This is a genomic window from Pseudomonas sp. StFLB209 (genome assembly GCF_000829415.1).
Taxonomy (GTDB): Bacteria; Pseudomonadota; Gammaproteobacteria; order Pseudomonadales; family Pseudomonadaceae; genus Aquipseudomonas.
Genome location: NZ_AP014637.1, coordinates 2,788,567 through 3,019,252 on the forward strand (window position 1 = coordinate 2,788,567; position 230,686 = coordinate 3,019,252).

General features: G+C 61.5%; 185 protein-coding genes and 1 pseudogene (2 of these 186 running past the window's edge). 103 read left to right on the forward strand and 83 right to left on the reverse strand.

All coding sequences use genetic code 11. The annotated features are described in order from the left end of the window. The 15 genes from PSCI_RS12560 to PSCI_RS12630 all read left to right on the forward strand — a co-directional run. On the forward strand, positions 1 to 126 hold the 3' end of the coding sequence (locus PSCI_RS12560; RefSeq protein ID WP_084710227.1) for a GspE/PulE family protein. 1,323 nt of this gene lie to the left of the window's left edge; 126 of the gene's 1,449 nt are visible here — the last part of the coding sequence; its start codon lies beyond the left edge, outside the window; its stop codon occupies positions 124 to 126. Positions 127 to 129: 3 nt separating this feature from the next. After that, complete coding sequence (gene gspF, locus PSCI_RS12565) at positions 130 to 1,332, forward strand: type II secretion system inner membrane protein GspF (RefSeq protein WP_045487135.1); 1,203 nt, start codon at positions 130 to 132, stop codon at positions 1,330 to 1,332. 18 nt (positions 1,333 to 1,350) lie between these two features. Next, on the forward strand, positions 1,351 to 1,782 hold the full coding sequence (gene gspG / locus PSCI_RS12570; RefSeq protein ID WP_084709954.1) for a type II secretion system major pseudopilin GspG: 432 nt from the start codon (positions 1,351 to 1,353) through the stop codon (positions 1,780 to 1,782). Positions 1,783 to 1,784: 2 nt separating this feature from the next. Then, a complete protein-coding gene (locus PSCI_RS12575) occupies positions 1,785 to 2,222 on the forward strand; it encodes a prepilin-type N-terminal cleavage/methylation domain-containing protein (RefSeq protein WP_045487143.1) in 438 nt (145 codons plus the stop codon). Next, the gene (locus tag PSCI_RS12580; protein WP_269451216.1) at positions 2,222 to 2,599 is read left to right on the forward strand and encodes a type II secretion system protein; all 378 of its coding nucleotides are present in this window, start codon (positions 2,222 to 2,224) and stop codon (positions 2,597 to 2,599) included. The genes PSCI_RS12575 and PSCI_RS12580 overlap by 1 nt, the downstream gene beginning before the upstream one ends. After that, positions 2,596 to 3,183 (forward strand): prepilin-type N-terminal cleavage/methylation domain-containing protein, encoded by a 588-nt coding sequence (locus tag PSCI_RS12585; protein ID WP_045487145.1) that lies wholly within the window; start codon positions 2,596 to 2,598, stop codon positions 3,181 to 3,183. Before PSCI_RS12580 ends, PSCI_RS12585 begins: the two co-directional genes overlap by 4 nt. Next, complete coding sequence (locus tag PSCI_RS12590; RefSeq protein ID WP_052483389.1) at positions 3,180 to 4,298, forward strand: type II secretion system protein GspL; 1,119 nt, start codon at positions 3,180 to 3,182, stop codon at positions 4,296 to 4,298. The genes PSCI_RS12585 and PSCI_RS12590 overlap by 4 nt, the downstream gene beginning before the upstream one ends. After that, positions 4,295 to 4,732, forward strand: coding sequence for a type II secretion system protein GspM (gene gspM / locus PSCI_RS12595; RefSeq protein WP_045487148.1), 438 nt, complete (start codon positions 4,295 to 4,297; stop codon positions 4,730 to 4,732). Before PSCI_RS12590 ends, gspM begins: the two co-directional genes overlap by 4 nt. Further along, entirely contained in the window at positions 4,729 to 5,403 is a 675-nt protein-coding gene (locus tag PSCI_RS12600; protein WP_045487158.1) for a hypothetical protein, read from the forward strand. The genes gspM and PSCI_RS12600 overlap by 4 nt, the downstream gene beginning before the upstream one ends. Before the next feature lie 199 nt (positions 5,404 to 5,602). Further along, positions 5,603 to 6,325, forward strand: coding sequence for a GntR family transcriptional regulator (locus PSCI_RS12605; protein WP_045487159.1), 723 nt, complete (start codon positions 5,603 to 5,605; stop codon positions 6,323 to 6,325). A gap of 62 nt (positions 6,326 to 6,387) precedes the next feature. After that, positions 6,388 to 7,707, forward strand: a complete 1,320-nt coding sequence (locus PSCI_RS12610) for an NAD(P)/FAD-dependent oxidoreductase (RefSeq protein ID WP_045487160.1) — start codon at positions 6,388 to 6,390, stop codon at positions 7,705 to 7,707. A 151-nt stretch (positions 7,708 to 7,858) separates the two neighbouring features. Then, the gene (locus PSCI_RS12615; protein ID WP_045487161.1) at positions 7,859 to 9,187 is read left to right on the forward strand and encodes an MFS transporter; all 1,329 of its coding nucleotides are present in this window, start codon (positions 7,859 to 7,861) and stop codon (positions 9,185 to 9,187) included. A gap of 55 nt (positions 9,188 to 9,242) precedes the next feature. Continuing rightward, positions 9,243 to 10,145, forward strand: coding sequence for a dihydrodipicolinate synthase family protein (locus tag PSCI_RS12620; protein WP_045487163.1), 903 nt, complete (start codon positions 9,243 to 9,245; stop codon positions 10,143 to 10,145). Between the two features lies 1 nt (position 10,146). Further along, positions 10,147 to 11,637 (forward strand): aldehyde dehydrogenase, encoded by a 1,491-nt coding sequence (locus PSCI_RS12625; RefSeq protein ID WP_045487165.1) that lies wholly within the window; start codon positions 10,147 to 10,149, stop codon positions 11,635 to 11,637. A gap of 506 nt (positions 11,638 to 12,143) precedes the next feature. Continuing rightward, a complete protein-coding gene (locus PSCI_RS12630; RefSeq protein WP_045494204.1) occupies positions 12,144 to 13,070 on the forward strand; it encodes a DMT family transporter in 927 nt (308 codons plus the stop codon). 110 nt (positions 13,071 to 13,180) lie between these two features. On the opposite strand, the gene PSCI_RS12635 is transcribed toward PSCI_RS12630, so the two are convergent. From PSCI_RS12635 to PSCI_RS12645, 3 genes are all read right to left on the reverse strand, one after another. Then, a complete protein-coding gene (locus tag PSCI_RS12635; protein WP_045487166.1) occupies positions 13,181 to 13,726 on the reverse strand; it encodes an HD domain-containing protein in 546 nt (181 codons plus the stop codon). Positions 13,727 to 13,979: 253 nt separating this feature from the next. Further along, on the reverse strand, positions 13,980 to 15,317 hold the full coding sequence (locus PSCI_RS12640; RefSeq protein ID WP_045487167.1) for a type II toxin-antitoxin system HipA family toxin: 1,338 nt from the start codon (positions 15,315 to 15,317) through the stop codon (positions 13,980 to 13,982). Continuing rightward, positions 15,314 to 15,580: a helix-turn-helix domain-containing protein gene (locus PSCI_RS12645; protein ID WP_045487168.1), complete on the reverse strand. Its 267-nt coding sequence runs from the start codon at positions 15,578 to 15,580 to the stop codon at positions 15,314 to 15,316. Before PSCI_RS12645 ends, PSCI_RS12640 begins: the two co-directional genes overlap by 4 nt. Positions 15,581 to 15,857: 277 nt before the next feature. Between PSCI_RS12645 and PSCI_RS12650 the strand changes: the two genes are divergently transcribed. The 4 genes from PSCI_RS12650 (at position 15,858) to PSCI_RS12665 (ending at position 20,339) form a co-directional block, all read left to right on the forward strand. Next, a complete protein-coding gene (locus PSCI_RS12650) occupies positions 15,858 to 18,062 on the forward strand; it encodes an OsmC domain/YcaO domain-containing protein (RefSeq protein WP_045487169.1) in 2,205 nt (734 codons plus the stop codon). 315 nt (positions 18,063 to 18,377) lie between these two features. Then, a complete protein-coding gene (locus PSCI_RS12655) occupies positions 18,378 to 18,617 on the forward strand; it encodes a ribbon-helix-helix domain-containing protein (RefSeq protein ID WP_045494206.1) in 240 nt (79 codons plus the stop codon). Continuing rightward, positions 18,614 to 18,958 (forward strand): type II toxin-antitoxin system RelE/ParE family toxin, encoded by a 345-nt coding sequence (locus tag PSCI_RS12660; protein ID WP_045487171.1) that lies wholly within the window; start codon positions 18,614 to 18,616, stop codon positions 18,956 to 18,958. Before PSCI_RS12655 ends, PSCI_RS12660 begins: the two co-directional genes overlap by 4 nt. A 319-nt stretch (positions 18,959 to 19,277) precedes the next feature. After that, positions 19,278 to 20,339, forward strand: a complete 1,062-nt coding sequence (locus PSCI_RS12665) for an RNA-guided endonuclease InsQ/TnpB family protein (RefSeq protein WP_045487173.1) — start codon at positions 19,278 to 19,280, stop codon at positions 20,337 to 20,339. Between the two features lie 240 nt (positions 20,340 to 20,579). On the opposite strand, the gene PSCI_RS12670 is transcribed toward PSCI_RS12665, so the two are convergent. The 9 genes from PSCI_RS12670 to exaC all read right to left on the reverse strand — a co-directional run bounded on the left by PSCI_RS12670 (position 20,580) and on the right by exaC (position 30,542). Further along, positions 20,580 to 22,994 (reverse strand): TonB-dependent receptor, encoded by a 2,415-nt coding sequence (locus PSCI_RS12670; protein ID WP_045487175.1) that lies wholly within the window; start codon positions 22,992 to 22,994, stop codon positions 20,580 to 20,582. Positions 22,995 to 23,069: 75 nt separating this feature from the next. Then, on the reverse strand, positions 23,070 to 24,008 hold the full coding sequence (locus PSCI_RS12675) for a FecR domain-containing protein (protein WP_045487178.1): 939 nt from the start codon (positions 24,006 to 24,008) through the stop codon (positions 23,070 to 23,072). After that, a complete protein-coding gene (locus tag PSCI_RS12680) occupies positions 24,008 to 24,514 on the reverse strand; it encodes a sigma-70 family RNA polymerase sigma factor (protein ID WP_045487180.1) in 507 nt (168 codons plus the stop codon). Before PSCI_RS12680 ends, PSCI_RS12675 begins: the two co-directional genes overlap by 1 nt. Positions 24,515 to 24,845: 331 nt before the next feature. Then, positions 24,846 to 25,556, reverse strand: coding sequence for a LexA family transcriptional regulator (locus tag PSCI_RS12685; RefSeq protein ID WP_045487183.1), 711 nt, complete (start codon positions 25,554 to 25,556; stop codon positions 24,846 to 24,848). 303 nt (positions 25,557 to 25,859) lie between these two features. Beyond that, positions 25,860 to 26,387 (reverse strand): inorganic diphosphatase, encoded by a 528-nt coding sequence (gene ppa, locus PSCI_RS12690; RefSeq protein ID WP_045487186.1) that lies wholly within the window; start codon positions 26,385 to 26,387, stop codon positions 25,860 to 25,862. Between the two features lie 279 nt (positions 26,388 to 26,666). After that, positions 26,667 to 27,509, reverse strand: coding sequence for a zinc-dependent peptidase (locus PSCI_RS12695; protein WP_045487189.1), 843 nt, complete (start codon positions 27,507 to 27,509; stop codon positions 26,667 to 26,669). A gap of 4 nt (positions 27,510 to 27,513) precedes the next feature. Continuing rightward, positions 27,514 to 28,161 (reverse strand): DedA family protein, encoded by a 648-nt coding sequence (locus tag PSCI_RS12700; protein ID WP_045487192.1) that lies wholly within the window; start codon positions 28,159 to 28,161, stop codon positions 27,514 to 27,516. Positions 28,162 to 28,352: 191 nt separating this feature from the next. Beyond that, positions 28,353 to 28,811, reverse strand: coding sequence for a GNAT family N-acetyltransferase (locus tag PSCI_RS12705; RefSeq protein ID WP_045487195.1), 459 nt, complete (start codon positions 28,809 to 28,811; stop codon positions 28,353 to 28,355). A 210-nt stretch (positions 28,812 to 29,021) separates the two neighbouring features. Then, positions 29,022 to 30,542 carry an acetaldehyde dehydrogenase ExaC gene (exaC, locus tag PSCI_RS12710; protein WP_045487198.1) on the reverse strand — a complete coding sequence of 507 codons (1,521 nt, stop codon included), beginning with the start codon at positions 30,540 to 30,542 and terminating at the stop codon, positions 29,022 to 29,024. Positions 30,543 to 30,740: 198 nt separating this feature from the next. Between exaC and mpl the strand changes: the two genes are divergently transcribed. From mpl to PSCI_RS12730, 4 genes are all read left to right on the forward strand, one after another. Then, a complete protein-coding gene (gene mpl, locus PSCI_RS12715) occupies positions 30,741 to 32,105 on the forward strand; it encodes a UDP-N-acetylmuramate:L-alanyl-gamma-D-glutamyl-meso-diaminopimelate ligase (protein WP_045494209.1) in 1,365 nt (454 codons plus the stop codon). Continuing rightward, complete coding sequence (gene ubiX, locus PSCI_RS12720; protein WP_045487201.1) at positions 32,102 to 32,731, forward strand: flavin prenyltransferase UbiX; 630 nt, start codon at positions 32,102 to 32,104, stop codon at positions 32,729 to 32,731. The genes mpl and ubiX overlap by 4 nt, the downstream gene beginning before the upstream one ends. Next, positions 32,724 to 33,008: a YceK/YidQ family lipoprotein gene (locus PSCI_RS12725; protein WP_045487204.1), complete on the forward strand. Its 285-nt coding sequence runs from the start codon at positions 32,724 to 32,726 to the stop codon at positions 33,006 to 33,008. Before ubiX ends, PSCI_RS12725 begins: the two co-directional genes overlap by 8 nt. Positions 33,009 to 33,114: 106 nt before the next feature. After that, positions 33,115 to 35,094, forward strand: coding sequence for a TonB-dependent receptor domain-containing protein (locus PSCI_RS12730; protein ID WP_045487207.1), 1,980 nt, complete (start codon positions 33,115 to 33,117; stop codon positions 35,092 to 35,094). A 92-nt stretch (positions 35,095 to 35,186) separates the two neighbouring features. Here the strand turns inward: PSCI_RS12730 and PSCI_RS12735 are convergent, their stop codons facing one another. The 6 genes from PSCI_RS12735 to PSCI_RS29970 all read right to left on the reverse strand — a co-directional run bounded on the left by PSCI_RS12735 (position 35,187) and on the right by PSCI_RS29970 (position 41,745). After that, complete coding sequence (locus PSCI_RS12735; protein WP_045487210.1) at positions 35,187 to 36,527, reverse strand: ATP-binding protein; 1,341 nt, start codon at positions 36,525 to 36,527, stop codon at positions 35,187 to 35,189. Positions 36,528 to 36,556: 29 nt separating this feature from the next. After that, positions 36,557 to 37,315, reverse strand: a complete 759-nt coding sequence (locus PSCI_RS12740; protein WP_045487213.1) for a response regulator — start codon at positions 37,313 to 37,315, stop codon at positions 36,557 to 36,559. 134 nt (positions 37,316 to 37,449) lie between these two features. Then, positions 37,450 to 39,903 carry a TonB-dependent siderophore receptor gene (locus PSCI_RS12745; RefSeq protein WP_052483391.1) on the reverse strand — a complete coding sequence of 818 codons (2,454 nt, stop codon included), beginning with the start codon at positions 39,901 to 39,903 and terminating at the stop codon, positions 37,450 to 37,452. Positions 39,904 to 40,032: 129 nt separating this feature from the next. Then, a complete protein-coding gene (locus PSCI_RS12750; RefSeq protein WP_052483392.1) occupies positions 40,033 to 40,995 on the reverse strand; it encodes a FecR domain-containing protein in 963 nt (320 codons plus the stop codon). Further along, positions 40,992 to 41,525 carry a sigma-70 family RNA polymerase sigma factor gene (locus PSCI_RS12755; protein WP_045487216.1) on the reverse strand — a complete coding sequence of 178 codons (534 nt, stop codon included), beginning with the start codon at positions 41,523 to 41,525 and terminating at the stop codon, positions 40,992 to 40,994. Before PSCI_RS12755 ends, PSCI_RS12750 begins: the two co-directional genes overlap by 4 nt. A 91-nt stretch (positions 41,526 to 41,616) precedes the next feature. After that, complete coding sequence (locus PSCI_RS29970; RefSeq protein WP_269451206.1) at positions 41,617 to 41,745, reverse strand: hypothetical protein; 129 nt, start codon at positions 41,743 to 41,745, stop codon at positions 41,617 to 41,619. A gap of 29 nt (positions 41,746 to 41,774) precedes the next feature. Between PSCI_RS29970 and PSCI_RS28210 the strand changes: the two genes are divergently transcribed. After that, entirely contained in the window at positions 41,775 to 42,092 is a 318-nt protein-coding gene (locus PSCI_RS28210) for a hypothetical protein (protein WP_052483393.1), read from the forward strand. Here the strand turns inward: PSCI_RS28210 and PSCI_RS12765 are convergent. Together PSCI_RS12765 and PSCI_RS12770 are read right to left on the reverse strand one after the other, a co-directional pair. After that, entirely contained in the window at positions 42,047 to 42,985 is a 939-nt protein-coding gene (locus PSCI_RS12765; RefSeq protein WP_045487221.1) for an alpha/beta hydrolase, read from the reverse strand. The two genes, PSCI_RS28210 and PSCI_RS12765, sit on opposite strands and share 46 nt — an antisense overlap. Positions 42,986 to 43,010: 25 nt before the next feature. Beyond that, a complete protein-coding gene (locus PSCI_RS12770; RefSeq protein WP_173426684.1) occupies positions 43,011 to 44,624 on the reverse strand; it encodes an IclR family transcriptional regulator domain-containing protein in 1,614 nt (537 codons plus the stop codon). 181 nt (positions 44,625 to 44,805) lie between these two features. Here PSCI_RS12770 and PSCI_RS12775 point away from each other — a divergent pair, with 181 nt between their 5' ends. The 10 genes from PSCI_RS12775 (at position 44,806) to PSCI_RS12820 (ending at position 54,248) form a co-directional block, all read left to right on the forward strand. Further along, positions 44,806 to 45,618 carry a dimethylmenaquinone methyltransferase gene (locus tag PSCI_RS12775; RefSeq protein WP_045487223.1) on the forward strand — a complete coding sequence of 271 codons (813 nt, stop codon included), beginning with the start codon at positions 44,806 to 44,808 and terminating at the stop codon, positions 45,616 to 45,618. Next, positions 45,618 to 46,070, forward strand: coding sequence for a nuclear transport factor 2 family protein (locus tag PSCI_RS12780; RefSeq protein ID WP_045487226.1), 453 nt, complete (start codon positions 45,618 to 45,620; stop codon positions 46,068 to 46,070). Before PSCI_RS12775 ends, PSCI_RS12780 begins: the two co-directional genes overlap by 1 nt. Then, complete coding sequence (locus tag PSCI_RS12785; protein ID WP_045487229.1) at positions 46,070 to 47,485, forward strand: aldehyde dehydrogenase (NADP(+)); 1,416 nt, start codon at positions 46,070 to 46,072, stop codon at positions 47,483 to 47,485. The genes PSCI_RS12780 and PSCI_RS12785 overlap by 1 nt, the downstream gene beginning before the upstream one ends. Positions 47,486 to 47,495: 10 nt before the next feature. After that, positions 47,496 to 47,789: a Dabb family protein gene (locus PSCI_RS12790; protein ID WP_045487232.1), complete on the forward strand. Its 294-nt coding sequence runs from the start codon at positions 47,496 to 47,498 to the stop codon at positions 47,787 to 47,789. Between the two features lie 103 nt (positions 47,790 to 47,892). After that, positions 47,893 to 49,179, forward strand: coding sequence for an MFS transporter (locus PSCI_RS12795; RefSeq protein ID WP_045487237.1), 1,287 nt, complete (start codon positions 47,893 to 47,895; stop codon positions 49,177 to 49,179). Positions 49,180 to 49,209: 30 nt separating this feature from the next. Then, positions 49,210 to 50,031, forward strand: a complete 822-nt coding sequence (locus PSCI_RS12800; protein ID WP_045487240.1) for an NAD-dependent epimerase/dehydratase family protein — start codon at positions 49,210 to 49,212, stop codon at positions 50,029 to 50,031. Beyond that, a complete protein-coding gene (locus tag PSCI_RS12805) occupies positions 50,028 to 51,119 on the forward strand; it encodes a mandelate racemase/muconate lactonizing enzyme family protein (protein WP_045487243.1) in 1,092 nt (363 codons plus the stop codon). The genes PSCI_RS12800 and PSCI_RS12805 overlap by 4 nt, the downstream gene beginning before the upstream one ends. 18 nt (positions 51,120 to 51,137) lie before the next feature. Then, positions 51,138 to 52,031, forward strand: a complete 894-nt coding sequence (locus tag PSCI_RS12810) for an aldose epimerase family protein (RefSeq protein ID WP_045487246.1) — start codon at positions 51,138 to 51,140, stop codon at positions 52,029 to 52,031. A 197-nt stretch (positions 52,032 to 52,228) separates the two neighbouring features. After that, positions 52,229 to 53,497 (forward strand): OprD family porin, encoded by a 1,269-nt coding sequence (locus PSCI_RS12815; protein ID WP_045487249.1) that lies wholly within the window; start codon positions 52,229 to 52,231, stop codon positions 53,495 to 53,497. A 130-nt stretch (positions 53,498 to 53,627) separates the two neighbouring features. Continuing rightward, positions 53,628 to 54,248 carry a LysE family translocator gene (locus PSCI_RS12820; protein ID WP_045487252.1) on the forward strand — a complete coding sequence of 207 codons (621 nt, stop codon included), beginning with the start codon at positions 53,628 to 53,630 and terminating at the stop codon, positions 54,246 to 54,248. Positions 54,249 to 54,254: 6 nt separating this feature from the next. On the opposite strand, the gene PSCI_RS12825 is transcribed toward PSCI_RS12820, so the two are convergent. The 3 genes from PSCI_RS12825 to PSCI_RS12835 all read right to left on the reverse strand — a co-directional run bounded on the left by PSCI_RS12825 (position 54,255) and on the right by PSCI_RS12835 (position 56,473). Then, complete coding sequence (locus tag PSCI_RS12825; protein WP_045487255.1) at positions 54,255 to 54,947, reverse strand: DUF1963 domain-containing protein; 693 nt, start codon at positions 54,945 to 54,947, stop codon at positions 54,255 to 54,257. Between the two features lie 83 nt (positions 54,948 to 55,030). After that, positions 55,031 to 55,234, reverse strand: coding sequence for a DUF6124 family protein (locus PSCI_RS12830; RefSeq protein WP_052483395.1), 204 nt, complete (start codon positions 55,232 to 55,234; stop codon positions 55,031 to 55,033). Positions 55,235 to 55,585: 351 nt separating this feature from the next. Further along, positions 55,586 to 56,473, reverse strand: coding sequence for a LysR substrate-binding domain-containing protein (locus PSCI_RS12835; protein WP_045487258.1), 888 nt, complete (start codon positions 56,471 to 56,473; stop codon positions 55,586 to 55,588). Positions 56,474 to 56,646: 173 nt separating this feature from the next. Here PSCI_RS12835 and PSCI_RS12840 point away from each other — a divergent pair, with 173 nt between their 5' ends. Next, positions 56,647 to 57,411, forward strand: coding sequence for a sulfite exporter TauE/SafE family protein (locus tag PSCI_RS12840; RefSeq protein ID WP_045494223.1), 765 nt, complete (start codon positions 56,647 to 56,649; stop codon positions 57,409 to 57,411). Here PSCI_RS12840 and PSCI_RS12845 read toward each other — a convergent pair. After that, positions 57,365 to 57,700 carry a putative quinol monooxygenase gene (locus PSCI_RS12845; protein WP_045487261.1) on the reverse strand — a complete coding sequence of 112 codons (336 nt, stop codon included), beginning with the start codon at positions 57,698 to 57,700 and terminating at the stop codon, positions 57,365 to 57,367. The two genes, PSCI_RS12840 and PSCI_RS12845, sit on opposite strands and share 47 nt — an antisense overlap. Before the next feature lie 168 nt (positions 57,701 to 57,868). Between PSCI_RS12845 and PSCI_RS12850 the strand changes: the two genes are divergently transcribed. From PSCI_RS12850 to PSCI_RS12865, 4 genes are read left to right on the forward strand one after another with little or no spacing between them, the layout of a single operon-like run. After that, positions 57,869 to 58,453, forward strand: coding sequence for an NAD(P)H-dependent oxidoreductase (locus PSCI_RS12850; protein ID WP_045487264.1), 585 nt, complete (start codon positions 57,869 to 57,871; stop codon positions 58,451 to 58,453). A 60-nt stretch (positions 58,454 to 58,513) separates the two neighbouring features. After that, positions 58,514 to 59,413: a LysR family transcriptional regulator gene (locus tag PSCI_RS12855; RefSeq protein ID WP_045487267.1), complete on the forward strand. Its 900-nt coding sequence runs from the start codon at positions 58,514 to 58,516 to the stop codon at positions 59,411 to 59,413. Positions 59,414 to 59,468: 55 nt separating this feature from the next. Next, entirely contained in the window at positions 59,469 to 60,008 is a 540-nt protein-coding gene (locus tag PSCI_RS12860) for a hypothetical protein (RefSeq protein WP_197540948.1), read from the forward strand. Next, positions 60,001 to 61,344 carry a hypothetical protein gene (locus PSCI_RS12865; RefSeq protein ID WP_045487270.1) on the forward strand — a complete coding sequence of 448 codons (1,344 nt, stop codon included), beginning with the start codon at positions 60,001 to 60,003 and terminating at the stop codon, positions 61,342 to 61,344. The genes PSCI_RS12860 and PSCI_RS12865 overlap by 8 nt, the downstream gene beginning before the upstream one ends. 96 nt (positions 61,345 to 61,440) lie before the next feature. Here PSCI_RS12865 and PSCI_RS12870 read toward each other — a convergent pair whose 3' ends face one another. Further along, positions 61,441 to 63,024, reverse strand: a complete 1,584-nt coding sequence (locus PSCI_RS12870) for a peptide chain release factor 3 (protein WP_045487273.1) — start codon at positions 63,022 to 63,024, stop codon at positions 61,441 to 61,443. A 344-nt stretch (positions 63,025 to 63,368) separates the two neighbouring features. Between PSCI_RS12870 and PSCI_RS12875 the strand changes: the two genes are divergently transcribed. Genes PSCI_RS12875 through PSCI_RS12890 form a run of 4 tightly spaced genes read left to right on the forward strand, consistent with a single transcriptional unit; the run spans position 63,369 to position 66,823 of the window. Beyond that, positions 63,369 to 64,082: an ABC transporter permease gene (locus tag PSCI_RS12875; RefSeq protein WP_045487276.1), complete on the forward strand. Its 714-nt coding sequence runs from the start codon at positions 63,369 to 63,371 to the stop codon at positions 64,080 to 64,082. Positions 64,083 to 64,096: 14 nt separating this feature from the next. Beyond that, positions 64,097 to 65,002, forward strand: coding sequence for a glycine betaine ABC transporter substrate-binding protein (locus PSCI_RS12880; RefSeq protein WP_045487279.1), 906 nt, complete (start codon positions 64,097 to 64,099; stop codon positions 65,000 to 65,002). 13 nt (positions 65,003 to 65,015) lie between these two features. Then, on the forward strand, positions 65,016 to 65,669 hold the full coding sequence (locus tag PSCI_RS12885; protein WP_045487282.1) for an ABC transporter permease: 654 nt from the start codon (positions 65,016 to 65,018) through the stop codon (positions 65,667 to 65,669). Then, on the forward strand, positions 65,666 to 66,823 hold the full coding sequence (locus tag PSCI_RS12890; RefSeq protein WP_045487285.1) for an osmoprotectant ABC transporter ATP-binding protein OsmV: 1,158 nt from the start codon (positions 65,666 to 65,668) through the stop codon (positions 66,821 to 66,823). Before PSCI_RS12885 ends, PSCI_RS12890 begins: the two co-directional genes overlap by 4 nt. 70 nt (positions 66,824 to 66,893) lie before the next feature. Here PSCI_RS12890 and PSCI_RS12895 read toward each other — a convergent pair whose 3' ends face one another. Next, positions 66,894 to 67,760 (reverse strand): DMT family transporter, encoded by an 867-nt coding sequence (locus PSCI_RS12895; protein ID WP_045487288.1) that lies wholly within the window; start codon positions 67,758 to 67,760, stop codon positions 66,894 to 66,896. Positions 67,761 to 68,158: 398 nt separating this feature from the next. Between PSCI_RS12895 and PSCI_RS12900 the strand changes: the two genes are divergently transcribed. From PSCI_RS12900 to PSCI_RS12910, 3 genes are all read left to right on the forward strand, one after another. Continuing rightward, positions 68,159 to 69,322 carry a type III PLP-dependent enzyme gene (locus PSCI_RS12900; protein ID WP_045487292.1) on the forward strand — a complete coding sequence of 388 codons (1,164 nt, stop codon included), beginning with the start codon at positions 68,159 to 68,161 and terminating at the stop codon, positions 69,320 to 69,322. Between the two features lie 299 nt (positions 69,323 to 69,621). Further along, on the forward strand, positions 69,622 to 70,821 hold the full coding sequence (locus PSCI_RS12905; RefSeq protein WP_045487296.1) for an alpha-xenorhabdolysin family binary toxin subunit A: 1,200 nt from the start codon (positions 69,622 to 69,624) through the stop codon (positions 70,819 to 70,821). 34 nt (positions 70,822 to 70,855) lie between these two features. Beyond that, positions 70,856 to 71,869, forward strand: coding sequence for an alpha-xenorhabdolysin family binary toxin subunit B (locus tag PSCI_RS12910; RefSeq protein WP_045487298.1), 1,014 nt, complete (start codon positions 70,856 to 70,858; stop codon positions 71,867 to 71,869). On the opposite strand, the gene PSCI_RS12915 is transcribed toward PSCI_RS12910, so the two are convergent. Both PSCI_RS12915 and PSCI_RS12920 read right to left on the reverse strand, forming a co-directional pair. Beyond that, positions 71,838 to 72,677: a tetratricopeptide repeat protein gene (locus tag PSCI_RS12915; protein WP_045487301.1), complete on the reverse strand. Its 840-nt coding sequence runs from the start codon at positions 72,675 to 72,677 to the stop codon at positions 71,838 to 71,840. The two genes, PSCI_RS12910 and PSCI_RS12915, sit on opposite strands and share 32 nt — an antisense overlap. 3 nt (positions 72,678 to 72,680) lie before the next feature. After that, positions 72,681 to 73,361: a Fe2+-dependent dioxygenase gene (locus PSCI_RS12920; protein WP_045487304.1), complete on the reverse strand. Its 681-nt coding sequence runs from the start codon at positions 73,359 to 73,361 to the stop codon at positions 72,681 to 72,683. A gap of 332 nt (positions 73,362 to 73,693) precedes the next feature. On the opposite strand from PSCI_RS12920, the gene PSCI_RS12925 reads away from it, so the two are divergent. Then, entirely contained in the window at positions 73,694 to 76,240 is a 2,547-nt protein-coding gene (locus tag PSCI_RS12925) for a sulfite reductase flavoprotein subunit alpha (RefSeq protein ID WP_045494229.1), read from the forward strand. A 158-nt stretch (positions 76,241 to 76,398) separates the two neighbouring features. Here the strand turns inward: PSCI_RS12925 and PSCI_RS12930 are convergent, their stop codons facing one another. From PSCI_RS12930 to PSCI_RS12955, 6 genes are all read right to left on the reverse strand, one after another. Beyond that, the gene (locus PSCI_RS12930; protein ID WP_045487307.1) at positions 76,399 to 78,519 is read right to left on the reverse strand and encodes a TonB-dependent receptor family protein; all 2,121 of its coding nucleotides are present in this window, start codon (positions 78,517 to 78,519) and stop codon (positions 76,399 to 76,401) included. A 152-nt stretch (positions 78,520 to 78,671) separates the two neighbouring features. Continuing rightward, on the reverse strand, positions 78,672 to 81,089 hold the full coding sequence (locus tag PSCI_RS12935) for a glucose/quinate/shikimate family membrane-bound PQQ-dependent dehydrogenase (RefSeq protein WP_045487310.1): 2,418 nt from the start codon (positions 81,087 to 81,089) through the stop codon (positions 78,672 to 78,674). Positions 81,090 to 81,316: 227 nt separating this feature from the next. After that, positions 81,317 to 82,567 (reverse strand): TIGR03862 family flavoprotein, encoded by a 1,251-nt coding sequence (locus tag PSCI_RS12940; protein ID WP_045487313.1) that lies wholly within the window; start codon positions 82,565 to 82,567, stop codon positions 81,317 to 81,319. Positions 82,568 to 83,006: 439 nt separating this feature from the next. Further along, positions 83,007 to 83,648, reverse strand: a complete 642-nt coding sequence (locus PSCI_RS12945; RefSeq protein WP_045487315.1) for an NAD-dependent epimerase/dehydratase family protein — start codon at positions 83,646 to 83,648, stop codon at positions 83,007 to 83,009. Positions 83,649 to 83,690: 42 nt separating this feature from the next. Beyond that, a complete protein-coding gene (locus PSCI_RS12950) occupies positions 83,691 to 85,415 on the reverse strand; it encodes a C13 family peptidase (protein ID WP_045487317.1) in 1,725 nt (574 codons plus the stop codon). A 278-nt stretch (positions 85,416 to 85,693) separates the two neighbouring features. Beyond that, complete coding sequence (locus PSCI_RS12955; protein WP_045487319.1) at positions 85,694 to 86,149, reverse strand: MaoC family dehydratase; 456 nt, start codon at positions 86,147 to 86,149, stop codon at positions 85,694 to 85,696. A 352-nt stretch (positions 86,150 to 86,501) separates the two neighbouring features. On the opposite strand from PSCI_RS12955, the gene PSCI_RS12960 reads away from it, so the two are divergent. Genes PSCI_RS12960 through PSCI_RS12970 form a run of 3 tightly spaced genes read left to right on the forward strand, consistent with a single transcriptional unit; the run spans position 86,502 to position 88,178 of the window. Next, positions 86,502 to 86,864: a CidA/LrgA family protein gene (locus tag PSCI_RS12960; protein WP_045487321.1), complete on the forward strand. Its 363-nt coding sequence runs from the start codon at positions 86,502 to 86,504 to the stop codon at positions 86,862 to 86,864. Then, the gene (locus PSCI_RS12965) at positions 86,861 to 87,577 is read left to right on the forward strand and encodes an LrgB family protein (RefSeq protein ID WP_045487324.1); all 717 of its coding nucleotides are present in this window, start codon (positions 86,861 to 86,863) and stop codon (positions 87,575 to 87,577) included. The genes PSCI_RS12960 and PSCI_RS12965 overlap by 4 nt, the downstream gene beginning before the upstream one ends. A gap of 10 nt (positions 87,578 to 87,587) precedes the next feature. After that, entirely contained in the window at positions 87,588 to 88,178 is a 591-nt protein-coding gene (locus tag PSCI_RS12970; RefSeq protein ID WP_045487327.1) for an LON peptidase substrate-binding domain-containing protein, read from the forward strand. Positions 88,179 to 88,442: 264 nt separating this feature from the next. Here PSCI_RS12970 and PSCI_RS12975 read toward each other — a convergent pair whose 3' ends face one another. Both PSCI_RS12975 and PSCI_RS12980 read right to left on the reverse strand, forming a co-directional pair. Continuing rightward, positions 88,443 to 89,765, reverse strand: a complete 1,323-nt coding sequence (locus PSCI_RS12975) for a bifunctional DedA family/phosphatase PAP2 family protein (protein WP_045487330.1) — start codon at positions 89,763 to 89,765, stop codon at positions 88,443 to 88,445. Between the two features lie 2 nt (positions 89,766 to 89,767). Then, positions 89,768 to 90,451, reverse strand: coding sequence for a DNA-3-methyladenine glycosylase (locus PSCI_RS12980; protein ID WP_162484333.1), 684 nt, complete (start codon positions 90,449 to 90,451; stop codon positions 89,768 to 89,770). 257 nt (positions 90,452 to 90,708) lie between these two features. Between PSCI_RS12980 and PSCI_RS12985 the strand changes: the two genes are divergently transcribed. The 12 genes from PSCI_RS12985 to lipA all read left to right on the forward strand — a co-directional run bounded on the left by PSCI_RS12985 (position 90,709) and on the right by lipA (position 102,180). Beyond that, positions 90,709 to 91,980 carry a glutamate-5-semialdehyde dehydrogenase gene (locus PSCI_RS12985; RefSeq protein WP_045487333.1) on the forward strand — a complete coding sequence of 424 codons (1,272 nt, stop codon included), beginning with the start codon at positions 90,709 to 90,711 and terminating at the stop codon, positions 91,978 to 91,980. A 37-nt stretch (positions 91,981 to 92,017) separates the two neighbouring features. After that, the gene (gene nadD, locus PSCI_RS12990) at positions 92,018 to 92,728 is read left to right on the forward strand and encodes a nicotinate-nucleotide adenylyltransferase (RefSeq protein WP_162484352.1); all 711 of its coding nucleotides are present in this window, start codon (positions 92,018 to 92,020) and stop codon (positions 92,726 to 92,728) included. A 6-nt stretch (positions 92,729 to 92,734) separates the two neighbouring features. Further along, complete coding sequence (rsfS, locus tag PSCI_RS12995; RefSeq protein ID WP_045487338.1) at positions 92,735 to 93,121, forward strand: ribosome silencing factor; 387 nt, start codon at positions 92,735 to 92,737, stop codon at positions 93,119 to 93,121. Between the two features lie 9 nt (positions 93,122 to 93,130). After that, complete coding sequence (rlmH, locus tag PSCI_RS13000) at positions 93,131 to 93,598, forward strand: 23S rRNA (pseudouridine(1915)-N(3))-methyltransferase RlmH (RefSeq protein WP_045487340.1); 468 nt, start codon at positions 93,131 to 93,133, stop codon at positions 93,596 to 93,598. A 10-nt stretch (positions 93,599 to 93,608) separates the two neighbouring features. Then, positions 93,609 to 95,528 (forward strand): penicillin-binding protein 2, encoded by a 1,920-nt coding sequence (mrdA, locus tag PSCI_RS13005; protein ID WP_045487342.1) that lies wholly within the window; start codon positions 93,609 to 93,611, stop codon positions 95,526 to 95,528. Positions 95,529 to 95,559: 31 nt separating this feature from the next. Then, positions 95,560 to 96,663: a rod shape-determining protein RodA gene (gene rodA, locus PSCI_RS13010; RefSeq protein WP_045494235.1), complete on the forward strand. Its 1,104-nt coding sequence runs from the start codon at positions 95,560 to 95,562 to the stop codon at positions 96,661 to 96,663. Between the two features lie 17 nt (positions 96,664 to 96,680). Continuing rightward, positions 96,681 to 97,688 (forward strand): lytic murein transglycosylase B, encoded by a 1,008-nt coding sequence (gene mltB, locus PSCI_RS13015; RefSeq protein ID WP_045487345.1) that lies wholly within the window; start codon positions 96,681 to 96,683, stop codon positions 97,686 to 97,688. Beyond that, positions 97,688 to 98,695: a septal ring lytic transglycosylase RlpA family protein gene (locus tag PSCI_RS13020; RefSeq protein WP_045487348.1), complete on the forward strand. Its 1,008-nt coding sequence runs from the start codon at positions 97,688 to 97,690 to the stop codon at positions 98,693 to 98,695. The genes mltB and PSCI_RS13020 overlap by 1 nt, the downstream gene beginning before the upstream one ends. 217 nt (positions 98,696 to 98,912) lie before the next feature. Further along, complete coding sequence (locus PSCI_RS13025) at positions 98,913 to 100,073, forward strand: D-alanyl-D-alanine carboxypeptidase family protein (RefSeq protein ID WP_045487351.1); 1,161 nt, start codon at positions 98,913 to 98,915, stop codon at positions 100,071 to 100,073. A 175-nt stretch (positions 100,074 to 100,248) separates the two neighbouring features. After that, the gene (locus tag PSCI_RS13030; protein ID WP_045487354.1) at positions 100,249 to 100,524 is read left to right on the forward strand and encodes a DUF493 domain-containing protein; all 276 of its coding nucleotides are present in this window, start codon (positions 100,249 to 100,251) and stop codon (positions 100,522 to 100,524) included. Continuing rightward, the gene (gene lipB, locus PSCI_RS13035; protein WP_045487357.1) at positions 100,524 to 101,171 is read left to right on the forward strand and encodes a lipoyl(octanoyl) transferase LipB; all 648 of its coding nucleotides are present in this window, start codon (positions 100,524 to 100,526) and stop codon (positions 101,169 to 101,171) included. Before PSCI_RS13030 ends, lipB begins: the two co-directional genes overlap by 1 nt. A 1-nt stretch (position 101,172) precedes the next feature. Beyond that, positions 101,173 to 102,180: a lipoyl synthase gene (lipA, locus tag PSCI_RS13040; protein ID WP_045487360.1), complete on the forward strand. Its 1,008-nt coding sequence runs from the start codon at positions 101,173 to 101,175 to the stop codon at positions 102,178 to 102,180. A gap of 187 nt (positions 102,181 to 102,367) precedes the next feature. Here the strand turns inward: lipA and PSCI_RS13045 are convergent, their stop codons facing one another. The 5 genes from PSCI_RS13045 to leuS form a co-directional block, all read right to left on the reverse strand. Then, entirely contained in the window at positions 102,368 to 103,699 is a 1,332-nt protein-coding gene (locus tag PSCI_RS13045) for a lytic murein transglycosylase (protein ID WP_045487362.1), read from the reverse strand. Positions 103,700 to 103,784: 85 nt separating this feature from the next. After that, positions 103,785 to 103,940 carry an alternative ribosome rescue factor ArfA gene (gene arfA / locus PSCI_RS13050; RefSeq protein ID WP_045487365.1) on the reverse strand — a complete coding sequence of 52 codons (156 nt, stop codon included), beginning with the start codon at positions 103,938 to 103,940 and terminating at the stop codon, positions 103,785 to 103,787. 310 nt (positions 103,941 to 104,250) lie between these two features. Continuing rightward, entirely contained in the window at positions 104,251 to 105,288 is a 1,038-nt protein-coding gene (holA, locus tag PSCI_RS13055) for a DNA polymerase III subunit delta (protein ID WP_045487367.1), read from the reverse strand. Positions 105,289 to 105,328: 40 nt separating this feature from the next. Further along, on the reverse strand, positions 105,329 to 105,934 hold the full coding sequence (locus tag PSCI_RS13060) for an LPS-assembly lipoprotein LptE (protein WP_045487370.1): 606 nt from the start codon (positions 105,932 to 105,934) through the stop codon (positions 105,329 to 105,331). Between the two features lie 86 nt (positions 105,935 to 106,020). Beyond that, positions 106,021 to 108,627 (reverse strand): leucine--tRNA ligase, encoded by a 2,607-nt coding sequence (gene leuS / locus PSCI_RS13065; protein ID WP_045487373.1) that lies wholly within the window; start codon positions 108,625 to 108,627, stop codon positions 106,021 to 106,023. Positions 108,628 to 108,938: 311 nt separating this feature from the next. Here leuS and PSCI_RS13070 point away from each other — a divergent pair, with 311 nt between their 5' ends. Together PSCI_RS13070 and PSCI_RS13075 are read left to right on the forward strand one after the other, a co-directional pair. Then, the gene (locus PSCI_RS13070; protein WP_045487376.1) at positions 108,939 to 109,307 is read left to right on the forward strand and encodes a hypothetical protein; all 369 of its coding nucleotides are present in this window, start codon (positions 108,939 to 108,941) and stop codon (positions 109,305 to 109,307) included. An 84-nt stretch (positions 109,308 to 109,391) separates the two neighbouring features. After that, positions 109,392 to 110,153, forward strand: a complete 762-nt coding sequence (locus PSCI_RS13075) for a YdcF family protein (RefSeq protein ID WP_045487380.1) — start codon at positions 109,392 to 109,394, stop codon at positions 110,151 to 110,153. Positions 110,154 to 110,166: 13 nt separating this feature from the next. On the opposite strand, the gene PSCI_RS13080 is transcribed toward PSCI_RS13075, so the two are convergent. From PSCI_RS13080 to miaB, 6 genes are all read right to left on the reverse strand, one after another. Beyond that, positions 110,167 to 111,228, reverse strand: coding sequence for an RNA-guided endonuclease InsQ/TnpB family protein (locus PSCI_RS13080; protein WP_045487383.1), 1,062 nt, complete (start codon positions 111,226 to 111,228; stop codon positions 110,167 to 110,169). A 128-nt stretch (positions 111,229 to 111,356) separates the two neighbouring features. After that, complete coding sequence (gene lnt / locus PSCI_RS13085) at positions 111,357 to 112,871, reverse strand: apolipoprotein N-acyltransferase (RefSeq protein ID WP_045487386.1); 1,515 nt, start codon at positions 112,869 to 112,871, stop codon at positions 111,357 to 111,359. A gap of 23 nt (positions 112,872 to 112,894) precedes the next feature. Continuing rightward, complete coding sequence (locus PSCI_RS13090) at positions 112,895 to 113,737, reverse strand: HlyC/CorC family transporter (RefSeq protein WP_045487388.1); 843 nt, start codon at positions 113,735 to 113,737, stop codon at positions 112,895 to 112,897. A 5-nt stretch (positions 113,738 to 113,742) separates the two neighbouring features. After that, positions 113,743 to 114,243: an rRNA maturation RNase YbeY gene (gene ybeY, locus PSCI_RS13095; RefSeq protein ID WP_045487392.1), complete on the reverse strand. Its 501-nt coding sequence runs from the start codon at positions 114,241 to 114,243 to the stop codon at positions 113,743 to 113,745. Further along, positions 114,236 to 115,246 (reverse strand): PhoH family protein, encoded by a 1,011-nt coding sequence (locus PSCI_RS13100; RefSeq protein WP_045487395.1) that lies wholly within the window; start codon positions 115,244 to 115,246, stop codon positions 114,236 to 114,238. Before PSCI_RS13100 ends, ybeY begins: the two co-directional genes overlap by 8 nt. Before the next feature lie 287 nt (positions 115,247 to 115,533). Continuing rightward, positions 115,534 to 116,862 (reverse strand): tRNA (N6-isopentenyl adenosine(37)-C2)-methylthiotransferase MiaB, encoded by a 1,329-nt coding sequence (gene miaB / locus PSCI_RS13105; protein ID WP_045487398.1) that lies wholly within the window; start codon positions 116,860 to 116,862, stop codon positions 115,534 to 115,536. Positions 116,863 to 116,992: 130 nt separating this feature from the next. Between miaB and PSCI_RS13110 the strand changes: the two genes are divergently transcribed. After that, entirely contained in the window at positions 116,993 to 117,319 is a 327-nt protein-coding gene (locus PSCI_RS13110) for a DUF1820 family protein (RefSeq protein ID WP_045487401.1), read from the forward strand. 3 nt (positions 117,320 to 117,322) lie between these two features. Here the strand turns inward: PSCI_RS13110 and PSCI_RS13115 are convergent, their stop codons facing one another. Then, a complete protein-coding gene (locus PSCI_RS13115) occupies positions 117,323 to 117,874 on the reverse strand; it encodes a tetratricopeptide repeat protein (RefSeq protein WP_045487403.1) in 552 nt (183 codons plus the stop codon). Positions 117,875 to 118,089: 215 nt separating this feature from the next. Continuing rightward, positions 118,090 to 119,373, reverse strand: coding sequence for a glutamate-1-semialdehyde 2,1-aminomutase (gene hemL, locus PSCI_RS13120; protein ID WP_045487405.1), 1,284 nt, complete (start codon positions 119,371 to 119,373; stop codon positions 118,090 to 118,092). A gap of 148 nt (positions 119,374 to 119,521) precedes the next feature. Between hemL and PSCI_RS13125 the strand changes: the two genes are divergently transcribed. Further along, positions 119,522 to 120,967 (forward strand): DNA-3-methyladenine glycosylase 2 family protein, encoded by a 1,446-nt coding sequence (locus tag PSCI_RS13125; RefSeq protein ID WP_045487407.1) that lies wholly within the window; start codon positions 119,522 to 119,524, stop codon positions 120,965 to 120,967. Then, positions 120,964 to 121,461, forward strand: coding sequence for a methylated-DNA--[protein]-cysteine S-methyltransferase (locus PSCI_RS13130; RefSeq protein WP_045487410.1), 498 nt, complete (start codon positions 120,964 to 120,966; stop codon positions 121,459 to 121,461). The genes PSCI_RS13125 and PSCI_RS13130 overlap by 4 nt, the downstream gene beginning before the upstream one ends. 139 nt (positions 121,462 to 121,600) lie before the next feature. Here PSCI_RS13130 and thiE read toward each other — a convergent pair whose 3' ends face one another. Continuing rightward, positions 121,601 to 122,239, reverse strand: a complete 639-nt coding sequence (gene thiE / locus PSCI_RS13135; RefSeq protein WP_045487413.1) for a thiamine phosphate synthase — start codon at positions 122,237 to 122,239, stop codon at positions 121,601 to 121,603. Further along, a complete protein-coding gene (locus tag PSCI_RS13140; RefSeq protein WP_045494237.1) occupies positions 122,236 to 123,036 on the reverse strand; it encodes a hydroxymethylpyrimidine/phosphomethylpyrimidine kinase in 801 nt (266 codons plus the stop codon). The genes thiE and PSCI_RS13140 overlap by 4 nt, the downstream gene beginning before the upstream one ends. A 303-nt stretch (positions 123,037 to 123,339) precedes the next feature. Here PSCI_RS13140 and PSCI_RS13145 point away from each other — a divergent pair, with 303 nt between their 5' ends. The 4 genes from PSCI_RS13145 (at position 123,340) to PSCI_RS13160 (ending at position 129,321) form a co-directional block, all read left to right on the forward strand. Beyond that, positions 123,340 to 125,364, forward strand: coding sequence for a sensor histidine kinase (locus PSCI_RS13145; protein ID WP_052483396.1), 2,025 nt, complete (start codon positions 123,340 to 123,342; stop codon positions 125,362 to 125,364). Positions 125,365 to 125,412: 48 nt separating this feature from the next. Continuing rightward, positions 125,413 to 127,062 (forward strand): acyl-CoA dehydrogenase family protein, encoded by a 1,650-nt coding sequence (locus PSCI_RS13150; protein WP_045487415.1) that lies wholly within the window; start codon positions 125,413 to 125,415, stop codon positions 127,060 to 127,062. An 18-nt stretch (positions 127,063 to 127,080) separates the two neighbouring features. Then, positions 127,081 to 128,577: an AMP nucleosidase gene (amn, locus tag PSCI_RS13155; RefSeq protein WP_162484334.1), complete on the forward strand. Its 1,497-nt coding sequence runs from the start codon at positions 127,081 to 127,083 to the stop codon at positions 128,575 to 128,577. 93 nt (positions 128,578 to 128,670) lie between these two features. Continuing rightward, positions 128,671 to 129,321 (forward strand): pseudouridine synthase, encoded by a 651-nt coding sequence (locus PSCI_RS13160; protein WP_045487419.1) that lies wholly within the window; start codon positions 128,671 to 128,673, stop codon positions 129,319 to 129,321. Positions 129,322 to 129,359: 38 nt separating this feature from the next. On the opposite strand, the gene PSCI_RS13165 is transcribed toward PSCI_RS13160, so the two are convergent. Next, positions 129,360 to 129,839 (reverse strand): Lrp/AsnC family transcriptional regulator, encoded by a 480-nt coding sequence (locus PSCI_RS13165; RefSeq protein WP_045487421.1) that lies wholly within the window; start codon positions 129,837 to 129,839, stop codon positions 129,360 to 129,362. A gap of 442 nt (positions 129,840 to 130,281) precedes the next feature. Here PSCI_RS13165 and PSCI_RS29595 point away from each other — a divergent pair, with 442 nt between their 5' ends. Next, positions 130,282 to 131,397, forward strand: a complete 1,116-nt coding sequence (locus PSCI_RS29595; RefSeq protein WP_177328606.1) for a DUF6515 family protein — start codon at positions 130,282 to 130,284, stop codon at positions 131,395 to 131,397. Positions 131,398 to 131,406: 9 nt separating this feature from the next. On the opposite strand, the gene PSCI_RS13180 is transcribed toward PSCI_RS29595, so the two are convergent. Beyond that, positions 131,407 to 132,300, reverse strand: a complete 894-nt coding sequence (locus tag PSCI_RS13180; protein ID WP_045487423.1) for a cation diffusion facilitator family transporter — start codon at positions 132,298 to 132,300, stop codon at positions 131,407 to 131,409. 30 nt (positions 132,301 to 132,330) lie between these two features. Continuing rightward, on the reverse strand, positions 132,331 to 132,750 hold the full coding sequence (locus PSCI_RS13185) for a hypothetical protein (RefSeq protein ID WP_045487426.1): 420 nt from the start codon (positions 132,748 to 132,750) through the stop codon (positions 132,331 to 132,333). 127 nt (positions 132,751 to 132,877) lie between these two features. On the opposite strand from PSCI_RS13185, the gene PSCI_RS13190 reads away from it, so the two are divergent. Next, on the forward strand, positions 132,878 to 133,186 hold the full coding sequence (locus PSCI_RS13190; protein WP_045494246.1) for a DUF7693 family protein: 309 nt from the start codon (positions 132,878 to 132,880) through the stop codon (positions 133,184 to 133,186). A 51-nt stretch (positions 133,187 to 133,237) separates the two neighbouring features. Beyond that, a complete protein-coding gene (gene hrpB / locus PSCI_RS13195) occupies positions 133,238 to 135,760 on the forward strand; it encodes an ATP-dependent helicase HrpB (protein WP_045487429.1) in 2,523 nt (840 codons plus the stop codon). Between the two features lie 14 nt (positions 135,761 to 135,774). On the opposite strand, the gene PSCI_RS13200 is transcribed toward hrpB, so the two are convergent. The 3 genes from PSCI_RS13200 to PSCI_RS13210 all read right to left on the reverse strand — a co-directional run bounded on the left by PSCI_RS13200 (position 135,775) and on the right by PSCI_RS13210 (position 139,893). Beyond that, positions 135,775 to 136,110 (reverse strand): hypothetical protein, encoded by a 336-nt coding sequence (locus PSCI_RS13200; protein ID WP_045487432.1) that lies wholly within the window; start codon positions 136,108 to 136,110, stop codon positions 135,775 to 135,777. Between the two features lie 175 nt (positions 136,111 to 136,285). After that, positions 136,286 to 137,227, reverse strand: coding sequence for an N-acetyl-gamma-glutamyl-phosphate reductase (argC, locus tag PSCI_RS13205; RefSeq protein ID WP_045487436.1), 942 nt, complete (start codon positions 137,225 to 137,227; stop codon positions 136,286 to 136,288). A 626-nt stretch (positions 137,228 to 137,853) separates the two neighbouring features. Next, entirely contained in the window at positions 137,854 to 139,893 is a 2,040-nt protein-coding gene (locus PSCI_RS13210; RefSeq protein ID WP_045487439.1) for a TonB-dependent receptor, read from the reverse strand. Positions 139,894 to 140,050: 157 nt separating this feature from the next. Here PSCI_RS13210 and PSCI_RS13215 point away from each other — a divergent pair, with 157 nt between their 5' ends. After that, positions 140,051 to 140,653 (forward strand): glutathione S-transferase N-terminal domain-containing protein, encoded by a 603-nt coding sequence (locus PSCI_RS13215; protein WP_045487442.1) that lies wholly within the window; start codon positions 140,051 to 140,053, stop codon positions 140,651 to 140,653. Positions 140,654 to 140,676: 23 nt separating this feature from the next. On the opposite strand, the gene PSCI_RS13220 is transcribed toward PSCI_RS13215, so the two are convergent. Continuing rightward, entirely contained in the window at positions 140,677 to 141,768 is a 1,092-nt protein-coding gene (locus PSCI_RS13220) for an endonuclease/exonuclease/phosphatase family protein (protein WP_045487445.1), read from the reverse strand. 45 nt (positions 141,769 to 141,813) lie between these two features. Further along, positions 141,814 to 142,476 carry a membrane protein gene (locus tag PSCI_RS13225; protein WP_045487448.1) on the reverse strand — a complete coding sequence of 221 codons (663 nt, stop codon included), beginning with the start codon at positions 142,474 to 142,476 and terminating at the stop codon, positions 141,814 to 141,816. Positions 142,477 to 142,655: 179 nt separating this feature from the next. Here PSCI_RS13225 and PSCI_RS13230 point away from each other — a divergent pair, with 179 nt between their 5' ends. The 3 genes from PSCI_RS13230 to PSCI_RS13240 all read left to right on the forward strand — a co-directional run bounded on the left by PSCI_RS13230 (position 142,656) and on the right by PSCI_RS13240 (position 144,501). Continuing rightward, the gene (locus tag PSCI_RS13230; protein ID WP_045487449.1) at positions 142,656 to 143,303 is read left to right on the forward strand and encodes a DUF2076 domain-containing protein; all 648 of its coding nucleotides are present in this window, start codon (positions 142,656 to 142,658) and stop codon (positions 143,301 to 143,303) included. Between the two features lie 85 nt (positions 143,304 to 143,388). Next, positions 143,389 to 143,868 (forward strand): LabA-like NYN domain-containing protein, encoded by a 480-nt coding sequence (locus PSCI_RS13235; protein WP_045494250.1) that lies wholly within the window; start codon positions 143,389 to 143,391, stop codon positions 143,866 to 143,868. Between the two features lie 21 nt (positions 143,869 to 143,889). Beyond that, entirely contained in the window at positions 143,890 to 144,501 is a 612-nt protein-coding gene (locus tag PSCI_RS13240; protein ID WP_045487452.1) for a 3'-5' exonuclease, read from the forward strand. Here PSCI_RS13240 and PSCI_RS13245 read toward each other — a convergent pair. Further along, positions 144,479 to 144,973: an Lrp/AsnC family transcriptional regulator gene (locus PSCI_RS13245; RefSeq protein WP_045487455.1), complete on the reverse strand. Its 495-nt coding sequence runs from the start codon at positions 144,971 to 144,973 to the stop codon at positions 144,479 to 144,481. The two genes, PSCI_RS13240 and PSCI_RS13245, sit on opposite strands and share 23 nt — an antisense overlap. 166 nt (positions 144,974 to 145,139) lie before the next feature. On the opposite strand from PSCI_RS13245, the gene yedA reads away from it, so the two are divergent. Both yedA and PSCI_RS13255 read left to right on the forward strand, forming a co-directional pair. Beyond that, positions 145,140 to 146,042 carry a drug/metabolite exporter YedA gene (gene yedA, locus PSCI_RS13250; RefSeq protein ID WP_045494253.1) on the forward strand — a complete coding sequence of 301 codons (903 nt, stop codon included), beginning with the start codon at positions 145,140 to 145,142 and terminating at the stop codon, positions 146,040 to 146,042. A 63-nt stretch (positions 146,043 to 146,105) separates the two neighbouring features. Further along, on the forward strand, positions 146,106 to 147,437 hold the full coding sequence (locus PSCI_RS13255) for a DEAD/DEAH box helicase (protein WP_045487458.1): 1,332 nt from the start codon (positions 146,106 to 146,108) through the stop codon (positions 147,435 to 147,437). Between the two features lie 427 nt (positions 147,438 to 147,864). Here PSCI_RS13255 and PSCI_RS13260 read toward each other — a convergent pair whose 3' ends face one another. The 10 genes from PSCI_RS13260 to PSCI_RS13305 form a co-directional block, all read right to left on the reverse strand. Continuing rightward, positions 147,865 to 148,839: a peptide ABC transporter ATP-binding protein gene (locus tag PSCI_RS13260; protein WP_045487461.1), complete on the reverse strand. Its 975-nt coding sequence runs from the start codon at positions 148,837 to 148,839 to the stop codon at positions 147,865 to 147,867. Beyond that, on the reverse strand, positions 148,839 to 149,807 hold the full coding sequence (locus PSCI_RS13265) for an ABC transporter ATP-binding protein (RefSeq protein ID WP_045487464.1): 969 nt from the start codon (positions 149,805 to 149,807) through the stop codon (positions 148,839 to 148,841). The genes PSCI_RS13260 and PSCI_RS13265 overlap by 1 nt, the downstream gene beginning before the upstream one ends. Positions 149,808 to 149,817: 10 nt before the next feature. Then, complete coding sequence (locus PSCI_RS13270; RefSeq protein WP_045487468.1) at positions 149,818 to 150,747, reverse strand: ABC transporter permease subunit; 930 nt, start codon at positions 150,745 to 150,747, stop codon at positions 149,818 to 149,820. A gap of 10 nt (positions 150,748 to 150,757) precedes the next feature. Continuing rightward, entirely contained in the window at positions 150,758 to 151,768 is a 1,011-nt protein-coding gene (locus tag PSCI_RS13275; protein WP_045487471.1) for an ABC transporter permease subunit, read from the reverse strand. A gap of 74 nt (positions 151,769 to 151,842) precedes the next feature. Continuing rightward, positions 151,843 to 153,438 (reverse strand): ABC transporter substrate-binding protein, encoded by a 1,596-nt coding sequence (locus tag PSCI_RS13280; RefSeq protein WP_045487473.1) that lies wholly within the window; start codon positions 153,436 to 153,438, stop codon positions 151,843 to 151,845. A gap of 27 nt (positions 153,439 to 153,465) precedes the next feature. Next, entirely contained in the window at positions 153,466 to 155,064 is a 1,599-nt protein-coding gene (locus tag PSCI_RS13285) for an ABC transporter substrate-binding protein (RefSeq protein ID WP_045487475.1), read from the reverse strand. Between the two features lie 241 nt (positions 155,065 to 155,305). Next, complete coding sequence (locus PSCI_RS13290; protein ID WP_045487477.1) at positions 155,306 to 156,928, reverse strand: ABC transporter substrate-binding protein; 1,623 nt, start codon at positions 156,926 to 156,928, stop codon at positions 155,306 to 155,308. Positions 156,929 to 157,192: 264 nt separating this feature from the next. Next, on the reverse strand, positions 157,193 to 158,794 hold the full coding sequence (locus tag PSCI_RS13295) for an ABC transporter substrate-binding protein (protein ID WP_045487479.1): 1,602 nt from the start codon (positions 158,792 to 158,794) through the stop codon (positions 157,193 to 157,195). Positions 158,795 to 158,870: 76 nt separating this feature from the next. After that, the gene (locus PSCI_RS28215; protein WP_052483397.1) at positions 158,871 to 161,033 is read right to left on the reverse strand and encodes an HET-C-related protein; all 2,163 of its coding nucleotides are present in this window, start codon (positions 161,031 to 161,033) and stop codon (positions 158,871 to 158,873) included. A gap of 217 nt (positions 161,034 to 161,250) precedes the next feature. Further along, the gene (locus PSCI_RS13305) at positions 161,251 to 161,967 is read right to left on the reverse strand and encodes an SIMPL domain-containing protein (RefSeq protein WP_045494258.1); all 717 of its coding nucleotides are present in this window, start codon (positions 161,965 to 161,967) and stop codon (positions 161,251 to 161,253) included. Between the two features lie 210 nt (positions 161,968 to 162,177). Between PSCI_RS13305 and PSCI_RS13310 the strand changes: the two genes are divergently transcribed. The 6 genes from PSCI_RS13310 (at position 162,178) to garD (ending at position 169,310) form a co-directional block, all read left to right on the forward strand. Beyond that, positions 162,178 to 163,437, forward strand: coding sequence for an ATP-binding protein (locus tag PSCI_RS13310; RefSeq protein ID WP_045487481.1), 1,260 nt, complete (start codon positions 162,178 to 162,180; stop codon positions 163,435 to 163,437). Further along, positions 163,434 to 164,003, forward strand: coding sequence for a response regulator transcription factor (locus tag PSCI_RS13315; RefSeq protein ID WP_045487484.1), 570 nt, complete (start codon positions 163,434 to 163,436; stop codon positions 164,001 to 164,003). Before PSCI_RS13310 ends, PSCI_RS13315 begins: the two co-directional genes overlap by 4 nt. Before the next feature lie 197 nt (positions 164,004 to 164,200). After that, the gene (locus PSCI_RS13320; RefSeq protein ID WP_045487486.1) at positions 164,201 to 164,950 is read left to right on the forward strand and encodes a FadR/GntR family transcriptional regulator; all 750 of its coding nucleotides are present in this window, start codon (positions 164,201 to 164,203) and stop codon (positions 164,948 to 164,950) included. A 333-nt stretch (positions 164,951 to 165,283) separates the two neighbouring features. Further along, complete coding sequence (gene kdgD / locus PSCI_RS13325) at positions 165,284 to 166,195, forward strand: 5-dehydro-4-deoxyglucarate dehydratase (protein WP_045494261.1); 912 nt, start codon at positions 165,284 to 165,286, stop codon at positions 166,193 to 166,195. A 164-nt stretch (positions 166,196 to 166,359) separates the two neighbouring features. Beyond that, positions 166,360 to 167,745, forward strand: coding sequence for an MFS transporter (locus tag PSCI_RS13330; RefSeq protein WP_045487489.1), 1,386 nt, complete (start codon positions 166,360 to 166,362; stop codon positions 167,743 to 167,745). An 11-nt stretch (positions 167,746 to 167,756) separates the two neighbouring features. Beyond that, entirely contained in the window at positions 167,757 to 169,310 is a 1,554-nt protein-coding gene (gene garD / locus PSCI_RS13335; protein WP_045487492.1) for a galactarate dehydratase, read from the forward strand. A 447-nt stretch (positions 169,311 to 169,757) separates the two neighbouring features. Here the strand turns inward: garD and PSCI_RS13340 are convergent, their stop codons facing one another. Continuing rightward, positions 169,758 to 170,081: an XRE family transcriptional regulator gene (locus tag PSCI_RS13340; protein ID WP_045487495.1), complete on the reverse strand. Its 324-nt coding sequence runs from the start codon at positions 170,079 to 170,081 to the stop codon at positions 169,758 to 169,760. 2 nt (positions 170,082 to 170,083) lie between these two features. After that, positions 170,084 to 170,443 carry a type II toxin-antitoxin system RelE/ParE family toxin gene (locus tag PSCI_RS13345; RefSeq protein ID WP_045494264.1) on the reverse strand — a complete coding sequence of 120 codons (360 nt, stop codon included), beginning with the start codon at positions 170,441 to 170,443 and terminating at the stop codon, positions 170,084 to 170,086. 243 nt (positions 170,444 to 170,686) lie between these two features. Here PSCI_RS13345 and PSCI_RS13350 point away from each other — a divergent pair, with 243 nt between their 5' ends. Further along, on the forward strand, positions 170,687 to 170,902 hold the full coding sequence (locus PSCI_RS13350; RefSeq protein WP_045487498.1) for a PLD nuclease N-terminal domain-containing protein: 216 nt from the start codon (positions 170,687 to 170,689) through the stop codon (positions 170,900 to 170,902). A 125-nt stretch (positions 170,903 to 171,027) separates the two neighbouring features. Then, positions 171,028 to 171,231 carry a hypothetical protein gene (locus PSCI_RS13355; RefSeq protein WP_045487501.1) on the forward strand — a complete coding sequence of 68 codons (204 nt, stop codon included), beginning with the start codon at positions 171,028 to 171,030 and terminating at the stop codon, positions 171,229 to 171,231. Between the two features lie 195 nt (positions 171,232 to 171,426). On the opposite strand, the gene PSCI_RS13360 is transcribed toward PSCI_RS13355, so the two are convergent. Both PSCI_RS13360 and PSCI_RS13365 read right to left on the reverse strand, forming a co-directional pair. Then, complete coding sequence (locus PSCI_RS13360) at positions 171,427 to 171,624, reverse strand: hypothetical protein (RefSeq protein ID WP_045494267.1); 198 nt, start codon at positions 171,622 to 171,624, stop codon at positions 171,427 to 171,429. 209 nt (positions 171,625 to 171,833) lie between these two features. Next, a complete protein-coding gene (locus PSCI_RS13365; protein WP_045487504.1) occupies positions 171,834 to 172,619 on the reverse strand; it encodes a sulfite exporter TauE/SafE family protein in 786 nt (261 codons plus the stop codon). A gap of 278 nt (positions 172,620 to 172,897) precedes the next feature. Here PSCI_RS13365 and PSCI_RS29780 point away from each other — a divergent pair. After that, positions 172,898 to 173,062: pseudogene (locus PSCI_RS29780) on the forward strand (general stress protein); the annotation flags it as partial. Positions 173,063 to 173,340: 278 nt separating this feature from the next. Here PSCI_RS29780 and PSCI_RS13375 read toward each other — a convergent pair. From PSCI_RS13375 to PSCI_RS13405, 7 genes are all read right to left on the reverse strand, one after another. Continuing rightward, entirely contained in the window at positions 173,341 to 174,258 is a 918-nt protein-coding gene (locus tag PSCI_RS13375) for an EamA family transporter (RefSeq protein WP_045487507.1), read from the reverse strand. 54 nt (positions 174,259 to 174,312) lie between these two features. After that, positions 174,313 to 175,593, reverse strand: a complete 1,281-nt coding sequence (locus PSCI_RS13380; protein WP_045487510.1) for a TRAP transporter large permease — start codon at positions 175,591 to 175,593, stop codon at positions 174,313 to 174,315. Next, on the reverse strand, positions 175,594 to 176,121 hold the full coding sequence (locus PSCI_RS13385; RefSeq protein ID WP_045487514.1) for a TRAP transporter small permease: 528 nt from the start codon (positions 176,119 to 176,121) through the stop codon (positions 175,594 to 175,596). It lies immediately after the preceding gene. A gap of 66 nt (positions 176,122 to 176,187) precedes the next feature. Next, positions 176,188 to 177,159, reverse strand: a complete 972-nt coding sequence (locus PSCI_RS13390) for a TRAP transporter substrate-binding protein (protein WP_045487517.1) — start codon at positions 177,157 to 177,159, stop codon at positions 176,188 to 176,190. Between the two features lie 177 nt (positions 177,160 to 177,336). Beyond that, complete coding sequence (locus tag PSCI_RS13395) at positions 177,337 to 178,143, reverse strand: NAD-dependent epimerase/dehydratase family protein (RefSeq protein WP_045487520.1); 807 nt, start codon at positions 178,141 to 178,143, stop codon at positions 177,337 to 177,339. A gap of 59 nt (positions 178,144 to 178,202) precedes the next feature. Continuing rightward, on the reverse strand, positions 178,203 to 179,441 hold the full coding sequence (locus tag PSCI_RS13400) for an OprD family porin (RefSeq protein ID WP_045487523.1): 1,239 nt from the start codon (positions 179,439 to 179,441) through the stop codon (positions 178,203 to 178,205). Between the two features lie 479 nt (positions 179,442 to 179,920). After that, positions 179,921 to 180,793, reverse strand: a complete 873-nt coding sequence (locus PSCI_RS13405; RefSeq protein ID WP_045487526.1) for a LysR family transcriptional regulator — start codon at positions 180,791 to 180,793, stop codon at positions 179,921 to 179,923. A 231-nt stretch (positions 180,794 to 181,024) separates the two neighbouring features. Here PSCI_RS13405 and PSCI_RS13410 point away from each other — a divergent pair, with 231 nt between their 5' ends. The 6 genes from PSCI_RS13410 to PSCI_RS13435 all read left to right on the forward strand — a co-directional run bounded on the left by PSCI_RS13410 (position 181,025) and on the right by PSCI_RS13435 (position 188,843). Further along, on the forward strand, positions 181,025 to 182,410 hold the full coding sequence (locus tag PSCI_RS13410; RefSeq protein WP_045487530.1) for a glutamine synthetase family protein: 1,386 nt from the start codon (positions 181,025 to 181,027) through the stop codon (positions 182,408 to 182,410). A gap of 129 nt (positions 182,411 to 182,539) precedes the next feature. Beyond that, positions 182,540 to 184,033: an aldehyde dehydrogenase gene (locus PSCI_RS13415; protein WP_045487533.1), complete on the forward strand. Its 1,494-nt coding sequence runs from the start codon at positions 182,540 to 182,542 to the stop codon at positions 184,031 to 184,033. A gap of 162 nt (positions 184,034 to 184,195) precedes the next feature. After that, the gene (locus tag PSCI_RS13420) at positions 184,196 to 185,473 is read left to right on the forward strand and encodes an NAD(P)/FAD-dependent oxidoreductase (protein ID WP_045487536.1); all 1,278 of its coding nucleotides are present in this window, start codon (positions 184,196 to 184,198) and stop codon (positions 185,471 to 185,473) included. Between the two features lie 129 nt (positions 185,474 to 185,602). Then, positions 185,603 to 186,355: a gamma-glutamyl-gamma-aminobutyrate hydrolase family protein gene (locus PSCI_RS13425; RefSeq protein WP_045487540.1), complete on the forward strand. Its 753-nt coding sequence runs from the start codon at positions 185,603 to 185,605 to the stop codon at positions 186,353 to 186,355. Between the two features lie 39 nt (positions 186,356 to 186,394). Further along, a complete protein-coding gene (locus PSCI_RS13430; protein ID WP_045487542.1) occupies positions 186,395 to 187,912 on the forward strand; it encodes an APC family permease in 1,518 nt (505 codons plus the stop codon). Positions 187,913 to 187,916: 4 nt separating this feature from the next. Then, entirely contained in the window at positions 187,917 to 188,843 is a 927-nt protein-coding gene (locus PSCI_RS13435; RefSeq protein ID WP_045487545.1) for a cation diffusion facilitator family transporter, read from the forward strand. A 350-nt stretch (positions 188,844 to 189,193) separates the two neighbouring features. Here PSCI_RS13435 and PSCI_RS13440 read toward each other — a convergent pair whose 3' ends face one another. Then, complete coding sequence (locus PSCI_RS13440; protein WP_045487548.1) at positions 189,194 to 189,736, reverse strand: RNA polymerase factor sigma-70; 543 nt, start codon at positions 189,734 to 189,736, stop codon at positions 189,194 to 189,196. A 265-nt stretch (positions 189,737 to 190,001) separates the two neighbouring features. Here PSCI_RS13440 and PSCI_RS13445 point away from each other — a divergent pair, with 265 nt between their 5' ends. From PSCI_RS13445 to PSCI_RS13460, 4 genes are all read left to right on the forward strand, one after another. After that, on the forward strand, positions 190,002 to 202,937 hold the full coding sequence (locus tag PSCI_RS13445; RefSeq protein WP_045487551.1) for a non-ribosomal peptide synthase/polyketide synthase: 12,936 nt from the start codon (positions 190,002 to 190,004) through the stop codon (positions 202,935 to 202,937). 167 nt (positions 202,938 to 203,104) lie between these two features. Beyond that, on the forward strand, positions 203,105 to 204,502 hold the full coding sequence (locus PSCI_RS13450) for an aspartate aminotransferase family protein (protein WP_045487554.1): 1,398 nt from the start codon (positions 203,105 to 203,107) through the stop codon (positions 204,500 to 204,502). A 223-nt stretch (positions 204,503 to 204,725) separates the two neighbouring features. After that, on the forward strand, positions 204,726 to 204,971 hold the full coding sequence (locus tag PSCI_RS13455; protein WP_045487557.1) for an MbtH family protein: 246 nt from the start codon (positions 204,726 to 204,728) through the stop codon (positions 204,969 to 204,971). 10 nt (positions 204,972 to 204,981) lie between these two features. Then, positions 204,982 to 205,755, forward strand: coding sequence for a thioesterase II family protein (locus PSCI_RS13460; RefSeq protein WP_045487559.1), 774 nt, complete (start codon positions 204,982 to 204,984; stop codon positions 205,753 to 205,755). A gap of 116 nt (positions 205,756 to 205,871) precedes the next feature. Here PSCI_RS13460 and PSCI_RS13465 read toward each other — a convergent pair whose 3' ends face one another. Continuing rightward, the gene (locus PSCI_RS13465) at positions 205,872 to 206,828 is read right to left on the reverse strand and encodes a siderophore-interacting protein (protein WP_045487562.1); all 957 of its coding nucleotides are present in this window, start codon (positions 206,826 to 206,828) and stop codon (positions 205,872 to 205,874) included. A gap of 189 nt (positions 206,829 to 207,017) precedes the next feature. Between PSCI_RS13465 and PSCI_RS13470 the strand changes: the two genes are divergently transcribed. The 4 genes in view from PSCI_RS13470 to PSCI_RS13485 are tightly spaced (at most 56 nt apart) and all read left to right on the forward strand, a layout consistent with a single transcriptional unit that may run on beyond the window. Next, the gene (locus PSCI_RS13470; RefSeq protein WP_045487565.1) at positions 207,018 to 216,275 is read left to right on the forward strand and encodes a non-ribosomal peptide synthetase; all 9,258 of its coding nucleotides are present in this window, start codon (positions 207,018 to 207,020) and stop codon (positions 216,273 to 216,275) included. A gap of 56 nt (positions 216,276 to 216,331) precedes the next feature. Beyond that, positions 216,332 to 217,408 carry a TauD/TfdA family dioxygenase gene (locus PSCI_RS13475; protein WP_045487568.1) on the forward strand — a complete coding sequence of 359 codons (1,077 nt, stop codon included), beginning with the start codon at positions 216,332 to 216,334 and terminating at the stop codon, positions 217,406 to 217,408. Further along, positions 217,405 to 220,449 (forward strand): non-ribosomal peptide synthetase, encoded by a 3,045-nt coding sequence (locus tag PSCI_RS13480; RefSeq protein ID WP_045487571.1) that lies wholly within the window; start codon positions 217,405 to 217,407, stop codon positions 220,447 to 220,449. Before PSCI_RS13475 ends, PSCI_RS13480 begins: the two co-directional genes overlap by 4 nt. Continuing rightward, positions 220,446 to 230,686, forward strand: the 5' portion of a protein-coding gene (locus PSCI_RS13485; protein WP_052483398.1) for a non-ribosomal peptide synthetase. The gene runs 238 nt beyond the window's last position; 10,241 of the gene's 10,479 nt are visible here — the first part of the coding sequence; its start codon is at positions 220,446 to 220,448; the stop codon falls past the right edge of the window. The genes PSCI_RS13480 and PSCI_RS13485 overlap by 4 nt, the downstream gene beginning before the upstream one ends.

Here is a 230,686-nt window from a genome sequence, read left to right on the forward strand (position 1 = left end):
GCCAGTGAGGTGGCGATGCACGATTACCTCAAGGGCAAGCGCCAGACCCTCGCGGCAATGGCCAGCGATTGCCTGCGCAGCGGCCAGACCAGCCTGGCCGAAGTGCTGCGCGCGGTGCGGGGCTGACCGATGCCGACTTATTCCTATCAGGCGCTGGACCAGGCCGGCCGCCTGTGCAAAGCCAGCCTGCAAGCCGAGAACGAACGGCATGCCCGGCAGTTGCTGCGCGAACAGGGCCTGTTTGCCCGCAGCCTGCAGGTGCAGGCTGCCAGCACCCGGCTGCCGCGCAGCCAGCGGCTCAATCACGGCCAGTTATGTGAACTGACCCGGCAACTGGCGACCCTGTCCAGCGCCGGCATTGCGCTGGTCGATGCGCTGGGCACGCTGGAGCGACAACTGGCACAGCCGGCGATTCGCAACCTGCTGGTGGCGGTGCGTGGCTCGCTGGCTGAAGGTCATAGTCTGGCCCAGAGCCTGCGCCGTCAGGGTGGCCTGTTCGATGGCCTGTATTGCTCGCTGGTTGAGGCCGGCGAACGCTCCGGCAAGCTGGCGCCGGTGCTGGAGCGTCTGGCCGAGCATCTGGAGCAGGTCCAGCGCCAGCGCCACAAGGCGCGGACCGCGATGATTTATCCCGCCGTGCTGATGCTGGTTTCGCTGGCGGTGGTGATGGGCTTGATGACCTTCGTAGTGCCCAAGCTCACCGAACAGTTCAACCACAGCGGCCAGACCCTGCCGCTGGTGACCCGGCTGCTGATCGGCCTGAGTGACGCTTTGGTGTGGGCCGGCCCGTGGTTGCTCGGGCTGCTGGTGCTCGGTGGTGCGGGCGCTGGCTGGTTGTTGCGCAAGCCGCACTGGCGGTTGCGCCTGGACCGCTCGCTGTTGCGCTGGCCCCAGGTCGGCGAGCTGCTAGGTGTCCTGGAAAGCGCCCGGCTGGCGCGCAGCCTGGCGATTCTGGCCGGCAGCGGCGTGCCGCTGCTGGAGGCTTTACAGGTAGCCACCGCCACGGTCGGTAATCGCGAGGTGCACCGCGCGTTGCAGAGCGTCCAGGCCCAGGTCGAAGGCGGGGTCAGCCTGCACCGTGCCTTGACCGGCGCCGGGCATTTCCCGCCGCTGCTGTTGAACATGGTTGCCAGCGGCGAGGCCAGCGGCACGCTGCCCGACATGCTCGAACGGGTCGCGGATAACCAAGAGCGTGGCTTCACCCGCCAGGTCGACACACTCATGGCGTTGTTCGAACCCCTGATGATTTTGGTGATGGGCGCGGTGGTGCTGTTTATCGTCCTCGCCGTGCTGCTGCCGATCATGCAGCTCAACCAGGGCCTGTCCTTCTGATTCATGGAGACTTTTGTTATGCCTCGTTCCCGCAACCAGCGCGGTTTCACCCTGATGGAAATCATGGTGGTGATTTTCATCATCGGCCTGCTGATCGCCGTGGTCGCGCCCAGCGTGCTCGGCAACCAGGACAAGGCCATGCGCCAGAAAGTGCTGGCCGACCTGTCGACCCTGGAGCAGGCATTGGACATGTACCGCCTCGACAACCTGCGTTACCCCAGCGGCGAGCAGGGCCTGAGCGCACTGGTCAAGGCGCCGAGCGTAGAGCCACTGGCCCGTGCCTGGCGCGCCGATGGTTACATTCGTCGCCTGCCGGATGATCCGTGGGGCAACCCGTACCGCTACCGCGCACCGGGTCAGCACGGGCGCATCGACATTTACTCGCTGGGCGCCGACGGTGTCGAGGGTGGCGAAGGCACCGACAGCGATATTGGTAACTGGAGCCTGTAACGGTGACGCGCAGCCGCGGCTTCACGCTATTGGAACTGCTGGTCGTGCTGTTGATCGTCGGCCTGTTCAGTGGCCTGAGTGTGGCCTGGCTCAATGGCGGGCCGGGCGCCGCATTACAGGCGCTGGACCAGTTGGCCGCTCAGGCGCAGCAGCAGGCAGCCGTGGCCCGGCATAGCGGGCAGTTGAGCGGACTGCGCTGGAATGGCCGCCAGCCTGAGTTCGTCCGCTGGCAGCAGGGCCAGTGGCGGGTTGAGCCTTGGCGGCCATCGGCCTGGCCGCAGGCGTTGCGTGCCGACTGGCCAGCATCCGGTGAACCTCGGGTGATCTTCACCCCAGCCGGTGTCGCCGGCCCGGTGAATTTGCGTTGGCAATGGCCGGACGGGCAGCAGAATTGGCGCTGGGGCAGTGACAACCGGCTGCTGCGAGGCGACGCCTTGTGATTAGCGCATTGAAACGGCAGCGCGGTTTCACCTTGCTGGAAGTCATGGTCGCACTGGGTATTGCTGCGGTGATGACGGTGATGGTCAGCCAGATGCTGCGCCAGCGTATCGCGGTGCATCAGGCGGTGCAGCAGCATCGGCTCGGCAGCCTGTGCGCCCGGGAGCTGGAAGCACGTTTCAGTGTCGAGCAGTACTGGCCGGCGGCTAACCAGGTGCAGGGCCAGTTGCAGCAGGGCAACCAGACCTGCCACTGGCGTCTGGAGCTGGGCATGACCGGCGTGCGAGACCTGCGCCGTGGTGAACTGAGGTTGTTCGCCAGTCGCGACGAGCGTGAGCCGTTGGGCCAGTTCAGCCTGTTTCTGGTACGGCCACGATGAAGCATGCGCGCGGCCTGACCTTGATCGAGCTGCTGGTGGCGCTGGCGCTGACCGCCGTATTGGGCGTGGTGCTGGCGGCGCTGGTCAACGGTTGGAGCAAGGTCCGTGAGCGGCTGGGCGAGGCGAGCGAGCAGCCGCAAGTGCTGGAGTTCTGCCTGGCGCTGGAGCGGCGTTTCGACAGCCTGATCGTGCGCCAGCTCTATGAACAGCGCCTGCCGTTGCCGCTTTACGCACTGGACTGGCAACCCGCTGCCAACCAGCTGGATTGGGTAGCGCTCAGCGCCTGGCCCGAAGCGGGTGCTGCGTCGCGTCAGGAGCGTCAGCGGCTGCTGTATGAACAACGCGAGAGGCGCCTGAGCGTGGCCACTTCGCAAGACTTGTACGCGGTTGCTGCGCCGCGCTGGCAACGCCGTGAGCAGTTGGAGGGCGTCGACCGGGTGCAGTGGAGCTTCTATCAGGGCAATCGCTGGCTGGCGTTCCCTTCCAGCGTCGCCGCATCACCGACCCGCGGTGTGCGGCTGGCGTTCGACTATCAGGGGTCACCTTATGTATGCACCTTTAATCTTGCGGATCTCACGCCTTGAAAACAGCCCTCATTAATCAGTTTGAGCGCCTGTCGCCAGGTCGCCGCAAGCCATGTGCCTGGCTGCTGGTACGCCCCGAAGCTGGCGGCTGGCAGTGGCGGCGTGTACCGGGTAATCAACAGGGCAGTTGGCCGCCACCGGCCGATACTTTGCAAGCGGCACGTGTGGCACTGCTGATTCCGGCGATGCATTGCAGCCACTTTCAGGTCGCAGCGCCGCCTGGGCTCAAGCGTCATGAATGGCCGCTGTTGCTTGAAGATCAGTTGCAGCAACCGCCGGAGCAGGTGCAGGTGCATTGCCTGGCGCGCAGCGCCGGGCACCTGCAACTGCTGGTGGTCAACAAGGCGCAGGTTCAGCAATGGCTGAGCGAGGCCGAGCAATTGGGTATCACGCCTGAGTCTCTATGGGCCGAGCTGCAACTGATGCCTCTGGCAGATGCTGGTGAGGTGCGTTGCTGGGTTCGCGATGATGCGCGCTATCTGGTGCGCGCCGATGAGCAAGGACGCCAGCAATGGCTGGTGTGGCCAGACGCGCTGGGCGAGCCGCCTGAAGGCTGGCGCAGCGACGCCTGCATGCACGGCGACTGGCCGCCGCAGTACGCGGATTTACAGCGCTTGCCGAACTTGCTGCAAGCGCGTCAGGTACGGCGGGCTAAAACCGCGTTGTTCAATCCTGTACAGCGTCGTCTGTTGGCGGTGGCGGCAGTGTTGGGCCTGTGCTGGGCGAGTCTGAGTCTGGTGCAGTGGCTCGGTCAGGTGCCGGGCTGGAAGGCTGAGGTCCAGGCGCTGACCGGTCCGCTGGCCAATACCCGTCAGGCCAGTCGTGAGCTGGCGCGCTTACAGAGCGAACAGACCGACTGGCGGGTGCGGCAAGAGCAACTGGTGATGCTTGAGCAGGCCATCGGCAACTGGCTGGGCAGCCAGCAGGCCTGGGGCGTGTCGGGCAGTTACTTCGACGGACGGACCTGGCGGCTGGTGTTAAGCGGCAATACCACAGCGCCTGCTGCCGAGCATTGGCAAAGCCTGGCGAAAGCGGCTGGCGCCACCGCCAGTGCCGAGCCGAGTGAAAACGGCGCGCTGCTGACCGTGCGTTTCGATCTGGGAGTCCAGCCATGAATGATCTGTTGCAACGCCTGACCCAAGGCTATGCCGCGCTGCCCGCGCCGCGCCGTTATCTGTTGCTGGGCGGTTGGGTGGTGGTGCTGACGCTGGTGCTGGTGTTGCTGGGCCGGCCGTTGGTCGACTATGTCCGGTCCGTGCAGCAATGGCAGGCATTGGCCGCTCAGGCGCGGCTGTTGCAGCGCGGCGACGGGTTGAGCAATGAGCGCTGGCAGGCACTGGCCAGCGCCCGTGGCGTGACTCTGACCGCCGTCGAACAGCGTGGCGAAGTCTGGCAGGTGCGCGGCGAGGTGTCGCGCGCCGAGAAGCTTGCGCAACTGATGCGCGGTGTTCAGGAGCAGGGCGCCCGGCCGCTGCGCTGGAGCCTGGAGCAGAGCGGCACCGGGCTGGTGTTCAATCTGGATGTCAGCCGCAGCGGGGCGCAGCCTTGAGTCGTGGCCTGTGGTGCGCAGGTGTGCTGGTGTTCGCCCTGACCCTGCTGGTCAAGCTGCCCGCCAGTTGGGTGTTGCGCGGGTTCGACTGGGCGCCGGGCTGGCAGCCTGAACAGGTCAGCGGCAGCCTGTGGCATGGGCGTATCGAGCGGCTAGGGCTGGTCGGGCCGTTGAGCTGGCAACTGCGTCCGTTGCAGCGTCAATTACAGGTCGATGCCGGCCTTCAGCAGCAAGCCTGGGCCTTGCGTGTCGAGGGCTGGCCGTGGCGCTGGCAAGCCCGCTTGCAACCTGCGCCGGTGCAGGCCACTAGCCGCAGCGACTACCTGCTCGATGGCCAGTGGCAAGGCGCGCTGCAATTCGAGGCGCGCGGCAGCCGTTGTATCGGCAGCCAGGGTGAACTGAGCGGGCAGCAGCTCGCGATGCTGGCGCCCTGGTCGTTGACCCTGGGCAGTGCCCGGATCTCGGCCAATTGCCAGCAAGGCCTGCAACTGCTGGCCGAGATCGAGCGCGCTGGCGAACATCGCCTGCAAGCCCGTATGCAACCTGTGCAGCAACGCCTGCAGCTCAGCGGCCAGGTACAGCCTGACGCGGCCATCACTCCCTTGCTGGTGCAGGCTGGCCTGCTCAAAGCCGGTGCCGGGCAGTTTGAAAAGCGCTTCGGTCCGCGCTGAAAACGCTCCAAAACCGACATCGATGAGCGGCTTTTTTCAGCGACCTGCTGATTTTTAAAAGGTTTGACAGGCTTCGGCAAGAAGCGCTGTTGTCTGGGAGCGACACCCGTGAAAAACGGTGTAGACACATTGTCTTACAGGCTCTTATATTTGTTAGACAAATTGTAGACATTGCTCCGCGGCCAGCAGAATAATCATCATGAAAGCCTGTTCCGAAGTTGATCAATCCAGCGCCGACGCTCCCCAGGACCGTAAGGCTGCCTTGGGCGATGCACTGCGTCGCCGCATCCTCAACATGGAGCTGATTCCGGGTCAGGTCATTGATGAACTGTTGCTAGGCAACGAGTTCGGTCTGTCACGTCCGCCAGTGCGTGAGCTGCTGCGCCAGATTGCCGCCGAAGGCTACATCGAGCTGGAAACCCAGCGCGCACCGCGGGTCGCGTCAATGGGCCATGAGTCGCTGCGCGGCTTTTTTCTGGCCGCGCCGCTGATCTACAGCGCCACCACGCAACTGGCGGCCAGTCATGCCAGTGCAGCGCAGATTGTGGTGCTCAAAGGTATTCAGGAACAGTTTCGCCAGGCCATCGTGGACAACGACGTCGATGCGCGGGTTATCCACAACGATGCCTTCCATCTCGAAATCGGCAAGATGGCCCACAACGATTATTTGCTGCCCAGCCTGCGCCGCTTGCTGATCGACCATGCGCGGCTCGGACGGATTTTCTACCGCCACCCCAGTAGCGATGACATGCAGCGCGACCTGCAACTGGCCTGCGAGCAGCATGACCAGATGATCGAAGCCATCGAGCAGCGCGACGCCGCCAGGGCAGCGGTGGTGGTGGGCGAGCATTTCGAGCTGTCCAGACGGCGCATGGCCGAATACGCCACACCAATGGCCGCTTCTGTGGCGTTTACCTATTGAGTAGCTACACCTGGCGGCACAGCAGGCCAGACAAATCGAACAATAAAGCGCAGGTCCCAGCAATGACGAAAGTAACTCATCTGCCCGCAGACGATACCACCTGCGGTTGGTATCACCTCAGCCGCAAGCGCCAGCCAAAGCCTGCCCATGCCGGCAAGAGTTCCGCGCGTTGGGTGGTGGTGGGTGCCGGCTTTACCGGCCTGGCGGCTGCCCGGCAACTGGCGCTGAATTTCCCGAATGACGAAATCGTGCTGGTCGAAGCCCAGGAAGTGGGTTTTGGCACCTCCGGGCGTAACGCCGGGTTCGCCATCGACCTGCCCCACGACATTGGTGCCGATGACTACATCGGTGATCTGGACACCGCCAATATCAACATGAAGCTCAACCTCACCGGCCAGTCGTTGCTGCGTGAGGTGGTCGAGCAGCATGGCATCGATTGCCAGATGAAAGCCTGCGGCAAGTATCAGGCGGCAGTGGAAGACCGTGGTATTGCAGTGCTGGATGCCTACCGTCGTGGTCTGGACAAACTCGGCCAGCCTTACGAGGTGATCGAGCAAGCCGACATCCCTGCGCACATCGGCACGCATTTTTATCGCAAAGCGCTGTTCACTCCGGGCACGGTGCTGATCCAGCCTTCAGCGCTGGTCAAAGGCCTGGCCGACACGTTGCCGGCCAACGTCACCTTGTATGAACACACGCCGATCACCGATGTGGAGTACGGCGACAAGATTGTGCTGCGCCATGCCCACGGCAGTATCACCGCCGACAAACTGGTGCTGACCAACAATGCGTTCGGCATGAGCTTTGGCTTTCTCAAAGGCCGCATGCTGCCGGTGTTCACCTACGCCAGCATCACCCGCACGCTGACCGATGAAGAGCAGCAGCGGCTGGGCGGCAAACCCTATTGGGGCGTGATTCCGGCCGACACCTTCGGCACCACCGTGCGGCGCACGCCGGACAACCGTCTGCTGATCCGCAACAGTTTCAGCTTCAACCCGGACGGCCGTGCCAACCAGAAGTATCTGCAGCGCTTCGTCAACCGCCACCGTGCGTCGTTCGCGGCGCGTTTTCCGATGCTGCCGCAGGTCGATTTCGAATACACCTGGGGCGGTGCCCTGGCGCTGTCGCGCAACCACGCCGGGCACTTCGGCGAACTGGCGCCCAACGTTTTCGGTGCGCTGTGCTGTAACGGCCTGGGCATCACTCGCGGCACAGTGACCGGCACCTTGCTGGCCAACTGGCTGGCCGGCCAGCGCGACGACCTGACCGATTACCTGCTGGGTTCGCCGGGTCCGAACCGCAACCCGCCAGAGCCGTTTCTCTCGGCAGGGGTGAACTTCAACCTGATGTGGGGGCAGTACCGGGCAGGACGAGAAAGCTGAGTGTGCAGGCGGGGGGATCGCGTGGTCGCCCCAACGGCCGTCCAGACGGCCGGTTTTACCGATTCACAAGGCTTGACGAGTTTTCAGGGCTGAACCGCTGTTTGGCTTTGCGGGTTCGTTTAGCCTGAATTAACGGTTTTTGGAGACAATAATGACAATGCCCCATACCTCAATCGAGGACGTACCGCTCAACTCGTTCCACAAGCTGCTGACGGTCCGCTCCGGTGGTGGCTCGTTCGTCGATGGTTACGTTCTGAGCATCATCGGCGTGTGCATGCTGCAGATGACGGCTGCACTGGGCCTGAGTGCGTTCTGGCAAGGCATGATCGCCGCCTCGGCACTGATCGGCATTTTCTTCGGCGGTTTTTTCGGTGGCTGGCTGACCGATCGGTTCGGTCGCAAACGCATTTTCTTCGTTGGCCCGACCCTGTTCGTGCTGGCCTCGGTGGCGCAGTTGTGGGTCGAGTCGGAAGTGACCCTGTTCCTGCTGCGTTTCATGATCGGCGTGGCGGTGGGCATCGAGTACCCGGTGGCCACCTCGCTGCTGGTCGAATTCCTGCCCAAAAAATACCGCGGCCCGCGCCTGGCGACCCTGACCATTCTGTGGTTCGCCGGTGCTGCGACGGCCTATCTGTCCGGTGACTTTATCTTGCGGCACGGTGGCGAAGACGGCTGGCGTCTGGTGCTGTCCAGCTCGGCAATCATCGGTGCGGCGCTGTTTGTGGTCCGTCTGGGGACTCCCGAGTCGCCGCGCTGGCTGCTCGGTAAAGGCCGGCCCGGCGAAGCCGAGGCAATCATCAAACAGGTCTATGGCCCGGACTTCTCGTTGCAGAACCTGCCTGAGCAACCGAAAGAGAAAAAACTGTCGGTACTCAGCCTGCTGCATTCGGGCTATGGCAAGCGCATGTTGTTCGTCGCGATGTTCTGGAGCTGCTCGGTGATCCCGGTGTTTGCCGTGTACGCCTTCGCGCCGACGGTGCTGGCGGCGTTGAACCTCAAGGGTGACTGGGCGGCCTTTGGCTCGATCATCATCACCTTCCTGTTCGTGATCGGCTGCATCATCGCCACCAACCTGATCAACAGCATGGGCCGGCGCAGCATGCTGATCTATAGCTTCCTGCTCTCGGGTATCGCGCTGCTGGGTCTGGCCGCTTTCCACGACGCTTCGCAGGTCCTGATCCTTACATTGTTCGGTGCGTACGCGCTATTTATCGGCGGCGCCCAGGTGCTACAACTGGTCTACCCCAACGAGCTGTTTCCGACCGAAATCCGTGCTTGCGCGGTCGGCGTCGGCACCTCGCTGTCGCGGGTCGGCGCAGCGGTCGGCACCTGGCTGGTGCCTATGGCGCTCGACAGCTACGGCATCGGTTTCACCATGTATGCCGCCGCCGCCGTGACCCTGGTCGGGCTGCTGTTCTCCCTTGCTCTTGCCCCTGAAACCCGCTCGCTGAACCTGCAGCAGGCGGCTTCGCTGTCCTGAAAAACAACCAGCCGCGCCGATGAGCGCGGCGTCTTACCCAGTGGAGGTTAACCCCATGAAATTCGAAGGCATCTACACTCCGGCCATCACCCCGCTCAAGGCTGACGGCTCGATCGACGCTTCGGCCTTTGCCGAGGTTCTGGAATACCTGATCGCTCAGAAGGTGCACGGCATCATCATTGGCGGCTCCACCGGTGAGTACTACGCGCACACCAGCCAGGAGCGCTTCGACCTGGCAGCCCAGGCCAAGGACGTGATCAACGGCCGCCTGCCACTGATCATCGGCACCGGCGCGATTCGCACCGAAGATTCGGTCGCCTATGCCGAACACGCCAAGTCGATCAAGGCTGACGCGCTGCTGGTCGGCACCCCGCCTTACGCACTGCCGACCCAGCAGGAAATCGCTATTCACGTCAAAGCCGTGGACCGCGCTGCCGGCCTGCCGATCATGCTCTACAACTACCCAGGCCGCATGAGCGTGGCCATGGACGACGAGTTCTTCGATGCGGTGGCCGATGTGCAAAACATCATCGCCATCAAGGAAAGCTCGGGCGACATGAACCGCCTGCACCGCACTGCGGTGAAATACCCGAACATCGCCCTGTCGTGCGGCTGGGACGACCAGGCCCTGGAATTCTTTGCCTGGGGCGCACAGAGCTGGGTTTGCGCCGGCTCCAACTTCATCCCGCGTGAGCACGTGGCGCTGTTTGAGGCCTGTGTGATCGAGAAAGACTTCAACAAGGGCCGTCGGATCATGGCTGAGCTGATGCCGCTGATGGACTTCCTGGAAAACGGCAAGTTCGTCCAGTCGATCAAGTACGGCAGCGAGCTGCAAGGCCTGAAAACCGGTAGCGTGCGTGCGCCGTTGCAAGGCCTGACCGATTCCGAGAAACAAGCGCTGAGCGAGGTGGTCAGCACCCTCAAGCGCAACATCGCGCAAATCACCGGAGGTGCCTGAGATGGCCGACCTGCTGAGCAAAGAACAGTACAAGGCGCTGGCCGCTGAACTGAAATTCCCGACCCAGGCATTCATCAACGGTGAATTCCGTGATGCGCTGTCGGGCAATACCTTCGCCACCACCAACCCGGCCACCGGTGAGCTGCTGGCCAACATCGCCGCCGGCAACAGCGACGACGTCGATCTGGCGGTCAAAGCCGCTAAAGAGTCTTTCGCAGACGGTCGCTGGAGCAAGCTGGCGCCGGCGGCACGCAAGCATATCCTGCTGGATTTTGCCCAACTGCTGGAAGACCACGCCCATGAACTGGCAGTGCTGGAAAGCCTGGACAGCGGCAAGCCGGTCAGCGAATGCCAGAACGTCGACGTGCCGGAGACCATCCACACCCTGCGTTGGCATGCCGAACTGATCGACAAGATCTACGACTTCAGCGCCCCGACCGGTGCCGGTGCGGTAACCACCGTGGTCCGTGAAGCCATCGGGGTGGTCGGTCTGGTGCTGCCGTGGAACTTCCCGCTGCTGATGCTGGCCTGGAAAATCGGCCCGTCGCTGGCCGCCGGTTGCTCGATCGTGGTCAAGCCGGCCAAGGAAACCACCCTGACCGCCCTGCGCGTTGCGGAACTGGCCCATCAGGCCGGCGTGCCGGCGGGCGTGTTCAACATCGTGCCTGGCGGTGGCCGCGAAGTCGGCGAGCCGATCGGCCGGCACATGGACATCGCGGCGGTGAGCTTCACCGGCTCGACCGACACCGGCCGGCTGTTCCTCAAGTACTCGGCCGAGTCGAACATCAAGCGTGTGGTGCTGGAACTGGGTGGCAAGAACCCGGCGGTGGTGATGAACGACGTCGAAGACCTCGACGAAGTGGCCCAGTACCTGGTGGCCGGTGCGTTCTGGAACATGGGCGAGAACTGCTCGGCGTCCTCGCGGCTGATCGTGCACCGCGACGTCAAAGACAAGCTGCTCGAGCGCATCAAGGTGCACGTGCGCGACTGGCAACTGGGCGACCCGCTGGACCCGGCCAATCGCCTGGGCGCGATGGTCAGCAAGTCGCACTTCGAGAAGGTTCGCTCGTACCTGGAGCATGCTGTTGAAGCGCAACTGCAGGTGGTTGAAGGCGGTAACACCCGTGATGGCGTGTTCATCGAGCCGACCATTGTTGATGGCGTGAAAGCTGGCGACAAACTGTTCGTCGAAGAGATCTTCGGCCCGGTCTTGAGCGTCACCACCTTCAACACCATTGATGAGGCCATTGCCCTGGCCAACGACACCGTTTACGGCCTGGCGGCCTCGGCCTACACCAGCAACCTGCGCAACGCGATCCGTCTATCGCGCGAGATTCGCGCCGGTATCGTCACCGTCAACTGCTTCGGTGAAGGCGACGCTTCGACGCCGTTCGGAGGCTACGGCGAGTCAGGCTTTGGCGGTCGCGACAAGTCGCAGTGGGCGCATGATCAGTACACCGAGCTTAAGACCATCTGGATCAATGCTCAGTAAGGTATCGGGTCGTCTTGACCTGATCCTTGTTTGATTTACCGCCTTGGGCACCACGCGGCCCGGGGCGGTAAAGAGTCATGCACAGCACGTGCATGACTCACCGTTCAGGCGAACTTGCATCAAAGCTCAGGGAAGAGCCTTTCAATGTTGCGGCGCCATGGTAATAGGGGCTGTTGTCGGTTCATCACAACCGCGCCGAGGTCTGTTTTGTCGGCCTGCACAGGCTTCACTCTGTTGGGGTGCATGCGACAAAACAGCCACGGCCCTGCGGGTTGCGCCCCAAATCGCGCCATGCTTTGTTGAAGGACTTGAAAAGGGAGTGACCCTTTCTTGCGTCCTTCGCCTCGCCTGACACGATTTGGCGCTGCAACGCGGCCTGCGCTGAAACGTCAACAGCCCCTAGGCTTTATCGGCTGCCAGATAACCCATGAATTGATTGAACAAAACCAGTGCGCAAGCCAGCACAGACCGGCTGCGTTCGCCTAAATTTTGAGATTACTGCCATGATCGTTTCCTCCAATGTTGCGCAGGCTTCCTGCGCGACAGTGCATCGCAATGCCCTGATTTCTGCGCACATCGCCGCCATTCTGTTTGGTCTGACCGGCATCCTCGGTGCGCTTATCCAGGCTGATTCCAGCATCATCACCTTCGGTCGTGCGGCCTTCGCGGTACTGGCACTGGGCGCGTTTGCCCAGTTGCAGGGGCGCCCGGTATTCAGCGGCCTGAACGGGCGCAAGCTGGCGGTGCTGGCTGTGTCGGGGGTGTTTCTGACCTCACACTGGATCAGCTTTTTCATCGCCGTGAAGGTCGGCGGTGTGGCGGTCGCCACGCTCGGGTTCGCCAGCTTTCCGGCGTTCATTGCATTGATCGACCGAGTGGTGTTCCGTGAGCGCATCAGGTTCGGTGAGGCTGTGCTGGTTGCCTTGGTCAGCCTCGGCCTGGTGCTGGTGGTGCCGTCCTTCGACTTCGCCGACCAAGGCACCATCGGCTTGCTGTGGGGGCTGGGGTCGGGTTTCTCGTTTGCCTTGCTGGCCATCGTCAACCGCCGTTACATCAAGGGCCTGGACTCGATGCAGGTCGCGTTCTGGCAGAACCTCACGGTATCGCTGCTGGTGGCGCCGTTCGTGGTCAACAGCCTGGGCCAGCACGTACTGAGCAGCATGGACTGGGTCTATCTGGCGGTGCTCGGGGTGTTCTGCACCGGCCTGTCGCAGTACCTGTTCGTCCGCAGCCTGAAAACCCTGGACGCGCGCAGCGCCGGCCTGATCATCGCGCTGGAACCGGTGTACGCCATCGCCTGCGCCTGGGCGTTGTTCAGTGAAGAACCTTCGCTGCGCATGTTGCTGGGGGCGGCGATCATCATCCTGGCGAGCGTGATCTCGGCACGCGGCAAAAAGGCCGTTGAGTCGAGCACGCTATCTCGCCAGCGCTGATGGACGCATTGGCAAGATGATTCGCCGCTGTGCGCCGTGTTTGCAGAATGTGGGTGCTTGAGCAGTCGATTACCTGCGCAGGCGCTCATCAGGCGCTTCTGGCGATTGAATCAGTTGATATCAACGTAACGCTGCCGGTAACTCGCCATGGCCGCCAGCAGCCGTTCGCGCAGGTAGCCATGCGCATGGCCGAGCGTACTGAGAATCTGCGCCGATTCGGCCAGGTAGGAACTGCGTTTGGCATGCGACCAGCTGTCGGGCGCCGATTGCAGGTTGGTGATGCGATCGCACAGTTTGATCACCGCAGCCTCGCGCGAGTGTGCGGCGATGCCTTGCAGGTATCGTTCGTCAGAGTAAGGCGCGATCAGGTTCTTGCTCAGGCTGGCCACGGTGGCCGCCACCGGTTCGCCAAACACCTCGGCCAGCGCCTGCTGGCTGATGCCGGTGTCTTCCACCACATCGTGCAGCAGTGCGGCGGGCAGGGCGATGTCCAGGGCGCCGACCGACTCGTGGCGATCAGCGAAGATCAACTCGTTGGCGACCATCGCCACATGAGCGGCGTAGGGCAGATCCGAGGCTTTCAGCGTCTGCCCCAGGTGAGCCTGGGCGGCGAATAACCAGGCTTTGTTGTAGAGCTGTTGCAGGTCGAGGCTCATGGCAGGGTTACCAGTTTTCACGAGGTCTCGGCAGAGGTTGCCCGACCGAAAGTGTCAGGGTACGCCCTTCGAAGTCTTGGCCTCAACCTGTGGTGGTCTCAGTTGGTTTGCAGCTCCGGTGGCTGGATCGCCAGAGTCAGACGCGATAGCGCCCACTTACTCACATGCACACGGTTGTGAGCGATCCGCCTGGCTTTCGGGTTGAGTCACCTCCAGCGGGAGGCATGTTGAAATGTGCGAAACAGTGTTGCCTCTAACGCTTTCGTGGAGCCAGCAACTCTGAGCGGCCGACCTGTATCCGGTTATCCTCAGGTGCGATGGGGTCGGAGAACCCGGCTTCATGGATGGCAGCATCCAGCCCGCGCAGGTGGGGCGCGGCCTTTGAACTGCGCAGTGTCTGCATGCCTTCGTTCCAGGCGTGTACCATCTGTTTTGCTACATCGCGCCAGGCCGGCTCGTTCTTTGCGGCTTCAATCACTTCTCTGCCGGTAACGACTGCGGACTCGCACAACTGCTCGACCATCGCTGCATACTGGCGAGGGCCAATGCCCAGGCGAGCATTGAAAAAAGTTTCCAGTGTGCGCCCCGGTGTCCAGGTCTGCCGACCTCCTATAGATAAACCGGGCGGATTTGCTGCGAAGCGCGGGTAGGCCTGGGTTGTGACTAGATCGTAAACAGGCGAGAACCTCACGTCTGCCAGTGAGGTGTAATACAACGCGATGTTCTTGGCATGGCAGTCTGCATTACGCACCACATAGTTTGTCAGCAGGTGCCAGCCCAGGTGTTCGCGTTGCTTGCGCAGATGTTCGGCAGGTACATAAACCTGGGTGGCATTGCATACACGTTCTATGGTTGTTGCGTACTTTTCGTGGGGTGGCAGCCCCAGCAAACCACAGGCATCTTCCACACCGTGAGATGCAACGCCATGCTCATCTACATCAAAGCGATCCACCACCAGAACCCGGCCGTCTTCCGACATGCGGCATGGCGCTACGGGGGCGGTCTGCAGACGCTCCAGAACCCGCATGGTGTAGAACTCGTTAAAGCCCAGATAAGGTGTCGTATCGTCAGAACCCTTGATGATGTGAAAGCGGGTGCGCAAAGTGGGCTTGCCTAACGGTAGCTTGTTAACGCTCACATCCTGGGCGATGAATTTGGGCACCACGCCTGAAATTGCTGCCCGGGCATAACGGCGTACCAGTGTCGCAAAATGCCCGGCGGTATTTTCTGCCGTCAGTAGATGACTGATTTCCAATGGCTCTATTTCGGCTTTTGGTCTGACGCCCTCGGGGGTGATCGTGACCCGGCCAATACCGGTTGCACCAATCACGGCCAGCAGAGAAAGATCTGTACCGTCAAGCAATGCACCGAACTCTTCGCGAATGACGCCCAGCAGGTAGCCCTCAGGCAAGTTCTGGCGAAAAAAAGGGAACAGATCACGTGGCCAGCGCCAAGGCGCCTCACGTACCGGTAGTGCCAGGCTGACGAAATCGGCTGCCGCTGTTTGCGGGAGGTAGTGCAAGACGTATTCGTCTCTTTCACGGTACAGCCTGGCAACCGTTCTACCGCAGACATGGACGTCCAGTATCATTGATCTGCCACCCCCGAACGTTGTTCGGCGAGTATGTCCTCAACCGTACGCACATGGCCTGCCCTGACCATCCTCAGGTCATAGCCGGCTGCCTCCAGCAGGCGAACGAGGGCTGCCACGCTCATATCGCCCTTGGCGACTGTTTCCATGCGAGCCACGGTAGAGCGCGAAACACCTGCGCGGCTGGCCAGCGCCTCCTGACTGAGCTGAGCCTCTTTGCGAGCTTGTTTGAGCATTTCTGCTACATCGAAGAGCGTCGTCATTTGTAGCCCTTAAGCGTCAATAAATTGCTTGGTGTCATAAAATGTAGCCCAAGGGATACAAAAAGACCAAGCCTCTCGTTTTGAGAAACCAGGATTGGCTGCCAGTTTTGTAGCTCTAGAGCATCAGGTAATCTTGATCTCGGGCAGGCTGTGGCTTCAAGGCTACAGTTTTCTACGCGAATAACTGTGGTGTGCCTCACTGAGCAAAACCACAACACCTGCCATGCAAAACCCGGATAATGGCCGCCAATTCTGCTCGCAATTCTGGTAGTCCCGCATGGAAATCAAGGTCAACTTTCTCGATAACCTTCGACTTGAAGCCAAGTTCGATGACTTCACGGTCATCGCCGACCAACCGATCCGCTATAAAGGCGACGGTTCGGCACCGGGGCCGTTCGATTATTTCCTGGCATCGTCGGCCTTGTGCGCGGCTTATTTCGTCAAGCTGTACTGCCAGACCCGCGACATTCCTACCGAAAACATCCGCCTGTCGCAGAACAACATCGTCGACCCGGAGAATCGTTACAACCAGATCTTCAAGATCCAGGTCGAGCTGCCCGCCGATATCTCGGAAAAAGACCGTCTGGGCATTTTGCGTTCCATCGATCGCTGTACGGTGAAAAAGGTCGTGCAGGCAGGTCCGGAGTTCATCATCGAGGAAGTCGACAACCTCGACGCCGATGCCCAGGCGCTGTTGATCCCCAGCACTGCTGAGGGTGCCAACACCTATATTCTTGGCAAGGACCTGCCGCTGGAGCAGACCATCGCCAATATGTCGGGGATCCTCGCCGACCTGGGAATGAAGATCGAGATCGCTTCGTGGCGCAATATCGTGCCCAACGTCTGGTCGCTGCACGTGCGCGACGCGCATTCGCCGATGTGTTTCACCAACGGCAAGGGCGCGACCAAGGAAAGCGCCCTGGCCTCGGCACTGGGCGAGTTCATCGAACGGCTGAACTGCAACTTCTTCTACAACGACCAGTTCTGGGGCGAGGACATCGCCAACGCCGAATTCGTCCATTACCCCAACGAGCGGTGGTTCAAACCGGGGCGCAAAGACGCCTTGCCGAAAGAGATCCTCGACGAGCATTGCCGCGAGATCTACAACCCCGATGGCGAGCTGCTCGGTTCGCACCTGTACGACACCAACTCCGGCAACATCGAACGTGGCATTTGCTCGCTGCCGTTCGTGCGTCAGTCCGATGGCGAGGTGGTCTACTTCCCCTCCAACCTGATCGAGAACCTGTTTCTCAGCAACGGCATGAGCGCCGGTAACACGCTGGCCGAAGCCCAGGTGCAGTGCCTGTCGGAGATCTTCGAGCGGGCGGTGAAGCGCGAAATCCTCGAAGGAGAGCTGGCGCTGCCGGACGTGCCGCAGGATGTCCTGGCCAAGTACCCGGCCATCGTCGCCGGTATTCAGGGCCTGGAAGAACAAGGCTTCCCGGTGCTGGTCAAGGATGCCTCGCTGGGCGGTGAATTCCCGGTGATGTGTGTGACCCTGATGAACCCGCGTACCGGCGGCGTGTTCGCCTCGTTCGGCGCGCACCCAAGCTTCGAGGTGGCGCTGGAGCGCAGCCTGACCGAACTGCTGCAAGGCCGCAGCTTCGAAGGTCTGAACGACCTGCCGCAGCCGACCTTCGAAAGCCAGGCGCTGATGGAGCCAAACAATTTCGTTGAGCACTTCATCGACTCCAGCGGTGTGGTGTCGTGGCGTTTCTTCAGCGCCAGGTCTGACTTTGAGTTCGTCGAGTGGGACTTCTCAGGCCAGGGCGAAGACTCCAACGCCCAGGAAGCCGCGACCCTGTTCGGCATCCTTGCCGACCTCGACAAGGAAGTGTACATGGCGGTGTATGACGACCTCGGCGCCACCGCCTGTCGCATCCTGGTGCCGGGTTACTCGGAAATCTACCCGGTAGACGACCTGATCTGGGACAACACCAACAAGGCGCTGTTCTTTCGCGAAGACATCCTCAACCTGCACAGCCTCGAACAGGAGCAACTGGAAGATCTGGTACAGCGCCTGACCGAAAGCGAACTGGACGAGTACAGCGACATCACCACGCTGATCGGTATCGAGTTCGACGACAACACCGCCTGGGGGCAGTTGACCATTCTGGAACTCAAGCTGCTGATCAACCTGGCGCTGCAGCGTTTCGAAGAAGCCAAGGAACAGGTCGAAATGTTCCTGCAGTACAACGACAACACCGTCGAGCGCGGCCTGTTCTACCAGGCGGTGAACGTGGCGCTGGAAGTTGAACTGGACAACGAACTGGAACTGGCCGACTACGAAGTCAACTTCCGCCGTATGTTCGGCAACGAGCGTATGGATGCGGTGCTCGGATCGCTTCAAGGCAGCGTGCGCTTCTACGGCCTGACCCCGACCAGCACGAAGCTCGAAGGCCTCGAGCGTCACCAGCGGCTGGTCGACAGCTACAAAAAACTGCATGCCGCACGGGCCAAAGCCGCCGGCCTGGCAGGCTGACTGAAAATCAGACCTTTCTGACAACGCGTGTCCCGGTAAGCCACATCGTTGGCTTGCCGGGTGTCAGATCTCGACTGCTAACCGCTGATTAGACTGGCCGCTTCCCACAACGACGATGGCAGGGGCGGCACAGTGAGCGGACAGATGGCAGGATTTCCTGAGAATTACAGCGGCTGGCTGGCCCAGCTCAAAGCGACCGCTGTCACAACCAGACTGCAAGACGACTCTCATCTTGGTATTGGCTATCAAGGCGAGGTGGTCAGGTTCAGGCACAGGTATATACTTTGGCAAAATTTGCCAAGAGTGGGCGAAGCTATGAGTACCATGAATATTTCGCTACCCGATGCCCTGAAGGCTTATGTCGATGAGCAGGTCATTCAGCGCGGTTACAGCACCAGTAGTGAGTACGTTCGTGAGCTGATTCGCTCGGACCAGGCAAGGCAACAGTTGCGTGGACTGCTGCTGGAAGGTGCCAGATCGGAATCTGGTACTGCCGTTGACGCTGCTTACTTTGAGTCTTTGCGTGCCAAAGTGCGTGAGGGCCGACCGGGATGACCAAGGCTGTCATTCCGAGGATCTTGGCCAACAAGGATATAGAAGAGATTATCGACTATTACCTGGCCGAGCAGGCTGAACAGGCCGCGCTTGGCTTTATTGATGCGTTGGAAAAGGCTTACGCTTGCCTCAGTAGTCATCCAGCGTCGGGTATATCCCGTTATGCCCATGAGTTGAGCATTCCTGGCCTGTCGTGCTGGCCGTTGAGACGTTATCCCTACCTGGTCTTTTATATGGAGCGCGAAGATCATATTGATGTATGGCGCGTTTTACATGGCCGGTATGATATCCCTGAACGGGTGATGGAGCGCTTTTGCGGGCCAGATTTCCAGTTGTCTTGAAAGGCCAAGAACTACTATCCCGGTCTGGAGACGTAGCCTCTATCGGGTTGACTGAACATCAGACCTTTCTGACAACGCGCGTCCCTGTAAGCCACATCGTTGGCTTGCCGGGTGCCAGAGCTCACCCGCTAACCGCTGGTTAGACTGGCCGCTTCCTATGGCAATGATGGCAGTGGCGGACTATGAGCGGGCAGATGAGCGGGTTACCAAGCTGGCGCGAAAAGCCCCTTCCTTCAGGTGGGGGATGAAAGCGCCACCGCGAAGCGGTCATAGGGGTTAACATCCATAAAACCGCCCCATCCTGTGTTTCATGACTGAAATGAAAGCGACCAAAACCCTCAAGATTCGAGTGCGAGACAAGCACGCAGCGCAGCTGCGTGAAGCTTCTCGTGCTGTGAATTTTGTGTGGAACTACGTAAACGAGTTGAGCCGTCGCTCGATTCGTGAGCGTGGTCGTTTTCTGTCGGCGTTCGACATTCACAAGTACACCAACGGGGCCGGCAAAGACCTGGGACTGCACAGCCAATCGGTGCAGGCTATTGCCGACGAATATGTCACACGGCGCAAGCAGTTCAAAAAGCGCCAGCTCCGCTGGCGCTGCTCGGGCGGCGCTCGGCGCAGTCTGGGTTGGCTGCCCTTCAAGGTCGGCGCTGCTGTCTGGAAAAACGGCCAGGTCGTCTTCAACAAACAGCCCTTCAAGGTCTGGGACAGCTACGGCCTGGCGGGCTTTAAATTCAGATCCGGTAGCTTCAACGAGGACAGCCGAGGACGCTGGTATTTCAACGTCGTGGTCGAGGTCGACCGCCAGTTATCGCCAGGCCAGGATGCAGTGGGGATCGACCTCGGACTGAAAACCACGGCCACCTGCAGCGACGGTGATCGCCTTGAAAGCGGTAGGTTCTACCGGGATCTGGAAAGAGCCCTGGGCACGGCCCAGCGGGCCGGCAAGAAGGCCCGTGTGCGGGCGATTCACGCCAAGATTGCGAACCGCCGCAAGGATGCCCTGCATAAGTTCAGCAACGCGCTGGTAGCGCGTTGTGGCGTCATTGTGGTGGGCGATGTGAACTCACTGAAACTCGCGAAAACCAGGATGGCCAAGTCGGTGCTGGACGCCGGCTGGGGTCAATTGAAAACCATGCTGGAATACAAATGCGATCACGCAGGCACGGTTTTCAAGGTTGTTAGCGAGAGAAACACCACCCAAACCTGTTCGAGCTGCAAGCAATTGCCGGACTCGAGGCCGAGAGGTATCGCAGGGCTTGGAATAAGGGAATGGACTTGTTGTGGGTGTGGTGCCACCCACGACCGCGACGTCAACGCCGCCAAGAACATTCTCGCGCTCGGGCATGAGCGTCCAATTGTGGGAATCCCCGCCCTTTAGGGCGGGGAGGATGTCAACTGAGGGCTACAGCGACTGGCTGGCCCAGCTCAAGGGCAGCAGAACCGTCTGGTTGCCGAATACCAGTTGCTGCGCGACCTGCCGGAAAACCTGGGGCGCCATTTGCCGAGCATTGCCGAGCTTGAGGCGGGGCTGGCCGGAGCAGCCAATCAGTAGCAATCAACTCAAGGCGAGCAGTGGCATGAATGTACTCTCGCCTTGTCGATCCTCATTGGCGGTTTATCAGAACTCCAGTTGCGCAGAGAAGGCGAGGGTACGCGGGTCGCCCAGATAGCTGGTGTTGAGCCAGTACTTCTTGTCGGTCAGGTTGCTCAGGTTGGCTCGCAGGGTCAGCGTGTTATCGCCCAGCGGCAGGCGGTAACGGGCACCGGCATCGAAGGTGGTGAAGGACGGCAGGGTGTAGTTGTTGGCTTCGTCGGCATACTGCTTGCCGGTATAGAAGGCGCCGCCGGTCACAGCAAAGCCTGGCACGGAGGCAATGTCATATTCGGCGTAGATCTTGGCCAACTGTTTGGCGACGTTGATCGGCGAGTTGCCATTGTTCGCCGCCGTCGCGCCCTTTTTCACTTCTGCATCGAGCAGGGTAAAGCCGCTGACAATCGTCAGTTGCGGGCTGAGCTTGCCGGTTACTCCGAATTCCAGGCCATTGTTTTCCTGCAGGCCATCCTGCACGAAAAGGCGTGCCGCGTTCCGGTAAGCGTTGGGCTTTTCAATGTTGAACAGCGCCAGCGTCACCAGCGTGTCACCGAAGCTGGCCTTGGCTCCGACCTCGAACTGTTCGCTGATCTGCGGCGCCAGTGCGGTGCCGGCATTGAGTGCGTTGGACGGTGCGATGCCGCCACTTTGCAGGCCTTCGATGTAGGTGGCATAAGTTGTCAGCCAGGGCGCTGGCTTGTAGATCAGCGATACGCTCGGTGAGGTCAGGCTCTTGTCATATTCGGTTTTGGTGGGGTTCGCGGAGGTGGCGAAGTTGTTGGTGTAGGTGTTGATCTGCGTGTGGGTGGCGCCAAGGATGGTCGACCACTGTTCGTTGAAAGTGATGATGTCGCCGATCAACAGGTTGTGGGTGTCGCTGGTGCTGGAGGTGTGCTGGCTGCCGTGGCCGATGTAGTAACCAGGCTTGCTGACCTGCGGTAACTCATTGAGCGATATGGCCGGGCCGGTCACCGAGCGCTGTTGCTGGGGCGGGGTATGATCGGTGTACATCAGCGTGCGTGCGCTATTGCCCTGATAGCCCAGCGTCAGCTTGTGATCGAGCGGGCCGGTGGCGAACTGCGAGTCGAGGAACAGATAGCCTGAGTACTCCTGGGTTTCCAGGGGCGCAAAGGCATACAGTGGCTGGGTGTACATGCCGGGTGCATCGACTTGCGGGCCGGTGTAGGTGTACTCCTGAGTGTACTGCTGCGCAGCCACGGCGGCCCGCACGCTGAAGGTGTCATTCAGGCGCCATTTGGCCCGCACGCCCAGTTTGTCGGTTTCGTTGTCAGTGAACGCCCACTTCTGGCTATACAGCTTGTCGGTGTCCAGTGACGTTGCGCCGGGGCGGTAGGCTTCGTTGGCGAAATACCAATAGCTAGTCAGGCCGCGGGTCTGGCTTTTCTTGTGCGAGGCGTCGAGCTGCACCAGCAGGTCGTCGCTGACATTCCAGTCCAGTGCCAGACTGACCATCTGCCGGCGACGCTTCTGCAGGTCAATTGCGGTTTCGCCATCCTGGGTCAGCACGTTGAGGCGGTAGGCAAACTTGCCCTCAGTGTCGAGCGGGCCGCCGAAGTCGCCGTGCAGGTAGTAATTCTCGCCACCTGCGTTGCCGAGCGTGACGCTGTTGTAACGCTCATAGGTCGGCCGCTTGAGCACATAGTTGGCCAGCCCGCCGGGCGATGCGGGGCCATACAGGAAGCCGGTAAGCCCCGTTACCACTTCCAGTTGCTCGGTGTCTTCGATGAAATTGCCGACATCGGCCAGGGTGCTGAAGCGCAGACCGTCGTTGGCGATGTTCAGGCTCGAAGAGCCGCCGAAACCACGAATGGTAATGGCACTGGCGTAGCCTGCTGACTTGGGCGAGTACAGCTGGGCGAAGGGATTGCGTTTGAACACATCGTCTGTCGAGGTGGCCTGCAGGTTCTTGAGCAGTGCCTGGGACGTCACGCTCATGGAGTAGGGCGTGTCCTGCAGCTTCATGCCGCCCAGCGCACCGACAGTGCTGACGTTTTCGCTCACATAACCTGCGGCTTGCGAGCCATCGGCAGAGAAGCGGTTGCCGGTGATAGCCACATCCGGCAGCGTCACTGAGCCTGCATCGGCACTGATTCTGACCAGCCCATACACCCGGTCTCCCAAGCGCACCGCGCCAAGACCAGAACCCGCCAGCAGCGCAGCCAGGCCTTGCTCAGTGTTGTAGTCGCCTTGCAATCCGGGGGAGCTCAACCCTTGGGCCAGTGCCGGAGCGAACTGCACGGAGATTTTCGCCTGCGAACTGAAGGCGGTCAGCGCCTGGCTCAGGCTGGCGGCCTGGATGTTGTAGTGAGCAACGGCCTCGTCTGCCTGCGCGCGCATTGGCTGGCCAGCCAGGGCAAGTGTCAGCAATGACACAGCAAGCGTGTTGCGCAGGGCTGCTCGCGGAGTACTGGAGTGGGTCATGGAGCAAAATGTCCTTGGGGTAATGACAGAGTTACTGACAAGGACGTGCGGCGCGAAAAAACGGGCCAAAAACAATCATGCTTTGCTGACGCTCACCCAATAACGGGTTCGGTAGTTCACGGCGACCGGGAGCGTGGTCGGCAGTGCGGCAAGAATGGCGTCGATATTGTCGAGCTGAAAGCCGCCACTGATACGCAAGTCCGCCACGCTATCGTCACAGTACAGCCGACCGGCACGATAACGGCTCAGCTCTTGAAGGAAGTCGCGCAGCGGCAAGTTCTCGGCCACCAGTTGGCCTTGTGTCCAGCGGGTAGCCAGTTCGCTGGCCGGGCTTACAGGGCCGAAGGCGCTGGCGCTGAAAGACACTTGCTCTCCTGCTTGCACCACCTGCGATGGCCCCTGCACCGGGCTGGCCTTGACCCGGCCTTGCAGCACTGCGAGCCGGGTGACGCCACTGAGCTGGTGGACACTGAACCGGGTACCCAGCGGTTCCATGACTCCCTCAGCGCAGGCCACGCGCAGGGGCCGCCCGGCAACGTCAATGCCGGTACTGATCAGGATCTCGCCGCGCACCAGGCGGATCAGCCGTTGCCCGGCATCGAAGTTTACGTCGATGGCACTGTCAGTATTCAGGTCGACCACACTGCCATCGGCAAGTGTCAGCTGTCGCCGCTCGCCTGTGGCCGTCCGGTAGTCGGCCATCCAGCCTTGCCCGCTGCCAAAGCGATAACCGAAGTAACTTGCCGGTGCAATGGCGGCAAACACCAACAGCGCCTTCAAAGCCTTGCGTCGTTCACGGTTGAGCGTGCCCATGGCAATGTCGGGTGGCAGGCCGCCGAGCTGTTGTTGCACATGCTGCACGCGTTGCCAGGCGCGTTCATGCTCAGGGTCACTGGTGCGCCAGCGCATACAGGCTTGCTGCTGCGCGGCACTGAGCGGCTGCTCGTGCATGAGCACCAGCCAGCGCGCGGCCTGGCGTGCGACATCTGGGCTGATCGGGGCTGATGCGGCCATTACAAGCCGATATCGCAGAGAATGCAGGCTTCGAAGGCACTGGCCATATGGCGTTTGACGGTGCGCTCACCAATGCCCAGCTGGCGGGCGATCTGCACGTAGGTCAGGCCGTCAATCTGCGCCAACAGAAATACCGCCCGTACCACCGGCTTCATACCATCGAGCAGTGCATCGAGCTGCAACAGCGTCTCGCGCATCTGCCATTGCTCCTGCGGCGACAGGGCAAAAGCCTCGGGCATCGCCGCGAGCATATCGAGATAAGCGCGCTCCAGTGACTGACGGCGGAAATAATCACAAACCAGCCGCCGACCCACCGTTGCCAGATAGGCGCGGGGACGATCCAGGGTCAGGTTTTCACCGGTTGTGTGCTGGGAGGTGAGAATACGCAGGAACGTATCCTGAGCAAGGTCGGCCGCCTGGCTGTTGCAGCCTAATCGGCGATAAAGCCAACCGGTCAGCCAGCTATGGTGCTGCGCATACAGAAGCCCTATACGATCCGCGCTCACGACCCGCCTCCCGAAAGAAGTCGCGATGATAATTGGTAATGATTCTTATATCAATGTGGGGCCGGGGTGGTGACGGCTTTTCAGCGGGCATTAAAAAGCCGGCTTGTGGCCGGCTTCTCGTTGGCGACTTTGGCTTATTTTTGGTAAACCGCAGCCGCCTGCAAAAGGTGCATTCGCGAGGAATGCGAGTCTGGAGTGCAACACGCTCGTGTGGAGTGTGCCGCCAGGCAACCGTGTGAGCCACCATTGCCGTAAGTGGCGCACAGGATACCGGGATTGAGCGCGGCTGCCCAGCCTTGAAATGCTTTGCAACATGCCTGGACGTAGCGATTCAGCTGGCGGCCGGAGGATTTTTTCGCTGGTTGAGGGTTGACCACCAGAACACCCAGCCCAGTACGCGGATGCCTTGCTGGTGAATCTGTTCGGCGTTGAATGATTCGTCCGGGTATTCGTGGTTGTTGTGGCTACGCAAGCGCAGGCCGCCGTTGGGCAGGCGGTACAGGTAGCGGATGCGTAGCAGGCCGCCGTGCTCCAGGGCGTACATCTCACCGTCGATGACCTGGGTGGTGTTGCGGTCGATGCCCAGTAGCGAGCCGTTGTGCAGACGGTCGGCCATGCTGTTGCCGTTCATGCTCAGGCACATGGCGTCTTTGGGGTGAATGTTCAGTTCATCCAGGGTATGGCGCGGCAGACGAATCTTGCGGCCAGCGACTTCACTCAGTACGTGCTGGCCGGCTTCGGCCTGTTGGAACACCTGTATTTCCACATCCGCCAGGCTGGCGGGTGCCGGGCCGGGCGTTGGCTCGCCGCCATCACCCTCGTTGGCAGGCTCTGTGGGGTGTTTGGGGCCTTCGCCGGTGCGCAGCCAGCGTGGCGAGACGCTGAGCAGTTCGGCCACTTCGTCCAGGCGTGCCATGGGAATGCCGCGTTTGAACCAGTTGTTCACGTGCTGCGGCGTGACCCGGCGGTTGGCGGCGAAGTCCGTGGCGGAGAGATGGCACTCGCGCAGAAGGGTACGTAGTCGATCACCTGATGTATTCATGGGCATTGAGTGTACGAGCGCAGCGAGCGCGTTTAAATGAACGAAGCGTTCAAATGCGCAGTGCGTCTTGTGGCGGGTGATGAGTGTACCTACGCAGGCTCTGAGCGCTTGTAGGGCATTTCTCAAGCCTGATATGGCTTGCTAAACCCGGCGGCAGAATGGAGTGCGATGGAGGGCGGGGTGTTCAGCGTTTAATCGGGGGGATGTGTAAACGTAATTTTTAAACATGCTCAAGCGCCTGAAACGCTTGGAGGGTTAGTGCCGAAGCGCCCGGGCAGGCGCTTCGCACAGGGTGCAGCGGTATCAGCCTTTGAAGGCGGCAACCGACTTGCTGATCTCGGCGCGGGCCGCGTCAGCGTTGCCCCAGCCTTCGATCTTGACCCACTTGCCTTTTTCGAGGTCTTTGTAGTTCTCGAAGAAGTGCTTGATCTGCTCCAGCAGCAGGGCTGGCAGGTCAGTGTATTCCTTCACGTCAACATACAGCTGGCTCAGCTTGTCGTGAGGCACTGCGATGACTTTGGCATCGCCGCCGCCGTCGTCGGTCATGTGCAGGATGCCAACGGGACGGGCGCGGATTACCGAACCTGGGGCGACCGGGTAAGGGGTCACGACCAGTACGTCCAGCGGGTCGCCGTCGTCAGCCAGGGTGTTAGGGATGAAACCGTAGTTGGCCGGGTAGAACATCGGGGTGGCCATGAAACGGTCAACGAACAGGGTGTCGGAGTCCTTGTCGATTTCGTATTTGATCGGCGCGTGGTTGGCCGGGATCTCGATCGCGACGTAGATGTCGTTTGGCACGTCTTTGCCAGCCGGAATCTTGCTGTAGCTCATTGGACTATGTCCCCGTGGTTTAACAGACAGTTATCGGGCACCTCTAAAAACTACCTGCGTTGCCATCGCTGCGTTGAAAACAGGCTCAAAATGCTCATTTACAACTCGTAAACTCCGCTTTCTCGCCTGTTTTCGCTTTGCGCTGACTGCCTCGCCTACGTTTTCAGAGGTACCTTATTGGCGCTAACCGCCAAAAAGTGGCCCGGATTATAGGCATATTCCCGAGGGCTTGCCACGCACCGGGCATCTATCCATTAGACGTAGAAGCACGCCCGGTTATTAGCCGGCCGGGTTCTCGACGGCCTCGTGAGCATCAACTTGCTGGTAGGCCGGGTCATCACGTTGCAGCTGTTGCAGGCGCGCCAGTGGGTCCTGGCGGTAGAACAGCTTCAGTTGTTCATACACCTCGGGATATGCCTCGTGCAGCAGGTCCGGACCGCTGAAAAAGTATTCGCTGGTGACGGCAAAGAACTCGGCCGGGTTTTCCGCTGCGTAGGGGTCGATGGCGGTTTCGCAGTCTGGATCGGCATCCAGTTGGCGGTTCATGTCGTCAAAGGCACCCTGCATGGCGCTGGCCCAGGCGCTGACGCGCATGTCACTGTGCAGTGGCGGCAGACCGTTGGCGTCGCCGTTGAGCATGTCGAGCTTGTGCGCCAGTTCGTGGATCACCAGGTTATAGGCTTCCCAGCCGCCGCTGGACGCAACGCCGGCCCAGGCGAAAATCACCGGGCCCTGATACCAGGCTTCGCCGCTGTGCTCACCGTCGTACTGGTGTTCCACGCCGCTGCTGTCGCGATAACGCTGCGGGCTGAGGAAGTCGTCGGGATAGATCACCAGTTCATGAAAACCCTGATACCAGTTCAGCTCGCCCAGATTGAGCAACGGCAATTGCGCCTGGGCGGCCAGCAGCAGGCGCTGTTCGTCGTCCAGGGTCACGCCGGGCAGGGTGGTGAGGTGTTTGTCTTGCAGGAACAGTACACAGGCGTCACGCAGCCAGGCGAGTTGCTCGTCGCCCAGCCCGTCAAGGATCGGCAGGCGCTCCAGCACCCGCTGCCAGAGCGCGTCTGGCACCGGGTTGCGCTTGAGGGTGCGTGCCCGGCGCCATTTGCCGAATGACCACATGGGCTCAGCGGGCGTCCGCCGAGCGGCTGAAGCGGGTGCGCAACAGGCCAATGATCATCGGCAGCAGCGACAGCAGGATGATGACCAGCACGCCCAGCGTCAGGTGTTTCTTGATGAACGGCACATTGCCGAAGTAATAGCCCAGAGTGACCAGGCTGCCGACCCAGATAATCGAACCCAGTACGCTGAAACCGAAGAAGCGCAGATAAGGCATGTGCGCCACGCCGGCGACGAACGGAGCAAAAGTGCGAAAGATCGGCAGGAAGCGCGCCATGGTCACGGTCTTGCCGCCATGCCGCTCATAGAACAGGTGGGTTTTGGCCAGATAGTCCTGACGGAAGATCTTCGAATTGGGGTTGGTGAACAGTTTTTCCCCCATGGTTCGGCCTATGACGTAGTTGGTGCTGTCGCCCATGATCGCCGCCAGCATCAGCAGACCGCCCAGTAGCACCGGGTCCATACCGCCGCCAGCGGCCACGGCGCCGGCGATGAACAGCAGCGAATCGCCGGGCAGGAACGGGAAAATCACCAGCCCTGTCTCGCAGAAAATCACCAGGAACAGAATCGCGTAGATCCAGGGACCATAGTTGGCCACCAGTAACTCAAGGTAAGCATCGAGGTGCAGAATAAGGTCTAACGGGTTGAAATCCATTGGAGTACCTGGTCAATCAGCGTGGTTTTACAGCCGATGTCTATAGCGCGGGCGACGACAGACGCGCGGCATTATAGAGCCAGAACTGCTGGATGGGGTGTGAGAGGGTGTGGCGACAGGTTACAGATTGATGCAGGCGCTCCGGCAGCGGGCCGGTCAGGCTGCGATCTGTTCGCAGCCCACCGCTGCTGTCAGCTGTCGCTGATGGGCAGAACGTAGTTCTTGAACTGGGTGTCTTCCTTGAAGCCGATCGACTCATAGACCCGATGGGCAACCTCGTTATCGATACTGGTCGAGACCCGCATACGCACGGCCTGAGTCTCCTTGGCCATCTTCTTGGCGTGTTTCATCAGATGGTCGGCGACCAACTGGCGGCGTGCATCTTCTGCGACATAGATGTCATTGAGGATCCACACGCGCTTGAGCGACAGGGAAGAAAAACTGGGGTAAAGCTGGCAGAAACCAAGAATCTTTCGTTCGTCGTCTTTGGCTACGGCAAGAAAGATGACTGACTCATCACGGCTCAGGCGTTTTTCAAGAAAGTCCCGGGAAGAGTCCGGGAAGGGCAGCTCGCCGTAAAATTCGCGATATTTCACGAACAGCGGCGTCAGCAGGTCCAGATGTTCCAGCGTGGCTTTGATGATCTGCATGGGTGGGCCTCAACTTCATGATGGGCTGTTGCGCAGGTGAGGGTTCGATGCTGCCGTCTCGCTTTAGAAAGTGCAATCTAAAGCGGTGGGAGGGCAGATCCCGTGTAGGAGCAGCTTCAGCTGCGAAGCCTTCTTGACTACGAAGCCTTCGCTGCTAAAGCGGATCGCCGCCCGGCAGCTCCTACGGCGGGTGCCTTAAGGATTCAGTGCTCAGAAGAACCCTAGCGGATTGATGTCATAACTGACCAGCAGGTTTTTGGTCTGCTGATAGTGGTCGAGCATCATCTTGTGGGTTTCCCGGCCTACACCGGACTTTTTATAACCGCCGAACGCGGCGTGCGCCGGGTAAAGGTGGTAGCAGTTGGTCCAGACCCGACCGGCCTTGATACCGCGGCCCATGCGCCAGGCACGGTTGATGTCGCGGGTCCAGACCCCGGCGCCGAGGCCGAATTCGGTGTCGTTGGCAATCGCCAGCGCTTCGGCTTCGTCCTTGAAGGTGGTGATGCTGACCACCGGGCCGAAGATCTCTTCCTGGAACACGCGCATTTTATTGGTGCCTTTGAGCAGGGTCGGCTGAATGTAATAGCCGCTGGCCAGATCGCCTTGCAGGGCTTCGACCTTGCCGCCGGTCAGCAGCTCGGCGCCTTCTTCCTGAGCGATGTCGAGGTAGGAGAGGATCTTGTCGAACTGCTGCTGCGAGGCCTGGGCGCCAACCATGGTCTCGGTGTCCAGCGGGTCGCCGCGCTTGATCTGCTTGATCTTCTTCAACACAGCGTCGATGAACTGCGGGTAGATCGACTCCTGAATCAGGGCGCGGGACGGGCAGGTGCAGACTTCGCCCTGGTTGAAGAACGCCAGCACCAGGCCTTCGGCGGCCTTCTCGATGAATTGCGGTTCGGCATTCATGATGTCTTCGAAGAAGATGTTCGGCGATTTGCCGCCCAGCTCCACGGTCGACGGGATGATGTTCTCGGCGGCCAGTTTCATGATGTGTGAGCCCACCGGGGTCGAACCGGTAAAGGCAATCTTGGCGATGCGCTTGCTGCTGGCCAGCGCTTCACCGGCTTCGCGGCCAAAGCCCTGGACGATGTTGAGTACGCCCGGCGGCAGCAAGTCGCCAATCAGCTCGACCAGCACCGTAATGCCCAGCGGGGTCTGTTCGGCGGGCTTGAGCACCACGGCATTACCGGCGGCCAGCGCCGGCGCGAGTTTCCAGGCAGCCATGAGGATCGGGAAATTCCACGGGATGATCTGTCCGACCACGCCCAGCGGCTCGTGGATGTGATAGGCCACGGTTCCGGCGTCGATCTCGGCAGCGCTGCCTTCCTGAGCGCGCAGCGCGCCGGCGAAGTAGCGGAAATGATCGGCAGCCAGCGGAATGTCGGCGTTGAGGGTTTCGCGGATGGCCTTGCCGTTGTCCCAGGTCTCGGTGAGGGCCAAGGTTTCCAGGTTGGCTTCGATCCGGTCGGCGATCTTCAGCAGCACCAGGGCGCGGGCCTGGGCGCTGGTCTTGCCCCAGGCTTCGCTGGCGGCATGGGCGGCGTCCAGGGCCTTGTCGACATCTTCGGCCGTGGAGCGGGGAAATTCGGCAATTGGCTGGCCATTGACCGGCGAAGTGGTGGTGAAGTACTGACCCTTGACCGGGGCGACGAACTCGCCGCCGATGTAGTTACCATAGCGCTCCTTGTAGCTGACGATGGCGCCTTCGGTACCGGGATGAGCGTAACGCATGGTGTTGCCTCTTGAGTGGAAGTTCTTTTTTGTGACTATCGTCTGAGCTTTTCATTCGTGCAGTCCACAAGCGTAGGCCATAAACCCCTGTTCTGTAGGCTGAACTTCAGACGTAGATCTGGTCGAACAGGCCAATAAACAGCGGGTGCGATTTCACGGCCTCTGGGCTACCCTGCGCGAAGGATTTTCGAGGTGGTCATGCATATTCATATTCTTGGTATCTGCGGTACGTTCATGGGCTCGCTGGCGGTTCTGGCCAAGGAGCTGGGGCATCGGGTGACCGGCTCCGACGCCAACGTCTATCCGCCGATGAGCACCCAGTTGCAGGCACAGGGCATCGAACTGACCCAAGGTTACGACCCGCAGCAGCTCGACCCGGCGCCGGATCTGGTGGTCATCGGCAATGCGCTGTCGCGGGGCAACCCGGCGGTGGAATACGTGCTCAATCGCGGCCTGCCGTACGTCTCAGGCCCGCAATGGCTGGCCGATCACGTGCTGCAGGGCCGCTGGGTACTGGCCGTGGCCGGCACCCATGGCAAGACCACCACCAGCAGCATGCTGGCCTGGGTGCTGGAACACGCTGGCATGGCGCCAGGCTTTTTGATCGGTGGCATCCCGCAGAATTTCACGGTTTCGGCGCGGCTCGGCGATACGCCGTTCTTCGTGGTCGAGGCCGACGAGTACGACAGCGCGTTCTTCGACAAGCGCTCCAAGTTCGTCCATTACCGCCCGCGCACCGCGATTCTCAATAACCTTGAGTTCGATCATGCGGACATCTTCCCGGACCTGGCCGCCATCGAGCGACAGTTCCACCATCTGGTCCGGATTATCCCCAGTGAAGGGCTGGTCATTCACCCGACCACCGAGACGGCTTTGCAGCGCGTGGTGCAGATGGGCTGCTGGACCCCGGTGCAGACCACTGGCGAGGGCGGTCAATGGCAGGCGCGTTTGCTCAGCGAAGACGGTTCGCGCTTTGAGGTGGTGTTCGAAGGCCAGGTACAAGGCGTGGTCGACTGGCCGCTGACCGGTCAGCACAACGTCGCCAACGCCCTTGCCACTCTGGCTGCCGCCCGCCACGTCGGGGTGGTGCCTGCTCTGGGTGTACAGGCGCTGAGCGCCTTCAAGAGTGTCAAACGGCGCATGGAAGTGGTGGCCGAGGTTCAGGGCATTACGATCTACGATGACTTCGCCCACCACCCGACTGCGATTGCCACCACCCTGGACGGTTTGCGCAAAAAGGTCGGTGATGCGCCGATCATCGCGGTCATTGAGCCACGCTCCAACTCCATGAAGCTCGGCGCGCACCGCGATGGTCTGCCAGACAGCGTGCAGCAGGCCGACCAGGTGGTCTGGTATGCGCCGCCGAATCTGGGCTGGGATCTGGGCACTACGGCGGCTGAATGCACGGTGCCGGCGGTGGTCTGCGATTCGCTCGAAGCGATCATTGCGCGGGTTAAAAGCCAGGCCCAGTCCGGAACCCATGTGGTGATCATGAGCAACGGCGGGTTCGGCGGCCTGCACGGCAAACTGGCCGAAGCGCTGCAACAGGAGCCGCTGCAATGAGCGGCCCGGAGCGCATCACCGTTGCGGTGACCGGCGCCTCCGGGGCGCAGTACGCGCTACGCCTGCTTGATTGCCTGGTGCGTGAAGACCGCGAGGTGCACTTTCTGATCTCCAAGGCCGCGCAACTGGTGATGGCCACCGAGACCGACGTGCGCCTGCCGCCAAAGCCGGCGATGATGCAAGCCTTCCTCACCGAGTACACCGGTGCCGAAGCCGGGCAGGTTCGGGTGTATGGCCGCGATGACTGGATGTCGCCGGTGGCCTCGGGGTCTGGCTCGCCCAGCGCGATGGTGGTGGTGCCGTGTTCAACCGGCACCCTGTCGGCGATTGCCACTGGCGCCTGCAATAACCTGATCGAGCGCGCCGCTGACGTAACCCTCAAAGAGCGCCGCCAGCTGATCCTGGTGCCTCGTGAAGCGCCGTATTCCAGCATTCATCTGGAAAACATGCTCAAGCTGTCGAACATGGGCGCGGTGATTCTGCCGGCTTCGCCGGGCTTCTATCACCAGCCGCAGACCATTGATGATCTGGTGGATTTTGTGGTGGCGCGGATTCTCAACCTGCTCAATATCCCGCAAGACATGTTGCCACGCTGGGGCGAGCATCATATGGGCAGTGATGAGTAAGCTGGCCTTGGTGGTGTTGCTGCTCGGTCTGAGCGGCTGCGCCACGGTCAATACCTTGAATGCCGCTCAGCCAGGCGCGCCGCTGGTGTATGCCGGCACCCGCCTGGACCTGTACGCGCTGCAGGGCGGCTGCTGTGCCCAAGAGCGTTTCGGCACTGAAGCACCGCGCTATCCGGCCCTGGACCTGCCGGCCAGCGCGCTGTTCGACACCCTGTTGCTGCCGCTGTCATTGCTGACCGCGTTGGGGGTAGGGTCCGAGGCCAGCGGCGGCTGGTAGCCGGCAGGGGGGAGGCGCACCGCAGCACTTGTCACATCTTGTCCAACCTTCCTGAGTGCAGATGCATACGATTCTCTTTTACCTCCCCTGAATCGTAGGAACGCCCATGCCTTCTCCATTCCGTCTGCGGCCTTCGGCTGTAATGATGCAATTCGCCCTGGCCACGCTGGTCAGCGGCCAAGTCTTCGCCCAAGAGCAGATTCAGGAAGCAGTCGAGACGGCCAGCGTGATTTCGCTGGAAGATGTAGTGGTCACGGCGGCGGGTTATGAGCAGACCGTGGAGCAGGCTCCGGCGTCGATCACCGTGATTACCGGCGACGAGCTGCGCAAGAAGTCCTTCCATGACCTGACCGACGCGCTGCGTGATGTGGAAGGCGTGACGGTCAACGGCAGCGCCAACGAGACCGATATTTCGATCCGTGGCATGCCTGCCGACTACACCCTGATTCTGGTCGATGGCAAGCGCCAGAGCGCCCGCGAGTCGCGGGTCAACGGCAACCGTGGGTATGAGCAGAGCTTCATCCCGCCGGCCGAGGCCATCGAGCGGATCGAAGTGGTGCGTGGCCCGATGTCGTCGCTGTATGGCTCGGACGCCATCGGCGGGGTGATCAACATCATTACCCGCAAGGTCACCCCTGAATGGACCGGCTCGCTCACCTACGATTACTCGGCACGCCAGCACAGCGACCAGGGCAATGCCCGGCAGACTCAGTTCTTCCTCAGCGGCCCGATCATGGACAAGTTGCTGGGCTTGCAGGTCTGGGGGCGTTATCTGGACCGTCAGGCTGACGATGACGTCGAAATCACCAACGGTTTCAGCAAGGCCGACCACAAGGACCTGACCGCGCGCCTGGCGATCACTCCGAATGCCGACCACGATATCCTGCTTGAGGCCGGTGCCACTCGTTTGAAGAACGGTGACGGCCTGAGTGCCAACTGGTCGACCCGCGAGCAGGAAAACAACCGTGATCACTGGTCGATCTCGCATCAGGGCCGTTGGGGCTGGGCGACTTCGGACGTGTCGCTGGCCTATGAGAAATCCAGCCGCGAAGGGCTGGCCAGCGCCAGCCAGAGCGACGTGCTGGGCCGCAAGCCGACCGTGGAAAACACCGTATTCGACGCCAAGCTGGTGATCCCTACCGAGCACAACATCACCACGGTCGGCACCCAGTGGAACGACAGCACCGTCACCGACTGGAACCAGGGCCTGAACGACCGCCGCAACTACGAGTATTCGGTGGTGCAAAAAGCGCTGTTCGCTGAAAACGAATGGTCGGTCACCGATGCCTTCACCCTGACCACCGGCCTGCGCATGGACCACCACGAGCAGTATGGCGTGCACTTCAGCCCGCGGGTCTACGGGGTGTGGAATGCCACCGATGAATGGACCTTCAAAGGCGGTGTGTCGCGGGGCTTCAAGGCGCCTGAGCTGCGTGCGGTGATTCAGGACTACGCTGTATTGCGCCGTAACACCTGGGCGATGCTCGGCAACCCGGACCTGAAACCCGAAACCAGCACCAACTATGAGCTGTCGGCGCTGTGGTCGAACCGCGACAACCTGTCGGCCGGCGCCACGGTGTTCTACAACGACTTCCAAGACAAGCTCTCGACGGTCACCACCACCGAGCGCTGGAACGGCTACCTGATCATGGAGCGCGTCAACGTCGACAAGGCGGTGATTCAGGGGCTGGAACTGAACGGCCGCTGGGATGTGACTGACAGCGTGGCGCTCAAGGCCAACTTCACCTACACCGACTCCGAGCAGAAGAGCGGTGCCAACGCCGGGGCACCACTGGCGCTGACCCCGGAGCGCAAGGCCAACGTGCGCGCCGACTGGCAGCTCAACGACCGGCTGAGCGTGTATGCGGCTGTGAACTACTACGGCAAGGAATACGGCACCACCCTGACCGAAGAAGCGGCGCCGGCCTACACCACCGGCGATATCGGCGGCTCGTTCGAGTTCAGCAAGAACCTGAGCTTCAACGCGGCCTTGCAGAACGTCGCTGACAAACGCCTGGATGACGAAACCTACGGCACCGTCAACTATGGCCGGACCTTGTGGGCGAGCACTACTGTGCGGTTCTGATTGATGGATCGCCCGGCAAACCCCGGGCTTCTGTCTGTAGGAGCAGCTTTAGCTGCGAAGGCATTCTTCGCCCTTCGCTGCTGAAGCAGCTCCTACGGAATGCAGGCCTCTGGCAGCCGCACCACCGCGCACAACCCGGCGGGCGGGCGATTCTCCAGGATCAACTCGCCGCCATGGGCCTGGATGCAGGCGCGGGCAATCGCCAGCCCCAGGCCCAACCCGCCGCCCTGGCTATGGTCTGAGTTTCTCTGACCAAGCTGCACGAACGGCTCGAACACCTGGCTCAGCCAGGCCTGTTCGATGCCCGGCCCGTGATCCAGCACTTGCACGATGATCTCGCCGCCGGCTGTCCAGGCACTGAGATGCGCATCGCCGGCATGGCGCAAGGCATTGTCGATCAGGTTGGTCAGCGCGCGTTTGAGCGCCAGCGGCCGACAATGGCAGACAATCTCCGCGCCGCGCTGCCAGCCGATGGCCTGCCCCATGCTGGCGTAGCGGCGGGCCAGATCGTCAAGCAGATCGCTCAATGACATCCGCACCGTGTCTTCCTGCACCGCATCGCCGCGCACGAAGTTCAGGGTTTCGCGGACCATGGCCTGCAACTCATCGAGACTTTCCAGCATGTCGTCGCGGGCAGGGTCGTCGTCGAGCAGTTCAATTTGCAGGCGCAATTCGGTGATCGGCGTATTGAGGTCATGACTGATCGCCGCCAGCATTCGGGTGCGGCCTTCTACATGTCGGGCGATACGTTCTTGCATGACATTAAAGGCGTGGGTCAGGTCACGGGCTTCCTGCGGACCCTGCAAGGGCAGTGGCGCGATCCATTCGCCGCGGCTGACCCGTTCGGTGGCCTGGGCCAGGTTATTGACCGGTTGCACCACCCGGCGCATGAAGAAGAACACGATCAGTAGCACCGGCAGGGTGGTGACCGGCAGGCTGTAGCTAAGAATGCGGGTCCATTCGTAACTGCCCGTGGGGTGCTGTATGGCATTGAGGTAGCCGCCGTTGGGCAGGTCGATGCTGGTACGCAGCCGTAAAGGCGCCCAGCCGGCGCCGCTGAACACCCATTCGCGGGCATTGGCGCCGCTGGTGCGTTCCAGTTGCATGCCGATCCGCACGCTGTCGGGCAGCGGCATGCGCTGGCGCAGGTCGGCGATCAGCCGCTGTTCTTCGGGGCGCATGTCGTGGGTATCGGCCACCGCTTTACTGGCGACCCAGAAATGCGCTTCATGGGTTTGCATGGCCGCCAGCAAGTGCGAGGCGTCTTCGGGCGTCAGGCCCTCGGCCGCATGATAGGCGGTGATCAGCCGTTCCAGCGCCAGGGTGCGCGACAGCGGGTGCAGCAACGCGCCGGTGCGTTGCAGGTAGAGCATGGCAATTGCATTGCAGGCCAGCAGCGCCAGCAGCAGCTGCAGGCCCAGTTGATGGGCCATCCGCCGTGGCCACAAACGCCGCAGCCATTTCATGTGCAGTGCGTCGTGACGCTGGCGGCCAGCAGGTAACCGTCGCCCCAGATGGTGCGCAGCAATTCAGGAACGGCAGGGTTATCGTTTAGTTTGCGGCGCAGGCGGCTGATCTGTCGGTCAATGGCGCGATCAAACACTTCGTGGTTCGGGCGGGTGGTCAGGTCGATCAGCCGCTGGCGGCTCAGCACCTGATTGGGGTGGGCGAGAAACACGCCGAGCAGACGGCTCTCTACTGTACTCAGGCGTACCGCCGTGCCATCGGCGCGCAACAGCGTGCCAGTGCTGGCGGTAAAGCTCATGCCGGCAAACTCGTGCCGCTGGGTGTCATGACCGGCAGGTGCAGCACTGGGTATGGCCGCAGTGCTGCCGCGACGGCGCAACAGGCTGTTGATTCGTGCGACCAGCTCGCGCGGCTCGAACGGCTTGGTCACATAATCATCGGCACCGATGTCCAGGCCGCGAATCCGGTCGGCGCTGGTGTCGCGGGCGGTCAACAGAATCACCGGGATGTTATCGCGCCGATGCAGCCGCTGGCACAGCTCGAAACCATCGCCATCGGGCAGCATCACGTCCAGCACGACGACATCGAACGACTGCTGCTGGAGCAACTGCCACATGCCCGCAGCGTCCTCGGCAGTACGTACCTCAAACTGATGACGACGCAGATACACCGCCAGAGGGTCGCGGATCTTGCGATGGTCATCGACGACCAGAATGCGGGGCGCGGGCCGGGTGAGGGGGACAGCAGTGTTCATCGAGAGACCTGGGGCAGCTACGGAAAGTAGATTTGGTGATGATTCTCATTAGCGAGACGCATTCTACCCAATCGCCCGACCTTTGCCGCCCCTGTGGCAATTTTTCGCACCCTGCTGCCAGCGTCAACAGCCTGTCAGAACCGGTAGCGGGTCGACAGCATCACATTGCGCGGTTCACCGTAGTAACCGCTATAGAACGTGGTGTCCAGGGCGCTGAGGTACTTCTTGTCGAACAGGTTGTTGATGTTCAGGGTTGCCGAGAGCTGGTCGGTGATCTGGTAGCGCCCCATCAGGTTGAACACCGCATAGGCGTCCTGGGTGGCCTTGACCGTCCTGCCCAGATCCGATGGCGTGGCGGTGAAGTGAATGCCGCTCTGCCAGTTGACCCCGCCGCCCAGTGTCAGGCGATTCAGTTCGCCCGGCAGGCGATAAGTGCTGAACAGCCTGAACATGTTGGCCGGAGCCACCGTGTTGATCCGCTCGCCGTCGGCGTTCTTGGTAATGCTGTGGTTGTAACTGGCGTTGAGGTTCCAGTCAGGGGTCAGGTCGCCGCTGGCTTCCATTTCGAAGCCACGGGTCCTGGCACCTTTTACGGCCCGATACGCTGCGCTGGTGGTACCGGGGATCACCTGACCGGGGTCGACTTCGGCCAGGTTGTCCTGGCGGATTTCGAAGGCGGCAATGCTGGTATTCAGCCGTCCGTCGAGCAGTTCGCTCTTGAAACCGATCTCGTAGTTGTCGCCCTCGCGTGGCTTGAGCGTGGCGCCGCTGCTGTCGCGTACGCTCTGCGGTTTGAAGATGTTGGTGTAGCTGGCGTACACCGAGTGCTCGTCGTTCAGGTCATAGACCACCCCGGCATAGGGCGTGACCACGCCGGACTCCTTGTAGGTGGTGGTGCTGTTGCGCGCCGGGGTCAGCATGTAGCTCAGGTCATAGGTGTAGTCGTAGTCACTGGCGCGGGCACCGAGGATGACCGATAGCTGTTCGGTCGGGTGCAAGCGGGCTGCCAGGTAGGTGCCACGCTGATAGATGGTGGTGTCACCGTCGTACAACTGACCCAGGTGGGTGACCGGCCGTGAGGTGTAGTTGTTCCAGGTGTAGACATTGACCGCCGTGCCTTCGATGGCAGTGCCGCGCAGCGGGTCGTGGCGGTTGTCGAATTTCGAGTAGTTGTAGCCGACGATCAGGTCGTGACTGCGGCCCAACAGCTCGAAGGGGCCCTGGGCCTGGATGTCGACACTGGTCTGCTTCTGCCAGGTGCTCCCTGCGCCGCCATACAGGCGCACGCCAGCCCCGCTGACAGGGTCGGGGAAGCCCCAGCTGGCGGTGGCCAGGCTGTACTCGCGGTCGATGTACATCTGGTTGAGACTGGCCTTTAGCGTCCAGTCACCGGCCAGTTTGTGTTCCAGGGTCAGAAAACTGTTGAGGATGTTCTGCCGGTTGCTGCTCCAGCGGCTGGCGCTGTTGGTGTCGCGGGAAAAGTCAGCCTGCGTGCCGTTGCTGTAGAACAGCGGAAAGGCCACCGATGACGAGCCCTCGGGTTTGTTTTTCTGGTAATCCATGCCGGCGGTGAGCAGGGTGCTGTCGCTCAGGTCCGCTTCAAACACCCCGTAGAACACCTGCTTTTCCTGATGGTAGTGGTCCATGTAGCTGTCGTTCTGCTGGTAGGCGACCACGCTGCGGCCACGCAGATTGCCGGTGGGGGTCAGCGGCCCGGACACATCGACTTCGCTGCGGTATTTGTTCCACGAGCCCACCCCGGCGGACAGATGCCCCTGGAACTGTGCGGTGGGGCGCTTGCGTACCAGGTTGATGGTCGCCGAGGGATCACCGGCCCCGGTCAGCAGCCCCGTGGCGCCGCGCAGCACTTCGACGCGGTCGTAGATGGCCATGTCGGCCAGACTTTGGGCCGACACCTGGCTGACGATATCCAGCGTGGTCGGCAGGCCGTCGAACTGAAAGTTATCCACCGAATAACCGCGTGAATAGATATTGAACCGCTCGCTGCCCAGGCTCTGCACCGACAGCCCCGGGCTTTGCTCCAGCACCTTGGTGATGTCGTTGAGGCCTTGGTCATCCATGCGTTGGCGGGTCATCACGCTGACCGATTGTGGTGTTTCACGCAGCGACAGGTTCATGCGCGTAGCGCTGCGGCTGTTGCCGACGGTGTAGGTACCGCTGCTGTCGGTGTCCTGTGCCAGGGTGTGGCTGGAGATGGTGGTGGCGTCAAGGTTCAGCGCTGCGTTGTTCTCTACGGCCGGTAGCAACTGGAAACGCCCGGTTTCGCGGCGCACCACCTGCAGGCCGGTGCCGGTCAGCATTTGCTGCAAGGCTTGCTCGGCGCTGAGCAGGCCTTTGACCGCGTGGCTCTGACGGCCACGGGTCAGGCTGGCATCGGCTGCCAGGTACAGGCCGGTCTGTGCGGCCAGCACATTGAGCTGGGTGGCCAGCGGTCCTGCCGGAATGTCGAAGCCCTGCACCGGACTCTGCTCGCTGGCCAGTGCCGCTGGCAGTGGTGCCAGCAGGCAGCTGGCGCCCAGGCTCATGGCCAATAGCAGCGGGGTCGGGAGGAAGGAATGGCGAGGCATGGCGGCTCCTTGGCACAGCGCAGAATGTCGGATGGCAGAAGGTTGTTATCACCTTGTTATCTGGTAATCCGAACCTGCGATGAAAACCGGAACTGCGACGGGACAATTTTTTCAGGCAGCGGCTTGCACTCAGCGCGGCTCTACCGTCACCCACCAGTCGAAACGCTTGACCACTTGCACCGGCAGCGCTTCCTGCAACTGCGCCAGCGCCTGGTCGGTGTTGCGCAGCGAGAAACTGCCCATCACCCGCAATTGGCTGACCTCGGGGGCAACGCCCAGATGCCCGTGACGCCAGGGCGCCAGTTCGGCGATGAACTGCTGCAGCGTCATGTCCTCGGCCAGCAGCAGCCCCTTGCTCCAGGCTTCGCGCTGCGCCAGTGCGCTGCCTGGTGTACCCAAGGTGTCGGCGTCGAAGCTCAGGCTCTGCCCGGCCGCCGCCACGGCGTGCTGCCCATGGTTGGCGCAGCGCACCTGCACCGCGCCGGCAAAGACATTGAGCAGGGTCTGCCCGCCCTGTTGGCGCACACTGAAGCGCGTGCCCAGCGGTATCAGCACGCCGGCGCGGGTCTGCACCTGGAACGGCCGCGGATCGCTGCCGGTGTCGATCAGCACCTCACCGGCATACAGGCGCAAGCGGCGCTGCCGGCCATCGAATTCGACATCCAGCGCGGTCCCGGCGTTGAGCCATATCTGGCTGCCATCGGCCAATCGCTCGTGGCGCAACTCGTTGCTGCTGCGATAGCGTGCGCCGACCAGCGGCAGACGCTGGTGCCAATCCTGCTGCCAGCCAAGCCCGCCGAGCAGCACGATACCGCCCACTACGCTGAGCTGGCCGAGCACCTGGCGTCGCCCGTGCTTGCTGCGGCGCTGGTCGAGCAGTGTCTGATGAGCGGCCGGCCCTTGGGCCCCCAGGCTGGCGAACGACTGGCTGACTCTTTCGATGTAGTGCCAGGCCTGACGATGCTGCTCACTGGCGTGCAGCCAGTCGCGCCACGCGGCCTGCAATTGCGCATCGTCACTGGCGCCTTGCAGGCGCGCGAACCAGTCGGCAGCCTGTTGCAGAGTGGCGTGCTCCAGCCTGGCGTCGCTCACCTCAGTGCTCCGTCGAGTTCGGCCTGCAACAGCGCGCACTGGAACATCGCCTGGGCCATGTACTTGGTGACCATGCGCTCGCTGACCCCCAGCCGCTCGCCGATTTCCCGATAGCCCAGGCCTTCGAGCAACGACAGGCCGAACGCCTCGGCGACCTTGTCTGGCAGGCGTTGCAGCATCGTCTGTAGTTGCAGCAGTGTCTCTATGACGATGGCCTGGTGTTCTTCAGACGGCGCGCGCAGGTCCGGGCGCTGTTGCAACGCTTCGAGCCATGCCTGCTCCAGCTGTCGGCGGCGCCAGAAGTCGATGCACAAATGCCGTGACACCCGGCTCAGGTAAGCGCGGGCGTGCTGGTCGCTGTCGAAACTGCGTGGCTGCGCCAGCAGGCGCACGAACACGTCGTGGGTCAGTTCGGCGGCGTCGCTGGCATTGCCCAGGCGGCGGGTGATCCACTGCTTGATCCAGTCATGGTTTTGCAGATACAGGTTGGCCACTTGTGCGCTGTGGGCGTTATCGGAAGGTGAGGTCATGGCAGGGGAGAGGACGCCGGAAAAATACGCAAATGATAATTGTTTTCTAAATTAGCGTACGTGGCAGCAGTCAGGCAACCGGCCATCCCGATCAGCCGTTGTCGTCAATCGCAGGGGCGTGCAAAGGACACTGCTGCCCGGCCCGTTCGACAAGCGCCGCCCGCAGCATCTGCATCTGCGCAATGCGCTCATCCAGCACGGCGATCTTTTCCTGGAACAACTGCGCCAGCTGCTCACCGGAGTCCTGTGGTGCGCACCACAGCAGCGGCCGGTGCCGCAGCCCGACGCCAGCTTCATGCTGTTCGTCATTTGTTGGGCAGCGCAGTGGTGGTCTGGTCGCTATGGCGCTGGCACCATCCCACCCGGCAGGTGGGTTGGTACGATGCGCTGGCCAGGGGATTGTTCGCCGTCTGGCAGGTGTATGCCGTGACACAGGGCGCCAGTTTTCTGCTGTTGGCATTTACCGTGATGGAAGTGGTGTTTGGCGTGGCGCAGGTATTGCCAGTGAAGCTGCCCAGGCCTCAACCCCGCACAAACCCCTCGATCGCCGCCGCCAGCGCGTCATAAAACCGCTCCACCTCGGCCACGCCCATGGCGCGCAGGCTGCCGTGCACCATGCCCTTGCCCACATGCACCGTTGCCGACGTACCGTCCTGGCGCAGGCGCTCGGCGTAGTGCAGGCCTTCGCTGTAGAGAATGTCGTGTTCGGCCACGCCGATGAATGCCGGTGCCAGGCCCTCGAAACTTTTCGCGTGCAGGGCCATGGCCCACGGATGTTCGCGCAGCGCGGGGTCAGGCAGGTAACGTGACAGGCAACCGGCCAGCGACTCGACCGACAGCGACGGTGCATCGAAGTACAGGCTGGCCGAGGGCTGATGGCTGTGGGTAGTCAGTACCGGGTACAGCAGCGCCTGCCCCAGCGGCTGGGCTTGGCCCTGATCGCGCAATCTCACGCATAGCCCGGCGGCCAGGGCGCCGCCGGCGCTGTCGCCGGCCACCACTATGCGTTGTGGGTTCAGGGCATCGCTCAGCCGGCCGGCGCGAATGGCGTGCAGAATACTCAGGCTGTCATCCAGCGAGGCCGGGAAGGGATGCTCCGGCGCCAGCCGATAGGCCACCGCGACAATCGCAATCTTCAACCGCCGGGCGATGGCGTGGGCGAACCAGTCGTGGGTGTCCAGATGGCCATGATCCCAACCACCGCCGTGCAGGTACAGCAGCACCGGCCAGCCACCGCTCGGGGCTTGTGCGAGCGGCAGGTACAGGCGCACCGGCAGTGCGTCTACCTGCAAGTCCGTGACCTGCCAGCCGTCCGGGCGTGGCGGGGTGAAATGGCGGCAGACGCGCAGGAATGCCTCGCGGCCGCCTTCGAGGCTGCCGTCGCTGGCGCCGATCCGGCGGCTGGTGGCGAGAAAGTCGAGGATCTCGGGGCACAGCGGTATGCGGTCGTGAAAGCTCATGGTTCGGGTCCTTGAAGAAAGTGAATCAGCGCGTGCCCCAATGGCAGGCGTGGGCAGTAACGCCCTTGAGTTCGGGATCCAGGCGCAGCAAATGCCCGGAGGCCGGGGCATTGCTCAGGGTTTCCATGGGCAGGTCATGGCGCGAGCTGGTGATGTACAGGGTGTCTTTGTCAGGCCCGGCAAAGGCCAGGTCGATCGGGCCAGGCACCGGCAGGCCGATCATGCGGTCCAGCGCGCCGTCGGGGCCAAAGCGCACCAGGCTCCAGCCGTCGCGCAAGGTGGTCCATACGCCGCCTTCGGCGTCCAGTGCTATACCGCTGGGGCTGCCAGAGCCTTTGGGCAGGCTTGCCAGCCGGCGCACGTTGGCGGCGTCGCGGCGCATCACGAACAATGTGCCGGTTTCTGGCCCCACGGCATACACCGAGGCGCCTTCGGCGTCCCAGCAGAAGCTGCCGATGGGCTCCTGAAACTGCCAGGCCGCCCGCAGTTCGCCTTGCGGGTTGAGTTCACCCAGGCTGCAGCCGCTGGCGGTTTTTATGCTGGCCCACAGGCTGCCGTCGGGGTGGCTGGCCAGGGCCAGTAACTGCTTGCCGGGCCAGTTGGCCAGCGGCTGCTCCTTGCCCTGCTCATCGAGCAGCGACCAGCCGTGGGCGTGGCTCACCAGCAAGCCGTTGCGGTGCAGTTCCAGGCCGTGAATCGGTGCGTCGAAGCGGGCGAAAACCCGGTCGCCCTGGTGGTCACGAATGCGGATCGCCGGGGCCAGGGTATCGGCCCAGAACAGCGCCTGGCGCGCTTCGCTCCAGCGCGCGAAGGCGCCATGGAACGACCACGGGCCGTCGACCAGTTCCAGTTCGTTGTCGTTGATTTTTATCGTCGTCTCCGACAACTGCGCGCCCACCCGCCGCGCCGCCTCGGCCAACTCCGGGCCGAGCAGCTCCAGGCGCTCCAGGGTCAGGCGGTAAGACGGGCCGGCCACGCTCAGTGCGCCATGGACCTTGCCCGAGCTGTCCCGAATCGCCGCTGCCACACAGCGCACGCCCATCCGGATTTCTTCGTTGTCGATGGCGTAACCGCGCACCTGGGTGATACGCAATTCGGCGTTCAGGCGGCGACGGTCGACCAGGGTCAGTGGCGTCAGTGGGGTGAGGGTCAGGCCCTTGAGAATTTCTTCCCGCGATTGCTCGTCCATGGCGGCGAGAATCGCCTTGCCCTGGCCGGTGCAGTACACCGGCTTGCTCTGCCCGAGGCTGGCCGATGAGCGTTGGGTGTGGGCACCGTCGCAGCGTTCCAGCGACATCACCTGGTTGCCATCGAGCACCGCCAGGTATGACGTCTCGCCGGTGAGGTCACGCAGGGCGCGCAGCTCGAAACTGGCGGCGGCGACCAGGTCGGGCATCAGGTAGGCATTGCGCACCAGTTCCATATAGCGGAACCCGAGGCGGTAGACCTTGCGTACCGGGTCGCGGCGGATCATGCCGCGTTCGATCAGCGTGGCGATGATTCGGTACAGCGTGGTACGCGGTAGACCAAGGCTCTGCGCCAGTTCGCCCTGGGACAGGCCGCTGGGGCTGGAACCCACGGCTTCCAGTACATCCATGGCTTTTTCCAGGGCGCCGGTGCCTTCAGATGCTGTGCTCATCAGAAATTCCCACTGATTGGAACGGACAAGTTGTCGCAGCATAAACGGCGTTTTCAGCAAGTCAATCTGTCTCTAGCATCGCACTCACCTTGGCCCCGAAGCCTTTCTATGATTCCCGCATATTGGGAATTTTTACCGGGAAGGTCATGACGGGGTCTTCGAACCGTGCAGGAGAACAACAATGACCGAGATCCACCATTACGCCGACAGCCATGAAGATTCCGCCAAGCGCAAAGTGGTGGTCAGCGACGCCGTGCTGGCCAAGCTGGCGACCTGCAGCAGTGGTTCGTTGACCACTCAGTTGTTCAAGCTGGGTTTTCGTCAGCCGGCGCTGGTGGGGCTGCGTGCGCTGAGCAAGGACATCAAGCCGTTTGCTGGTCGTGCCTACACCATGCGCTTCATTCCTGCCCGTGAAGACATCGACACCTACGGCACCATGACCACCAAACCCAACGGCGACAACCTGCAATGGCAGGGGGTAGAGCAGGTGCAGCCGGGCGATGTGCTGGTGATCGACAGCCAGAACGACCCGCGTGCCGCCTCGGCCGGCAACATTCTGGTCACCCGCCTGATCGCTCGCGGTGCCAAGGCGATCATCACCGACGGCGCCCTGCGCGACGGCAGCGAGGTCGCGGCACTGCCGCTGCCGGCCTATGCCCGTGAAGTGACCGCCACCACCCGTATCTCCTACCACCACGTGGCCGACCTGCAGGTGCCGATCGGTTGCGCCGGCGTGGCGGTTTATCCCGGTGATGTGATCGTGGGTGATGCCGATGGCCTGACGGTGATTCCGGCGCATCTGGCTGAAGAAGTTGCCGAGTACTGCTCGGTGCAGGACGACCTGGAGAACTACCTGGCCATGCGCATCGCCGCCGGCGAAGCGCTGTGGGGGGTGTACCCGCCCAGCCCGGAAACCGTGGCCCAGTACCACGCCTGGATCGCCGCTGGCCGCCAGCCGATCCCGAGCGTCATTGGCAACAAGGAGAACCCGTAATGACCGAGCACAAGCACGCCCAGACCATTCGCCGCTATTTCGACGCCTGCAATGAAGGCGACTTCGCCAAGCTGGTGTCCTGCTTCACCCCTGACGCGGTGCACTACTTTCCGGCCGGCCTGCCGGAGGTGCCATGGCGCAGCGCTGAAACCATCGCCGCCAAGTGGGTGTGGTGCGTCGAGAACCTCGGTTCGCAGTGGACCATCGAGAAGATTCTGGTCAGCCATGACAGCGACGAAGCGGTGATCGAGTGGACCCACTGGAAAGGCAAGCTGGGCACCGCGCTGCGCGGCGACGAGTGGTACATCTTCGACAAGGACAGCGGCCTGATCAAAGAAATTCGCGCCTATTACGCCTCGCCGGCGGACAAGGACTTGAAGATCAACGAGCTGGTGGACTTCGATTACAGCGGCCGTGGCTACCACCTCGGCCCGGCGACAGGAGACAAATGATGGCTGCCAACAACTCGCCAGAGCTGCAACAGATTGACCAGGTGGTGGCTGCCAGTGCCGCCACTGCCGAGCTGTGGGCCACTTCGACCCCGGCCTTGCGCGCCGCACTGCTCGACGGCCTGGCCCAGGCTCTGGAAGCCCATCAGGCTGAATTGGTGGCCCTCGCCGATGCAGAAACCCATCTGGGCGCTGGTCGCCTTAATGGTGAAGTGGCACGTACAGCGTTCCAGTTGCGCGGTTTCGCCACTGAAGTGCGCAACGGCGTGCCTTACGCCGTTGTCGACGATGAGGCCATTGCCGGTGCGCCGCCTGCCGGTCGCCCACGCCTGACCCGGGTCAGTGAACCGCTGGGGCCGGTGGCGATGTTTTCGGCCAGCAACTTCCCGTTTGCCTTCTCGGTACTCGGGGGCGATACCGCCTCGGCGCTGGCCGCCGGTTGCCCGGTAGTGGTCAAGGCCCACTCGGGCCACCCGCAACTGTCGCGGGCCGTGTTCGACATCGCCCAGGGTGTGCTCAAGGCGCAGAGTCTGCCAGCCGGCCTGATCGGCCTGGTCGATGGCGCCAGTCGCGCCGCTGGCACTTACCTGGTGCAGCATCCACAGATTGCTGCCGTGGCCTTCACCGGCTCGTTCGGTGGCGGGACCGCGCTGTGGCGTGCAGCCAACGAACGGCCGGTGCCGGTGCCGTTCTTCGGCGAGCTGGGTTCGATCAATCCGCTGATCGCCTTGCCGCACGTGCTTGAGCGCGACGGCGAGAGCCTGGCCAAGACCCTGGCCGGTTCGATCACCATGGGCTGCGGTCAGTTCTGCACCAGCCCTGGCGTGATTGTGCTGCTGCCAGGGGCTGCCAGCGACCGTTTTGTCGACCACCTGGCCACCGCACTGCAACCCCTGAGCACCCACGCCATGCTGACCGACGGCATGCGCAAGGGCTTCGAGCATGGCGTGGCGCAGCTTGAACAGGCGGCTGAAACCCGTGCGCTGTTCCAGCCTGCCGCCGACACCCAAGGCCCGGCTCCACGGCTGTTCGAAGTCAGCGGCCAGGCGTTTATCGACAACGTGCATTTGCGTGAAGAAGTGTTTGGCCCTGCGGCTGTGGTGGTTCGCGCCGCTTCGGTAGAGCAGATCAATCAGGTACTGGAAGCCATCGGTGGCACCCTGACCGCTACCCTGTGGGGCTTCGAGCAGGCTGATGAACAGGCCCGCACTATCTACCGCACGGCACGCAAGATCGCCGGCCGGGTGCTGTTCGGCGGCGTGCCGACCGGCGTGGCGGTCACCGCCGCGCAGCAGCATGGCGGGCCATGGCCAGCCTCAACCCAACCACAGACCACGTCCGTGGGCTATGCCGCACTCCAGCGCTTCCTGCGCCCGGTAGCGCTGCAGGATGCTCCGGCCTGGGTCGTGGGCAACTGAGGGCGCGCTGATGATGAAGCATCTGGTGATGTTCCGCCGCCTGCCGGGGCTGGACAGGAATCCTGAACGGGAAGCCGCGCTGGTTCAAGGCATGCGTGATCTCGAAAAGCAAATCGACTTCATCCGCGCCTGGCGCGTATCGGCCAACGAGCTGGATCGCCCGATCTGCTGGGACTACCTGCTCGAATCGAGTTTCGACGACGCCGCAGCGGTACAGCGTTATCTGCCTCACCCGGCGCATGTCGCGCTGGTCACGGAGTTGAAAACGTACTTCGAGTGGGCGGCCGTCGATTACACCGAGTAAAGTCGTTAAACGCGTGCAGTGGCCTGTCACTGCACGCGCTTTGCGACGGACACTACAACAACAATAACTGGCGCGTTACGCGTGCGCCGGACGGAGATCCGTTATGCATAAGAAAAAGAATTACCGCTGGACGATCCTGACCATGTTGTTCATCGCCATGGTGATCAACTATGTGGATCGCGCGGCACTGTCCATCGCCATGCCCTTCATCACTCAGGAATACCACCTGACCCCGGCTGAAAAAGGCATGATCTTCAGTAGCTTCTTCTTCGGCTACGCGCTGTTCTGCTTCGTCGGCGGCTACCTGGCCGACCGCTACGGCCCCAAGCGTGTGCTGACGTACGCCATGAGCTTCTGGTCGGTGTTGTGCGGCACCACGGCGCTGGCCTTCAACTTCTGGTCGCTGCTGATCGTCCGTGCCCTGTTCGGCGTGGGTGAAGGCCCGGTGTCGACCACCGCCAACAAGGCCGTCAACAGCTGGTTTCCGATCAAGGAGCGGGCCCGTGCCATCGGTATCAACCAGGCGGGCGGCCCGTTGGGCGGCGCCCTGGCCGGTCCCATCGTCGGTTTCCTGGCCCTGTGGCTGGGCTGGCGCGCAGCGTTTGTGATCATCGCTGCCGTTGGTGTGGTCTGGGCCATCTGCTGGTATCGCATGGCGACTTCGACCCCGGTCGAGCACCCGAAGGTGTCGCCCGAAGAGCTGGCCGAGATCAACTTCGAGCGTGAAGTGCCGGTCACCACCACCGAGAATGCGCCGCGTACCCCCGTGATGGAAATCATCTTCCAGCGTTCGGTGCTGGTCACCGGGATCTCGCTGTTTTGCTACAACTACATTCTGTACTTTTTCATGACCTGGTTTCCCAGCTACCTGATTGACGCCAAGGGCATCGACCTGAAATCCATGAGCATCGTCACCGCATTGCCCTGGCTGGTGGGCACCCTGGGCTTCCTGGCCGGTGGCGTGCTGATCGACACCATCTACAAACGCACCAAAAAACGCCTGTTCTCGCGCAAAGTGGTGCTGGTCACCTGCCTGCTGATCGCGGCCTGCTGCATCGGCCTGACCGGTCAGGTGGATGGCGTGACCCAGTGCGTGATCGTAATGACCGTCGCCGTGGGCTTTTTGATGCTCACCGCGCCAGCCTATTGGTCGCTGATCCAGGACGCCGTGCCTGATCATCAGGTCGGCACCGCGGGCGGCTTCATGCACGGCCTGGCCAACCTGTCCGGCATCGTCGCCCCGACCGCCACCGGCTTCATCATCCAATCGTCCGGCACCTACTCCAGCGGCTTCGCTCTGGCCGGTGCGCTGGGCATCGTCGGCGCGCTGATCGTGGCGCTGTTTGTCGGTGAAGCGAAGAACAAAACAGCGGCCCTGTCGCCAGCCTGACACCGTCTAACGAAATATAAGGAGGCTGCCATGCAGACCCTGCTCATCACTGGCGCCGCCGGCATCGTCGGCACCGCTCTTCGTCCACTGTTGCGCAAGGACTACGCGCTGCGCCTGTTCGATCGTTTGCCGATCACCGATCTGGCCGACAACGAAACCGGCTTCGTCGGCGACCTGACCCGCACCCAGGACCTGGTGGAAGCGGTCAAAGGGGTCGATGCAGTGCTGCACCTGGCCTGCGCGCATGGCACTGACATTCGCTACGACAGCACCGTCAAACCCAACTACGACGCCACCCTGCAGTTGCTTGAAGCTGCCGCCGCTGCGCAGGTCAAGCGGTTCATCTTCGCCAGCAGCCATCACGTGCTGGGCCAGTACCCGTCCGATGCCCATGAGGTCTACGACGATCTGCCCATCGCGCCGGACAGCTACTACGCGATCAGCAAGGTGTTTGGTGAAGCCGCCTGCGCCACGTATGCACAGCGCACCGGCATGGGCGCCCTGGTGATCCGCATCGGCAACGCCGACCCGCGTGTCAGCGATGCCCGCCGTTTGCGGCTGTGGACCAGCGCCCGGGACCTGGAGCAACTGGTGCGCATCGGTCTGGAACATCCGGCCATCAACTACGACGTGGTCTACGGCGTGTCGGAGTGCCCACAGGCGTTCTTCAGCAATCATCACGCGCGTTCGCTGGGCTACCGGCCACAGGACAACGCCCAGGACTTCCTGGCAGCGAACTTTCTCGCCTTCGACGCCATGGACGCCGGAACCTCGGGCCGTCAGTTCCTGGGTGGTGCCTACGCGGTCAGTCCGCTGGTCAGTGTGTTGTCCGGTTCTGGAGAGGCCCAATGATCATTCGCAAGATCGAAACCTTCATCGTCGAAATTCCCTTCGTTGATGGAGGTAAAGGCAAGGGCATCACCCCGACCACCTGGCACACCCTGGAAAACGTGCTGGTGCGTATCGAAGACGATCAGGGCCATGTGGGCTGGGGCGAGGCGTTTGGTTACTTCACCGCTGATGCCACCAAGGCGACCATCGACCGGCTGATCGCGCCGGTGCTGGTCGGCCAAACCATCACTGACATCCCGGCCTGGAACCTCAAGACCCAGCAGCAATTGCACCTGTTCGGCCGCTACGGCGTAACCACCTTCGCGATCTCCGGCGTGGACATCGCGCTGTGGGACCTCGCCGCGCAGCGCCAAGACGTGCCGCTGCACCAGCTGTTCAGCGAGCAGCCGCGCAAGCAGATCCAGGCCTACGCCAGTCTGGTGCGCTATGCCGACAACGCAGTGGCTCCCGCGATCTGCGAAAAGGCCCTGGACATGGGCTTCACGGACATCAAGCTGCATGAGGTCACGCTGCCGCAAATCGCCGCCTGCCGCAGCGCAATCGGCGATCAGGTGCCGCTGGCCACCGACGTCAATTGCAGTTGGTCGGTGGATGACACCCGCGCCTGGCTGCCGGCCCTGCGCGACCTGAACCTGGCCTGGCTGGAAGAGCCGATCTTTCCGCCGGAAGACTTCGCCACCCTTAACAGCTTCCGTGGCCAGGGTGTCGCACTGTCGGCCGGGGAAAACTGGTGCACCGCCGTGCAGTTCGAAAACGCCCTCAAGGCCGGCGCCGTGGATTCGATCCAGCCCAGCGTGACCAAGGTCGGCGGCATCAGCGAATGCCTGCGCATCGCCCGCCTGGCCGAGCAGTACGACACCCCGGTGTTGCCGCATTGCCCGTACTTCGGCCCGGGTTTTCTGGCCAGCCTGCACCTGGCCTCCGCGCAGCCGAGTGTGGCGCAGATCGAGTACCTGTTTGTCGAGCCGCAAGGTTGGCTGTACGACATCGAAGGCATTCGCAACGGGCGTCTGTTCGACATTCCGCAGGCCGCGGGGCTGGGCCAGCAGATCGACATGGACGTTTTCCAGCGGTTCCGGCGCGCCTGATTAAAGAGGGGAAAGGTCATGGCCCAAGCTGAAGTGATCCTGCACAACGAGTACCTGACCCTGCACCTGCTGCCCGAATCCGGTGGCCGGGTAGGGCGCCTGCTGGTGCGCAAGCATGGCCTGGACGTGTTCAAGCCGATTGACGCCAGCCTGCCGTTTGACCCGCTGAACTGGCCGCGTGGCGGCATTTACCCGCTGATTCCGTATTCCAACCGGATCGCTGATGCCACGCTGAACTTTGCAGGTGAGCGTCATACGCTGCCGGTCCACCCCGACGCCATGCCGCACACCTTGCATGGCGTCAGCCATACCCTGGCCTGGACCGTCGAGTCGGCGTCCGACACCACCGCAGTGCTGAGTCTGCAATACAGTGGCGCGCACTGGCCTTGGCCAATTCGCGCCGAACAACACTTCGAACTGCGCGGCGCAGAGCTGGCGATCAAGCTGGTACTGATCAACAACGGCGCAACGCCGATGCCGGGCGGCATGGGGCTGCACCCCTACCTCAATGCTTATCCACAGATGCAGGTGGCCTTTAACAGCCAGCGCCAGTGGGCGATCACGCCGGACTACCTCGCCAGTGGGGCATTTACCCAAGGGCAAGAACGTCGCTCGATCACCCCGCAGGATTGGGCCACGCAAACCTGGGCCGATTATCTGTCGCAATGGGGGGGTGAGGCGTCGGTGAGTTATCCACAAGGCCAGCTGAGCATCAAGGCTGGCAGTGAGCTCGATCACTTGGTGGTGTTCGGCCCGGCGGGTGTCGATTACCTGTGTCTGGAACCGGTTTCGCACTTGGCCAATGGCTTTAATCTGGCTGCAAGGCTGGGGCATGAAAGCACCGGCACCCAGGTGATTACACCGGGTGAGAACTTCAGCAGTCAGGTCTGTTTTCAATGGACGGATCGTTGAGCAGAGGCTTGGCAGCAAGCTGCCTCCCAGCGGATTCGTGGGAGGCAGCTCTGCCCGCGAACGCAGTGCAAAGCACTGCCAATAATCCCTGATCCACCCCAGGTAACAACCCTCATCACAACGCCCAACAGTCAGGGGCGGCGGTTTCGCTCGCCTTGAACAACGCTGTCCACCACAACTAAAGAAGAATAAAAAACATGAACAACACGCATAAAAAACTGCACCTTGCGCCACTCACTCTGGCCATCGCCAGCCTGCCCCTGAGCGCCCACGCCGACTTCATCAGCGACAGCAAAGCCTCGATCACCGCACGCAACTTCTACTACAACCACGACTTGCGCGACTCCACCAAACCGGCGCAATCGAAAATTGAAGAGTGGGCCCAAGGCTTTATTTTCAAGGCGCAATCGGGCTACACCGAAGGCTTTATCGGCTTTGGCGTCGACGTATACGCAGGTCTTGGCCTGAAACTCGACTCCTCGCCGTCGCGCAGCGGCTCGGCGTTACTGCCCGGCGCCTACAAGCATGCCGGCCAGGCGCGTAACGCCGACCCGCGCTCGGTGGACGAATACTCCGAAGCCACTGCAGCGGTGAAGATGAAGATCTCCAAAAGCGAACTGAAAGTCGGTGGCCTGTTTCCCAAACTGCCGATTCTTCAGGCCGGCGATGCGCGGCTGCTGCCGCAGTTCTTCGAAGGCGCGATGCTCAGCGTGCGCGAGTTCGACAACCTCGACTTTGACCTGGGCAGCGTCAACCGGGTGAACTACCGCGAGTTCGCTGGCGCGCGCAAGATTCAGGTCGGCAACTACTGGACCGTCGAGAGCGAGCGCTTCACCTACGGCGGCGCGACCTGGCGCATCACCCCGGACGCCTCGGTCGGCGTCTGGCAAGGCGAGCTCAAGGATGTGTATCAGCAGAGCCTGATCACTAGCACCCTCAACAAGCAACTCGGTGACTGGAAACTCGGTGCCCAGCTCAACTACATGTACACCCGTGAAGCGGGCGAAGAAATGGCCGGCAAGCTCGACAGCCGCATGCCCTCGGCCATGCTTTCGGCAGGCCTCGGCCCGCAGACGTTCCGCCTCGGCTACCAGTACAACGCCGGTGGCAGCGCCTTGCCATTCATGCACGACACCGACCTGCCAGCGGCGGCCAACGCCGTCCAGGTGCTGCGTTTTGACCGCGCTGACGAACGCTCCTGGCAGGCCCGCTACGACTTCGACTTTGCCGGCGTAGGCGTGCCTGGCCTGGTGGCCATGGCCCGTTATGTTCATGGCGACAACTTCAAATACCAGGGCCGCGACGCCGAGGAATGGGAGCGTAATATCGACCTGACTTACACCGTGCAGAGCGGCACGTTCAAAAATGTCAGTTTCAGGCTGCGCAATGTGGAACTGGTGGGTGACGTGACCGGACGGCGCGATGAGAACCGCTTTATTGTTTCGTATACATTGCCGTTGTTGTAATTCTGTCAGGTTGTGAGCAAACCCCGTAGGCGCTTTAGCGGCGAAAGCATCGCCGCTAAAGCGGCTGTCACGGTGGAATAATGGCGTCGTGTTAACCTGCGCACTTTCCCATCCTGCGCAGTCCCGAGCCATGCCCCTCGCCGATAACCTCATCGCCTTCACCCTCGCTGCCACCCTGTTGACCATCACCCCCGGCCTGGACACCGCGCTGATCCTGCGCACCGCCGCCGTTGAGGGCAAACAGCAAGCTTTGCGCGCTGCGCTCGGCATCAATGTGGGCTGCTTGCTGTGGGGCGCGGCCGTGGCCTTCGGTCTCGGCGCGCTGATCGCGGTGTCGGAGCTGGCCTACAACATCCTCAAATACTGCGGCGCGGCCTATCTGTGTTGGCTGGGCGCGAACATGCTGCTGCGCCCGCGCACGCACATTGCGCCGGCCGCCAGCGAGGGCGGCAAGCAGACCAACTGGTTCCTCAAGGGCCTGCTGGGCAACCTGCTCAACCCCAAAATCGGCGTGTTCTACGTGTCGTTTCTGCCGCAGTTCATCCCCCAGGGCGAGCCGCTGGTGGCCTGGACCTTCGGCCTGGTGGGCATTCATGTGGTGCTGGGGCTGGTCTGGTCGCTGAGCCTGATCGGCGCGACCCAGCCGCTGGCCGGGGTGCTGCGCAAGCCGGCGGTGATCAAGTGGATGGACCGCACCACCGGGGTGATCTTCATGCTGTTTGCGGCGCGGTTGGCGTTCAGCAAACGCTGATGCAGCTTAGTGAAAGTCGTAGTACAGAAACCACTCACCGGTGGTCTTGTGCTTCCAGAACATCAGGCTGCCGTTGTCGATCACGTTGAGCTGGATTTTGTCGTCGGTTGAGATCTGGAACACGAACTCGTAGTCGTCGCCCGGATCGATACCCGACTGGCAGAACGAGGGGTAACCGCCGATCTTGTGGTCGTAGGTGTGGTCAATCAGGTCGTAGTAGCTCTCGATCACCCCGTCGTCTTCCAGCTTGAGCACTTCAAGCTCCAGCGCTCTGGGTACGCCGCCACCATCCCAGAGCGGGTAGTCAGCCTCCACCAGAGTGGCCTTGAGCGCAAATGGCTTGAGAAAGGTGTCGACACTCAGGTCTTTGCGCACCAGTTGATCGTCTGCGGTGTATTCGCGGATCAGCCAGTTCTCGCCCATGGGCTCTTCGCCGTCGGGGAAAGGCTCGCTGATGAACACCGTCATGACGTTCACGCCGTCCAGCAGCGGGCTGACGTAGGGCAGGGCCGGCAGGTAGAACTGCGCATAGGGAATCAGCGGCTGGCCGGCGGCATTGGTGGGGATCTGTTCATCGGGCCGGTAAAGAAAGACCTTGCCCAGCCAGCTTTCTTGCAGCGAATCGGTCGGGCGAAAGCCGCCGGCTTCGAATCGGGTCGCCGGTTTTGCCAACTGGCGTTTGATGTCCTGGATGTCCATGCTGATTCCTTGTGTGTCTGTGCCCCGATAGGAACCGTGTGAGCGGCGAAGGTTCGCCCTGCCGTTCGCCGCTGAAGCGGTTGCTACGTGGCGACCCGGCTCAAGGCGTCGTCGGCGACGCGGCAGGCCAGGTCGATCAGGTGATGGGTGGAAAAGGCCAGGTCGCGTTGGGTGCCACTCAGATTGTCAGCGGTCTCGTAAGCGGTGGCGGCGGCGCAGCGCAGCACGTTGAGTACGTAGACCATCGAGTCTTCCAGGCTGGGTGGGTCGGGGACTGCTTTATTCATCTCATGATCCTCGTTGGGGCCACCGCTGAATCGCTGCTAAACGATCAAGGGTGGCGGCTTCGACGCGGGTTAGCAGACCGGGAGATCATGAGAAAGACCGGCGCACCCGAAGGTGCCCCACGCGAAGCCGCCATAAATGGCAGCTTGCATGTCTCAATGATCTCGTCAGGCTGCTAAACCCGATCGCTGTTTTTTCAGCGACGAACGCAGCCTAGTGGCCGAAATTGACACATGCAAGCGGTCGGGATTTTCTCGGAAACTTCGTACGAAAGAAAGGGAAACGCCTGCCAGAACGGGCTGCGGCGCGTGCTTTTGTGTGAGCTGAAGTAACGCATTTGCCTGGCGCCTCGTTCAGCGGGGCGCTGCCAGGACCTCGACCAGCTCACGCACATACCCCGGCAACGCGGCGAAATCCACCGCGCACAGTCGCAACTGGCGGTCTGCCCAGTCATCCGCCAGGCGCACGGCCCTGAAGCCGTGTGGCCCCTGCCAACGGTCCACTGCCGCCTGGGGCACGATGCCCAGGCCAGCGCCGTGGGCGACCATGCGCAAGACCCCGTCGACGCCTTCGGCACGCACCCGGATGCGCAGGCGTTTGCCGGCGTGCAGCGCTTGCTCTTCCAGGTAGATGCCCAGCGCGCTGGTGGCGGCGAGGGCGACGAACTCATGGTCGAGGGTCTGGCTGAAACGAAGGCTGTCGTGCTGCTCCAGTGGATGGCCGGCCGGGATGAGCAACGCCAGCGGGTCGGCGCGAAAGTGCAGGGTCTGCAGGTCGCTGGCGTCGACTGCATCGGTGACGATGCCGATATCGGCACTGCCGTGGCGCAGGGCGTGGAGGATGCGCAGGCTGGGGTGTTCCTGTAGATCAATATCAATATGCGGGTGGCTGACCAGAAAGTCCGCCAGTACTTCGGGCAGGTGCTCGCTCAGGGTCGAGGTGTTGCACAGCAGGCGGATCTGGCCCTTGAAGCCTTGGGCGTAATCGGCCAGCTCATCTTGCAGCCGCTCGACCTGTTGCAGGATCAGCCGCGCATGCCGCCCCAGGGCCTTGCCGGCCGGGGTCGGGGTAACGCCACGCCGGTTGCGCTCCAGCAAGGCGCTGTTCAGCGATCCTTCCATGGCCCGCACCCTGGCACTGGCCGAGGCCAGCGACAAATGGCTGCGGCTGGCCGCGGCGGTGATGTTGCCGGTTTCCAGGATGTTGAGGAAAAGCCGCAGGTCGGTGAGATCGAAGCGCATGGGGAATTCCGGGTCATTGGAGATGTGGGAGACATGCACGGGCCTGGATCACTACCTTGGGCTGTCTGGCAGCGCTGGGGGTTGCGTTGCAGGGCTCAGCCTCAGGCTTGGCCTGAGGCTGGCTGAGTATATGCCAGATGTTCAACCTGTTTGGCCTGAGCCATGCTGTGCCCATGAACGCATTGATCGAGTTTTATCAGAACCTGGGATGGGCCTTGACGGCGCTGGTGGTCGGCACTTTTTTGCTGGCCGGTGCGGTCAAGGGGGTGATTGGTCTGGGCCTGCCCACGGTGGCGATGGGGCTGCTGGGCCTGGCGATGTTGCCCGCGCAGGCGGCGGCATTGCTGATCATTCCGTCCACGGTGACCAACGTCTGGCAACTGGCCAATGGCGGGCATCTGCGCGGGCTGCTCCAGCGTTTATGGCCGATGCTATTGATGATTGCCGTAGGTACCGGGCTGGGGTCATGGTGGCTGGGCATCAATGCCGGGCCGTGGATGACGCATGCCTTGGGTGCTGCGTTGTGTGTCTATGCGCTGAGCGGGCTGTTGTTACCGGCCTTCAAGGTGCCGGCCAGCGCCGAGCGCTGGCTGGGACCGTTGTGCGGTGGGCTGACCGGTATCGTGACCTCGGCCACCGGGGTGTTTGTGATTCCGGCCGTGCCGTACCTGCAAGCCTTGGGGCTGCAGCGCGATCAACTGGTGCAAGCGTTGGGCCTGTCGTTCACCGTCTCGACCCTGGCGCTGGCGGCGGGGCTGGCCGGCAGCGGGGCGCTGGGTGGCGCCGAACTGGGCGCCTCCTGGCTGGCGCTGCTGCCGGCCTTGCTGGGCATGTGGCTTGGCCAGTGGCTGCGCCAGCGCATCAGCACCGTGGTATTCAAGCGCGTGTTCTTTATCGGGATGGCTGCACTGGGTCTGCATCTGTTGGTGCAGGGCTGAGCACGTCGGCGAAGCGGAAGTCGAAGTCACGGGTCAGGTAGTCCATGCGCTGCTCGGCGAAGCGGGTCATGTGCGGTTGTGCGGCGTGCACATCCAGGTGGGCTTGGCTTGCCCAGGTTTCAAAGAACATGAACAGGCTCGGGTCCTGCCGGTCGCGCAGCATGTGGTACTCGATACAGCCTGGCTCAAGGCGGCTGGCAGCGACGTAACTGCTGAATAGCGCGGCGAACTCGGCGGACTTTTCCGGGCGGGTATGGGCGTAGACGATGAAGCTGACGGGCTCGCTCATGAGCATCTCCTCGATAGACAGTGAGCCGATTTTAATTCAGTAATCACTGTGCAATTCGTGACTTTAAAGCAAAGGTCATTTGCCCCGGCGGGTCTTGGTCGCGCTGCTGCACCTGTCTATTCTGCGGCCCATTCACTGATTATGTGCCGACAGGCAAAGGTTCTGACCATGAAAAAGATTCTGTTCTTGAATGGCGGCAAACAGTTCGCCCACTCCGATGGCCGCTATAACGCAACCCTGCACCAGGCCGCGCTGGCCCATATGGACCGCGCCGGTTTTGATGTGCAGGAAACCTTTATCGACGGCGGCTACGAGCTGGCCGAGGAAGTGCAGAAATTTCTCTGGGCTGACGTGATTGTCTGGCAGATGCCCGGCTGGTGGATGGGGGCGCCGTGGACGGTGAAAAAATACGTCGACGAAGTGTTCACCGAAGGTCATGGCAGCCTGTACGCCAATGACGGTCGGACCCGATCGGATGCGTCGCAGAAATACGGCAGCGGTGGTCTGCTGCATGGCAAGCAGTACATGCTGTCGCTGACCTGGAACGCCCCGCAGCAAGCCTTCGACGACCCGACCGATTTCTTCGAAGCCAAGGGCGTGGACGCGGTGTACTTGCCGTTCCACAAGGCCAACCAGTTCTTGGGCATGCAGCCGCTGCCGACCTTCCTGGCGGTGGATGTGATGAAGCGGCCGGATATTGAGGGCGATGTGCAGCGTTATGAAGCTCATCTGAGCGAGGTGTTTGGCGTTTGAGCGCATTCATCAGCCTGCCAGTCAGCGCTACCATCCTCTCTCTTGAGCAGGGGAGGCAGCATGAAAGCCAGGTCTGATGAGTTGCAGGTGTTCGTTGCCGTGATCGACAGCGGTTCGATTTCCGCTGCCGCCGAACAGCTTGGGCTGACGCCGTCGGGGGTTAGCCGTACGCTCAGCCGGCTGGAAAGCAAGCTGGACACCACGCTGCTCAATCGCACCACGCGGCGCATGGACCTGACCGAGGAGGGGCGATTCTTTCTCGCTCAGGCGCGGGACATTCTTGAGCGAATGCTCAGTCTCGAAGAACACCTGACCCAGTCGCGGCAAAAGCCGGCCGGGCGTCTGCGGGTCAATGCCGCCTCGCCGTTCATGCTGCATTGCGTGGTGCCGCATGTGGGCGAGTTTCGCCGCCTGTACCCGGATATCCAGCTGGAGCTGACCAGCAACGACTGGTTCATCGACCTGCTGGAGCAAAGCACCGACATTGCCATTCGCTTGAGTGAGTTGAGCGACTCGACCTTGCACGCCCGCTCACTGGGTTGCTGCACTTTGAACATCGTTGCCAGCCCGGCTTACCTCGAGCGCCATGGCAGGCCGACCACTGTTGATGACCTCAGGCAGCACCGCCTGCTGGGCTTTACCCAGGTCGACAGTCTCAATAACTGGCCGTTACGCCATGCCGGTGGCGACCGCCTGCCGATTCAGCCGACCATTGCGGCGTCCAGTGGCGACACCTTGCGCCACCTGGCGCTGGCCGGCGAAGGGATTGCCTGCCTGTCGCACTTCATGACCCATCAAGACCTGCGCGAAGGCCGGCTGGTTGCGATCATGGCCGATATCAACAACGGTTATCGCCAGCCGATCAATGCGGTGTACTACCGCAACTCCAAACTGGCGCTGCGGATTCAGTGCTTTCTGGATTTCATGCAGGAGAAGCTGGCGGTGTATGCGTGTCGTTGAATAGAAAATTCTTACACAACGTATCTGCTTTTGAATCGGCCTGAGGGCGGTGCTCATGCGGATCATTCTGGATACCATCAAGTCAATGATCACTTGGGTAAATCAAAGCCCGGATGATCTGCCAATCAGCGTTTGCATCGTTGATGCACCAGGCAGGATGTGTATGAAAACACGGTATAACAGATTTAATTTGAAGCGACGGATTGCCTCGTTTGATGTGTTTTCCCCAAGCCACCTGCAAGCGTGGGCCAGGCTTATTTCGTATGGCGGTAATCCGGAGCACAAGAAAAATCCAGGCGATTTTGGTCTGACGCCTCCGGCTGATCCTCGACAAGGCAAGTCGCTGTGTGATGTCGCGAAAATTTTCTCCCGCGACGTCGCCCTGGCATTACTGAAAAAAGGCGTGGAAAAGGGCCTCGTCAGCGATAGAGTGGAAAACGGCTGGCCAAAGAATATCTGGTCGGTCGCAGAAGGTGGCATTGCGCTTGAGGCGCAGCTTGAGAATCCGCAAACAGGCCGCTACCACGGATATCCCATGCCTGATAGCGATCCCTTGGCTGCTGAGGTTCTAGACCGCTGGAGGTGCCATGAATGATTTGAGTTTTTCCATCGAGTGGTCTTCTCCCGGCTCGGGTGATCCAGTACTTCGTGCGACCACCGGGCAATTTAAACTCCAGATGGCCGATACATGCCTGACCCGCAATGAGGGCATATGGTCACGCACGATAAGTGACTCGGTGCTCGTGTCTGCGTATCCCTTGGCGCTTTGGCTGGCCTCGTCATGGTGGCGGCTCAGTCACGAGACCTTGCCTGAAGCCGGAGTCAGTCCCTCGCTGGATTGGCGCATGAGTCATGAGCTCGGAGCCGCCAATCATGGCTATGTCTGGCCTCGGGTGATCGTGGCGTCTGATGGAGAGGGAGTGAAGATCTGGGCTGAGCAAAATGCCCGGCAAGATCAGTCGGTACGTTATTTGTACGGTCTGGACGCTCCAGGTGTCGTGACATTGAGCGCTTTCCAGAACTGCGCCGCAGGGTTTATCGAGAGTGTCATAGGACGCCTTGATGCGATGGGCCTTCCAGATAGCGATCTTGCTCAACTCTGGAGTTACGTCTGCCAGGATCGGGACGACTCTGCGGCCTTGCAACGCAGAGTGCTGGAAGCGCAAATGGGTTATGACCCTGAGCAATGTCCTGCGCCGACGCTCGATGAAGTTTTGTGGCTGCAGCAGGCGACGGGGCCAGACGCCATGAGGGAGTTGGCGCCTCTTATCGGACTGCATGGAGCACAGAGAGCGAAAGGGGTTCGTTTGATTCAGGAACTGAACTCGGAACCTGGAATTTCAGGAAGGCCAGAGCTGCCAGCTTTCACAACACCGGTATCAGCATTGCCCTGGAAAAAGGCTGAGACGGCTGCGAAGCAATTGCGTGCTGCACTTGATAACGCGAACCGGCCGATTGATGACCTTGAGTTGTATCAACTGCTGGGGGTATCCGAGAAACAGGTCGACAGGTTTACTGTGGCTGATCGGCAGAGTGTCTCAGTCCTGAAAACATCCGTGCCTGGATCAATAAGCCTGATACCGCGCAAAAAACATCCGGTTGCCAGGCGCTTTGAATATGCCCGCTTCATCGCCAGCCTGTACGAGGCTGCGCAAAGCCGTAGCTATTGGAAGGTGTCTACTGATCTGGCTACCGCACAGCAGCAGTTCCAGCGGGCCTTTGCCGCGGAGTTTCTGTGTCCCGTCGACGCTCTGGTTGATTATTTGGTCGGGAATTTTTCAGAGTCTTCTCGTGAACAAGCTGCTCTTCATTTTGATGTCAGCGAGAAAACTGTAGAGGCCCTGCTTCTAAATCACGGTTACCTGGAAAACACGGTGATTGAACCGAAAGTCCCCTATCAGGTGCGTTCGGTTCATTCCAGGGATGTCTGAGCAGGCGTTCATTGCGAACGCCTGCTTTTTTAACGGCTCCGTAAATGCCTCGTTCATCCTCGGCATTCGCGGCGGGCTTTCTGGGCGACAGTGATATCAATGATGCTCGCGCGTCGCGCGGAATTTCACGTCCGGCCAGCGTTCTTCCATCAGGCTCAGGTTGACCCGGGTCGGGGCCAGGTAGGTCAGGTGACCGCCGCCGTCCACTGCCAGGTTCTCAAAGGCCTTGGTTTCAAACTCTTCGAGCTTTTTCTTGTCATCGCACTCGATCCAGCGCGCCGACCAGACGGTGATCGGTTCGTAGGCGCATTCGACCTTGTATTCCTCTTTCAGGCGGCTGGCGACCACGTCGAACTGCAGCACACCGACGGCGCCGAGAATGATGTCGTTGCTGCGCTGCGGGAAGAACACTTGCGTGGCGCCTTCTTCGGCCAGCTGTTGCAGGCCCTGGCGCAGTTGCTTGGATTTGAGCGGGTCTTTCAGGCGTACGCGGCGGAACAGTTCCGGGGCGAAGTGCGGGATGCCGGTGAAACCCAGGCTCTCACCTTCGGTGAAGGTGTCACCAATCTGGATGGTGCCGTGGTTGTGCAGGCCGATGATGTCGCCGGCATAGGCTTCTTCGAGCATTTCACGCTCGGACGAGAAGAAGGTCAGGGCGTCGCCGATGCGCACGTCCTTGTTCAGGCGCACGTGGCGCATCTTCATGCCTTTCTCGTAACGGCCCGAGCAGATGCGCATGAAGGCCACGCGGTCTCGGTGCTTGGGGTCCATGTTTGCCTGGATCTTGAACACGAAACCGCTGAATTTCTCTTCGACCGGCTCGACGGTCCGCTCGTGGGCGGCGCGCGCCAGCGGGCGCGGCGCCCAATCGACGACGGCGTCCAGCACGTGGTCAACGCCGAAGTTGCCCAGCGCGGTGCCGAAGAATACCGGCGTCATCTGGCCATCGATGAACGCCTGCGGGTCGAACTCGTGGCAGGCGCCCTGCACCAGCTCAAGCTGTTCGACGAAATTGTCGTATTCGTCACCCAGGTGGGCGCGGGCTTCGTCCGAGTCCAGTTTCTGGATGATCTTGGTCTCGGTGCGCTCGTGGCCGTGGCCTGGGGTGTAGACGATGATGTAGTCGCCTGCCAGGTGGTACACGCCCTTGAAGTCGCGGTAGCAACCGATCGGCCAGGTGATCGGCGCAGCCTTGATTTTCAGTACGGCTTCGATTTCGTCGAGCAGCTCGATCGGGTCGCGGATGTCACGGTCGAGCTTGTTGATAAAGCTGACGATCGGCGTGTCGCGCAGGCGGCAAACGTCCATCAGGGCGATGGTTCGTGGCTCTACACCTTTACCGCCGTCGAGCACCATCAGCGCCGAGTCGACCGCCGTCAGGGTGCGGTAGGTGTCTTCCGAGAAGTCTTCGTGGCCGGGGGTGTCGAGCAGATTGACCATGTGCTCGCGATACGGGAACTGCATGACCGAGGTGGTGATGGAAATGCCGCGCTGCTTTTCCATTTCCATCCAGTCGGAGGTGGCATGGCGGTCGGACTTGCGCGATTTGACCGTACCGGCCACCGAAATCGCCTTGCCCATCAGCAGCAGCTTTTCGGTAATGGTGGTTTTACCGGCGTCGGGGTGGGAGATGATGGCGAAAGTGCGACGTTTCGCGACTTCGGCGGCCTGTTGGGTCATGGGAAATCGCCTGAAAAGGGAGTCAAAAAAGGGCGCAGATTATAGCGCAAGTGAAGGCCAATGCCGAACCGCTCAGTCGATTAAGGGTGGCCAAATGCTGCATTGCGTGGGAACCTTTCAGATCCCGGAGACGTCCATTCCCTTGTAACAGGCCATTTCGGCACTGCTTCAAGGGCTTGATTTATCTGCGTTTCAGCTTGACGAAGCTGTGCTCATGGCTTGTGTTTTCGCCAGGGTTCATCCCCGTTTACGGCGACCCACCTGCTGCTCTTCGCAAACCCGTTTCGCGCGACCCATCGGGCCGCCACAGGCGAGGTTTGCCGACTGAAAAAAGGAGTCCGCCCGTGGCTAATCGCTATGGCAAGGGGCTATTGGGAGGTGCGATTACCATCGTGCTCCTGGCCCTGCTGGTCCAGTGGATCGGCACTGATACGTTCGTGAAGTACAAGGATGACCTGTTGTTCTACCTGCAGGCCCATCTGGTTCTGGTTCTGGTTTCAATGTTGGCGGCCCTGGTGGTCGGTATCCCCGCCGGCATTGTCCTGAGCCGACCGTCGATGGTCGGCAGCGCAGAACGCTTCATGCAAGTCTTCAATATCGGTAACACCGTTCCTCCTCTCGCGGTTCTGGCCATCGCTCTCGGTATTCTCGGGATCGGCAGTGGTCCGGCCATCTTCGCGCTGTTCCTCGCCTCGTTGTTGCCCATCGTGCGCAACACCTACGAAGGCCTGAAAAATGTACCTGCCTCGCTCAAGGAAGCCGCCACCGGCATCGGCATGACCCCGCGTCAGGTGCTGCTCAAGGTCGAATTGCCCAATGCCGTGCCGATCATCATCGGTGGTGTGCGGGTCTCGCTGGCGCTCAATGTCGGTACTGCACCGCTGTCGTTCCTGATTGGTGCCAACAGCCTGGGCAGCCTGATCTTCCCCGGTATTGGTCTGAACAATCAGCCGCAACTGCTGCTGGGCGCTGCCTGCACGGCGTTACTGGCACTGTTGCTTGATGCCCTGGTCACGCTGGGTAGTCGCATCTGGCTGGAGCGCGGTCTGCACCGCTGAGATAAGGAACTGACATGAAAAAGCTATGTTTGGCGCTGAGCCTGACCCTGGGATTGGGATCGCTGTTCTCGGCGTTCGCCCAGGCCGCCGAAAAACCGCTGCTGCGCATCGGCGCACGGGTATTTACCGAGCAGACCATGCTCGCGGAGATCACCGCGCAATACCTGCGCAGCAAAAACTACGACGTGCAGATCACCGGCGGGCTGGGCAGTAACCTGGCGCGCAGTGCCCATGAGAGCGGCCAGCTGGATCTGCTCTGGGAGTACACCGGGGTTTCGCTGGTCGCCTACAACCATGTCGAGGAACGTCTCGACAGCGAGCAGAGCTACGCACGGGTCAAAGAACTCGATGCCAAAAAAGGCCTGGTCTGGCTGGCGCCGTCGCGCTTCAGCAACACCTACGCCTTGGGGCTGCCGGACAAGATCGCCAAAGAGTATCCCCAGCTCAACACCGTCAGCGACCTGACCCGAGTGCTCAAGGACGAGGCTGACCAGGGCCACATCGTTGCCCTGGATACCGAGTTTGCCAACCGCTCCGATGGTCTGGGCGGGCTGGTCAAGCATTACGACATGAATCTGGGCCGGGAAAACATCCGCCAGATGGACGCAGGGCTGGTTTATACCGCGATGCGCAACGGCCAGGTTTTTGCCGGTCTGGTGTACACCACTGACGGGCGCCTGGACGCCTTCAAGCTCAAGGTGCTGGACGACGACAAGCATTACTTCCCGGACTACACCGCCGCCCCGGTCGTGCGCAAGGCGTTCCTCGACCAGCACCCGGAACTGGCCGGGCTGCTCAAACCGCTGGCCGAACTGCTCGACAACGCCACCATGCGTGCACTGAACGCCAAGGTCGATGTCGACCATCAGAGCCCGTCCACCGTGGCCGCAGAGTTCCTGCGCCAGCATCCACTCAACTAAAAGAGACAGACGTATGGATTTGTTGAACGCCTTCTCCCATATGGACTGGAATCAGGTCCTGCACCTGACCGGGCAGCACATCACCCTGGTCGGCGTCGCGGTGACCCTGGCGATTCTGGTCGGCGTGCCGCTGGGTATCCTGATGACCCGCTTCCCGACCCTGGCAGGTCCTCTGCAAGCCAGTGCCACGGTGTTGCTGACCGTGCCGTCCATTGCGCTGTTCGGCTTGCTGCTGCCGTTCTATTCCAAATTTGGCCAGGGCCTGGGGCCGCTGCCGGCCATCACCGCCGTGTTTCTGTATTCGTTGTTGCCGATCATGCGCAACACCTACCTGGCCCTGACCGGTGTCGAACCGGGCATTCGGGAAGCGGCCAAGGGCATTGGCATGACCTTCGGCCAGCGTCTGCGCATGGTCGAGCTGCCCATCGCCGTACCGGTGATTCTCGCCGGGGTGCGCACTGCCGTGGTGATGAACATCGGCGTCATGACCATTGCCGCGACCATTGGCGCCGGCGGTCTTGGTGTACTCATTCTTGCTTCTATCAGCCGCAGCGATATGTCGATGCTGATCGTCGGCGCCGTGCTGGTCAGCATTCTGGCCATCATCGCCGACCTGCTTCTGCAATGGCTGCAACGCTCGCTGACTCCCAAAGGACTCCTGAAATGATCGAACTTCAAAACCTCACCAAGACTTTCCAGAGCAACGGCAAAGAAGTGAAGGCGGTCGACTCGGTCAGCCTCACGGTCAACGAAGGCGAAATCTGCGTGTTCCTCGGCCCGTCGGGCTGTGGCAAGAGCACCACGCTGAAGATGATCAACCGCCTGATCGAGCCGACCTCCGGCAAGGTCCTGATCAACGGTGAAGACACCACCGGCCTGGACGAAGTGACCCTGCGCCGCAATATCGGCTATGTGATCCAGCAGATCGGCTTGTTCCCGAACATGACCATCGAGGAAAACATCGTGGTGGTGCCCAAACTGTTGGGCTGGGACAAGCAGAAGTGCCATGACCGCGCTCGCGAGTTGATGAGCATGATCAAGCTCGAACCCAAGCAGTACCTGCACCGTTACCCGCGCGAGTTGTCCGGTGGTCAGCAACAGCGTATCGGGGTGATCCGTGCGCTGGCCGCCGAGGCGCCGCTGTTGCTGATGGACGAGCCGTTCGGCGCGGTCGACCCGATCAACCGCGAGATGATCCAGAACGAGTTCTTCGAGATGCAGCGGGCGCTGAACAAGACCGTGATCATGGTCAGCCACGACATCGACGAAGCGCTCAAACTGGGCGACAAGATCGCGATTTTCCGCGCTGGCAAACTGATCCAGATCGACCACCCGGACACCCTGCTGGCGCACCCGGCGGACGACTTCGTCTCCAACTTCGTTGGCCAGGACAGCACCCTCAAGCGCCTGCTGCTGGTCAAGGCCGAAGACGCCGCCGACAACGCGCCGTCAGTCAGCCCCGAGACGCCAGTGGCCGATGCGCTGGAGGTGATGGACGATCAGGACCGTCGCTACGTGGTGGTCACGGACGCAGACAACAAGGCCATGGGCTACGTGCGCCGCCGCGACCTGCACCGCCAGACCGGCACCTGTGCGCAGTTCCTGCGCGAGTTCAACGCCACGGCAGCCTATGACGAAAATCTGCGCATCCTGCTGTCGCGCATGTACGAGTTCAACCGCGCCTGGCTGCCGGTGCTGGACGCCGAGCGGGTGTTCCTGGGCGAGGTGACCCAAGAGTCGATTGCCGCTTACCTGAGTTCGGGACGCTCGCGCGGGGCCAAGACCAGCATCGTCTCGCCAGCGGAACTGGCGGCGTCCTGATAAGTGGCAGCGCTTTGCGCTGCTTTCGCCGCCGGCGAAAGCAGTGCGCAGCACTGCCAGCCTTTCAAACCTATGCCTTCTTGCGGCAGTACTCCGACACGATCACCCCGCCAATCGCCAGCAGCCCGCCCAGGGTGATCCAGGCCGTCAGTTGTTCCCCCAGCAGCACAGTCGCCAGCACGGCGGTGATCACCGGCACCAGATTGAAGAACGGCGCGGTACGCGAGGCGCCCAGTCGGGAAATGGCGTGGATCCAGGCCAGTGGCGCACAGATCGAGGCGCCGATGCCGGCAAAGCCGACCAGGGCCAGCACTTCACCGGTCAGCGCATGCCGCTCGGTGAGCAGGTAGAACGGCGCCAGGGCCACACTGGCGACGATGGCCTGGGTGTAGACCGTCTGCAGCATCGGCAACTGGATCTTCCAGCGCTGCAGCAGCAGGCTGTACACCGCGAAGGCTGCGGTGCCGAGCAGCATCATGGCATCGCCGATGCTCAGGCCGCCGTTGAGCAGGGAAGCGAAATGACCATTGCTGATCACCAGCACCACGCCGATGATCGAGATCGTGCCGCCAACCAGGGTGCCGGTAGTCGTGCGCTGTTTCATCAGCAGGCCGGTAAGGATCAGTGCGATCAGTGGATAGAGCGCCTGGATGATGCCCATCTTGATCGCGGTGGTGGAGTGTGCGGCGTAGTAGGCCAGGCACTGAAACACCACGCCGCCGAGCAGGCCGAGGACGATCAACTGCCTGTAGCAGCGGGCGACCACTGCGGCGTTGCGGATCAGGCCGCCGAGCACGAACGGGGTGAGCACCAGCAGCGCCAGCAGCCAGCGGTAGAAGCTGATCTCGATGGGCGAGATGGCCGTGGCACTGAGTTTGGTGACGATGGTGTTGCCACCCCACAGGAAGGCGGCCAGGACGGGGAACAGGTAATTCATCAGTCGGGTCTCTCCAGGTCGGCGCCGAGCATAGCACCATGACCCTGGCGGCCAGGTGAAACCGGACCGTTCGGGCAGGCGCAAGGAACATCAGCCTGTCATGTGGGTCGTTTACATAGGTGGGTGTAATGAGCGATCTACTGGTTGCGTGCGAAATCGCGACATTTTTAGTTGATCTCAAGCCCCTCAGGTCCTAAAGTTCGCGCCGAACGTCCATGCTGGAAACGATCCATCCGGCTCAAGTACTGACGACGAGACAGCAAGGCCAAGGGGAGTTGCCCCGTGGCCTTTTTGCTTTCGGCGACATGCCTTGGGAAGTAGGCGAACCAAAGTGGGGATACGGAGGACGTTCATATGCACCCATTTATTCATCTGTTTGCCCCGTGGAGTCCCTTAGCATGCCGATCAAGGTCGAAGACTATTTCGAAGCCAGCACCTTCAACAAAATGAAGGCGTTTGCCGACAAGCAGGAAACCCCGTTCGTACTCATCGACACCAAGATCATCGACAAGGCTTACGATGACCTGCGCGCCGGTTTCGAGTTCGCCAAGGTCTACTACGCCGTCAAGGCCAACCCGGCCAAAGAAATCATCGAGCTGTTGCGCGACAAGGGTTCGAGCTTTGACATCGCCTCCATCTATGAGCTGGACAAGGTCATGGGCTGCGGCGTTGGCCCGGAACGCATCAGCTACGGCAACACCATCAAGAAGTCCAAGGACATCCGCTACTTCTTCGACAAGGGCGTGCGCCTGTTCGCCACCGACTCCGAAGCCGACCTGCGCAACATCGCCAAGGCTGCACCAGGCTCGAAAGTTTATGTGCGCATCCTCACCGAAGGCTCGACCACCGCTGACTGGCCACTGTCGCGCAAGTTCGGCTGCCAGACCGACATGGCCATGGACCTGCTGATCCTGGCCCGTGATCTGGGTCTGGTGCCTTACGGTATTTCGTTCCACGTCGGTTCCCAGCAGCGCGACATCAGCGTGTGGGACGCGGCGATTGCCAAGGTCAAGGTGATCTTCGAGCGTCTGAAACAGGAAGACGGCATCGAACTGAAGCTGATCAACATGGGTGGCGGCTTCCCGGCCAACTACATCACCCGCACCAACAGCCTGGAAACCTACGCCGAAGAGATCATCCGCTTCCTGAAGGAAGACTTCGGTGATGACCTGCCGGAAATCATCCTGGAGCCAGGCCGTTCGCTGATCGCCAACGCCGGCATTCTGGTCAGCGAAGTGGTGCTGGTGGCGCGCAAGTCGCGTACCGCCGTGGAGCGCTGGGTGTACACCGACGTGGGCAAGTTCTCCGGCCTGATCGAAACCATGGACGAGTCGATCAAGTTCCCGATCTGGACCGAGAAGAAAGGCGAGATGGAAGAAGTGGTCATCGCAGGGCCCACCTGCGACAGCGCCGACATCATGTACGAGCACTATAAGTACGGTCTGCCGCTGAACCTGGCCATCGGTGACCGCCTGTACTGGCTCTCGACCGGTGCCTACACCACCAGCTACAGCGCTGTGGAGTTCAATGGCTTCCCGCCGCTGAAGGCGTTCTACCTGTAAGGTCGTCACGCACTACAAAAAACCCATGAGCGATCATGGGTTTTTTTATGCCCTCAGAAAAGTACGCGGCGATTTGTAACAGAGGATCCAGATTTACATAACTCAATTGATTTTGGATCCATTGGTTAAGTTATTCGATAACTTCTTATAAATCCTCAGTTCTGGTTGCTTATTCCTACAGGGTCGATCCGCTTTGTTTGCTATTTAGTGTCTTGAAGTTTTGCTAGCTTTTAATAAGTTTCAAGGCTTGAGTTCCGGACTGCCATTTAGGCCGAATGATCACGATAGGGAAATTGGATATGTCGAACGAACACGTGGCATTGGCGACTGACGCCGCTCAGCCTGATGTCAGCGAGATCAGCCGGGTCAGTAATGATTTCATTCGCGCCGCGTCGGGTGTTGCCCAGAATGCGGCTCGCGATCGGGGCCTGCTGATAACCAACGAAGACGTACGTAGCATCCATCGCTACGTCAGTAGTGCGCTGGCCCTGCCGAGCGACATTGCCCAGGTCCGGCAACTGCTGGGCAATTACCAAAGTGGTATTCCCGGTTTGCAGCCTGAAGACGTCAAACAGCTGTATCTGACGATCCAGGAGCACGCCGCAAGTTGGGCCGGGCTGGAAGACGACATGCGTGCGGTGGGCAGCGATCTGCATGTATTTGCCGGCAATCTGGTTCGCACCGCTGAAGACATGGTCGGTTTTATTCAGGGGCTTGAAGCCTGGCGAACCCTCAAGCTGAGTGAGCTGAGCGTCAGTGAAATCGAGCAGATGCCGATGGTTGAACTGACCGACTCCGATCGCAGGCACCTGCCGGGTTTGCTGGCCTTGGTGGGTGACCTGAAGTTACACATCGCTGATTACAGCAGCAGTACCCGGCGGGTCAGTCAGGGGCTTGAGGCGTTCAAGGCGCACCTGCGAGACCGAATCAGGCCCGAGGTCGCTCGTAAGATTGATCTGGCGAGCTCTGCGGAAGCGGGTGACAACCTGGTTCAGCTCAAGGACCGGATTGTGCTGCTCAATGAGCGTATCAATCAAAAGGCCAGCGAGTATGAGGAGTACTGCGGCTACCGATGGGTCGGGTTTTGGTGGGGGCCGGCAGGTGGAGCGGTTTCCTGGTCGATCTACGGGCCCAAGGCCGCGGAGGTCCTTGCACAGCAGAGCCAGTTGATCGACGAAAAGCAGACGCTTGAAACCCAACTCAGGCAGCACGACCGGTTTCTCGGCAACCTGTTTGCCTTTGAGTCTGGCATGCAGGATCTGAGAACCCGTATCGAAGGAGCGGCCAGCAGTATCAGCAATATCGAAAGTATCTGGAGTTTGCTCGAGAAGTTGGCAGACGACTCGCATCGGCGCATCAATGACCTGGACAACGCGCTGCTGCTGGTTGTTTTTGTTTCACGGTTTCGCGCAGTTATTGCCAATTGGCAAGACATAAAAGAGCAGGCGTTCAATATGCTGACGGCTTTTAACAGGGTCGTTGGTGATGTGCGGCGTTGATAGTAAAGTAACTAACGATAAGGAAGATTAAAGAATGAATGTTCATGTCATGGACACTCCGTTTTTGTTACCAAAGCCTGATCTGGACGTGCTGGTGGCCAACAGAGCGCAATTGCGCCGCTACACTGAGGCGCTTGGCGAGATCCATTTGCCGGTCAAGCGCGAGAAACTGCTCAGCCTGATTGAGGAGTTGAGTCATGTCGACAAGCAGGTGCTCGACATACTGACGCTTGGACCTGGGCTGTTGGCCAATCACGGCTTGCCGGACCTGCTCGAAACCATTGCCAAGCTCAAGCAACAGCCGTTGACCGACGAAACCGGCAGCCACATCGAGGTGATCGTCAAGGAGATCCGTGAAGAGCGGTTCAAGACGCTTGCCGAGCTGCAACTGCAGTCCAGCGCGCTGGATGATGCGCTGGTTAATTTTTCGGCAGTCAGCGTCAGCGACGTCGATCACTTTGTGGTTGAGATCGAGGCCAGCCTGACGCAAGTGGATGAGCAGATTGCCGCTGAAAACCAGCCGTTGGGCAAATGGCTGGAGGAAGAAGCGGCGCTCAACAAGCTGATTGCCGAGGTCGAGGCATTGAGTGCACTCGACAAGTTCAAGCCGCTGGTGGCGTCTCTGGACAAACTGATCGAAATAGACCCGAACAATCGATTGGTCGGCTCGATCAAGGCCGGTATTGCCGGCATGAGCAGTATTCTTGATCTGGCCAACGATGCGCTGGAATACAAGCACCTGCTCAAGCACCGCGAGCGTTTGCAGGAGCTGCTCGACGCGCTGCGCGGTAATGCTCGTGAGCTGCACGAAAAACGCAAGGCTGAGGCCCGCAAGCTGGAGCAATTCAGACAGCTTCAGGCGCTGGAGGAACTGAAGTCGGCCTATAGCCAGGAAGTCGCCAGATTACTGGCTGCGCTGAACGGCTTCCTCACTGCCAATCGCATCGAAGCGGTCGACAGTGTTGAAGCCCAGACGGCGCTGTTTATTCGCCATGCCCGCTTCCTGAGCAATTACCTCACTGAGCTGCGCCGGGACTGGCGCAGTTGATAGACGGGTTCTGGCTGAGCCGGACCAGAACGTCACGCAGCGCTGCCTGGTCTGACTCGTCACCGAGTTCAGCGGCACGCTGATGATAGGCTTGCGCCAGAGCACGCAATGCCGGGTGAGCGGCGGTCAGTAATGACTGGCGACTCACCCGCAGAAAATTGAGGTTGCCGCCCGCCAGCGCTGTGTTCATCCAGGTTTGCGCCTGTTCAATCTCGCCTTGTTCGGCCAGCACGGTGGCATGGCTGAATTGCCCGCGAAAATCCCCGGCTTCGGCAGAGCGTCGATACCAGTCATGCGCTGCCTCCAGATCAACTTTGCCGGCCAGCCCTTCTTCCAGATAGCGCCCCAGCAAGTTCATCGACTTGGCATGCCCCTGATGGGCGGCCTTGTGGTAACAGGCCATGGCCAGCCAGTGATCCTGACGTACGCCACGCCCGCTGCCCAGCAGGTTGCCCAGGTTATACAGGCCCCAGTCAAAGTTCTGCTCGGCGGCCAGCTGATACTGCTGCGCGGCCTGCACGACATCGGCCTCGCATCCCCAGCCATGCTCCAGGCAACGGCCCAGCATGTTGCGCGCCATCAAGTGGCCTTGATCGGCCGCGATTCTGAACCAGGTCACCGCCAGCGCCGGGTCGCGCTGTATGCCGTTGCCATCAAGCAGGATCTGCCCCAGTAGCGCTTGGGCTTCGACCAGCCCTTGCCCGGCGGCAGCCAGAATGGCCTGGGCTGCACGTCCGGGGTTATCTGCCAGCATGGCTTGCAGGGCTTCGCTGTCGAGCTGTTCTTCACGGGCCAACTTCCAGCTCATGGCTCAGACCTCGACCCAGCGGCGCAGCAGGTTGTGATAAGTCCCGGTCAACTGCACCAGTGACGGATGATCAGGTACATCGCGGGTCAGTTGCTGGATGGCGGTATCCATCTCGAACAGCAGGGCGCGCTGGCTGTCTTCGCGGACCAGACTCTGAGTCCAGAAAAACGAGGCCAGACGAGTACCGCGGGTCACCGCGTTGACTTTATGCAGGCTGGTGCCGGGGTACAGCACCAGATCGCCGGCCGGCAGCTTGACCTGTTGCGTGCCGTAGGTGTCCTGAATGATCAGTTCACCGCCGTCATAGTCATCGGGATCACTGAAAAACAGCGTCGAGGACAGGTCGGTACGCACCCGCTCGGTCGTGCCTTTGACCTGGCGTACGGCGTTGTCGATATGAAAGTCGAAGTTGCCGCCGGCCGTGTAGCAGTTGAACAACGGTGGATACACCTTGTTCGGCAGCGCGGCTGACATGAACAGCGGGTTGGACCACAGCCGCTCAAGCATGGCGGTGCCGATTTCCTTGGCCAGCGGGTGGCCTTCAGGCAATTGCAGGTTGTGCTTGGCCTTGGCCGACTGGTAACCCGCAGTCAGCTTGCCATCAGCCCAGTCAGTCTGCTCCAGGGCTTCACGGATGCGCAGGACTTCTTCACGGGTGAACAGGCCGGGGATGTGTAAAAGCATGACGTGGCACCGATATGGCCGAGGAGGTGGTGAATGATAGTTATTCTTATTGAATGGGCGCAATGCCGATATTGATGCTTGTCAAAGCCCTTGGCGATTCTGGCAAAGCTGGGTGAATAATGTAAAAAATATGCAAATGTCAATTACTCTCAATTGCCTCTCGGGCAGTATTGCAATATGTTTCGCGGCCGGAGTATGGGTCGCCGTTGCGCATGCTCAAGTGGTCAGCAAGCTCAGCCCGCCTGATCGGCGCGGCTGGCTTAAAATGATAATGAGAATAACTAGCGTCTGCCGCATAATGCGCGCCGCTCAGGGCAATAGAGGTGCCGGTGGTGTTCAAGAAAGTTTTGTTTCAGTTGCACTGGTTCTTCGGCATCAGCGCAGGTCTGGTGCTGGCGCTGATGGGCGTGACCGGTGCCCTGTATTCCTTCGAGGAAGAAATTCTCGACGCCATAAATCCCGACGTTTTGCTGGTAGAGAAGCGCGATGCGCCGCTACCGCCTGTTGAGTTGGTGCGCAAGCTCGAAGCTGCCAAGGGCATGACCGTGGCTATCCTGCGGGTTGAAACCACCAGCAATCGGGTTGCCCAGGCCTATTTTCAGCCCAAACCTGGCGAGCGACGCGGACCGCGGGTCAATTTCGACCAGTACACCGGCGAACTGCGTGGCGATGGTGTGGGCGAAGGCTTTTTCGACCTGATGCTCAACCTGCACCGCTTTCTTGCTTCCGGCCAGACAGGTCGGCAGATCACCGGCGCCTGTACCCTGATCCTGATTTTCTTCTGCCTGTCGGGCCTGTACCTGCGCTGGCCGCGCAAGCCGCTGGACTGGCGGGTCTGGCTGACCATAGACTGGGCCAAGAAGGGCCGCAGTTTCAACTGGGACCTGCACTCGATTTTTGGCACCTGGTGTTTACTGGCTTATCTGTTGTTCGCGATCACCGGCTTGATGTGGTCCTATCAATGGTGGAATCAGGGCATGACCCGGCTGCTGGGCGATGCACCGCCAGCCGGTGAGCAGCGCCGCCCGGCCGGCCCTGGTGCTGGCGGTGGCAAGCCGGCCCAGCCGCCGGGGCCGCTGGTGGTGGATTACGACGCCGTCTGGGCGAGCATCCGCGACACCGCAGGCCCTGGCTTGGCGGGTTATAACCTGCGCCTGCCAGCAGCCGGTGGGCAATCGGCTACCGTGTTCTATTTGCTCAAGGACTCGCCGCACCCACGGGCGCTGAACATCATCAATCTCGACCCCGCCACCGGCAAGATCAACTCGGTGTCACGCTACGCCGACAAGGGGCTCGGTGCGCAATTGTTGACCAGTAACTATGCGCTGCACGTCGGCAGTTACTTCGGCCTGCCGGGGCGGATCATCATGACCATCGCCTCGCTGCTGATGCCGCTGTTCTTCATCACCGGCTGGCTGCTGTATCTGGATCGGCGCCGCAAGAAACGCGATATTCGCAATGCCCGCAGTGGCTTGCAGACGGCAGGCGGCGAGGGTGATTCGTGGTTGGTGGGCTTTGCCAGCCAGAGCGGTTTTGCCGAGCAACTGGCTTGGCAAACCGCCGGGCAATTGCAAGCGGCCGGCCTGCCCGTCAAGGTCCAGCGCCTGGCGGAACTGACCGAGCAAGACCTGCAGCAACGTCGCAACGCGGTGTTTGTGGTCAGTACCTTCGGTGACGGTGAGGCGCCGGACAGCGCCCGTGGCTTCGAGCGCAAGCTGCTCGGTCAGCCACTGGCGCTGGATAACCTCAACTACGCGGTGCTGGCCCTGGGTGACCGCCAGTACCAGCACTTCTGCGCCTTTGCTCAGCGCTTGCACGGCTGGTTGGCCGAGCGTGGCAGCCGCTCGCTGTTCGCCCCGGTGGAGGTGGATAACGCCGACCCGGCGGCGCTGCAGAACTGGCAGCAACAACTGGGGCGGGTGACCGGCAGCACGCCGACCGGCGCCTGGCAGGCTCCGCAATTCGAGAGCTGGACCCTGAGCCGCCGTGAGCAGATCAACCCCGGCAGCACGGGCTCGAAGGTGTTCCTGCTGGGCCTGAGCGCGCCTGCGGCCGCGAGCTGGGAGGCTGGTGATCTGGTGGAAATTCTGCCGCGCAATAGCGATGCAGTGCTGACCCGCCTGCTGCAAGGCCTGGGCCTGAGCGGCCAGGAACCGGTCACGGTCGATGGCTTGCAGGAAACCTTGTTGCAAGCGCTGGGCAGCCGCCAGTTGCCGCAACACCGTGCGCACTTGGTGGGGCTGCATGCGCAGGCACTGGTCGATGCGCTGGTGCCGCTGGCCGCCCGCGAGTATTCGATTGCTTCGACACCGTCAGACGGCGACCTGCAGTTGATCGTCCGTCAAGAGATCCACACCGATGGCGGTCTGGGTGTAGGGTCTGGCTGGCTTACCGAGTATCTGGTTGAGGGCGCCACGATCAGCCTGCGCTTGCGTCGCAATAGCGGCTTCCACCTGCCGCAGGAGCCGGTGCCACTGATTCTGATCGGTAACGGCACTGGGCTGGCCGGATTGCGCAGCCTGCTCAAGGCTCGGATTGAGCAACAGCAGACACGTAACTGGCTGTTGTTTGGCGAGCGTAACCGTGCCCATGACTTCTTGTGCGGTGACCAGTTGCAAGGCTGGCTGGAGGGTGGCCAACTGGCCCGTCTGGACCTGGCGTTCTCCCGCGATCAGGAGCAGAAAATCTACGTCCAGGACCGCCTGCGCGAAGCCGCCGACGAACTGCGCGCCTGGCTGGCCGACGGGGCTGTGATCTATATCTGCGGCAGCCTGCAAGGCATGGCCGCCGGAGTGGATCAGGCGCTCAACGACCTGCTCGGTGAACAGGCCGTGAGTGAGCTGATCGAACAGGGACGCTACAAGCGAGACGTTTATTGAGGCAGCCTCAGGCTGCCAGCTACAAGCTACAAGCTACAAGCTACAAGCTACAAGCTACAAGCTACAAGCTACAAGCTACAAGCTACAAGCGGTGCGGTGAAGGCTCAGCTTCCTCCGACCTGCTTTTAGCTTGAGGCTTGCAGCTTATGGCTTACGGCTTAGAACTGGTAGGCCAGCCCTGCGCCGGCGTACCACGAGCGGCCCGGTGCGGCTTCGTAGTAGCGGCCGTTGCCGTCGCCGACGATCACTGAACCTACGTACTGGCGGTCGAGCAGGTTGTCCAGGCGCACCATCTGGTGGAAGGTCCAGGGCCCGTAGTTTTGTTCGAAGCGGGTGCGCCAGTTAAATACCGTGTAGCTCGGGGCGGCCTTGTCGTCATTGCTGTCTTCGACATACACCTTGCTGCGGTACTGGCCTTCGACACCCATGCTGATGCCTTGTCGCGGTTTCCAGACCAGTTCGCCAAACAGGCTGCTGCCCGGCACGCCGGGCAGTTTGTTGCCTTTGTCGATGGTCCTGCCACTGCTTACATAGGCTTGGTCGTAGGTGGCGTCCAGGCGAGTGTACGCCAGGGTGGCTTGCCACTGGTCGCTCAACTGGCTTTGCACGCCGAGTTCGAAACCACGACGCAGGGTCTTGCCGGCGTTCTGATAACTGGTGCGACCGTCGGTGGCGCTGGAGACGACGATTTCGTCATCGGTGCGGATTTCGAAGATGGCCGCATTGATCCGGGTATTGCCGCCGACCCTGGCCTTGAGACCGATCTCATACTGGGTACTGGTGGCTGGCGACAGGCTGAAGTTGAAGCCTTCGATGGCGCCCGGTGCATAGGCCATCTCGGCCTGGGTGGGGGTTTCGAAGCCCTTGCCGGCACTGATGTAGCCATGTAGGTCAGGGGTGAAGGCATACATCACCGACAGCGACGGGGTGTTGCGCTGGTATTTCTTCGAGCCACTGGCATCGCCGTTGGCCAGGTAACGGTCATCGACCTCCATCTCCATGGTGCTGTGCCGCAGGCCTGCTTCCAGGGTCCAGTCGTCCAGCAGCCAGCGCGCCTGGATGTACGGGTCGAGACTGGTCGCCGTGTCGATCTCGTCACGGCGCAGTTCACCTTTGACGCCCAGTTGCGTGCCGCTGAAGTTCTGAAAACCACGGCGGTCATCGCGACTGCGGTCGTAGTCGACCCCGGTGGTCACGGTCAACTGGCCCGGTACGCCCTGGATTGGCTGGACCCAGCGCAGGGTGCCGCCATGAAACTCGCGGTCAAAGTCCACTACGCCGCCGCCACGCTGGCTGTTGGAAACCACTGTGCGCGGGATCGACAGGTACTGCACCACGCTGCGCTGGCCGGCATACAGATTGAACTGCAAGGTGGCGTCGCCGAAGCTGCGCTCGTAGTTCATGCCCAACTGCTGGTGGTCGATGCTTTTGCGCGTGTTGTAAGTCTCGGCCACCGCCGCCACCGAGCGCGGATCATTCTGGTAGCCGGCCCAGGTCTGGCCCAACGGGTCTTGCGTGCCGTTCTGTTCCAGGCTGCTGTAAATCAGCGCCAGGCGGCTGTCGGCGTCGGGGTTGACATGCACCTTGGCGAAGGTCTGATCGCGGCGGGCCGAGCTATGGTCGCGGTAGCCATCGGTATCCATGCGCGAGGCATCGACGATAAAGCCCGCCTGGTCATTGCCGCCCTCTGCCGACAGGTGGTTCTTGCGATAGCCGTCGCTGCCGAACGTGGTCTCGGCGCCGACCTTGGGCTTGCCTTGGCCGTCGCGGGTGAACATCTGGATCACCCCACCGGCATTGCTGCCGTAAATGGTCGAGGTCGGGCCGCGCAGCACTTCGATACGCTCGGCCACATCCAGGTTGAGCGTGGCGGCCTGGCCCTGGCCGTCCGGGGTGCTGGCGGGAATGCCGTCGCTGAGCAGTTTCAGGCCGCGAATACCGAACGCCGAGCGCGCGCCGTAACCGCGCGAGGATATCTGCAGGTCCTGGGCATAGTTCTGGCGGTTCTGCACGACAAGGCCCGGCACGCGGGGCAGCACTTCGGACAGGTTGGTGCCCAACTGGCCGTCCTGGATCTGCTGCAGGTTGACGGTGTCGACCGAAAACGGCAGGTCAAAGCTGGAGACCGGCGCATAGGTGCCGGTGACCACGATGGGGGTAAGAATCTCGTAGGTCGAAACCTTGTTGTCATCGGCCAGGGCCAATGCGCTGACACCCAAACCGCAGGCCAGTGCGTGAATCCGCAAGGCGAGGGCGCAGGGGCTAAGTCGAACAGGCATGTAGACCTCTCGATTGAATGAAAGTGATGTCACTACGGCGGGCGGATGCAACAGGCAGGATAGAAGACAGCAGGCGGTTCAGATCGTGCACATCCGCTGTGCAGTAATACTGAGCAATCGCCCGCCCCATCAGGGGCGGGCGAAAGAACGGATTATGGCAGCGCGTAGGCCACGACGTAATCACCGCGTTGCGTCGCCTGGCGCGCACCACCGGCGGTGATCACCACGTATTGCTTGCCGGTTTTGGGCGACACGTAAGTCATCGGCCCACCCTGGCTGCCGACCGGCAGTCGGGCTTTCCAGACTTCTTCACCGTTGGCGCTGTTGAAGGCGCGCAGGTAGAAGTCCTGGGTACCGGCGATGAATACCAGACCGCCTTGGGTCGACAGGGTGCCGCCGAGGGTCGGCAGGCCGATCTTGATCGGCAAGCCCATGGCGATGCCAAGGGGGCCGGTGTCTTCCACGGTCCCGACCGGCACTTGCCAGGCGATTTTCTGGGTTTTCATGTCGATGGCGGTCAGGGTGCCGAACGGCGGCGCCTGGCACGGAATGCCGGCCACCGACAGGAAGCGGTTCTTGTTCACCGCATAGGGGGTGCCTTTGAGCGGCACCGCGCCCATGCCGGTGTTGATCGCTTCACCGCCGGAGGAAGCCTTGGCATCTTTCTGCGCAGGAATCATCTGCACCCACAGGCCCAGACGCATGTCGTTGACGAAGATGAAGCCGTGCACCGGGTCGGTCGACAGGCCGCCCCAGTTAAGGCCACCCAGCGAGCCTGGAAAACTCAGCGATTTATCGGTACCTGGCGCGGTGTACAGCCCGTCGTAGCGCATCCCCTTGAAGTCGATACGGCACAGCAATTGGTCATACGGCGTGGCGCCCCACATGTCCGACTCGGTTAGCTGCTGGGCGCCGATCTGCGGCATGCCCACCGACTTTGGCTGGCTGGGCGAATACGGCTCGTTGGGGATGTTGCCGGCCTTGACCGGCACTTGATCCACTTGGGTCAGCGGCTGGCCAGTGGCGCGGTCGAGGACGAAGATCTGCCCGGCCTTGGTGCCGATCACCAGTGCCGGCACACTTTTGCCGTCTTTACCGGTGAAGTCGATCAGGCTCGGCTGCATCGGCAGGTCGAAATCCCACAGGTCATTATGGACCGTCTGGTACACCCACTTTTCTGCGCCGCTGGTGGCGTCCAGGGCCAGGATCGAAGCGCCATAGGTGTGATCCAGGCGAGTACGCTCGACACCGTATAGGTCGGTGGACGAACTGCCCATCGGCAGGAACACGGTGTTCATCGCCGGATCGTAGGACATCGGTGCCCAGCTGTTCGGCGTGCTGCGCACGTAGGTCTGGCCTTCGGCCGGTGCGTTGCGCTCTTGCGGGTTGCCCGGGTCGAAGGCCCAGCGCTGTTGCCCGGTGACCACGTCGAAGCCACGAATCACGCCGCCTGGCATGTCGGTCTGGACGTTGTCGGCGACACGTCCGCCGACCACCACCGTGGTGCCGGCCATCAGCGGGGCCGAAGACAATTGATAGTGCGAGTCCGGGACATTGCCCAGACCGGCTTTCAGGTCAACCTGACCGTTGTTGCCAAAGCCCTGGCAGAATTCGCCGGTGTCGGCGTCGACGGCGATCAGGCGTGCGTCGATGGTGTTGGTCAGCAGGCGGCGCTGACAGTTGGCGCCGGCCGTTACGTTGACTGCGGTCACCGCTGAATTGCCTGGCTGGCTTGGCTGTACCAGCGCTGCGGTGGCGTCGAAGTACGCCAGGCCCCGGCAGCGCTGCCATACGCCGGATTGAGCGTTGATTTGGTTTTTCCACAGCTCTTTGCCGGTGTCGGCATCCAGCGCAATGATGTTGTTGTGTGGTGTGCAGATAAACACCTTGTTGCCGATTTGCAGCGGGGTGAGCTGGTCTTCGGCGCCATTGCCGTTGCTCTGCGCAATATCACCGGTGCGGTAGGTCCAGGCCACTTGCAGCTTGTCGACATTGCCACGGTTGATCTGGTCCAGCGCAGCAAAGCGGCTGCCACCTTCGGTATTGCCGTAATGCGCCCAGTCTTTCTGCGCGTTGGCCGGGTCCACCGGGGTCAGGCCAGGGCCGCTGCCATTGGGTGCGACACTGGGATGGGCGACAAACATATTGCCCACCGCGATCACCAGTGCGACTGCCAGTACGCCAGCGATGCCATACGGCGCCTTGCCCGGTACGGCACCACTGGCGCGCACCAGCTGTGGATAGACCAGCAGGATCACCAGACCCATGACAGAGAACATGAACAGCCGCGAGAACAGCGGCCAGAATTGCAGGCCGGCGTCCAGCACCGCCCAAATGGCCGTGCCGATCAGGAACACTGCGAACAGTTGTGCGCCGAGCGGCTTGCGCAACGCAATCAACAGACCGCAAGCAGCCATAACCAGACCGCCGATCAGGAAATACCAGCTACCGCCCAGACGGACCAGCGAGAAGCCGCCGGCCGCAAGGGCCAGACCAAGCAAAAGGGTAATGATGCCGAGCCCGAGCAGGATGAACCTGACCAGGCCGGAGAGGGGTTGTGGCTGTGTCATTTTGTAGCACCCGTGTTTGAATGCCGGCGATTATAAACATCAAAAACTAACCAGTTAGTTAATTGTTCGAAAATCGCACACTTTTTTACCCGGAGTTCGGAGCCCGGCACGGATTGTGACTTGAAATGCGGTGGGAACGAGCTTGCTCGTGAAGGCGCAATTACCTTCATCACCATCACCGATGTAGGGTCTATACCGGCCTTTGCGTCGCAGCGTCGCCCGGCCGGTTACGGGGTGCGGGGCGAGGTTTGCAACCAGTGCAGCATGCCTTGCGCTGCGGCGCGCCCGCTGGCAAAGCAGGCGGTCAGCAGGTAGCCGCCAGTCGGTGCTTCCCAGTCGAGCATCTCGCCGGCGCAGAAAACCCCAGGCAACGCTTTGAGCATCAGGTGCTGATCCAGGCTTTCGAAGGTTACGCCTCCGGCCGTGCTGATTGCCTCGTCCAGCGGGCGAGTGCGCACCAGTTGCAGGGGCAGGGCTTTGATGGCTTTGGCCAGCGCCTGCGGGTCATCGAACTGCGCCTTGCTGGTCAATTCGCGCAATAGTGCAGCCTTGACGCCTTCCAGGCCCAGTTGGCCGCTCAGGTGTTTGGCCATCGAGCGTGAGCCGCGCGGTTTTTCCAGCGCCGCCTGCACCGCTTGCACGGACTTGCCCGGCAGCAGGTCAATGTGGACAGTCGCTGAGCCAGCGCGATTGATCCCGTCCCGGATCGGCGCTGACAGGGCGTAGACCAGGCTGCCCTCAACCCCGGTTTCGGTCACGACGCACTCCCCTGTGCGCATCGGCAAGTTATCCACAGACATGGCGATGTTTTTCAGTGGCGCGCCGGCGAATTTGCTGCGCAGCACGTCGCTCCAGGTGTTGACCTCGAAGCCGCAGTTACTGGGCTGTAATGCCGCAACCTCAACGCCTTGATCCTGCAGCCAGGGTCGCCAGGCACCGTCGGACCCCAAGCGTGCCCAACTGGCGCCGCCTAGCGCCAGCAGTACCGCATCGGCGCGTTCGCCGCGCTCGGCATCAGGGCCGCGCAGGCGCAGGCTGCCGTCAGGGTTCCAGCCCAGCCAGCGATGCCGGGTGTGCAGATTCACGCCACTGTCGCGCAGACGCTTGAGCCAGGCGCGCAGCAAGGGCGCGGCTTTCATGTCGGCAGGAAATACCCGCCCAGAGCTGCCGATAAAGGTCTCGATGCCCAGCCCATGAATCCACTGACGCAGGGCATCGGCATCGAACGTCTGCAAAAAAGGCTCAATCATCGGCGCGCGCTGAGCATAGCGCGACAAGAATGCCGACCAGGGCTCGGAGTGGGTGATATTCATCCCGCCGACCCCGGCCAGCAGAAACTTGCGCCCCACCGACGGCATGGCGTCGTACAGATCGACCTTGAGACCAGCCTGGCTCAGCACTTCAGCCGCCATCAGACCGGCAGGACCGCCGCCGATGATGGCAATTGATGAGTAGGCTAGGGCGGTGGGTGAGGTCATGGGCAGGCCGTGGTTGGTGCGAAAAGGGCGGATAGTCTATCCAATCGGAAAATTTTCAAAAGCGTCAGCTTCGGTGAGTACCACTTAGGACAAGTAGGAAACTGATGAGTGATCCAACACCCGTAGCCCCGGGATTCTCTGGCGCTGAACCTGCGCTTGGGTGGATGGGCTGTGTACGATCACCCATAGAGCACAGGCGTTGCTCGCGGACACTATCGCCCCTCAATTTGGGAGGTAGTGGTCTAAGGGCGAAGCGCTAATTTACCTGCTATTTCGCAAGCCTGACATTCTCATCCTCTGGACGGCACATCGATTTTTGATGCCAGGGAGGAAGAAAAGCATCCAGGAGCAAGGCTGAGCCAGCTAAGAAGAATTGGCCGGCTCGCATGCACACATGCCGCTATGCCATGGATCCGCAAGCCGCCCCTACAGTGCAGGGCTACTTACCTAACTTACGCAACTCATCAGACTCGACAATCCGTACCCCATCCTGTTCTTCCAGCGCCAGGCGCCACAGGGCGCGGGCCAGGCTGCAGGCTTCGATGGCGCCGTACTTGCCCGGCAGCAGCTTGGCGATGGGCGCTGCCAACTGTTCTGCCCAGCGTGTCTCAGGACGGTTGCCGACCAGCAGGGAAGGGCGGGCGATGGTCAGTTGTGGCCAGTGCTGCGCTTGCAGGGCCTGCTCCATCTCGCCTTTTATGCGGTTGTAGAACACGCTGGACTTCGGGTCGGCACCAATGGCGCTGATCACCAGCAGATGCCGGGCACCCAGCGCACGGGCGCGGGCCGCGAAAGCCAGTACCAGATCCAGGTCGACGGCGCGGAAGGCTTCCTGGGAGCCGGCCTGTTTGATGGTGGTCCCCAGGCAGCAGAAAGCGATATCCACCCGGCCATCGAGTTGCGGCAGCAGGCCGGCAAGATCGCCGATAGGGTTTTCCAGGTGCGAATGTTTCACCAGCGGCCGACGGGTCGGGGCCAGGACCCGGCTGACAGTGGGTTCATTGAGCAGGCGATCGAGCAGGTGTTCGCCTGTCAGTCCTGTGGCGCCTGCGAGCAGGATGTGTTGCGGCGTCAAGTACATGATGTTTCTCCCTTGATCTGTCAGAAGAACCGGGTTCTTCGTCTAGCGGCTACTGGAAATCTTCGCATCCTTGCGAGTCAACGTCGTATTCAGCGCGCGTTCTGCCTGGTTTTTGCGCAGTTGTTGCCAGCGGGCGACCACCCCCTTTGGCGCCCATATCTGGGGCTCGGATGCCTCGAAATTGTCTTCGATCTCGCGGCGTGCGACATACGCACTGGCCTGATCGAAAGCCTGTTGCAGGTTATCTGTTTCGACCAGCGCCTTGGCGAATAGTGCATCACCGAAGTAGGTGAAGTCAGCCTCTTCCGTGCAGCCGAACGAAACCCGGTCGGCGCGTGCGGCGGTCATGATCAGCGTACGTTCGTCTTTGAGCGCCGGAATGAACCCGCCGGAATAGCAGGCCGAGATCACGATGATCTTGTCGCGATTGTGCAGCGGCGCCATGACTGTGGCCAGTTGGTCGGCCGGCAGGTCGGACAGTGACAGGCGCGGCTGGTCGAGTACCAGTTGATGATCGTGCGTGCCGTGGCTGGTCAGGTAGATAAAGATCAGGTCTTCCGGGCCGCTGCGCTGGGCCAGGGTCTGGATCGCCCGGCTGATGGTCTCGCGGGTTGCCATGGGGCGATCGGCCATGTGGTCGCGGTGGTTGACCAGGCTGACCTGGCCGTGAGCGCCAAAGCGGGTCTTGAGCAGGTTGCCGACATAATCCGCCTCGCGCTTGAATACGCTCTGTTTGCCGTCGCCGCCGACCACCAGGCTGTATAGCTCCACCGCCGGGGTTGAGGCCGGCACCGCCTTGAGGGCGTTATCGAGCAGTACACCCTGGGCCAGCAAGCCGGTTTCCAGCGTGTCGGGCAGCAGCTCGCCCTTGGCATCGCGGACCAGTTGGCCATTGGCCCAGACGCCACGCAGCACCGTGCCGTCGGCTTGAGTCAGGGTGCCTTGGCCCTGATAGGTGTCATTGGCGAAACCACCGGTATAGGTGCTGCCATCGGCCAAGTGCAATTTGCCTTCGCCGTTGAAGCGCCAGTTGCTGAACTCGCCCTGATAGCGGCTGCCATCGGTGCCGATCAGTTCGCCTTTGCCGGTGAAGGCGCCTGCGCTGAACTGGCCGCTCCAGACATCGCCGTCGCTGTTCTCATAGCGGCCCTTGCCGTCGAGCTGGTTATCGTGAAAGTTGCCAATGTATTGATCGCCCTCGGCACTGCTGAACGTGCCCTTGCCTTGCAACTGGCCGTTGACGAAGCGGCCGCTGTACTGATTGCCGCTGGCATCGCTGCGCATCCCTTCGCCATTGGGTTTGCCGCGGCTGAACTGGCCCTGATACTGGGTGCCGTCATCCAGCTCCAGGCGGCCGGCGCCGTCGTAAAGGTCAGCCTTGAACCCGCCACGGTAGAGCAGGTCCTTTTCCTTGTAGGTCCCTTCACCCTCACGGCGGCCTTGCTTGAACGCACCCACGTAACTGCTGGTACGGGTGGTCAGAATGCCCTGGCCGCTGTAGAGGCCGTGCTCGAACCCGCCTTTATAGACATCCCCGTTGCTGGCCCGCCATTCACCCTGGCCATGCCACTGGCCGCGATCGAACTGACCCTGATACCAGCTGCCATTGGGGTAGTCGATACGTCCCTGACCTTGCAGCAGGCCGTTGACCAGATCGCCACGATAGCGTCCGCCATCCGGCAGGCGGCCGTCAGGCGGCAGCAGCGACTCGCCGTCTCCGCAGCCAGCGATCAGGAGGGTCAGTGCCAGTGGGGCAAGCGCGCGCATGTCAGGTCTCAAGGGGTATGAATCGGCAGGGGCGGCCCAGGCTCGTTTCGAGCCTTGATGCCGTGATCAGAAGTATGCCGCAGGCTGTCAGGTTGACGAAACAGTCAGTAATGACTGTTTCGTACCAATAGGGCACCTCTAAAAACCACCTTCGTTGCCACCGTTGCGTTGAAAACAGGCTCAAAATGCTCATTTACAATCCGTAAACTGCGCTCTCTCGCCTGTTTTCGTCTTGCGCTGGCTGCCTCGCCTACGTTTTTAGAGGCACCCAATGGCCGTTACACGAAACACAAGGTCAGTGGTTCGGCAATGTAGGCCGGTTTCTCCTGGCCTTCGATTTCCATCGTGGCCGTGCCTTTGAGCAGCCACTGTCCAGGTTTTTTCTCGTTGACCTCGGTCAGCTGCAGCTTCAGGCGCACCCGCGAGCCAACCGCCACCGGCTGAATGAAGCGCACGCTGTCCAGCCCGTAGTTAACCACCATCTTCAGGCCTTCAGGCAGGACCATCAGGTCGCCCATCAGCACCGGGATCAGTGACAGCGACAAAAAACCGTGGGCGATGGTGCCGCCAAACGGGGTCTTCGCGGCCTTGACCGGGTCGACATGGATGAACTGAAAATCGCCGGTGGCTTCGGCAAACAGGTCAATACGCGCCTGGTCGATGCTCAGCCAGTCGGAACATCCCAGTTCCTTGCCAATGTATTGCGTGAGTTGGTGTGCCGGTACATAGGGCATGGTTCTCTCCTTGATAATGAAATCTGCTATGGGGTGTTGACCTCGGCGCAATACTGTTCTGTTAGACCGGTGGTAGCCCGCTTGCTGGCGAAGACGGCGGCACATTCGCAGTAGATGCTGTGATTTTACCGGCCCTTTCGCGACCAAGGTCGCTCCCGCAAAGGCATGCGGCGCTTATTTGAACAGTATTGGACCTCGGCGTGGTTGGGATGAAACGGCAACAGCCCCTAATGCAGGACCGCTGAAGATCAGCAGAGCCTGGCCATTAGGTCAAGTCTGCGGGAGTGTTATATGGCCGCAGGTTTGCCATGCTTATAATGAGCCCCGTACATTTGCATTTGCCGGAGTACGCATGCTGCTACGAGGACTGACGGCGCTGGTGTTGTTCCAGTTGCTGGGGACTGCACTCAATCACCTGTTTATCCCCATCCTGCCGGGGCCGATCATTGGCATGATCTTGTTGCTGGGCTTTTTGATGGTGCGCGGGGAGGTCGATGAGCCGATCAGCCAGGCCGCGACCAGTCTGCTGCGTTACCTGCCATTGCTGCTGGTGCCGCCGGCGGTGGGGGTGATGGCTTATGCCGGGGCGATTGCCCGAGACTTCTGGGCGATCTTCGGCACCTTGGTGGTGTCGCTAGTGGTGTCGGTGGTGTTTGTCGGCGTATTGATGCAAAAACTCACCGAGCGCCAGGCCCGCCGTAAGGAAACCCCATGATGCTCGACTGGCACGGCGCCTGGGGGGCGGTGATCAACCACCCGTTGTTTGGCATCGGTATCACGCTGGGCGCCTATCAACTGGCGATGGCCGCATACGAAAAAAGCCGCTTGGTGCTCCTGCAGCCAGTGCTGGTGTCGATGGCCATTCTGATTGGCATTTTATTGGCCTGTGGCCTGAGTTATGAGCAGTACCGCGACAGCACCGCGATCCTCGGCACGTTGCTGGGGCCCGCCACGGTTGCACTTGCCGTGCCGCTTTATCTGAATTTGCGCCGGATTCGTCAGTTGTTATGGCCAACCTTGACTACGCTGGTGCTGGGTGGTGTGTTGGTGACCGGTCTGTGTCTGGCGCTGGGTGAGTTGCTGGGGGCCGATCATATGATCCTCATGACCCTGGCGCCCAAGTCGGTGACGTCACCGATTGCCATGCTGGTGGCCGAGCAAATGGGCGGCGTCGCTGCGCTGGCTGCGGTGTTCGTACTGATTACCGGCGTGCTGGGGGCTATCCTCGGCCCGCTACTGTTGTCATTGAGCGGGGTGGATAATCCTGCTGCGCGCGGCATGGCACTGGGCTTGACCGCCCATGCGGTGGGTACTGCCCAGGCGTTGCAGGAAGGCGAGGAGGCGGGTGCGTTTGCCGCACTGGCCATGAGTCTGATGGGTGTGGCGACGGCGTTGTGTCTGCCGCTGGCGGTCTCTGTTGTCGTGTAAGGAGCTTGTTATGACGTTGCCGCTGTTTCCATTGAACACCGTGTTGTTTCCGGGCTGCGTGCTGGACCTGCAATTGTTCGAGGCCCGCTATCTGGACATGATCGGTCGCTGCATGAAGCGCAATGAAGGCTTCGGCGTGGTGTGCATCACCCAAGGTAGCGAGGTCGGTGTTGCGCCGGGCGGCTACTCGCTGATCGGCTGTGAAGCCTTGGTGCGCGACTTCCAGCAACAGGACAACGGCCTGCTGGGCATCCGTGTGGTGGGTGGGCGACGCTTCCGGGTTGTCAGTGCTGAAGTCCAGCGCGACCAACTGCTGGTCGCCGATGTGCACTGGCTTGAAGATCATCAAGAGCGGCCTTTGCAGGAAGAAGACGCCGACCTGGTGGCGCTGCTGCATGCACTGGCCGAACACCCGATGGTCGCTTCGCTGGACATGGGCCTGGAAGCGGCAGGCCAGCAATCGCTGGGTAACCAACTGGCCTACCTGCTGCCATTCGATGAGCAGGACAAGATCGAACTGCTGGAAATCGACGACCCCGAAGAGCGCCTGGTCGCCATTCAGAGCCTGCTCGACGAAATGCAGGGCGACCTGCAGGCGTAAGCCCGAGCAACGGCCAACCGCCGTTGATCTTGCTTTTGCTCTACGAACCAAGATGGCCCAGACGACGCCGAACGCCAAATCGGCACCGGAGCAAGGGAATCCCGCTTGAAGCGGGACTAGCCGTCGCAAGCGTTTTGGTTACTTTGGCGCTCCAAAGTAACTCGCCCAGCAGGGCGAAACCTGAAGTGCAGACAACACGATGAAGGACTTTTCATCAGTCTAAATGTCAACTCGCAGCCAAAGCGGATCGCTTTCCAGTCGTCGCTACATCAGATACTGATACCGCAACACCGCATGCGACAGCGCATTGACCGCAAAACCACCCAGCAAAGCCGTCACCGCCGGCACCAACAGCCACCAGACCCGTGCCGACATGGCCGGCAGCGGCTCGCGGTGCTGAATAATCGTCAGGCTCGCCGCACAGATACCCAGCGCCAGCATCATCCCGGCCAGAATGTCGGTCGGCCAATGCACGCCCAGATAAACCCGCGACAGCGCAATGGCCAGCGCCGGAATGCCCCCCAGCACCAGCCACGCCAGGCGCAGCCGCACCGGCTGACTGCGGCCAGCGAGCACGGCCAGGGTCATGAACAATGCGAACGCTGCCGAGCTATGCCCGCTGGGCATGCTGTAGGTGGTCAGCGGGTCGACCAGCACCTCTGGCCGGGCGCGGGCAAAGAACGCCTTGAGCGCACCGTTGGCACAAGCAGTGCCGAGCATGGTGACAACCGCGAATGCCGCATGGCGCCACTGCCGGGCAACCAGCAGCACCAGTACCACCAGGGCCGCCGCCAGCAACTGGGTGTGGAAATCACCAATACTGGTCACCAGCAGGACAATGTTCTGCGCCGCCTCGCTGCGATGCTCTTGCACCAGCGTCATCAGGCCCTGATCGAACTTGTCCAGCCACGGCCAGCCGATAAACAGTGCCACCATGGTCACCAGGCACAAGCCACTGATCAGCCGGGTCGCATAGCGCTGCTTGCGCATGCTGCTCTGGATGCTCAGGCCAAACACCACTGCCAGAACCCCGCCGACAACAGCGGCCTCACCCCAGAACCCTTCTGGCAATGGCAGGCGAATGGCAGCACCGGCGGCCCAGCCGGGCAACAGGTAAGCGATTGACCAGCCGATGGTGGCGATGATGCTGACCGCCAGAAAACGCGGAAAGGGCATGTCGCACATGCCGGCAATCATCGGCAGCATGGGCCGCAGCGGGCCGATGAAGCGGCCGACCAGCAGGCTGGCAATACCGTAGCGCTGGAAATACGCCTCGGCACCGGTCATCCACTCCGGGTGCGAACGCAGGCCGGGCAGGCGGCGGATATTCTGGTGAAAGCGCCGGCCCACGGCATACGAAACCAGATCGCCCAGAATACCCCCGGCAAAACCCAGCAGCAGAACGTCGCTGAGGCCCAGAATCCCGCTGCCGGCCAGCGCTGCGATGGCAAACATCAGCACCGTACCGGGGACCACGATCCCGGCAATGGCCACGCACTCAATGAACGCGACGATGAAAATGGCTACCGCGACCCAGGAAGGGTTGGCGGTCAGCCAGCCGGTAATGCCGTTGAGCCATTCGCCCATGGTCAATTTCCTTGATCCAGAATGAGGTAATCGCGGCCTTCGACCTGACCGCGCCTGAGAGGGTTCCGTGTGCACCAGCGTGCCTGTTCGGCGTCCACGAAACGATACAGCAGGTGTTCGTCACGCCCGGACGGGATGCCCAGGCGGGCAGCCTGAATGATGCGGGGCGGGCGTAGCCCGACGTCTTCGACAAAGATGCGCTCAGGGTCGAAGCGCTTGGCGTCCCACATTGGCACTTTCAGGCCCATGGCCTTGCACAGCAGGGTTTGCCCGGCACACAACCGCTCGGGCGCACGCAGGGCACCACTGGCATCAGGGTTGTTCAGTTGCATCTGTGCCAGGGCATTGGCATCGCTGAACGCATCGACCCAAGGCATGCCCGATTTGATCAGTACGGCGTTGCCCGGCCCTTCGGCGCTGAAGTTGAGCGAGTCGCCGCCACGGGCGTAATACATATAGATGTGCCCGCCATCAAGAAACAACGCTTTACGCTTTTCGGTGTAACCCAGCGAGGCATGGCTGCCTTTTTCGGCCAGGTAATAGGCTTCGGTCTCGATGATGCGGGCCGCCAGCCATAAATCACCGACCTTGTGCCGGATGACCTTGCCCAGCAGGTCGCGGGCCAGCAGTTGGGCATCGCGATTGAAGAAGCTGTCGGGCAGGATATTAGGCAGCGCAGTGGGCATGGTGGCTCGCGGGCAAGGGCAGGGCGCCGATCATAGCAAGCGTGCGGCTTTCGCTATCGCGGTTTTTTCAGTGCTTTGTTGTATCGGAAGATGACAAGCCAGTGTTTCAGCGTCGAGCACCCCCCTGTGGGGCTCGATATACCGGGTATTGATGAAGATTTTGCCAGTATCGTAACCATCCGCCTGTCTGCGCTGTCGTTAAGTCGGCCTGACAGCTATAATCGACCGCTTTCTTCGCTGCCAAGACCTCTGAGACCATGACTGAGTCCGTTCTTGACTACATGACCCGCCTTGGACGTGCCGCCCGTGAGGCGTCGCGCGTGATCGGCCGGGCCAGCACTGCGCAAAAGAACCGCGCCCTGCTGGCCACCGCTGCGGCACTCGACGCCGCTCGCGCCGAGCTGACCGCCGCTAACGAACAAGACCTGGCCAATGGCCGGGCCAACGGCCTTGAACCGGCCCTGCTCGACCGCCTGGCCCTGACCCCCGCACGTATCGACAGCATGATTGTCGGGTTGCGTCAGGTTGCCAGCCTCCCGGACCCGGTCGGCGCCATCCGTGACATGAGTCATCGACCCTCCGGCATTCAGGTTGGCAAGATGCGCGTACCGCTGGGCGTGGTCGGCATCATCTATGAGTCGCGGCCGAACGTGACCATCGATGCCGCCAGCCTGTGCCTGAAGTCCGGTAACGCGACCATCCTGCGGGGCGGCTCCGAGGCCATCCATTCCAACCGCGCCGTGGCGACCTGTATCGCCCGGGGCCTCGCCGAAGCCGGTCTGCCGGCCGGTGTCGTGCAGGTGGTCGAGACCACTGACCGTGCGGCGGTCGGCGCGTTGATCAGCATGCCCGAGTTCGTCGATGTGATCGTGCCGCGCGGTGGCAAGGGCCTGATCGAGCGCATCAGCCGTGACGCCCGGGTGCCGGTGATCAAGCATCTGGACGGTATCTGCCATATCTATGTCAGCGCCCATGCGGAGCTGGACAAGGCACAGAAGATCGCCTTCAACGCCAAGACTTACCGTTATGGCATCTGCGGCGCGATGGAGACCCTGCTGGTCGATCAGGCCATTGCCGCCGATTTCTTGCCGCCGATGGCCGCGCAACTGCGCGAAAAGGGCGTCGAGCTGCGCGGTTGTGAGCGGACCCGGGCGTTGATTGATGTAGTGCCGGCCACCGAAGAAGACTGGCACACCGAGTATCTGGCAGCGATCCTGTCGATCCGTGTAGTGGCCAGCCTCGACGAGGCCATCGAGCATATCAATCACTATGGCTCGCACCACAGTGACGGCATCGTCTCCGAGCATCAGGCGCAGATTCGGCGCTTCATGGCTGAAGTCGATTCCAGTTCGGTGATGGTCAACGCACCGACCTGCTTTGCCGACGGCTTCGAGTACGGCCTGGGCGCCGAGATCGGCATCTCCACCGACAAGCTGCATGCTCGCGGCCCTGTGGGGCTCGAAGGCCTGACCTGTGAGAAGTACATCGTGATCGGGGATGGCCAGCTGCGTGGACAGGAGCCCGTCTGAGTTGAGCCTGCCTGACATGAGTGAGCCTGCGCTCGCCCTGCCCAGGCGTATCGGCATGTTGGGCGGCACGTTTGATCCGGTGCATATCGGCCATCTGCGTGGCGCCCTGGAAGTAGCCGAGCTGCTCGAACTCGATGAACTGCGTCTGACGCCCAGTGCCCGGCCCCCGCATCGTGAGTTGCCGAGTGTGACCGCTGAAGACCGCCTGGCCATGGTGCGTAGCGCCGTGGCCGGGGTAGCGCCGTTGACGGTCGATGACCGTGAGTTGCGCCGCAACAAGCCGTCCTACACCGTCGATACCCTGGAGTCGATGCGTGCCGGGATGGCTGCACACGATCAACTGTTTTTGCTGTTGGGCTGGGATGCCTTTTGCAGCTTGCCGTCCTGGCATCGTTGGGAAGAACTGCTGGAGCATTGCCACATCGTGGTGCTGCAGCGGCCCGATGCCGACAGCGAACCGCCTGAAGCCCTGCGCGACCTGGTCGCCGCTCGGGCGGTCGGCGACCCCAAGGCTCTGGACGGGCCGGGCGGGCAGATTACCTTTGTCTGGCAGACGCCGCTGTCGGTGTCTGCCACCCAGATCCGCCAGTCACTGGCGGCAGGCCGATCAGTGCGTTTTCTGGTGCCTGACGCCGTTCTGGCCTATATCGAAGCACACGGTCTGTACCGTGCGCCCAATACCGAGGGAGCACCCGACAATGGCTTGCACGGCAAGCCTGCGGATGTATCCACATTGAAGAGTGAATGAGTGTTCATGAGCAAACAGAAACTGAGCAGTGAAGAAATCGTCGACCTCGCCATCGCGGCCCTGGAAGACGTAAAAGGTACCGATATCCTCAAGATGGACGTGCGCGACAAGACCAGCATCGCCGATTACATGCTGATCTGCACCGGTAGCTCCAACCGTCAGCTCAATGCGCTGGTCGAAAATGTCCGCGAGAAGGTCAAGGCCGCCGGAGTCCAGCCGCTGAGTGAAGAAGGCAAGGGCGACAGCGACTGGGTACTGCTGGACCTGGGTGACGTCGTCGTGCACGTGATGACCGCTGCATCGCGTCAGTTCTATGACCTGGAGCGTCTGTGGCAGGGTGCCGAGCAAAGCCGTGCAGCCAGCGCAGCGCACCATACCCCTGGTCACGAATAAGACCTTGCCGTGCGCATACGCCTGATTGCTGTAGGTTCACGCATGCCCAAGTGGGTGGAAGAAGGCTGGCATGAATATGCCAAGCGCCTGCCACCTGAGCTGGCGCTGGAACTGATAGAGATCCCGCTCAACACCCGTGGCAAGAATGCCGATGTGGCGCGCCTCATCCGGCAGGAAGGCGAGGCCATGCTGGCCAAGGTCCAGCCGGGTGAACGGATCGTGACGCTGGAAGTGCATGGCAAGCCATGGAGCACCGAGCAACTGGCGTGCGAGCTGGATCGCTGGCGGCTGGACGCGCGTACCGTCAACCTTATGGTCGGCGGCCCGGAAGGGCTGGCACCGGAGGTTTGTGCGCGCAGTGAGCAACGCTGGTCGTTGTCGCCGCTGACCTTGCCGCATCCGCTGGTTCGTATCTTGATCGGCGAGCAGATCTACCGCGCCTGGACAGTTCTGTCCGGTCATCCTTACCACAAGTAGTACGTTTCGAATGTCCCAGCCGATCCGCCTCAAAGATCACGAGAAAGACGCCCGCCTGGTGCGCAGCCGTGTTGTGGTCGGGGCTGTGGCCATCGTGCTGCTGGTCTGTGTGCTGATTGCGCGGCTGTATTACCTGCAAGTCATTCAGTACGACTACCACTCGACACTGTCTGAGAACAACCGCGTCCACGTCCAGCCGATTCCGCCGAGCCGTGGCCTGATCTATGACCGTAACGGCGTGGTGATTGCTGACAACCGGCCAAGCTTCAGCCTGAGCGTGACCCGCGAGCGGGCCGGCGACTGGGCCAAGGTGCTCGACACCATCGTCGATGTGCTGCAATTGAGCGCCGATGACCGGGTTATCTTCGAGAAGCGCATGAAGCAGGGCCGGCGGCCGTTCGAGCCGGTGCCGATCCTGTTCGAGCTGACCGAAGAGCAGATTGCTCTGGTCGCGGTGAACCAGTTCCGTCTGCCAGGGGTGGAAGTGGTCGCCCAGTTGGTCCGGCACTATCCGCAAGGCCCGCACTTCGCCCACTCGGTAGGCTATGTCGGGCGGATCAACGAGAAAGAGCTCAAGACCCTCGACCCGATCAACTACAGCGGCACGCACCATATCGGCAAGACCGGCATCGAGCGTTTCTACGAAAACGAACTGCATGGCCAGGTCGGCTACGAAGAAGTCGAGACCAACGCCCGTGGTCGGGTGCTGCGGGTGCTCAAGCGTACCGACCCGGTGCCGGGCAAGGACATCGTGCTGGGCCTGGACATCCACCTGCAGGAAGCCGCCGAGGCGGCGCTGGGCGGGCGTCGCGGCGCCGTCGTGGCGCTGGACCCGAACACCGGGGAAGTGCTGGCGATGGTCAGTGCACCGAGCTTCGACCCGAACCTGTTCGTCACCGGGATCAGCTTCAAGGCCTACGCCGAGTTGCGTGATTCGATTGACCGGCCGTTGTTCAACCGCATCCTGCGCGGCCTCTACCCGCCCGGCTCGACCATCAAGCCGGCGGTGGCCATCGCCGGTCTGGATGGCGGGGCGGTGACGCCGACTTCCAGGGTGTTCGACCCCGGTTATTACCAGTTGCCCAACTATGACCACAAATACCGTAACTGGAACCGCTCCGGTGACGGCTGGGTGGATATGGACACCGCGATCATGCGCTCCAACGACACCTACTTCTACGATCTGGCCCACAAGCTGGGTATCGACAAGCTGTCGACCTACATGAACAAGTTCGGGATTGGCCAGAAGGTCTCGCTGGACATGTTCGAAGAGTCTCCCGGCCTGATGCCTTCGCGTGAGTGGAAGCGCACCACCCGCCGCCAGCCGTGGTTCCCCGGCGAGACCCTGATTCTCGGTATCGGTCAGGGCTACATGCAGGCCACGCCGCTGCAACTGGCCCAGGCCACGGCACTGGTGGCCAGTAAAGGCAAGTGGATCCGTCCGCACCTGGCCAAGACCATCGAAGGTCAGACACCGGTGGACGAGAACCCGATACCGGACATCATCCTGCGCGACCCGAACAACTGGGCCAGGGTCAACCACGGCATGCAGGAAGTGATGCACGGTGCCCGCGGTACTGCGCGCAAGGCGTCGATTGGCGCTCAGTACCGGATTGCCGGCAAGAGCGGTACCGCTCAGGTGGTGGCGATCAAGCAGGGCGAGAAGTACGACCGCAGCAAGGTTCAGGAGCGCCATCGCGACCACGCCTTGTTCGTCGGTTTCGCGCCGGCCGACAACCCCCGGATCGTCGTGGCGGTGATGGTCGAAAACGGTGAGTCCGGTTCCGGGGTCGCGGCGCCGGTGGTGCGGCAGGTGATGGATGCCTGGCTGCTCGACGGCAACGGTCATCTGAAAGCCGAATATGCCGGCTCGTTCAATCCTGAGCGCGGCTCTGCGCCTGTTGTGGAGGCCACCGGCCGTGAAGAGTAATTTCGACCGGGTGCTGTCCAGCGAAGACGTGATGCGTCGCCGGGCGACGCTGCTGCAGCGCATTCATATCGACGGGCCATTGCTGGTGCTGCTGCTGATTCTGGCGGCCGGCAGCCTGTTCGTGCTGTATTCGGCCAGCGGCAAGAACTGGGATCTGCTGCTCAAACAGGCCAGTTCGTTCGGCATCGGCATGGTAGCGATGGTCATCATCGCCCAGTTCGAACCCCGGTTCATGGCCCGCTGGGTGCCGGTCGGCTATGTGGTCGGCGTGCTGTTACTGGTGGTGGTCGACATCATGGGCCATAACGCCATGGGGGCAACCCGCTGGATCAACATCCCCGGGGTGATCCGCTTTCAGCCCTCGGAGTTTCTCAAGATTCTCATGCCGGCCACGATTGCCTGGTATCTGTCCAAGCGCAGCCTGCCGCCGCAGCTCAAGCATGTGGTGGTCAGTCTTGGCCTGATCGGCGTTCCCTTTGTGCTGATCGTGCGCCAGCCTGACCTGGGCACCTCATTGTTGATCCTGGCCTCCGGTGCTTTCGTGCTGTTCATGGCCGGGTTGCGCTGGCGCTGGATTCTGAGTGTGGTGGCGGCCATCGTGCCCGCTTCTGTGGTCATGTGGATGTTCTTCATGCATGACTACCAGAAACAGCGGGTACTGACCTTCCTTGATCCGGAAAGCGACCCGCTGGGCACCGGCTGGAACATCATCCAGTCCAAGGCGGCGATTGGTTCGGGCGGCGTATTCGGCAAAGGCTGGCTGCTGGGCACCCAGTCGCACCTGGACTTTCTGCCAGAGAGCCACACCGACTTCATCATTGCGGTGCTCGGTGAAGAGTTCGGCCTGGTCGGCATCTGTGCGCTGCTGATCGTCTACCTGCTGTTGATTGGTCGTGGGCTGGTGATCACCGCCCAGGCCCAGACGCTGTTCGGCAAGTTGCTGGCCGGCGCCCTGACCATGACCTTCTTTGTATACGTCTTCGTCAACATCGGCATGGTCAGCGGTCTGCTGCCGGTGGTGGGGGTTCCATTGCCCTTCATTAGTTATGGCGGAACTTCACTCGTGACCTTGCTGTCAGCGTTTGGCGTTTTGATGTCGATTCATACCCACCGCAAATGGATTGCACAGGCTTGATTAAGGTGAACTATTCAATGCAAGCAGCGCGCAACCTGGCTCGCTACGTACCGCTGGTCAGCCTGATGAGCCTCCTGGGCTCGCTTCAGGAGGCTGTGGCCGGTTCCTACGATGGCTCGCCGCAGGTCGCCGAGTTTGTCGCCGAGATGACCCGCGACTACGGCTTTGCCGGCGAACAACTGGTGGGTGTGTTCCGTGATGTGGAGCGCAAGCAGGCAATTCTCGATGCGATCTCCCGGCCAGCGGAGCGGGTCAAGCCGTGGAAAGAATACCGGCCGATGTTCATCACCGAAGCGCGGATCGCCCGTGGCGTGGATTTCTGGCGTCAGCACGAGGCCACCTTGGCACGTGCCGAGCGCGAGTACGGAGTGCCTGCCCAAGTCATTGTCGCGATCATCGGCGTAGAAACATTTTTCGGTCGTAATACCGGTAATTACCGGGTGATCGATGCACTTTCGACCCTGGGTTTCGACTATCCGCCACGCGCCACGTTCTTTCGCAAGGAGCTGCGCGAGTACCTGCTGCTGGCCCGTGAACAGCAGATCGACCCGCTGACCATCAAGGGCTCCTATGCCGGGGCGATGGGGCTGCCGCAGTTCATGCCCAGCAGCTTTCGCGCCTATGCGGTAGATTTCGACGGTGATGGCCATATCAACATCTGGACTGATCCGGACGATGCCATCGGCAGTGTTGCCAGTTATTTCAAGCGTCACGGCTGGGCAGCGGGCCAGCCAGTGGTCAGCCGCGCCAATGTCTCGGGCGCGCAAGCCGAGCAGGGCCTGAGCCCTGGGCTTGATCCGGTCATGAGCCTGGGAGAGTTGCGAGGCCTGGGCTGGGCAAGTCATGATGCGCTGCGCGATGACCTGCCAGTGACCGCGTTTCGCCTGGAGGGTGACAACGGGCCCGAATACTGGATAGGGTTGAACAATTTTTACGCGATCACTCGCTATAACCGGAGTGTGATGTACGCCATGGCCGTGCATCAGCTCTCCGAATCTCTGGTTCAAGCTCGAGGCGTCAAGTAATGCGGGCAAGTACCTCATTCAAATTGCTGGTGTATGTCGGGATCGGTCTGGTGCTTGCCAGCTGCTCGTCGTCCAGCCGCTCACCGCAACACAGCGGCAGTCAGGCCGTGCGCTCTGCGCCGGGGCTGGACATCAACCGCGCCCACAAGGATGGCGCGCCATGGTGGGATGTGGATATCTCGAAGATTCCCGACGCCACCCCGACCCTGCACACCGGTGCCTTCAAGGCCAACCCCTACACCGTGTTGGGCAAGAGTTATTTTCCGATGAACGATGGTCGGCGCTATGTGGCCACCGGTACGGCATCCTGGTATGGCACCAAGTTCCACGGCCAGAACACCGCCAACGGCGAAGTCTATGACCTGTATGGCATGAGTGCCGCGCACAAGACCTTGCCGCTGCCGACCTACGTGAAGGTCACCAACCTCGACAACAACCGCACTGTGGTACTGCGGGTCAACGATCGCGGGCCGTTCTATTCGGACCGGATCATCGACCTGTCCTATGCTGCGGCCAAGAAGCTTGGCTATGCCGAAAGCGGCACGGCGCGGGTCAAGGTCGAAGGCATCGATCCTCAGGAGTGGTGGGCCCAGCGTGGCCGCTCGGCGCCGTTGATGATGGCCCAGGCACAGCCGGCTCCCAAGCCCGCCGCGCCGGTGATCACTGCCTCGGCCGGGACCATCGAGCAATGGACTCCGCCGCCTCAGCAACACGCCGCGCCGCCTGTACCCTTGCAGGACGAGGCAAAAAAAAACGCTTCAGGATCAGCCGATGGGCTGTTTCTCCAGGTCGGAGCCTTCGCCAATCCGGATGCTGCGGAGCTGCTGCGCTCGAAGCTGAGCACGATGGTCCGCGCACCGGTGTTCGTCAGTTCCATCGCCCGCAACCAGCAGACGCTCTATCGCGTGCGGATGGGGCCGGTGGCGACGCAGGGTGAGGCCCAGCAACTGCAGGACAGCGTAAGGTCGGCCAACCTGGGGCAACCCAGTGTGGTAACCGCCGATTGATCCACCGCTGCCGGCGACATGTGCGCCGGTGGTGCGCAGCGTGCCTCAATCTGCCGTGCAGAGCAGGAGGCGGCGTTGTAGACGGCAATGCCCTGTGGGGCTTGCCTGCCAGGTTTGGCCTGGCATTACGGGACCTCGTGGGCGGCGCTGCCTGCGACGGATCCTTGAGTTTTGCCCGCGAGGGCATATCTGCCCATTCAGCAATTTCGAGAGACGGATGAACATCACAACCTTCGCAAAACGTCTGTGCCTGCTAGTGCCACTGATGATCGCCCCCACTGCATGGGCCGTAGAGCAGATGACACCGGCTGCACCGCAGTTGGCCGCCAAGTCCTACGTGCTGATGGATGCCGCCAGCGGTAACGTTCTGGTGGAGAGCAACGGCGACCAGCGTCTGCCGCCAGCCAGCCTGACCAAACTGATGACCGCCTATATCGCGACCCTGGAAATCCGTCGTGGCCAGATCGGTGAAAATGACCCGGTAACCGTCAGTGAAAATGCCTGGCGCACCGGTGGCTCGCGGATGTTCATCAAGGTTGGCAGCCAGGTCAGCGTCAGTGATCTGCTGCACGGCGTGATCATTCAGTCGGGTAACGATGCCAGTGTGGCGATTGCCGAGCACATCGCCGGCAGTGAAGACGCGTTTGCCGACCTGATGAACAAGACCTCGGCCGACCTAAAGCTGACCAACACCCACTTCATGAACCCCACCGGCCTGCCGCACCCCGAGCACTACTCCTCGGCGCACGACATGGCCAAGCTGGCCCGCGCGATCATCAACGAAGATCCGGCGCACTATGCGATCTACTCGCAGAAAGAGTTCTTCTGGAACGGCATCAAGCAGCCTAACCGTAACCTGCTGCTGTGGCGCGACAAGACAGTTGATGGCCTGAAGACCGGTCACACCGAAGAGGCTGGCTACTGCCTGGTGTCGTCGGCGGTACGTGATGGCACTCGTCTGATCGCCGTGGTCTTCGGCACCAACAGCGAGCAGGCCCGTGCGGCTGAAACCCAGAAGCTGCTGACCTACGGTTTCCGTTTCTTCGAAACCCAGAACTTCTACCAGAAAGGCCAGGAGCTGGCCCAGGCTCCGGTCTGGAAAGGTGCAACACGTCAGGTCAAGGCTGGCCTGGCGTCGGATCTGAGCCTGACCATGCCTAAAGGGCAAATGAAGAAGCTGTCGGCCAGCATGACCATGAATCCGCAGCTCATCGCGCCTATCGCCAAAGGCGATGTTATCGGCAAGGTTGAAGTGCGCATGGACGACAAAGTGATACACACCGCTGACCTGATCGCACTCGATGCTGTTGAGGAAGGTGGCTTTTTCCGCCGCGTGTGGGATAGCATTCGCCTGTTCTTCTTCGGCCTGTTCAATTAATTCGGGTTCGCACGCAGATCGCGAGCCTGGGTCAGGCAAGCCGCTCCGTTACGGCGCCTGACCCCGCGTAACCGATTATTGTGTGTGCCCTGATCAATGCCGATCTTTTCGCCGCTTGTCCTTGCCTGGGACCAGCGGCGTGTCCGTCTTTACGGCTTGTGAGACCTTTACTGCCATGACCGATACCGACGTCCAGTCGCCAAAAATCGAGTTTCCCTGCAACGACTACCCGATCAAGGTGATCGGTGATACCGGTGTGGGCTTTACTGATACTGTGATCGAGATCCTCAGCAAGTACGCCACGGTGGATATCGACACCCTGGCCGAGCGCCAAAGCAGCAACGGCAAGTACACCACGGTACAACTGCACATCGTCGCCACCGGCGAAGAGCAACTGCGCGATATCAACAGCGCCTTGCGCGCGACAGGTATCGTACACATGGTGCTCTGATGAGCGATGTACTGGGCATTCGTGAACTGGGTCTGGTCGATTACCGCCAGGCCTGGCAGGCGATGCAGCGTTTTACCGACACCCGTAGCCGCGAGGCTGCCGATGAGGTCTGGCTGGTCGAGCACCCGCCGGTATTTACCCAGGGGCAGTCCGGCAAGGCCGAGCATCTGCTGTTGCCCGGAGATATTCCGGTCGTGCAGGTCGATCGTGGTGGCCAGGTGACTTATCATGGCCCTGGTCAACTGGTTGCCTATCTGCTGCTGGATGTCCGGCGCAAGGGCTGTGGTGTTCGCGATCTTGTTACCCGGATCGAGAACAGCCTGATCCAGTTGCTGGGCAGCTACGGTGTTACTGCAGCGGCCAAGGCCGATGCACCAGGTGTCTATGTCGACGGCGCGAAAATCGCGTCGCTCGGCCTGCGCATTCGCAACGGTTGTTCGTTTCATGGCCTGGCGTTGAACGTCGACATGGACCTGGAACCGTTCCGGCGCATCAATCCCTGCGGTTATGCGGGGCTGAAGATGACCCAGCTGAGCGAACATGCCGGGTCAATAGAATTTGCCGAGGTAAGTGCCCGGCTGCGTGCGCAGCTCGTCAGACACCTCGACTATGCTGAGCAGGCGACCCTTACGGGCGGAATAGACTGATATGACTGAAACCGTGCAAACCCTGATCCCCGCGCTCGACATTTCCGAACGCGCGCCCCGTCCCAAAGTCGAAGCCGGCGTGAAGCTGCGCGGCGCGGAAAAAGTCGCACGCATCCCGGTCAAGATCATTCCGACCGTAGAACTGCCGAAAAAACCCGACTGGATTCGCGTCCGTATCCCGGTTTCGCCGGAAGTCGACCGCATCAAGCAATTGCTGCGCAAGCACAAGCTGCACAGTGTCTGTGAAGAGGCGTCCTGCCCGAACCTTGGCGAGTGCTTCTCCGGTGGCACCGCGACGTTCATGATCATGGGCGACATCTGCACCCGTCGTTGCCCGTTCTGCGACGTGGGCCATGGTCGTCCGAAGCCACTGGACGTCGATGAGCCGCACAACCTGGCGGTGGCCATCGCCGACCTGCGCCTGAAGTACGTGGTGATCACCTCCGTCGACCGCGACGACCTGCGCGACGGCGGTGCCCAGCACTTCGCTGACTGTATCCGCGAAATCCGCGCCCTGTCGCCCAACGTGCAACTGGAAACCCTGGTGCCTGACTACCGTGGGCGGATGGACGTGGCCCTGGAAATCACCGCAGCCGAGCCGCCGGATGTGTTCAACCACAACCTGGAAACCGTACCGCGCCTGTACAAAGCTGCGCGGCCGGGTTCGGACTATCAGTGGTCGCTGACCCTCCTGCAACGCTTCAAGCAGATGGTGCCGCATGTACCGACCAAATCCGGTCTGATGCTGGGCCTGGGCGAGACCGACGACGAAGTGATCGAAGTCATGCAGCGCATGCGCGAACATGACATCGACATGCTGACCCTGGGTCAGTACCTGCAACCTTCGCGCAACCACCTGCCGGTGCAACGCTTCGTACACCCCGACACCTTTGCCTGGTTCGCCGAGGAAGGCTACCGCATGGGCTTCAAGAACGTCGCCTCCGGCCCGTTGGTCCGCTCTTCGTACCACGCTGACGAGCAAGCCAAGATCGCCAAGAAAGCCCTGTGATCCCAGGCTGAAAAGCAAAAAGGGCCGGATAGTGATATCCGGCCCTTTTTATTTGTGCTGTCTGTTGCTGTTGATCTGCGCTTGCTCCTGGAGCTGTTATTAGCCAGGCGCCGCCCAATGCCGGATCGGCGCCGTGGCAGACAACTGCAGCAGACGGCTTATCGCAAGCCGCCCCGGCCGATCTGAATCAGGATGCGGGCTTGCGCAGGGCGTTGAGCAACTCATGGGTCGGATAGCCGTCCGCCGGCCAGCCAAAGGCCTGCTGGGCGCTACGGATCGCCTTGCGGGTATTGGCACCGATTATCCCGTCCGGCGCGCCAGCGTCGTACTGACGGGCACTGAGCAGGCTCTGCAGCTCGATACGCTCGGAGCGGCTCAACGGCAGATCGCTCTTTGGCCAGTTGCCTACGATAAAGCCTGCACCCTTGAGCCGATCGGCCAGCAGGTTGATCGCCATCGCGTAAGAGGTTGAGTTGTTGTACTTGAGCACGGCGCGGAAGTTATCCAGCACCAGGAAGGCCGGGCCACGATAGCCTGCTGGCAAAAGCAGCGAGGCTTGTTGCTGGCTGGCCGCCAGCGGCAGCGCCGAGCCGTCGGGCAGTTTGACCCCCAGCGCCTGCCACTGCGCCAGGTTCTTGCGCACTGTCGGGTCGGCCAGGGCATAGTCGAAATCGCCGCCCAGCACCACCTCATAACCCCAGGGCTGGCCACGTTGCCAGCCTGAGCTTTGCAGGTAATGGGCAGCGGATGCCAGGGCATCGACCGGGCTGTTCCAGATATCACGGCGGCCGTCACCGTCGAAGTCCACCGCATGGGTGTGGTAAGTGGTGGGCATGAATTGGGTCTGGCCCATGGCGCCGGCCCAGGAACCCAGCATGCGCTCCGGGGTGATATCACCTTGCTGAAGAATCTGCAGCGCCGCGAGCAGCTGGTTTTGCGCGAAGGCCGGGCGCCGGCCTTCATAAGCCAGGGTCGCCAGCGAGCGGATCACCGACTGTGAGCCCTGGAACTGGCCGAAGTTGCTCTCCATGCCCCAGACCGCTACCAGCGCCTGGCGGTCGACGCCATAGCGCTGCTCAATGCTCTGCAGCTCGCTGGCGTACTGGGTCAGCAGCGCCTGGCCCTTGCGCACCCGGGAATTGGAAATGGCGTTATCGAGGTACTCCCACACCGGCCGACTGAACTCGGGCTGGCTGCGGTCGGCCTTGACCACGCTCATGTCCGGCGTCACGCCGGCGAAGGCCTTGTCGAACACCTCACCACGGATGCCGGCCTGCAAGGCCTGGTTGCGAAAGCCCGACTGCCATTCGGCAAAGCTGATGGTCGGCGCGATCGCCAGATTCTGGTCGACCTGCAGCGGAGCGACTGGCGTCAGAACCGCTGGAGCATTGGTTTTGCTGGTTTGCAGAGGCGTGGCATCGGCGGCGGTGGGCTTTTCAGCGCAGGCGACCAGTGCAACGAGGCTGGAGGCGGCGATCAGCTGGCGTAACGGCCAGGGCTGGGTCAAACAGAAATGCATGCTGGGGTCCAGAAAGGAATACCGTTTAGATGCAGACCTTAACATGCCCGCAACGTTGCAGGGGCTTGGAAAGTAACGGCATTTATCAAGCCGCCATAAAGCAGGAAGCCTCCCAGTTTTTTGACTGGAAGGCTTCGCGCTGGTAACTGCCTTTGCCCTTGGCCGGGCGTTCCTGACGACAGCGGAACAGTGGCTGGGCGACGATGGACTTGGCTTTGTTGGGCCGTTTTTTCTTGCTCATGGCAGGATTCCCCGGTGGGTTGAACGGGGCGCATCATCAGGCTTGTGGGCGGCGTTGTCCAATAGCTCTGCACTATCATGCAGACCGCCACTGCAAGAGCGGCTTTGGTCGCAATAGTGTTCAGTCAAGTGCTTTATGCCCCGCTGGACGCGAGCTTGGTCTGGGGCGGCATACCGACGAAGAGGCCATTGAAAACACTGCATCTGCTGTGACTTTGCCGGCCCCTTCACGAGCGAGCTCGTTCCCACCAAGGCATGCAGCGCTTATCCGAACAGTTCGTGATGCGAGGCTTTCGCGGCTCAAGCCGCTGCTACTCGGCAGGCAGTGCCAGGCGCTGGCCTGCCATCAAGAGTGCCAGGCGGCCCAGGCTGCTCCAGGCCGAGCCTGGTGCCTGGCCCTTGATCTGCTCATCAATGCGCTGGGCTTCGAGCAACAGCTGGTTCCAGCGCTTGCTGGACAGCCGTTGCAGGGCTTTGCTCATCAGCGGCTTGCGTTTGTCCCAGACCGGCGGGCGCGCTGAGCTGAACACCTTGTCCAGCGGCATGCCCTGGCTGTATTGCATGGCCATGGTCGCCAGCGAGCGCAGCTCGCGGGTCAGGGCCCAAAGCACAACCGGCGTCTCTACGCCCTCGCCGCGCAACCCTTCGAGAATACGCAGCGCATGCGCGGCTTCGCCATTGAGCACCGCGTCGGTCAGGCCGAACACATCGAACCGCGCGCTGTCAGCCACCGCAGCCTGCACGGTGTCTACCGTGATCTGGCCGGCTTCGGCCATCAGCTTGAGCTTTTCGATTTCCTGGGCGGCAGCCAACAGGTTGCCTTCGACCCGTGCGGCAATCAGTTCCACCGCGTCCTGGGTGGCGGCCAGCCCGGCCTGGGACAGGCGTTGGCGGATCCACTGCGGCAACTGGCCGGCGTCCACCGGCCAGATCTGGACGAACTGGCAGTGTTGGCCGTCGATCAGTGCCTTGCCCCACTTGGTTTTCTGCGCGCTACCGTCAAGCTTGGGCAGGCTGATCAGCAGCAGCGTGTCTTCAGCCGGGCGCGAGCAATACTCGATCAGCGCCGCAGCGCCCTTGTCACCGGGCTTGCCCGAGGGCAGGCGCAGTTCCAGCAGGCGCCTTTCAGCGAACAGCGACAGGCTGGCGCCGGCCTGGAGCAGGGTGCCCCAGTCGAAGTTGCTGTCGGCGCTGAACACCTGACGTTCGTCGAAGCCTTGCAGGCGCGCTGCTGCGCGAATGGCGTCAGCAGCTTCCTGGCAAAGCAGGGGGTCATCGCCACTGATCACATAGACCGGTGCGAGAGTCCCTTGCAGGTGTTTGCCGAGTTGGGCGGGGGCGAGCTTCATGGTCAGGCAGCTTCGGGGCCAGCGTACTGGCCCCTGAGGCTTAGCGGCCGGGGATTTCGATAGGTGACTGCTGAGGTGTTTCGTCACGCAGGCGCTGGGCCTCCTGACGCGCTTGTTCCTCGGCACGGGCCACTTCATCAGCCTGGGCTTGCAATTGGTCCAGACGCTGCGGAGTCAACTGTTGCAGACGGGCCAGCATGCGCTGTACCAGATCGTGACGCATTTCCTGACGGATCTGCGCGGCTTCCTGGTCGGAGCCGGTCAGGTTGTTGCCGTCGTGAACATAAATGCGATCGACAGAGATCTTGTCAGCCAGCAGGAAGCGATCCTGGATACCGCGGATTTCGTAGTTGAGGGTCGAGGTCAGCTGGTTCTCGGCAGAACGGCCAGAGCCGGAGTAACTGGCGGTACGCTGGGTCTCGGCTTCGTTGACCAGGACCAGTTTGTACGGTGCGCCGGTGTAGACCTTGACGCCGCCGGCGGTGAGCAGGCGATTGAGCTGGGTGACGGTCTCGCCGTAAGCATTGCGGGCGCTTACGTCCAGCTCGGTGATGCTCAACTGGTTGGTGCCGGTACCACGCAACTGGAAGCCACAGGCACTCAATACCACGGCCATGCCGATCACCAGCAGATTGCGTTTGATCATCTTGATACTCCCCTTGAACCCGTATGGGCACGCTGTGCGTACCCTGGAAATTGGCGGGCGCCCGGACCGGCCGGGCGCCTGGCTCATCAGCTTGCGACGATATTGACCAGTTTTCCTGGCACGACGATGACCTTGCGGATGGTCAGGCCGTCGAGGAAGCGCAGCACGTTTTCGTTGACGCGGGCGGCGGCTTCGACTTCTTCGCGGCTGGCACTGGCCGGCACTTCGATATGGCCGCGCAGCTTGCCGTTGACCTGAACCACCACTTGCAGGCTGTCCTGCACCAGAGCACTTTCATCCAGTACCGGCCAGGCTGCATCGATGACGGCGCCGGCATGACCGAGCTGTTGCCACACCACGTGGCTGATGTGCGGGGTGATCGGCGCGAGCAGCAGTGCTACGGTTTCCAGCCCCTCTTGCAGCAAGGCGCGGTCCTGTTGGCTGGCTTGCGAGGCTTTCTCCAGCACGTTCATCAAGGTCATTACCTGGGCAATGGCGGTGTTGAACTTGTGGAACTGACCGACATCAGTGCTGGCCTGCTTGATGGCCGCATGGATGGAGCGGCGTACCGCTTTCTGTGCGTCGTCCAGTGCGGTGCTGTCCAGCTTGCCTGGCAGGCCCTGGCTGACGTGGGCATGGGCCAGGCGCCAGACGCGACGCAGGAAGCGGCTTGCGCCCTCGACACCGGAGTCGGACCATTCCAGGCTCTGGTCAGGTGGCGAGGCGAACATCATGAACAGGCGGCAGGTGTCGGCACCGTAGGCGTCGATCATCGCCTGAGGATCCACGCCGTTGTTCTTGGACTTGGACATCTTCTCGGTGCCGCCAATTTCCACCGGCAAGCCATCGGTCTTCAGGCGTGCGCCAATGATCTTGGCTTTGGCGTCGCGCTCGACTTCGACGTCGGCCGGGTTGAACCAGTCCTTGCCGCCGTTGCTGGCGGTGCGGTAGTAGGTTTCGGCGACCACCATGCCCTGGGTCAGCAGGTTCTTGAACGGCTCGTTGGAAGTGACCAGGCCTTCGTCGCGCATCAGCTTGTGGAAGAAGCGCGCATACAGCAAGTGCAGGATCGCGTGTTCGATACCGCCAATGTACTGATCGACCGGCAGCCAGTGGTTGGCCGCTTTCGGATCGACCATGCCGCCTTCGTAGTTGGGCGAGGCATAGCGGGCGAAATACCACGACGACTCGACGAAGGTGTCCATGGTGTCGGTTTCGCGCTTGGCTGCAGTGCCGCATTTCGGGCAGCTGCACTCATAAAACTCAGGCATGCGCGCCAGTGGCGAACCGGCGCCGTCGGGCACCACGTCTTCGGGCAGTTTTACCGGCAGTTGATCTTCGGGCACCGGTACGTCGCCGCAGGACGGGCAGTGGATGATCGGGATCGGGCAGCCCCAGTAACGCTGGCGGCTGATGCCCCAGTCGCGCAGGCGGAACTGGGTCCGGGATTTGCCCAGTTGCTTGCTGATCAGTGCCACTTCGATGGCGTCGAAGGCACCCTGGAAGTCCAGGCCGTCGAACTCACCGGAATTGATCAACTGGCCATGCTCGCCATAAGCGGCCTGCCAATCGCTACCGACCTCGTCGCCAGCGCTGGTGCGCACCACGGCCTTGATCGGCAGGTTGTACTTGCGGGCAAATTCGAAGTCGCGCTCGTCGTGGGCCGGTACGGCCATGACTGCGCCGTCGCCGTAGTGCATCAGCACGTAGTTGGCGACCCACACCGGCAGTTTCTCGCCGGTCAGCGGATGCTCGACGAACAGGGCAGTGGGCATGCCCTTCTTCTCTTGGGTGGCAACGTCGGCTTCGGCGACGCTGCCGCTCTTGCATTCTTCGATGAACGCCTGCAGCGCCGGGTCGTTGACGGCGGCCTGGGTGGCCAGCGGGTGCTCGGCGGCCACCGCCACGTAGGTGGCGCCCATCAGCGTGTCGGCACGGGTGGTGAAGACTTTCAGCGCGCCGGCGTGGCCGATGCTCGCCTGGTCATAGGGGAATTGCACTTCCATGCCGCGGGATTTGCCGATCCAGTTGCGCTGCATGGTTTTGACCTGCTCAGGCCAGCCCGGCAGTTCGTCGAGGCTTTCGAGCAGTTCGTCTGCGTAGTCGGTGATGCGGAAGTAGTACATCGGGATTTCGCGCTTTTCGATCAGCGCGCCCGAACGCCAGCCACGGCCGTCGATGACCTGCTCGTTGGCCAGTACGGTCTGGTCCACCGGGTCCCAGTTGACGGTGCCGTTCTTGCGATAAATCACGCCTTTTTCGAACAGGCGGGTGAACAGCCACTGCTCCCAGCGATAGTAGTCGGGCTTGCAGGTGGTCACTTCGCGGGACCAGTCGATTGCCAGGCCCAGGCTGTTGAGCTGGGACTTCATGTAGGCAATGTTTTCGTAGGTCCATTTGGCCGGCGCGACGTTGTTCTTCATCGCGGCGTTTTCTGCCGGCATGCCAAAAGCGTCCCAACCCATCGGTTGCAGGACGTTCTTGCCCTGCATGCGATGGTAACGGGCAATCACGTCACCGATGGTGTAGTTGCGCACATGACCCATGTGCAGCTTGCCGCTGGGGTAAGGAAACATCGACAGGCAGTAGAAAGTCTCCTTGCCTGGCTGTTCACTGACTGCAAAAGACTTTTGCTCATCCCAGAAGGATTGGGCGGCGGCTTCGATTTCGCGGGGCTGATAGAGTTCGTGCATGGCTGCTTTTAACTAAGGAGTGGTGACCCTTGGCCTCTTCATCGCTTCGCCGAGTCGTTCGGCACCCGGCACGAGGGCTGGGCGCTGCGTTCCGGCTCAGGAGAGCGCAAGTGGAGTGACAGGAAACGCCGTAGCATACATGAGCGCTGTCTATCGAGGGAAACCCTGATTGCGCTGGCGAGCGGCAAAAAAACCGCCCAGCGTCGCATTCGCTGGCCAGTTCCTGCCGTTTGTCGCAGTTTTCCGCCTGTTTCAATAGCAGCGCTAAGCTCAACAATGAGGGTATGTCCTATCTTCAAAGAGGTGAGCGGATGACAGAGTTGCAGCACACAGTAGTCACTTCTGAGCTGTATGAACGTTTGATCAATCGACTCGGACTTGCGCTGGAAACGGCCAGCACAGCAGTCCGGCTTCGCAATGAGTTACCCGATGAGCTTGAACTTGATGGGTTGAGCGATGCTGAATTCGAGTGGATCGAGGCCTACCTTGAAAAAGGCGTGAAGGCGGCAAACGGGGCTGTTAAGGGTAAGTCTGAGGGCAGCTTCAATGATGCACCGGAGCGATCCGTGCCAGTCAGGGTGTCGCAGGATTTGGCCAGAGTCATCTGGCTCGAAGACAAGAGGCGGACCAACACCGTGGCCAGATCGGGCCGTTATTCACAGAATATCTTCAAGTTCTGATCATCGCGGGCTGCGGGCCCGTTCAGCAGGCATTGTTGCCTGGCACCAATCAATCTAGGCTTCGGGCATCGATGGAGATGCCCGATGCCTTTGCGTTATCTGTTCAAAACCCTGCTGTTACCTCCGGGTGTTCTGTTGCTTCTGCTTGTGCTGGGCTGGTGGCTGCGTCGTTCGCGACCGCGCCTGGCCTTGTTGTGCTGGGTGACAGGGCTGGGCGGCTTATGGTTGATGAGCCTGCCGGTGGCGGTCGAGCAGGCTGCCCGGCAACTGGAGCGGGTGCCGCCACTGGCGCTTGAGCAGTGGACGACACTTGCCGGCCAGGCCGATGTGATCGTGGTGCTGGGCAATGGCCGTGAGCGCAACGCGCCGGCCTGGGGTGAAGATGTGCCCACCGACATGGGCCTGCAACGCTTGCAAATGGCCGCACGCCTGGCCAAAGCCAGCGGGCTGCCACTGCTGGTCACAGGTGGTTTGCACTACGGCGAACCGCCCAGTGAGGCGCAGATCATGAGTGAGGTGCTTAACCGGGATTTCGGCGTCAGTGTGCGCTGGCTTGAGGAGCGCAGCCGCACCACCTGGGAAAACGCGACCATGACCGCGCAGCAACTGGCGCCGTCGGGATTGACCCGCGTGGTGCTGGTCACCCAGGCCTGGCACATGCCCCGTGCACGCTGGAGCTTCGAGCAGGCGGGGTTTACGGTGATCGGTGCGCCGGTGGGCTTTCTGGGGGTGGACAACGCCCGGCCGTTCGGCGGCTGGCTGCCGGAAAGCCGCGCCTTTGGCCAGAGCGCCCTGCTGCTCAACGAAGCCGCAGGGGCATTGGTGTATCCGTGGGTGTATCCTTGACATCCTCCCCGTCCTAAAGGGCGGGGATTCCCACAACTGGACGCTCATGCCCGAGCGCGAGAATGTTCTTTGCGGCGTTGACGTCGCGGTCGTGGGTGGCACCACACCCACAACAAGTCCATTCCCTTATTCCAAGCCCTGCGATACCTCTCGGCCTCGAGTCCGGCAATTGCTTGCAGCTCGAACAGGTTTGGGTGGTGTTTCTCTCGCTGACAACCTTGAAAACCGTGCCTGCGTGATCGCATTTGTATTCCAGCATGGTTTTCAATTGGCCCCAGCCGGCGTCCAGCACCGACTTGGCCATCCTGGTTTTCGCGAGTTTCAGTGAGTTCACATCGCCCACCACAATGACGCCACAACGCGCGACCAGCGCGTTGCTGAACTTATGCAGGCAATCCTTGCGGCGGTTCGCAATCTTGGCGTGAATCGCCCGTACACGAGCCTTCTTGCCGGCACGCTGGGCCGTGCCCAGGGCGCTCTCCAGATCCCGGTAGAACCTGCCGCTTTCAAGGCGATGACCGTCGCTGCAGGTGGCCGTGGTTTTCAGTCCGAGGTCGATACCCACTGCGTCCTGGCCTGGCGATAACTGGCGGTCGACCTCGACCACGACGTTGAAATACCAGCGTCCACGGCTGTCCTCGTTGAAGCTACCGGATCTGAATTTAAAGCCCGCCAGGCCGTAGCTGTCCCAGACCTTGAAGGGCTGTTTGTTGAAGACGACCTGGCCGTTTTTCCAGACAGCAGCGCCGACCTTGAAGGGCAGCCAACCCAGACTGCGCCGGGCGCCGCCCGAGCAGCGCCAGCGGAGCTGGCGCTTTTTGAACTGCTTGCGCCGTGTGACATATTCGTCGGCAACAGCCTGCACCGATTGGCTGTGCAGTCCCAGGTCTTTGCTGGCCCCGTTGGTGTACTTGTGAATGTCGAACGCCGACAGAAAACGACCACGCTCACGAATCGAGCGACGGCTCAACTCGTTTACGTAGTTCCACACAAAATTCACAGCACGAGACGCTTCACGCAACTGCGCTGCATGCTTGTCTCGCACTCGAATCTTGAGGGTTCTGGTCGCTTTCATTTCAGTCATGAAACACAGAATAGGGTCGGTTTTTATGGGTTTTAACCCTTATTACCGCTTCGCGGTGGCGCTTTCATCCCCCACCTGAAGGAAGGGGCTTTTCGCGCCAGCTTGGTAACCCGCGGCGGTTATGCGGTTTTGCGGCGGGCGATGAACGCCCAGCCCAGCAGCACGGCGCAGACAATCCCCAGTGGCCAGGAGCGCCAGCGCAGGTACGGGGTCAGGTGATGCATCGGCACCACCTCGCCATACAGCACGCCACGTTCGAACTGCGGAATTTGCCGGGTGATGCGGCCATACGGGTCGATCAGGGCGGTGACTCCGTTGTTGGTGGCGCGGATCATCCAGCGGCCTGCTTCAAGGGCGCGCATCTGCGCCATCTGCAGGTGCTGCAGAGGGCCTATCGAGGTGCCGAACCAGGTGTCGTTACTCACGGTCAGCAGCAGGTCGCTGCGGGCGGCCAGGCTGGCCGCGAACTCCGGGTAGACCACTTCGTAACAGATATACGGCGCGATCTGGTAACCCTTGGCCTGCAACAGCGCCTGGTCATTTGGTCCGCGGGCAAAGTCCGACATCGGCAGGTTGAAAAACTCGATCAGGCCGCGCAGCACATCCTGCAGCGGTACGTACTCGCCGAACGGCACCAGTTTCTGCTTGAGGTAAGTGCCGTCACCCTCGCCGGTGACGGTGATCGCGTTGTAATAGCGGTACTCGCCGCGGCCGCTGAGTTCGCGCACCGGCACGCCGGTAATCAGCGCCGAACGTCGCTCGCCGGCGAAGTTGCCCATCATGCTCAGGTAACCTTCGGCCATTTCCTTGAGCACCGGTACGGCAGTTTCCGGCCAGACAATCAGGTCGACCGGTTGCGAGCGAAAGGTCATGTCGCGGTACAGCGCCAGTTGCGCGTTAAGGTGCGCCGGGTCCCACTTGAGCATCTGTTCGACGTTGCCTTGCAGCGCCGCGACGCTCAGGGGGTTGCCGGAGGGCGAAGTCCAGGCGTGATCCTTCAGGGCCAGGCCTGCCGCCCAAGGACCGAGCAGCAGCACGACTGCCGCCGCCAGCAATGAGGGCTGGTTGCGCAGACGCGGCAGGTTGCACAGCAGCGCAACGCTCAAGGCGAGAGCAAAGGACACCAGCCAGACGCCGCCGACCGGTGCCAGTCCGGCCAATGGACCCTCGAGCTGGCTATAGCCCGAGTACAGCCACGGGAAACCGGTCAGGAACCAGCCGCGGAAAGTTTCTTGCAAAACCCACAGTGCCGCGAACGCCAGCGCATCGGCCAGCGGCCGCTCGCTGCGTCGCAGCCAGCGTGCCCAAAGCCAGGCTGGCAGGGCGAAGAACAGGGCGATCAGTGCGATGAACAGCAGCATCAACAGGCCTGCCAGCAGCGCTGAGGCGCCACCGTAGGTGTTGATGCTGACGTAGATCCAGCTGGTCCCCGCGCCAAACAGGCCGAAGCCGAAACACCAGCCCCGCACCAGTGCCTGACGCGGACTCACATCGCGCAGGCCAAGGTAGAACAGTGCAATGGCAACCATGGCCAGCGGCCAGATGTCGAACGGCGCCAATGCCAGGGTGGTGAGGCCACCGGCCGCCACGGCCAGCAGGTTACCGGGCCAGCCGGGGCGGGTGATCCAGCGCATCAGGTTTCCTTAATAGAGACGGCTCATACTCTTGAAACAGGGCTCAGGCGCAGCAGGTGAATGCGGCGGCTGTCGGCATTGAGAATGCGGAAACGGTAGGCGCCGATCTCGGTGGTCTCGTTGCGCTTGGGCAGATGGCCGAAAGCATTCATGACCAGGCCGCCGACGGTATCGAACTCGTCGTCGGAAAACTCGCTGTCGAAGAACTCGTTGAAGCTCTCGATAGGGGTCAGGGCCTTGACCAGGAAGTCACCACTGGGCAATGGCTTGATGTAGCTGTCTTCCTCGACGTCGTGCTCGTCTTCGATGTCGCCGACGATCTGTTCCAGCACGTCTTCGATGGTCACCAGGCCCGCCACGCCGCCGTATTCGTCAATGACGATGGCCATGTGGTTGTGATTGGCGCGAAACTCACGCAGCAGCACGTTGAGGCGCTTGGACTCGGGCACGAACGTGGCCGGGCGCAGCAGGTTCTTGATGTCGTCGGGGTTGCTGTCCTGCTTGAGGATCAAGGGCAGCAGGTCCTTGGCCAGCAGCACGCCAAGCACGTCATCGTGGCTCTCGCCAATGACCGGGTAACGCGAGTGCGCGGCGTCGATGACGGCCGGCAGAAATTCATGCGGACTTTGCGTCGCCTTGATACTGATCATCTGCGAACGCGGAACCATGATGTCGCGCACCTGCAGGTCTGCGACCTGGATGGCGCCTTCGACAATGGCCAGTGCCTCGCTGTCGAGCAGTTTGTTCTGGTGTGCTTCGCGCAGCAGCTCAAGCAGCTCCTGGCGGTTTTTGGGCTCGTGGGCAAAAGCCTGGGTCAATTTGCCCAGCCATGACTTTTGCCCGTTGCTCGATCGATCTTCGCTCATGGCCCTTACTCGTGGTCCTTGCGTGGTGTGTCTGAATGTTGGGGTTCGTCGCTCTCGTCGTCCGCGTAGGGATCCGGGTAGCCCAGCTCCTCAAGCAACGTTCGTTCCAGCGCTTCCATTTCTTCGGCTTCCTCATCGTCGATGTGGTCGTAGCCGAGCAAGTGCAGGCAACCATGGATAACCATGTGCGCCCAGTGCGCATCAACGCTCTTGCCTTGCTCCTGCGCTTCGCGATTGACCACTGCCACGCAGATGACCAGATCGCCAAGCAGCGGAATATCCAGCAACTCGTCAGGAACGTCGGCCGGGAACGACAGAACGTTGGTGGCGTAATCCTTTTGCCGCCAGATGTGATTGAGCTCGCGGCCTTCGGTTTCATCCACCAGCCGGATGGTCATTTCCGAGTCGGCCTTGCGCTGGCGCAAGCCCATTTCACACCACAGGCGAAACTGGGCTTGAGTCGGTGCCGCATCCTTGCTGGCGATTTGCAGGTCCAGCTCAAGCATCGCGGTCGCCGCCCCGCTGGTTCGTGGCCGGGTCGGCGTGCTGCGTTTCGAAGCGCTCGTAGGCCTCGACGATGCGTTGCACCAGCGGATGACGCACGACATCTTTGGGCTTGAAGTGGGTGAAACTGATACCCGGCACATCCTTGAGCACCTCGATGACGTGCGCCAGGCCCGATTTTGTGCCGCGTGGCAGGTCGACCTGGGTGATGTCACCGGTGATCACGGCGGTGGAGCCGAAGCCAATACGGGTCAGGAACATTTTCATCTGCTCGACGGTGGTGTTCTGACTCTCGTCGAGAATGATGAAGCTGTTATTAAGGGTGCGACCACGCATGTAGGCCAGCGGAGCAATTTCGATGACCTGCTTTTCGATCAGCTTGGCTACGTATTCGAAGCCGAGCATCTCGTAAAGCGCATCGTAGAGCGGACGCAGGTAGGGGTCGATCTTCTGCGCCAGGTCACCGGGCAGAAAACCCAGCTTCTCGCCCGCTTCGACCGCCGGACGCACCAGCAGGATGCGGCGGATCTGCTCGCGCTCCAGCGCATCGACGGCGCAAGCCACCGCCAGGTAGGTCTTGCCGGTACCGGCCGGACCGATGCCGAAGTTGATGTCGTTGCCGAGAATCGATTTGACGTAGCGCTGCTGGTTGAAACCCCGCGGCCGGATCATGCCTTTCTTGGTGCGCAGCGCGACACTGGGGTCAGCGGCGGGACCGGCATTCATGGCCTCGATGCCCGACTCCTGGAGGAACAGATGCACCATGTCCGGGGTCAGGTCAGAGCCTTTGGTCTCCCGGTACAGCAAGCGCAGCAGGTTTTCCGCAGAAGACGTGCGTTGGGCGTCGCCGATCAGCTCGAACTGATTGCCCCGGTTACGGATCTCGATATCCAGGCGCTGTTCGATCAGGCGCAGATGCTCGTCGAGTTGTCCGCACAGGTTGGCGAAACGATGGGCCTCGAAAGGTTCGAGGATGAAACGATGAGGTTCTATGGGTGCGTTCAAGGTCTTTTTTAGCCGCCCGACGGCTGTTGAATTGAACTGAAGAATAACCCCAGTGTTCGCTGTGGGAAAGCTCTGACTTGTAATTGGTTGGCAGCGAGCGGGGTGATCTGCCCAGGCCGAGGTCGCCCCTACAGGGTAATGCCGATCAGTCAAGGACAACACGGTCCTGTGGGAGGCAGCTTTGCTGGCGACTGCTCTGGTGAGGCCCGCGCAAATGCACCGGCTTTACTGGCCCTGTCGCGAGCAAAGCTCCCTCCCACGGGGGCTAGCCAAGCCCGATAGTTGCCTTACTGCAACAACGACCCACGCAACGAGTGCGGCTGCGCATCATCAATATGCACATCGACAAAATGCCCGATCAACCGCGGGTTATCACACGTAAAGTTGACGATGCGATTGTTCTCGGTACGCCCCTGCAACTGCCCCGGATCCTTCCTGGAGTAATCGGTCACCAGAATCCGCTGGGTGCTGCCGACCATTTGTCGGCTGATCTCAAAGCCCTGCTGATTCAGGCGGTGCTGCAAGGCATTAAGCCGCTGCTTCTTCACCTCTTCCGGGGTTTCGTCCTTCAGGTCTGCGGCCGGCGTACCAGGGCGCGGGCTGTAGATGAACGAGAACGAGAAATCGAAGCCTACATCCTGAACCAGCTTCATGGTGTTCTCGAAGTCTTTCTCGGTTTCGCCAGGAAAACCAATGATGAAGTCCGAACTGATGCAAATGTCTGGCACCGCCGCCTTGAGCTTGCGCAACCGCGACTTGTACTCCAGCACAGTATGGTTGCGCTTCATCGCCGCCAGAACCCGGTCAGAGCCTGACTGCACCGGCAGGTGCAGGTGTTTGACCAGCTCCGGCACCTCGGCGTGGGCCTGGATCAGGCTGTCGGAGAACTCCAGCGGGTGCGAAGTGGTGTAGCGAATCCGGTCGATGCCGTCGATCGCTGCGACCACACGAATCAGGTCGGCCAGATCGGCCACGCTGCCGTCCGGGTTGGTGCTGCGATAACCGTTGACGTTCTGGCCCAGCAAGGTGACTTCGCGCACACCGTTCTCGGCCAGGTGAATGACTTCACCAATCACGTCATCGAACGGTCGGCTGACTTCCTCGCCACGGGTATAGGGCACTACACAGAACGTACAGTACTTGCTGCAGCCTTCCATGACCGACACATAAGCGGTCGGGCCATCGACCCGCGGCTCGGGCAAATGGTCGAACTTTTCGATTTCCGGGAACGAAACGTCAACCTGCGGTTCGCGGCTGACCCGTGCGGCGTCGATCATTTCCGGCAGGCGGTGCAGGGTCTGTGGACCAAACACCACGTCGACATAAGGGGCCCGGTCGCGGATGGCCGCGCCTTCCTGGCTGGCGACACAGCCGCCGACAGCAATGACCATTTCCGGGTTGGCCAGCTTCAGTTCGCGCCAGCGGCCCAACTGGGAATACACCCGATCCTGGGCGCGTTCGCGGATCGAGCAGGTATTGAGCAGAATCACGTCGGCATCTTCGGCGCGTGCGGTGACTTCCAGGGCTTGATGCTCGCCCAGCAGGTCGACCATGCGCGAGCTGTCGTACTCGTTCATCTGGCAACCGTGGGTTTCGATATAAAGCTTCTTGGCCATGCTCAAATAATCTGCTGATTCAAAGAACCGCGCATTATAGGGATGAACTGTGCGGTCTTCTAGCGTTGCCGGTCTGAGCGACGTGCTATAGTTTCGGCCTTTTTTCTGCCAAGCGATCCTTGCCGCAACCATGACCAAACGTGAATCTCCCATCTACAAAGTGATCTTCCTCAACCAGGGCCAGGTGTTCGAAATGTACGCCAAGCAGATCTATCAGAGTGATCTGTGGGGATTTCTTGAGGTGGAAGAGTTTGTCTTTGGCGAGCGAACCACCGTGGTCGTCGACCCCAGTGAAGAAAAGCTCAAGGCGCAATTCGAGGGCGTGGTGCGCAGTTTTGTGCCGATGCATTCGATCGTGCGCATCGACGAGGTCGAGCGGATGGGCACGCCGAAGATCAGTGAGGCGAAAGGCACCGGCAATGTAATGCCGTTTCCGGTACCGATGCCGGAGAAATAATGCTTAAGGCAGCGGCGAGAACGGCGTCCGCCCTTCGGCTGTCTGCAACTCCAGAAGGTACTTGCGGAAGATCTGCCCGAGTACCTGGGTGGCGGCCTCCAGCTCGCTGCGCTGCATCTTTGCCGAGACTTCGTCAGCTGCGTCAAGGGCATCTTCTGCGCCGTTGACCGCCGCCATCTTCAGAATCACGTAAGCCTGGATGTTGTTCATCGGCACGCCTTCGCCGGCCGCGAACATCGAACCCAGCCGGTATTGCGCCTGGGCATGACCCTGCAGCGACGCTTTCTCGAAGTAATCAAGTGCCTGCGCCAGATCGCGAGATGTCTGTTTGCCCTCGTAGTAGAACTCGCCCAACTCGTATTGCGCCTGTGCATCCCCGGACTGTGCGGCCTGTTTGCACGCCGCCAGGGCGTCGGGCAGGTTTTCCGGCAGTGTATTGAGGGTGCAACGACCCATCGCTGGAATCAGCAGCGAGTTGCCACCTGCGGCGTGGGCCAGCAGGGGAAAGATAAGCAACAGGCAGCCCAATGCAAGGGTGCGGCCGGTGCGGTTCATGGGAGTCGACTTACCTCTGGATAAGGTGCGGGCGAAAAAGGTGCGGGCTGGGCCCGTACAGCGAAAGGTGCTGGCGCGCATTATGAAATAAGCTGAGGCAACCTTACAAAGTGTTTACGGTTTTTCTGCTGCACGGCTTTTAAAACGCTTGTTTTTAGAGGGTAAAGCACTAAGCCGGTGCCAGCCCTGATGAGTGATCAGGGCTGGCCGATGGATTATTTCAGCGCTGCAAACGCCTTTTCAGCCGCATCCAGGGTCAGTTGCAGCTCGGCTTCGCCGTGGGCGATGGAGGTGAAACCGGCCTCGAAGGCACTTGGCGCCAGGTACACGCCGCCGTCGAGCATCAGGTGGAAGAAGCGCTTGAAGCGTTCGGCATCGCTGCTCATCACGTCCTGAAAGGTCACGATGTCTTTCAGTTCAGTGAAGTACAGGCCGAACATGCCACCGGCCTGAGTGGTGGTGAAGGCAATACCGGCGGCATCGGCACGCGCCTGCAGACCGGCGAGCAGACGGCCGGTGAAGGCTTCAAGTTCGTCATGAAAGCCCGGGCGGCTGATCAGGCGCAGGGTGGTCAGGCCGGCGGCCATCGCCAGCGGGTTGCCCGACAGGGTACCGGCCTGATAGACCGGGCCCAGCGGTGCGATGTGCGACATGATTTCGCGCTTGCCGCCGAAGCAGCCCACCGGCATGCCGCCGCCAATGATCTTGCCGAATGTCGACAGGTCCGGAGTCACCTCGTAGTAAGCCTGCGCGCCGCCCAGGGCGACCCGGAAGCCGGTCATCACTTCGTCGAAGATCAGCACCACGCCGTGCTCATCGCACAGGTCACGCAGGCCTTGCAGGTAGCCTGGCGCTGGCGGTACGCAGTTCATGTTGCCGGCCACCGGCTCGACGATGATGCATGCCACTTCCTGACCCACTTCGGCCAGCATCTGGCGGGCAGCCGACAGGTCGTTGAATGGCAGGGTCAGGGTGTGTTTGGCGAACGCCGCCGGTACGCCGGGTGAGCTTGGCACGCCGAGGGTCAGCGCGCCGGAACCGGCCTTGACCAGCAGGCTGTCGGAGTGACCGTGATAGCAGCCTTCGAACTTGATGATGCTGTCGCGGCCGGTGTAGCCGCGGGCCAGGCGAATGGCGCTCATGGTCGCCTCGGTGCCCGAGCTGACCATGCGCACCATTTCCATGGACGGTACCAGGCTGCACACCAGGTCGGCCATTTCGGTTTCCATGGCGGTCGGCGCGCCATAGGACAGGCCGTGCTCCAACTGGCTGCGCACTGCATCGAGCACCTCCGGATGGCTGTGACCAAGAATCATCGGCCCCCAGGAACCCACGTAATCGACATAGCGTTTGTCGTCTTCGTCCGTTACATAGGCGCCCGCAGCATGTTTGAAGAACAGCGGCGTGCCGCCCACGCTCTTGAACGCTCGCACCGGAGAGTTGACGCCTCCGGGGATGTGTTTTTGGGCATTGGCGAACAATGTTTCGGAACGGGACATGATCGGGTCTCTGCTTTTGAAACGGAAATCGGGTTTGCGCCAGTGCTGGTGGCGCAAGAGGTGGCACTATAACAAATGCCTCGGCAGCCCGGTTGTCGATGTCCGATTTCAGCCAGACTTTCGCCCGGCACAGGGTTACAGTCGGCCCATGAACAGACTCGATCCGCAAACCTGCTATGCCGCCTTCGTGGCCCGTGACCGTCGCTTCGATGGCTGGTTTTTCATGGGCGTCTCGTCGACCGGTATCTACTGCCGGCCGGTCTGCCCGGTGCGCGCACCGCTGGCCAGCAATTGCACCTTCTATAGCAGTGCAGCGGCGGCTGAGCAGGCCGGTTATCGGCCATGCCTGCGCTGTCGTCCCGAACTGGCCCCAGGGCACGCGGCATTGGATGTTTCCGGACATCTGGCGCAGGCCGCGGCGCGCCTGATCGAGCAAGGCTACCTCAATGGTCGCAGCCTGGAGGATCTGGCGCAGCGGGTCGGGGTGACGGCCCGGCATCTGCGGCGGATCTTCGAGGCCGAATTCGGTGTGGGGCTGGTCGGCTATGCCCAGACCCAGAAGCTGCTGACCGCCAAGCGGCTGCTGACTGACACTGGCCTGCCCATGGCCGAGGTGGCCCTGGCTTCGGGGTTTGGCAGTGTGCGGCGCTTCAATGATGTGTTTCTGGCGCGCTACGGCCTTAACCCATCGCGGCTGCGCAAGACGCGCCAGGCATCACTGACCCAGGGCCTGCGTTTCGAACTGGCCTACCGGCCGCCTTTCGCCTGGCGAGGGGTGCTGGCTTTTCTGGCGCAGCGCTGCATTGCCGGGGTCGAGAGTGTCGAGCCAGAGCGTTATAGCCGACTGATCGAGGTCGAGCAGGGCGGCACACGCCTGGCAGGCTGGATCAATGTCAGTCATGTCGGCAAGCGCCATGCCCTGCAAGTCGAGGTCTCCAGCTCATTACAACCGGCCATCGTTCAGGTGTTGGGGCTGGTTCGTCGGGTGTTCGATACCGGCTGCCGACCCGATCTGGTCGATGAACACCTCGGCACGCTGGTCGATGGTTTGCCGGGCATGCGCGTGCCGGGGACGTTCGACGGTTTCGAGATTGCCGTGCGTGCGGTGGTGGGCCAGCAGATTTCGGTGCTGCGGGCGCGGCAGATTCTCGGTCGCATCGCCGAGCGCTATGGCACCCCGGTGGCGGGCGCGCCTGCCGGGCTGCGCCATGCCTTTGCGGCTGCGCCAGTGATTGCCGGGTTGCAATCGCAGGCGCTGATCGATTGTGGGCTGATCGGTATCCGTGCCGAAGCGATCATCGAGGTCGCCAGGCAAGTGACGGCAGGCGCCATTGTGCTGGAGCCACTGGTGCCGTTGCAGCCGACCCTGGCCGCGTTGCGGCAGATCCGCGGGATTGGCGAGTGGACCGTGCAATACATTGCCATGCGGGCGCTGGGCTGGCCCAATGCGTTCCCGCAGGGTGATGCGGTGCTGAAAAAATACCTGGGTTGCGCCACTGCCGCGCAACTCGATGACTACGCCAGCCGCTGGGCTCCCTGGCGCGCGTATGCGGTGGTGCATCTGTGGCGGTTGAGTGAGGAGGCAAAACGATGAAACCGGGTTATCTGTTTGTCAGCCCGTTGGGCGATATCGTGCTGCGCGCCGAAGACGACGCATTGACCGGCGTGTTCTTTGTTGGTCAGAAGCACTACCCCGAACTGCTGGTGATGCCGGACGACGGCGCATTGCCGCGCATCATTGCCATGGCCCGCGAGCAATTGCAGGAGTTCTTTAGCGGTGAACGGCAGGTGTTCGAGCTGCCCCTGCGCGCTCGCGGTACGCCGTTTCAGGAACAGGTCTGGCAGGAACTGGCGCGTATTCCCTATGGCGAACTGCTGTCCTACGGGGCGATGGCAAAAAAAATGGGGCTCAGCGCCGGGCATTCGCGTGCGGTTGGCACCGCCAATGGGCGTAATCCGATTTCAATCATCGTGCCGTGTCATCGGGTGGTCGGTGCGGCCGGCGACCTGACCGGCTATGCCGGTGGCGTGGAACGCAAGCGGGCGCTGCTGAGCCTGGAAGCCGGCAGCGGCTTCAGGCTCATTTGATCAGCAGGCTGTTGAAAAACTACCTGCTGGCTGGGCGCCTACGGCACTACGCGCGCCATTGCTGCGTTAAAAACCGGCTCAAAATGCTCATTTACTGCTCGTAAACTGCGCTTTCTCGCCTACGTTTTTTAACGGCCTGTCAGGTGCGGGCCAGCAAATCGTTGAACGCCCGTGCGCGACGGGTGACTTCGGCCGTGCTGTCGGCGCCGAACAGGCCGTTGACCACCGCCAGCAGGTCGGCACCGTGCTCGATCAGTGGCGCGGCGTTGTCCAGGGTAATGCCGCCGATCACCGCAATGGGCAGGTTGATTTTGGCACGGACCTGCTCCAGCAACTGCAAGGGCACTGCCGGAGCATCAGGCTTGGTCAGCGAGTTGAAAAAGCGTCCAAAGGCCACGTAGCTGGCCCCGTCAGCTTTGGCCTGTTCGGCCAGTTCAAGGCGCCCATGACAGGTTGCACCGACGATGGCCTGGTGACCCAGCAGGGCGCGGGCGCCCGACAGCGAACCGTCGGTCTGGCCCAGGTGCACACCCACACCCAGGCGCGCCGCCAGTTCAGCGTCATCGTTGATGATCAATTGGGTCTTGTAGCGTTCGCAGAGCTTCAGCAGCTCACTGGCTTCGCGCAGGCGGCGTGACTCGTCCTGGCTCTTGTCGCGGTACTGCAAGAGCGTGACGCCACCGTCCAGTGCGGCTTCGACATATGCCAGGAACCTGCCGGCCAGCAACTGGCCGTCGGTGATCGCGTACAGGCCGCGCAGTTTTGAAGGCCGGCTCATGAGCAGAAATCCAGCGGCAGGCGGCGCGGGACAAACTGTCCGCGACCCAGCTGATCGGCGTCGCGCAGGGTGCGCCAGGTGTAGTCCAGGGCTGATTGGACAGCGCTGACCAGTTCCTGACCCTGGGCCAGCCGGCCGGCCAGGGCACTTGCCAGGGTGCAGCCTGAACCGTGATAGCTGCCTGGCAGACGCTGGCAGGTGAAGGTATGCGATGTGCCGCTACGGCTGTACAGGCGGTTATGCACTTGTTGCTCGTCGCCATGCCCGCCGGTAATCAGCAAATGTTCACAGAACGGCAGCAGGCGTTCGGCGCACTCATCGGCTGTGCCCTCGGGCAACTCCGCAAGAATCCGCGCTTCGGGCAGGTTGGGCGTGGCGATGGTGGCGATCGGCAGCAGTCGCTCGCGCATGGCAAAGCCGACTTCATCCTTGCCCAGCCGGCCACCGCCGCCAGCGCGCAGCACCGGGTCGCAGACCAGAGGCAGGTGAGGGTGGGCGCTGAGCAGCGCAACGACGGTATCGACCATCTCGGTAGAACCGAGCATGCCCAGTTTGACGGCGGCCACCGGCGAGTCATTGAGCACGGCGTTGGCCTGGGCGAGCACCCAGTCACGATCCAGAACGCGGAAGTCGCTGACGTCTACCGTGTCTTGCACGGTCAGGGCCGTCACGGCCGGGGCAGCATGGCAGCCCTGGGCAAGCAGGGCTTCGATATCGGCCTGCAGGCCGGCGCCACCACTGGGGTCATGGCCGGACAGGCAGAGAACTACGGGGCGGGTGCTATAGATAGTGTTCATGGTGCGCGAGCTTATCATCAAACCCTCCTGGCGCTGTTGCTGGTGGTATGGAATTTTCGTGGCTGCAGGTCACCCCGCAAATGCGATTTGTGCTGAAACGGGAACACACTCTGTGACGATTAACAGCTATGCTTGGCTGTCTAGACATTTGGCATACCAACGACGCCAGGGTTTGCATCTGGTAGATGCGCGTCGGTTGCCTCACCGCTTTTATGGAATCATTCAGCCTGCTTCACGGATGAAACTACTGCAGGGCGTCGCTTCATGGACCGATGAACCGCGACGGACTACCTTGGGGCTTTCATGCGCTATTTGCTGATAATGCTGGTTGCCTGCCTGCCGTTACTGGCCGGCGCCGTCGAGTTTGACGAGAGCACCCGCAGCCTTTCTCTGGGCCGCTGGACTCAGGTGTTGGAAGATGCCAGTGGTCAGGCTGACATCAAACAGATCAGCAGTGCCGAGATGGCCTCAGCGTTTCGCCCCCTGGGTGAGCCGACGCTCAATGCCGGTTATTCCCGCTCGGCGTTCTGGATGAAAATTGACCTGTCGTACGTCCCGCGTGATGCGCAGCAGCACTCCGACTGGCTTCTGGAACTGGCCTATCCGCCGATGGACCATGTCGATGTCTATCTGATCGATGCTCAGGGCGAACAGCAGATGGCCTGGAAAACCGGCGACATGCTGCCCTTTGCCAGCCGCCAGATTCGCCAGAACAACTACCTGTTCGAACTGCCGCTCAAGCCCGGTCAGACCATGACTGCCTATGTTCGCGTGGCAAGCAATGGCTCGGTCCAGGCGCCGCTGAACCTGTGGTCCAGCCATGCCTATCTCGAAGAACAGCCCGCGCGCATCTATGTGCTCGGGCTGATCTACGGCGTGTTGCTGGGCATGCTGGTCTATAACTTGTTCATCTATGTCAGTGTGCGTGACACCAGCTATCTGTATTACATCCTGTATATCGCGTCGTTCGGGCTGTACCAGGTATCGATCAATGGCGCCGCCATCGAATACCTGTGGCCCGACAGCCCATGGTGGGCCAACGCCGCCACGCCTTTTCTGATCGGCGCCTCGGTGCTGTTCGCCAGCCAGTTCACCCGCAGCTTTCTGCAAAGCCCGTTGCTTGGCCGCTGGGTCGATAATCTGTTGTTGTGGGTGATGGGCAGTGCGGTGCTGGTGATCGCCCTTGCACTGTTTGCCGATTATGGCCTGGCGCTGCGGATGGTCACCCTGCTGGTGCTGGTCTTCACCGTGGTGGTGTTCACCACCGGGATTACCGCCTGGCTGCGAGGCGTGCGGGTGGCGCGTTACTTTTTGCTGGCCTGGTCGGCATTTTTGCTCGGTGGTCTGGTTAACGCGGTGATGTTGCTCGGTTATTTGCCCAATACCTTCCTGACCATGTACGCCAGCCAGATCGGCTCGGTGATCGAGGTCGCGCTGCTGTCACTGGCGCTGGCCGACCGGATCAACTACGCCCGCGAATTGCAGGCCCGTACCCTGCTCGAGGCGGGGCGGGACCTGGAGCGTCTGAACCAGCAACTGGCGACCAGCAACCGGCTCAAGGATGAGTTTCTGGCCACCCTGACCCATGAGTTGCGCACGCCGATGAATGGCATTATCGGTTCGCTGGACCTGATGCAGACCGTGCCGCTGGATGGCGAAGTGTCGATGTATCAGCAGACCGCCTCGGCCTCGGCTCAGGACATGATGCGCATGATCAATGGCATCCTGACCCTCACCGAGCTGCAAGCCGGGGTGCTGCATGCCGAGTGCGGGCCGTTCGAGTTACCGGTGTTGACGCATCGGTTGCATCAGCGCTTCATCGGCCCTGCGCAGGCCAAGGGGCTGCGTCTGTCGTTTGAAGTGGACCCCTTCGTACCGCGGTTGCTGCGCGGCGATGCCGAAAAGCTGTATCAGTGCATTGAGTGCCTGATGGACAACGCGATCAAGTTCACCCGCCACGGCACCGTGACCTTGCGGATGGATGGCATGCGCCGCGAAGCAGACCATTTCACCCTGCGCATTGAGGTCATCGATACCGGGATCGGCTTTAGCCGCCTGAATGATGCGGTGCTGTATCAACGATTTTTCCAGGCTGACAGCTCGATGACCCGGGAATATGGCGGCCTGGGGATTGGCCTGGCGATCTGCCGGCAGCTGATCGAGCTGCTCGGTGGCAGCCTCAGTCATCACTCCGAGCCCGGACGCGGCAGCCGGTTCTGCCTGAGCCTGCCTTTGCAGGCGCAGTCGCTGACGACCGCTGGCGCGCGTCAGGGCAAAAACGCCGACAATTCGTCCAATATGGCGCTGTTTAAGATGCGGGGTGCGTGATTCACTGGCTGTTCCTGATTCTGTTCACTGACAGAGAGGAGGCGTTTGATGAATCTTTACTCACAGGCCAGCACCCACGAAGTCACCAACCAGCCACCGCCGCTTGATGGCCTCAATCTGTACCGCTGCGACCTGGCTCTGCAAGCCTGGGTCGGGCATTTCGGCGGCGGCTGGGCGGACCGGCGGCTTGATGCTTACGGCGCACTGGCCGGCGGACCGTTGATGGAAGCCGGTTTTCTGGCCAATCAGCACCCGCCGCAGTTTCACAGCCACGACCGCTACGGCCACCGTATCGACCTGATCGAGTTCCATCCCGCCTGGCATCTGTTGATGAGAACCGCCATCGAGCATGGTATCCCGTCCTTGCCTTGGCGCGATCCGCAGCCAGGCGCCCATGTGGCGCGTGCGGCCTTGAGTTATTTGCACACCCAGGCCGAGCCGGGCAGCGGCTGCCCATTGACCATGACCTTTGCCAGCGTACCGGCCATCAGTGTGCAGCCGGAGCTGGCGCAAGCCTGGTTGCCGAAGATCCTTGCTACACAATACGACCCGCGCAATGTCGGCATGGCCCACAAGGCCGGTGTGACCATCGGCATGGCGATGACCGAGAAGCAGGGCGGGACCGATGTGCGCGCCAACACCACCCGTGCCTTTGCGCTTGGTGCAGGCGGGGCGGGCCAGGCCTATGAACTGGTCGGCCACAAGTGGTTCTGCTCGGCACCGATGTGCGATGCCTTCCTGACGCTGGCGCAGACCGATAAAGGGCTCAGTTGCTTTCTGTTGCCGCGTCATCGGCCGGACGACACCCTCAATGCCTTCCAGATCCAGCGTCTGAAAAACAAGCTGGGCAACCGCTCCAACGCGTCCTGCGAAGTGGAGTTTCGTGGCGCGCTGGCCTGGATGCTGGGTGAAGAGGGTCGGGGTGTGGCAACCATCATCGAGATGGTCGCCATGACCCGCTATGACTGCATGATCGGCTCCAGCGCGCTGATGCGTCAGGCGCTGACCCAGGCCACTCATCACTGTGCGCATCGCAAGGTCGGTGGTCAACTGCTCGGCGAGCAGCCGCTGATGCAGAATGTGCTGGCTGACCTGGCCCTGGAAAGCGAGGCTGCGCTGGCCCTCACGCTGCGCATGGGGCACGCGCTGGATCACGCCGACGACAGCCATCAGGCCCGCTTCATTCGGCTGGTTACCGCAGTTGGCAAATACTGGATCTGCAAACGGGCGCCGGCGATGATCAACGAGGCTGCCGAATGCCTGGGTGGGGCCGGCTATATCGAAGACAGCATCCTGCCGCGGTTGTACCGCGAGGCACCGGTCAATTCGATCTGGGAGGGTTCCGGTAACGTGCAGTGCCTGGATGTGCTGCGCGCTCTGTCCCGTGAGCCGGGCATCATCGACGCCTTGCTTGATGAGCTCGACGACGGCCGGGGCGATGCTGACCTGGCGCGGCATGTCCGCCAGCTCAAGGATGACCTGGCCGATGGCGAAGAGCTGGCGTACCGCGCGCGGCAACTGACCGAAGACATTGCCGTGGCCCTGCAGGCCCGGCTGTTGCTCGATGCCGGAGTCAGTGCCGTCAGCGATGCCTTTATTGCCGCTCGCCTGCGCGCACCGGCCAGGGTCTATGGCGGGCTGCCCAGAGGGGTGGACTGTGAAACTTTGCTGGCTCGTGCATCGCCGCAGGTGACATAAGCAGCCGAACCTATCAGGATGCAGTTCTGCACGTCATACAGGACCCGCACCGTGACCCAAGCTTTTGTTGTCGTTGAAACCGCCGAACAAGCCGTCGAACAGTTGGCCGCCCTGCATGAGCGTGCCACCGGCGCACTGAATCAGGCCCTCAAGCGCTATCTGAAAGACCGCATCGAGCCTGATGAGCAGCAGCGCGCGCTGTTTCGCTACCCCGAACTGCGCCTGACCTATGTCGTCCATGGTGAGGTGCCGAGCACCACCCGTGCCTACGCCAAGGTCCAGTTGCCGGGCACCTACAGTGTGACCGTGACCCAGCCGGCGGCGTTTCGCAAATACCTGCTCGAACAGCTCAAGCCGCTGATCCGCGACTTCAATGTGACGCTGGAAGTCGGCCTGAGTGACAAGACCATCCCGTACCCCTACGTGGTCGAGCAGGGTGATGAGCTGGCCGGCACCGGCGTGACCGCTGCGGCGCTGGCGCGAGTGTTCCCCAGCACCGACCTGTCGGCCACCACCGACGGTATCGCTGACGGCCTGCACGATTGGGCCAACGCCGACCCGCTACCGTTGGCGCTGTTCGATGCCGCCCGTACCGACTTTTCCCTGCGCCGGCTGGTGCATTACACCGGCAGTGACTGGCGCCATGTGCAGCCCTGGATTCTGCTGACCAACTACCACCGCTATGTCGACCAGTTCATCTTGCATGGCCTGGAAGTCCTGCGTGACGACCCACGTTTCGTGCGTCTGGTACTGCCGGGTAATGTCATCGTCGACAAGAGCATGGACGCCGAGGAGGCGCAGAGTGTGGTGGCCAGTGTGGTCTGGCATCGCTATCAGATGCCGGCTTACCATCTGGTGGCCGAAGACGGCAATGGCGTAACCCTGGTCAATATCGGCGTCGGCCCGTCCAACGCCAAGAACATCACCGACCACCTGGCAGTATTGCGTCCGCATTGCTGGCTGATGATCGGCCACTGCGGCGGCCTGCGTCAGTCGCAGACCATTGGCGATTACGTGCTGGCCCACGCTTATATGCGCCGTGACGGGATTCTCGACCGGGTGCTGCCGCCGCACATTCCGATTCCGGCGCTGGCCGAGGTGCAACTGGCCTTGCAGGAAGCTGCCGCGCAGGTGACCGGTGAGCGGGGTGAAGAACTCAAAAAACGCCTGCGCACCGGCACGGTACTGACCTACGACGACCGTAACTGGGAGCTGGCCTGGGCGCAGGAGCGACCTTTGATCAACCTGTCCCGCGCGGTGGCTGTCGACATGGAAAGCGGCACCATCGCCGCTCAGGGTTATCGCCTGCGGGTGCCCTACGGCACGCTGCTGTGCGTCTCGGACAAACCGCTGCACAGCGAGATCAAGCTGCCGGGCTCGGCCAACGCCTTCTACAACCGGGCGGTCAGCCAGCATCTGAAAATCGGCATCGCCGCGCTGGACCTGTTGCGTGCCGAGCTCAACTCGCTGCACTCGCGCAAACTGCGCAGCTTCGACGAGCCACCGTTCCGTTGAGCCGGATGCCGCCCGGCGGTTCCTGCCGGGCGGTTTTTTCAGGCGGCTCGGGTCAATCTGCTAAAGTGGCGCTTTGTTTTTCTGGCCAGATTCATGTCCCGCACTCCACGCCCTCCAGCCAAACCTTCCGCCTCCCGGCGCCCTGCACAGGGCAAAAGCGGCGCGCCCCGGCGTGTCGCCAAGCCGCGCCCGGCCGAGCCGAAGCTGGTTCTGTTCAACAAACCGTTCGATGTACTGACCCAGTTCAATGACGATCAAGGCCGCGCCACGCTCAAGGACTTCATCGATATTCCAGGTGTGTACGCGGCCGGGCGTCTGGACCGTGACAGCGAAGGTCTGTTGTTGCTGACCAATGACGGCCAGCTTCAGGCGCGCATTGCTGACCCTAAGCACAAGCTGGCTAAAACCTATTGGGTACAGGTCGAAGGTGAACCCAGCGAAGCCCAGTTGCAGCAGCTGCGTGACGGGGTAACCCTCAATGACGGCCCGACCCTGCCGGCTGAGGCGCGGGCCATCGAAGAGCCTCAGCTATGGCCGCGCAATCCGCCGGTGCGGTTTCGTCAGAGTATTCCCACGCGCTGGCTGGAACTGATAATCAAAGAGGGCCGCAACCGCCAGGTGCGGCGCATGACCGCCGCAGTCGGTTTGCCGACCCTGCGGCTGGTGCGGGTCAGGATTGGACCGTGGAGCCTGGACGGGTTGGAACAGGGGCAGTTTCGCGAGCTGGAGAGCTTTGAGCTGTAGGCTTCAGGAAAACGCCAGGCCTGATCATTCGTACCGCATCAGTTGCGCAAATGGGCAAGCGGCATTTCGGTGCTGGCCAGCACCTGATTGAGGACAAAGCTGGATTTGACGCTGGTGACCCCTTCGATACGGGTCAGGTGGCCGAGCAGCAGCTTCTGGTAGTGATCCATGTCTGGCACCACCACTTTGAGTTGGTAATCGGCGTCCATCCCGGTCACCAGGCTGCATTCCAGAACCTGAGGCAGGTTGCGGATATGCTGTTCGAAGTTCTCGAATCGCTCTGGGGTATGCCGGTCCATGCCGATCAGCACATAGGCGGTCAGGCTCAGACCAAGCTTCTTGCGGTCCAGCAACGCGACCTGGCGCACGATATAGCCGTCGTCTTCGAGCTGTTTGACCCGGCGCGAACAAGGCGAGGGCGACAGGCCGATGCGTTCGGCCAACTCCTGGTTGGAGATGCGCGCATCGCGCTGCAGTTCAGCCAAAATGCTCAGGTCATATCTATCGAGCTTGCTCACGATGTTTACCTTTACGAGTTCAATTGCGCATAATTATTTTCTATAAGTGAAAAATTGCGCAAGTAATGATTTATTGAGCAATATTAGCAATCATCTGCCGCGTGGTCGGGTTTATTATTTTTCACAGCTGGGCACTTCTAAAAACCTGAGTGATTTTTAGAGCTGCTCCCAATCACTGCCCGGACCCAGCGTCCACAGCCGCTCGTCGAATCAGATGAGCGGCGGCCCGCCACCCAACAGGGTGGACCCGGCCCCCGGGCTGCATACTGTCCAGAAGACGGTATGAAGTGAGCCGGCGCCACAAGCGTCGAGCCAGGACGACGTATCCCAAGGGGGCCATCTGGCCCCCTTTTTTATTTTCTGGCTCTGCTAAAGTGCGACGAACAGCGCCATGGCTGCGCAGTCTTACTTTTATAAACGTGACATTTCTGGTGAACAAAGCATGACATCCAGTCTCTGGCAGTTAGCGATTTCCGGTCTGCTGTGCCTTGGCTTCAGTGCCCAGAGCCTGGCCGACGAGCGCCGTGCAGGCTCGCCGCTGGACGAGTTGCGCGATGGTGGGGCGCAACACAATCAGCAGAACCAGCGTCGCCAGGCTGAGTTGCAGCAGGATCGGCAGATCCAGCAGCAACAGAACCAGATGCGCAATGCCGAGCGTCAGCAACAGCAGCAGATCTACCAGCAACAACAGCAGCAACAGCGCCAGCTTCAGGAGCAGTACAACCAGCAGCGCCAGGCTGAGCGCCAGCAAGATCAGCAGATCCAGCAGCAACAGAACCAGATGCGTAATGTCGAGCGCCAGCAACAGCAGCAGCTCTACCAGCAGCAACGCGAGCAGCAGCGCCAGATTCAGGAACAGCAGAACCAGCAGCGCCAGCAACTGCGTCAGCAACAGAACAATCTGCCGATCCAGGGCCGCCCGGACCAGGTATGGCAGACTCAGCCACCGCGCCAGGGTTACTACCGCGACCTGCCGCGTGACCAGCGCCCTCGTGACAATTGGGCCGGTCGCCCCGACGGACGCGGCGATGGCTGGGGGGCGGGGCCGCGCTATCGTCCGGGCCAGCACTTCGACCGCGCACCGCAAGGCTATGCGCGCATTCCGTGGCGTGGTCAGGATTACTTCTATTCCGGTGGTTACTGGTATCGCCCGCAGGATTCACGCTACGTGGTGGTGACCCCGCCTTACGGTGTCCGGGTCCGCAGCCTGCCGGACTACACCCGCGAGGTCTGGATCGGTGGTTCGCTGCTGTTTATGGCGGCTGGTACTTACTATGCCTGGCAGGCCGACAGCCAGGATTATGAAGTGGTCAGCCCGCCGCAGGGCTATGCCCAGCCGGTGCCAGGCAACAACAGCTATGATCCGCAGTTCTCGCCGATTGCCGGGCAGACCGCCGAGCAGGTCGAATTCGATCGTTACCAATGCTACCGCCAGGCCGTTGACCAGAGTGGCTTCGACCCGGCGAACGTGACCTATCAGCCTTCGGAGCAGGTAGTGGACACCTACCGTCGCGCGATGGGCGCGTGTCTGTATGAGCGTGGTTACAGCGTCCAGTAGCCTAGACCATCAGGCTGGAGCTTGCTTCACCACTTCCTGCGGGTCGGCGTGCACCAGTACCTCGGCCTGCGGATACTGGGCGGTAATGGTTGCCGCCGCAAGGTCGCATAGCTCATGCGCTACCGACAAGGTGAGCGAGCCGGGTAACTCCAGATGCACCTGCACGAACCACACTTGCCCGGAAACGCGCGTGCGCAGGTCATGGGCGCCCAACACGCCGGGCACCGTGCAGGCCAGCTCCAGCATGTGCGCGCTGACATCCGGCGGCAGTTCCTGATCCATCAGCACCGAGAAGGTCTCGCGAGCGATCTGTAGCGCGCTCCAGACGATGTAACCGGCAATCCCCAGACCGAACCAGGCATCGGCTTGCGGCCAACCTAGCGCACTGAGTGCCAGCGCCAGCAAGATGCTCAGATTGAGGAGCAGATCGGAGCGATAATGCAGCGAATCAGCCTTGATCGCGCTGGAGCCGGTGACTTTGATTACCCGGCTCTGAAAGCTGAGCAGCGCGACTGTCAGGGCCAGCGCCAACAGGGTCACGATGATTCCCGGCCACTGCGACATCAGCGGTTCAGGATTCTGGATACGCTCGATGGCCTGCATGCCGATCAACACACCACTGACACTGATGAACAACGCCTGGGCCATGCCCGACAACGCCTGGGCCTTGCCGTGACCATAGCGGTGATCTTCATCGGCCGGGCGCAGCGCGTAATGGACCGCCAGCAGGTTGAGCAGCGAAGCTGCGCCATCGAGCAACGAGTCGGTGAGGCCGGCCAGCAGGGCCAGCGAGCCGCTCAGCCACCAGGCCACACCCTTGGCAACGATCAGCACCAGCGCCACGGCCAGCGAAGCCCGGGTCGCCAGGCGCAGCAGGCGTGCATGTTCGGTGTTACGGCTCACTCAACCTCCTTGGGGTCATGCCGTGGGGCTTCAGGCAGCAGGTTTCAGGCCCAGGCTTGCCAGTTGCTCGAAGCTGCCCTTGCTCTGGATCAGGCGCGGATCATCCAGCGGCACTTTGCGGCCCAGTTCGCTTTCCAGAATGACTTGCAGCTTTTGGGTATCGACACTGCCGTCAGCCTGCACCGCAGGTTGCAGCTTCTGCGGATCGACCTGCGCCTGTTCATTCGGGCCGTAGTAAATGGCGCCGGTGGCGAAGTCCACGCCCAGTGCGATCACCCCTGGAATCACGTAGAACAGCAGACCCAGGGCATCGAGCACGGCAATCGCCGGGTCGATCTTGCCTTCGATCTGCCCACGGCGATCAGGATAGAAAATACTGCCGCAGGCCGACAATTGGGTCACCAAAGCGGCAGCCAGAACGCCACCGATCAATCGGGAAGGAATGCGCATGGGAAACTCCTGTAGAAAAGTGGCAACTATACAAGGCAAAGACCGCGAGGCTAAGACTGTCTGGCCAGGCACTGGTTCGGCAGCCATACCGGCATAATGCCCGTATCTTATTGAACACGAGATGAAAATGAGCGAACAAATGCCATTGTCGGCGCGGGAGGTTTATCAAGTTCTCAAAGATGTGGCCCAGGGTGTGCGTCAGCTTGTTGTTTTATCAGTCTGCAAAACTGACCTGCTTACCATCCGTGCCGAGATTGACGGCTGGCAACTGACCCTGCGCAATGAGGAGGGTAGCCCCTTGTGTTGTGAATACTGCATGGCGCCGGATGGTCGTGAGGGTTCTTTGCAGCATTGGCATCGCTGCGGCACTGACCCGGCCGCATTCCTCAGTGGCTGGGAACATTCGCAACTGGAGCGCGCGCTGAAAAACCTCTGAGCGGGTATCCATACGTGGCCGCTATACTGCCCGCCCAGCTTTGGAGTGCCCATGATTTCCCTGCCCATCGACGCCGTATTGCCTGCTCTGCGCCAGGCATTGTCTACCCGCCACGAAGCGGTTCTTGAAGCCCCACCCGGCGCCGGCAAGACCACACGTGTGCCGTTGGCGTTGCTCAACGAGCCCTGGCTGGCCGGGCAGACCATTCTGATGCTCGAGCCCCGGCGGCTGGCGGCTCGGGCGGCGGCCGAGCGGCTGGCCAGTGAACTGGGCGAGAAGGTCGGCGAGACGGTCGGTTATCGGATTCGGTTGGACAGCAAGGTCGGGCCCAACACCCGTATCGAGGTGGTCACCGAAGGTATCCTGACCCGTCGTTTGCAGGATGATCCGGCGCTGGAAGGCGTGGGTTTGCTGATTTTCGACGAATTTCACGAGCGCAGTCTGGATGCCGACCTGGCCTTGGCGCTGAGTCTCAATGGCCGTGAGCTGTTGCGTGATGACCCGCCGCTGAAAATCCTGCTGATGTCCGCGACCCTGGAAGGCGAGCGGCTGTCGGCGTTGCTCGACGACGCGCCGGTGGTCAGCAGTGAAGGGCGTATGTTCCCGGTGGACATTCAATGGGGGCGGCCGTTTCAACCCGGTGAGTTTGTCGAGCCACGAGTGGTGCAGACCGTGCTGGATGCGCTGGGCAACGAGACCGGCAGCCTGCTGGTGTTCCTGCCCGGCCAGGCGGAGATTCGCCGGGTGCATCAACAACTGGCCGATGCCTTGGGTGAGCGTCGCGACATTGTGCTGTGTCCCTTGCATGGTGAGCTGGATCTCAATGCCCAGCGCGCGGCCATAGATCCTGCACCTGCGGGTAGTCGCAAGGTGGTGCTGGCGACCAATATTGCCGAGACCAGCCTGACCATCGACGGCGTGCGGGTGGTGATCGATGCAGGGCTGGCCCGGGTACCGCGCTTCGACCCCGGCAGCGGCATGACCCGGCTGGACACCCAGCGCATCTCCCGGGCCAGCGCGACCCAGCGTACCGGTCGGGCCGGACGTCTGGAGCCGGGCGTTTGCTATCGGTTGTGGTCCGAAGCGCAGCATGAACAACTGGCTGGCTACGGCAGTGCGGAGATTCTGCAGGCCGACCTGGCCGGGCTGGCCCTGCAACTGGCGCGCTGGGGCGTGACCCCGGAGCAGTTGCAGTGGCTGGACCTGCCCCCAGCGGCCGCGATTGCCCAGGCTCGCGATCTGTTGCAGCGTCTCGGCGCGCTGCAAGCCGATGGTCGTTTGTCGACGCATGGCCAGGCCATGGCCGAAATGCCGGCGCATCCGCGCATTGCCCATCTGCTATTGCGCGGCCAGGAGCTTGGACTGGCAAACATGGCTTGTGATGTAGCCGCGCTGTTGGGCGAACGCGACATTCTGCGCGGCGCCGGGGCCGATGTGCACAGTCGTCTGGTGCTGCTGTCGGGTGAACAAAAAGCCCAGCGCAATGCCCAGGGTGGCGTGCAGCGTGCCCGGCAACTTTCCCGCCAGTATCGTGGTTACCTGCGCGGCAAAGCGGGCCAGGCGGTTGTTGACCCTGACCACCCGCGCTGGCTGGGAGCTTTGCTGGCTTTGGCCTATCCGGACCGGGTCGCCCGCCAGCGCCGCGATGGCGGCGCGGAGTATCGTCTGGCCAATGGTCGGGCGGCGTTGTTCAGTGAAACCGATGCGCTGATGAAGCATGAATGGCTGGTCGTCGCGGACCTCGGCAGCCGCCAGGGGCAGCGCGAGGAGCGCATTTATCTGGCCGCCGATCTTGACCCGGCACTGTTCGACAGTGTGCTGGCCGAACAGGTGCTGGCCATCGATTATCTGGATTGGGACGAGCGCGAAGGCGTACTGCGTGCTGAGCGCCAACGCAAGGTCGGTGAACTGGTGCTCAGCAGTGAACCGCTGCCGAAGCTGGACGATGCTGCACGAGGCCAGGCGTTGCTGGGGCTGGTACGGCGCAAGGGCCTGGAGTTGCTGGGCTGGACCCCGGAACTGCGCCAGTGGCAGGCGCGGGTGATGCTGTTGCGTGAGCTGGATGCGCAGCAACAGGTCAGCAGCGAATGGCCGGATGTCAGCGACAGCGCCCTGCGTGACAATCTGGAGCAGTGGCTGTTGCCGTATCTGGGCAAGGTCAGCCGCCTGAGCCACTTCGCCCAACTGGACCTGTCGTCGATGTTGCGCAACCTGTTGCCCTGGCCGCTGCCGCAACGCCTCGACGAACTGGCCCCGCAGCATATTCAGGTGCCGTCCGGTTCGTCGATCCGGCTGGACTACAGCGAGCAGCCGCCGATTCTCGCGGTGCGTCTGCAAGAACTGTTCGGTCTGTCCGACACCCCGCGCATCGCCAACGGTCGGCAGATCGTCAAGTTGCACTTGTTGTCACCGGCGCGACGTCCGGTGCAGGTGACCCAGGACCTGGCCAACTTCTGGCGCAGCACCTATGCCGAGGTGAAAAAGGATCTCAAGGGGCGCTACCCCAAGCATTACTGGCCGGATGACCCGTTGGTAGCCGAAGCCACGGCCCGGGCCAAACCGCGCAAGGGTTAATGGTTGGGCATCATTTACCAGCGATGCCGGTCGTAGCGATCATGACGGTAGTAGTGCGGTGGTGGTGGCGCATAGTGACGCTGTTCATAGTATGGCCGCACCGGCACGTACTGCACGGGCGGGTGATGCCGGCGATAGTGGCGGTATTCGCGGTATTCACGTGGCGGCTTACGATAATAACGATGACGATCATCATCGCGGTCGTTGCGGGCAATGAGCGTGGCCGCTACTGCACCGACCGCCGCACCGGCCAGCACGGGCACGATCACGTTACGATCTGCGGCGCTGGCGGTACCGGCCACCAGCAGGCTGGCGGACAGCATCAGGATTTTGGTGATCTTCGAAAACATGATGTCTCCTCAGGCGGCAAATGTATTCGCCATGTATCCATGAGACACCGGGTTGGCGTAAATCCTGGTACAGAGTCGGTAAAGGGAAGGTAAAGAACCGCTGACAGTGTATTGAAGCCTGGAAACAGCGGAGGCTGCAGGCAGGGGCAGCCTCCGGTGAAGCAGATGCGCGAACTTACAAGCTGGTGGCTTCGTCAGCGCCCAGGTGAATGTTCATGCACTGCACGGCAGCGCCGGCGGCGCCTTTGCCGAGGTTGTCCAGGCGGCAGATCAGGTTGATACGCTCATCGTTGCCGAACACGAACAGGTCGGCGCGGTTGGTGTCGTTGCAAGCCTGTACGTCGAAGAAGCCGCCGTCCAGATTGCCGGCATCGTCGCCGAACGGCAGCACACGAATGAACTGCTCGCCTTCATAGTGCTTGGCCAGCGCTGCTTGCAGGGCTTGTGGCGTGGCGCCTGGGGCCAGTTGCGAGGTGTGCAGCGGGATGGTCACGGCCAGGCCCTTGAGGAAACTGCCCACGATCGGATTGAACACCGGCACGTTGTCCAGGCCGGTCTGAAAGCGCATTTCCGGCAGGTGCTTGTGCCCCTGACCCAGCCCGTAAGGACGTGGGCTTTGCAGTTGTGGGGTCAGCGACTGGTAGTCGGCGATCATCTGCTTGCCGCCACCGCTGTAACCGGTGATCGACGTGGCGCTGAGCAGAGTCGAGGCTGGCAGCAGGCCGGCATCGACCAGCGGGCGGACCAACAAAATGAAGGCAGTGGCATGGCAGCCGGGGTTGGCGATGCGTTTGCTGGCGCGCAGTTTCTCGCGCTGCCCGGCAGCCAGTTCCGGCAGGCCATAAACCCAGGACGGATCGGTACGGAACGCGGTGCTGGCGTCGATCACGCAGGTATTGGGGTTTTCCAGCAGCGATACCGCTTCGCGGGACGCGGCATCGGGCAGGCACAGAAATGCCAGGTCGGCGGCGTTCAGCAGGCGACCGCGCTCGACCGGGTCTTTGCGTTTGGCTTCATCGATGCGCAGCAGCTCGATATCGTCGCGTTTGCCCAGGTAGTCCAGCAAGCGCAGGCCGGTGGTGCCTTCCTGGCCGTCGACATAGATCTTGTGAGTCATCTTGAAGCCTCTGTAATGGGGTGTATGAGCACGAACGACAAGAGTTTAATCGGTTTGCATCCGGTAATGGCCACCTCAGTGGCGAGCGGCATGTCGGTCAGGTTGTCGTGCGAGAGAGTGCTAGCCGCAGAACGGTGATTATCAACGCATCACCGGCAGGATCGCAAAGCGCAATTACAGGTTAATGCCGGTCAGTTAAGAGATTGTGAGGCTTGGCTCGGTCTCGGTGGGAGATTCTATGATTTTCGGAAAACTCCTGATTCCAGTTGTGAATGTTCCGCAGTATTCGTCGGCTGAGCCGACTCCTACCGGTTTTGTGTCATGCCGATACTGGAGCAAGGCACAAACCTCGGTGGGAGCTGGCTTGCCGGGGTGCCGGACCACAGCGAAAGGGCCGGTGGAACCGGCACATCTGCTGTGGACTCTTCGCGAGCAAAGCTTCCTCTCACCGGATTGATGTCGAACGCAAGATCCCGGCTCGACTCGGATGTGTGGGAGGCAGCTCTGCTGGCGAACGCAGGGCATCGCGCTGTCAATGTTCTGAACAATCAAAGACAGTAGCTCCCTCCCACCAGGAACGAGCCAGGCCTGAAATCGCTTGACTGATTTGCGTTACCCCTACAGCTTTAGAACATTACCTTCACCCCCGCCTGCACACTGCGCCCGGCTGCCGGAACTTCATCGCGCAGGATCGAGCTGGCGTAGCGCACGGTCTGGTTGTTCAGGTTGTCGCCCTTGAGAAACGCCAGCCACTGGCTTTGCCCGACATCGAAGTGGTAACCGAGGCTGGCGTTGAGGGTGGTGTAGCCGTCGGTATCGGTTTCGGCCTGGGCGACGCGGCGCTGGGCGCTGGCGTGTTCGGCGCCGAGGCTGGCTTGCCAGTGGTTGTAGTCCCACAGCAGCGCGGTGTTCAGGCGCAGCGGCGAGATGCGCGGCAGCGGCTCGCCGGTTTCGCGGTTTTTGGCGCGGGTGTAGTCGGCTGAGCTTTGCAGGGCAAAATTGCCGTACCGGGTTTGCGCCAGGCGCCAGTGGTCCTGGGCTTCCAGACCCCAGAAATCGGCTTTGACGCCGCTGTACAGGTATTCCGGCAAGGCGTCGTCGTCGCTGGCATCAACCTGTTCGCCGTCATCATTCAGGTAGCGGCCGCTGCCCAGCAGGCCGATATAGTTGGAGAAGCGGCTGTAGAACACCCCAACGCTGCCTTTGTGGGTGCCATCGTCAAAGCGCAGGGCCAGGTCGGTGGACCAGGATTTCTCCTTCTCGGCATTGGCGTCGCCCACTTCATAAGTGCCAGTGGCTTCGTGCGGGCCGTTGGCGTACAGCTCATAGAAGGTCGGCGCGCGTTCGGTGTAGCTCAGGGTGCTGGCCAGCGACCAGACGTTGGTCAGGTCATAAATGGCACCGAATGACAGGCTGCCGGCGCTGAAGCTGTGGCTGGCGTCGGCGCCTGCAAAGCGTTCGTTGCCTGCGGCGTCCGGGCGCAAACGGGTATGTTCCAGGCGTCCGCCGAGGGACAGGTCGAGCCGGTCAGTGGCTTTCCAGTCTTCGAGGATGAACAGCGCGGCGCTGTCGGTATCGGTCTTGGGCACGAAGGCTTCTGCGCCCAACGCCTGGAACTGGCTGCTGGCGACCTGCGCGCCGACTACGCCTTCGACCGGGCCGATGGCCTGGTGACGGGCTTCGATGCGTGCTTCATAGCCGTCGTTCTTGAATACCGTGCCGGTTTCGCCGTCTTCGATTTCCCTGTGCTCATAGCGGGTGTGGCCGAAGTTGAGCTTCACCGAGCTGAACGGGCCTTCCAGGTCGCGGATTTCCGAGGCCAGCGCGTAGTGGCGCTGCTCCATGTCAATGCGCACGTCTTGTTCTGCCGGTGAGCCGTAGTTGCTGTCGTATTCGTCGTAAGACAGGCCGACATAGCCGTGGTCCCAGTGATAGGCGCCGCCAACGCCGCCGCCGTCCTGGCGACCGTCGCTGTTGTTGACCCGATGCTTGCTATCGTCGCCGTCAATCGCACGCTGATCGCGCGAGTGGGCGTAGCCAGGAATGCGCAGGTCGTTGAACTGCCGCGAGTTGGCATCCACATGCAGGGCAAAGTTGCCGTCGCCGGCTTCGAGCTTGCCCGCTGCACTGCGCGTGGTGTCGGCACCGCCGTAACGCAACTCGCCGCCACCGTGCACGCCGTCCACCGGTTCTGTCGGGATGCGGTTATCGAAACTGTTGACCACCCCGCCCACCGCACTGCCGCCATACAACAACGCCGCCGGGCCACGGACCACCTCAATGCGCTCGGCGCTGGCCGGGTCGTACGGCACGGCGTGGTCATAGGACAGTGACGAGGCATCCAGCGCGCCGACGCCGTTGCGCAGCACTCGAATGCGATCACCATCGAAGCCGCGGATTACCGGACGACTGGCGGCCGGGCCAAAGTAGGTCGAAGACACGCCCGGCAGCTTGTTCAACGTCTCACCCAATTGTGCCGACTGACGCAGAGTCAAGTCGTCGCCTTCTACAACACTGGTCGGGGAGGCCAGCGCATCGCTGCCCAGCGGGTTGGCGGTGATGACTTGCGGATCAAGCGTCACGGCGGTTTGAGCGGCGAATAGCGGCTGCGCCGCGAGCAGGGCTGCGGCCAGAGCCGTCAGGACGGGAAGGTGGTGGGCGGACATTGAAATCTTTCCTAACAAGTTGAATTGTTATGTTACAACATAACTTAAATTTGCAAGGATGAAATTTCATCTTGGGCGGTGCGCAAGATCTGGCATTGTGTTTTCCCGGCGTGCCCGGCGTTACGCACCCTCCTTATGCACAGAAAGGAATCCACTCGTGCTCAAGCTGTTCGGTAAATCCACCTCGATCAACGTCAGAAAAGTCCTGTGGGCCTGTGCGGAGTTGAACATTCCGCTTAGCCACGAGCAGGCAAACGGCGATGACGTTCAGCACCTGAACCCCAATGCGCTGGTGCCGGTCATCGACGATGCAGGTTTTGTGCTCTGGGAGTCGAACTCGATCATTCGTTATCTGGCCAACCGCGAGCAGGCCGGGTGGCTCTACCCCGCAGTGGCTGCGCAACGTGCCCGCGTCGATCAGTGGATTGACTGGCAAGCTGCGGACCTCAATCGCACCTGGTCCTACGCATTCATGGCGCTGGTGCGGCGTTCACCGGCCCATGACGACCCGGCGCAAATTCGCGCCTCGGTGCAAAACTGGAATTGCTCCATGGAAATCCTTGACCGGCAACTGGCCGTTACCGGCGGCCATGCAGTCGGCGCGCAGTTCAGCTTGGCTGATGTTCCCGTGGGGCTGTCGGTGAATCGCTGGTATGAAACCCCCATCGACCACCCGGATTTGCCAAATGTCCGGGCCTATTACGAGCGGCTGGCCGAGCGCCCCGGCTATCAGGCATTCGGGCGTAACGGCACGCCTTGAGCCTCAAACGGCAGCGTCTGATCTCAAGGCCTGGCCGGCAACAGAAACCGCCCGATCAGCGGCAGATGATCGGAGATCTGCAAACTGTCCTCCTGCCGCACCCGGGCCTCCAGACGTTTGAGTGCGGGGCTGTAGAACAGGTAGTCGACGGTCCGGTCCGGGCCTTTGAGCTGTGGGTCGTTGGGCCAGTGGGTGAGCCACTGGCTGCGTTCGATGCCGCCGGCTTCGGCGTTGGTGGGGATCATCGGGTATTTGTCCCACAGCAGGTGCAGTTCGCTGTCGCGCTGGTAGCCTGCCCGTTGGGCCGGTTCCAGGCGCTGGTACTGGCCCAGCGCAAGCAAGCCGAAGTCGCCACCGGCCAACCAGGGCGTACCGCTGCCTTGCAGACGATCAAGCAACCCGACGGTGAATTCGGTCTGTTGGCGCAAGGTCGTCTGGTCAGGATGCCGGGCGTACTGTTGGGTATTGATCACCGCCAGGCGGCCGCCGTCGCGCAGTGGCAGGTAGCTGACCAGCAGCGCGGGTCTGGGCTGGAACTGGCGGCTCAGCAGGTTGGCCGGTTGCACCGGCAGTTGCAGGCGCTCGCTGCTGTCGATGCGATAACGGCTCAGGGTCGCCAGCTTGAGCCCGGCGCTGCCCCAGATCCGTGGCGCAGGGATGAACTCGGCCTGCCAGTTGAAGGCCTCGGTGCTGCACGGATACAGATCCACCAGACGCTCCTGGAGCAGCGCCAGTTGATCCTGGTAGTCGGTGTTTCTGGCGCCGTCGCTGACTTCCTGAAGCAGCACCAGGTCCGGTGCCTCATCGCGGATCACCCGCACCACTTCATCAAGGTTGTACGCCAGGTCGTCAGGGGTAGGGCGCTCGTCCGGGCCGTTGTCGTCGGGCTGCTCATACCAGAACACATAGCGCTTGCCGGCCAGGTACTGGATGTTCCAGGTCATGACTTTCAGCGCCTGCCCCGGCATCAGCAGGTCGGGCTGAACTGAGCTGCTGCAACGGGCGGTGACCGTCTCGCGTTCGGCCGGCCGCCAGGTGAGATTCTGCACCGCGATCCACAACACGCCGGTCAGCAGCAGTAGCAACAGGATCAGGCGCAGCAGGATTCGGCTCATGGGTCTGTTCGGGGTCCTGATGGGCGTGCTGGCAGCATAGCCGAGTTATGTGTGTGGGCGGTCCTGCTCAATGAGCATGAACAGGCGGAACATCGCCACGCCCATGAACAGTTGCAGAAAACTGGCCAGGCTGCTGAGCAGCAGCGACACGCCCGGGCTTTGCGGTTGCGGCAGCAGATACAGGCCGCCTGCTTCGATCAGCGACAGCGGGATGTAGATGATCAGCAGGCACACCATGATCCGGGTGAAGTGCCCGGTACTCATCAGCATGCTTTCGCGCATGGCCATGAACGGGGTGCGCTGGCGCAGCACCAGCAGGTATTCGCTGAATGCCAGTTTGATCATCACCCACAGGCCCGGCAGCACGAACAGCGACAGGCCGAACATGATCAGCAGCGTGCTCATGGCCGACAGCACGGCAAAGCTCGGCCACAGGCGCAAGGTCCTGCTCCACAGCTCGGCAAAGCCCGGTTGATCGCCACGGCTGCGGGCATCGAGAAACAGGATCAGGACCCCACTGTAGAGCGGGTAGAAAAACAGGCTCACCAGCAAGCCGTAGGCCGGTGAGGCATTGGCTGGCAGGCTGCCATCCACGGCCTGCTTGATCAGCGCTTCGAGCACCACCGGTGGCAGGCACAGCAGCACGATGCTGAGCAGGTTGCTGCGAAAGAAATACAGGGAGTCCCGGAGGATGTTCAGCGGATTCATGTAAGCGTGTCGTTTGAAAAAGTCGGCGAACACTGTAGCCCAAGGCCGGTGACGAACCAAGCACGCCCAGGGCGGCGGCCTTTTTAACTTTTTCGTCATGTCCTTGAAGTGGTTTTGCCCAGCCCCATTACCTCTGTAGGGCCGTCTGCTGGCCTTTTAACGATCCTTGTGAGGTCACTATGAACAATCAAGAGCAAGTCCTGATCGATGAACTGTTCGGCAAACTCAAAAGTGCCGAAAGCGCCTCGGGTGTGCGGGATGCGGCAGTCGAGGCGCATATCAACGAGCATTTGCGCCGTCAGCCAGCTGCGCCGTATTACATGGCTCAGGCGATTGTGGTCCAGGAAGCGGCGGTCAATCAGCTCAACCAGCAACTGCGCGAGCGTGACGAGCAGATCCGCCAGCTCCAGGCTCAATTGCAGCAGAGCCGTCCCGGCCCGGCTGCGGCCGGCGGTGGCGGGTTTCTTTCAAGCCTGTTTGGCGCCGGCAGCGCCCGCGAGCCGCAGCCAGCCGCGCAGCCCGCGTCGTCTGGCGGCTGGCGTGACAGCGGCTATAGCGCACCGCCTGCGCCCGCCGCCGCAGCGCCGTCCAGGGCCAGCGGTTTTCTGGGCAGTGCGTTGCAGACCGCGGCCGGAGTTGCCGGTGGTGTGATGCTGGCGCAAGGCATCAGCAGCCTTTTCGGTCACCACAACGCGCCGCAGGAAATTGTCGAAGTTGTTCATGATGCGCCATCGCAAAGCTATCAGGCCGATGACTGGTCGAACCCGAATCAAACGGGTTGGAGTGACGACAGCGGCTCGTTCGATGACGACGACAGTTTTGTCTGAGCGGTGATCCGACCCCTCTGGCGTACCCCGCGCCCTGCGCATAACTGGCATACTGCGTGCCTGTTTATGTCGCGGGGTGGTTGGGGTGAAAAAGATCGCGGTGTTTGCCGATGTGCAGAACCTCTACTACACCGTGCGCCAGGCTCATGGGTGTCACTTCAATTACGCGGCGTTCTGGGCCGATGTCAGCCAGCGCGGGCAGATTGTCCAGGCCTATGCCTACGCCATTGACCGGGGTGACAGCAAACAGCAACAGTTCCAGCAGATCCTGCGCAACCTGGGTTTTACCGTCAGGCTCAAACCCTACATCCAGCGCAGTGATGGCTCGGCCAAGGGCGACTGGGATGTCGGCATCACCCTGGATGTCATGGAGTTTGCCCCGCAGGTCGATGAAGTGGTGCTGGCTTCCGGCGATGGCGACTTCGACATGCTGCTTGAGCGGATCTCCAGCCGTTACGCTGTTGCCACCGCCGCCTACGGTGTGCCAGGGCTGACCGCCAACTCACTGATACGCGCCGCCGACCGCTATGTGCCGATCGAAGGCGCGCTGTTGCTCAAGAATTGACCCCCCAGGAAGGACAGGATTGTGGAACGTATTGCCGTCATCGACTTTGAAACCACGGGTATCTCGCCAGGCCCCGGTTGCCGTGCCACGGAGGTGGCTGTGGTCATCACCGAACAAGGTCGGGTGGTCGATCGGTTCCAGAGCCTGATGAACGCCGGCGTGCCCATTCCATCGTTCATTGAAAACCTGACCGGTATCAGCAATGCGATGATCCGCAGCGCGCCGCGTGCCGAGCAGGTCATGGGCGATGTGGCAGATTTTGTCGGCAGTACACCGCTGGTCGCGCACAATGCATCATTCGACCAGAAGTTCTGGGACTACGAACTGGCGCGTATCCAGCGCAGTCGTGTGCAAAGCTTTGCCTGTTCGATGCTGCTGGCCCGGCGCCTGATGCCGAGTGCGCCCAACCACAAGCTGGGCACCCTGACCCGTTATGCGCGCCTGCCTGACACCGGCAAGGCGCACCGGGCCATGGCTGATGCCGAGATGGCGGCCAACCTGGTCAACCATATGGTCGGCCAGTTGCGCGATTCACACGGGATTGCCAGCGTTTCCCACCAGTTGTTCTGCACCCTGCAGAAAGTCCCGGCCTCACGCATCCTCGAAGCCCTCAAGCGTCAGCGCGGGCTTTGACGGTGGCCTTTTCCAAGCGTACCCCGACGTCCAGATGACCCACTGGCAGGCTGCGTTCGATGGGCGTGGACAACACCATTGAGGTCTTGCTGACGCCATAGCTCGCCACGCGGTCGAGCAACTGTTCCAGATGCTCCATCGAGTCGACCGCTGCACGCATGATAAAGCAGGGGTCGCCGGTCACCCGGTGGCACTGGATCAGTTCGGCAAACGTGTACAGCTCTTCATAGGCGCGCTGTTTACTGTGGCTGTCCAGGCGCAGTTCGATCACACACTGAATCGGCAGGCCGACCCTGGCCAGGTTGACCTTGGCTTCATAGCCGGTAATCACCCCGTTGGCCTCCAGCTTGGCCACCCGTTCGGCGACCGCCGGTGCCGACAGGTTGACCTGCCGGGCCAGTTGCGCAAAAGACGCCCGCCCGTTTTCCAGCAAAGCGTTGAGCAGCATGCGGTCATATTTGTCCAGTTCCACAAGGATCTCCCGGCAGGCAAAGGGCTGGATTTCGAATCGAAAGTAAAAAACGGATATTACCGTTGATTTACAGGTAAACGTTGCGTTTAAACAAGCTTCATGGCTTATGAATCCCGGTTGAGCTTCCTAAAATAGCTCAACCATACGAATGGACTTCGAGCCTGCCATGCCTGATTCCCGCCGCTTCCCCCTGTTATTGATTGGCGCCTTCCTGGCCCTGTACCTGATCTGGGGGTCGACTTACCTGATGATCCGTATTGGCGTGGCCTCTTGGCCGCCGCTGATGATGGCTGCCATCCGCTTTCTGCTTGCCGGTGTCTTGATGTATGGCTACCTGCGCTGGCGCGGTGTGCCGGCACCGACCTGGCAGCAATGGAAGGCCGCGACCCTGATTGGCTTTTTATTGCTGGCCTGCGGTAACGGCGGCGTGACCCTGGCTGAGCACGCTGACGTGTCGTCCGGCGTGGCCGCCCTGGCGGTAGCGACCGTGCCGCTGTTCACCCTGTTGTCCGGGCTGTTGTGGGGCAACCGCACCAGTGGCCTGGAATGGGCCGGTATCGCTCTGGGCATGCTCGGCATCGCCTTGCTCAACCTGGGCTCCAATCTGCAGGCCAGCCCTTACGGGGCGGCGCTGCTGATTTTTGCAGCGGCGGCCTGGGCGTTTGGCTCGGTGTGGAGCAAACACCTGCCACTGCCGGCCGGTCCCATGGCCAGCGCGACTGAAATGATCAGCGCCGGGGTTATCCTGATGATCGGCAGCCAGCTCAGCGGCGAACACCTGGAGCAGATGCCCACGGTAGCAGGGTGGGGCGCGCTGCTGTACTTGGTGGTGTTTGGCTCGATCATCGCTTTCAGCTCTTACCTGTACCTGCTCAAGAACGTACGCCCGGCGGCGGCAACCAGTTATGCCTATGTCAACCCGGTGGTGGCGGTGGTGTTGGGCATGTTGTTTGCCGATGAATACATCGGTATGGAAGAAGGCCTGGCGATGCTGGTGATCGTCAGCGCCGTGGTGCTCATCGGGCTGCCGCAGTGGCGGCGGCCGGTGGTCAAGCAGGCCAGCGCCTGACGCATCGGTGCACCCATAGGGTAAACTGCGCGCCTTGCGCTGAATTTTCCCTACGGTATTACCATGACATTCGCTTCCCTCGGCCTGATCGAACCCTTGTTGCGCGCCCTCCAGGGGCTGGATTACCAGACCCCGACGCCGGTGCAGGCCAAGGCGATTCCCGCGGTACTGGACGGCCGCGACCTGATGGCCGCCGCCCAGACCGGCACCGGCAAGACCGCCGGGTTTGCCTTGCCCTTGCTGCAACGCCTGACCATGGAAGGCCCCAAGGTCGCTGCCAACTCAGTGCGTGCCCTGGTGCTGGCGCCGACCCGTGAACTGGCCGAGCAGGTCCACGAAAGCTTCCGGCAGTACGCTGAACACCTGCCGTTGAGCACCTATGCGGTGTATGGCGGCGTGAGCATCAACCCGCAGATGATGCGCCTGCGCCGTGGTGTTGACGTGCTGGTGGCAACACCAGGCCGGTTGTTGGACCTGCACCGGCAGAACGCCGTCAAGTTCAACCAGGTGCAGATTCTGGTGCTCGATGAAGCCGACCGTATGCTCGACCTGGGCTTCAGCGAAGAACTGCGTAACGTCTACGCTGCGTTGCCCAAACGCCGGCAGACCCTGCTGTTCTCCGCGACCTTCTCCGAGCAGATCCGGCTGCTGGCCGGGCAGATGCTCGACAACCCGCTGAGCATCGAAGTAAGCCCGCGCAACGCCGCAGCCAATACGGTCAAGCAATGGGTGGTGACGGTCGACAAAAAGCGCAAGACTGAACTGTTCATCCATCTGCTCAAAAAACAGCGCTGGGGCCAGGTGTTGGTGTTTGCCAAGACCAAGGCCGGCGTCGACCAGCTCGCCGAGCGCCTGCAAGGCCTGGGCATCAAGGCCGATGGTATCCACGGCGACCGCCCGCAAGCCACCCGCCAACGCGCACTGGACAGCTTCAAGGCCCGTGAAATCCAGGTACTGGTCGCCACCGACGTCGCCGCCCGTGGCCTGGACATCGACGACCTGCCGACCGTGGTCAACCTCGACCTGCCGATCGTTGCCGAAGACTATGTGCACCGTATCGGTCGTACCGGCCGTGCCGGCCAGACCGGTGAAGCGATCTCGCTGGTATGTGCCGACGAAGTCGAACAACTGTCGGCTATCGAAACCCTGATCCGTCAGGTCCTGACCCGCAACGACGAGCCTGACTTCATCCCCGACCACCGCGTCCCGGTTACCGACGCCAGCGGCCAGATCCTCAAAAAGCCGAAAAAACCCAAAAAGCCCAAAGCCAGCGGCGGCAAAGGCAACCTGGGCAAATGGATCGACAGCGGCGAAGCCGAACCCAGCGCCCCACCGGTCAAACCGGTCCGCAAAGTGCCTGCTTTCAATACCGGGCCGCGCAAGCGCAAGCCTTGAAGGCGGACGAGCCTGCATAGGCTCGGATCTGCCGCTGAGTTTGCTTTTGATCTTCGAGCCGAGATGGCACAGACGCCGCGAATCGCGACTTGGGTGCAGGCCGAAGGTAGGCGTCGATTTGGGGGAGAAATCAGCATGGATGCTGCTGATTTTGAAACCGAGGGCAGGCGCGCCGGGCAGGACGCCCATCGCGCCGGCCCCCGAATCGGCGCCGGACGGAGGGAAGTCTGCCCGCAGGGCGGACCCAAACCAGGAGCAAGCGGTTTTCCCCTATTTTGCCCGGGGCACGTTGCCAAGCACAAAATAGGGGCGCCCGTCGGGGCGAAACCCGCAGCCCAGACAACTGCGGCAAAGACCTTTGCAACGACCGGAAGAGCTTCGCGGCTGAAGCCGCTCCTACGGAGCCCACAAGCGCCTCGTCGCCAAGTCACGCCGCCACAAACTGCTCCGCATAGTGACAAGCCACCTGCCGCCGATCCACCTCACGCAACGCCGGCACCTCCTCGGCACAACGCTGCGTCGCATACGGGCAGCGCTTGTGAAACGCGCAGCCACTTGGCGGGCTCAGCGGATTGGGCAGTTCCCCCACAATCTTGATCTTCGGCTTCAACGGATCAGGATGAATCGTCGGCGTTGCCGACAACAGCGCCTGGGTATAAGGATGCAGCGGCCGCTCGTAGATCGCTTCTTTCGGCCCCATTTCCGCCGGCCGACCCAGATACATCACCAGCACCGAATCAGCCACATGGCGGACCACCGACAGGTTGTGCGAGATAAACACATAGGCGGTCTGAAACTGCTGCTGCAGATCCATGAACAGGTTCAACACTTGTGCCTGGATCGACACGTCCAGCGCCGAAGTCGGCTCATCGGCCACCAGCACCTTCGGTTGCAGCATCATCGCTCTGGCCAGGGCAATGCGCTGGCGCTGGCCACCGGAGAACATATGCGGGTAGCGCTGATAATGCTCCGGGCGCAGCCCCACCTGGCTCATCATCGCCTGCACCCGCTCGCGGCGTTCGGCGCGGCTCAGGTCAGTGTTGATCAGCAGCGGCTCGCCAAGCTGGTCACCGATCTTCTGGCGTGGGTTGAGCGACGCGTAAGGACTCTGGAACACCATCTGCACATCGCGGCGCAACTGCTTGCGGTCCGCCTTGCTGGCCCCGGTCACTTCCCGACCGGCAATCTGCAATGAGCCCGCTGACGGTTCCTCGATCAGGGTCAGGGCCCGGGCCAGGGTGGACTTGCCACAGCCCGATTCGCCGACCACCGCCAAGGTCTTGCCGGCCTCCAGCTCGAACGACACACCGTTAAGGGCGCGCACGGTGGCGCTGCCCTTGAACAGCCCCTGGGAGACTTCATAGTGGCGGTGCAGGTCGCGGGCAGTCAGTATGACGCTCATTACGCCACCTCCTGATTCAAGGGATAGAAACAGCGTGCCAGGCTATGCGCCTTGGGGTCCAGGGCCGGGCGCTGGGTATGGCAGTTATCGCGCACATAGGGGCAGCGCGGTGACAGCAGGCAGCCCTGTGGTCGGTCGTAGCGGCCCGGCACCAGACCCGGCAGGGTCGCCAGGCGCTCGGCGCCCAGACTGTGCTCCGGGATGGCGGCCAGCAGCGCTTCGCTATAAGGGTGGGCCGGTACGTCGAACAGGCCAGGCACCTGGCCGACTTCCACGGCTTGCCCGGCATACATCACGCAGACCCGCTGGGCGGTTTCGGCCACCACTGCCAGGTCGTGGGTGATCAGCACCAGGGCCATGTCCTGCTCTTTTTGCAGGTTCAGCAGCAGGTCCATGATCTGCGCCTGGATGGTAACGTCCAGCGCGGTGGTGGGCTCGTCGGCGATCAACAGCTTGGGCTCACCGGCAATCGCCATGGCAATCGCCACCCGCTGGCTCATCCCGCCCGACAATTGGTGCGGATAAGCATCCAGCCGCTGAGCCGCGCCAGGAATCTCGACCTTTTCCAGCAGCTCCAGGGCGCGCTGGCGCGCCGCCTTGCCGGACAGACCCAGGTGCTGGCGCAGCACTTCGATGATCTGGTAACCCACGGTGTAGCTGGGGTTGAGTGCAGTCATCGGGTCCTGGAACACCATGGCCAGGTCTTTGCCGATGATCTTGCGTCGTTGCCGGGCATTGAGTTTGAGCAGTTCGTTACCGTCGAAACGCAGCGCATCGGCCTGGATGATGCCGGGATGATCGATCAGGCCCATCAAGGCCATCATGGTCACCGATTTGCCCGAGCCGGACTCACCGACGATGGCCAGCACTTCACCTTTTTCGACTTTCAGCGACAGGCCATCGACCACGGGGACGGCTTTGGCATCGCCGAAGCGCACGCTGAGATTATTGATTTCAAGCAGTGACATGGCAGGTTCCTCAGGCGGCGTTCTTGAGTTTCGGGTCCAGCGCGTCGCGCAGGCCGTCGCCCATCAGGTTGATTGCCAGCACGCTGAGCAAAATGGTCAGGCCGGGCAGGCTGACCACCCACCAGGCACGTTCGATATAGTCCCGTGCCGAGGCAAGCATGGTGCCCCACTCAGGGGTGGGCGGCTGGACACCCAGGCCCAGGAAGCCCAGTGCGGCGGCGTCGAGAATCGCCGAGGAGAAGCTCAGGGTCGCCTGCACGATCAGCGGCGCCATGCAGTTGGGCAGCACGGTGACGAACATCAGCCGTGGCAGGGTGGCGCCAGCCAGCCTTGCTGCGGTGACGTAGTCGCGGTTCAGCTCGCCCATCACGGCGGCGCGGGTCAGGCGCACGTAGGACGGCAGCGAGACGATGGCAATCGCGATCACGGTGTTGATCAGGCCAGGGCCGAGGATGGCGACGATGGCCACCGCCAGCAGCAGCGAGGGCAGGGCCAGCATCACGTCCATCAGACGCATCACCGACGGGCCGATCAGGCGCGGGAAGAACCCGGCCAGCAGGCCGAGCAGGATGCCGGGAATCAACGACATGACCACCGACGACAGGCCGATCAGCAGCGACAGTCGCGCACCGTGGATCAGTCGCGAGAGCAGATCGCGGCCGACCTCATCGGTGCCGAGGATGAACTGCCACTGGCCACCCTCCAGCCAGGCTGGCGGGGTCAGCAGGAAGTCGCGGTATTGCTCGCTCGGGTCATGGGGGGCGACCCACGGGGCGAACAGGGCGCAAAAGATGATCAGCAGCATGAACGCCAGGCCGGCCACGGCGCCTTTGTTTTTAGCGAACGCCTGCCAGAACTCCCTGAATGGCGACGGGTAGAACAGGCTCTGATCGACGGCTTGGGCGCTGCTTTGTTGGCCCTTGGCTTGCTCTTCACTCATGGCTGGTATCTCAGCGTTGGTGACGGATGCGCGGGTTGGCGATGCCATAAAGAATATCCACAACGAAATTGACCAGGATCACCAGGCAGGCGATCAACAGGATGCCGTTCTGCACGACAGGGTAGTCACGGGCGCCAATCGCCTCGATCAACCACTTGCCGATGCCCGGCCAGGAAAAGATGGTTTCGGTCAGCACGGCGCCGGCCAGCAACGCGCCGACCTGCAGGCCGAACACGGTGAGCACCGGAATCAGCGCGTTGCGCAGACCGTGGACGAACACTACTCGTGCCGGCGACAGGCCTTTGGCCCGTGCCGTGCGTACGTAGTCTTCACGCAGCACTTCGAGCATCGAGGAGCGGGTCATCCGGGCGATCACCGCCAGCGGGATGGTGCCCAATACGATGGCCGGCAGAATCAGGTGGTGCAGGGCATCGAGGAACGAGCCCGGTTCGTCGCTGAGCAGGGTGTCGATCAGCATGAAGCCGGTGACGGGCGGGATGTCGTAAAGCAGATCGATGCGTCCGGAGACCGGGGTCCAGCCCAGGGTCACCGAGAAGAACATGATCAGGATCAGGCCCCACCAGAAGATCGGCATCGAATAGCCGGCCAGCGAGACGCCCATGACCCCGTGGTCGAACAGCGAGCCGCGCTTGAGCGCCGCGATCACTCCGGCCAGCAGCCCCAGCACCCCGGCAAACAGCAGAGCGGCCAAGGCCAGCTCTACGGTGGCGGGGAATAGCGAGAGGAATTCCTTCCAGACGCTTTCGCGGGTGCGCAGCGATTCACCGAGGTCGCCCTGGGCGAGTTTTGCGATGTAATCGACGTACTGCTCATGCAGCGGTTTGTTCAGACCCAGGCGCTCCATGGCCTGGGCGTGCATTTCGGGGTCGACCCGGCGTTCGCCCATCATCACCTCCACCGGGTCGCCGGGGATCAGGCGAATCAGGGCAAAGGTGAGCAGGGTAATCCCGAAAAAGGTGGGGATCAGCAACCCCACCCGGCGGGCAATGAAACTCAACATTCTGCGATGTTCCTCATTAGGCCGTTCAGGCAAATCCGCCGCTTGCCCCGTGCGGGGTGTGGCGGAGTGGTTGTCTACTTCACGCTCGTGGTCGCGAAGTTGTTATTGGTTAGCGGACTGATAACGAAGCCTTCGACGTTGTGTCGCCGGGCCACGAACAGTTTCGGGTAAGCGAGGCTGATCCAGGGTTGTTCCCGGATGAAAACCTGCTGGGCTTTCTGATAGAGGGCCGCCCGAGTAGAGGGTTCGGTGGTGCCTCGTGCCTGGCTGATGGCCGCCTCGAATTCGGGATTGCACCAGCGGGCGTAGTTTTCGCCGTTGCCTGCCGCCTCGCAACCGAGGTTGGGGGTCAGGAAGTTGTCCGGGTCGCCGTTGTCGCCTGCCCAGCCGGCGAACACCATATCGTGCTCGCCGCGTTTGGCCCGGCGCAGCATTTCGGCCCACTCCATGACGCGAATATCCACGCTCAGGCCGACCTTGGCCAGATCGGCCTGCAACATCTGCGCGCCGAGCAACGGATTGGGGTTGGTCACCCCGCCACCGTTGCGGGTGAACAGGGTCAGTACCTGGCCTTTCGGCACCCCGGCTTGTTTGAGCAAAGCCTGCGCTTTTTGCGGATCATGGGCCTGATTGTGCTGCGTATGATCGAAGCCTGACAGGGTCGGCGGATAAGGGCCGCTGCCTGCTGTCGCCTTGCCATCCCCGAACAATGCCTTGAGATAGGCCTGTTTGTCGAATGCAAGATTGATTGCCTGGCGCACCCTGACATCACTGAGCCAGGGTTTGCGGGTGTTGAGCGCCACATAGCTGGTCATCATGGCTTCCATTTCATCGATGGCCAACTGCGGATCGGCCTTGATCACTTCGATGTCGTCAGGCTTGGGGTAGACCGCCACCTGGCACTCGTTGGCCTTGAGTTTTTGCAGCCGGGTATTGCTGTCCAGGGTGATGGCGAACACCAGAACTTCGCTGGGTACCGGGCCTTTCCAGTAATCCGGGTTGGCCTTGAAGCGTACCTGGGCGTCCTTGATGTAGCGGGTCAGGATAAAGGGGCCGGTGCCCACCGGTTGGCTGTTGAGGCGTTCCGGCTTGCCCTGTTGCAGCAATTGCCCGGCGTATTCGGCGGAATAGACCGAGGTGAAGGGCATCGCCAGGTCACGTAGAAAAGGCGCTTCAGCGCGGCTCAGGGTGAAGCGCACCGTGTGTTCGTCCAGCTTTTCGACGGCCTTGAGCAGGGCGCGAAACCCCATGCTCTCGAAATACGCAAAGCCCACCGACGACAGTTTGTGCCAGGGGTGGGCCGGGTCGAGCTGGCGCTTAAAGCTCCATATCACGTCATCGGCGTTCATTTCACGGCTTGGCTTGAAGTCATCGGTGCTGTGAAATTTCACCCCGCGACGTAGATGAAAGGTGTACTGCAGGCCGTCCTCGCTGATCTCCCAGCGTTCGGCCAGGCCAGGCTGCGGGTCGGTGCTGCCCGGTTTAAAAGCCACCAGCCGTTCGAGGATGGTTTCGGCCGAAGCATCCGCGGTCACTGCGGTGGTGTATTGCACGATGTCGAAGCCTTCCGGGCTGGCTTCCGTACACACCACCAACGGCTTGGCCTGCACCGCCAGGCTGGCGGCTGACAGCGCCAGAACCAGCGGCCAGTGGCTGAAAGTCAGTTTCAATGGCTGCACTCCTGTGCTCTGCAGCAGTTAATCGACAATGCTCACCCCGGAAAAGTCGTTACGGCCGAACGGGCTGACCTTGAAGCCCTGAACGTCGGCGCGCAGCGGCTGGCTGACGGTCGAGTGGGCAATCGGAGTGATCGGCACCTGTTGCTTGAGGTAGCGCTGCGCCTGTTGATACAGCCCGCTGCGCAGTTCCCGGTCGGTGCTGGCGATGGCTGACTTGATCAGCCGGTCGTACTGTTCGTCACACCACATCGAGTAGTTGTTGCCACCGATTGCCGCGCAGCTGTAAAGGGTGCCCAGCCAGTTGTCCGGGTCGCCGTTGTCGCCGGTCCAGCCGATCAGCGAGATGTCGTGCTCGCCGTTCTTGCTGCGTTTCAGGTACTCGCCCCATTCATAGCTGACGATACGCGCCTTGATCCCGATCTTGGCCCAGTCGGCCTGCAGCATCTCGGCCATCAACCGGGCGTTGGGGTTATACGGGCGCTGCACCGGCATGGCCCACAGGGTCAACTCCGTTCCTTCCTTGACCCCGGCGGCGCGCAGCAGTTCGCGGGCCTTGTCGGGGTTATAGGGCGCGTCCTGAATACTGCTGTCGTAGGACCACTGCGAAGGCGGCATGCCGTTGACGGCTTTTTGCCCGGCACCCTGATACACCGCATCGATGATCGCCTGCTTGTTGACCGCCATGTCCAGTGCCTGGCGCACTGCCAGCTTGTCCAGCGGCGCATGGCGCACGTTGTAGCTGATGTAGCCCAGGTTGTAGCCGGGGCTTTCGATCACCTGCAGCTGTGGGTCGGCCTTGAGCCCCGGTACATCGGCAGGCCGTGGATGCAGGGTGACCTGGCATTCGTTCTTGCGCAGCTTTTGCAGGCGTACCGAGGCGTCGGTGTTGATGGCGAAGATCAACTGATCCAGCTTGACCTGTTCCGGCGCCCAATAGTCGGGGTTGCCCTTGTAACGAATCTGCGCGTCTTTCTGGTAACGCTGGAAGATATACGGGCCGGTGCCGATCGGCTGCTGGTTGATATCCCGCGCCTTGCCTGCGGCCATCAGCTGCTCGGCGTATTCGGCTGACAGGATCGAGGCGAAGCTCATCGCCAGGTTCTGAATAAAGGCCGCGTCGACACTGTTGAGAGTGAAGACAACCGTCATCGGCCCGCTCTTGGTCACCGAATGGATCTTCTTGTCCATGCCCATGCCGGTGAAGTACGGAAACTCGGTGGGGTAGGCGAGGCGAAACGGATGCTCGGTGTTGAGCATACGGTTGAAGGTGAACAGCACGTCGTCGGCATTGAAGTTGCGGCTGGGGGTAAAGGCCTTGTTGCTGTGGAATTTCACCCCTTCACGCAGGTGGAAGGTATAAACCAGGCCATCTGCCGATACATCCCATGAAGTGGCCAGCGCCGGGATGGCCACTGTGCCGCCTTTTTCGAACTCGGCCAGCCGGTTATACAGCGGCTGGGCGGCATCGTTATCGGTGGCCGAGGTGTATTGCGCCGTGTCGAAGCCCGACGGGCTGGCCTCGGAGCAGAACACCAGGCTGTTGGCGGCCAGGGCATGAGGCGCGGCGGTGAACAGCGCCAGGCTCAATAGAGATGCCGTTGCGATGGTAGAGCGCATGATCTTCCCTTTTTCAGGTCTCAAGACGGAACGGGCATAGGCCGGGGAGTGCCCGGATTCGCCAGGTTCTGCACTGTATGTCAGTCGATTCGTCTGGTATGTCGGTCAGAAGGCTTCATGTTTCGTAGGAAAAGTCCGAGAGTTCGCCGCTGAAGCGGCTCCTACAGCAGCTCCTACAGGCTTATGCCTGTAGGAGCTGCTTTAGCAGCGAAGTATTGAGGCAGCGAAGCATCAAAGCAGGCTACTTGATGCCCACCCCATAGAATGAGTTCAGGCCGAACGGACTGATCTTGAAGTCCAGTACATTGGCACGCATGGGCTGGTAGACCGTTGAGTGGGCGATGGGGGTCAGCGGAACTGCGTCTTTGAGCAGGTGCTGCGCCTGTTTGTACAGCACGGTGCGCTGGTCCTGGCCAGGAGTGGCCTTGGCCTGCTTGATCAGTTTGTCGAACGCTTGATCGCACCACTTGGAATAGTTGTTGCCGTTGACCGCATCACAGCCAAACAGCGTCCCGAGCCAGTTGTCCGGGTCGCCGTTGTCGCCGCTCCAGCCAATCAGCATGGCACCGATTTCGCCGGCCTTGGCGCGTTTGAGGTATTCACCCCACTCGTAGCTGACGATTTTGGCGTTGATGCCGATCTTCTTCCAGTCGGCCTGGATCAGTTCGGCCATCAACCGTGCGTTGGGGTTGTAGGGGCGTTGCACCGGCATGGCCCACAGGCTGATCTCGGTGCCTTCCTTGATACCGGCTTGCTTGAGCAGTGCCCTGGCTTTGTCCAGGTCGTAAGGCGCGTCCTTGACGGTGTCGTCATAGGACCACTGGGTGGGCGGCATGGCGTTGACTGCCAGTTGCCCGGCACCCTGATACACCGCATTGATGATCGCCGGCTTGTTGACCGCCATGTCCAGCGCCTGGCGGACCTGCAACTGGGCCAGCGGGTTGGCAGCATCGCTGCCCTTGATCTTGTCGGAAACGTTGTAGGCGATATAGCCCAGGTTGAAACCGGCCTGCTCAGGCATCTGCAGGTTCTTGTCGGCCTTGAGCGATTCCAGATCGGCAGGGCGCGGATATGCAGTGACCTGGCATTCGTTGCGCTTGAGCTTTTGCATGCGCACCGACGGGTCGGTGGTGATGGCAAAGATCAGGTTGTCGACCCGCACGTCTTCGGGGTGCCAGTATTCCTTGTTACCGGTATAGCGAATGTTCGAGTCCTTCTGGTAGCTCTTGAACACGAATGGCCCGGTGCCCACCGGCTTCTGGTTGATGTCTTCGGGCTTGCCCTGTTTGAGCAGTTGTTCGGCGTATTCTGCAGACTGGATCGAGGCGAAGCTCATGGCCAGGTTCTGGATGAACGCGGCGTCGACGCTGTTGAGGGTGAACTTCACCGTGTATTCATCGAGCTTTTCGATCTGCTTGATGTTGCTGTCCATACCCATGTCGGTGAAATACGGAAACTCGGTTGGGTAGGCCTTACGGAACGGCTGGTCCTTGTCGATCATGCGGTTGAAGGTGAACAGCACGTCATCGGCGTTGAAGTTACGGCTGGGCTTGAACCACGGGGTGGTATGGAACTTCACGCCTTCACGCAGATGGAAAGTGTAGCTCAGCAGGTCCGGGGCGATGTCCCAGCGGGTGGCCAGACCCGGCACCACGGCGGTGCTGCCACGCTCGAACTGGGTCAGGCGGTTGAAGATGGTTTCGGCGCTGGCGTCGAAGTCGGTGCCGGCCACGTATTGCGCGGGGTCAAACCCTGCCGGGCTGCCTTCAGAGCAGAACACCAGATTGCCTGCCGCGTGGGCGTAAGGGGTAGCCGCCAGCAGGCTGGCACTGACGAAAAACGGAATGACCGCAGTTTTGAGCATGGTGGCCTCAAGTTATTGTCATTGGAATGTGGTCAGCCTCATGAGCCAACCTTGTCAGGTGATATGCAGGGTATATACCCGAATCCAGAAACAGCTCGGTGAGGAGGGAATAAATGTGGAACGATCGTACAGGAATGTCGCAAAAATGAATCAAACGGCAGCGTTTGATCGTTTGCGTTGGCACTTTGCCATCGCTTTCTGCGTCAAAATGCGCCAGGCGGGTGGGTAAGATGCACCCGCCTGAAGCGGTTTGTTACTAGCAGGTTACTTGCTCAGGCTGACGCCATAAAAAGGCGTCAGGCCGAAGGGGCTGATCTTGAAGTCCTGAACCTCTTTGCGCATTGGCTGAAACACCTTTGAGTTGGCAATCGGGGTGATCGGCACCTGGGTCTTGAGAATCTGCTGGGCCTGTTGATACAGCTTGACCCGCTCATCGCGGTTGCTGGTGACCTTGGCCTGTTGCACCAGCTTGTCGTAGGCCGGGTCACACCATTTGGCGTAGTTGCTGCCCTTGACCGCTGCGCAGCTGTACAGCACGCCAAGCCAGTTATCCGGATCACCGTTGTCACCGGTCCAGCCGTAGATCATCACATCATGTTCACCGGCTTTGGCGCGCTTGATGTACTCGCCCCATTCATAACTGACGATATTGGCCTTGATGCCGATCTTGTCCCAGTCGGCCTGGATCATTTGCGCTGACAACCGTGCGTTGGGGTTGGAGGCGCGCTGTACGGTCATCGCCCACAGGTTGATCTGCGTGCCTGGCGCGACCCCGGCCTCCTTGAGCAACTGGCGGGCCTTTTCCGTGTCGTGCGGTGCGTCCTTGATATTCGGGTCAAAGCCCCACTGGCCCGGCGGCAAGGCGTTCTGTGCCAGTTGCCCGGCGCTGCGGTACACCGCCTTGATGATCGCCGGCTTGTCGATCGCCATGTCCAGCGCCTGGCGGACCTTGAGTTGATCCAGCGGCGGGTGGGTCACGTTATAGGCGATAAAGCCCAGGTTGAAGCCTGGCTGGCTGAGTACCTTGAGGCGCGGGTCCTTTTCGACCTCTTCGATATCCTGCGGGCGCGGGTAACCGCTGACATGGCACTCGCCGGCCTTGAGCTTTTGCAGGCGTACTGCGGCATCGGTGTTGATCGAGAAAATCAGATTGTCGATCTTCACATCTTCAGGCTTCCAGTAATCCTTGTTGGCGACGTAACGGATCTGTGAATCTTTCTGGTAGCGCTTGAGTACGAATGGCCCGGTACCCACCGGCTTCTGGTTCAGGTCGGCCGCCTTGCCCTGCTTGAGCAACTGCTCGGCGTATTCGGCAGACTGGATCGAGGCAAAGCTCATGGCCAGGTTCTGCACGAACGCCGCATCGACGTTGTTCAGGTTGAAACGCACGGTCTGCTCGTCGAGCTTTTCAATGCTTTTGATGGTGGTGTTCAGGCCCATGTCGGTGAAATACGGCGACTCGGACGGGTAAGCTTTGCGAAACGGCTGGTTGGGGTCGAGCAGGCGGTTGAAGGTGAACAGCACGTCGTCGGCGTTGAAGTCACGGCTTGGGGTGAAGAACTCGGTGGTATGAAACTTCACCCCCTTGCGCAACGTGAAGGTGTAGCTCAGGCCGTCGGCGGCTATCTGCCACTCAGTGGCCAGGCCCGGTTCGACTTCAGTGCCGCCACGCTTGAACTGGGTCAGGCGGTTGAAGACGGTTTCGGCAGAGGCATCGAAGTCGGTACCGCTGGTGTACTGGCTCGGGTCGAAGCCGGCCGGGCTGGCTTCGGAGCAATACACCAGGGTGGTCGCGGCCTGCGCCAGCGGCGCGCAGGCCAGCAGTGCAGCAGTCAACAGCAAGGGTTTGAAGACGGTCTTTTCCATCAGGTCGCTTTTCATTAAATCCCCACGCTAAGGCGGCAGTCAGAGTTGCCGCAGCATGCCCCACTGGCGACTTTTCCTACAAGTCTGCGGATTCCGCAGTGTCCAGGCTGATCAGATCGCCCAGCAGGTGTTCGAACAGCCCCTTCAGGTAATCCCAGGTCGAGCGGCTTTGCTGTTCGAAATTGTGCAAGGTCTGGGCGAGTTGGCTGTGCAATTGCTCTTGCAGGGTTTGCAGTTCCGTAAGCGAACTGGCGCGCTCGATCTGATGCGGGTTACTGATCGCCCATTCGGCGAGCAGTTCGTCCTGCCAGTCGCTGTCACGGGCGTGGCAGAAGAAGCTGGCTGCCAGGTGCAGCGGGTCCTCACCAGGCTGACCGCTCCAGTGGTCGATCATGGCTTGCGCCACCTGGCCGACGGCTTGCGAGGCCAGCAGCCCGGCGGGCTCATGCAGGGGGTGTTCGGCATGGTCCTTGGCCAGTTGCGAGTGGGTCGGGTCGCTGGAACCGTTACTGTTGGGGTCGCCGTCAAACAAGGTCTGGGCATCGTCGACATGGCTGCCAAGCAGGCTCAGGACGCTGCGCTGCACCTCATTCCAGGCGTTACTGACCAACCGCAGCGGGGCGGTCTGGGCCCAGGCCTTGAGCTTGAGTAGCTGCACCAGTCTGTTTTCGCGCAATACGTCGCGGGCCTCGATCCAGTTCTCGTAGGCGCTTAGCAGGCTGGTGTCACGGTGTTCATTGAGCAACACCAGCAGCATGCGGTCGGTGTCGCTCAACTCGCCTGGTTTGTCCGGATTGAACTGCCAGTTCTCGTCCGGGGCGATTAGCCTGGCCACCGGTTGGGCCAGGCTGGCGATCACATCGGCGCCGGCAAAGCGGCCGGTGACCAGCGGTAGCTGCCACTTGCAGTCGACCGGTGAGGTCCAGGCCAGCACCGGATAGCCGAGCTTGGTCAGCCCCAGTTCGATGAAGTTGGAGTGAGCGAAAAAGTCTTCCAGCACATGCAGCGCTGCACCGAAGCGCCTTAGCCCCTCGGGTGTACGGCCGTGCTGCATGGCTGCGCGCAGCTCGTCCTGCATATAGTCGATCGAGCGCTGGATATAGCCTTTCATTGACGTGGCGAAATCAACCTGCAGCGCCGGGTCGCCGGCCAGTACCCACGGCTCGAAGTCCGCGTCGCGTTCAGTCAGATCGAACGCCGCCGTCTCGACCCTGGGGTTGTCGATGTGTTCGCTGGGCCGATAAACCCCGAGCCGTTGCGCGGTGACTTTGAAGCTGTCCGGGTCGCGCAGGCGTGCTTCGGCAAACCGGCGGGTGGCGAGGATATCGACAATCTCGGTCAGCGCCGGGCGCGACAGTAGTTTTGGAAAGTCCTTGGCCATGCCGGGGCCGCGTACCAGCTTGGGGTCCAGCAACTGCGAGTAGTCACGCAGCCAGTTACCGAAGTAAATGGTCTGCCGCTCGTGTTCAGACAAACCCAGTTTCAGCAAGCGCCTTTCGATACGCTCGTGGCTGAACTTGCCGTCTTGCTCGCCGGTGGCTTCGAACTGCTCGTGATGCTCGTTGCCCGCTTTACCGGTATTGCGCCCGATGAGCGACTCGCTGGACAGGATCTGCTTGAGGGCCTGTTGCGCGTCGATGCGCAGGCTGACGGGCTGGCCGTTGTTGTCCTGGTAGCTGGCCAGCAGTACCGGCTGCGCGCCAGACCATCCTGCCCTGGCCATGCGCAGTGCATAGCGGCCGCCTTCTTCATTCGGTGCATCGCGATGCACCGGGCCATCGATACTCAGGTCTTCGCGCAACAGCGTGTCGAGATGATGGCCGAACTCATGCAGGAGAATTTCCAGCAGTTCCCAGGCCGCCTGCGGATTGGCCTGTACATAGTCCAGCGCTGCGCTGTGCAAGCGCACCGTGCGCTGCTGGCTGTCGTATTCGGCCGGGTAGAAGCCGTCAGCGACGATCTGGCAGCGCGGCGCACTGATCTCTTTATCTTGCAAGGCGGTCTGTAGTCTTAAATAGACTTTGGGCGGCAGGTCCAGGCCGAACACCGGCGCCAGCAGCATGACGAATTCTGGCGCCTGGCAACGCCTGGCCAGCTCGGTTAATTGCTCCAGAGCGAAGCGGCTGTGCAGCACGCCCGACGGCACGCGCTGGCGATGCTGGGGCTGCGGCCTGCCCTTGGCCAGCAGGCTCTGGTGGCGCGAGTGATGGGGCCGGGTAGCCGAGATAAGAGGATTCATTCCTTGATTCCTTGAACAACTGTCAATGAGTGTTTGCAAGGACCGAGTGTACGGTTTGATCAGGAATGCAAAATCGGACGCGCTATACGCAGGCTGTGGGATTTTTAGGCGCCGGCGCGGGGTGTTGGCTGGTGTGGCAGGCAGAAAGCGTCAGGCAGGGCCGTTCAGCACAAACAGCCTCGCCCGCGATCAGGCATCGCGGGCAAGGCAGCAGGTGTCAGGGGATCTGCACCTCGATCACTCCGTCTGCGGCGACGGTGACCTTCGAGGTGCCGGCTTCGATATCCGGGGTGACCGACGCTTCGGCACGGTCGGCTTTCATCATCATGGGTGCCGGCGAGCGCAGGTAGGGTTGTGGATAACCTGAGGTATTGAGGTTCAGGCTGACCACTTTGTAGCCTTGGCCACCCATGGCTTCAGTGACCAGTTGGGCGCGGGCCTTGAACGCGGCCACGGCATCTTTGAGCAGGGCGTCTTCGCTGGTTTTGCGGGTTGGCGAAGAAATCGAGAACTCCATGCCGCCCATTTTCAGATCGGTGAGCAGCTCGCCGGTGAGTTTCGACAATGCGGTGAAGTCGGCGCTTTCCAGGCGAATCTCGGCACGCTCGCGCCAGCCGGTGATTTTCTGGCCTTTGTCGTCGTAGATCGGCGAGCTGTTGCGGCTGCCCTGGCGGACCTCGATTTCCTTGACCTGACGAGCCTGGCCGATAGCCTTGTTGAGGGCTTCGCTGACCTGCGCGGCGAGTTTGCCAGGATCACGGTCCTGGGCTTCGGTGTACAGGGTGACCTCCATCAGGTCGCGGGCCACTTCCTTGTCGACTTCGGCGCGCAGCGAAACCTGATTGTAGCGCGGCTCATCGGCAAGCGCCGGGACGCTGGCCAGCACGGCGGCGCTCAGGGCCAGCAGGGCGGCGGCAGGGCGAAGTTTAAGCATGGGAACTCCTTGTTGAATGGCCTGCGACGGTTGTCGTTCGGCATGGCCCATCAGACTATGGGCTGCGGGGCCGGTTCCGGCAGTGTGGCTGAACAATTCATTGCAGCGATTGTATCTGTGGCGCATTGCCGCATGATTGCCGGTTTTGACCTGTGCTTGGTTATACTCATTGTGATTCATCCGCGCCCGGTGCGCTCAGCAGGAGAGCTCATGCTCGTCCCCGTTCAAATGCTTTCAGCCACCCGGCAAAACCTGTGGCGTCTGACCTTTATTCGTGTGCTGGTCCTGGCTGCCCAGGCAGGCTCGGTGGGCATTGCCTGGTTGTTCGAGGTGTTGCCGCTGCCGTGGCTGCCGCTGTCGATCACCCTCGGCTGTTCGGCGATCCTCTGCGCCCTGACGGCGCTGCGCCTGCGCACGCCGTGGCTGGTCAGCGAACAGGAATATGCCGTGCAACTGGCCCTGGACCTGATCATCCACAGCGCCCTGTTGTATTACTCCGGTGGCTCGACCAACCCGTTCGTGTCTTATTACCTGGTGCCCTTGACCATCGCCGCAGTCACCCTGCCATGGCGCTACTCGCTGATTCTCTCCGGGATTGCGCTGGCGCTGTACACCTGGTTGCTGGCCCAGGTCTACCCGCTGGAGACTTACCCGATCGCCAAGGAAAACATGCAGATCTACGGCATGTGGCTGAGCTTTGTGCTTGCCGCCGGGGTGATTACCTTTTTTGCCGCGCGGATGGCCGAAGAACTGCGGCGTCAGGAACAGCTGCGCGCCGAGCGCCGCGAAGAGGGCCTGCGCGACGAGCAACTGCTGGCGGTGGCAACCCAGGCAGCCGGCGCGGCCCATGAGTTGGGCACGCCGCTGGCAACCATGAGCGTGTTGCTCAATGAAATGCGCCAGGACCACAAGGACCCGGGGCTGCAAGAAGACCTCGCGGTGCTTCAGGAACAGGTCGGGCAGTGCAAGCACACCTTGCAACAGCTGGTTCGTGCCGCAGAAGCCAACCGGCGCATGGCCGTGCAGTACCAGACCGCATCACGCTGGCTGGACGAGTCACTGAACCGCTGGCACCTGATGCGCCCTGAGGTCAGCTACCGTTTCCAGCAACTGGGGCAGGGCAGTGTGCCGATGCTGGCACCGCCGCCGGACCTGACCCAGGCGTTGCTTAACCTGCTCAACAACGCCGCCGATGCCTGCGCCGAGAATCTGCAGGTGAGTCTCGACTGGGACAGTGCCGAGGTCTTTATCAGGATTCGCGACCAGGGGCCGGGTGTGCCTGCCGCGATTGCCGAGCAAATTGGCAAACCGTTTTTCACCACCAAAGGCAAAGGCTTCGGCCTGGGTCTTTTTTTGAGCAAGGCCAGCGTCACCCGGGCGGGTGGCTCGGTCAGGCTCTATCGTCATGAAGAAGGCGGCACGCTCACCGAGTTGCGCCTGCCCCGTGACAAGAAAGGAGAACAAGCATGAGTGAAGAGAACCTGACCGAACAGGCCGATGGCGAAGAGCTGCCGCACCTGTTGCTGGTCGATGACGATGCGACGTTTACCCGGGTCATGGCCCGGGCAATGACCCGCCGTGGCTTTCGGGTCAGCACCGCAGGCTCAGCCGAAGAAGGCCTGATCCTGGCGCAGCAGGATATTCCTGAGTACGCCGCGCTGGACCTGAAAATGGACGGTGACTCGGGCCTGGTACTGCTGCCCAAACTACTGGAAATGGACCCGGACATGCGGGTGGTGATCCTGACCGGCTATTCGAGCATCGCCACCGCTGTCGAAGCCATCAAACGCGGCGCCTGCAACTACCTGTGCAAGCCGGCCGATGCTGATGATGTGCTGGCAGCATTGCTGTCGGAACATGCCAACCTCGACAACCTGGTGCCGGAAAACCCGATGTCGGTCGACCGTCTGCAGTGGGAGCACATCCAGCGGGTGCTGACCGAGCATGAGGGCAATATTTCGGCAACCGCCCGTGCGCTGGGCATGCACCGGCGTACCTTGCAGCGCAAATTGCAGAAGCGTCCGGTGCGTCGCTGAGCATTGCCGATGACATCGGCTAACGGCTCAAAGGCCCGGCCTTGAGCGCCAGCGCAACAATCTGCGACGCATTGCGTGGCGTGCGGCCCATGACCAATGGGCAGATGGGACTCACACCCTCGGTATCATGGGGTGTGATCGTACAAGCGCTGCGCTATGATTGTGCGTCATAACATACCTGGAAACCCACGTTGGATATGGATACTCAAAGCGAGCAACCCCGCGCACGGCGCAGGCATCGCAGTCTTGCTCAGGAATTGGTTGCCGAGCTGTCCGAGCGTATTCGCAGCGGCCAGCTCAAGCGCGGGGACAAGCTGCCCACCGAATCGGCCATCATGGAAGAGCAGGGCGTCAGCCGCACCGTGGTGCGCGAAGCGATTTCCCGCCTGCAGGCTTCCGGTCTGGTGGAAACCCGTCACGGTATCGGTACCTTCGTGCTCGACGTGCCGAGTACCAGCGGTTTTCGCATCGATCCGGCGACTATCGTCACCTTGCGTGACGTGCTGGCGATTCTGGAATTGCGCATCAGCCTGGAAGTCGAAACCGCAGGCCTGGCGGCGCAGCGGCGCACCGATGAGCAACTGCAACTGATGCGCCAGGCCCTCGATGCCTTGAACGAGAGCGCCGCGCACGCCAGCGATGCGGTGGCCATGGACTTCCAGTTCCATCTGCAGATTGCCCTGGCGACCGGCAACCGCTATTTCACCGACATCATGACTCACCTGGGCGCCAGTATCATTCCGCGCACCCGGCTGAACTCGGCGCGTCTGGCCCATGATGACCAGCAGCACTATATGGTGCGCCTGAGCCGTGAGCACGAAGAAATCTACGACGCCATCGCGCGCCAGGATGCCGACGCGGCCCGCGCCGCGATGCGCCTGCACCTGACCAACAGTCGTGAGCGCCTGCGCCAGGCCCACGAAGAAGCCGCCTCGCAGAGCGCCTGAGCGTTCGCACTGCCTGGCGGGTTTCTCCCGCCGGGCACGCTACACCTTCTGCAGTTTGTCCTGCACCCCCCGCCTGAAGCCTCTCCAGACCTCCTGTCGCCTGATCGGGCAAGCTATTCGTGCCTGTGATATAGGGTGATCGTATGACTATGGTCGCTCTTGATTTTCTGATCAATCCCTTATAGCCAAAGGGTTTGAAGGCAAAAAAAGGGGCTCGTAAGAAAAATCTGCAAATCCCTGTTGTGACATTTCAAGTTCAGTTGTACGATGACCTACGACATCAGCACGGAGCTGATGATTTTTTTCATTCATGTCCCCCAGGGTGTTCGAATAATGAATCCACAAGAACTCAAGTCCATCCTCTCCCACGGTCTTCTGTCGTTCCCTGTCACTGACTTCAATGCTCAAGGCGATTTCCATCGCGAAGGCTACATCAAGCGTCTGGAGTGGCTGGCCCCGTACGGCGCCAGCGCCCTGTTCGCCGCTGGCGGTACCGGTGAGTTCTTCTCGCTGTCGTCCGGCGAATACTCGCAGATCATCAAGACTGCCGTTGATACCTGCGAGAAAAGCGTGCCAATCCTGGCCGGCGTCGGTGGCCCGACCCGTCAGGCCATTGAAATGGCTCAAGAAGCCGAGCGCCTGGGTGCCAAAGGTCTGCTGCTGCTGCCGCACTACCTGACCGAAGCCAGCCAGGACGGCGTTGCCGCCCACGTTGAAGCCGTATGTAAGTCGGTCAAGATCGGCGTGGTTGTCTACAACCGCAACGTTTGCCGCCTGACCGCACCACTGCTGGAAAAACTGGCTGAGCGCTGCCCTAACCTGATCGGCTACAAGGACGGCCTGGGTGACATCGAGCTGATGGTTTCGATCCGCCGCCGTCTGGGCGACCGCTTCTCGTACCTGGGTGGCCTGCCGACCGCTGAAGTCTACGCTGCTGCCTACAAGGCACTGGGCGTACCGGTCTACTCCTCGGCGGTTTTCAACTTCGTACCGAAGCTGGCCATGGACTTCTACCACGCCATCGCCCGTGACGACCACGAAGCAGTCGGCAAGTACATCGACGACTTCTTCCTGCCTTACCTGGACATCCGTAACCGTAAAGCCGGCTACGCGGTGAGCATCGTCAAGGCCGGTGCCAAGATCGCTGGCTACGATGCAGGTCCGGTTCGCGCGCCATTGACCGACCTGACCAACGAAGAAGTGGACATGCTCGCTGCGCTGATGGACAAGCAAGGCAAGCAATAAGTAACACCGCACAAAGGCCGCTGAGTTCGCTCCGCGGTCTTTGTCGTTGCACGACCTGCAGGTGGAAAACGCCGTCGCCACCGGTGTTTCCAAGGGGCCTGTAGCGCTACACCAAAATCAGCATTAACCCGCGTAAAAAAAATAATGAGTGGGAGTTCTACCAAATGCAAAAGTCCAAGCCGACGCACGTCCGCTATTTGATCCTGTTGATGCTGTTTCTGGTTACCACGATCAACTACGCTGACCGCGCCACCATCGCTATCGCAGGTTCAAGCCTGCAAAAAGACCTCGGCATCGATGCCGTAACCCTCGGTTATATCTTCTCCGCATTCGGCTGGGCCTACGTGGCTGGCCAGATTCCCGGTGGCTGGCTGCTCGACCGTTTCGGCTCGAAGAAAGTCTATGCCTTGAGTATTTTCACCTGGTCGCTGTTTACCCTGCTGCAGGGCTATGTCGGCGAGTTCGGCATGTCCACTGCCGTGGTTGCGCTGTTCATGCTGCGCTTCCTGGTGGGCCTGGCCGAAGCACCGTCGTTCCCTGGTAACGCACGTATCGTTGCGGCCTGGTTCCCGACTTCCGAGCGCGGCACCGCCTCGGCGATCTTCAACTCGGCGCAATACTTCGCCACTGTACTGTTCGCTCCGCTGATGGGCTGGATCGTCTACCGCTTCGGCTGGCAGCACGTGTTTGTCGTCATGGGCGCGGCCGGTATCATCTTCTCCGGTATCTGGCTGAAAGTGATCTACAGCCCACGCCAGCACCCGATGATCAACGAAGCCGAACTTGAGCACATCGCCAGCAACGGCGGCATGGTCGACCTGGACGAGAAGGCCAAGGACAAAACCGGGGGCAAGGCTGCCAGCGGTCCCAAGTGGGACTATATCCGCCAGTTGCTGACCAACCGCATGATGCTGGGCATCTACCTGAGCCAGTACTGCATCAACGCCATCACCTACTTCTTCCTGACCTGGTTCCCGGTGTACCTGGTTCAGGAGCGCGGCATGACCATCCTCAAGGCCGGCATCATCGCCTCCTTGCCGGCCATCTGCGGCTTCATCGGTGGGGTACTGGGCGGGGTGATCTCCGACTGGCTGCTGCGTCGCGGTCACACCCTGACCTTCGCTCGCAAGGCACCGATCATCTGTGGCCTGATGCTGTCGACCAGTATCGTCACCTGCAACTATGTCGACCTGGAGTGGATGGTCGTGGGCTTCATGGCCCTGGCATTCTTTGGTAAAGGCATTGGCGCACTGGGTTGGGCAGTCATGTCCGACGTATCGCCAAAACAGATCGCCGGTCTCAGTGGTGGCCTGTTCAACACCTTCGGTAACATTGCTTCGATCACTACGCCAATCGTGATTGGCTACATCATCAGCAGCACCGGCTCGTTCAAATGGGCGCTGGTGTATGTCGGTGCCAACGCACTGATAGCGGTATTCAGCTATCTGTTTGTGGTGGGTGAGATCAAGCGTGTGGAATTGAAAGAACCCCCAACCAAGGGGTCATCGCTGAGCGAACCTGGCAGCGACCTTTCCCAAGCCAAATCCTGAGGAAAACCGTGATGAACCTGATTCAACATGCCGATTCTCCGCGTTCTATCCGGCTGCATCCGCTGGATAACGTGGTCGTGGTGGTCAATGACCAGGGTGTGCCTGCGGGCACCCGATTCGATGATGGCCTGGAAACTGTGGACAACGTTCCACAGAGCCACAAGATCAATACCGTTGATCTGGCCGAAGGTGACGCCGTAGTCCGTTACGGCCAGACCATCGGTTACGCCTTGCAGCCGATTCCACGCGGCAGTTGGGTCAGGGAAGATCTGTTGCGCATGCCGGCAGCGCCTGAACTGGACAGCCTGCCGATGTCCGACGCAGTCCCCGAGAAGGAGGCGCCGCTGGAAGGCTACACCTTCGAGGGCTATCGCAATGCCGACGGCACCGTCGGCACTCGCAACATCCTTGGCATTACCACCACGGTGCAGTGCGTGGCGGGCGTGCTTGGCCATGCGGTCAAGCGCATTCGCGACGAGTTGCTGCCCAAGTATCCCAACGTCGATGACGTGATCGCCCTGACCCACACCTATGGGTGTGGCGTGGCGATTTCCGCCACCGATGCGTATATCCCGATTCGCACCGTGCGCAATCTGGCCCGCAACCCCAATCTGGGGGGGGAAGCCCTGGTGATCAGCCTGGGCTGCGAAAAGCTCCAGGCCGGCCAGGTGATGCATGAAGATGACCCGTCGGTAGATCTGAGCGACGAATGGCTGTATCGCCTGCAGGATGCTGGCAACGGCTTCAATGAAATGGTCGAACAGATCATGGACCTGGCCGAAGTGCGGCTGAAGAAGCTCGACCTGCGCCGTCGTGAGACCGTGCCGGCTTCCGAGCTGATTCTGGGCATGCAGTGCGGTGGCAGTGACGCCTTCTCGGGCATTACCGCCAATCCGGCCCTGGGCTACGCTTCCGACCTGCTGCTGCGGGCCGGCGCCACGGTGATGTTCTCGGAAGTTACCGAGGTTCGTGACGCCATCTACCTGCTCACCTCCCGTGCTCAGGACCAGCAGGTCGCGAGTGAGCTGGTGCGCGAGATGGACTGGTACGACCGTTATCTGGCCAAGGGCGAGGCTGACCGCAGCGCCAACACCACGCCGGGCAACAAGAAGGGCGGGTTGTCGAATATTGTCGAGAAGTCGCTGGGCTCGATCGTCAAGTCCGGCAACAGCGCCATCAACGGCGTACTGGGCCCTGGCGAGCGGGTCAAAGGCAAGGGGCTGATCTTCTGCGCCACCCCGGCCAGCGACTTTATCTGCGGCACCTTGCAACTGGCAGCCGGGATGAACCTGCACGTGTTCACCACTGGCCGCGGCACGCCCTACGGGCTGGCCATGGCACCGGTGGTCAAGGTTTCGACCCGCACCGAGCTGGCACACCGCTGGCCGGACCTGATCGACGTCGATGCCGGGCGTATCGCCACCGGTCGGGCGAGCATCGAAGACCTGGGCTGGGAGCTGTTCCACTACTACCTGGATGTGGCCAGCGGCAAGAAAAAAACCTGGACCGAACACTACCGGTTGCACAACGACCTGGCGCTGTTCAACCCCGCTCCAGTGACCTGATCCTGCCTCACCGAGCGTGCCGGCCCGTGCTGTATCACGGGCTGGCACACCTCGTCAGCTTCTCCCCTCGCTGTGTTCGCCACGACCTGGCGCCCTCTGCAAGCCCGCATGCAGGCCAACTCAACGGAATCAATGCTATATAGCCGTTGCCGTTGCCGTTGCCGTTGCCGTTGCCGTTGATCGTGATTTTGCTTTGCTTTTGCTCTTCGAACCGAGATGGCACAGGTGCCGCCGAACGCGACGCCCGTCGGGGCGGACCCTGCAGTCCGGTCAACCGCGGCAACAGTTCTTGCATAAACCGAAAGATCTTCGCGGTTAAAGCGGATCGCCGGCCGCACCTACAGCGATCCCAGGTGGCCCGCCGGTCAGGACGGCGCCCGAACTACAGCCGCACAATAAAAGCCCTCTTGGCGGCGCTGATCTTTCCAGAACCGCGAGGGGCATCAATCAAACTGCATCCAGTTCAGAGAACTGATTAATACGCACAGAGTGATCAGGAAACCTGGCAGTTACTTCAAGCTCGCCGCCCATGGCTTGAATGAACCGGCGCAGTGAACTGATATACATGTCGGTGCGTTTTTCCATCTTGGCGACACTGGCTTGGTTGACATGAAGGCTCTGGGCTAGCGACTCCTGAGACAGCCTGCGCGCTCTGCGCAGCTCTGAAAGGTCCATCTGCATACGCAATACCTCGGTCTTCTCTGCGACGCGAGCCTGCGAGGCTTCAGACATATTCTTCTGCAAGGACGAAAAAGATTTTTTACCCGACATCGTTAGTCCCTCCGCTCTTTGTTCAATTCTTCAAGGTGGGTTTCGTAGAGTGCATCAGCGATCGGCACCATCTTTTCATAAAATCGGCCATCGCCGGTTTTATCGCCACCAATGAGTAAAATGGCTGATCGCCTGGGATCGAACGCATAGAAAACCCGGACAGGTTTTCCGCTGCTTTGCACTCTCAATTCACGCATGTGCTCGTGACGGGAGCCGTGGATGCCACTGCAGAATGGAAATGGCAATTGGGGCCCCTTTTCCATGAGCAGGTTGACGTAAGCACTGACGTCTTCCTGGCACGACTCGACCAGATCATTCCACCAGGCTTCAAATTCATCGGTGTATTCAACGTTCCATTCCATGGAAGGCATATTATTCCTTTGAAGGAATGCTCGCAACCTCGCGGATGAGCTTGAGCGATCTTAATTCCAGCACGACTCTTACTCTGCACCAAGTCATTCGCGGCTAAAGCCGCTCCTACGGGATCGGCGACCACTGGAAAGCCCGATTCTTCTACTAATCTGAACTTTACGACGCTCGATACCCTCTTCTATTGCAAGGGGGCCACAAGGGCGCCGCAGACAACAAACGTCGGGAGGTTTCAGATGCCATTATCAGAAATGGGCTTGTGGACAAGCGCCCTGCTGGTCGCAGTCATTATTCTGGCCGACCTGTGGGCCGTACTGCGGGTCCGCAAAAGCCAGACCAACTCATCCAACAAAGCCATGTGGATCATCGGTATCGTCGCTGTGCCGATTATCGGGGTACTGGCCTGGATCGTCGCCGGCCCACGCCACGCCTCGGACGCCGCGCGCTACTGAGGCTTTCCCCCGCCGGGTGGCGCCGTGCTGCAGCCCCCGGCCCTCTGTTGCAGTGCTCGCTGCAATGCCTCTGCAACACAGCAATGGTTAGATCCCTCCATCGAAAACAGCCTGGAGGATTAACCATGTCGACCGTCGCCAAATGGACGCTGCAACTTGCGGTTCTGTTCCTGTTCGCCTGGCTTGCCAGCGTGGCGGGGCAGTGGAGCAGCAAGATGATCAATGGCACCAGCAGCGAGCGGCTGGCCCAGCTACAGCCTGCTCCGATGCTGGGCGGGCCGGTTACCGCGGCGGTGACGACCCAGCCTGCAGACGGCACGGCTCACTGACCGTCAAAATGAAAAACGGGCAGGCAAAAAAATGGCCCGCCAAACGGCGAGCCAAGGGGATTCATCAAAGGAGTGATGTAACTGTAAGACCCCGGACGTGAAGAGGATGTGAAATGGATGTAGGGGAAATGCAAGTTACCAGCGGGCCTTATGGCCGCGATGTTCACGCTTTGATTTCGAGCCTGTAACGGCCGCTCAATGGGCGGTTGGGCTGAGCGACTCGTCTGCCGCAGGCCGGGGCGGGCCTGGCAGGGGATGGGGGGCCGCCAGCCGGGTCTGCATCCGTTCAGCGAATTCATCGGCCTCTTGGCGACTTCGGCAAATCACCGGGTAGTCGTCGAGTTTCACGATCCACTCTGAAGCACTGATCCCTTCTTCTATCTGGATAAGCATGACGCAATCTCCAATAGCAGGCTTGTCAGCCAAGGTGAACGGAGCCGGATGACCGGCACGGGTAATCGCGCAGGCCATCGTGCACCTGATTGGCGGCAGGCTCCAGTGCTATTTGCGTGATGCGATGAATGTCATGCTGCTGATCAATGACCGGCGGGCCACTGATGAGGCGCAACGACGCAGGGCCATGGCCCTGCGTCGTTTGGCCATCAAAACGCCAGCTTGAAGCCGATCAGGCCCAGCATGATCGCCAGACATGGCCGCAGCAGGTTGTCGGAAACCCGGCCGGCCATATGACTGCCCAGATAGATGCCTGGCAGCGAACCCAGCAACAGGAAGCCCAGCAGGCTCCAGTCCATATTGCCCATGCTGGCATGACCGATACCGGCCACCAGGGTCAGCGGTACGGCGTGGGCGATCTCGGTGCCCACCAGACGGCGGGTGGGCAGCAGCGGGTAGAGGATGAACAGCGCCACGGTGCCCAGCGCGCCGGCGCCAATCGAGGTCAGCGCCACCATCGTGCCAAGGATCATCCCGGTGATGACCGTGAAGGCATTGAGGCTGGAGCCTTTGAACAGCGAATGGCCTTCGACCCGGTCATGGGCAAAGGCCAGCAGCTTGTTCTTGAACAGAATCGCCAGCGCCGTCAGCAGCAGGACAAAGCCCAGCGCCTGTTTGATGATTGCATTCAGGGCGTCCGGGGCATGGTCCAGAGAACTGAGGAACCACAGGGTCAGCAGCACTGCCGGTACGCTACCGAGGGTCAGCCAGCCGGTAATTTTCCAGTCGATGTTGTCGTTCTTCTTGTGAACGTACACACCGCCGGCTTTGGTTACCGCTGCGTAAAGCAGGTCGGTGCCCACCGCTGTGGCGGGGTTGATGCCGAACCACAGCAGGATCGGGGTCATCAACGAACCGCCACCCACGCCGGTCATGCCGACGATAAAGCCGACTACCAGGCCAGCCACTGTAAAGCCAAGACCGCCAACATCCATTATCACGCCCTGTATCACTGTTATCTGTTGTCAGGTAAAAAGTGGCGGGCAGCATAGCGGCTTATGTTCTGAATGGTTAGAGAGATATGTTCTAAGGTTATAACCGATGCTCTTCTTTGCTCGGCGTTCTGTTGCTGATTGCTGATCCGACCATCGGCAGCGGTTTGCCGCTCCTGAGTGTCTCCATTGGTCGCGTGCATGGATCACCCGTACTACTGGCCACACTCATAACCAATGCGACTGCGCTAAAGCGGTCCGCGTTTATGGAGAATATGCAAATGTCCAGCACTGATAACAGCAACCCCGGCAACTTTGCCAACGACCCCAAGCGTGCCTCGGAAGAGGGCGCCAAAGGTGGCAGCGTTTCGGGGGGCAATTTCAAGAATGATCCTGAGAAAGCGGCCGAGGCCGGCCGTAAAGGCGGTCAGGCCTCTGGGGGCAACAGCGCCGAAGGTGGCAGCAAGGACAGCGAGTCTTCTGACAGCAGTAACCAGTCCGGATCCCAGGGCGGCAGTCAAGGCGGTCAGTCTTCTGATGACAAAGGCCAGCAGGGTTCGGAAGGTGGCAGTCAAGGCGGTTCGACTTCTCAGGATGAAGACGATCAACCCGAGCAGTCCCAGGATGACGACGCGCCATCGGGCAGTCAGGGCAGCAGCAGTAGGCAGCAGCAGAAGTAAGTCCTGCTGACGCATGGGGGGCAATGCTCCCCATGCTGATGGGGTTATTTACGATAAGTCAGCAGCACAATCGCACACACCACCACTGCCGCGCCCAGCACTTGCAGAGTGCCCAGCGCCTGATCCAGCAGTGTCCAGCCCAGCAGCAAGGTGGCAATGGGCTCGACATTCATCACCGGCGCGTTCTGCGCCATGTTCAACCGCGGCACGCAGACAAACAGCAAGGTAAAGGCCATGCCGTACAACACCACCAGGCTTGCCAGGGCGATCCAGCCGGTACTGTTGCCCGGCAGGGACAAGCCTGACGGCATGACCCCGCTGGCGCCGGCAACGAGCATGCTGATAAATACCACCGACAGGGTCAGCAGGCTGCGCACCGGCCCCCGCACGCTGGCCAGCTTGTGATCGGTTATCCACAGCGCGCCGGCAAATACACAGGCGGCGCAGAACGCCAGGCTGATGCCAAGCGTCCAGTGCGCATTGGCCTCGCCGCGGGTGGCCAGCCGCGCAGGGACGTCCAGCGCCAGGATCAGCCCGATCAGGATCACCCCCATCAGCAGCACTGTACGCAGGGTCGGACGTGGCCCGCCCAGGCTCCAGCCGAGCAGCACCAGCAGAATCGGAAAGGTGTTGCCGACCAGTAACGCCAGGGCAACCGGGATCCGCGCCACGGCCGAGTACAGGCACAGGCTCTGGGTGGCGATCAGCAGGCCCAGCAACAACTGCCAGCCCCGCGTGCCAGCCGGCAGCCCCAGTGGCTGGCGTTGCCAGGCCACCACCGCCGCCAGCACCAGCAGGGTGATGCCGGAGCGACACAGAATCGCCAGCAGCACCCCGGTGTCGTTGTCGAAGGCAAAGCGTGCGGCAATGTGATTGCCGGCAAACGAGCATGCCAGCAGCGCGAGAATCGCGACGGCCAGCTTGCGCGGTAAAAGATTTGGAGTAACAGAAGCAACCGCCATGTGCACATCCATTTGCAGAACAGGGGCGGGCCTTTTACAGCCCGCCGATAACGTTTAAAGCACCACGCCAGGCAGCCAAAGGGAAATGGCCGGAATGTAGGTCACAGCCATCAGCACCAGAAACAGCGCCAGGTAGAACGGCAGCAGTGCCTTGACCGTCGCCTCGATGCTGACCTTGCCGATCGCCGAGCCGACAAACAGCACCGCACCTACCGGCGGCGTTATCAGCCCGATGCCAAGGTTGACCAGCATGATCATGCCGAAGTGCACCGGGTCCACGCCGATGCCGCTGATCACCGGCAGCAGGATCGGGGTCAGGATCAGGATCAGCGGCGCCATGTCCATCACCGCACCCAGCAGCAGGAGCATGACATTGATGCACATCAGGATCACATAGCGGTTGTCCGACAGGGTCAGAAAGGTCGTGGTGATCTTCGCCGGGATCTGCATCAGGGTCATGACGTAACCGAAGCTGGCCGCAAACCCGATCAGGATCATCACGATCGAGATGGTTCTTACCGTGCGGTGCATCAGTTTCGGCAGATCGCGCCATTTATAGTCACGGTAGATGAACATGGTCACGAAGAATGACCAGACCACCGCGATGGCCGCCGATTCGGTGGCAGTGAACACCCCCGACAGAATGCCGCCGAGGATGATGACCATGGCCATCAGCCCCCAGAGTGCATCGGCGGCGATCTTCAAGGCCTGGCGCAGCGGAATCACTTCACCCTTGGGGTAGTTGCGCTTGCGGGCGAAGATCAGGCACAGGCCCATCAGCACCGCGCTCATCAGCAGGCCCGGCATGACCCCGGCCATGAACAACGAGGCAATCGACACCGTGCCGCCAGCGGCCAGTGAGTAGAGCACCGAGTTATGGCTGGGCGGGGTGAGCAGGGCCTGGACCGAACCGCTGACCGTGACCGCCGTGGAGAAGTCGCGCGGGTAACCCTTGCGCTCCATTTCCGGAATCAGCACCGAGCCGACCGAGGCGGTGTCGGCCACCGACGAGCCGGAGATGGCGCCAAAGAACGTCGAGGCCGTGATGTTGACCAGTGACAGCCCGCCACGGACAAAGCCCACCAGCACCCCGGCAAACGCCACCAGCCTGCGTGACATGCCGCCCTCGGCCATGATCGCACCGGCCAGCACGAAGAACGGGATGGCCAGCAAGGAAAACTTGTTAACCCCGCTGGCGACCTGAATCAGCATGGCCTGCAAGGGAATGTCGATCCACCAGGCGCCGATCAGCGCCGAAAGGCCCAGCGCATAGGCTACCGGCATGCCCAACAGGATGAGCAGGATAAAACTGCCCAGGAGAATGAAGGCATCCATTTATGCTGCTCCCTCGTTTTCTTCCACCAGGTCGAAACGCACCACCTTGCGGTGGCTCTGGTCGCCCCAGATGAGTTTTTCCAGTACGAAGCTCAGGGTCAGCAGACCGCCGACCGGAATCGGGGCATAGGTCATGCCGACCCGCACGCCCGGCAGTGACGCCAGGTACTGGTTCCAGGTGGTCATGCACAGCCGGGTGCCGTAATAGGTCATGTACACGCACACGGCGACCATCAACACTTGCACGAGCAGGGCGGCGGCTCGTTTGGGGACCGGTGGCAGGCGGTCGGTGACCATGGCCACGGCCATGTGCGCTCCGGCCCGGTAACTGGCGGCTGCACCGATGAAACAGAACACCACCATCAGCAGGATTGCCACCGGCTCCGGCCAACTGGAGCCGCTGCCGAGCACATAGCGGGCGAAGATGCCCCAGGGAATGATCAGCGACATGGCCAGGATCGATAGGCCTGCGATCCAGATACAACTGCTGTACAACACATCGTTGAGGCGCAGGAAGAGGTTTTTCATAAGGCACATCCAGGGCAGCAGGGCGGTAAGGCCGCCCTGCTGCAGGTCTCGGGGCAGGGGCCAGGGTTACTGTACGGCGGCGATGCGTTTCATCAGGTCGGCAAACGGCGCGCCGTATTTTTCCCGTACCGGTGCGGTGGCGTCATAGAACGGTTTCTTGTCGACGGTGATGAACTCAACGCCGGCGGCCTTGAGTTTCTCTTCACTGGCGGCCGACTTGGCGTCCCACAGGGTGCGTTCTTCCATCTGCGCTTCGCGGGCCAGTTTCTTGACCAGAGCCTGTTCATCGGCGCTGAGCTTGTTCCAGGTGGTTTTGGAGATCACTACCGGCTCTGGCAGGATCAAGTGGCCGGTCAGGGTGTAGAACTTGGCGCTCTGGAAGTGGTTGTGCTCCAGCAGGGTCGGCGGGTTGTTCTCGGCACCGTCGATGACCCCGGTCTGCAGGGCACTGAAAATCTCACCGGTGTCCATGGCAATGCCGTTGCCGCCCATGGCATTCATCATGTCGATGAACAGCGGGTTGCCCTGTACGCGGATCTTCATGCCCTTGAGGTCTTCGATCTTGCGCACCGGCTTTTTGGTGTAGATGCTGCGGGTGCCGCCATCCATCCAGGCCAGCGCTACCAGGTTGAAGTCGGAATTGGTGATCTTGTCGAGGATCTCCTGGCCGATCTCGCCGTCGATGATCTTGCGCATGTGTTCGTGGTCACGGAACACGAACGGCATGTTGAACACGTTCACATCCGGCACCACCGGCCCAACAATGCCCAGGCTGACACGGGCCATCTGCACCGCGCCGATCTGGACCTGTTCGACAACCTCCTTCTCGGAGCCCAGCACGCCGCCGGCAAACATCTTGAAGGTGATTTTGCCGTTGGTGGCCTGTTCGAGTTTTTTGCCCATGTTCTGTTCAGCGACCACGGTCGGGTAGCCCGCCGGGTGGATTTCAGCGAACTTGATATCCAGCGCCGAGGCGCTGGTCGACAGGCTGAGGGCGAACGGCAGAACGGCCAGGAGCAGCTTGCGTTTGAAGGTCATGATGAAACTCCGGTGTTGTTATTGTCTGATTTGGCGTGCATGGACCGGGCAGAGGATGCCGAGAAGGGGAGCCGAGCGATGGCCAGCGCGATGCTGGCTCGTCTGCCAAAGGTGCTTGCTGTGAGCGGGGTAACAGGCAATTCACTTTGCATGTCGGGCATCCTTGCGGGTTGTCGATCAGTCGAAGGGGCCAGCCGCCACGAAGGCACCGCCCTGATAGACCCGGTTCGGATCATCGGCGGCCGGTGCCGGCTGCTTCTCGACCTGCGCGCGGAACTGCTCTGAACAATCCTTGGGCTGAAAACCCAGGTGGGCAGCGTGGCGGTTGTCCCACCAGACCTCGCGGTTGGCTGAGGCGCCATAAACCACGGTGTGACCGACGTCAGGGGTGAACAGGCTGCGCTCAATCAAATGGGTCAGGTCGTCATAGCTCAGCCAGGTGCTGAGCATCCGCCGGTTGGCCGGCTCCGGGAATGACGAGCCGATGCGCAGGCTGACGGTCTCGATGCCATAGCGGTCAAAGTAGAAACTGGCGACGTCTTCGCCGTAGCACTTCGACAGCCCGTAGTAACTGTCGGGACGCCGTTGCGAGTGGGCGTCGATGCGCTCGTCCTGGCGGTAGAAGCCAATCACATGGTTGGAGCTGGCAAAGATGATGCGTTTGACCCCGTGCTTGCGCGCCGCTTCGTAGATATGAAACACGCCGCAGATGTTCGGGCCGAGGATGTCTTCGAAGGCGTGCTCGGTCGATACGCCGCCAAAGTGGATGATCGCGTCGACGCCGGCGACCAGGTCGTGCACCGCGGTCTTGTCGGCCAGGTCGCATTGCACGATTTCTTCCTGCGCGGTGCTGGCCGGCTCGATCGGGCTGATATCAGAAAGGCGCAGCACTTCGGTAAAGCCCTTGAGGCGTTCACGCAGCACTTTGCCGAGTCCGCCTGCCGCTCCGGTGAGCAGCAGGCGCTTGAAGGGTGTGTGAGTCATGCTTGGCTCTGCCTGTAATCGTCAATGGTTGATAGGGGGCGTTAGCTGATCGGTCGGCGTCAGAGAATCGACAGCGGGTAGTTGAAAATCAGCCGGTTCTCGTCAAACTCGTTGTTGCTGAAGTCGCGACGAATGCTGGAGTTGCGCCATCTGACGCTCAGATTTTTGAGGCTGCCGCTCTGGATGACGTAGGCCAGTTCAGATTCACGGATCCATTCCTTGCCATCGGTAATCACGCCGCTGTGCACGTCCTGGCCGCTGATGTAGCGATTCATCAGGGTCAGGCCAGGAACGCCCAGAGAGGCGAAGTTAAGGTCGTGGCGCACTTGCCAGGAGCGTTCGTTGGCGTTGTCGAAGCTTGAGTTGTAACTGTCGTTGGCCAAGGTGCCGCCGCTGGTGCCGTTGACGCGCATCCAGGTATTGCCATCGACTTTCTGCAGGCCAAGGTAGAACGTGTTGGCGCCGATCCTGGCCGAGAACAGGCCCGACCAGGTCTTGTTATCGAGCCGTCCAGCGCGTCGGGCGCCGTCGTCATCACCCCGGAAATAGCCCAGGTTGGCGCCCAGGGTCCAGTCGCCAAGCGGCTGGCTATGAGTCAGTTGCAGGTACTGCTGTTGGTAGACGTCCTTGAGCTGCGCGTTCCACAAACCGATCAGGGTGCGGTTTTGGTTAAACGTGTACTCACCACCGGCAAAGTTGAAACGGTCCGACAGACCGCCGCCGTAACTCATGTCCTCCATGCTGGCATCGTTGCGCGGGCTATTGGCGCGAAACTGCCCGGCATACAAGGTCAGGCCATCGATCTCTTTGGAGGTGATCTGCCCGCCGCGCAAGGTCTGTGGCTGTGAGCGTCCGTCGTCGGCCCGCAGGATCGGCAACACCGGCATCCACTCACCGACTTTCAGTTCGGTCTTGGAAATCCTCGCCTTGGCCGCTACCCCCAGGCGCCCGAAATCATCCGCCGGGCGGCCGTCGTCATGGCGTGGCAGCAGCGCGGTTCCGTAAGTGCCGCCGCCGCCATCGAGCTTGAGCGACCAGCGACCAAGCACATCGACACCGAAGCCGACCGGCCCTTCAGTAAAGCCGGAACGGGCATCGAGGATGAAACTCTGGGTCCATTCCTCAGCTTTGCTCTGAGCGTTGGCCGGGTTGGTGAAATTACGGTTGATGTAGAAGTTGCGCAGGCCGAGGGTGGCCTTGGCGTCGTCGGTGAAACCGGCGGCGCTGGCAGCGCCTGGCAAACTACCGATCACACTGGCGCCAATCAGCGCGAGGCGTAGCGTCTTGCGGGTATTCATCCTTGTGCACTCCCAAGTTGAAAAGAGCTTCCAGCCGTCAGGCTGCGAACGCCTGTGGCAGGAGTCATCAGGCCCGGCCTGGCTGAGCCGTGGGGCCTTGAGTCCGAGTAGCTGACGCAGTGCGGTTCAACGCCTGGCGTGGCCGGCGCGGTTAGCGACTGCTATCGAGGGCGTACAGAAGGGGGGATCGTGGGCGAACGGATAAAGTGGCGACATGGGCATACTCATCATTTTTTGTTTTTGTTGTGCGTTGTCGTACGACATTAAGATTGATAGCAATCTTAAAAAAATGTGTCAATGCTGATTGAGATATTAGGTCGTGTTGCGCACCTTGCAAGGTGCGCCTGGATCAGTTCGAGCGCTCTGAAATGGGGGCTAGCCCGGATACTCGACGATGGTCTAGCGACGCGGGGCTTGACGGGGCAGGCTGTGCTGCTAAGGCAGTCGAACGTTGTGGCTCAATGGTACGACGCCCGACATCATTCCAGTGCTTCGCGCAGCCTCGGTGTCAGTTCATCGAACAGCGTCTGCACCGAGCGCAGTGCCCGGCAATCGGGACGGGTCAGCAGCCAGACGCCAGTGTTGCAGCCCACCAGTGGTTCGCTCAAGGCCTCGACGCCCTGCAGGTCACGGGCGGTGAAGTCGGTGAGTGCTGCCACGCCAAGACCGGCGCCGACCAGCTGCGAGACCGCCGCCATGCTGCTGCAGCGATAGCGCGGCACGACATTGGGCCAGGTACGCTCGCGCCAGATCACCGAAACGTGCTCGGGCATCGAGTCGTCCGGGGCGATCCATGGCACCGAGGTGGGGTCTTTTTCCAGCGCTTCACGATAATCCGGCCGCCCGCAGATCACATAGTCGGCACTGCCCAGCTCGCGGCCCACCAGATGCTCGGGCGGGGTGTCGGTCAGGCGCAGGGCGATGTCGGCATCGCGGCGGCTGAGGTTGGCGAAATTATTGGAGGTCGACAGCTCCAGGTTCAGCGCCGGATAAGCCGGCATGAAGCGCGCCAGTGCCGGCAGCAACAGGCTGTGCAACACCGCTTCGGTGCAGGTCAGGCGCACCGTGCCGCTGACCACCTGTTCACCCTGTTGCAGCGCCATGCGTGCAGCGCTCAGTGCCTGTTCGGCGCGCTCGGCCTGCTCGGCCATGGCTTGGGCGATGTCAGTGGGCACATAACCGCGTCGGTTCTTTTCAAACAGCGCGCTGCCCAATGAACTTTCCAGCCGGCGGATCGAACGAAACACCGTGGAAATGTCGACCTGCAGCAGTTCTGCGGCCCTGGCCAACGAGCGGCCGCGCACCAGCGCGAGCACCAGAGTCAGGTCGTTATGGTTGATTTCATATTGCATCGATGCAAACCCGGATTGCCAAAACGCCAATATTTATTGCACTGATTGTAATTTACAGTGACTTCGGGCTGCCAAGGGTTATTTGGCAGGCCACGGCAAAAACGCCGTAGAACGTAATTCTTCGGGGCACAAGGCAAAGAAAAACAACAATGCCGCCAATCTTCACTGCGTCGCTTGCTGCTTTCTCTCTGCCACCTCTGTTGCCCCACAAAAAACCAGAAGGTGTCCATCATGTCGTCGGTATCCCCGCGCGCCATTGTCTGTGCTGATGAAGTGAGTGAGTTCCTCCAGGCTCACCCTGAAGTCCAGTTCGTCGATCTGCTGATCTCTGATATGAACGGTGTGGTGCGCGGCAAGCGCATCGAGCGCCCCAGCCTGCATAAGGTCTACGAGCGCGGCATCAATCTGCCAGCGTCGCTGTTCGCCCTGGACATCAACGGCTCGACGGTGGAAAGCACCGGGCTTGGCCTGGACATCGGCGACTCGGACCGGGTTTGCTACCCGATCCCCGGCACCCTGGCCTATGAGCCCTGGCAAAAGCGCCCGACTGCGCAGTTGCTGATGACCATGCACGAGCTGGACGGCCAGCCGTTCTTTGCCGACCCGCGCGAAGTGCTGCGCCAGGTGGTGGCGCGTTTCGATGCCATGGGCCTGCGCATCTGTGCAGCCTTCGAGCTGGAGTTTTACCTGATCGATCAGGAGAACGTGAACGGCCGGCCACAACCGCCGCGCTCGCCCATCTCCGGCAAACGTCCACACTCCACTCAGGTCTACCTGATCGACGATCTGGACGAATACGCCGACTGTCTGCAGGACATTCTCGAAGCGGCCAAGGAGCAGGGCATTCCTGCCGACGCTATCGTCAAGGAAAGCGCCCCGGCGCAGTTCGAGGTCAACCTGCATCACGTCGAAGATGCCATGCTGGCGTGCGACTACGCGGTGCTGCTCAAGCGCCTGATCAAGAACATCGCCTACGACCATGAAATGGACACCACCTTCATGGCCAAGCCCTATCCGGGCCAGGCGGGCAACGGCCTGCACGTGCATATCTCGCTGATCGACAAAGCCACCGGCAAGAACATCTTTGCCAGCGATGTGCCGCAAGAGCATGCCGAGTTGCGGCACGCCATTGCCGGGGTGCTGGAAACCATGCCGGCGTCGATGGCCTTTCTGTGCCCCAACGTCAACTCCTACCGCCGCTTCGGCGCGCAATTCTACGTACCCAATGCGCCGAGTTGGGGGCTGGACAATCGCACCGTGGCCGTGCGCGTGCCGACCGGCGCGGCCAACGCCATTCGTATCGAGCAGCGGGTCGCCGGCGCCGATGCCAACCCGTACCTGATGATGGCGGCGATCCTGGCCGGTATTCACCACGGCCTGACCCATAAACTCGAACCGGGTGAGCCGATCGAAGGCAACTCTTACGAGCAGCTTGAGCAGAGCCTGCCCAACAACCTGCGCGATGCGTTGCGCGAGCTGGACGACAGCGAGGTCATGAACAAGTACATCAGCCCCGAATACATCGACATCTTCGTGGCTTGCAAGGAAAGCGAAATGGCCGAGTTCGAAGCCTCGATCTCTGACCTGGAATACAACTGGTACCTGCACACCGTTTAAACCACACAGGCCACACAGATAACACAGAAAATCCAGCGCCTTGCATCGGTAGGAGCGAGCTGGCTCGCGAAGGGCGCGCCGCTGAAACGGTTCCTACGGGTCAATCGGGTTGCCGAAAAGAGAATAAATATGAACATCCCGCAACGTGATTACTGGGAACAGCTGCTGCGCAATCTGAGTATCGAAGGCCGGGCCTTTATTGATGGCCGCTACGTACCGGCGGTGTGCGACGCCACGTTCGATTGCCTGAGCCCGGTGGACGGTCGCCTGTTGGCGCATGTCGCCAGTTGTGACCTGGAAGACGTCAACCGCGCCGTCAGCGTGGCCCGTGAGCGGTTCGACAGCGGCGTGTGGTCGCGCCGTGCACCGGCTGAGCGCAAGCAGGTGTTGCTGCGCTTTGCCGATCTGCTGCTGGCCAATGCCGAAGAGCTGGCGCTGCTGGAAACCCTCGACATGGGCAAGCCGATCAGCGACGCGCTACAGGTCGACATTCCAGGCGCGGCCAACGCGATCCGCTGGAGCGCCGAGGCCGTTGACAAACTGTATGACGAAGTGGCCGCAACGCCGCATGACCAGTTGGGGCTGGTGACCCGTGAAGCCGTCGGGGTAGTGGCGGCCATCGTGCCGTGGAATTTTCCACTGCTGATGGCCAGCTGGAAGCTGGGGCCGGCGCTGGCAGCCGGTAACTCGGTGATTCTCAAGCCTTCGGAAAAATCGCCGCTGACCGCCATCCGCATTGCCGCGCTGGCCGTTGAGGCCGGTCTGCCGGAAGGCGTGCTCAACGTGCTGCCCGGCTTCGGCCACACTGCCGGCAAGGCGCTGGGTTTGCACATGGACGTCGACACGCTGGTGTTCACCGGCTCGACACGTATTGCCAGGCAACTGATGGTGTATGCCGGCGAATCGAACATGAAGCGCGTCTGGCTCGAAGCCGGCGGCAAGAGCCCGAATATCGTGTTTGCCGATGCAGCGGATTTACAGGCCGCTGCCGAGGCGGCAGCCAGTGCCATTGCCTTCAACCAGGGCGAAGTGTGCACCGCAGGTTCGCGCTTGCTGGTCGAGCGCTCGATCAAGGATCGCTTCGTGCCCATGGTGGTCGAAGCCTTGAAGGCCTGGCAGCCGGGCCATGCACTGGACCCGGCGACCCGGGTCGGTGCACTGGTGGACGGCACGCAACTGGACACCGTGCTCGGTTACATCGAAGCCGGCCACGCAGACGGCGCGCAATTGCTCAGTGGCGGTGTGCGCACCTTGCACGACAGCGGCGGCTTCTATGTCGAGCCGACCCTGTTCGACGGCGTGGACAACAGCATGCGCATCGCCCGTGAAGAAATCTTCGGCCCGGTGCTGTCGGTGATCGCCTTCGACAGCGTTGAAGAAGCCATTCGGATTGCCAACGACACCGAGTATGGCCTGGCCGCCGGGGTCTGGACTGCTGACTTGTCCAAGGCCCACTTGACTGCCAAAGCGCTGCGCGCCGGCAGTGTGTGGGTCAACCAGTACGACGGCGGCGACATGACTGCACCGTTCGGCGGCTTCAAGCAGTCGGGCAACGGCCGGGACAAGTCCCTGCATGCCTTTGCCAAGTACACCGAACTCAAAGCGACCTGGATCAAACTTTAAGAGGGTGCCTACAAAATGGCTGCGCTCGGCAATACGGCGTTGAAATCGACCTCAAAATGCTCATGTACTGAATGTACATTGCGCGTTTTCGGCCAATTTCGCCTTGTCTTGCCTTCGCTCGCCGACTTTGTAAACACCCTCTGACAGGCGGAGGAATCTGTTATGCAACAACACGTTCAAAGCGTCTACGCCGCCTCGCGCAACCGGTTCGAGGAGTACCCGGTGCTTAGCGAGTCGATCGAGACCGATGTCTGCATCATCGGCGCCGGTTACACCGGCCTGTCCACCGCGCTGTTTCTGCTCGAACACGGTTTTTCCGTCACCGTGCTGGAAGCGGCGAAAGTCGGTTTTGGTGCCTCGGGGCGCAACGGCGGGCAGATCGTCAACAGCTACAGCCGTGATATCGACGTCATCGAAAAAACCGTCAATCCGCACCATGCGCGGCTGATGGGCGAGATGGCTTTCGAAGGCGGGCGGATCATCCGTGAACGGGTGGCCAAATACGACATCCAGTGCGACCTGAAAGACGGCGGCGTGTTCGCGGCCATCACCAGCAAGCAGATGGGCCACCTCGAAGCCCAGCAGAAACTCTGGGAGCGCTTCGGTCACCAGCAGCTGGAACTGCTCGATGCCGGGCGTATGCGCCAAGTGGTCGACACTGATCGCTACATCGGCGGCATGCTGGACATGAGCGGCGGACACATCCACCCGTTGAACCTGGCGCTGGGCGAGGCCGCAGCGGTGGCCAAACTCGGCGGGCGGATTCACGAGCAGAGCCCGGCGACCCGCATCGACCGCGGCCCCAACCCGGTGGTGCACACCCCGCTTGGCCAGGTGCGGGCACGGTTCGTGGTGGTGGCCGGCAATGCCTACCTGGGTAACCTGGTGCCGGAACTGGCCGCCAAGTCGATGCCGTGCGGCACCCAGGTGCTGGCCACCGAGCCGCTCAGCGATGAGCTGGCGCGCAGCCTGCTGCCTCAGGACTACTGTGTCGAAGACTGCAACTACCTGCTCGACTACTACCGCCTGACCGCCGACAAGCGCCTAATCTTCGGTGGCGGGGTGGTCTATGGCGCCCGTGACCCGGCGGATATCGAAGCGATCATCCGGCCAAAAATGCTCAAGGTCTTCCCGCAATTGAAAGACGTGAAGATTGACTACACCTGGACCGGCAACTTCCTGCTGACCCTGTCGCGTTTACCGCAGGTCGGCCGGCTGGGCGACAACATCTACTACTCCCAGGGCTGCAGCGGCCACGGCGTGACCTACACCCACCTGGCCGGCAAGCTGCTCGCCGAAGCCCTGCGTGGCCAGGCCGAGCGCTTCGATGCCTTCGCCGGCCTGCCGCATTACCCGTTCCCCGGTGGCCGGTTGTTGCGCGTGCCATTCACTGCATTGGGGGCCTCGTATTACCAGTTGCGGGACCGGTTAGGCGTTTGAGCCGTCGCCAGCAGCCCGGAGCGCCGGCCGACTCCTCCCACCGCTCCGGAGGGAGGGCGCTTTGCTCGCAACGCTGTTGTTCCCCCTTGCCGGTTTTCATTTATCAAGACTCTGATGAGAGGTTCCACCATGTCTCGTCTTCCCCTGATCGGCGTTACCGCTTGCCGGCAGATGCTGGGCAAGTATTCGTCGCACACCGCCGGCGCCAAGTACGTCGAGGCTGCCGGCCATGCCGGTATCCCGGTGGTGTTGCCGGCACTGGATACGCCGGTTGATCCGCAGCAGCTGCTTCAATCGCTGGACGGTATTCTGTTCACCGGCTCGCCTTCCAATGTCGAGCCGCATCACTACCAGGGCACGCCCAGTATCGAAGGCACGCGCCACGACCCGGACCGTGATCGCCTGACCTTGCCCTTGCTACGCGCCGCCATCGACCAGGGGGTGCCGGTGTTTTGCATCTGCCGGGGTTTCCAGGAACTGAATGTGACGCTGGGCGGCACGCTGCATCAAAGGGTGCAAGAGCTGGAAGGGTTTCTGGATCACCGTGAGCCGCAAAGCGAAGACCTCGCCGCGCAATACGCTCCACAACATGCCGTGACGGTACAGCCAGGCGGGGTGCTGGCCGCACTGGGTCTGCCGGGCGAGTTCCAGGTCAACTCGCTGCACAGCCAGGGCATCGACCGGCTGGCCGCCGGCCTGCGTGCCGAAGCGCTGGCACCGGACGGATTGATCGAAGCGGTCTCGATGCGCGACTCCCGCGGTTTTGTAGTGGGCGTGCAATGGCATCCGGAGTGGCGCTTTAGCGAGAACCCGCAATCGCTGCGTCTGTTCGATGCCTTCCGCGATGCTTGTCAGGCCTATGCGCAGCGCCGGGGGCGCTGACCCCATCCAGCCATAACTCAAATAAGACGGCGGACACTCATGAGTCAAAACAGCGAAACGCGTGCAAGCACCAGCAGCAAGGGGTTGGCCAGTGGCAGTCTGGGCCTGCTGGCCTGTGTGGTGCTGGGCATTTCCACCATCGCTCCGGTGTACACCCTGACCGGTGCGCTGGGGCCGACGGTGCGGGAGGTGGGGGCGCATCTGCCGGCGATCTTCCTGGTGGGCTTCATTCCCATGCTGCTGGTCGCCCTGGGCTATCGCGAACTCAATGCCGCCGAGCCGGACAGCGGTACTTCGTTTACCTGGTCGGCGCGGGCGTTCGGGCCGATGATGGGCTGGATCGGTGGTTGGGGGCTGGTGGCGGCGACCACCATCGTGCTGTCCAACCTGGCCGGGGTGGCGGTGGATTTCTTCTATCTGTTTCTCGGCCAGTTGACCGGCCGTGAAGAACTCATCGCCCTGAGTGACCATGTTGGGGTCAACATTGTCACCTGCTGCGTATTCATCGGGATTGCGGTGTGGATCTGCTGCCGGGGTATCGGCACCACGATGGGCGTGCAGTACGTGCTGGTGGCGTTGCAACTGGTGGTGTTACTGGGCTTTTGCATCGCCGCCTTCGGTGAGGCGCCGCAAGGTCCGGCGCTGGAGTTCGATGCCAACTGGTTCAACCCGTGGAGCATCGGTTCGTTTTCATCCTTCGCCGCCGGGCTGTCGCTGTCGATCTTCATCTTCTGGGGCTGGGACGTGTGCCTGACGGTCAGCGAAGAGTCGGTCAGCAGCCATGCGGTGCCGGGTCGCGCAGCCGCGCTGACGGTGCTGGTGATCCTTGCGCTGTACCTGGTGACCGCCATTGCCACCCTGCGCTTTGCCGGGGTCGCCGATCAGGGCCTTGGCCTGGGCAACCCGACCATCCAGGAAAACGTCTTTGCTCATCTGGCCGGCCCGGTCATGGGGCCGCTGGCAATCCTGATGTCCATCGCAGTGCTGGCCAGTACCGCAGCGTCGTTGCAGTCAACGTTCATTTCACCGGCGCGCACGCTTTTTGCCATGGGTTACTACCGGGCCCTGCCCAAGCGCTTTGCCAGTATCTGCCCGCGCTCACTGGCGCCGCGCTTTGCAACCTTGTGTGCCGGGGCGGCCGCCGCGCTGTTCTACGTCAGCATGCGCCTGCTCAGTGAGAACGTACTGGCCGACACCATCACGGCGCTGGGCATGATGATCTGCTTCTACTACTCGCTGACCGCGTTCGCCTGTGTCTGGTACTTCCGCCGCAGCCTGTTCGACAGCCTGCGGCATTTGCTGCTGCGCGGTGTCTGCCCGTTGCTCGGTGGCGCGGCACTGGCGGTGATTTTTGCCCAGACCGCCGTGGACAGCGCCTCGCCGGCGTTCGGCAGCGGCTCGCATATCGGCGGGTTGGGCCTGGTGTTCGTCATTGCCATGGTCATCCTGCTGCTCGGCGTGGCCTTGATGGTGGTGTTCCGCTGGCTGACCCCGGAGTACTTTGCCGGCGACACCCTGCAACGCCAGACGCCGCTGCAACTGCGGGCCGAGGTTTGAAACCATGCTGAGCGAGCAGGGCCTGTTGCGGCTATCGATTGCGGTCACTGTGCTGGTAGCCGGTTTCGGCATCGTCTTCGGTTTGTTGTCGGGGTCGTTCTCGATTGTTTTCGATGGCGTCTACTCCCTGGCCGATGCCAGCATGAGTGTGCTGGCGCTGATCGTGGTGTCGCTGATCCGCCGCCACACCACCGACGGCGATGCCCATCGGCGGCTGGCCGAGCGTTTCAATATGGGCTTCTGGCACCTGGAGCCGATGGTCCTGAGCATCAACGGCATCCTGCTCTGCGGGGTGTCGCTGTATGCCCTGATCAACGCCGTCGGCAGCCTGCTCAGTGGCGGTCGGCATCTGGAATTCGGTTTCGCCATCGTTTATGCCGCGCTGACCAGCCTGGTGTGCTTCAGCCTCGCGGCCCTGGAGTTTCGCGCCAACCGCCGCATCGGTTCGGACTTCGTCGCGCTTGATGCCAGGGCCTGGGTCATGTCTGGCAGCATCTCCCTGGCTTTGCTGATCGCGTTCATCATCGGCGCACTGCTGGAGGATACCGAGCATGCCTGGCTGGGTCCGTATATCGACCCGGCGGTGCTGGCGGTGATCTGCCTGATCATCATCCCGCTGCCGATCCGCAGCATTGTTCAGGCGTTGGCGGACGTGCTGATGGTCACCCCGCCAGCGCTCAAGCAGCAGGTCGATGAAGTGGCTGAACAGGTGGTCGCTCAATACGGTTTTCTTGACTGGCAGGCCTATGTGGCCAAGGTTGGCCGCGCCCGGCAGATCGAGCTGTATTTCATCGTGCCCAGCGACTGGCCCGCCTGGACGCTGGGCGAGTGGGATGCGGTGCGCGAGGTGGTGGGTGAGGCGATCGGCGGGGAAGGGCCCAACCGCTGGCTGACGATTGCTTTTACGACCGATCCGCAATGGACCCGTTGATTGCCGGAACGTTTTTAGACGCGATATAAAACTTCATATAACTGATTGCACTCATCACTCAGCGATGAACAAACGTCTGTTTAAATGATTGTTCGACTCCGTCAGGGTTTGCCAGGAGTCTATGCATAATGAATAAGTTTGCAGAGGCGCTGCAAAAGCACTGTCGCAGAAAATAACAGCAAGCTAAATGTTCTCGACACACTGTCGGGTGATGATCAGAGTGCGCAACTATTTGTCCGTTAATCAGGCCGTTGTACGACAAGGCGCAACAGCGCACCTTGCGATCAACAAAACAATGACAGGCGCCATCAACAGACCGCCGAAAACGCTAGGGGTTTTTCGTCAGCCGGTTAAACGCGGTCGTGCAGCACCTTGCGGCAATGCACCATGGCATCGCGGATCATGAAGTTGACCAGGGTCGGCGAGACCCCAAGCTCCTTGGCGATGTCCTTCTGCGCAATGCCGTGCAGCCGGTAGCATTCAAAGGCATAGCGGGTGCGCTGGGGCAGTTCGCTGAGGGCCTTGTCGACGATCATCAGGGTTTCATGATCGAGGTTCTGGCTCTCTGGAGTTGCTCCTTGAACGGCAACGTTCAAACCTTCCTCCTCACTACCGGAGTATTTTTGCTCCATGGCCTGCTTACGGTAGTGGTCAATGGCCAGATTCCGGACAATACGGAATACGTAACTGATCTGTGCTCTGAGCGGCAATGCCATTTTTGGGGTATTGGCCAGTCTCAAGAATGCGTCCTGCACCACATCTTCAGCTCGACTGTGGCAGCCCGTAATTCGGGCAGCAGTCTTGATCAGGGTATTACGGTTATCCAGTAAGGCTTCCAAAAGTGTCGGTGTCGAACTCTCGATATTGCGCTCTACGGATCCATATTCCTGCATGATTTTGCCTTTGCGACGAAGGTTATAAAGAGGTCGATTTCCCTGCGGCGCAAGTAAAATAGTGCTGGTAACCTGATGTGTCAAATGATAATGATTATTTTTTGAGTCTTTTCTTCAGCGCTCAAACGACACGCCTAAAGTGCTATCACGCCATTGCGTCAGGCTAATTTTTCCCCGCTGTCACCCGTCTTCGATTCTATGTAAGCGCGGCTGCCTGTTCCCCCGGTAGCGCGCCCCACCGCATGGATTGAGGACAGGTACAGCGATGGCAAATTTCTTCGAGCGCCCGATTTCTCTGGCTCACGCCCTGATGCGTCATGCCGCGTCGCGTGGCGATGAACCGGCCCTGCGTTTTCTCGACGGCCACAGCGAAGAAGGCCTGGTGCTCAGTTACCGTCAACTTGATGCACGGGCGCAGACCATTGCCGCCGTGCTGGCGCAGCGCTTCAAGCCCGGTGACCGTGCCCTGCTGCTGCTGACCAGCGGCCCGGACTATGTGGCGTCGTTCTTTGCCTGCCTGTACGCCGGAGTTATCGCCGTACCGGCCTACCCGCCGGAATCGACCCGCTCGCAGCATCTGGAGCGTCTGTTGTCGATCATCAGCGACGCCGAGCCGAGCCTGATCCTCACCACCTCGCAACTGTTGCCGGCACTCACTGCCACCCAGGACGAGCATGGCGCACGCCTGCCCGAACTGCTCGCCGTCGATGAGCTGAGCGCCGAGATCAACGCGCCGTGGACCAGCCACCAACCCAAGGCTGAGGACATCGCGTTCCTGCAATACACCTCAGGTTCGACCTCGACCCCCAAGGGCGTTGAAGTCAGCAATGCCAATCTGGAAGCCAACTCCTGGCTGATCCGCCAGGGCTACGCGATCGACCGCGATGTGATCGTCAGCTGGTTGCCGCTGTACCACGACATGGGCCTGATTGGCGGCCTGCTGCAGGGTATCTACAGCGGTGTGCAGGTGGTGCTGATGTCGCCGCAATACTTCCTTGAACGCCCGGTGCGCTGGCTGGAGGCGATCAGCCGCTTTGGCGGTACCATCAGCGGCGGCCCGGATTTCGCCTATCGCCTGTGCTGCGAGCGGATCAACGACAGCAAGCTGGCCGGCCTTGACCTGCGCAGCTGGCGGGTGGCGTTTTCCGGCGCCGAGCCGATCCGTCAGGACAGCCTGCAGGACTTCGCCGCGCGCTTTACCGTGTGCGGCTTCGACGCCAATAACTACCTGGCCAGCTACGGGCTGGCCGAAGCCACGCTGTTCGTTACCGGCAGCCGTCCGGGCCAGGGCATCGACACCCTGCAGCTGGATGCCGAAGCGCTGGCCCGGCATCAGGCGCGTGTCGGGCAGGGCAGTGTGCTGGCCAGTTGTGGCTGGCCGCAGCCGCAGCACCCGGTGCTGATTCTTGATACCGCGACCGGCGAGGCACTGGCGGAAGGTCTGGTGGGGGAGATCTGCAGTGGCGGGCCGAGTGTGGCCCGCGGCTACTGGCGCAACCCTGAAGCCACCGCCAAGGCGTTTTTCGAGCGCGACGGCCATCACTGGCTGCGCACCGGCGACCTGGGCTTCATCCAGGACGGCCAGTTGTACGTCAGCGGGCGGATCAAGGACCTGCTGATCATCCGTGGCCAGAATCTTTATCCACAGGACATCGAACGCACCGTCGAGAGCCATGTCGAGGCGGTACGCAAGGGCCGGGTCTCGGTGTTCCCGGTGCAGCACGAAGGTGTCGAGTCATTCGGTGTGGCGGCGGAAGTCGGGCGGCGGGCGCAGAACCAGCAAGCGCCCGAGCAACTGGTCGAGCAGATCCGCCAGGCAGTGGCCGAGGTGCATCGCGAGGTGCCGGCGCTGGTCGCCCTGCTGGACCCCGGCAGCCTGCCCAAGACCTCCAGCGGCAAATTGCAACGCTCGGCCTGCGCCGCGCAGCTCAAGGACGGCAGCCTGCAAGCCGTCACGCTGTGGCGCCAAGGCGGCTCTGGTGCGCTAGCGCAAGCCTCGGCGGTTCAGAGCTTGGCACAGCGCATCGAGCGAAGCTGGTGTGCATACCTCAAGGTCGAGACATTGGCCCCTGATGCGAGCTTTTTCGGTCAGGGCGGCAACTCGATCCTGGCCATCCAGATGATCGCCGAGCTGCGCGACGAGTTGGGCCTGGATGTGCAACTGCGCACCCTCTATGAAGCGCCAACCCTGGCTGAGTTCATCGCCGCAGTTGAGGGCCGTGAAGGGCACTCCAGCGGTATCACACGGCAGCCACGCGACGGCCTGCTGGCGCAGTCGGCGGCGCAGAACCGGCTGTGGTATCTCTGGCAACTGCAACCCCAGAGCATTGCCTACAACATCCCCGGTGGCCTGCGCCTGCGCGGCGAACTGGACGTGGCGGCGGTGCAACGCGCCTTCGACACCCTGATACAGCGTCATGAAGCGCTGCGCACGCGCTTCCTGCAACAAGACGACGCCGCTGTGCAACGCATTCTGACCAAGGCTGACTGGACACTGCTGCGCGAAGACCTCAGCCAGCACCCGGCTGGCGAGCGCGAAAGCCGCGCCAGGGATATTCAGGAAGCCGAAGCACGCAGCCATTTCGACCTGGAACAGGGGCCGCTGCTGCGCATCAAGCTGGTCAGCCTCGACGAAGAAGACCACCTGCTGCTGGTGACCCTGCAGCACATCGTCGCCGACGGCTGGTCGCTGGGCATTCTGCTCGACGAGTTTGCCCGCCTGTACGCCGCCTACAGCCAGGGCCAGGACCTGAAACTTGCGCCGCTGGCCGTAGAGTACGCCGACTATGCGGCCTGGCAGCGCGACAGCTTCGACGCCGCCGAACAGCAGCGTCAGCTCGACTACTGGCGCAATGCGCTGGACGGTGAGCGCGAACCGCTGGCGCTGCCGCTGGATCGCCCGCGTAGCGCAGCGGTGTCCGCCGCCGAGCGGCTCAGCCTACGCCTGGACAAGGCGCTTTGCGAGCGCTTGCACAATCTCGCCCGCAGCCGCCAGGTGAGCAGCTTTACCCTGCTGCTGGCAGCGTTCCAGGCCCTGTTGCAGCGCTACACCGGGCAAAGCGACATTCGCGTCGGGGTGCCCAACGCCAACCGTCCACTGCTGGAAACCCAAGGGCTGATCGGCTTCTTCATCAACACCCAAGTACTGCGCGCCCAAATCGATTCGCGCCAGGACTTCCATAGCCTGTTGGCGGCGGTCAGCGCCAGCGTACAGGCGGCGCAGGTCAACCAGAGCATCGACTACGAGCAGGTCAGTGCCGCGCTGGGCGATGCGGCCGGTTTCGAGGTGATGTTCAACCACCAACTGCGCAATACCGATGCCCTCAAGCGTCTGCCCGGCCTGCTGGCCGAAGAGCTGCCGTGGCACAGCCGCGAGGCCAAGTGCGACCTGCAACTGCACAGCGAGCAAGACCCGCAGGGCCGTATCCGCCTATCGTTCGACTACGCCGTCGAGCTGTTCGACGCGGCCACCGTGCAGCAACTGGCCGGCCACTTCGTGACCTTGCTGGAGCAGGTGTGCGCACAGCCGCAGCAAGCGCTGGGCGACCTGCCACTGCTGGGCGCACAAGAGCGTGAGCAACTGCACCACTGGGGCAGCAACCCGCAGCCATCCGCTGGCTGGCAACTGGCGCAGCGCCTGAGCCAGCAGGCCGGCGCCAGCGCTGAGCAGACCGCCCTGGTGTCTGGCGACCAGTCGCTGAGCTATGCCGAGCTGGAGCGCAAGGCCAACCAACTGGCGCTACGCCTGCAAGCCCAGGGCATCGGCCCGGAAGTGCGGGTCGGGGTACTGGCCGAACGTTCGCTGGAGCTGATGATCGGCCTGCTGGCCATCGTCAAGGCCGGTGCCGCCTATGTACCGCTGGACCCGGATTACCCGGCCGAGCGCCTGCAGCACATGCTCCGCGACAGCGGCGTGGCGCTGTTGCTGGGCCAGCGCCGGGTGCTCGACGGCTTCGCGCTGCCTGAGTCGCTTGCCAGCCTGGCGCTGGATGATGTGGCTCAAGGGCCGGGCGCCGATGCCGGTCCGCAAGTCGACGTGCATCCGCACAACCTGGCCTATGTGATTTACACCTCCGGTTCCACCGGCTTGCCCAAGGCGGTGGGCAACAGCTACGGCGCGCTGATCGAACGCCTGGCCTGGATGCAGCATGAATACGCGGTCGGCCCGCAAGACGTGCTGCTGCAAAAAGCCCCGCTGAGCTTTGACGTATCGCTATGGGAATGCCTGCTGCCGCTGATCTGCGGCAGCCGTCTGGTGCTGGCCGCCAATGGCGAGCATCGTGATCCGCGGCGCTTGGTGGAGCGGGTGCGCGAGCATGGCGTGACCCTGCTGCACTTTGTGCCGCCGCTGCTGCAAATGTTCGCCGATGAGGAACACTTCAGCCAGTGCAGCAGCCTGCGCCACCTGTTCTCCGGCGGTGAAGCGCTGCCGGCCGAGTTGTGCCGGCGCATTCACCAGCGCCTGCCGTCGGTGGCGCTGCATAACCGCTATGGGCCGACCGAAACCGCGATCAACGTTACCCACTGGCAGTGCGACGGCGAAGCCACCGTCCGGGTGCCAATCGGCCGGCCACTGAGCAATGTGCTGACCGCGATTCACGACGCCGACGGGCAACTGGCGCCACGGGGGGCGCGGGGCGAATTGCTGCTGGGCGGCAATGCTCTGGCCCGGGGTTACCTCGGCCAGCCAGCGCTGACCGCTAGCCGCTTTCTGCCTGCCGAGGACGGTGGCCGCTTGTACCGCAGCGGTGACCTGGCGCGCTGGCGGGCCGACGGTGCTCTGGAGTACCTGGGGCGTCTGGATGAGCAGGTCAAGCTGCGCGGTGTACGCATTGAACTGGATGAAATCCGCAACGCGATCCTCGCCCAGCCGGGCATCAGCCAGGCGCTGGTGATCCTTGGCGAAGGCGCGGTGGGTGCCCAGTTACTCGCCTATGTAGTCGCTGAAGGTGATGAGCCGGATGCGGCACTGGCTGAGCGTATCCGCGATGCCCTGCGCAGCGCCTTGCCGGAGCCGATGATCCCGGCGCATGTCCTGCGTATCGAACAATTCCCGCTGACCCCGAGCGGCAAGCTCGACCGTCGCGCCCTGCCGCAACCGGACGTTGCCCAGCGTGAGTACCGCGCACCGCGTAACGAGCTGGAGCAGAAGCTGGCCGCGATCTGGGCTGAAATTCTCGGCCTGCAGCAGGTCGGCCTGGATGACGATTTCTTCGAACTGGGCGGCCATTCGCTGCTCGCCACCCGGATTGTGTCCCGCGCCCGCCAGGCGTTCTCGGTCGAGTTGCCGCTGCGCAGCCTGTTCGAGTCGCGGCGTCTGGAAGACTTCGCCGCCTGGGTCGCCCGGGCCCAGGCCGAGGGCCTGAGCGACACCCAGGGCGCTATTGCGCTGGTCGACCGCAGCCAGCGCGTGCCGCTGTCGTATTCGCAGCAGCGCATGTGGTTCCTCTGGCAAATGGACCCGGACAGCCCGGCCTACAACGTTGGCGGCATGGCGCGGTTGCGCGGGGCGCTGGATGTCGAGGCGTTCGAACGTGCCTTGCAGGCGCTGATCCTGCGCCACGAAAGCCTGCGCACAACCTTCCCGAGTGATGACGGCAAGCCGTGGCAGCGGGTGACCGACCAGTCCGATGTGCTGATGCAGCGCCTGGACATTTCGGCCCTGCCTGCTGCTGAGCGTCAGGCGACCATCGAGCGGTTGGCCGATGAGCAGGCCCATGCGCCGTTCAATCTGGAAACCGGTCCGTTGCTGCGCGTCTGCCTGGTCAACAGCGGGCTGGTGCCGAGCGGCGAGCAAGAGCATCACCTGCTGATCACCCTGCACCATATCGTCACCGAAGGCTGGGCGATGGACATCTTTGCCCGCGAACTGTCGGTGCTGTATGCCGACTTCGTCGCCGGTCACGATTGCTCCCTGGCGCCGCTGCCGGTGCAGTACCTGGACTACAGCGCCTGGCATCGCCAGTGGCTGGAAGGCGGCGAGATGCAGCGCCAGCTCGCTTACTGGCAAGACCAACTGGGCGGCGAACAGCCGCTGCTGACCCTGCCCAGCGATCGGCCGCGGCCGGCAGTGCAAAGCCATCGCGGCGAACTGCACCGCTTCGATCTGGACGAGAACCTGGCCCGTCAGGTCAGCCGCTTCAACAGTGAGCGCGGCCTGACCCTGTTCATGACCATGACCGCCGCACTGGCCACCTTGCTGTACCGCTACGGCGGCCAGGACGATCTGCGCATTGGCGTGCCGTTGGCCAACCGGATCCGCCCGGAAAGCGAAGGGCTGATCGGCGCCTTCCTCAACACCCAGGTGCTGCGGATCCAGCCGCATGGCCAGATGCGGGTCAGCGAACTGCTGGAGCAGGTGCGCCAGGTGGCCATCGACGGTCAGTCGCATCAGGACATCCCGTTCGATCATCTGGTCGAAGCCCTGCAGCCGCAGCGCAGCGCCGCGTTCAACCCGCTGTTTCAGGTGATGTGCAACGTGCAGCGCTGGGAGTTCCAGCAGCAGCGCGAACTGGCCGGCGGGGTGCAGGTGGATTACCTGGTCAACGACGCCCGCGCCACCAAGTTCGATCTCAACCTGGAAGTCACCGACTTTGACGCGCAACTGCGCTGCTGCCTGACTTACAGCACCGACCTGTTCGACGCCGCGCGCATCGAAGCCATGGCCGAGCACTGGCAGCAACTGCTGCGGGCCATGCTCGCTGACCCGGACACCCGCCTGAGCGAACTGCCGCTGTTGAGCGCGGCTGATCGTCAGGCATTGCTGGACAACGGACGTGGCACTGAGCTGAGCCAGATTCCGGCCAGCGTGCAGGCACTGTTCCAAGCCCAGGCTGGCGCCACACCGGATGGCCGTGCGGTGACCTGCGCGGGCCAGTCGCTGAGCTACGCCGAACTCAACAGCCGCGCCAATCGCCTGGCCCATCGGCTGGTCGAGCTGGGCGTCGGCCCGGAGGTCCGGGTGGGCCTGGCCCTGCGCCGCTCGCTGGACATGGTGGTTGGCCTGCTGGCCGTGCTCAAGGCCGGTGGCGCTTACGTGCCGCTGGACCCGGAGTACCCGCAACAGCGCCTGAGCTACATGATCGAAGACAGCGGCATCAGCGTATTGCTCGGGCATGACGCGCTGTTCGCCCAACTGGCGCCGCTGCCGGCGGGTGTGCAGGCCTGGAGCCTGGAGCAGGACAGCGCTGCGCTGGCCGACTACCCCGGCACTAACCTGCCAGAACGCAGCCAGCCGGAACATCTGGCCTACCTGATCTACACCTCCGGCTCCACCGGCCTGCCCAAGGGCGTGGCGGTGACCCAGGGGCCGCTGGCCATGCACCTGCAAGCGGTGGGTGAACTGTTCGCCACCAATCCGGCAGACTGCGAACTGCACTTCTATTCGATCAACTTCGACGCCGCCAGCGAACGCCTGTTGGTGCCGCTGCTGTTTGGCGCCGAAGTGGTGCTGCGTGAGCAGGGCCAGTGGGATGCCGAGTCGGTGTGCGGCCTGATCCGCACCCATAACATCAATGTGCTGGGCTTTACCCCAAGCTACGGCGGGCAATTGGCCCAATGGCTGCGCAGCCACGACGAAACCCTGCCGGTACGGCTGATTATCACCGGCGGCGAAGCACTGACTCCTGAGCATCTGCAAACCCTGCGCGACAGCTTTACCCCGCAAACAGTGATCAACGCCTACGGCCCGACCGAAACCGTGGTCATGCCCACCGCCAGCACTGCGCCTGCGCAATTGCCGCAAGGGCTGGGCAGCGTACCGATTGGCCGCGTCGTCGGCAGCCGCAGCCTGTACGTACTGGATGCTGACCTGGCCTTGGTGCCAGCCGGTGCCAGTGGCGAGCTATATGTCGGTGGGTACGGTCTGGCCCGTGGCTACTGGGCTAGTAGCTACTCGGGGGGCCGCGCCGCCATGAGCGCCGAGCGCTTTGTCGCTGATCCATTTGCCGCAACGGGCGGGCGGATGTACCGCACCGGCGACCTGGTACGCCAGGGCAGCGACGGTCAGCTGGAATACCTCGGGCGTATCGACCAGCAGGTCAAGGTGCGCGGCTTCCGCATTGAGCTGGGTGAAATCGAAGCCTGCCTGCTGGCCCATGAACAGGTGCGTGAAGCCGTGGTGCTGGCCCTCGACGGCCCGTCGGGCAAGCAACTGGTCGGTTACCTGTTGAGTGAGGACGGGGTGGCGGCCAGTGAACTGGTCGAGCAACTCAAGGCGCAACTGCACAGCGCCTTGCCAGACCATATGGTGCCCGCGCACCTGATGCTGCTGGAGCAATTCCCGCTGACCGCCAACGGCAAACTCGACCGCCGTGCCCTGCCGCAACCGGACCTCAGCGCCGCGCAGAGCGACTATCAGGCGCCGCGTAATGTTGTGGAGCAGAGCCTGGCGCAGGTCTGGCAGTCGGTGCTGGGCGTGGCGCGGGTCGGGATCGACGACAACTTCTTTGCCTTGGGCGGCGACTCGATCCTGTCCATTCAGGTGGTCAGCCGCGCCCGCCAGGCCGGCGTGCACTTCAGTGCCAAAGACCTGTTCCTGCACCAGACCGTGCGCACCCTGGCCACCGCGGCGCGGCAGACCGAGCGGTTGAGCATCGATCAAGGCCCGGTGCTGGGCGCAACCGGCCTGACGCCGATCCAGCACTGGTTCGTCGAGCAACAGCAGGCCAACCCGCAGCACTGGAACCAGTCGCTGCTGCTCCAGGCTGCGCGACCGTTGCAAGCCACGCTGCTGGAACAGGCGCTGCAAACCCTGGTCAGCCACCACGATGCGCTGCGGCTGCGCTTGACCGATGGCGCGAGTGCGCAATTCGTCGCCCATGACCCGAGCCAGGAACTGCTCTGGGTGCGCCTGGCCGACAACGCTGAACAACGTCTGGCGATCTTCGAACAGGCCCAGCAGAGCCTCGATCTGCAAAGCGGTCCGTTGCTGCGTGCGGTGCTGATTCCCGGTGAGCAGGATCGCCTGCTAATCGCGGTGCATCACTTGGCGGTGGACGGTGTGTCGTGGCGGGTGCTGCTGGAAGACCTGCACAACCTCTATCAGCAACAGGAAAGCGCCGAGCAAGCGCAACTGCCGGCCAAGACCAGCTCGCTGCGCGACTGGGCCGGGCGCTTGCAGGTCTATGCCGGCAGCGAGTCGCTGCGAGAAGAACTGGATTGGTGGCAGACCCGGTTGCATGGCGCGCAGGGTGACCTGCCGCTGGACCGCGTCGGCCAGCCGAACCTGGAGCGCGATGCACGGCGGGTCAGCCTGAGCCTGGATGCCGACACCACCCGGCAATTGCTGCACCAGGCCCCGCAGGCCTACCGGGCGCGGGTCGATGACCTGCTGCTCAGCGCCCTGGCCCGCACCCTGTGTGCCTGGACCGGCCGCGACTCGGCGCTGGTGCAACTGGAAGGCCACGGTCGTGAAGAGCTGTTCGACGACATCGACCTGAGCCGCACGGTCGGCTGGTTCACCAGTGCCTACACCTTGCGTCTGCAACCTGCCGCCGAGCCGGGTGACAGCCTCAAGGCGATCAAGGAACAGCTGCGCAGCGTGCCGCACAAAGGTCTGGGTTACGGCGTGTTGCGCTACCTGGCCGATGCCGGTAGCCGCCAGGCCATGGCAGCGTTGCCGCAAGCACGAATCACCTTCAACTACCTGGGGCAGTTCGATCAGGGCTTTGCCGACGACGCGCTGTTGCGCCCGCTGGACGAAGCCGGTGGCGCCCAGCATGCCGCCGATGCGGCACTGCCGAACTGGCTCAGCGTCGACGGCCAGGTGTACGGCGGTGAACTGACCCTGCGCTGGACCTTCAGCGAGCAACTGTTCGACACCGCGACCATCGAACGTCTGGCTGCCGATTATCAAACCGAACTGCGCGCCTTGATCGCCCACTGCCTGGCTCCCGAAGCCGGTGGCGTCACGCCGTCGGACTTCCCGCTGGCGCGGTTGAACCAGGCCCAGCTCGATGCACTGCCGCTGCCGTTCAAGGCCATCGACGATGTGTTCCCGCTGACCCCGATGCAAGAGGGCATGCTGCTGCACACCTTGCTCGAATCCGGAACCGGCATCTACTTCATGCAGGACCGCTACAGCATCGACAGCGAGCTGGACGTCGAGCGCTTCGACCGTGCCTGGCGCGCGGTGGTGGCCCGTCACGAAGCGTTGCGCGCCTCGTTTGTGTGGAGTACCGGCGAGCAGATGCTGCAGATCATCCACCGTGGTGATGGTGACGGTGTGGAATTGCTCGACTGGAGCGCCTTGCCGCCAGACGGCCACGAATCCCGCCTGCAACAGTTGCTGGAAGAGGAGCGGCTGGCCGGTTTCGAACTGCTGCAAACCCCGCCGCTGCGCCTGCGCCTGATTCGTCTGGCCAATGACCGGCACTGGTTCATCATGAGCAACCACCACATCCTCATCGATGCCTGGTGCCGTTCGATCATGATGGGCGACTTCTTCGCCTTCTATCAGGCGCTCGGTGAAGGCCGCGAGGCCAACTTGCCGACACCGCCGCGGTATCGCGAGTTTATCTCCTGGCTGCATCATCAGGGCCTGGCGCAGTCCCGTGAATACTGGCAACAGGCGCTGGCCGGCTTCGAGCGCCCGACCCTGATCCCCAGCGACCGGCCGATCCTCCACGACAACGGCGGCATGCGCGTCGGCGATGTGTACAGCCGTCTGCAAGCAGAGCAGGGCGCACGCCTGCGGGAACTGGCGCAGCAGCACCAGTTGACCGTCAACACGTTCGCCCAGGCTGCCTGGTCGCTGGTATTGCGTCGCTACAGCGGCGAGCGTGATGTGCTGTTCGGCGTCACCGTGGCCGGTCGCCCGGCCAGCCTGCCGCAGATGCAGAACTGCGTCGGCCTGTTCATCAACAGCATTCCATTGCGCGTGCCGATGCCGGCCGCCGGCGAGTCCTTAAGCGTGCGTCAGTGGCTACAACAGGTGTTCGAGCGCAATCTTGAACTGCGCGAGCATGAGCACCTGCCGCTGGTCAGCATTCAGGAATGCAGTGAACTGCCCAAGGGCCAGCCACTGTTCGACAGCCTGTTCGTGTTCGAGAACGCGCCGGTAGACGCCACCGTGTTGCAGGGCGCCGAAGGCCTCAATGCGCGCTCCGGCTCCGGCCGCACCCACACCAACTACCCGTTGACCGTGGTCTGCTACCCCGGTGACGACCTCGGCCTGCACCTGTCCTATGACCAGCGCTTCTTCGACGAACCGACCGTGCAGCGCCTGCTCGGCGACTTCCAGCGCTTGCTGCTGGCCCTGGCCGACGGCTTCGACCAGGACTTCGCCGCGCTACCGCTGTTGGGCGACGACGAGCGCCGCTTGCTGACCGAAGACTGCAACCGTAGCCAACGCAGCTACCCCTTCGAACAGGGCTACGTGCCGCTGTTCGAGGCCCAAGTGGCCGCCCATCCGCAGCGCATCGCCGCCGCCTGCCAGGGCGAAGCGTGGAGTTACGCTGAGCTGGAGCGCCGTGCCAATCGCCTGGGTCATGCGTTGCTGGCGGCCGGGGTGCAGCCCGACCAGCCAGTGGCGCTTCTGGCCGAACGCAGCCTGGCGCTGCTGGGCATGATCAACGGCACGCTCAAAGCCGGTGCCGGTTACCTGCCGCTGGACCCGGCGCACCCGCAGCAGCGGCTGGCGCAGATCATCGACACCAGCGCCGCCGACGTGCTGGTGTGCAGCGCGGCCTGTCGTGAGCTGGCCGAGCAACTGCTCGAAGAACTGGGCTGCGCCACGGGCCGGCCAAAACTGCTGGTCTGGGACGAGGTTCAGCAAGGTTCGGGTAACGAGACCGCGCCGAACGTCCCGGTCAGCGGCCAGCACCTGGCCTACGTGATTTACACCTCCGGTTCCACTGGCGTGCCCAAGGGCGTGGCCGTGCACCAGGCCGGCATGCTCAACAACCAGTTGAGCAAGGTGCCGTATTTTGGCCTCGACGAACACTCGGTGATCGCCCAGACCGCCTCGCAGAGCTTTGATATCTCGGTGTGGCAGTTCCTCGCCGCCGGGCTGTGCGGCGCCAGGGTCGAGATCGTCCCGGACCTGATCGCCCACGACCCGGCCGTGCTGCTCAGCCACGTTCGCGCAACCGGCATCACCGTGCTGGAAAGCGTACCGTCATTGATCCAGAGCCTGCTGGCCGAGCCCCAGGCCGAGCTGAGCACCTTGCGCTGGCTGCTGCCGACCGGCGAAGCCATGCCGCCGGCGCTGGCCCGCCAGTGGCTGGAGCGCTATCCACAGGTCACGCTGGTCAACGCCTACGGCCCGGCCGAATGTTCCGACGACGTGGCGCTGTTCCCGGTCGATCAAGCCTCCACCGCCGGCAGCTACCTGCCGATCGGTACACCGACCGACAACAACCGCCTCTATGTCCTCGACGAAGAACTGCAGGCGGTGGCCGCCCTGGCCCATGGCGAGCTGTTCATTGCCGGCACCGGCGTCGGCCGTGGCTACCTGAACGACCCGCTGCGCACCGCCAGCAGCTACCTGCCCAACCCGTTCGGTGCCCCCGGCGAGCGCCTGTACCGCAGCGGCGACCTGGCCCGGCGGCGCAACGACGGCGTGCTCGAATACGTTGGCCGCGCCGACCATCAGGTCAAGATCCGTGGCTACCGCATCGAACTGGGCGAGATCGAAGCGCGGTTGCGCCAGTGGCCACAGATCCGCGACGGCGCCGTGGCCGCGCAGCACACCGCCACCGGCCATTACCTGGTCGGCTACCTGGTGGGGCATGACGGCGCGGTTGATGTTGACGCACTCAAGGCCCACCTGGCGCAGACCCTGCCCGAGTACATGGTGCCGCGTCACTGGCAGTTGCTCGACAAGCTGCCGCTCAACCCCAACGGCAAACTCGACCGCAAGGCCCTGCCAGCCCTGGAGTTCAACGCCGGTCAGCATTACCAGGCACCGACCAGCGAACTGGAAACCACCCTGGCGCAGATCTGGAGCGACGTGCTGGGCGTCGAGAACGTCGGCATCACCGACAACTTCTTCGACCTCGGCGGCCACTCGCTGCTCGCCACCCAGATCGCCTCGCGTGTGCAACAGACCCTGCAACGCAGCGTCCCGCTGCGGGCCATGTTCGAGTGCAGCACCGTGCAGGAACTGGCGCAGCACATCGAAAAACTCGACGGCGCCGCCCTGACCGAAGAAAAAGTCAGCGCCATTGACGACCTGATGGCGAGGCTGGAGGCGTTGTAACCGTACCGATTAATCAGGTGAACACCTGTGGGAGCGAGCTTGCTCGCGAAAGGGCCTGGCCAGGCGATACATCTCTATCGCCTGGCAGTCCGTCTTCGCGACCAAGGTCGCTCCTACAGATTTAATCAGCTACATCACGGCTTTTAACCGTATCCAGGAGCGCAACCATGAGCACAGCGTTTGCCGAAAGCCCGACCAAGGCCCAGGACGAAGACAAGGATTACCACTTCGAAGACAACCCCATCCTGGCCCGGCAAAAGCAGCAGGAATCCAATGCCCGCAGCTACCCGCGACGCATTCCGCTGGCGCTCAAGCGCGCCCGTGGCATTCATGTCGAAGACGTCGAAGGGCGGATCTTCATCGACTGCCTGGCCGGCGCCGGCACCCTGGCCTTGGGGCATAACCACCCGGTGATCACCAACGCCATTCGTCAGGTGCTCGACGACGAACTGCCGCTGCACACCCTGGACCTCAGCACGCCGATCAAGGACCGCTTCGTCCAGGACCTGTTTGCCGTACTGCCGCCTGCGCTGTCGGCCAAGGCCAAGATCCAGTTCACCGGCCCTACCGGCACCGATGCGGTGGAAGCGGCGCTGAAACTGGTGCGCATCGCCACCGGTCGCAGCACCGTACTGGCCTTCCACGGCGGCTACCACGGCATGAGCCAGGGCGCGCTGAGCCTGATGGGCAACCTCAAGGCCAAAACCCCGCTGGGTTCGCTGCTCAGCACCGGCGTGCAGTTCATGCCATTCCCCTACGACTACCGCTGCCCGTTCGGCCAGGGTGGCGAAGCCGGGGTGCAGACCAACCTGCATTACCTGGAAAACCTGCTCAGCGACCCGGAAAGCGGCGTCCAGCCACCGGCGGGGATCATCGTTGAAGTGGTGCAGGGCGAAGGCGGAGTCATTCCGGCGGCCAACAGCTGGCTGCGCGGCCTGCGCGAGATCACCGCCCGGCACAAGATTCCGCTGATCATCGACGAAATCCAGAGCGGCTTCGCTCGCACCGGTAAACTGTTCGCCTTCGAACACGCCGGCATCATCCCCGACGTGGTAGTGATGTCCAAAGCCATCGGCGGCAGCCTGCCGCTGGCGGTGATGGTCTACCAGGACTGGCTCGATGCCTGGCAGCCCGGCGCCCACGCCGGCACCTTCCGCGGCAACCAGATGGCCATGGCCGCAGGCTCGGCGGTGATCCGCTACATCGAACAACACAACCTGGTGCAGCACGCCGCCGACATGGGCCAGCGCCTGCGCAGCCACCTGCTCGAGCTGCAACAGCGCGTACCGCAACTGGGCGATGTACGCGGCCTGGGGTTGATGCTCGGTGTTGAACTGGTCGACCCCGACGGCAAACCGGATGCTCAAGGCCATGCGCCGCACAACGGCGCGCTGGCCAGTCGGGTTCAGCGCGAATGCCTCAAACGTGGGTTGATCCTCGAACTGGGCGGCCGCCACGGCAGCGTGGTGCGTTTTCTGCCACCGCTGATCATCAGCGCCGAACAGGTCGACCAGGTCGGGCGGATCTTTGCCAAGGCCGTGCAGGCGGCGATTCTCTCAGCCTGATGGTGTGTGTACCCGGTGGGAGCGAGCTCTGCTCGCGAAAGGGCCGGGCAAACCACCGAATTCTTTGCGGATATACCACAGCATTGCGGGGCACCTGCTGATTCGGTGGTGGTTTCTCAGGCGGCAAATGAAGACTTAATTTTCATTCATCCCAATCGTTTATTCCTCAGAGCGGCGCTGCGCGCTGCCCGACGACTCTCAGCCTTACTACGGAGCTACACCCATGACCTCAGTATTCGATCGTGAAGACATCCTGTTCCAGGTGGTGGTCAACCACGAAGAGCAGTACTCCATCTGGCCTGACTACAAGGAAATTCCGAACGGCTGGCGCACCGTGGGCAAGAGCGGCTTCAAGAAAGAGTGCCTGGCCTACATCGAAGAAGTCTGGACCGACATGCGCCCGCTGAGCCTGCGCAAACACATGGAAGAGCAGGCGCGCCTCAAGCAAGAAGCCCAGGCCGCTCACTGAGGCTCGCAGCATGACAACCGTGCAACTCTTCTGCCTGCCGTATTCTGGCGCCAGCGCCATGGTCTATAGCCGCTGGCGGCGCAAGCTGCCCGAGTGGCTGAGCGTGCAGCCAGTCGAGCTGCCCGGTCGTGGCGCGCGCCTCGGCGAGCCGCTGCAGACCGACATGCAGGCGCTGGCCCGGCAACTGGTCAAGGAACTGATTCCGCGCATCAACGGCCCTTACGCCTTGTTCGGGCACAGCCTCGGCGCACTGTTGGCCTTTGAGATGGCCCATGCCCTGCGCGAGTTTGGCGCGCCCGAGCCGGTCTCACTGTTCGCCTCCGGCACCGCCGCGCCGAGCCAGCGCGACGACTATGCCAAAGGCTTTGCCGACCCGAAGACCGACGACGAACTCAAGACCGAACTGCGCGAGCTCAACGGCACCCCGCAAGAGGTGCTGGACAACGACGAGCTGATGGCCCTGACGCTACCCATTCTGCGGGCGGATTTTCGTCTGTGCGGAATTTATGAGTATCGGCAACGACCGCGTCTGAGCTGCCCGGTCCATGTACTGGGCGGCAAGGAAGACAAGGCCACCCAGGAGCAGTTGATCGCCTGGCAACTGGAGAGCAGCGCCAACTTCTCTCTGGAAATGCTGCCGGGCAAGCACTTCTTCATCCGTGAGCAGGAAGCCAAGGTGCTACGGATTCTGCGCTCCAGTCTGGAAGTGGATTTACGCAAATATCAGAGGCTCACAGATGTGGGAGCGACCTTGGTCGCGAAGGCTGTGTGCCAGGCGCTATAAATGTGGCGCCTGGTACATAGCCTTCACGAGCGAGACGGATCGCCGCCCGCTCGTTTCCACAGTATTCCAAATCACAACCTCCGACCGGATGGCATTTGTTTTAGCCACCAGACGCCTCAGTCCAGAACCCGCCCCAGCCGCCAGTAACCCATGAAGGTGAGGGCGCGTTTATCCAGCCCCAGCTCACCGACCAGGTGCCGACGGATCGTCATGACCGCTGCTGACTCACCAGCCACCCAGGCATAAAATTCCTGATCGGCCGACCTGGCCCGATCCCAAAGAATCTGAGTATCCACATCCACCTCTGCAAGCTTCTGCGGTTTAGCGGCTCGTGCCGCCGATTCCGGCAGCGTGGCCAGCTCCAGCGCGGCGCGGCGCATACCCTCGCCATGACCCAGCCCCAGCTCATCACGGACCAGCCAGTTCACCTGAGCATTGGCCGGTTGGCGGATCTGCTGACGGTCCGTGGCATGCGGCACCTCGATAAACGCCTGCACTTGCGGTGGCTGCGGCCAGTCGCTCAACTGCTCAAGGATTCCGGCAATCGCTGGCAGCGCCGTTTCATCGCCAATCAGCAACACATGCCGAATGCCTGCTGGCGGCTGCCATTCATAACCGCCCGGATCGCCGCCTTGCGCGCCATCCGGCGCAACCATCTGCAAGCGGTCACCGGGCCTGGCATGGGTTGCCCAGCTCGACGCCGGACCCGTCTCGCCATGCAGCACGAACTCCACATCCACTTCGGCCTGCTCACGGCGCAAGGCACGGATGGTGTAGGTGCGCATCGGCGGCTTGTTCTCCGGGGCCAGGCTGCGCAGGGTCTGATGCCAGTTACCGTCGTGGGGGAGCTGGGGCGCTACGCCGTCTGTGCCTGGGAACAGCATCTTGACCCGCTGGTCGGGCGCCAGGGTGTTCATCAACTGCACCTCGGGGCCGGTGAAGACAAAGCGGGTCAGCGATGGGCTGATCTCGATGCGTTGCTTGAGCTCGATATCGAAGATCCGGTAGCTGGGCTTTTTGCTCGGGATGATCTTCTGCACAGCGTTGCGCAGGGTTTGTGTCAGGGAAGACATGGGGCGCCGCCTTTTTCGAGGGGATTTAGGTGCTGACGAACACGCCTTGTCCAGATTTAGGGTGTTCTGGCGGCTGCTTATAACGCTTTTGGCGGCTGAATCGCCCGCTAAATCAAGCCGCTGGCAATTCGTTCTTCTGTGATCGACCGGGCCCTTTGGCCCAGCTTCCTATCGACAAGGACGCATTGCATGAATGCCCAAGACGCACTGAAACTTGCTCGCCGCTTTATCGAACTGCCTCAGGAAAAACGCCGCCTGTTTCTGGAGGGGCTGCAACAGCAAGGGGTGGACTTTGCCCTGTTCCCGATTCCGGCCGAGGTGTTGGTAGACGAGCGTGACGGGCTGTCTTATGCCCAGCAGCGGATGTGGTTCTTGTGGCAGCTCGACCCGCAGAGCGCCGCCTACAACCTGCCGATGGCTGTGCGCCTGAACGGCGAGCTGGATAACGCCGCTTTACAGAGTGCCTTCGATGCCTTGGTGGCTCGGCATGAAACCCTGCGCAGCCAGTTCAGTGAACAGGATGGCGTGGTCCGCCAGCGGATTGTCGAGCCGTTTGCAGTCAGCATTGCCCGCCATGATTTGAGTGCCCTGGATACCGACGCTCGCGAAGAACAGGTCCGCACCCTCGCCGATGCCGAGGCCCTGGCGCCTTTCGATCTGGCCCACGGCCCACTGCTGCGCGTGCAGTTGCTCAAACTTGCCGATCAAGAGCATGTGCTGCTGCTGACCCTGCACCACATCGTCGCCGACGGCTGGTCGTATAACGTGCTGATCGACGAATTCATTCGCCTCTACGATGCCGCCAGCAGCGGCAGTGACGCAGCCCTGCAACCGCTGCCGATTCAGTACCGCGACTACGCCCTGTGGCAGCGCAGCTGGCTGGAGGCCGGTGAGCAGGATCGCCAACTGGACTACTGGCGCGCCAAGCTCGGCGATGACCACGCACCACTGGAACTGCCCATCGACCACTCGCGCCCGGTAACGCCGAGCTATCGCGGTGCGCGTCACGAGTTTCAGGTTGAACCGGCCCTGGCCGAGCGCCTGCGTGGCCTGGCCCGTGAACAGGGCGTGACCCTGTTCATGGTGTTGCTGGCGGCCTTCAAGGTACTGCTGCATCGCTACAGCGGCCAGCAGGCGATCCGCGTTGGCGTGCCGGTGGCCAACCGTAATCGGGCGGAAGTGGAAGGGCTGATTGGTTGCTTTATCAATACCCAAGTGCTGCATACCGAGATTGATCCGCTGATTGATGTGCGGGAGTTATTGCAGCGGGTCAAGGAGACTGCGCTGGGTGCGCAGGGGCATCAGGAGTTGCCGTTTGAGCGGTTGGTGGAGGCTTTCGGTCTGGACCGCAGCCTGAGCATCAGCCCGCTGTTCCAGGTGATGTTCAACCACCAGTCGCAGGTGGCGGATGCCGGAGCGATCAAGGGACAGTCCGGCCTGAGTATTGCGGCGCTGGAGCGGGAAACGCGGATTGCCCAGTTTGATTTGTCGCTGGATACTTACGAGAAGGGCGGCAAGTTGTTTGCGGCCTTCGGCTATGCCATGGATCTGTTTGACAGTCGTACCGTGGCGCAAATGGCCGGTCACTACAGCAACCTGTTGTTGGCTTTGGCTACCCAGCCGCAAGCGCGTGTCTGCGAGCTGGTAGTACTGGACGATGAGCAGCGTCGGCAGATCGTTCAAGGTTGGAACGCCACCCAGGTGGATTACCCCTTGCATCGCGGTGTCCATCAACTGATCGAAGCCCAAGCCGAGCAAACACCGCAGGCCCCGGCCCTGACGTTTGGCGCGCAGACCCTGAGCTACGCCGAGCTCAATGCCCGGGCCAACCGCCTGGCCCACCATCTGATTGCTCAGAGTGTGCAGCCCGACGGGCTGGTCGGCATCGCGGCGGAGCGCTCGCTGGAGATGGTGGTTGGCCTTTTGGCGATTCTCAAGGCCGGTGGCGCTTACGTGCCGCTGGACCCGGAGTACCCGACCGAGCGCTTGGCCTACATGCTGGAGGACAGCGGTATCGGCCTGCTGTTGAGCCAGTCGCATCTGCAATTGCCGCTGAGTGAAGGCGTGCAGCGTATTGATCTGGACCAACAAGGTGACATGCTGGCCGGTTTGCCCGACACCAATCCGCAGGTGTTGCTCACCGGTGAGCATTTGGCCTACGTGATCTACACCTCTGGCTCGACCGGCAAGCCCAAGGGGGCCGGTAACCGCCACTCTGCACTCACCAACCGTTTGTGCTGGATGCAGCAGGCCTATGGGCTGGAGGCCAGCGACAGCGTGATGCAGAAGACCCCGTTCAGCTTTGACGTATCGGTGTGGGAATTCTTCTGGCCGCTGATGACCGGCGCCCGTCTGGTGGTTGCGCAACCCGGCGCGCATCGTGATCCGGCGCAATTGGTCGAGCTGATCAATCGTGAAAACATCAGCACGCTGCACTTCGTACCCTCGATGCTGCAGGCTTTCCTGCAGGACGCCAATGTCGGCTCCTGCCATAGCTTGAAACGCATCGTATGCAGCGGCGAGGCGCTGCCGGTGGATGCCCAACTGCAGGTATTCAGCATGCTGCCACAAGCAGGCCTGTACAACCTCTACGGCCCGACTGAAGCGGCCATCGACGTGACTCACTGGACCTGTGTGGACGAAGGCTGCGATGCAGTACCTATCGGTCTGCCGATTTCCAACCTTGGCTGTCACGTGCTGGACGCCAACCTGGAGCCGGTACCGGTCGGTGTGCTGGGCGAGCTGTATCTGTTTGGCGAAGGCCTGGCGCGGGGTTACCACCAGCGACCCGCACTGACCGGCGAGCGCTTCGTGGCCAGTCCTTTCGCTGATGGGGCGCGGATGTATCGCACCGGCGACCTGGCCCGCTACCGTAACGACGGTGTGATCGAATACGCCGGCCGAATCGACCACCAGGTCAAATTGCGCGGCCTGCGTATCGAGTTGGGCGAAATCGAAGCGCGCTTGCTGGAGCATGAGTCGGTGCGTGAAACCGCTGTGCTGGCGGTGGATGGCAAGCATCTGGTGGGCTACGTGGTGCTGGCGCAGCAGAACGATGACTGGCGTGAGGCGCTGGCCGCGTATCTGGCCCAAAGCCTGCCGGATTACATGGTGCCGGCACAGTGGATCGACCTTGCGCAGATGCCGCTGAGTCCCAACGGAAAACTGGACCGCAAAGCCCTGCCACGACCCGACGCAGGCACCGCGCAAACCGAATATGCCGCCCCGCAAAACGGACTGGAACAGCGCATTGCCGAGATCTGGCAAGACGTGCTCAAGCGCGAGCAGATCGGCCGCAACGACAACTTCTTCGAGCTGGGCGGCGACTCCATCGTCTCCATTCAGGTCGTCAGCCGCGCACGCCAGGCCGGCATCCAGTTCAGCCCCAAGGACCTGTTCCTGCACCAGACCGTGCGCAGCCTGGCTGCTGTGGCTGAAACCGGCACCGAAGTCCTGCTGATCGATCAGGGGCCGGCTATTGGTGACGTACAGCTCACACCGGTACAACACTGGTTCTTCGAGCTGCCGATGTCCGAGCGGCAACACTGGAACCAGTCGCTGCTGCTGGACGCCCAGCAACCCATCGTTGCAGAACGGCTGGAACAGGCTCTGCAAGCGGTGGTGCAGCGGCATGATGCACTGCGCCTGCGTTACGCATCCGAAGGAGGTAGCTGGCGCCAGTGGTATGCCGATGTTGGCACCGAGCAGAACCTGCTTTGGCAGGGGCCTGATAGTGAGGCTTTCCATGATGAGGTGCAGCGCAGCCTGAACCTGGCCGAAGGCCCCTTGCTTCGCGCCGCGCTAATGGACCGCCCTGAGGGTGGTCAGCGCCTGTTGTTGGCCATCCATCACCTGGTGGTGGACGGCGTGTCCTGGCGGATCCTGCTTGAAGACCTGCAGATCGCCTATCAGGGTTTGGCGCTGCCAGCCAAGACCAGCTCATACCAAAGCTGGGCGGCACGTCTTGAAGCGTTGGTAAACACCGAGCAGCGTCAGCAAGAACTCGATGGCTGGCTGGCCCGACTGCAAGGTCCGATACACGAGTTGCCGCGTGATAATCCAGACGGCGGCCTGCTGAACAAGCATGGCGCAACCCTGGATATCCGCTTGGATGCCGAACGCACTGAGCGCTTGCTCAAGCAGGCGCCCGCCGCATACCGCACCCAAGTGAACGATCTGTTACTCACAGCTCTGGCGCGCGTGCTGTGCCGCTGGAGCGGCAACGAGTCGGTGCTGGTGCAGATGGAAGGGCACGGTCGTGAAGACCTGTTCGACGACATCGACCTGACCCGCACCGTGGGTTGGTTCACCAGCCTGTATCCGGTGAAACTGACCCCCGCTGCTGAGCTTTCAGCCTCTTTAAAAGCAGTGAAAGAACAACTGCGCGATGTACCTGAAAAGGGCCTGGGTTACGGCCTGCTGCGTTATCTGGGTAGCCCGCAAACCCGCCAGGCCCTGGCAGCGCTGCCGCAACCCCGTGTCACCTTCAACTACCTGGGGCAGTTCGATAGCCAGTTCGATGAAAAAGCCTTGTTCACCCCAGCCGGCAAAGGCGGCGGCCAGGCCCAGGCGGACGATGCGCCATTGGCCAACTGGCTCAGCGTTGAAGGCCAGGTGTACGGTGGTGAACTGTCACTGCGCTGGGGCTATAGCGCAGAAATGTACCGGGCAGAAACCATCCAGCGACTGGCCGATGAACTGGTTGCTGAGCTGCATGCAGTGATTGAGCATTGCACGGATACACAGACCTTTGCGATCACGCCGTCTGACTTCCCGCTGGCGAAATTGACCCAGGCGCAACTGGATGATCTGCCGGTTGCTGCTCGGGATATCGAGGATATCTACCCGCTGTCACCGATGCAGCAGGGCATGTTGTTCCATACCCTTTATGAACAGGAGGGGGGGGACTATATCAATCAGATGCGGGTGGATGTGCGGGGGCTTGATGTTGAGCGTTTTCGTCTGGCATGGCAGCAGACCCTGGCCGCTCACGAAATCCTACGCAGTGGGTTTGTCTGGCAGACCGATGCCCAGAATCCGCATCAGATAGTCACCCGCCAGGTACAACTGCCGTGGCAGGAGTACGACTTGTGCGGGCAGGACAACCTGCAGCAGTCGCTGACGAGCCTTGCCAAACGTGAGCTGGATGCAGGCTTCGTGCTCGACAGAGCGCCTTTGCTTAAAGTCTGCCTGGTGCGTACCGAAGCTCAGAAGCATCACCTGATCCTGACGTTTCACCATCTGCTGCTCGATGGCTGGAGCAGCTCGCGGCTGATCGATGAAGTGCTCCAGCGCTATGCTGGCCAGCCAATCCCGGCGCCAGCCGGACGCTACCGTCACTACATCGAATGGCTGCAGCAGCAGAGCTCGCTGCACAGCAAGGCGTTCTGGCAACCGCGGCTGGAGCAACTGCAAGGACCGACCCGGCTGGTCCAGAGTCTGGCGCCCGTTGCCGATACTGTCGCGCAGGCTGGCGCTGGTCAGAGCGTTCATTTGCGTGTGGACCAAACGCGCACCGAGCGCCTTGCCAGTTTTGCCCGGCAGCGACGGGTGACTGTCAATACCCTGGTGCAGTCGGCATGGCTGCTGCTGTTGCAGCGCTATACCGGGCAGGACTGTGTAGCTGTTGGGGCAACCGTGGCTAACCGCCCCGCGCATCTGGCCGGAATTGAAGAGCAGATCGGGCTGTTCATCAATACCCTCCCGGTGATTGCCAGTCCTGCGCCAGACATGACCGTGGACCAATGGTTGGCGCATGTCCAGGCGCTGAATCTTGAGTTGCGCGAGCATGAGCACGTTCCGCTGTTCACCCTACAGGGCTGGTTCGGGCACGCGAACGAGGCGATGTTCGACACCTTGCTGGTTTTTGAGAATTACCCGTTGTCGGCCGCCATCGACCAGTCTCAGAAGGCCGGGCTGTGTTTTGGTGAAGTGCTCAACCAGGAGCGCACCAACTATCCGCTGACCCTTGTGGTAACACTGGCTCAGTGCCTGAGCATCGACTTTGATTATCATCCGGGCGTGTTGAGTCATGGCGCCGTGCAAGCCTTGGCGGCGCAGCTCGACTCGCTGCTCACGCAACTTGGCGAAGACGGCGGCAAAGCCCTGGGCACCCTTGAACTGGTAGCGACAGCACCGCTCGATCCGCTGTTGCAGGTGTCCGGATTGCCGAGTACTGCGCCCGTGGCATGGCTGCATCAGTTGATTGAGCGACAAGCGTTGCTGGCACCTGATGCCACCGCGTTGGTCGTCGGCCAGCAGCAACTGACCTATGCGCAGCTCAATAGCCAGGCCAACCATCTGGCGAAGCTGCTGATCGAGCAGGGCGCCGGGCCGCACAGGCTGGTCGGTATCGCCTTGCCTCGCAGTGCGTCGTTGATCGTGGGGTTGTTCGCGATTCTCAAGACCGGCGCAGGTTATGTGCCCTTGGACCTTGAGTACCCGGCCCAGCGTCTGGCCTACATGCTTGAAGACAGCGGGGTTGATCTGATCCTGGGGGATGAGCAGGCCAGCAGTTTGTTCAGCGGCGCCGACCTGCGTGTGTTGCGTGTCGACCAGCTGGCGCTGCCTTCGCAGGGCGGCTGTAATCCCGATGTAGCGCTCAGTGAAAGCCACCTGTTCTGCTTGTTGTATACCTCAGGCTCGACCGGGCAGCCCAAGGGCGTGCTGTTGGAGCATGGTGCATTGTTGCGTCATCTGTTGACGGTTCAGCAGTTCTACCGCGTCGAGCGCGATGATCGGGTGCTGCATTTCGCCTCGTTGAACTTTGACTGGGGCACCGAACAGTGGCTGTTGCCGTTGATAAGTGGTGCCTGTTGTATCTTGCGCGGTGAAGGGTTGTGGAGCGCCGAGCAGGCCCTGGACGTTATCGAGCAGCAAAAGCCCAGCATCGTCTACTTTCCGACGCAGTACGCCTGCCAGTTGGCGGCCTTTGCCAGCAGCACCGGGCGCAGGGCCGCTGTGCGCTCGTTCAATGTTGCCGGCGAGGGGTTGGCGCGGGAGGGCTTTGAGCAGATTCAGTCTGCCTTGCAGCCCGATACCATCGTGAACGGCTACGGTCCGACCGAAACCGTCATTACCCCATTCTTGTGGCGGGCCAATGGCGCTACCCGCATTACCTCAGCCTATGCGCCGATCGGCACACCGATTGCGGGCCGCAGTGCGTTCATTCTGGCTCACGGGTTGGCGGTGCAGCCTGTTGGGGTCACGGGCGAGCTGTATATCGGCGGTCAGTCGCTGGCCTGCGCTTATCATCGGCGAGCGGCGCTCACCGCTGAGCGTTTTGTGCCTGATCCGTTTTCTCAGCAGCCAGGGGCGCGGCTTTATCGCAGCGGCGACTTGGTCCGGCAGACCGAGAGCGGTCAGATGGAATACATCGGCCGGGTTGACCATCAGGTAAAGATTCGTGGTTTTCGTGTCGAAACCGGCGAGATAGAAGCCTGCCTGTTGGGCTTTGCGCAGGTAGCCAGCGCTGTGGTCATCGCCGTGCCTGGGCCGCACGGTCAGCAATTGGCGGCTTACATCGTGCCGCATGCAGCAGCGGATGCTCAGCAGGCCGTCGACCATCCGCAGCTTTGTGCAACGCTGCGCGAAGCACTGTCCAAGACGCTGCCTGCCTATATGCAACCAACCTTCTGGCAAGTGCTGGAGTCTCTGCCGTTGAGCCCCAATGGCAAGCTCAACCGCCAGGCGCTACCGACCCCCGATGTGAGCCTGTTGCAGCGTGAATACGTCGCGGCACAGACCGACCTACAGCGCACCCTCGCGCAGTTGTGGTGCGAGATTCTCGGCGTACAGCGCGTCGGTCTGCATGACAACTTCTTCGAACTGGGCGGTCATTCGCTGCTGGCGACTCAGGTGATCAGCCGGGTACGTCACCAGTTGGGCATCGAGGTGCCGCTGCGTGCGCTGTTCCGGGCAGAGGATCTGCTGACATTTGCCGACGTTGTGCAGGCTGCTTCACAGGCCGCTTCTCAGTCCGGCGTCAGCCGTGTGATGCCTGCGATGCAGCGGGTCGATGCGGCGCAGCCTCACCCATTGTCCTTTGCGCAGCAGCGCCTGTGGTTTCTCTGGCAGATGCATCCGGACAGTTCGATGTTCAACATCTCTCGCGTGCTGCAACTCGATGGCGCGCTGAACGTCGATGCCGTGCGGGGGGCCTTCGAAGTACTGCTTGAGCGTCATGCGGTGCTACGTACAACTTACTCGATGGTCGATGGCCAGAGCCTGCAACAGGTGCATCCGGCAGTTGCACTGCCCATGGTCTACCAGGATCTGCGCGATTTGCCGGCGCAGCAGCGCGAGCTGTTGGTCAGTCAGGCGCAGGCCGAAAATGCCCACGCGCCCTTTGATCTGATCAACGGTCCGGTATTGCGCATCGCGCTGGTGCAGACGGCGGACGAACAGTCGCTATTGCTGGTAACCCTGCATCACATCGTTGCTGATTACTGGTCGTTCACGATCCTGATGCGTGAGTTCGTCGAATGCTATGACGCGGCGCTCAGCCAACGAGCTGCGCAATTGCCGCCCCAGGCGTTCAGCTATCTGGACTTTGCCGTGTGGCAGCGTCAATGGCTGGAGGCCGGTGAAAGCCGGCGGCAACTCGACTACTGGAGCCAGGTGCTGGGCGGCGACCCGACGGTCACCCGGCTTCCAGGCTCGGCATCGCCGGATATTGCGGCCGGTACGTGTGACGTTCAAGTGTTCGAGCTGTCGGCCTCGCTGTCCCGGGCGCTGCGCGAGTTCGGCAGGTCTCGTGGGTTGACGCTGTACATGGTGTTGCTGGCCAGCTTTGCGATGGTCGTGGCGCAACGGTGTGGCACGGGCAGGGTGCGCTTGGGCACGGATGTCGCCAACCGTAATCACGCTGCCGTTGAAGAAGTGGTCGGCTTCTTCGTCAATCAGTTGGTACTGCATCTTGAGCTCGATGAGCACGTCAGTGTCGAGCAATGGTTGCAAGCGTGCAGCGATGCGGTGGTTGGAGCCTCCGACCATCAAGATCTGCCGTTCGATCGGTTGGTGGAGGCTTTGCGTCTGCCTCGTCAGGGCGGGCGCTCACCACTGTTCGCCATCAAGTTCATTTACCAGGAAAGCACTGCGCCGGCGCCGCAACCCCAAGCAATACGCCTGAGCCACCGCGAGCCGGGCCAGGCGGTCACGGAAATGGATCTGATCGTGGAGTTTGTCAACAGCGAGCAGGGTATTACCGCGGCGCTCAAGTACGACGTCAGCCTGTACTCCAAGGCGGATATGCAAGATCTGTATGGCGGATTGCAGCAAGGGCTTGAGTTGATGATAGCCGAGCCGCAAGCACCGATGTCGCGGCTGCTGGAGCAAATCGCCGAGCGTCAGGCTGCAGTGCAGCAGGCACGTGCCACGGAGCGCCACGAGCAGCTCAAGTCGCAGCATCCGATCCGCCGCCGCAGCCGAGGCGTCGAGCTGCAGTAGCCAATGTCATTGCGCTGGCAGCGTTCGCCAGCCGTTTCACCGAATGGGAGATGGAAATGTCCAAGTTTGAGTTGCAAGCGATGCCGGCCTTGGCCAAGGGGCGACGCAAGAGCCTGAACATGAATCAGGGGGGGCTGGTGGATTTTTCGCCGATGCTCGAAGGCTCCAGTCTGCCGCTGCTATGCAAGCCCAATGTACCGGGTGTCAGCCTTGCTCAGTGGGCTAGCGAGAACCGGCAACTGATCGAGCAAAAGCTCGACCAGCACGCGACCATTCTTTTCCGTGGATTTGCGGTTCAGGACATCGGTGAGTTCAACCAATGCGTGGATGCGATCTCTGGCGGCGCGCTGGAGTATCTGTTCCGGGCTTCGCCGCGGACCCAGATCAATCGCTCGCTGAATGTCTACAGCTCCACCGACTACCCATCGGCGGAAAAGATTTTCCCCCATAACGAGCACTCCTATTCGCCAGTGTTTCCGCTGCACCTGTATTTCTATTGTGACGTGCCATCGCTAACGGGCGGTGAGACGCCCTTTGGCGATACCCGGCTGATCCTGCCACGCATTGAACCGGAGGTGCGTGAAGCCTTCGTGCGCAAGGGCGGGGTGTTGTACGTGCGCAACTATGGTGACGGCATGGGGCTGCCCTGGCAGACCGTGTTCCAGACCGAGGATCGCGGCGAGGTCGAGGCGTACTGCGCGAAAATCGGCATTATTGCGCAATGGAAAGACGGTAACCGTCTGCGCACGCGGCAGAAAGGCCCCGCGATGGTTCGTCATCCGCGTACTGGCGAGGTGGTGTGGTTCAACCATGCCACCTTCTTCAATGCCCTGACGTTGCCCGAGAGTATCCGCGACAGTCTGCGCGCCGAGTTTGCCGACGAAGATCTGCCCCAGAACACCTTCTACGCCGACGGTAGCCCCATCCCCGAAGACCATATTCGTCATCTGCAGCAAATCTACCGGGACATCATGGTCGAGTTCACCTGGCAGAGCGGGGACGTGGTGATTCTGGACAACATCCTGACCATCCATGCGCGCAACGGGTACAGCGGGCCGCGCAAGATTCTGACGGCGATGGCCATCCCCCTTAAAAGCAGTGAAGTCGCACTTGGCCAAGGAGTTTCGGCATGACAGGCAACGCCCACGCAGACATTTTCCAGACATCTTCCCAGCAAGCCTCGATTCTGCAGTCTGCTCAGCCGGATTTGCTGCTTGCACTGCTGCAGGTGGAACTGACGCAAACCTTCTCGCCACAGACCCTCGAGCCCGTGTTGCGCGAGTTATGTGAGCGGCACGAGATCCTGCGTACACGGTATGTTCAGGCCGCTGGAATGAAGCGTCTGGTGCAGGAGATTCACCCGCAGGCGCAACTGCAAGTCGTGCGCAGTGACGATCTGGCGCAGGCCCGCACTCAGGTAAGGGAAGGCTTGGCGCAGTATCCGTTGGTCGCCAGCGTCTATGATCGACAGTTGCTGGTGGGCGTGGCCTTGGCCAGTGCTGACGAGCAGAGCCTGGTGCAGTTGTCCCAGGAGTTGCAAGCCCTTCTCGATGGCGGCGCATTGCAGCCTTTCGACGGTTTGCAGTATGCCGATTACGCGGCCTGGCAGGCTGACCTGGCAGATGAGCCCATCGGCATCGAGGGGCGGGCGTTCTGGCGGGAGCTGTTTGCCGGGCAGCCTGCGACGCTGCCCTTGCCGGGCCAGCTCAGACATCGCGCCGCAGTCGTAGAGGCTGCCGAGCAGCGCGCGGTGGGTTTCGCCGCGGCATTGGGCGCTTTGTCGGTTGACGCTGCGCGGGCTGAAGAGACATTGCTGGGACTATGGGCGGCATTCATTGCCGGGCTGGATCAGCAGCACAGCCTGCTGGTAGGGCTTGATGTCGACGGCCGTAATGAGCAACTGGCGCAGACCCTGGGGCACTTCGCCCGGCAGTTGCCGGTCAGGCTCGATCTTGATCTGTTCGGTTCGTTCACGGCGCAATGGCCGGCCTTGAATCGCCAGATTCAACTGAGCCGCTCCTGGCTCGATTGCCTGGATGAGTCCGAGGCGCCGCTGGCTTATGCCTGCGGCTACCGCGTGGCCGCCGATGATCGACAGGCTCACATCGAGCTGGAGCACCCGCCAGCATTGAAACTGTATTTGCAGGTTCAGGCCAGTGGCGATGATGCGTCCCTGAAACTGCTGAGCCCGGCGCGTCTGTTCACGGCAGGTCAACTGCAGGCCTGGCTGGAGCAGTTCGTGCATTTTGTCGTTCAGCTGGCTGGCGAACCGACCCGGCCGCTGCAGCAGGCCTTGACCGTCGATGCAGCGCAACAGGCGCGGGTTTTGGCGCTGTATGACCGACGCGGTGCAGTAAACCCGAGCATTGGCGGGTGCCTGCACGAGATGTTCGAACAGCAGGCCAGGCTGCATCCTCAACGTATCGCCCTGCAGGTCGGCGAGCATACCGAGGACTACGCATCTTTGGACCAGAAGGCCAATGGCCTGGCGCATGTCCTGCGCGAGCGCGGGGTTGGGGCGGATAGCGTGGTTGCGGTGTATGGCGAGCGATCGGTGGAAATCATTGTCGCCCTGCTGGGTATCCTTAAGGCCGGCGGGGCTTATCTGCCGCTGGACCCCCTGTACCCGGCCGATCGGCTGTCGTTCATGTTGCATGATGCAGGTGTACAGGCATTGATCAGCCTTGAGCCCCTTGCCGCTGATATCGAGGTCGGTGCGGGTATCGAGCGGCTGGCACTCGAGAACGGCTTGCCGGCAGCACGTACCGACGGGGTGACCGCAGATGGCGGGCAAAATCTGGCCTATGTAATCTACACCTCCGGCTCCACCGGCAAGCCTAAAGGCGTTATGGTCAGCCACGCCAATGCCTGCACTTCGACTCAGGCGCGTGCCGAGTTCTACAAGGCTCCCTTGCAGCGCTTTCTCATGCTCTCTTCGTTCTCTTTCGACAGTTCGGTGGCCGGGCTGTTCTGGACGCTCGGCCTGGGCGGCACGTTGTATCTTCCGCAAGAGGGGCAGCACAAAGACCCGGCCAGCATTGCCCGGGTGATTGGCGAGCAACGCATCTCGCATTTTCTGGCACTGCCTTCGTTCTATGCGCAGATTCTTGAGCATCTGGACAGCGCGGCCCCGGCTTGTGTGATCGTGGCTGGCGAGGCCTGCCCACTGGAGTTGTGCCATCGACACCTGGCGCTTTTGCCGGACACCTTGCTGGTCAACGAATACGGCCCATCAGAGGCAACCGTGTGGTGTTCGGCGCAAACTGTCGAGAACCTACCTTCGGGTGAGCGGGTTGCGATTGGCGGTCCGATTGCACAGGCGTGCCTGCTGGCACTGGATGAAGAGGGCGCGCTGGCCGGGTTTGGCCGTGCGGCAGAACTGTTCGTGGGTGGCCCGGGGCTGGTTCGCGGTTACCTGAACCGACCTGCCCTGACTGCGAGCCGCTTCCTTCCTGACCCCTTTGCACAGGCCCCCGGCCAGCGCCTGTACCGTACCGGCGACCGAGTCGTCAGCTCGGTGGAGGGCGCTCTGGACTATCTGGGACGTCTGGATTTCCAGATCAAGATTCGTGGTTATCGCATTGAGCTGGGCGAGATCGAAAACCGGTTGTTGCAGTCGGCTGAGGTGCGTGAAGCCGCTGTGATTGCCCGAGAAACGGCCGCGGGCCCGCAACTGGTGGCCTTCGTGGTACGGCGCAGTGCTGCTGCCAGTGCGGCGGTCATCGAGGCTACGCTGCTCGAACGCCTGCGTGAACAGATGCCGGAGTATATGGTGCCTTCGCTGTTGCAAGTCATCGACAATATGCCGTTGACGCCCAACGGCAAGCTCGATCGCCAGGCGCTGTCGGCCCTGGAGGTGCGTACCCATGAATACGTAGCACCACGCAACGAGCTCGAAGCTGTACTGGCCGAGATCTGGCAACAGGCGTTGCAGTTAGAGCGGGTGGGTGTGAACGACAACTTCTTTGCATTGGGAGGGCATTCGTTGCTGGCCACGCGTATTCGTTCTGAAGTCCAGTCACGCCTCAATCTCGATCTGCCGCTAAGAGCGTTTTTCGAAGGCGAGACCGTTGCGTTGCTGGCGATACAGGTTGAGCAGCATCGGCAAAGCAGCCTGGGTGACGACAAGGTCGATGCGCTCGAAGCTTTGTTCGATACGGTGGAGGACGTATGACCGAGCTTTCGCAACGTATGCTGGTATTGTCCAGACGCTTCGCCGCGCTCGGTCCGCAGGAGCGGCGCGCGTTGCAGCAACGCATGATTGATCAGGGGTTGTCGCTGGATCTATTGCCGATAGCGCCTCGCGAATCTGCCGGCGAGCCGGTCGAGGCATCTTATTCCCAGCAACGCCTCTGGACCCTGTGGAAATTCGATCCGCTTTCGAGCGCTTATAACCAGCCGACCCTGTTGCGGCTTAAAGGCACGCCGGATGCAGCCCGGCTGCAACGTGCCTTGCAGGCGCTGGTTGATCGTCATGAAGTGCTCAGGACCAACTTTCGTCAGGACGGACGCAGCGTGCAGCAGGTCATTCATGCACGGCGCGTATTGAGCCTTGAGCAGATCGACCTGCGTGGTCACGATGACGCGCAGGTGCAGGAGGAGCTGGATCGGCAGTCGTCGCAGGCGTTCGATCTCGAGCACGGTATGCTCGTGCGCGCCAGCCTGCTTGCCACTGGCGCAGACGAGTATGTGTTGGTGTTCTGTACTCATCACATCGTCACCGATGCCTGGTCCATGCCGATTCTCGTCCAGGAAGTGGTTCGTCACTACACCGATGGGCAAGACGCTGCGGCGTTGCCAATCCAGTACGCCGACTACGCCCGCTGGCAGCGGATGTGGATGGAGGCCGGTGAGGCCGAGCGTCAATTGGCGTATTGGCGTGAGCGGCTGGGAGATGCCGCTGAGTTCGGCCAAGTGTGTCTCGATTCGCCACGCCCTGCCCAGCGCTCGGGGCTGGGTGCCAGGGTCTTTATCGAGATGAGTGCCAACGCGGGGGAGCGGGTCCGGGAACTGGCCGCCGCGCAGGGATGTACACCGTTCATGGTGCTGCTGGCGGCGTTGCAGGTGCTGTTGCTGCGCTACACCGGGACAAATGTCGTGCGGGTCGGATCGCTGGTGGCCAACCGCACCCGTGCGCAGGTCGATGGCCTGATCGGTTTCTTCGTTAATACGCAGGTCTTGCAAGGCGAGCTTGAGGGCCGCCAGAGCTTTATCGAGGTACTGGCGCAGGTCAGGCAGCGGGTGCTCGAGGCGCAAGCGCATCAGGATCTGCCATTCGAGCAACTGGTCGAGGCCCTTGAGCCACTGCGCAGTCTGGATCGCACGCCTCTGTTTCAGGTGCTGTTCAATCATGCCACGGCTTCGCCCGGCGGCTTGAGCCTGCCGGGTGTCGAGGTGCATGCCATCACGAGTGCTTCTGAGTCGGCGCGGTTCGACCTAGCCCTCAATACCGAACAAGACGGCAACCGCCTCAGTGCGTCGCTGTTGTATGCCAGTGAGCTTTTCGATTGCGCTACCGTGCAGCGTCTTGGTCAGCATTGGGCGCAGTTGCTCGAAGCCGCCCTGGATACACCTGAGCGGGCTGTCGAAGAATTGCCCATGCAGCCTGGCAAGGCATTGCAGGAGGTCTTGCTCGCCCAGGCCGGCCACCTGCCTTCGGCCGGGGAGCATGTTCATCAGCGCTTCGAACGGCATGCGCTGCTGAGCCCTGAGGCGCTTGCGCTGGTCGAAGGCCGTAGGACGCTGAGTTATCGGCAACTGAACGCGCAGGCCAACGCCCTGGCGTACCGTCTGATTGCCAGGGGTATAGGCCCTGAGTCTCTGGTCGCGCTGGCGGCAGAGCGCTCTGTCGATGCCTTTATCGGCCTGCTGGCCATTTTGAAGGCCGGTGCCGCGTATGTGGCACTCGACCCGCAGTTCCCGCAGCAGCGTTTGACGCAGATGCTGTCCGACAGCCGCGCCACGTTGCTCTTGACGCCGGCAAGCCTGGTCGAGCGTTTCGACGGCTCACACCAGGTACCGCTTATGGTGTTGGAGGAGCAGACAGCCCTTGACCCTCAAGCGCTGCCAAACCCGTCGCCCAGCATCTCCGCCGGAAATCCTGCCTATGTGATTTTCACTTCCGGGTCCACCGGGCGGGCCAAGGGTGTCTGTATCAGCCACGCGGCCTTGAGTAACTATGTCGAGGGCATTGAACGGCATCTGCCGCTGCAAGGGGTGTCGAGCATGGCGCTGGTTTCAACGCTGGCTGCCGATCTTGGCCACACCATGCTGTTCGGGGCGCTGGCCAATGGGCGAACGCTGCACCTGATCGATTCTGATACGGCGGTCGATGGGCATGCTTTTTCAACCTATATGCGCGAGCATGCCGTCGATGCCTTGAAGATTGTGCCATCGCATCTGGCGGCCTTGCTCTCTGACGATAACGCCGACGTGCTGCCCCGCCGCTGTCTGGTATTGGGCGGTGAAGCCTGCTCGGCTGATCTGCTTGGACGAATCGAGACCTTGGCACCGGACTGCAAGGTCGCCAATCACTACGGGCCGACTGAAACGACTGTGGGGGTGTTGACTCATACCCTGGCGGCTGGTGAGCGCCAGGCGCCGGCGTTGGGCCGGCCGCTGCCGAACGTGCACGTCTATGTTCTGGATCAGGCCGTTGAACTGGCCCCGTTCGGTAGCCCTGGCGAGTTGTACGTGGGTGGTCCCGGACTGGCACGTGGTTACCTGGGGCAAGCGGCGTTGACGGCTGAACGTTTTGTACCCGATCCGTTCGCCGGGAATGGTCTACGCCTGTACCGCAGCGGTGACCAGGTTCGCTACCGCAACGACAGCACCCTGATGTTCATGGGACGGCTTGACCAGCAGTTGAAGATTCGCGGCTATCGCGTCGAGCCCGGCGAGATACAGCAGCAATTGCTGGCGCACGAAGCGGTACGCGAGTGTGTGGTGCTTGGGCACCGTGCCGCTGCTGGCATGCAGTTGCTGGCCTATGTGGTCGTGCAACCGTCTGCCAACCTCCAGGAGGCAGCGATCAAGCTCTACCTGCGCGAGCGAGTGTCGGCCCATCAGGTCCCGGCTCATGTCATCGTGCTTGATGCGTTACCTATTACACCCAACGGCAAACTCGACCGTGCCCGTTTACCGCTCCCTCAAGAGCGGGAAGTCATGACCTCTGCCACAGCGGCCCGAACGCCTTTGCAGCATTGTTTGCTTGATGTATGGCAGCAAGTGTTGGGACGAGATGATATTGGTATCGAGGATAATTTTTTCGAGCTAGGTGGTGATTCGATCATTGCCATCCAGATGGTCAGCCGTGCCAGAAGTGCAGGGGTTCACATCCTGTCCAGAGATGTGTTCCGCCACCAGAGCGTCCTGGAACTCGCAAACGTAGCCCGGGTGCAAGATCCGGTCTCTATTGATCAAGGCCCTGTTGAAGGTACAGTAATCCTGACGCCGATTCAGCGCGGTTTCTTTGAAGCGCCGATTCCTCAGCGCCATCATTGGAACCAGTCCGTGTTGCTGACACCGTCGCAGCATCTGATTGCCGGGCACCTCGAGCAGGCCCTGGTTAGCTTGATTGCCCAGCATGATGGGCTGCGCACACGGTTCCAGAAGCATCGCGATGGCTGGCAAGCCAGCTACGCTGAGGCTGACAACCGGGAGCTGCTCTGGACTCGCAATGCGGATAGTGCAGATGATCTTCGTGTCATCGGTGAGCATGCCCAAGCCAGTCTGGATATTGCTTCAGGGCGCCTGTTGACTGCTGTGTTGATTGATCTGGCTGACGGATCCCAAAGGCTGTTGCTGGTCGTTCATCATTTGGTCGTCGACGGTGTCTCCTGGCGGATTTTGCTGGAAGATCTACAGGCGCTGTATCGCAGCATTATTCAAGGCAAGACGCGGCCTTTGCCTGCAAAGACCAGTTCATTCCAGATCTGGGCTGCGCGCTTGCAAGCCGAAGCCATTAGTGCTGAACGGATGCAAGAGTTGCAGTACTGGGAGCGCCAGTTGCAGGGCGTAAATGCAGATCTGCCTGTGGATTATCCAGGCGGTAGCAACTTGGTCAGTCAGAGCCGGGCGGTAAGTTGTGCGCTGTCTCGCAACGAAACACGAATGCTGCTGCACGAAGCCCCGGCGGCCTATCGAACACAGATTAATGATCTGCTTTTGACGGCCCTTGCGCGGACGCTGCAACGCTGGACCGGCGCCGATCAAACACTGGTTCAGTTGGAGGGGCATGGCCGTGAAGAGCTGTTCGACGACATTGACTTGTCGAGGACGATTGGCTGGTTCACCGCACACTATCCCGTGAGGCTGCTCGCTTGCCCGGACTTGCCTGGGTCGATCAAAGCGATAAAGCAGCAGCTCAGAGCGATACCTGGCAACGGCTTGGGTTATGGGCTATTGCGTTACCTGGGGGATGATCTGAGTCGCGAGCAGCTCAATGCCCTGCCGACTCCACGGGTGACGTTCAATTATCTTGGGCAGTTTGATCAAAGCTTCGATGAGCACTCGTTGTTTGTGCCCGCCAGCGAGTTTGCGGGTGAAACGCGCAGTCAGGACGCGCCATTGAGTAATTGGATTTCGGTCAATAGCCGGATCTACGCGGGCGAACTGGTCATGAGCTGGACCTACAGTAGCGGGTTGTTCCAGGACGAGACCATCGAGCGACTGGCCCACGATTACATCAATCAACTACGTACACTGATTGAACATTGTGCCAACCCGGCCACGGGCGGGCTTTCATTGTCGGATTTTCCGCTCTGCGCGCTGACCCAGCAACAGCTGGACGCACTCCCGGTTGTGGCGCGAGAAGTCGAGGATATCTATCCGTTATCACCGATGCAGCAAGGCATGTTGTTTCATACGTTGTATGAGCAGGATGCGGGCGACTACATCAACCAATTGCGTGTCGATGTTCAAGGGCTTGATCCTGAGTTGTTCCATCAAGCGTGGCAGACCACTCTGGCTTCACACGAGATACTGCGGACATCTTTTCATTGGCTGGGAGAACTGGATCACCCTGTCCAGGTCGTTCATCGGCAGTGGGTATTGCCGTTCTCGCTCGTGGATATGCGTGGTGTACACGACCTGGATCAGAGGCTCGATGAACTGGCAACGCAGCAGCGAATGCGCTGTGCGCAATTAAGCACGACAGAGCCAGCCCTAAGGCTGGCACTGGTGCAAACCGACGGCGGACATCATCTGGTGTACACCAGCCATCATATTTTGATGGACGGCTGGAGCAGTTCGCGTCTGGTAGGTGAAGTTCTCCAGCGCTACGAGGGTATGGATCCTGGATCATCCATCGGGCGTTACAGAGACTATATTGCCTGGCTGCAGGCGCAGGATAACGATGCTTGCGCCGCTTTCTGGCGTAAACAACTACTGCTACTCAATGAGCCGACCCGGCTGGCAGGTGCCGTCGCTACTCAGCGTCATGGTGAGCAGGGGCATGGTGAGTATCGAGACAGTTGCAGCGCCTCACAAACCAGCCGATTGATCAAGTTTGCCAAACAACAGAAAGTCACGGTCAATACCTTGGTACAGGCCGCTTGGCTGCTGTTATTGCAGCGCTATACTGGGCAGGAGTCGGTGGCGCTCGGTGCCACGGTGTCTGGGCGTCCGACTGACCTTGCGGGTATCGAGCACCAGATAGGCCTGTTCATCAACACGTTGCCGCTCATCGCAGCGCCTCAACCACAGCAGTTGTTGAGTGACTGGTTGCAGGCATTGCAATCGCAAAACCTTGCACTGCGAGAGTACGAACACAGTCCCCTCAGTGACATTCAACGCTGGGCCGGTCGCGGAGGAGAGCCGTTGTTCGACACTCTTTTGGTATTCGAGAACTTCCCGGTCGCCGAGGCTTTGGCTCGCACGGGACGCAGTCTGAGCTTTGGGGAAGTCCGCAATCTTGAGCGCACCAACTATCCGCTTTCTTTGGGTGTTGGTTTGAGCGAGCAACTTGAGCTGGTGTATGGCTATTCTCGTAAACATTTCAGCGATGTGGCTGTGCGTGCGATCAATGAACATCTCAAGCACATTCTCGAGACCTTTCTTGACCAGAGTACTGTCCGGTTAGGCGCTATCGGTTTGTTGGCGGTAGAGTCTCGAGAGGCTCTGGCCGAGTCACTTGCGGCCCCGTGTAGTGCCCCGGACCTGCCAGTGCAGGTACAAATTTCACGGATAGCCCAGCAATGGCCTGAACGTGAGGCGTTGATATTTGCAGGGCAGCGCTTTACTTATGGCGAACTGGAGGCGCGTGCCAACCGACTTGCCCACGAGCTGGTTGCCAGGGGTGTCGGCCCGGACATGCGCGTGGGCGTGGCGTTACCGCGCGGCGACGAGTTGCTGGTTGCGTTGTTGGCGGTACTCAAGGCGTCAGCGGCCTATGTGCCACTCGATATCAGCTACCCGCCAGAACGTCTTGACTACTTGATGCGCGATTCCGGAATTCGCCTGTTACTGACCTGTGCGGGTGTGCGGGGGCAATTACCCGACAATGGTTCGATTCCCGTTCTGGAGACTGACCAGATTTGTCTTGCCGCACGATCCAGCCAGCCCCCGGAGTACGATACTCAACCGGGTAACCTGGCGTATGTGATCTACACCTCCGGCTCTACGGGGCAGCCCAAGGGTGTCAGTGTCGCCCATGGACCCTTGTCGATGCACTGCCGCAGCATCGGGCAACGTTATGGCATGACTGAAAAAGACTGCGAGCTGATATTCATGTCGTTCGCTTTCGATGGTGTGCAGGAACGTTGGCTGACGACGCTGACCCACGGCGCAAGTCTGCTGGTGCGTGACGACGAACTTTGGAGTCTCGAACATACCTATGAGCAGATGCATCTGCATGGTGTAACCGTTGCGGCGTTTCCCCCTGTCTATTTGCAACAGTTGGCCGAGTTTGTCGAGCGCAATGGCAATCCTGCGCCTGTGCGAATCTACTGTTTCGGAGGCGACGCTGTGCCTGAGGCCAGTTTTGAGCTGGTCAAGAAGGCGTTGCGGCCCCAGTTCATCATTAACGGATATGGACCAACCGAGACCGTCATAACGCCAATGTTGTGGAAGGCCAACCTCTCTGAGACGTGTCAGGCAGGCTATGCGCCCATTGGCAGTTGTGTGGGGGAACGTGCTGGTTATGTCCTTGATGCACACCTGTTGCGTCTGCCGGAAGGTCTCGCAGGTGAGCTGTATCTGGGAGGTGAAGGGTTGGCGCGCGGTTATCTGGACCGTCCGGCGATGACAGCTGAGCGTTTTGTGCCTGACCCCTTCAGTAGCGGAGGTGGACGCCTTTATCGCACCGGCGACCTTGTACGCCAACGTCATGACGGCATCTTTGATTACCTCGGGCGTGTCGACTATCAGGTAAAGATCCGTGGGTTCCGGATCGAGCTGGGTGAGGTCGAAGCGGCGCTGCGTGCTTTGCACGACGTCAGCGAGGCTGTTGTGGTGGCTGACGAAACCGGCGCTGTGCGCCGTCTGCTGGCGTACGTGGTGTTACATAAAGAAGTCGAGGCTGGGCCTGACCGGCGAGATCAACTGCGTCAGCAACTCAAGGCATCCTTGCCCGACTATATGGTTCCTGCGCAGATTCTGCTGCTTGACCGGATGCCACTGTCAGCCAACGGCAAGATCGATCGCAAGCAGCTGCCTGCGGTTGATCACTTGGCAAGCGATAACGGATATGTCGCTCCGTGCAGTCCGTTGGAGATTGCCCTGTCGCAGATTTGGCAAGATGTACTAAAAGTCGAAAGCGTCGGGGTTACTGACAACTTTTTTGAATTGGGCGGGGACTCGATCATTTCCTTGCAGGTGGTCAGTCGTGCACGCCAGAAAAGCTTACGCTTTACCCCCAAGGATCTGTTTGAAAAGCAGACCGTAAGAGCGCTCGCCAGTGTCGTATCGACAGCGGGTGTTCGAGAAGCAGACAACCGTGAAGTGCTGGGGCAACTGACATTGTCGCCTGTTCAGCAGTGGTTTTTCAGCGAGCCCATACCGCAACGTCATCACTGGAATCAGTCGGTCTTGCTGACTCCCAGAGAACCCTTGTCCAGCGAGGCATTGGATCAGGCAATGCGTGCCGTGGTCAGTCATCATGATGCACTGCGGCTACGCTTCAGGATCAGTGACGGTGAGTGGACGGCCAGTCATGCCACGTTGGCCGCTCAACAGATGGCATGGCAAACAGTGCCGGTGTTGCAGTCTGTGAATGTGCCGGATCTTCGGGCACTGGAAGTTTTGGGAGAGCAGATTCAAAGCACTCTGGATCTTGCGCGGGGTCCGGTGCTGCGTGCCGCGCTGGTGACAGTCGACGGCATGGGGCAACGGTTGCTGTTGGCCGTCCATCATCTGGTTGTTGACGGCGTTTCCTGGCGGATCCTATTTGAAGATCTGCAGAGCGCTTATCAACAGGCGCTGGTCGGTACCGTGATACGCCTGCCGGACAAGACTTCGTCATATCAGCGTTGGACCGACCACCTGCAGCATCACGCGCATTCCTTGCAAGAACAGGGCGAGCAGCAGTATTGGTTCGACCAACTGGCCGGCCAGACAAGCCTGTTACCCGGTGCCGACCCCGAGGCTAGCCTGCAGAGCTGCTATGGGCAGACCATTCAGGTTGTGCTGGACGAACCTTGCACCGCCCGGCTTTTACAAACAGCGCCGGCGGCCTACCGGACCCAGGTCAACGACCTTCTACTCACGGCGTTGGCCAAGGTAGTGGGACGATGGACCCATCAGGCTTCGACGCTAATTCAGCTTGAGGGGCATGGTCGTGAGACGCTTGCCGAGGACATTGACCTTACCCGCACGGTCGGCTGGTTCACCAGTGTGTTTCCGGTTCGTTTGACGCCGGCAAAGGGACTTGCAGACTCAATAAAGTCCATCAAGGAGCAACTACGCGGCATTCCCGGTAAGGGAATTGGCTATGGCCTGCTCCGTTATCTGGGTGATCGATCGCTCAGGCAGGCGCTGGCTTCACAGCCGGTGCCGCGGATCACCTTCAATTATCTGGGACAGTTTGATGGCAGCTTTACACAAGAAGATGCGTTTCTGACGCCAGCCAGTGATGCATTTGGTGCCAATGCCGCAGCCCAGGCCCCGCTGCCTAACTGGCTGTCTGTCAGCGGCAAGGTGTATGGCGGCCGGTTACGCCTGGAATGGACCTTCAGCAGCAAAATGTTTGATACATCGACAATTCAGGACGTGGCCGAAGATTATCTTCAGGAGCTCAAAGCCATTGTCGAGCATTGCTGTGAAGGCAGTTACCGTGGTGTTACCACATCGGACTTTGCGCTGGCAAAGTTGAACCAAGAGCAGTTGGATAGCCTGCCTATTGACCCGGCAAGGATCGATGACATCTATCCGCTTGCACCCATGCAGCAAGTCATGTTTCAACATGAAAGCCATGCTCATGATCCGGGAGACCTGATCAATCAGTTGGTCATGAATGTCTCTGGCCTTGATGTGCGCCGTTTACAGAGTGCATGGCAGGGGGCTCTGGATCGCTACGAGATTCTGCGAACCTGTTTCGTTGCACAGGAAGGTTTTCAGCAGCCTGTGCAGGTCGTCCTGAACAAGCTGCAAATTCCGTTCACCGTGGTGGATGCAAGCCATATGAGCGAGGTTGAGCTGGAAGCATTCATCGCCAGCGAGCGTCTCGAACCCTTTGATCTGCAACAAGCACCGCTGTTGCGTATAACGGCGATCAAGACGTCTGAAACGGGCTACTGCATCCTTTGCACCAACCATCACATCCTGTTGGACGGTTGGAGCGGCTTTCAGTTGTTCGGTGACGTCCTTCAGGCCTACTTGGGGGGGCAGGTACCTGCCAAAGCTGGGCGTTATCGCGATTATATCCAGTGGCTACAGCAGCGAGATGTTGCGGCAGATGAAGCATTCTGGCGTACGCAACTGCAGCCTCTGAGAGTGCCTACCTTGCTGGCAGCGGTCAAGGGTATGTCGACTCACAGCAACGGCTGTGGACACGGTCATTACCATTTTCAATTCGATGAGCATCAAACAAAACGGTTCGGCGAGTTTGCCCGTGAGCATAAAGTGACGATGAATACACTGGTGCAGTCGGCCTGGTTGTTATTGCTCCATTCAAGGACCGGACACGATACGGTGGTCTGTGGTGCGACGCAGGCCGGCAGACCTCCGGAGTTACCAGGAATCGAGCAGCAGTTGGGGCTTTATATCAATGACGTGCCGTTGATTGCGACGCCACGGGCAGCGCCATCGTTGATCGCCTGGTTACAGGACATTCAGCGCTGCAATCTTTCGATGCGCGAACACGGTTTTACTCCACTTGGTCTCATTGAACGTTGGGCCTCATGTGGGGTAGGTACGCTCTTTGATACCGTCATCGTTTTTGAAAATTACCCCGCCACTGCACAGGCCACCGAGGC

Bases quoted from the DNA above. Each gene is read 5' to 3' on its own strand.
- gspF (WP_045487135.1), top strand. From the start codon at position 130: ATGCCGACTTATTCCTATCAGGCGCTGGACCAGGCCGGCCGCCTGTGC.
- gspG (WP_084709954.1), top strand. From the start codon at position 1,351: ATGCCTCGTTCCCGCAACCAGCGCGGTTTCACCCTGATGGAAATCATG.
- PSCI_RS12585 (WP_045487145.1), top strand. From the start codon at position 2,596: ATGAAGCATGCGCGCGGCCTGACCTTGATCGAGCTGCTGGTGGCGCTG.
- gspM (WP_045487148.1), top strand. From the start codon at position 4,295: ATGAATGATCTGTTGCAACGCCTGACCCAAGGCTATGCCGCGCTGCCC.
- PSCI_RS12605 (WP_045487159.1), top strand. From the start codon at position 5,603: ATGAAAGCCTGTTCCGAAGTTGATCAATCCAGCGCCGACGCTCCCCAG.
- PSCI_RS12610 (WP_045487160.1), top strand. From the start codon at position 6,388: ATGACGAAAGTAACTCATCTGCCCGCAGACGATACCACCTGCGGTTGG.
- PSCI_RS12615 (WP_045487161.1), top strand. From the start codon at position 7,859: ATGACAATGCCCCATACCTCAATCGAGGACGTACCGCTCAACTCGTTC.
- PSCI_RS12620 (WP_045487163.1), top strand. From the start codon at position 9,243: ATGAAATTCGAAGGCATCTACACTCCGGCCATCACCCCGCTCAAGGCT.
- PSCI_RS12625 (WP_045487165.1), top strand. From the start codon at position 10,147: ATGGCCGACCTGCTGAGCAAAGAACAGTACAAGGCGCTGGCCGCTGAA.
- PSCI_RS12635 (WP_045487166.1), bottom strand. From the start codon at position 13,726: ATGAGCCTCGACCTGCAACAGCTCTACAACAAAGCCTGGTTATTCGCC.
- PSCI_RS12640 (WP_045487167.1), bottom strand. From the start codon at position 15,317: ATGATACTGGACGTCCATGTCTGCGGTAGAACGGTTGCCAGGCTGTAC.
- PSCI_RS12645 (WP_045487168.1), bottom strand. From the start codon at position 15,580: ATGACGACGCTCTTCGATGTAGCAGAAATGCTCAAACAAGCTCGCAAA.
- PSCI_RS12650 (WP_045487169.1), top strand. From the start codon at position 15,858: ATGGAAATCAAGGTCAACTTTCTCGATAACCTTCGACTTGAAGCCAAG.
- PSCI_RS12655 (WP_045494206.1), top strand. From the start codon at position 18,378: ATGAGTACCATGAATATTTCGCTACCCGATGCCCTGAAGGCTTATGTC.
- PSCI_RS12660 (WP_045487171.1), top strand. From the start codon at position 18,614: ATGACCAAGGCTGTCATTCCGAGGATCTTGGCCAACAAGGATATAGAA.
- PSCI_RS12665 (WP_045487173.1), top strand. From the start codon at position 19,278: ATGAAAGCGACCAAAACCCTCAAGATTCGAGTGCGAGACAAGCACGCA.
- PSCI_RS12670 (WP_045487175.1), bottom strand. From the start codon at position 22,994: ATGACCCACTCCAGTACTCCGCGAGCAGCCCTGCGCAACACGCTTGCT.
- PSCI_RS12675 (WP_045487178.1), bottom strand. From the start codon at position 24,008: ATGGCCGCATCAGCCCCGATCAGCCCAGATGTCGCACGCCAGGCCGCG.
- PSCI_RS12685 (WP_045487183.1), bottom strand. From the start codon at position 25,556: ATGAATACATCAGGTGATCGACTACGTACCCTTCTGCGCGAGTGCCAT.
- ppa (WP_045487186.1), bottom strand. From the start codon at position 26,387: ATGAGCTACAGCAAGATTCCGGCTGGCAAAGACGTGCCAAACGACATC.
- PSCI_RS12695 (WP_045487189.1), bottom strand. From the start codon at position 27,509: ATGTGGTCATTCGGCAAATGGCGCCGGGCACGCACCCTCAAGCGCAAC.
- PSCI_RS12700 (WP_045487192.1), bottom strand. From the start codon at position 28,161: ATGGATTTCAACCCGTTAGACCTTATTCTGCACCTCGATGCTTACCTT.
- PSCI_RS12705 (WP_045487195.1), bottom strand. From the start codon at position 28,811: ATGCAGATCATCAAAGCCACGCTGGAACATCTGGACCTGCTGACGCCG.
- exaC (WP_045487198.1), bottom strand. From the start codon at position 30,542: ATGCGTTACGCTCATCCCGGTACCGAAGGCGCCATCGTCAGCTACAAG.
- mpl (WP_045494209.1), top strand. From the start codon at position 30,741: ATGCATATTCATATTCTTGGTATCTGCGGTACGTTCATGGGCTCGCTG.
- ubiX (WP_045487201.1), top strand. From the start codon at position 32,102: ATGAGCGGCCCGGAGCGCATCACCGTTGCGGTGACCGGCGCCTCCGGG.
- PSCI_RS12725 (WP_045487204.1), top strand. From the start codon at position 32,724: ATGAGTAAGCTGGCCTTGGTGGTGTTGCTGCTCGGTCTGAGCGGCTGC.
- PSCI_RS12730 (WP_045487207.1), top strand. From the start codon at position 33,115: ATGCCTTCTCCATTCCGTCTGCGGCCTTCGGCTGTAATGATGCAATTC.
- PSCI_RS12735 (WP_045487210.1), bottom strand. From the start codon at position 36,527: ATGGCCCATCAACTGGGCCTGCAGCTGCTGCTGGCGCTGCTGGCCTGC.
- PSCI_RS12740 (WP_045487213.1), bottom strand. From the start codon at position 37,315: ATGAACACTGCTGTCCCCCTCACCCGGCCCGCGCCCCGCATTCTGGTC.
- PSCI_RS12745 (WP_052483391.1), bottom strand. From the start codon at position 39,903: ATGCCTCGCCATTCCTTCCTCCCGACCCCGCTGCTATTGGCCATGAGC.
- PSCI_RS12755 (WP_045487216.1), bottom strand. From the start codon at position 41,525: ATGACCTCACCTTCCGATAACGCCCACAGCGCACAAGTGGCCAACCTG.
- PSCI_RS12765 (WP_045487221.1), bottom strand. From the start codon at position 42,985: ATGAGCTTTCACGACCGCATACCGCTGTGCCCCGAGATCCTCGACTTT.
- PSCI_RS12770 (WP_173426684.1), bottom strand. From the start codon at position 44,624: ATGAGCACAGCATCTGAAGGCACCGGCGCCCTGGAAAAAGCCATGGAT.
- PSCI_RS12775 (WP_045487223.1), top strand. From the start codon at position 44,806: ATGACCGAGATCCACCATTACGCCGACAGCCATGAAGATTCCGCCAAG.
- PSCI_RS12780 (WP_045487226.1), top strand. From the start codon at position 45,618: ATGACCGAGCACAAGCACGCCCAGACCATTCGCCGCTATTTCGACGCC.
- PSCI_RS12785 (WP_045487229.1), top strand. From the start codon at position 46,070: ATGGCTGCCAACAACTCGCCAGAGCTGCAACAGATTGACCAGGTGGTG.
- PSCI_RS12790 (WP_045487232.1), top strand. From the start codon at position 47,496: ATGATGAAGCATCTGGTGATGTTCCGCCGCCTGCCGGGGCTGGACAGG.
- PSCI_RS12795 (WP_045487237.1), top strand. From the start codon at position 47,893: ATGCATAAGAAAAAGAATTACCGCTGGACGATCCTGACCATGTTGTTC.
- PSCI_RS12800 (WP_045487240.1), top strand. From the start codon at position 49,210: ATGCAGACCCTGCTCATCACTGGCGCCGCCGGCATCGTCGGCACCGCT.
- PSCI_RS12805 (WP_045487243.1), top strand. From the start codon at position 50,028: ATGATCATTCGCAAGATCGAAACCTTCATCGTCGAAATTCCCTTCGTT.
- PSCI_RS12810 (WP_045487246.1), top strand. From the start codon at position 51,138: ATGGCCCAAGCTGAAGTGATCCTGCACAACGAGTACCTGACCCTGCAC.
- PSCI_RS12815 (WP_045487249.1), top strand. From the start codon at position 52,229: ATGAACAACACGCATAAAAAACTGCACCTTGCGCCACTCACTCTGGCC.
- PSCI_RS12820 (WP_045487252.1), top strand. From the start codon at position 53,628: ATGCCCCTCGCCGATAACCTCATCGCCTTCACCCTCGCTGCCACCCTG.
- PSCI_RS12825 (WP_045487255.1), bottom strand. From the start codon at position 54,947: ATGGACATCCAGGACATCAAACGCCAGTTGGCAAAACCGGCGACCCGA.
- PSCI_RS12830 (WP_052483395.1), bottom strand. From the start codon at position 55,234: ATGAATAAAGCAGTCCCCGACCCACCCAGCCTGGAAGACTCGATGGTC.
- PSCI_RS12835 (WP_045487258.1), bottom strand. From the start codon at position 56,473: ATGCGCTTCGATCTCACCGACCTGCGGCTTTTCCTCAACATCCTGGAA.
- PSCI_RS12840 (WP_045494223.1), top strand. From the start codon at position 56,647: ATGAACGCATTGATCGAGTTTTATCAGAACCTGGGATGGGCCTTGACG.
- PSCI_RS12845 (WP_045487261.1), bottom strand. From the start codon at position 57,700: ATGAGCGAGCCCGTCAGCTTCATCGTCTACGCCCATACCCGCCCGGAA.
- PSCI_RS12850 (WP_045487264.1), top strand. From the start codon at position 57,869: ATGAAAAAGATTCTGTTCTTGAATGGCGGCAAACAGTTCGCCCACTCC.
- PSCI_RS12855 (WP_045487267.1), top strand. From the start codon at position 58,514: ATGAAAGCCAGGTCTGATGAGTTGCAGGTGTTCGTTGCCGTGATCGAC.
- PSCI_RS12860 (WP_197540948.1), top strand. From the start codon at position 59,469: ATGCGGATCATTCTGGATACCATCAAGTCAATGATCACTTGGGTAAAT.
- PSCI_RS12865 (WP_045487270.1), top strand. From the start codon at position 60,001: ATGAATGATTTGAGTTTTTCCATCGAGTGGTCTTCTCCCGGCTCGGGT.
- PSCI_RS12870 (WP_045487273.1), bottom strand. From the start codon at position 63,024: ATGACCCAACAGGCCGCCGAAGTCGCGAAACGTCGCACTTTCGCCATC.
- PSCI_RS12880 (WP_045487279.1), top strand. From the start codon at position 64,097: ATGAAAAAGCTATGTTTGGCGCTGAGCCTGACCCTGGGATTGGGATCG.
- PSCI_RS12885 (WP_045487282.1), top strand. From the start codon at position 65,016: ATGGATTTGTTGAACGCCTTCTCCCATATGGACTGGAATCAGGTCCTG.
- PSCI_RS12890 (WP_045487285.1), top strand. From the start codon at position 65,666: ATGATCGAACTTCAAAACCTCACCAAGACTTTCCAGAGCAACGGCAAA.
- PSCI_RS12895 (WP_045487288.1), bottom strand. From the start codon at position 67,760: ATGAATTACCTGTTCCCCGTCCTGGCCGCCTTCCTGTGGGGTGGCAAC.
- PSCI_RS12900 (WP_045487292.1), top strand. From the start codon at position 68,159: ATGCCGATCAAGGTCGAAGACTATTTCGAAGCCAGCACCTTCAACAAA.
- PSCI_RS12905 (WP_045487296.1), top strand. From the start codon at position 69,622: ATGTCGAACGAACACGTGGCATTGGCGACTGACGCCGCTCAGCCTGAT.
- PSCI_RS12910 (WP_045487298.1), top strand. From the start codon at position 70,856: ATGAATGTTCATGTCATGGACACTCCGTTTTTGTTACCAAAGCCTGAT.
- PSCI_RS12915 (WP_045487301.1), bottom strand. From the start codon at position 72,677: ATGAGCTGGAAGTTGGCCCGTGAAGAACAGCTCGACAGCGAAGCCCTG.
- PSCI_RS12920 (WP_045487304.1), bottom strand. From the start codon at position 73,361: ATGCTTTTACACATCCCCGGCCTGTTCACCCGTGAAGAAGTCCTGCGC.
- PSCI_RS12930 (WP_045487307.1), bottom strand. From the start codon at position 78,519: ATGCCTGTTCGACTTAGCCCCTGCGCCCTCGCCTTGCGGATTCACGCA.
- PSCI_RS12935 (WP_045487310.1), bottom strand. From the start codon at position 81,089: ATGACACAGCCACAACCCCTCTCCGGCCTGGTCAGGTTCATCCTGCTC.
- PSCI_RS12940 (WP_045487313.1), bottom strand. From the start codon at position 82,567: ATGACCTCACCCACCGCCCTAGCCTACTCATCAATTGCCATCATCGGC.
- PSCI_RS12945 (WP_045487315.1), bottom strand. From the start codon at position 83,648: ATGTACTTGACGCCGCAACACATCCTGCTCGCAGGCGCCACAGGACTG.
- PSCI_RS12950 (WP_045487317.1), bottom strand. From the start codon at position 85,415: ATGCGCGCGCTTGCCCCACTGGCACTGACCCTCCTGATCGCTGGCTGC.
- PSCI_RS12955 (WP_045487319.1), bottom strand. From the start codon at position 86,149: ATGCCCTATGTACCGGCACACCAACTCACGCAATACATTGGCAAGGAA.
- PSCI_RS12960 (WP_045487321.1), top strand. From the start codon at position 86,502: ATGCTGCTACGAGGACTGACGGCGCTGGTGTTGTTCCAGTTGCTGGGG.
- PSCI_RS12965 (WP_045487324.1), top strand. From the start codon at position 86,861: ATGATGCTCGACTGGCACGGCGCCTGGGGGGCGGTGATCAACCACCCG.
- PSCI_RS12970 (WP_045487327.1), top strand. From the start codon at position 87,588: ATGACGTTGCCGCTGTTTCCATTGAACACCGTGTTGTTTCCGGGCTGC.
- PSCI_RS12975 (WP_045487330.1), bottom strand. From the start codon at position 89,765: ATGGGCGAATGGCTCAACGGCATTACCGGCTGGCTGACCGCCAACCCT.
- PSCI_RS12980 (WP_162484333.1), bottom strand. From the start codon at position 90,451: ATGCCCACTGCGCTGCCTAATATCCTGCCCGACAGCTTCTTCAATCGC.
- PSCI_RS12985 (WP_045487333.1), top strand. From the start codon at position 90,709: ATGACTGAGTCCGTTCTTGACTACATGACCCGCCTTGGACGTGCCGCC.
- rsfS (WP_045487338.1), top strand. From the start codon at position 92,735: ATGAGCAAACAGAAACTGAGCAGTGAAGAAATCGTCGACCTCGCCATC.
- mrdA (WP_045487342.1), top strand. From the start codon at position 93,609: ATGTCCCAGCCGATCCGCCTCAAAGATCACGAGAAAGACGCCCGCCTG.
- rodA (WP_045494235.1), top strand. From the start codon at position 95,560: ATGCGTCGCCGGGCGACGCTGCTGCAGCGCATTCATATCGACGGGCCA.
- mltB (WP_045487345.1), top strand. From the start codon at position 96,681: ATGCAAGCAGCGCGCAACCTGGCTCGCTACGTACCGCTGGTCAGCCTG.
- PSCI_RS13020 (WP_045487348.1), top strand. From the start codon at position 97,688: ATGCGGGCAAGTACCTCATTCAAATTGCTGGTGTATGTCGGGATCGGT.
- PSCI_RS13025 (WP_045487351.1), top strand. From the start codon at position 98,913: ATGAACATCACAACCTTCGCAAAACGTCTGTGCCTGCTAGTGCCACTG.
- PSCI_RS13030 (WP_045487354.1), top strand. From the start codon at position 100,249: ATGACCGATACCGACGTCCAGTCGCCAAAAATCGAGTTTCCCTGCAAC.
- lipB (WP_045487357.1), top strand. From the start codon at position 100,524: ATGAGCGATGTACTGGGCATTCGTGAACTGGGTCTGGTCGATTACCGC.
- lipA (WP_045487360.1), top strand. From the start codon at position 101,173: ATGACTGAAACCGTGCAAACCCTGATCCCCGCGCTCGACATTTCCGAA.
- PSCI_RS13045 (WP_045487362.1), bottom strand. From the start codon at position 103,699: ATGCATTTCTGTTTGACCCAGCCCTGGCCGTTACGCCAGCTGATCGCC.
- arfA (WP_045487365.1), bottom strand. From the start codon at position 103,940: ATGAGCAAGAAAAAACGGCCCAACAAAGCCAAGTCCATCGTCGCCCAG.
- holA (WP_045487367.1), bottom strand. From the start codon at position 105,288: ATGAAGCTCGCCCCCGCCCAACTCGGCAAACACCTGCAAGGGACTCTC.
- PSCI_RS13060 (WP_045487370.1), bottom strand. From the start codon at position 105,934: ATGATCAAACGCAATCTGCTGGTGATCGGCATGGCCGTGGTATTGAGT.
- leuS (WP_045487373.1), bottom strand. From the start codon at position 108,627: ATGCACGAACTCTATCAGCCCCGCGAAATCGAAGCCGCCGCCCAATCC.
- PSCI_RS13070 (WP_045487376.1), top strand. From the start codon at position 108,939: ATGACAGAGTTGCAGCACACAGTAGTCACTTCTGAGCTGTATGAACGT.
- PSCI_RS13075 (WP_045487380.1), top strand. From the start codon at position 109,392: ATGCCTTTGCGTTATCTGTTCAAAACCCTGCTGTTACCTCCGGGTGTT.
- PSCI_RS13080 (WP_045487383.1), bottom strand. From the start codon at position 111,228: ATGAAAGCGACCAGAACCCTCAAGATTCGAGTGCGAGACAAGCATGCA.
- lnt (WP_045487386.1), bottom strand. From the start codon at position 112,871: ATGCGCTGGATCACCCGCCCCGGCTGGCCCGGTAACCTGCTGGCCGTG.
- PSCI_RS13090 (WP_045487388.1), bottom strand. From the start codon at position 113,737: ATGAGCGAAGATCGATCGAGCAACGGGCAAAAGTCATGGCTGGGCAAA.
- ybeY (WP_045487392.1), bottom strand. From the start codon at position 114,243: ATGCTTGAGCTGGACCTGCAAATCGCCAGCAAGGATGCGGCACCGACT.
- miaB (WP_045487398.1), bottom strand. From the start codon at position 116,862: ATGGCCAAGAAGCTTTATATCGAAACCCACGGTTGCCAGATGAACGAG.
- PSCI_RS13110 (WP_045487401.1), top strand. From the start codon at position 116,993: ATGACCAAACGTGAATCTCCCATCTACAAAGTGATCTTCCTCAACCAG.
- PSCI_RS13115 (WP_045487403.1), bottom strand. From the start codon at position 117,874: ATGAACCGCACCGGCCGCACCCTTGCATTGGGCTGCCTGTTGCTTATC.
- hemL (WP_045487405.1), bottom strand. From the start codon at position 119,373: ATGTCCCGTTCCGAAACATTGTTCGCCAATGCCCAAAAACACATCCCC.
- PSCI_RS13125 (WP_045487407.1), top strand. From the start codon at position 119,522: ATGAACAGACTCGATCCGCAAACCTGCTATGCCGCCTTCGTGGCCCGT.
- PSCI_RS13130 (WP_045487410.1), top strand. From the start codon at position 120,964: ATGAAACCGGGTTATCTGTTTGTCAGCCCGTTGGGCGATATCGTGCTG.
- thiE (WP_045487413.1), bottom strand. From the start codon at position 122,239: ATGAGCCGGCCTTCAAAACTGCGCGGCCTGTACGCGATCACCGACGGC.
- PSCI_RS13140 (WP_045494237.1), bottom strand. From the start codon at position 123,036: ATGAACACTATCTATAGCACCCGCCCCGTAGTTCTCTGCCTGTCCGGC.
- PSCI_RS13145 (WP_052483396.1), top strand. From the start codon at position 123,340: ATGCGCTATTTGCTGATAATGCTGGTTGCCTGCCTGCCGTTACTGGCC.
- PSCI_RS13150 (WP_045487415.1), top strand. From the start codon at position 125,413: ATGAATCTTTACTCACAGGCCAGCACCCACGAAGTCACCAACCAGCCA.
- amn (WP_162484334.1), top strand. From the start codon at position 127,081: ATGCAGTTCTGCACGTCATACAGGACCCGCACCGTGACCCAAGCTTTT.
- PSCI_RS13160 (WP_045487419.1), top strand. From the start codon at position 128,671: ATGTCCCGCACTCCACGCCCTCCAGCCAAACCTTCCGCCTCCCGGCGC.
- PSCI_RS29595 (WP_177328606.1), top strand. From the start codon at position 130,282: ATGACATCCAGTCTCTGGCAGTTAGCGATTTCCGGTCTGCTGTGCCTT.
- PSCI_RS13185 (WP_045487426.1), bottom strand. From the start codon at position 132,750: ATGCGCATTCCTTCCCGATTGATCGGTGGCGTTCTGGCTGCCGCTTTG.
- PSCI_RS13190 (WP_045494246.1), top strand. From the start codon at position 132,878: ATGAGCGAACAAATGCCATTGTCGGCGCGGGAGGTTTATCAAGTTCTC.
- hrpB (WP_045487429.1), top strand. From the start codon at position 133,238: ATGATTTCCCTGCCCATCGACGCCGTATTGCCTGCTCTGCGCCAGGCA.
- PSCI_RS13200 (WP_045487432.1), bottom strand. From the start codon at position 136,110: ATGTTTTCGAAGATCACCAAAATCCTGATGCTGTCCGCCAGCCTGCTG.
- argC (WP_045487436.1), bottom strand. From the start codon at position 137,227: ATGACTCACAAGATCTATGTCGACGGCCAGGAAGGCACCACCGGCCTG.
- PSCI_RS13210 (WP_045487439.1), bottom strand. From the start codon at position 139,893: ATGTCCGCCCACCACCTTCCCGTCCTGACGGCTCTGGCCGCAGCCCTG.
- PSCI_RS13220 (WP_045487445.1), bottom strand. From the start codon at position 141,768: ATGAGCCGAATCCTGCTGCGCCTGATCCTGTTGCTACTGCTGCTGACC.
- PSCI_RS13225 (WP_045487448.1), bottom strand. From the start codon at position 142,476: ATGAATCCGCTGAACATCCTCCGGGACTCCCTGTATTTCTTTCGCAGC.
- PSCI_RS13230 (WP_045487449.1), top strand. From the start codon at position 142,656: ATGAACAATCAAGAGCAAGTCCTGATCGATGAACTGTTCGGCAAACTC.
- yedA (WP_045494253.1), top strand. From the start codon at position 145,140: ATGCCTGATTCCCGCCGCTTCCCCCTGTTATTGATTGGCGCCTTCCTG.
- PSCI_RS13255 (WP_045487458.1), top strand. From the start codon at position 146,106: ATGACATTCGCTTCCCTCGGCCTGATCGAACCCTTGTTGCGCGCCCTC.
- PSCI_RS13260 (WP_045487461.1), bottom strand. From the start codon at position 148,839: ATGAGCGTCATACTGACTGCCCGCGACCTGCACCGCCACTATGAAGTC.
- PSCI_RS13265 (WP_045487464.1), bottom strand. From the start codon at position 149,807: ATGTCACTGCTTGAAATCAATAATCTCAGCGTGCGCTTCGGCGATGCC.
- PSCI_RS13270 (WP_045487468.1), bottom strand. From the start codon at position 150,747: ATGAGTGAAGAGCAAGCCAAGGGCCAACAAAGCAGCGCCCAAGCCGTC.
- PSCI_RS13275 (WP_045487471.1), bottom strand. From the start codon at position 151,768: ATGTTGAGTTTCATTGCCCGCCGGGTGGGGTTGCTGATCCCCACCTTT.
- PSCI_RS13285 (WP_045487475.1), bottom strand. From the start codon at position 155,064: ATGCGCTCTACCATCGCAACGGCATCTCTATTGAGCCTGGCGCTGTTC.
- PSCI_RS13290 (WP_045487477.1), bottom strand. From the start codon at position 156,928: ATGCTCAAAACTGCGGTCATTCCGTTTTTCGTCAGTGCCAGCCTGCTG.
- PSCI_RS13295 (WP_045487479.1), bottom strand. From the start codon at position 158,794: ATGGAAAAGACCGTCTTCAAACCCTTGCTGTTGACTGCTGCACTGCTG.
- PSCI_RS28215 (WP_052483397.1), bottom strand. From the start codon at position 161,033: ATGAATCCTCTTATCTCGGCTACCCGGCCCCATCACTCGCGCCACCAG.
- PSCI_RS13305 (WP_045494258.1), bottom strand. From the start codon at position 161,967: ATGCTTAAACTTCGCCCTGCCGCCGCCCTGCTGGCCCTGAGCGCCGCC.
- PSCI_RS13310 (WP_045487481.1), top strand. From the start codon at position 162,178: ATGCTCGTCCCCGTTCAAATGCTTTCAGCCACCCGGCAAAACCTGTGG.
- PSCI_RS13315 (WP_045487484.1), top strand. From the start codon at position 163,434: ATGAGTGAAGAGAACCTGACCGAACAGGCCGATGGCGAAGAGCTGCCG.
- PSCI_RS13320 (WP_045487486.1), top strand. From the start codon at position 164,201: ATGGATACTCAAAGCGAGCAACCCCGCGCACGGCGCAGGCATCGCAGT.
- kdgD (WP_045494261.1), top strand. From the start codon at position 165,284: ATGAATCCACAAGAACTCAAGTCCATCCTCTCCCACGGTCTTCTGTCG.
- PSCI_RS13330 (WP_045487489.1), top strand. From the start codon at position 166,360: ATGCAAAAGTCCAAGCCGACGCACGTCCGCTATTTGATCCTGTTGATG.
- garD (WP_045487492.1), top strand. From the start codon at position 167,757: ATGAACCTGATTCAACATGCCGATTCTCCGCGTTCTATCCGGCTGCAT.
- PSCI_RS13340 (WP_045487495.1), bottom strand. From the start codon at position 170,081: ATGTCGGGTAAAAAATCTTTTTCGTCCTTGCAGAAGAATATGTCTGAA.
- PSCI_RS13345 (WP_045494264.1), bottom strand. From the start codon at position 170,443: ATGGAATGGAACGTTGAATACACCGATGAATTTGAAGCCTGGTGGAAT.
- PSCI_RS13350 (WP_045487498.1), top strand. From the start codon at position 170,687: ATGCCATTATCAGAAATGGGCTTGTGGACAAGCGCCCTGCTGGTCGCA.
- PSCI_RS13355 (WP_045487501.1), top strand. From the start codon at position 171,028: ATGTCGACCGTCGCCAAATGGACGCTGCAACTTGCGGTTCTGTTCCTG.
- PSCI_RS13360 (WP_045494267.1), bottom strand. From the start codon at position 171,624: ATGCTTATCCAGATAGAAGAAGGGATCAGTGCTTCAGAGTGGATCGTG.
- PSCI_RS13365 (WP_045487504.1), bottom strand. From the start codon at position 172,619: ATGGATGTTGGCGGTCTTGGCTTTACAGTGGCTGGCCTGGTAGTCGGC.
- PSCI_RS13375 (WP_045487507.1), bottom strand. From the start codon at position 174,258: ATGGCGGTTGCTTCTGTTACTCCAAATCTTTTACCGCGCAAGCTGGCC.
- PSCI_RS13380 (WP_045487510.1), bottom strand. From the start codon at position 175,593: ATGGATGCCTTCATTCTCCTGGGCAGTTTTATCCTGCTCATCCTGTTG.
- PSCI_RS13385 (WP_045487514.1), bottom strand. From the start codon at position 176,121: ATGAAAAACCTCTTCCTGCGCCTCAACGATGTGTTGTACAGCAGTTGT.
- PSCI_RS13390 (WP_045487517.1), bottom strand. From the start codon at position 177,159: ATGACCTTCAAACGCAAGCTGCTCCTGGCCGTTCTGCCGTTCGCCCTC.
- PSCI_RS13395 (WP_045487520.1), bottom strand. From the start codon at position 178,143: ATGACTCACACACCCTTCAAGCGCCTGCTGCTCACCGGAGCGGCAGGC.
- PSCI_RS13400 (WP_045487523.1), bottom strand. From the start codon at position 179,441: ATGAATACCCGCAAGACGCTACGCCTCGCGCTGATTGGCGCCAGTGTG.
- PSCI_RS13405 (WP_045487526.1), bottom strand. From the start codon at position 180,793: ATGCAATATGAAATCAACCATAACGACCTGACTCTGGTGCTCGCGCTG.
- PSCI_RS13410 (WP_045487530.1), top strand. From the start codon at position 181,025: ATGTCGTCGGTATCCCCGCGCGCCATTGTCTGTGCTGATGAAGTGAGT.
- PSCI_RS13415 (WP_045487533.1), top strand. From the start codon at position 182,540: ATGAACATCCCGCAACGTGATTACTGGGAACAGCTGCTGCGCAATCTG.
- PSCI_RS13420 (WP_045487536.1), top strand. From the start codon at position 184,196: ATGCAACAACACGTTCAAAGCGTCTACGCCGCCTCGCGCAACCGGTTC.
- PSCI_RS13425 (WP_045487540.1), top strand. From the start codon at position 185,603: ATGTCTCGTCTTCCCCTGATCGGCGTTACCGCTTGCCGGCAGATGCTG.
- PSCI_RS13430 (WP_045487542.1), top strand. From the start codon at position 186,395: ATGAGTCAAAACAGCGAAACGCGTGCAAGCACCAGCAGCAAGGGGTTG.
- PSCI_RS13435 (WP_045487545.1), top strand. From the start codon at position 187,917: ATGCTGAGCGAGCAGGGCCTGTTGCGGCTATCGATTGCGGTCACTGTG.
- PSCI_RS13440 (WP_045487548.1), bottom strand. From the start codon at position 189,736: ATGCAGGAATATGGATCCGTAGAGCGCAATATCGAGAGTTCGACACCG.
- PSCI_RS13445 (WP_045487551.1), top strand. From the start codon at position 190,002: ATGGCAAATTTCTTCGAGCGCCCGATTTCTCTGGCTCACGCCCTGATG.
- PSCI_RS13450 (WP_045487554.1), top strand. From the start codon at position 203,105: ATGAGCACAGCGTTTGCCGAAAGCCCGACCAAGGCCCAGGACGAAGAC.
- PSCI_RS13455 (WP_045487557.1), top strand. From the start codon at position 204,726: ATGACCTCAGTATTCGATCGTGAAGACATCCTGTTCCAGGTGGTGGTC.
- PSCI_RS13460 (WP_045487559.1), top strand. From the start codon at position 204,982: ATGACAACCGTGCAACTCTTCTGCCTGCCGTATTCTGGCGCCAGCGCC.
- PSCI_RS13465 (WP_045487562.1), bottom strand. From the start codon at position 206,828: ATGTCTTCCCTGACACAAACCCTGCGCAACGCTGTGCAGAAGATCATC.
- PSCI_RS13470 (WP_045487565.1), top strand. From the start codon at position 207,018: ATGAATGCCCAAGACGCACTGAAACTTGCTCGCCGCTTTATCGAACTG.
- PSCI_RS13475 (WP_045487568.1), top strand. From the start codon at position 216,332: ATGTCCAAGTTTGAGTTGCAAGCGATGCCGGCCTTGGCCAAGGGGCGA.
- PSCI_RS13480 (WP_045487571.1), top strand. From the start codon at position 217,405: ATGACAGGCAACGCCCACGCAGACATTTTCCAGACATCTTCCCAGCAA.